This window comes from Vibrio profundi, assembly GCF_043642225.1.
In the GTDB taxonomy this organism is placed as follows: Bacteria; Pseudomonadota; Gammaproteobacteria; order Enterobacterales; family Vibrionaceae; genus Vibrio; species Vibrio profundi_A.
In genome coordinates, this window is the sequence record NZ_JBHZSF010000001.1 from 229436 (window position 1) to 460121 (window position 230686).

217 protein-coding genes and 2 pseudogenes (2 of these 219 cut by a window edge) are annotated in these 230686 nt (G+C 44.1%); 90 read left to right on the forward strand and 129 right to left on the reverse strand.

What is annotated here, in order from left to right; genetic code table 11:
- From ACHUFI_RS01120 to ACHUFI_RS01150, 7 genes are all read right to left on the reverse strand, one after another.
- Positions 1-2129, reverse strand: partial view of a proprotein convertase P-domain-containing protein gene (locus ACHUFI_RS01120; RefSeq protein WP_394246289.1) — the 5' portion only. Its footprint begins 205 nt before the window's first position; only the first 2129 of its 2334 coding nucleotides appear in the window; its start codon is at positions 2127-2129; its stop codon lies off the left edge, out of view.
- A 9-nt stretch (positions 2130-2138) separates the two neighbouring features.
- Entirely contained in the window at positions 2139-4271 is a 2133-nt protein-coding gene (locus tag ACHUFI_RS01125) for a TonB-dependent hemoglobin/transferrin/lactoferrin family receptor (RefSeq protein WP_394246290.1), read from the reverse strand.
- Complete coding sequence (locus tag ACHUFI_RS01130; protein ID WP_394246292.1) at positions 4272-6293, reverse strand: prolyl oligopeptidase family serine peptidase; 2022 nt, start codon at positions 6291-6293, stop codon at positions 4272-4274.
- Positions 6294-6470: 177 nt separating this feature from the next.
- Positions 6471-7346 (reverse strand): lipase secretion chaperone, encoded by an 876-nt coding sequence (locus tag ACHUFI_RS01135; RefSeq protein WP_394246294.1) that lies wholly within the window; start codon positions 7344-7346, stop codon positions 6471-6473.
- 23 nt (positions 7347-7369) lie between these two features.
- Complete coding sequence (locus ACHUFI_RS01140) at positions 7370-8278, reverse strand: lipase family alpha/beta hydrolase (protein ID WP_394246945.1); 909 nt, start codon at positions 8276-8278, stop codon at positions 7370-7372.
- A gap of 277 nt (positions 8279-8555) precedes the next feature.
- The gene (locus ACHUFI_RS01145; protein ID WP_394246296.1) at positions 8556-8894 is read right to left on the reverse strand and encodes a hypothetical protein; all 339 of its coding nucleotides are present in this window, start codon (positions 8892-8894) and stop codon (positions 8556-8558) included.
- Between the two features lie 11 nt (positions 8895-8905).
- Positions 8906-11281 (reverse strand): S8 family serine peptidase, encoded by a 2376-nt coding sequence (locus ACHUFI_RS01150; protein WP_394246297.1) that lies wholly within the window; start codon positions 11279-11281, stop codon positions 8906-8908.
- A gap of 455 nt (positions 11282-11736) precedes the next feature.
- On the opposite strand from ACHUFI_RS01150, the gene ACHUFI_RS01155 reads away from it, so the two are divergent.
- Positions 11737-12984 (forward strand): SGNH/GDSL hydrolase family protein, encoded by a 1248-nt coding sequence (locus ACHUFI_RS01155; protein WP_394246299.1) that lies wholly within the window; start codon positions 11737-11739, stop codon positions 12982-12984.
- 78 nt (positions 12985-13062) lie between these two features.
- Here ACHUFI_RS01155 and ACHUFI_RS01160 read toward each other — a convergent pair whose 3' ends face one another.
- Together ACHUFI_RS01160 and ACHUFI_RS01165 are read right to left on the reverse strand one after the other, a co-directional pair.
- Complete coding sequence (locus ACHUFI_RS01160) at positions 13063-14394, reverse strand: DEAD/DEAH box helicase (protein WP_394246301.1); 1332 nt, start codon at positions 14392-14394, stop codon at positions 13063-13065.
- A gap of 266 nt (positions 14395-14660) precedes the next feature.
- Positions 14661-16292: a methyl-accepting chemotaxis protein gene (locus tag ACHUFI_RS01165; RefSeq protein WP_394246303.1), complete on the reverse strand. Its 1632-nt coding sequence runs from the start codon at positions 16290-16292 to the stop codon at positions 14661-14663.
- A gap of 438 nt (positions 16293-16730) precedes the next feature.
- Between ACHUFI_RS01165 and ACHUFI_RS01170 the strand changes: the two genes are divergently transcribed.
- Positions 16731-16997: an Lpp/OprI family alanine-zipper lipoprotein gene (locus tag ACHUFI_RS01170; protein WP_394246304.1), complete on the forward strand. Its 267-nt coding sequence runs from the start codon at positions 16731-16733 to the stop codon at positions 16995-16997.
- A 28-nt stretch (positions 16998-17025) separates the two neighbouring features.
- Here ACHUFI_RS01170 and ACHUFI_RS01175 read toward each other — a convergent pair whose 3' ends face one another.
- Genes ACHUFI_RS01175 through ACHUFI_RS01190 form a run of 4 tightly spaced genes read right to left on the reverse strand, consistent with a single transcriptional unit; the run spans position 17026 to position 21165 of the window.
- Positions 17026-17919, reverse strand: a complete 894-nt coding sequence (locus ACHUFI_RS01175) for a L,D-transpeptidase family protein (protein WP_394246305.1) — start codon at positions 17917-17919, stop codon at positions 17026-17028.
- 34 nt (positions 17920-17953) lie between these two features.
- On the reverse strand, positions 17954-19390 hold the full coding sequence (phrB, locus tag ACHUFI_RS01180; protein WP_394246307.1) for a deoxyribodipyrimidine photo-lyase: 1437 nt from the start codon (positions 19388-19390) through the stop codon (positions 17954-17956).
- 16 nt (positions 19391-19406) lie between these two features.
- Entirely contained in the window at positions 19407-20222 is an 816-nt protein-coding gene (locus tag ACHUFI_RS01185; protein WP_394246308.1) for a MerR family transcriptional regulator, read from the reverse strand.
- Positions 20212-21165: a YbgA family protein gene (locus ACHUFI_RS01190; RefSeq protein WP_394246310.1), complete on the reverse strand. Its 954-nt coding sequence runs from the start codon at positions 21163-21165 to the stop codon at positions 20212-20214. Before ACHUFI_RS01190 ends, ACHUFI_RS01185 begins: the two co-directional genes overlap by 11 nt.
- A 303-nt stretch (positions 21166-21468) precedes the next feature.
- Between ACHUFI_RS01190 and deoD the strand changes: the two genes are divergently transcribed.
- The 4 genes from deoD (at position 21469) to ACHUFI_RS01210 (ending at position 26972) form a co-directional block, all read left to right on the forward strand.
- Entirely contained in the window at positions 21469-22179 is a 711-nt protein-coding gene (gene deoD / locus ACHUFI_RS01195; protein ID WP_069668414.1) for a purine-nucleoside phosphorylase, read from the forward strand.
- Positions 22180-22247: 68 nt separating this feature from the next.
- Positions 22248-23717, forward strand: coding sequence for a lactate dehydrogenase (locus tag ACHUFI_RS01200; RefSeq protein ID WP_394246311.1), 1470 nt, complete (start codon positions 22248-22250; stop codon positions 23715-23717).
- A 194-nt stretch (positions 23718-23911) separates the two neighbouring features.
- Positions 23912-25411 carry a hypothetical protein gene (locus ACHUFI_RS01205; protein WP_394246313.1) on the forward strand — a complete coding sequence of 500 codons (1500 nt, stop codon included), beginning with the start codon at positions 23912-23914 and terminating at the stop codon, positions 25409-25411.
- Complete coding sequence (locus ACHUFI_RS01210) at positions 25392-26972, forward strand: GGDEF domain-containing protein (protein ID WP_394246314.1); 1581 nt, start codon at positions 25392-25394, stop codon at positions 26970-26972. The genes ACHUFI_RS01205 and ACHUFI_RS01210 overlap by 20 nt, the downstream gene beginning before the upstream one ends.
- Before the next feature lie 51 nt (positions 26973-27023).
- On the opposite strand, the gene ACHUFI_RS01215 is transcribed toward ACHUFI_RS01210, so the two are convergent.
- The gene (locus ACHUFI_RS01215) at positions 27024-27911 is read right to left on the reverse strand and encodes a DMT family transporter (RefSeq protein WP_394246315.1); all 888 of its coding nucleotides are present in this window, start codon (positions 27909-27911) and stop codon (positions 27024-27026) included.
- A gap of 204 nt (positions 27912-28115) precedes the next feature.
- Here ACHUFI_RS01215 and ACHUFI_RS01220 point away from each other — a divergent pair, with 204 nt between their 5' ends.
- The 7 genes from ACHUFI_RS01220 to ACHUFI_RS01250 all read left to right on the forward strand — a co-directional run bounded on the left by ACHUFI_RS01220 (position 28116) and on the right by ACHUFI_RS01250 (position 35599).
- A complete protein-coding gene (locus ACHUFI_RS01220; RefSeq protein ID WP_394246317.1) occupies positions 28116-28487 on the forward strand; it encodes a DUF3302 domain-containing protein in 372 nt (123 codons plus the stop codon).
- Entirely contained in the window at positions 28487-29617 is a 1131-nt protein-coding gene (locus ACHUFI_RS01225) for an HlyD family secretion protein (protein WP_394246319.1), read from the forward strand. The genes ACHUFI_RS01220 and ACHUFI_RS01225 overlap by 1 nt, the downstream gene beginning before the upstream one ends.
- Before the next feature lie 325 nt (positions 29618-29942).
- Positions 29943-30491, forward strand: coding sequence for an ECF-type riboflavin transporter substrate-binding protein (locus ACHUFI_RS01230; protein ID WP_394246321.1), 549 nt, complete (start codon positions 29943-29945; stop codon positions 30489-30491).
- Between the two features lie 7 nt (positions 30492-30498).
- On the forward strand, positions 30499-32208 hold the full coding sequence (locus ACHUFI_RS01235; protein WP_394246322.1) for an ABC transporter ATP-binding protein: 1710 nt from the start codon (positions 30499-30501) through the stop codon (positions 32206-32208).
- Positions 32205-33044, forward strand: coding sequence for an energy-coupling factor transporter transmembrane component T family protein (locus ACHUFI_RS01240; protein WP_394246323.1), 840 nt, complete (start codon positions 32205-32207; stop codon positions 33042-33044). The genes ACHUFI_RS01235 and ACHUFI_RS01240 overlap by 4 nt, the downstream gene beginning before the upstream one ends.
- A 120-nt stretch (positions 33045-33164) precedes the next feature.
- Positions 33165-34916, forward strand: coding sequence for an ABC transporter substrate-binding protein (locus ACHUFI_RS01245; protein ID WP_394246325.1), 1752 nt, complete (start codon positions 33165-33167; stop codon positions 34914-34916).
- Positions 34898-35599, forward strand: a complete 702-nt coding sequence (locus ACHUFI_RS01250) for a hypothetical protein (RefSeq protein ID WP_394246327.1) — start codon at positions 34898-34900, stop codon at positions 35597-35599. Before ACHUFI_RS01245 ends, ACHUFI_RS01250 begins: the two co-directional genes overlap by 19 nt.
- A 10-nt stretch (positions 35600-35609) precedes the next feature.
- Here ACHUFI_RS01250 and ACHUFI_RS01255 read toward each other — a convergent pair whose 3' ends face one another.
- Together ACHUFI_RS01255 and ACHUFI_RS01260 are read right to left on the reverse strand one after the other, a co-directional pair.
- Positions 35610-36692 carry a hypothetical protein gene (locus ACHUFI_RS01255; protein WP_394246329.1) on the reverse strand — a complete coding sequence of 361 codons (1083 nt, stop codon included), beginning with the start codon at positions 36690-36692 and terminating at the stop codon, positions 35610-35612.
- Positions 36693-36762: 70 nt separating this feature from the next.
- Positions 36763-39030 (reverse strand): hypothetical protein, encoded by a 2268-nt coding sequence (locus ACHUFI_RS01260; RefSeq protein ID WP_394246331.1) that lies wholly within the window; start codon positions 39028-39030, stop codon positions 36763-36765.
- 264 nt (positions 39031-39294) lie between these two features.
- Here ACHUFI_RS01260 and ACHUFI_RS01265 point away from each other — a divergent pair, with 264 nt between their 5' ends.
- A complete protein-coding gene (locus ACHUFI_RS01265) occupies positions 39295-39756 on the forward strand; it encodes a hypothetical protein (protein WP_394246332.1) in 462 nt (153 codons plus the stop codon).
- 31 nt (positions 39757-39787) lie between these two features.
- On the opposite strand, the gene ACHUFI_RS01270 is transcribed toward ACHUFI_RS01265, so the two are convergent.
- The 6 genes from ACHUFI_RS01270 to ACHUFI_RS01295 form a co-directional block, all read right to left on the reverse strand.
- On the reverse strand, positions 39788-41857 hold the full coding sequence (locus ACHUFI_RS01270) for an alpha-amylase (protein ID WP_394246334.1): 2070 nt from the start codon (positions 41855-41857) through the stop codon (positions 39788-39790).
- A 197-nt stretch (positions 41858-42054) separates the two neighbouring features.
- Entirely contained in the window at positions 42055-43383 is a 1329-nt protein-coding gene (locus tag ACHUFI_RS01275; protein WP_394246336.1) for a methyl-accepting chemotaxis protein, read from the reverse strand.
- Positions 43384-43676: 293 nt separating this feature from the next.
- Positions 43677-43997 (reverse strand): CHASE3 domain-containing protein, encoded by a 321-nt coding sequence (locus tag ACHUFI_RS01280; RefSeq protein ID WP_394246337.1) that lies wholly within the window; start codon positions 43995-43997, stop codon positions 43677-43679.
- Positions 43998-44109: 112 nt separating this feature from the next.
- Positions 44110-46290, reverse strand: coding sequence for a 1,4-alpha-glucan branching protein GlgB (glgB, locus tag ACHUFI_RS01285; RefSeq protein WP_394246338.1), 2181 nt, complete (start codon positions 46288-46290; stop codon positions 44110-44112).
- A 175-nt stretch (positions 46291-46465) separates the two neighbouring features.
- On the reverse strand, positions 46466-48643 hold the full coding sequence (gene malQ, locus ACHUFI_RS01290) for a 4-alpha-glucanotransferase (protein ID WP_394246340.1): 2178 nt from the start codon (positions 48641-48643) through the stop codon (positions 46466-46468).
- A gap of 99 nt (positions 48644-48742) precedes the next feature.
- On the reverse strand, positions 48743-51196 hold the full coding sequence (locus ACHUFI_RS01295) for a glycogen/starch/alpha-glucan phosphorylase (RefSeq protein ID WP_394246341.1): 2454 nt from the start codon (positions 51194-51196) through the stop codon (positions 48743-48745).
- A gap of 539 nt (positions 51197-51735) precedes the next feature.
- On the opposite strand from ACHUFI_RS01295, the gene malT reads away from it, so the two are divergent.
- The 10 genes from malT to ACHUFI_RS01345 all read left to right on the forward strand — a co-directional run bounded on the left by malT (position 51736) and on the right by ACHUFI_RS01345 (position 61742).
- Complete coding sequence (gene malT / locus ACHUFI_RS01300; protein WP_394246343.1) at positions 51736-54444, forward strand: HTH-type transcriptional regulator MalT; 2709 nt, start codon at positions 51736-51738, stop codon at positions 54442-54444.
- Positions 54445-54616: 172 nt separating this feature from the next.
- Complete coding sequence (locus ACHUFI_RS01305; RefSeq protein WP_394246345.1) at positions 54617-55042, forward strand: SRPBCC family protein; 426 nt, start codon at positions 54617-54619, stop codon at positions 55040-55042.
- A 488-nt stretch (positions 55043-55530) separates the two neighbouring features.
- Positions 55531-56457: a polyprenyl-phosphate transporter gene (locus tag ACHUFI_RS01310; protein WP_394246346.1), complete on the forward strand. Its 927-nt coding sequence runs from the start codon at positions 55531-55533 to the stop codon at positions 56455-56457.
- Positions 56458-56641: 184 nt separating this feature from the next.
- The gene (locus tag ACHUFI_RS01315; protein WP_394246347.1) at positions 56642-57088 is read left to right on the forward strand and encodes a hypothetical protein; all 447 of its coding nucleotides are present in this window, start codon (positions 56642-56644) and stop codon (positions 57086-57088) included.
- Positions 57085-57690 (forward strand): SCO family protein, encoded by a 606-nt coding sequence (locus ACHUFI_RS01320; RefSeq protein ID WP_394246349.1) that lies wholly within the window; start codon positions 57085-57087, stop codon positions 57688-57690. The genes ACHUFI_RS01315 and ACHUFI_RS01320 overlap by 4 nt, the downstream gene beginning before the upstream one ends.
- Before the next feature lie 54 nt (positions 57691-57744).
- Positions 57745-58203: a copper chaperone PCu(A)C gene (locus ACHUFI_RS01325; RefSeq protein ID WP_394246351.1), complete on the forward strand. Its 459-nt coding sequence runs from the start codon at positions 57745-57747 to the stop codon at positions 58201-58203.
- A gap of 333 nt (positions 58204-58536) precedes the next feature.
- Complete coding sequence (gene rsgA, locus ACHUFI_RS01330) at positions 58537-59598, forward strand: ribosome small subunit-dependent GTPase A (protein ID WP_394246352.1); 1062 nt, start codon at positions 58537-58539, stop codon at positions 59596-59598.
- A gap of 234 nt (positions 59599-59832) precedes the next feature.
- Positions 59833-60441 (forward strand): histidine phosphatase family protein, encoded by a 609-nt coding sequence (locus tag ACHUFI_RS01335; protein ID WP_394246353.1) that lies wholly within the window; start codon positions 59833-59835, stop codon positions 60439-60441.
- Between the two features lie 2 nt (positions 60442-60443).
- Positions 60444-61406 carry an adenosylcobinamide-phosphate synthase CbiB gene (gene cbiB / locus ACHUFI_RS01340; RefSeq protein ID WP_394246355.1) on the forward strand — a complete coding sequence of 321 codons (963 nt, stop codon included), beginning with the start codon at positions 60444-60446 and terminating at the stop codon, positions 61404-61406.
- Positions 61407-61415: 9 nt separating this feature from the next.
- A complete protein-coding gene (locus tag ACHUFI_RS01345; RefSeq protein WP_394246356.1) occupies positions 61416-61742 on the forward strand; it encodes a hypothetical protein in 327 nt (108 codons plus the stop codon).
- Between the two features lie 45 nt (positions 61743-61787).
- On the opposite strand, the gene ACHUFI_RS01350 is transcribed toward ACHUFI_RS01345, so the two are convergent.
- Positions 61788-62918, reverse strand: a complete 1131-nt coding sequence (locus tag ACHUFI_RS01350) for a conjugal transfer protein TraF (RefSeq protein ID WP_394246357.1) — start codon at positions 62916-62918, stop codon at positions 61788-61790.
- 385 nt (positions 62919-63303) lie between these two features.
- Here ACHUFI_RS01350 and ACHUFI_RS01355 point away from each other — a divergent pair, with 385 nt between their 5' ends.
- Both ACHUFI_RS01355 and sstT read left to right on the forward strand, forming a co-directional pair.
- Positions 63304-63903 carry an aminotransferase class I/II-fold pyridoxal phosphate-dependent enzyme gene (locus ACHUFI_RS01355; RefSeq protein ID WP_394246359.1) on the forward strand — a complete coding sequence of 200 codons (600 nt, stop codon included), beginning with the start codon at positions 63304-63306 and terminating at the stop codon, positions 63901-63903.
- Between the two features lie 291 nt (positions 63904-64194).
- Positions 64195-65412, forward strand: coding sequence for a serine/threonine transporter SstT (sstT, locus tag ACHUFI_RS01360; RefSeq protein WP_394246360.1), 1218 nt, complete (start codon positions 64195-64197; stop codon positions 65410-65412).
- Between the two features lie 112 nt (positions 65413-65524).
- Here the strand turns inward: sstT and ACHUFI_RS01365 are convergent, their stop codons facing one another.
- Together ACHUFI_RS01365 and ACHUFI_RS01370 are read right to left on the reverse strand one after the other, a co-directional pair.
- Positions 65525-66685, reverse strand: a complete 1161-nt coding sequence (locus ACHUFI_RS01365; protein ID WP_394246361.1) for a tetratricopeptide repeat protein — start codon at positions 66683-66685, stop codon at positions 65525-65527.
- 332 nt (positions 66686-67017) lie between these two features.
- On the reverse strand, positions 67018-67362 hold the full coding sequence (locus tag ACHUFI_RS01370) for a YajD family HNH nuclease (protein WP_394246362.1): 345 nt from the start codon (positions 67360-67362) through the stop codon (positions 67018-67020).
- Between the two features lie 165 nt (positions 67363-67527).
- Here ACHUFI_RS01370 and ACHUFI_RS01375 point away from each other — a divergent pair, with 165 nt between their 5' ends.
- The 4 genes from ACHUFI_RS01375 (at position 67528) to ACHUFI_RS01390 (ending at position 72941) form a co-directional block, all read left to right on the forward strand.
- Positions 67528-69534, forward strand: a complete 2007-nt coding sequence (locus ACHUFI_RS01375; RefSeq protein WP_394246363.1) for an HD domain-containing phosphohydrolase — start codon at positions 67528-67530, stop codon at positions 69532-69534.
- Positions 69535-69541: 7 nt separating this feature from the next.
- A complete protein-coding gene (locus ACHUFI_RS01380; protein WP_394246365.1) occupies positions 69542-71425 on the forward strand; it encodes a CHASE2 domain-containing protein in 1884 nt (627 codons plus the stop codon).
- A 131-nt stretch (positions 71426-71556) separates the two neighbouring features.
- On the forward strand, positions 71557-72024 hold the full coding sequence (locus tag ACHUFI_RS01385; RefSeq protein ID WP_394246367.1) for an SH3 domain-containing protein: 468 nt from the start codon (positions 71557-71559) through the stop codon (positions 72022-72024).
- Positions 72025-72050: 26 nt separating this feature from the next.
- A complete protein-coding gene (locus ACHUFI_RS01390; RefSeq protein WP_394246368.1) occupies positions 72051-72941 on the forward strand; it encodes a M48 family metalloprotease in 891 nt (296 codons plus the stop codon).
- Positions 72942-72991: 50 nt separating this feature from the next.
- Here ACHUFI_RS01390 and ACHUFI_RS01395 read toward each other — a convergent pair whose 3' ends face one another.
- A complete protein-coding gene (locus ACHUFI_RS01395; protein WP_394246370.1) occupies positions 72992-73318 on the reverse strand; it encodes a helix-turn-helix domain-containing protein in 327 nt (108 codons plus the stop codon).
- Positions 73319-73478: 160 nt separating this feature from the next.
- Between ACHUFI_RS01395 and ACHUFI_RS01400 the strand changes: the two genes are divergently transcribed.
- The gene (locus tag ACHUFI_RS01400) at positions 73479-73814 is read left to right on the forward strand and encodes a hypothetical protein (RefSeq protein WP_394246372.1); all 336 of its coding nucleotides are present in this window, start codon (positions 73479-73481) and stop codon (positions 73812-73814) included.
- A 57-nt stretch (positions 73815-73871) separates the two neighbouring features.
- On the opposite strand, the gene ACHUFI_RS01405 is transcribed toward ACHUFI_RS01400, so the two are convergent.
- Positions 73872-74723: a MalM family protein gene (locus ACHUFI_RS01405; RefSeq protein WP_394246374.1), complete on the reverse strand. Its 852-nt coding sequence runs from the start codon at positions 74721-74723 to the stop codon at positions 73872-73874.
- 72 nt (positions 74724-74795) lie between these two features.
- On the reverse strand, positions 74796-76166 hold the full coding sequence (locus tag ACHUFI_RS01410; protein WP_394246375.1) for a carbohydrate porin: 1371 nt from the start codon (positions 76164-76166) through the stop codon (positions 74796-74798).
- A 442-nt stretch (positions 76167-76608) separates the two neighbouring features.
- Here ACHUFI_RS01410 and glgX point away from each other — a divergent pair, with 442 nt between their 5' ends.
- Together glgX and ACHUFI_RS01420 are read left to right on the forward strand one after the other, a co-directional pair.
- Complete coding sequence (gene glgX / locus ACHUFI_RS01415) at positions 76609-78567, forward strand: glycogen debranching protein GlgX (protein ID WP_394246376.1); 1959 nt, start codon at positions 76609-76611, stop codon at positions 78565-78567.
- Between the two features lie 240 nt (positions 78568-78807).
- Positions 78808-80550: a sensor domain-containing diguanylate cyclase gene (locus tag ACHUFI_RS01420; RefSeq protein WP_394246378.1), complete on the forward strand. Its 1743-nt coding sequence runs from the start codon at positions 78808-78810 to the stop codon at positions 80548-80550.
- A gap of 70 nt (positions 80551-80620) precedes the next feature.
- Here ACHUFI_RS01420 and ACHUFI_RS01425 read toward each other — a convergent pair whose 3' ends face one another.
- Positions 80621-81529 carry a PhzF family phenazine biosynthesis protein gene (locus ACHUFI_RS01425; protein ID WP_394246380.1) on the reverse strand — a complete coding sequence of 303 codons (909 nt, stop codon included), beginning with the start codon at positions 81527-81529 and terminating at the stop codon, positions 80621-80623.
- A 55-nt stretch (positions 81530-81584) separates the two neighbouring features.
- Entirely contained in the window at positions 81585-82052 is a 468-nt protein-coding gene (locus tag ACHUFI_RS01430; protein ID WP_394246946.1) for an ASCH domain-containing protein, read from the reverse strand.
- A 223-nt stretch (positions 82053-82275) separates the two neighbouring features.
- Here ACHUFI_RS01430 and ACHUFI_RS01435 point away from each other — a divergent pair, with 223 nt between their 5' ends.
- Entirely contained in the window at positions 82276-83028 is a 753-nt protein-coding gene (locus ACHUFI_RS01435) for a tRNA (adenine(22)-N(1))-methyltransferase (protein WP_394246381.1), read from the forward strand.
- Here ACHUFI_RS01435 and ACHUFI_RS01440 read toward each other — a convergent pair.
- Both ACHUFI_RS01440 and ACHUFI_RS01445 read right to left on the reverse strand, forming a co-directional pair.
- On the reverse strand, positions 83025-83639 hold the full coding sequence (locus ACHUFI_RS01440) for a LysE family translocator (RefSeq protein WP_394246382.1): 615 nt from the start codon (positions 83637-83639) through the stop codon (positions 83025-83027). The two genes, ACHUFI_RS01435 and ACHUFI_RS01440, sit on opposite strands and share 4 nt — an antisense overlap.
- Before the next feature lie 135 nt (positions 83640-83774).
- Entirely contained in the window at positions 83775-84089 is a 315-nt protein-coding gene (locus tag ACHUFI_RS01445) for a YciI family protein (RefSeq protein WP_394246384.1), read from the reverse strand.
- A 291-nt stretch (positions 84090-84380) separates the two neighbouring features.
- Here ACHUFI_RS01445 and gltS point away from each other — a divergent pair, with 291 nt between their 5' ends.
- Positions 84381-85607 (forward strand): sodium/glutamate symporter, encoded by a 1227-nt coding sequence (gene gltS, locus ACHUFI_RS01450; RefSeq protein WP_394246386.1) that lies wholly within the window; start codon positions 84381-84383, stop codon positions 85605-85607.
- Positions 85608-85690: 83 nt separating this feature from the next.
- Here gltS and ACHUFI_RS01455 read toward each other — a convergent pair whose 3' ends face one another.
- Positions 85691-86581, reverse strand: a complete 891-nt coding sequence (locus ACHUFI_RS01455) for an acyltransferase (RefSeq protein WP_394246388.1) — start codon at positions 86579-86581, stop codon at positions 85691-85693.
- Positions 86582-86707: 126 nt separating this feature from the next.
- Positions 86708-87148, reverse strand: a complete 441-nt coding sequence (soxR, locus tag ACHUFI_RS01460) for a redox-sensitive transcriptional activator SoxR (RefSeq protein WP_394246389.1) — start codon at positions 87146-87148, stop codon at positions 86708-86710.
- Positions 87149-87245: 97 nt separating this feature from the next.
- On the opposite strand from soxR, the gene ACHUFI_RS01465 reads away from it, so the two are divergent.
- Positions 87246-88442, forward strand: a complete 1197-nt coding sequence (locus tag ACHUFI_RS01465; RefSeq protein WP_394246391.1) for an MFS transporter — start codon at positions 87246-87248, stop codon at positions 88440-88442.
- Positions 88443-88727: 285 nt separating this feature from the next.
- Here ACHUFI_RS01465 and ACHUFI_RS01470 read toward each other — a convergent pair whose 3' ends face one another.
- The 3 genes from ACHUFI_RS01470 to ACHUFI_RS01480 form a co-directional block, all read right to left on the reverse strand.
- Positions 88728-89384 (reverse strand): Qnr family pentapeptide repeat protein, encoded by a 657-nt coding sequence (locus ACHUFI_RS01470; protein ID WP_394246393.1) that lies wholly within the window; start codon positions 89382-89384, stop codon positions 88728-88730.
- Between the two features lie 274 nt (positions 89385-89658).
- Entirely contained in the window at positions 89659-89835 is a 177-nt protein-coding gene (locus ACHUFI_RS01475; RefSeq protein ID WP_394246395.1) for a hypothetical protein, read from the reverse strand.
- Positions 89836-89929: 94 nt separating this feature from the next.
- Positions 89930-90946 carry a S66 family peptidase gene (locus ACHUFI_RS01480; RefSeq protein ID WP_394246396.1) on the reverse strand — a complete coding sequence of 339 codons (1017 nt, stop codon included), beginning with the start codon at positions 90944-90946 and terminating at the stop codon, positions 89930-89932.
- 138 nt (positions 90947-91084) lie between these two features.
- On the opposite strand from ACHUFI_RS01480, the gene ACHUFI_RS01485 reads away from it, so the two are divergent.
- A complete protein-coding gene (locus ACHUFI_RS01485) occupies positions 91085-91579 on the forward strand; it encodes a peptidylprolyl isomerase (protein WP_394246398.1) in 495 nt (164 codons plus the stop codon).
- Positions 91580-91675: 96 nt separating this feature from the next.
- On the opposite strand, the gene ACHUFI_RS01490 is transcribed toward ACHUFI_RS01485, so the two are convergent.
- The 9 genes from ACHUFI_RS01490 to ACHUFI_RS01530 all read right to left on the reverse strand — a co-directional run bounded on the left by ACHUFI_RS01490 (position 91676) and on the right by ACHUFI_RS01530 (position 97504).
- Positions 91676-91885: a DUF6434 domain-containing protein gene (locus ACHUFI_RS01490; RefSeq protein WP_394246399.1), complete on the reverse strand. Its 210-nt coding sequence runs from the start codon at positions 91883-91885 to the stop codon at positions 91676-91678.
- Positions 91886-92007: 122 nt separating this feature from the next.
- Positions 92008-92412 (reverse strand): hypothetical protein, encoded by a 405-nt coding sequence (locus tag ACHUFI_RS01495; RefSeq protein WP_394246400.1) that lies wholly within the window; start codon positions 92410-92412, stop codon positions 92008-92010.
- A gap of 174 nt (positions 92413-92586) precedes the next feature.
- Positions 92587-93063 (reverse strand): GNAT family N-acetyltransferase, encoded by a 477-nt coding sequence (locus ACHUFI_RS01500; protein WP_394246402.1) that lies wholly within the window; start codon positions 93061-93063, stop codon positions 92587-92589.
- Positions 93064-93183: 120 nt separating this feature from the next.
- Positions 93184-93534 carry a RidA family protein gene (locus ACHUFI_RS01505; RefSeq protein ID WP_394246404.1) on the reverse strand — a complete coding sequence of 117 codons (351 nt, stop codon included), beginning with the start codon at positions 93532-93534 and terminating at the stop codon, positions 93184-93186.
- Positions 93535-93629: 95 nt separating this feature from the next.
- Positions 93630-94388 (reverse strand): carbon-nitrogen hydrolase family protein, encoded by a 759-nt coding sequence (locus tag ACHUFI_RS01510; protein WP_394246405.1) that lies wholly within the window; start codon positions 94386-94388, stop codon positions 93630-93632.
- A gap of 138 nt (positions 94389-94526) precedes the next feature.
- The gene (locus ACHUFI_RS01515; protein ID WP_394246407.1) at positions 94527-94958 is read right to left on the reverse strand and encodes a GFA family protein; all 432 of its coding nucleotides are present in this window, start codon (positions 94956-94958) and stop codon (positions 94527-94529) included.
- A 155-nt stretch (positions 94959-95113) separates the two neighbouring features.
- Positions 95114-95545, reverse strand: coding sequence for a DUF2000 domain-containing protein (locus ACHUFI_RS01520; RefSeq protein ID WP_394246409.1), 432 nt, complete (start codon positions 95543-95545; stop codon positions 95114-95116).
- 204 nt (positions 95546-95749) lie between these two features.
- Positions 95750-96538 (reverse strand): lipase family protein, encoded by a 789-nt coding sequence (locus tag ACHUFI_RS01525; RefSeq protein WP_394246410.1) that lies wholly within the window; start codon positions 96536-96538, stop codon positions 95750-95752.
- Positions 96539-96628: 90 nt separating this feature from the next.
- Complete coding sequence (locus tag ACHUFI_RS01530) at positions 96629-97504, reverse strand: LysR family transcriptional regulator (protein WP_394246412.1); 876 nt, start codon at positions 97502-97504, stop codon at positions 96629-96631.
- A gap of 105 nt (positions 97505-97609) precedes the next feature.
- On the opposite strand from ACHUFI_RS01530, the gene ACHUFI_RS01535 reads away from it, so the two are divergent.
- The gene (locus ACHUFI_RS01535) at positions 97610-98236 is read left to right on the forward strand and encodes a LysE family translocator (protein ID WP_394246413.1); all 627 of its coding nucleotides are present in this window, start codon (positions 97610-97612) and stop codon (positions 98234-98236) included.
- Between the two features lie 106 nt (positions 98237-98342).
- Here ACHUFI_RS01535 and catB read toward each other — a convergent pair whose 3' ends face one another.
- From catB to ACHUFI_RS01550, 3 genes are all read right to left on the reverse strand, one after another.
- Entirely contained in the window at positions 98343-98972 is a 630-nt protein-coding gene (gene catB, locus ACHUFI_RS01540; protein WP_394246414.1) for a type B chloramphenicol O-acetyltransferase, read from the reverse strand.
- 78 nt (positions 98973-99050) lie between these two features.
- Entirely contained in the window at positions 99051-99755 is a 705-nt protein-coding gene (locus ACHUFI_RS01545; RefSeq protein WP_394246416.1) for a class I SAM-dependent methyltransferase, read from the reverse strand.
- Between the two features lie 90 nt (positions 99756-99845).
- Positions 99846-100781, reverse strand: coding sequence for a LysR family transcriptional regulator (locus tag ACHUFI_RS01550; RefSeq protein WP_394246417.1), 936 nt, complete (start codon positions 100779-100781; stop codon positions 99846-99848).
- 113 nt (positions 100782-100894) lie between these two features.
- Here ACHUFI_RS01550 and ACHUFI_RS01555 point away from each other — a divergent pair, with 113 nt between their 5' ends.
- Both ACHUFI_RS01555 and ACHUFI_RS01560 read left to right on the forward strand, forming a co-directional pair.
- A complete protein-coding gene (locus ACHUFI_RS01555; protein ID WP_394246418.1) occupies positions 100895-101185 on the forward strand; it encodes a putative quinol monooxygenase in 291 nt (96 codons plus the stop codon).
- A 23-nt stretch (positions 101186-101208) separates the two neighbouring features.
- Positions 101209-101865 (forward strand): NAD(P)H-dependent oxidoreductase, encoded by a 657-nt coding sequence (locus ACHUFI_RS01560; RefSeq protein WP_394246419.1) that lies wholly within the window; start codon positions 101209-101211, stop codon positions 101863-101865.
- A gap of 55 nt (positions 101866-101920) precedes the next feature.
- On the opposite strand, the gene ACHUFI_RS01565 is transcribed toward ACHUFI_RS01560, so the two are convergent.
- Both ACHUFI_RS01565 and ACHUFI_RS01570 read right to left on the reverse strand, forming a co-directional pair.
- Positions 101921-102379, reverse strand: a complete 459-nt coding sequence (locus ACHUFI_RS01565; RefSeq protein ID WP_394246420.1) for a hypothetical protein — start codon at positions 102377-102379, stop codon at positions 101921-101923.
- A gap of 181 nt (positions 102380-102560) precedes the next feature.
- On the reverse strand, positions 102561-103397 hold the full coding sequence (locus tag ACHUFI_RS01570; RefSeq protein ID WP_137356602.1) for a bifunctional allantoicase/(S)-ureidoglycine aminohydrolase: 837 nt from the start codon (positions 103395-103397) through the stop codon (positions 102561-102563).
- A 247-nt stretch (positions 103398-103644) separates the two neighbouring features.
- Here ACHUFI_RS01570 and ACHUFI_RS01575 point away from each other — a divergent pair, with 247 nt between their 5' ends.
- Positions 103645-104511, forward strand: a complete 867-nt coding sequence (locus ACHUFI_RS01575; RefSeq protein WP_394246421.1) for a LysR family transcriptional regulator — start codon at positions 103645-103647, stop codon at positions 104509-104511.
- 113 nt (positions 104512-104624) lie between these two features.
- Here the strand turns inward: ACHUFI_RS01575 and ACHUFI_RS01580 are convergent, their stop codons facing one another.
- Positions 104625-105041, reverse strand: coding sequence for a DUF2061 domain-containing protein (locus tag ACHUFI_RS01580; protein WP_394246423.1), 417 nt, complete (start codon positions 105039-105041; stop codon positions 104625-104627).
- A gap of 227 nt (positions 105042-105268) precedes the next feature.
- Between ACHUFI_RS01580 and ACHUFI_RS01585 the strand changes: the two genes are divergently transcribed.
- Both ACHUFI_RS01585 and ACHUFI_RS01590 read left to right on the forward strand, forming a co-directional pair.
- Entirely contained in the window at positions 105269-105934 is a 666-nt protein-coding gene (locus ACHUFI_RS01585) for an SDR family NAD(P)-dependent oxidoreductase (RefSeq protein WP_394246425.1), read from the forward strand.
- A gap of 307 nt (positions 105935-106241) precedes the next feature.
- Positions 106242-106784 carry a hypothetical protein gene (locus ACHUFI_RS01590; protein WP_394246427.1) on the forward strand — a complete coding sequence of 181 codons (543 nt, stop codon included), beginning with the start codon at positions 106242-106244 and terminating at the stop codon, positions 106782-106784.
- 87 nt (positions 106785-106871) lie between these two features.
- Here ACHUFI_RS01590 and ACHUFI_RS01595 read toward each other — a convergent pair whose 3' ends face one another.
- A complete protein-coding gene (locus ACHUFI_RS01595) occupies positions 106872-109958 on the reverse strand; it encodes an efflux RND transporter permease subunit (protein ID WP_394246428.1) in 3087 nt (1028 codons plus the stop codon).
- A gap of 4 nt (positions 109959-109962) precedes the next feature.
- On the reverse strand, positions 109963-111051 hold the full coding sequence (locus tag ACHUFI_RS01600) for an efflux RND transporter periplasmic adaptor subunit (RefSeq protein ID WP_394246430.1): 1089 nt from the start codon (positions 111049-111051) through the stop codon (positions 109963-109965).
- A gap of 138 nt (positions 111052-111189) precedes the next feature.
- Between ACHUFI_RS01600 and ACHUFI_RS01605 the strand changes: the two genes are divergently transcribed.
- Entirely contained in the window at positions 111190-111795 is a 606-nt protein-coding gene (locus ACHUFI_RS01605) for a TetR/AcrR family transcriptional regulator (RefSeq protein WP_394246431.1), read from the forward strand.
- Between the two features lie 70 nt (positions 111796-111865).
- On the opposite strand, the gene ACHUFI_RS01610 is transcribed toward ACHUFI_RS01605, so the two are convergent.
- Positions 111866-112267, reverse strand: coding sequence for a hypothetical protein (locus ACHUFI_RS01610; RefSeq protein WP_394246433.1), 402 nt, complete (start codon positions 112265-112267; stop codon positions 111866-111868).
- 243 nt (positions 112268-112510) lie between these two features.
- Between ACHUFI_RS01610 and ACHUFI_RS01615 the strand changes: the two genes are divergently transcribed.
- Positions 112511-113404 carry a homocysteine S-methyltransferase family protein gene (locus ACHUFI_RS01615; protein ID WP_394246435.1) on the forward strand — a complete coding sequence of 298 codons (894 nt, stop codon included), beginning with the start codon at positions 112511-112513 and terminating at the stop codon, positions 113402-113404.
- Positions 113405-113487: 83 nt separating this feature from the next.
- Here the strand turns inward: ACHUFI_RS01615 and ACHUFI_RS01620 are convergent, their stop codons facing one another.
- The 3 genes from ACHUFI_RS01620 to ACHUFI_RS01630 all read right to left on the reverse strand — a co-directional run bounded on the left by ACHUFI_RS01620 (position 113488) and on the right by ACHUFI_RS01630 (position 115043).
- Positions 113488-114063: an NAD(P)H-dependent oxidoreductase gene (locus ACHUFI_RS01620; protein WP_394246437.1), complete on the reverse strand. Its 576-nt coding sequence runs from the start codon at positions 114061-114063 to the stop codon at positions 113488-113490.
- A gap of 36 nt (positions 114064-114099) precedes the next feature.
- Positions 114100-114486, reverse strand: coding sequence for a MerR family transcriptional regulator (locus ACHUFI_RS01625; protein ID WP_394246438.1), 387 nt, complete (start codon positions 114484-114486; stop codon positions 114100-114102).
- A gap of 74 nt (positions 114487-114560) precedes the next feature.
- Positions 114561-115043: a MarR family winged helix-turn-helix transcriptional regulator gene (locus ACHUFI_RS01630; RefSeq protein WP_394246440.1), complete on the reverse strand. Its 483-nt coding sequence runs from the start codon at positions 115041-115043 to the stop codon at positions 114561-114563.
- A 120-nt stretch (positions 115044-115163) separates the two neighbouring features.
- On the opposite strand from ACHUFI_RS01630, the gene ACHUFI_RS01635 reads away from it, so the two are divergent.
- Positions 115164-116084, forward strand: a complete 921-nt coding sequence (locus ACHUFI_RS01635; RefSeq protein ID WP_394246442.1) for an EamA family transporter — start codon at positions 115164-115166, stop codon at positions 116082-116084.
- 1 nt (position 116085) lies between these two features.
- Positions 116086-116679 carry an NADPH-dependent FMN reductase gene (locus ACHUFI_RS01640; RefSeq protein ID WP_394246443.1) on the forward strand — a complete coding sequence of 198 codons (594 nt, stop codon included), beginning with the start codon at positions 116086-116088 and terminating at the stop codon, positions 116677-116679.
- A 107-nt stretch (positions 116680-116786) separates the two neighbouring features.
- Here ACHUFI_RS01640 and ACHUFI_RS01645 read toward each other — a convergent pair whose 3' ends face one another.
- Positions 116787-117074, reverse strand: a complete 288-nt coding sequence (locus ACHUFI_RS01645) for a hypothetical protein (protein WP_394246948.1) — start codon at positions 117072-117074, stop codon at positions 116787-116789.
- Between the two features lie 332 nt (positions 117075-117406).
- Between ACHUFI_RS01645 and ACHUFI_RS01650 the strand changes: the two genes are divergently transcribed.
- The 7 genes from ACHUFI_RS01650 (at position 117407) to ACHUFI_RS01680 (ending at position 124185) form a co-directional block, all read left to right on the forward strand.
- A complete protein-coding gene (locus ACHUFI_RS01650; protein WP_394246445.1) occupies positions 117407-118498 on the forward strand; it encodes a calcium:cation antiporter in 1092 nt (363 codons plus the stop codon).
- Positions 118499-118552: 54 nt separating this feature from the next.
- The gene (locus tag ACHUFI_RS01655; RefSeq protein WP_394246446.1) at positions 118553-119212 is read left to right on the forward strand and encodes a DedA family protein; all 660 of its coding nucleotides are present in this window, start codon (positions 118553-118555) and stop codon (positions 119210-119212) included.
- Between the two features lie 37 nt (positions 119213-119249).
- Positions 119250-120641: a magnesium transporter gene (locus ACHUFI_RS01660; protein WP_394246447.1), complete on the forward strand. Its 1392-nt coding sequence runs from the start codon at positions 119250-119252 to the stop codon at positions 120639-120641.
- A gap of 27 nt (positions 120642-120668) precedes the next feature.
- A complete protein-coding gene (locus ACHUFI_RS01665) occupies positions 120669-121334 on the forward strand; it encodes a MarC family NAAT transporter (RefSeq protein WP_394246449.1) in 666 nt (221 codons plus the stop codon).
- 182 nt (positions 121335-121516) lie between these two features.
- The gene (locus ACHUFI_RS01670; protein ID WP_394246450.1) at positions 121517-122194 is read left to right on the forward strand and encodes a hypothetical protein; all 678 of its coding nucleotides are present in this window, start codon (positions 121517-121519) and stop codon (positions 122192-122194) included.
- Positions 122195-122264: 70 nt separating this feature from the next.
- Complete coding sequence (locus ACHUFI_RS01675; RefSeq protein WP_394246451.1) at positions 122265-122966, forward strand: hypothetical protein; 702 nt, start codon at positions 122265-122267, stop codon at positions 122964-122966.
- A gap of 265 nt (positions 122967-123231) precedes the next feature.
- The gene (locus ACHUFI_RS01680) at positions 123232-124185 is read left to right on the forward strand and encodes a LysR family transcriptional regulator (protein WP_394246453.1); all 954 of its coding nucleotides are present in this window, start codon (positions 123232-123234) and stop codon (positions 124183-124185) included.
- Here the strand turns inward: ACHUFI_RS01680 and ACHUFI_RS01685 are convergent.
- Together ACHUFI_RS01685 and ACHUFI_RS01690 are read right to left on the reverse strand one after the other, a co-directional pair.
- Complete coding sequence (locus tag ACHUFI_RS01685) at positions 124178-125989, reverse strand: mechanosensitive ion channel family protein (protein ID WP_394246455.1); 1812 nt, start codon at positions 125987-125989, stop codon at positions 124178-124180. The genes ACHUFI_RS01680 and ACHUFI_RS01685 overlap by 8 nt on opposite strands.
- A 215-nt stretch (positions 125990-126204) precedes the next feature.
- Complete coding sequence (locus tag ACHUFI_RS01690; RefSeq protein ID WP_394246456.1) at positions 126205-127248, reverse strand: alpha/beta hydrolase; 1044 nt, start codon at positions 127246-127248, stop codon at positions 126205-126207.
- Positions 127249-127642: 394 nt separating this feature from the next.
- Here ACHUFI_RS01690 and ACHUFI_RS01695 point away from each other — a divergent pair, with 394 nt between their 5' ends.
- Positions 127643-129478 (forward strand): alkyl sulfatase dimerization domain-containing protein, encoded by a 1836-nt coding sequence (locus ACHUFI_RS01695; protein ID WP_394246458.1) that lies wholly within the window; start codon positions 127643-127645, stop codon positions 129476-129478.
- A gap of 102 nt (positions 129479-129580) precedes the next feature.
- On the opposite strand, the gene ACHUFI_RS01700 is transcribed toward ACHUFI_RS01695, so the two are convergent.
- On the reverse strand, positions 129581-130675 hold the full coding sequence (locus ACHUFI_RS01700) for a substrate-binding domain-containing protein (RefSeq protein ID WP_394246459.1): 1095 nt from the start codon (positions 130673-130675) through the stop codon (positions 129581-129583).
- 81 nt (positions 130676-130756) lie between these two features.
- Between ACHUFI_RS01700 and ACHUFI_RS01705 the strand changes: the two genes are divergently transcribed.
- Both ACHUFI_RS01705 and ACHUFI_RS01710 read left to right on the forward strand, forming a co-directional pair.
- On the forward strand, positions 130757-131872 hold the full coding sequence (locus ACHUFI_RS01705; protein WP_394246460.1) for a substrate-binding domain-containing protein: 1116 nt from the start codon (positions 130757-130759) through the stop codon (positions 131870-131872).
- The gene (locus tag ACHUFI_RS01710) at positions 131869-134367 is read left to right on the forward strand and encodes a putative bifunctional diguanylate cyclase/phosphodiesterase (RefSeq protein WP_394246462.1); all 2499 of its coding nucleotides are present in this window, start codon (positions 131869-131871) and stop codon (positions 134365-134367) included. The genes ACHUFI_RS01705 and ACHUFI_RS01710 overlap by 4 nt, the downstream gene beginning before the upstream one ends.
- 92 nt (positions 134368-134459) lie before the next feature.
- On the opposite strand, the gene ACHUFI_RS01715 is transcribed toward ACHUFI_RS01710, so the two are convergent.
- From ACHUFI_RS01715 to ACHUFI_RS01725, 3 genes are all read right to left on the reverse strand, one after another.
- The gene (locus ACHUFI_RS01715; RefSeq protein ID WP_394246463.1) at positions 134460-134873 is read right to left on the reverse strand and encodes a nucleotide triphosphate diphosphatase NUDT15; all 414 of its coding nucleotides are present in this window, start codon (positions 134871-134873) and stop codon (positions 134460-134462) included.
- Positions 134874-134987: 114 nt separating this feature from the next.
- Positions 134988-135965, reverse strand: coding sequence for a Gfo/Idh/MocA family protein (locus tag ACHUFI_RS01720; protein ID WP_394246464.1), 978 nt, complete (start codon positions 135963-135965; stop codon positions 134988-134990).
- The gene (locus ACHUFI_RS01725; protein WP_394246466.1) at positions 135962-136282 is read right to left on the reverse strand and encodes a putative quinol monooxygenase; all 321 of its coding nucleotides are present in this window, start codon (positions 136280-136282) and stop codon (positions 135962-135964) included. Before ACHUFI_RS01725 ends, ACHUFI_RS01720 begins: the two co-directional genes overlap by 4 nt.
- A 103-nt stretch (positions 136283-136385) precedes the next feature.
- On the opposite strand from ACHUFI_RS01725, the gene ACHUFI_RS01730 reads away from it, so the two are divergent.
- The gene (locus ACHUFI_RS01730) at positions 136386-137264 is read left to right on the forward strand and encodes a LysR family transcriptional regulator (RefSeq protein ID WP_394246468.1); all 879 of its coding nucleotides are present in this window, start codon (positions 136386-136388) and stop codon (positions 137262-137264) included.
- A 17-nt stretch (positions 137265-137281) separates the two neighbouring features.
- On the opposite strand, the gene ACHUFI_RS01735 is transcribed toward ACHUFI_RS01730, so the two are convergent.
- Entirely contained in the window at positions 137282-137671 is a 390-nt protein-coding gene (locus tag ACHUFI_RS01735) for an ASCH domain-containing protein (protein ID WP_394246469.1), read from the reverse strand.
- Between the two features lie 168 nt (positions 137672-137839).
- Positions 137840-138814: an arginine deiminase-related protein gene (locus ACHUFI_RS01740; RefSeq protein ID WP_394246470.1), complete on the reverse strand. Its 975-nt coding sequence runs from the start codon at positions 138812-138814 to the stop codon at positions 137840-137842.
- A gap of 447 nt (positions 138815-139261) precedes the next feature.
- On the opposite strand from ACHUFI_RS01740, the gene ACHUFI_RS01745 reads away from it, so the two are divergent.
- Both ACHUFI_RS01745 and ACHUFI_RS01750 read left to right on the forward strand, forming a co-directional pair.
- Entirely contained in the window at positions 139262-141112 is a 1851-nt protein-coding gene (locus ACHUFI_RS01745) for an ABC transporter ATP-binding protein (RefSeq protein ID WP_394246471.1), read from the forward strand.
- Between the two features lie 242 nt (positions 141113-141354).
- Positions 141355-142062 carry a DUF445 family protein gene (locus ACHUFI_RS01750; protein ID WP_394246472.1) on the forward strand — a complete coding sequence of 236 codons (708 nt, stop codon included), beginning with the start codon at positions 141355-141357 and terminating at the stop codon, positions 142060-142062.
- A gap of 59 nt (positions 142063-142121) precedes the next feature.
- Here ACHUFI_RS01750 and ACHUFI_RS01755 read toward each other — a convergent pair whose 3' ends face one another.
- Complete coding sequence (locus tag ACHUFI_RS01755) at positions 142122-142610, reverse strand: Lrp/AsnC family transcriptional regulator (protein WP_394246473.1); 489 nt, start codon at positions 142608-142610, stop codon at positions 142122-142124.
- A gap of 405 nt (positions 142611-143015) precedes the next feature.
- Between ACHUFI_RS01755 and ACHUFI_RS01760 the strand changes: the two genes are divergently transcribed.
- The gene (locus ACHUFI_RS01760; protein ID WP_394246474.1) at positions 143016-143180 is read left to right on the forward strand and encodes a hypothetical protein; all 165 of its coding nucleotides are present in this window, start codon (positions 143016-143018) and stop codon (positions 143178-143180) included.
- 59 nt (positions 143181-143239) lie between these two features.
- Here the strand turns inward: ACHUFI_RS01760 and ACHUFI_RS01765 are convergent, their stop codons facing one another.
- The 9 genes from ACHUFI_RS01765 to ACHUFI_RS01805 form a co-directional block, all read right to left on the reverse strand.
- On the reverse strand, positions 143240-143470 hold the full coding sequence (locus ACHUFI_RS01765) for a hypothetical protein (RefSeq protein ID WP_394246476.1): 231 nt from the start codon (positions 143468-143470) through the stop codon (positions 143240-143242).
- Positions 143471-143644: 174 nt separating this feature from the next.
- Positions 143645-144154, reverse strand: coding sequence for a YgjV family protein (locus ACHUFI_RS01770; RefSeq protein ID WP_394246477.1), 510 nt, complete (start codon positions 144152-144154; stop codon positions 143645-143647).
- A gap of 120 nt (positions 144155-144274) precedes the next feature.
- Entirely contained in the window at positions 144275-145111 is an 837-nt protein-coding gene (locus ACHUFI_RS01775) for an NAD-dependent epimerase/dehydratase family protein (protein WP_394246479.1), read from the reverse strand.
- Positions 145112-145146: 35 nt separating this feature from the next.
- Complete coding sequence (locus tag ACHUFI_RS01780) at positions 145147-145596, reverse strand: GNAT family N-acetyltransferase (RefSeq protein WP_394246481.1); 450 nt, start codon at positions 145594-145596, stop codon at positions 145147-145149.
- Positions 145597-145635: 39 nt separating this feature from the next.
- Complete coding sequence (locus tag ACHUFI_RS01785; RefSeq protein WP_394246949.1) at positions 145636-146124, reverse strand: lipocalin family protein; 489 nt, start codon at positions 146122-146124, stop codon at positions 145636-145638.
- Between the two features lie 400 nt (positions 146125-146524).
- Positions 146525-149332, reverse strand: coding sequence for a methyl-accepting chemotaxis protein (locus ACHUFI_RS01790; RefSeq protein ID WP_394246483.1), 2808 nt, complete (start codon positions 149330-149332; stop codon positions 146525-146527).
- 352 nt (positions 149333-149684) lie between these two features.
- Entirely contained in the window at positions 149685-149972 is a 288-nt protein-coding gene (locus tag ACHUFI_RS01795) for a Bor family protein (RefSeq protein WP_394246484.1), read from the reverse strand.
- 103 nt (positions 149973-150075) lie between these two features.
- Positions 150076-151407: an ATP-binding protein gene (locus tag ACHUFI_RS01800; RefSeq protein WP_394246485.1), complete on the reverse strand. Its 1332-nt coding sequence runs from the start codon at positions 151405-151407 to the stop codon at positions 150076-150078.
- 37 nt (positions 151408-151444) lie between these two features.
- Positions 151445-152149 (reverse strand): response regulator, encoded by a 705-nt coding sequence (locus ACHUFI_RS01805; protein ID WP_394246487.1) that lies wholly within the window; start codon positions 152147-152149, stop codon positions 151445-151447.
- Positions 152150-152425: 276 nt separating this feature from the next.
- On the opposite strand from ACHUFI_RS01805, the gene ACHUFI_RS01810 reads away from it, so the two are divergent.
- From ACHUFI_RS01810 to ACHUFI_RS01835, 6 genes are all read left to right on the forward strand, one after another.
- Positions 152426-153532, forward strand: coding sequence for an alpha/beta hydrolase (locus ACHUFI_RS01810; protein WP_394246488.1), 1107 nt, complete (start codon positions 152426-152428; stop codon positions 153530-153532).
- Positions 153533-153977: 445 nt separating this feature from the next.
- The gene (locus ACHUFI_RS01815; RefSeq protein WP_394246490.1) at positions 153978-159020 is read left to right on the forward strand and encodes a diguanylate cyclase; all 5043 of its coding nucleotides are present in this window, start codon (positions 153978-153980) and stop codon (positions 159018-159020) included.
- Positions 159021-159035: 15 nt separating this feature from the next.
- Positions 159036-161234 carry a nucleoside hydrolase gene (locus tag ACHUFI_RS01820; RefSeq protein WP_394246491.1) on the forward strand — a complete coding sequence of 733 codons (2199 nt, stop codon included), beginning with the start codon at positions 159036-159038 and terminating at the stop codon, positions 161232-161234.
- Positions 161235-161311: 77 nt separating this feature from the next.
- Positions 161312-161698 carry a DUF3574 domain-containing protein gene (locus ACHUFI_RS01825; protein ID WP_394246493.1) on the forward strand — a complete coding sequence of 129 codons (387 nt, stop codon included), beginning with the start codon at positions 161312-161314 and terminating at the stop codon, positions 161696-161698.
- A gap of 144 nt (positions 161699-161842) precedes the next feature.
- Positions 161843-163270 carry an NAD-dependent succinate-semialdehyde dehydrogenase gene (locus tag ACHUFI_RS01830; protein WP_394246494.1) on the forward strand — a complete coding sequence of 476 codons (1428 nt, stop codon included), beginning with the start codon at positions 161843-161845 and terminating at the stop codon, positions 163268-163270.
- A gap of 51 nt (positions 163271-163321) precedes the next feature.
- Entirely contained in the window at positions 163322-163912 is a 591-nt protein-coding gene (locus tag ACHUFI_RS01835; RefSeq protein WP_394246495.1) for an alpha-ketoglutarate-dependent dioxygenase AlkB family protein, read from the forward strand.
- Between the two features lie 100 nt (positions 163913-164012).
- Here the strand turns inward: ACHUFI_RS01835 and ACHUFI_RS01840 are convergent, their stop codons facing one another.
- Both ACHUFI_RS01840 and ACHUFI_RS01845 read right to left on the reverse strand, forming a co-directional pair.
- Positions 164013-165020 (reverse strand): tetratricopeptide repeat protein, encoded by a 1008-nt coding sequence (locus ACHUFI_RS01840; protein WP_394246497.1) that lies wholly within the window; start codon positions 165018-165020, stop codon positions 164013-164015.
- 404 nt (positions 165021-165424) lie between these two features.
- Positions 165425-165802 (reverse strand): SirB2 family protein, encoded by a 378-nt coding sequence (locus ACHUFI_RS01845; RefSeq protein ID WP_394246499.1) that lies wholly within the window; start codon positions 165800-165802, stop codon positions 165425-165427.
- A 280-nt stretch (positions 165803-166082) separates the two neighbouring features.
- Between ACHUFI_RS01845 and ACHUFI_RS01850 the strand changes: the two genes are divergently transcribed.
- Positions 166083-166235: a hypothetical protein gene (locus ACHUFI_RS01850; RefSeq protein ID WP_394246501.1), complete on the forward strand. Its 153-nt coding sequence runs from the start codon at positions 166083-166085 to the stop codon at positions 166233-166235.
- A gap of 241 nt (positions 166236-166476) precedes the next feature.
- Here the strand turns inward: ACHUFI_RS01850 and ACHUFI_RS01855 are convergent, their stop codons facing one another.
- The gene (locus ACHUFI_RS01855; RefSeq protein ID WP_394246502.1) at positions 166477-167199 is read right to left on the reverse strand and encodes a transglutaminase-like domain-containing protein; all 723 of its coding nucleotides are present in this window, start codon (positions 167197-167199) and stop codon (positions 166477-166479) included.
- A 97-nt stretch (positions 167200-167296) separates the two neighbouring features.
- Positions 167297-168040: a helix-turn-helix transcriptional regulator gene (locus ACHUFI_RS01860; RefSeq protein ID WP_394246503.1), complete on the reverse strand. Its 744-nt coding sequence runs from the start codon at positions 168038-168040 to the stop codon at positions 167297-167299.
- A 193-nt stretch (positions 168041-168233) separates the two neighbouring features.
- Between ACHUFI_RS01860 and ACHUFI_RS01865 the strand changes: the two genes are divergently transcribed.
- From ACHUFI_RS01865 to ACHUFI_RS01875, 3 genes are all read left to right on the forward strand, one after another.
- Positions 168234-169046 carry a GNAT family N-acetyltransferase gene (locus tag ACHUFI_RS01865; protein ID WP_394246505.1) on the forward strand — a complete coding sequence of 271 codons (813 nt, stop codon included), beginning with the start codon at positions 168234-168236 and terminating at the stop codon, positions 169044-169046.
- Between the two features lie 74 nt (positions 169047-169120).
- Positions 169121-169954 carry a helix-turn-helix domain-containing protein gene (locus ACHUFI_RS01870; protein WP_394246506.1) on the forward strand — a complete coding sequence of 278 codons (834 nt, stop codon included), beginning with the start codon at positions 169121-169123 and terminating at the stop codon, positions 169952-169954.
- 6 nt (positions 169955-169960) lie between these two features.
- The gene (locus tag ACHUFI_RS01875; RefSeq protein WP_394246507.1) at positions 169961-170401 is read left to right on the forward strand and encodes an N-acetyltransferase; all 441 of its coding nucleotides are present in this window, start codon (positions 169961-169963) and stop codon (positions 170399-170401) included.
- A gap of 139 nt (positions 170402-170540) precedes the next feature.
- Here ACHUFI_RS01875 and ACHUFI_RS01880 read toward each other — a convergent pair whose 3' ends face one another.
- Positions 170541-170900 (reverse strand): VOC family protein, encoded by a 360-nt coding sequence (locus ACHUFI_RS01880; protein WP_394246951.1) that lies wholly within the window; start codon positions 170898-170900, stop codon positions 170541-170543.
- Between the two features lie 145 nt (positions 170901-171045).
- Positions 171046-171933 (reverse strand): LysR substrate-binding domain-containing protein, encoded by an 888-nt coding sequence (locus tag ACHUFI_RS01885; RefSeq protein ID WP_394246509.1) that lies wholly within the window; start codon positions 171931-171933, stop codon positions 171046-171048.
- A 103-nt stretch (positions 171934-172036) separates the two neighbouring features.
- On the opposite strand from ACHUFI_RS01885, the gene ACHUFI_RS01890 reads away from it, so the two are divergent.
- Together ACHUFI_RS01890 and ACHUFI_RS01895 are read left to right on the forward strand one after the other, a co-directional pair.
- Positions 172037-173365, forward strand: coding sequence for a 6-phospho-beta-glucosidase (locus tag ACHUFI_RS01890; protein WP_394246511.1), 1329 nt, complete (start codon positions 172037-172039; stop codon positions 173363-173365).
- A 47-nt stretch (positions 173366-173412) separates the two neighbouring features.
- The gene (locus ACHUFI_RS01895) at positions 173413-174174 is read left to right on the forward strand and encodes a carbohydrate deacetylase (RefSeq protein ID WP_394246512.1); all 762 of its coding nucleotides are present in this window, start codon (positions 173413-173415) and stop codon (positions 174172-174174) included.
- A gap of 141 nt (positions 174175-174315) precedes the next feature.
- Here the strand turns inward: ACHUFI_RS01895 and ACHUFI_RS01900 are convergent, their stop codons facing one another.
- Complete coding sequence (locus tag ACHUFI_RS01900; protein ID WP_394246513.1) at positions 174316-175089, reverse strand: LysR family transcriptional regulator; 774 nt, start codon at positions 175087-175089, stop codon at positions 174316-174318.
- A gap of 226 nt (positions 175090-175315) precedes the next feature.
- Between ACHUFI_RS01900 and ACHUFI_RS01905 the strand changes: the two genes are divergently transcribed.
- Both ACHUFI_RS01905 and ACHUFI_RS01910 read left to right on the forward strand, forming a co-directional pair.
- Entirely contained in the window at positions 175316-175900 is a 585-nt protein-coding gene (locus tag ACHUFI_RS01905) for an MBL fold metallo-hydrolase (protein WP_394246515.1), read from the forward strand.
- A gap of 249 nt (positions 175901-176149) precedes the next feature.
- Entirely contained in the window at positions 176150-176650 is a 501-nt protein-coding gene (locus ACHUFI_RS01910; protein ID WP_394246516.1) for a DUF2059 domain-containing protein, read from the forward strand.
- Positions 176651-176736: 86 nt separating this feature from the next.
- Here ACHUFI_RS01910 and ACHUFI_RS01915 read toward each other — a convergent pair whose 3' ends face one another.
- Entirely contained in the window at positions 176737-177135 is a 399-nt protein-coding gene (locus ACHUFI_RS01915; protein ID WP_394246518.1) for a YkgJ family cysteine cluster protein, read from the reverse strand.
- A gap of 88 nt (positions 177136-177223) precedes the next feature.
- On the opposite strand from ACHUFI_RS01915, the gene ACHUFI_RS01920 reads away from it, so the two are divergent.
- Positions 177224-177748 (forward strand): P-loop NTPase family protein, encoded by a 525-nt coding sequence (locus ACHUFI_RS01920; RefSeq protein ID WP_394246520.1) that lies wholly within the window; start codon positions 177224-177226, stop codon positions 177746-177748.
- Positions 177749-177756: 8 nt separating this feature from the next.
- On the opposite strand, the gene ACHUFI_RS01925 is transcribed toward ACHUFI_RS01920, so the two are convergent.
- From ACHUFI_RS01925 to ACHUFI_RS01985, 13 genes and pseudogenes are all read right to left on the reverse strand, one after another.
- On the reverse strand, positions 177757-178461 hold the full coding sequence (locus tag ACHUFI_RS01925; RefSeq protein WP_394246522.1) for a hypothetical protein: 705 nt from the start codon (positions 178459-178461) through the stop codon (positions 177757-177759).
- Between the two features lie 8 nt (positions 178462-178469).
- The gene (locus ACHUFI_RS01930) at positions 178470-179807 is read right to left on the reverse strand and encodes a D-serine ammonia-lyase (protein WP_394246523.1); all 1338 of its coding nucleotides are present in this window, start codon (positions 179805-179807) and stop codon (positions 178470-178472) included.
- Positions 179808-179949: 142 nt separating this feature from the next.
- Positions 179950-180390, reverse strand: coding sequence for a GNAT family N-acetyltransferase (locus ACHUFI_RS01935; RefSeq protein WP_394246953.1), 441 nt, complete (start codon positions 180388-180390; stop codon positions 179950-179952).
- A pseudogene (locus ACHUFI_RS01940) lies at positions 180333-180545 on the reverse strand (DUF1353 domain-containing protein); the annotation flags it as partial. The pseudogene ACHUFI_RS01940 and the gene ACHUFI_RS01935, both read right to left, overlap by 58 nt.
- Positions 180546-180699: 154 nt before the next feature.
- Positions 180700-181056 carry a hypothetical protein gene (locus tag ACHUFI_RS01945; RefSeq protein ID WP_394246524.1) on the reverse strand — a complete coding sequence of 119 codons (357 nt, stop codon included), beginning with the start codon at positions 181054-181056 and terminating at the stop codon, positions 180700-180702.
- Between the two features lie 21 nt (positions 181057-181077).
- Positions 181078-181444: pseudogene (locus ACHUFI_RS01950) on the reverse strand (tautomerase family protein).
- Between the two features lie 24 nt (positions 181445-181468).
- On the reverse strand, positions 181469-181912 hold the full coding sequence (locus ACHUFI_RS01955; RefSeq protein WP_394246525.1) for a GNAT family N-acetyltransferase: 444 nt from the start codon (positions 181910-181912) through the stop codon (positions 181469-181471).
- A 5-nt stretch (positions 181913-181917) separates the two neighbouring features.
- Positions 181918-182877 carry a D-2-hydroxyacid dehydrogenase family protein gene (locus ACHUFI_RS01960; RefSeq protein ID WP_394246526.1) on the reverse strand — a complete coding sequence of 320 codons (960 nt, stop codon included), beginning with the start codon at positions 182875-182877 and terminating at the stop codon, positions 181918-181920.
- The gene (locus ACHUFI_RS01965) at positions 182878-183111 is read right to left on the reverse strand and encodes a DUF3565 domain-containing protein (protein ID WP_394246528.1); all 234 of its coding nucleotides are present in this window, start codon (positions 183109-183111) and stop codon (positions 182878-182880) included.
- Positions 183112-183139: 28 nt separating this feature from the next.
- Positions 183140-183511, reverse strand: a complete 372-nt coding sequence (locus tag ACHUFI_RS01970) for a hypothetical protein (protein WP_394246529.1) — start codon at positions 183509-183511, stop codon at positions 183140-183142.
- Positions 183512-183586: 75 nt separating this feature from the next.
- Complete coding sequence (locus tag ACHUFI_RS01975) at positions 183587-183955, reverse strand: VOC family protein (protein ID WP_394246530.1); 369 nt, start codon at positions 183953-183955, stop codon at positions 183587-183589.
- A 180-nt stretch (positions 183956-184135) separates the two neighbouring features.
- Positions 184136-184537: a thiol-disulfide oxidoreductase DCC family protein gene (locus tag ACHUFI_RS01980; RefSeq protein WP_394246532.1), complete on the reverse strand. Its 402-nt coding sequence runs from the start codon at positions 184535-184537 to the stop codon at positions 184136-184138.
- An 8-nt stretch (positions 184538-184545) separates the two neighbouring features.
- Positions 184546-185019, reverse strand: coding sequence for a GNAT family N-acetyltransferase (locus tag ACHUFI_RS01985; protein WP_394246534.1), 474 nt, complete (start codon positions 185017-185019; stop codon positions 184546-184548).
- A gap of 265 nt (positions 185020-185284) precedes the next feature.
- Here ACHUFI_RS01985 and ACHUFI_RS01990 point away from each other — a divergent pair, with 265 nt between their 5' ends.
- Positions 185285-185524, forward strand: a complete 240-nt coding sequence (locus tag ACHUFI_RS01990) for an RNA recognition motif domain-containing protein (RefSeq protein ID WP_394246535.1) — start codon at positions 185285-185287, stop codon at positions 185522-185524.
- Positions 185525-185610: 86 nt separating this feature from the next.
- Here ACHUFI_RS01990 and ACHUFI_RS01995 read toward each other — a convergent pair whose 3' ends face one another.
- From ACHUFI_RS01995 to ACHUFI_RS02025, 7 genes are all read right to left on the reverse strand, one after another.
- A complete protein-coding gene (locus ACHUFI_RS01995) occupies positions 185611-185952 on the reverse strand; it encodes a Fis family transcriptional regulator (RefSeq protein ID WP_394246536.1) in 342 nt (113 codons plus the stop codon).
- Positions 185953-185971: 19 nt separating this feature from the next.
- Complete coding sequence (locus ACHUFI_RS02000; RefSeq protein ID WP_394246537.1) at positions 185972-186355, reverse strand: ribosome recycling factor family protein; 384 nt, start codon at positions 186353-186355, stop codon at positions 185972-185974.
- 79 nt (positions 186356-186434) lie between these two features.
- A complete protein-coding gene (locus ACHUFI_RS02005) occupies positions 186435-186905 on the reverse strand; it encodes a GNAT family N-acetyltransferase (protein ID WP_394246539.1) in 471 nt (156 codons plus the stop codon).
- A 27-nt stretch (positions 186906-186932) separates the two neighbouring features.
- The gene (locus ACHUFI_RS02010; RefSeq protein WP_394246540.1) at positions 186933-187361 is read right to left on the reverse strand and encodes a GFA family protein; all 429 of its coding nucleotides are present in this window, start codon (positions 187359-187361) and stop codon (positions 186933-186935) included.
- 104 nt (positions 187362-187465) lie between these two features.
- Complete coding sequence (locus ACHUFI_RS02015) at positions 187466-187891, reverse strand: gamma-glutamylcyclotransferase family protein (RefSeq protein WP_394246542.1); 426 nt, start codon at positions 187889-187891, stop codon at positions 187466-187468.
- Between the two features lie 12 nt (positions 187892-187903).
- The gene (locus tag ACHUFI_RS02020) at positions 187904-188377 is read right to left on the reverse strand and encodes an OsmC family protein (RefSeq protein WP_394246543.1); all 474 of its coding nucleotides are present in this window, start codon (positions 188375-188377) and stop codon (positions 187904-187906) included.
- A gap of 53 nt (positions 188378-188430) precedes the next feature.
- The gene (locus tag ACHUFI_RS02025; RefSeq protein WP_394246544.1) at positions 188431-188829 is read right to left on the reverse strand and encodes a GFA family protein; all 399 of its coding nucleotides are present in this window, start codon (positions 188827-188829) and stop codon (positions 188431-188433) included.
- A gap of 184 nt (positions 188830-189013) precedes the next feature.
- On the opposite strand from ACHUFI_RS02025, the gene ACHUFI_RS02030 reads away from it, so the two are divergent.
- A complete protein-coding gene (locus tag ACHUFI_RS02030; protein WP_394246546.1) occupies positions 189014-189820 on the forward strand; it encodes a substrate-binding periplasmic protein in 807 nt (268 codons plus the stop codon).
- Between the two features lie 19 nt (positions 189821-189839).
- On the opposite strand, the gene ACHUFI_RS02035 is transcribed toward ACHUFI_RS02030, so the two are convergent.
- Entirely contained in the window at positions 189840-190436 is a 597-nt protein-coding gene (locus tag ACHUFI_RS02035) for a hypothetical protein (protein ID WP_394246548.1), read from the reverse strand.
- A 223-nt stretch (positions 190437-190659) separates the two neighbouring features.
- On the opposite strand from ACHUFI_RS02035, the gene nagE reads away from it, so the two are divergent.
- The gene (nagE, locus tag ACHUFI_RS02040) at positions 190660-192138 is read left to right on the forward strand and encodes an N-acetylglucosamine-specific PTS transporter subunit IIBC (RefSeq protein WP_394246549.1); all 1479 of its coding nucleotides are present in this window, start codon (positions 190660-190662) and stop codon (positions 192136-192138) included.
- 117 nt (positions 192139-192255) lie between these two features.
- Here the strand turns inward: nagE and ACHUFI_RS02045 are convergent, their stop codons facing one another.
- The 17 genes from ACHUFI_RS02045 to ACHUFI_RS02125 form a co-directional block, all read right to left on the reverse strand.
- Positions 192256-192627 (reverse strand): hypothetical protein, encoded by a 372-nt coding sequence (locus ACHUFI_RS02045; RefSeq protein WP_394246551.1) that lies wholly within the window; start codon positions 192625-192627, stop codon positions 192256-192258.
- A gap of 42 nt (positions 192628-192669) precedes the next feature.
- Positions 192670-193959: a sensor histidine kinase gene (locus ACHUFI_RS02050; protein WP_394246553.1), complete on the reverse strand. Its 1290-nt coding sequence runs from the start codon at positions 193957-193959 to the stop codon at positions 192670-192672.
- Positions 193943-194617, reverse strand: coding sequence for a response regulator transcription factor (locus ACHUFI_RS02055; RefSeq protein WP_394246554.1), 675 nt, complete (start codon positions 194615-194617; stop codon positions 193943-193945). Before ACHUFI_RS02055 ends, ACHUFI_RS02050 begins: the two co-directional genes overlap by 17 nt.
- Positions 194618-194984: 367 nt before the next feature.
- Positions 194985-195848 (reverse strand): 23S rRNA (adenine(2030)-N(6))-methyltransferase RlmJ, encoded by an 864-nt coding sequence (rlmJ, locus tag ACHUFI_RS02060; protein ID WP_394246555.1) that lies wholly within the window; start codon positions 195846-195848, stop codon positions 194985-194987.
- A 158-nt stretch (positions 195849-196006) separates the two neighbouring features.
- Positions 196007-196915 carry a protein translocase subunit SecF gene (gene secF / locus ACHUFI_RS02065; protein WP_394246556.1) on the reverse strand — a complete coding sequence of 303 codons (909 nt, stop codon included), beginning with the start codon at positions 196913-196915 and terminating at the stop codon, positions 196007-196009.
- A 3-nt stretch (positions 196916-196918) separates the two neighbouring features.
- On the reverse strand, positions 196919-198718 hold the full coding sequence (secD, locus tag ACHUFI_RS02070) for a protein translocase subunit SecD (RefSeq protein WP_394246558.1): 1800 nt from the start codon (positions 198716-198718) through the stop codon (positions 196919-196921).
- A 154-nt stretch (positions 198719-198872) separates the two neighbouring features.
- Positions 198873-199433: a hypothetical protein gene (locus ACHUFI_RS02075; RefSeq protein WP_394246559.1), complete on the reverse strand. Its 561-nt coding sequence runs from the start codon at positions 199431-199433 to the stop codon at positions 198873-198875.
- A gap of 158 nt (positions 199434-199591) precedes the next feature.
- Complete coding sequence (locus ACHUFI_RS02080; protein WP_394246560.1) at positions 199592-202351, reverse strand: M16 family metallopeptidase; 2760 nt, start codon at positions 202349-202351, stop codon at positions 199592-199594.
- 136 nt (positions 202352-202487) lie between these two features.
- Positions 202488-203291: a LytR/AlgR family response regulator transcription factor gene (locus ACHUFI_RS02085; protein ID WP_394246561.1), complete on the reverse strand. Its 804-nt coding sequence runs from the start codon at positions 203289-203291 to the stop codon at positions 202488-202490.
- Positions 203292-203326: 35 nt separating this feature from the next.
- Positions 203327-204364: a sensor histidine kinase gene (locus tag ACHUFI_RS02090; protein WP_394246563.1), complete on the reverse strand. Its 1038-nt coding sequence runs from the start codon at positions 204362-204364 to the stop codon at positions 203327-203329.
- Complete coding sequence (locus ACHUFI_RS02095; RefSeq protein WP_394246955.1) at positions 204364-205680, reverse strand: hypothetical protein; 1317 nt, start codon at positions 205678-205680, stop codon at positions 204364-204366. Before ACHUFI_RS02095 ends, ACHUFI_RS02090 begins: the two co-directional genes overlap by 1 nt.
- Before the next feature lie 68 nt (positions 205681-205748).
- Positions 205749-206489, reverse strand: a complete 741-nt coding sequence (locus ACHUFI_RS02100; protein ID WP_394246956.1) for an outer membrane lipoprotein-sorting protein — start codon at positions 206487-206489, stop codon at positions 205749-205751.
- A gap of 40 nt (positions 206490-206529) precedes the next feature.
- The gene (locus ACHUFI_RS02105; RefSeq protein ID WP_394246565.1) at positions 206530-207816 is read right to left on the reverse strand and encodes an ABC transporter permease; all 1287 of its coding nucleotides are present in this window, start codon (positions 207814-207816) and stop codon (positions 206530-206532) included.
- On the reverse strand, positions 207804-208505 hold the full coding sequence (locus ACHUFI_RS02110) for an ABC transporter ATP-binding protein (protein WP_394246566.1): 702 nt from the start codon (positions 208503-208505) through the stop codon (positions 207804-207806). The genes ACHUFI_RS02105 and ACHUFI_RS02110 overlap by 13 nt, the downstream gene beginning before the upstream one ends.
- Positions 208506-208568: 63 nt before the next feature.
- Positions 208569-209255: a hypothetical protein gene (locus ACHUFI_RS02115; protein WP_394246567.1), complete on the reverse strand. Its 687-nt coding sequence runs from the start codon at positions 209253-209255 to the stop codon at positions 208569-208571.
- A 266-nt stretch (positions 209256-209521) separates the two neighbouring features.
- The gene (locus ACHUFI_RS02120; RefSeq protein ID WP_394246569.1) at positions 209522-210403 is read right to left on the reverse strand and encodes an NAD(P)-dependent oxidoreductase; all 882 of its coding nucleotides are present in this window, start codon (positions 210401-210403) and stop codon (positions 209522-209524) included.
- Between the two features lie 11 nt (positions 210404-210414).
- Positions 210415-211317, reverse strand: coding sequence for a LysR family transcriptional regulator (locus ACHUFI_RS02125; RefSeq protein WP_394246571.1), 903 nt, complete (start codon positions 211315-211317; stop codon positions 210415-210417).
- Between the two features lie 100 nt (positions 211318-211417).
- Here ACHUFI_RS02125 and ACHUFI_RS02130 point away from each other — a divergent pair, with 100 nt between their 5' ends.
- Complete coding sequence (locus tag ACHUFI_RS02130; RefSeq protein WP_394246573.1) at positions 211418-211720, forward strand: DUF2798 domain-containing protein; 303 nt, start codon at positions 211418-211420, stop codon at positions 211718-211720.
- Positions 211721-211828: 108 nt separating this feature from the next.
- Here the strand turns inward: ACHUFI_RS02130 and ACHUFI_RS02135 are convergent, their stop codons facing one another.
- From ACHUFI_RS02135 to ACHUFI_RS02145, 3 genes are all read right to left on the reverse strand, one after another.
- Positions 211829-212545 (reverse strand): YebC/PmpR family DNA-binding transcriptional regulator, encoded by a 717-nt coding sequence (locus ACHUFI_RS02135; protein ID WP_394246575.1) that lies wholly within the window; start codon positions 212543-212545, stop codon positions 211829-211831.
- 95 nt (positions 212546-212640) lie between these two features.
- The gene (locus ACHUFI_RS02140) at positions 212641-212850 is read right to left on the reverse strand and encodes a DUF3283 family protein (protein WP_394246576.1); all 210 of its coding nucleotides are present in this window, start codon (positions 212848-212850) and stop codon (positions 212641-212643) included.
- A gap of 112 nt (positions 212851-212962) precedes the next feature.
- Positions 212963-215320, reverse strand: coding sequence for a response regulator (locus ACHUFI_RS02145; RefSeq protein ID WP_394246577.1), 2358 nt, complete (start codon positions 215318-215320; stop codon positions 212963-212965).
- Between the two features lie 85 nt (positions 215321-215405).
- On the opposite strand from ACHUFI_RS02145, the gene ACHUFI_RS02150 reads away from it, so the two are divergent.
- Positions 215406-216161 carry a substrate-binding periplasmic protein gene (locus ACHUFI_RS02150; protein WP_394246579.1) on the forward strand — a complete coding sequence of 252 codons (756 nt, stop codon included), beginning with the start codon at positions 215406-215408 and terminating at the stop codon, positions 216159-216161.
- Between the two features lie 72 nt (positions 216162-216233).
- Here ACHUFI_RS02150 and ribA read toward each other — a convergent pair whose 3' ends face one another.
- Positions 216234-217286: a GTP cyclohydrolase II gene (gene ribA / locus ACHUFI_RS02155; protein WP_394246580.1), complete on the reverse strand. Its 1053-nt coding sequence runs from the start codon at positions 217284-217286 to the stop codon at positions 216234-216236.
- A 239-nt stretch (positions 217287-217525) separates the two neighbouring features.
- Positions 217526-217723, reverse strand: a complete 198-nt coding sequence (locus ACHUFI_RS02160; RefSeq protein WP_394246581.1) for a PA3496 family putative envelope integrity protein — start codon at positions 217721-217723, stop codon at positions 217526-217528.
- 363 nt (positions 217724-218086) lie between these two features.
- Between ACHUFI_RS02160 and ACHUFI_RS02165 the strand changes: the two genes are divergently transcribed.
- Genes ACHUFI_RS02165 through ACHUFI_RS02175 form a run of 3 tightly spaced genes read left to right on the forward strand, consistent with a single transcriptional unit; the run spans position 218087 to position 220323 of the window.
- Positions 218087-218914 (forward strand): ABC transporter ATP-binding protein, encoded by an 828-nt coding sequence (locus ACHUFI_RS02165; RefSeq protein ID WP_394246583.1) that lies wholly within the window; start codon positions 218087-218089, stop codon positions 218912-218914.
- 9 nt (positions 218915-218923) lie between these two features.
- On the forward strand, positions 218924-219856 hold the full coding sequence (locus ACHUFI_RS02170; RefSeq protein WP_394246584.1) for an ATP-binding cassette domain-containing protein: 933 nt from the start codon (positions 218924-218926) through the stop codon (positions 219854-219856).
- Entirely contained in the window at positions 219853-220323 is a 471-nt protein-coding gene (locus tag ACHUFI_RS02175; protein ID WP_394246586.1) for a transcriptional regulator, read from the forward strand. The genes ACHUFI_RS02170 and ACHUFI_RS02175 overlap by 4 nt, the downstream gene beginning before the upstream one ends.
- A gap of 272 nt (positions 220324-220595) precedes the next feature.
- Here the strand turns inward: ACHUFI_RS02175 and ACHUFI_RS02180 are convergent, their stop codons facing one another.
- Positions 220596-222569, reverse strand: coding sequence for a replication initiator protein RctB domain-containing protein (locus ACHUFI_RS02180; protein ID WP_394246587.1), 1974 nt, complete (start codon positions 222567-222569; stop codon positions 220596-220598).
- 1247 nt (positions 222570-223816) lie between these two features.
- Here ACHUFI_RS02180 and ACHUFI_RS02185 point away from each other — a divergent pair.
- The 6 genes from ACHUFI_RS02185 to ACHUFI_RS02210 form a co-directional block, all read left to right on the forward strand.
- The gene (locus ACHUFI_RS02185) at positions 223817-225034 is read left to right on the forward strand and encodes a ParA family protein (RefSeq protein WP_394246589.1); all 1218 of its coding nucleotides are present in this window, start codon (positions 223817-223819) and stop codon (positions 225032-225034) included.
- Between the two features lie 8 nt (positions 225035-225042).
- Positions 225043-226020, forward strand: coding sequence for a ParB/RepB/Spo0J family partition protein (locus ACHUFI_RS02190; protein WP_394246590.1), 978 nt, complete (start codon positions 225043-225045; stop codon positions 226018-226020).
- 89 nt (positions 226021-226109) lie between these two features.
- On the forward strand, positions 226110-228167 hold the full coding sequence (locus ACHUFI_RS02195) for a tRNA(Met) cytidine acetyltransferase TmcA (RefSeq protein WP_394246591.1): 2058 nt from the start codon (positions 226110-226112) through the stop codon (positions 228165-228167).
- 296 nt (positions 228168-228463) lie between these two features.
- The gene (locus ACHUFI_RS02200; RefSeq protein WP_394246593.1) at positions 228464-228739 is read left to right on the forward strand and encodes an STAS domain-containing protein; all 276 of its coding nucleotides are present in this window, start codon (positions 228464-228466) and stop codon (positions 228737-228739) included.
- A gap of 12 nt (positions 228740-228751) precedes the next feature.
- On the forward strand, positions 228752-229111 hold the full coding sequence (locus ACHUFI_RS02205) for a response regulator (RefSeq protein ID WP_394246595.1): 360 nt from the start codon (positions 228752-228754) through the stop codon (positions 229109-229111).
- Between the two features lie 66 nt (positions 229112-229177).
- A protein-coding gene (locus tag ACHUFI_RS02210; RefSeq protein WP_394246597.1) for a chemotaxis protein CheA crosses the window boundary here: on the forward strand, positions 229178-230686 show its 5' portion. It continues 618 nt past the right edge of the window; only the first 1509 of its 2127 coding nucleotides appear in the window; its start codon is at positions 229178-229180; its stop codon lies beyond the right edge, outside the window.

Below are 230686 nucleotides of genomic sequence, written 5' to 3' on the forward strand. Positions count from 1 at the left end.
ATGCCAGAGTCTTCAGAAATATAATCTGCGACCTCTAAGCGCCACGTCCCCCAACCGAGCTCCCCTTTGAAAGCTTTCATCACGTCATCATGTTGGACGGTGAAATACCCTTCAAAACCAGCATGTTTTGTTGAACGATGACTAAGGAGTGTGACTCTTGTACCTCTTGGAGAAGTGAGCGTCACAGAAAGGTCTGACAGTTTTGAATGCTCAATATCAAGGAACACCCCAAACATGTCATCCACCACAATCGAGCGGTCGGCGACGGTATAATTGAAGCTCTTTAGTCCTATAATCTGTTGATTTGAATCCGTTAATTTTGCATCAGGAAGATTAGCGTTGACCTGCTTTGCCTCAGTTTCAAATAGGGGGAGACCATAGACGATGTCTGACGATTTCAGCCATTGCTGGTTCTGTAAGCTAGGATCAAATTGATAATCAACTTCCGTGTTTAGCTGCAAAGATTGACCGCAGACTTTGCCCTCGGGCAGCATCAGCTCGACATTAAGTTGGGCAAACTTATCACTTGAAAACCCATGGCGAGCCTCCTCTACCGACAACTCCCCATTAAGCGATGCTTGACGGCCAGTCGGGTACAAATCGAGAGAGACGGGGTGCTCTGGGTGAACATATTTCGTCGCCATTTCTAAGACAAAAGGCTCAACCAATAAGCCATGGACCGCGAAATTTTCCGCTAAGATTTCAGCGTAATCTCTATTGGGGTAGAGTTTTTCAGCAACAAAGAGCATGTTCTGCGCGAGGTCGTGCATCTTTAAGCCTCGCCCCAAGCCATACATAGACTCAAGAACAATAGTGTCAAACTCTTCAAATGCCGCATTTTGATATCGCTTAACCGCTTCTTTTAGCGATTGAAATAGAGGAGTCGACCATAATTCGTCACCCAATTCGCCTGCGACGCTTTCATGAGCTCGGTATTCAGATTGTTGAATGTATCGGGCTCTTTGGTTCCATAAACTTCGGGTGCCTTTCTTCGTTCCGAAATAGCCGTCCCAGTTAAATACCGTATCAATTTCAAACTCTTGTCCGGCGGTATTTGCCTCTTGATACTGCATTCGGTAGCTATAACTACCCGCCCAGTAATCGCCAAGCCCTTCGCCAATGGCGCCGGTATGCCCGTATGCCCAGTCTTTGACAATTTGATAATGGATCCCATGCCCAAGTTCATGCAACACCACATCGGCATCGAGTGCATCTGGCGAACCTCCGCCAACGCCAAACACTGCCACTTGGGGCCCAAAGTAGTACGATGAATTATTGGCTGATAAACCCCGCCCATCGAAACGAAGAGGGGTATCGAACAACGAAAACCCGAGGCTTTCGATGTATCGGATAGATTGATCGAGATGAGTAAACGCCATCAGTTGAGCAAACTCAGGTTCTTGCCACTCGACCGCCTGAATTGCGTCTAGACTGGCAAAGCTTTCCACCCCTTCAGCAGGAAGAAACGCATTGCTATCGCGGTTCACCACTTCTTGAGTTTGTGCATCCAATGTATAAAGCGCAGCAGCATCCACTTGAGTCACGCGCTCGTTGCTCAAATAAAACGCCTCACCCGATTTCAATACATCTACCGACTTTGTCACGTAGCGTGGTGAACGATCGTACTGAGAAAGCTCCGTCATCAAAGAATCCGGCGCAGGATCTCGATGCATCGTTCGTAGATCAGGGTTAAAAACTCTGACGTTTGCCGATACTATTTCGCCACTGTCTAAACTTGGTGGAAACTCCCCCTCTAGCCGACGTGGAGCCTCTAACTCTGACGCCACACTGGCTACGCCATTTCTAAGAACAGTATCTTCCAAACTTTTATAAACGCGCATGATAGAGCCATCATGATCTGTACTCACGACCATTGCGCGCTGAGGTTGGTACTCTCCATTAACCAATACATCAAAGTTGTAATGTGAACCTAGCTTGGACTCGGCTTGGTAACGGAATCGGTAACTCCCTGCTTCAGCGTAAGCCTGCTCTAAATAAGCCAAGGCTTCTTGATGGCTAGTGACCGTAATATTCGCTGACGGATAATCCCATTCCGCGGCATGGCTCTGGCAAGCTAATGCTCCCACAGCGCATGCGAGCGCGATCAGTGAAGGTAAATTAATAGTCATCTTCACTCCTTAGAATTCGTACTTAGCGTTAACGGTAAAGTAACGGCCAGGCTGAGTTGAATAGCCTTTATCAGAGTCACTGATACCGCCCACGTCTTGATAACGAATGTAGTTTTTGTCCAGCAAGTTGATGATGTTTGCGCTGACATTAAAGTCACGAGTGAGCGAATAGCTCGCACCTAAATCAATCGTCGCCCAACCCGATGTCCTGGCACATTCCGTTTCCAAACCAATATCAGTTGAACAAGATGGGACTCTGTCCATTGATTGCGCCCAGTTGACCATCGAGTACGCCGAAAAGCTTTCGTTGTCGTACGTCAGTTCAACATTACCTTCCCATGGTGTTAGTGTTCTTACGTAATGACCTTCACCATCTTTTCCATCAACATAACCAGCTTTAGTGCTGATCCCCCAATGTTCCGTTAACCGATGAGCTAACGAGACTTCGATGCCATAAGTCTCGACTCCACTTATGTTCTGATATTGCTTCAAATACACTCCCTGGTCGTTCATGCCGATTTCTTTGATATCAATAAAGTTTTCAAATTTTTGAAAAAACACGGCGGTATAGAACTGGGTATCACCATCATCAAACTTACTGCCCACTTCAATTGAGTCACTGGTTTCCGCTTCAAGGTCCATATTAGGGGTGATCAAAAATGGCGTAAGTGGAACAAAGTCATGATTGTTGTAGCCGTAGGCTTTATCGTAAGTCGGCGCGCGGTAACCGTGGCTGTAAGAGACATAAGTGTTGAGTGAGTCACTCCAGTAGTAGGCAGCAGAAAGGCTTGGAGACCACTCACTGCTGTCCATATCTTTCACTTCAAAACCTTCGATTTCGCTATCTTGGTCCGGCTGTAAACTGTGTAAGTCAAAACGTAATCCACCTGTTAATGTCCACGCTTGCAGTTCAATGACGTCACGAACATAACTACCGAAACTGTAGGTACGAGCAGGAGCAAAAGGCTTTTTGTTAACCTCATTCACTCCGTTCCAATCCATAGTCACAGTATTACTCGGGCGTTCGTATCGACTCGTCGTCGCGGTAAATCCATACGCCAGTTCATGGTTCAAACCAAACCAATCTGCGTTCGCCAGAAGATCAATATCAGTACCAAATAGTTCATCGTGAAAGTCGCGCTGTTCAATGGTACGACGACGCCTTACTTGGTTATTTTCCTCACGCCACATCAGACGATTGGTATTTTCTATCGTTCGTGTGTTGCGGCTATAAAGCGTCGCATCAAGCTCACTGAACCAAACACTTGCTGATTGATATTCCAGCCCAACGAGGAAGCCAAACTCTTCCAAGCTTTCTTGCTCATCGAACGTTTCGATTTCCCAAATACCGTCTTTTTGAATCGACGCTGAGCCTTCATTGCGGCTTAGTTCGCTGTTGTAATAGTCTGCTTTAGCTTTCAACATCAAAGCATCCGACCAATGATGATTTAATGTGTAACTGCCGCTTACCCCTTCGAGGTCCCTTTGATACAAATCTTGTTCAAAATTTCGAGTTTCATTCCCCGTCCAATACGCCACATTGATGAGGCTTTCCGTTTCGCCTAGACGAAAAGCGACGTTACTTGAGCCTTTGTATTTGTCACTAAGGCCGGTGTAGGTTGTCGAAACATCACTATAGAAATCCTGATCTTGCAAAAAATCCTCAGGTCGTTTGGTTTCTACGATCACCACACCACCGATTGCTCCTGAGCCATGTAACGATGAGCTCGCCCCTTTCACTACCTCGATAGATTTCACATTCGACATATCGAACGAGTTTCTTCCAACCTTATCGTTAATGTCAGATGCGCCATAACCATCAGACGACTTAACCCCGTCTTTGACGATCACGATACGATTCCCCGTCATACCACGGATAGTCACGTTTTGAGGACGCCCCGCTCCGCCCGTAACACTCACTCCAGGCTCTCCTTTCAAAGAGTCATAGAGTTCGGTCGCACCTTTCTTTTCTATCGTTTCCCCATCAAAAACAGCAATCGAACCCGCCACTTCCGAGAGTGGTTGCTCTATCTTGTTGGCACTGACGACGACCTCTTCAAACTGAGAATACTCAGAATTGGCGTGCACGACATTGGCAGCCAGTACTTGGAGTACTGCCGCTGAAATTGGTAAAAGCTTCATTTACTGCTCCGCTTTAAACGCTTGCTGTTTTAGTGATAAAAGAAATGCGTATTCAAACGCTTGTTGAGACAAGGCATTACGCCGATCGGTGGAATGGCCTTGATTGAATTGAGTAGACAGTAAGTACGGGCCTTTGCCAGAACTCACCGATTTGAGTTTTTCGAAGTATTTCGCCCCTTCCCAATAAGGTACGCGGCGATCATTAAAACCTACTTGAACAAGCACTGGTGGGTAGTCTTGCGCACTTAGGTTTAAGTACGGGTCGTATTGCTTCATGACTTCGAGCTGTGTCGCGATATTTGGGTTACCCCACTCGCCATATTGCTGAGCCGTTAAAGGCAAAGAAGTGTCCGACATGCTATTCACCACATCCACGAACGGTACTTTTAACACTGCGCCAGAGAACGCATCAGGAGCTTGATTTAAGGCAGCGGCAACCAAGGTTCCACCCGCACTTGCACCCATCGCGTATACCGGACGCTTGCCATGGCGGTACTCTTTCAAACCCTGAGCAGAAGCAACGAAATCTTGAACACCGTTACCTTTCTTCAACCCTTTACCAGCTTGATACCAAAACTCGCCATAAAAACCACCTCCTCGAACGTGAGCGATGGCATAGATCACCCCTTTATCCAACAAACTGATTATTTGAGGCATAAAGTAGGGCTTCATTGTCATGCCATAAGCCCCATAACCATAAAGAAGAACAGAGCTATCATCGGTCAGCGTATCTTTGCGGTAAGCCAATGTCACCGGCACTTTCGCACCATCCGAATTCACGGTGATTTGCTCTGTGTGATAAGCCGATTCTTGATAGTGTGGGTATTGATCCTGTGATAAAAGCTCTCGCTTCAATGTCGCTGTATTCAGCCTTTCCCATTTCGCTGGTTGAGTCATCGACATACTGCGAATATGCAGTTTGTTACTTTTAAAATCCCCAACTTGGCCCACCCAAGAAACTTGCCCCGGTTGAGCTATCAGCTCACTAGCACGATAGGTGTTATCGTTATCAAAGAAGTGCAGAGATTGAGTTGCGCCTTTTTGGCTAATCACCACAGTCCCAGAGTCAAATAGGTAGAAATTACTGACTTTCGACTCATCATCCGGTTCGAATACGGCTTTCCACGATTCAAGATTTGACACCTGTCGTAGTGGAGATGAATAAACACCAAAACCGCTTCGAGCATGATTGCTATTAATATATGCACGAGAATCCTGCACATCGAGGTAGTATTCTTTCCCTTCCTCGCGAGGCAAGATTGGTGGCGAAAGTTCACCACTCACCAAATTGAGTAAACGCTGTTCACTTGCCTGTTCATTGTTAGATTGCACAACCGCAAACTGTCGATCACTGGAAAGGTAAAACGAGATCAACCACCCCATGTCGGACTCATGATAAAGACGCGTGGGTTGTTGAGTGTCGACGGAATAACTCGTCAACGCATATGGCCTTGCCGTTTGTTCCTCAAGTTCAATCAAAAACAACGATTGGTCATCGGCTGACCACGTCAATGTGCTATCCACATTCTCTGCAATTGATGATACTTCTCGTGTGTTTAGATCAATGACCTTCACCTGATAGAGCTCAGAACCAGACGTATCTTCTGCAATCGCAAGTTTGCTTCGATCTGAATTTAATGCCCATGCTCCGAGCTGGTAGTAATCAAAATGTTTAGCTCGAGTGTCGATATCAAACAGAACTACAGAGTTTGTATTCCCCGCCACTCGAGAAAGTAATACTCGCCCACCCTTTTTTGTTTGAATGGAATATTCAAACCCATCAATTTCGCGCCATGGTTTTTCAGAGCGCGTAGGGCGATTTTCTTGCCAACTTTTTAATAACGATTCGCTTTCGGAGCGAATCTTATCTTGATAAATATTTGTTTTATCATTTTGTTTATTAAGGTAATTGATAACTTTTTCTTTGCTGCGTGAGTCATCTCTCATCCACGAGAATTGATCGGTCGCACTCACACTTCCCGAGACAAAAACGGCCAAAAGTAACCACTTAAAAACTTTCATAAACAAGACAAATCCATACGCCAATTTGATAAATTTCGCGTATATTGCACTCAAACGATAATGAGATCAATTATCATTTTCATAATTTAGTGATTTTTGTCTCAATTAATATTTCAGAAAGTGCTAACTTGATAGGGTTTTGTATGGGTAATTGTAAGGAAGGCAGTGAATAACTAGTCAGTCCTGTCGATGGCTGCTGTCATGAATTCGCTCTAATGCCTGAACTCGTTTCAGTTGGTCGGCAGGAAATGCATGATTACGCAAAGCGGCAATTTGAGTCGACTGCTGCTCTTTACTCAATGTTGCATCATTTAAAACTTCACCTCGCTGCGATAAATAATCACTAAGATCGGCTTCAAACTGCACTCTCTCTTCATCTAATGCTTCTAATCTTTGAGCAGCTTCTTCCCCGACAAGCTGAGTACGGTCGATATACTTTTGTTGGGAATCTAACGCATTTGTATTCGCGAGCTGCACCAATAAAGATTGGTTTTTCTGGCTTTGTTGAATGTACTCAGGCTGCAGATCCAATGTACTTTGCCATTGCTGGTAATAGTCTTCGTTATCGAAAGCGTCAGTCTGCAATTGCAGTTTTTGCAATGCCAATTCACGCATTCTATTGTCGTGTGCAAACAACAACTCTTGCTCTTGGGAAGTAAAAAATTGCATTTGAAGATCGAGCAAAGCATGGTGGAGACGAGTGAGAGATTCCAAGTTCAATGATGAACGGTACTCCAAATCCAGCTGTTGCAGTGCGGATTTGTACATCAAGTATTTCTCAAAGAGTTCTTCATCGACCATGCTGTCCGGCTGCTGTTTTTTAAATTCAGCCAAATTCGTGCCCATCTGTGGAAGCTCCACCTCCACTAAACCTGAAATGAAGTACTCCATCGTGTCTTTTGGCGAGCTCTGATCAATAGCGGTATCTTTCTGCGCAGAAACTTGTAGAACACTTTCTGAAGCCTCAACGGCTTCTTTACTCTGATGTGAAAAATAAAAGACCGCACCAGCACTCACCGAGGCAATCATAATCATTAGTGTGGTCTTTTTCATAGTCATTATCCTTTAAGCGTACGCTATAATCCCGCCAGTTTTAGACGGTTGGCGTGTTGGCGGTAAAGCGTGACAGGATCGGTTTCAAATAAATGATGGATACCTAATAAACCGTTGATTTCATCAAGGTGATTCATTTTATAGTCGTCACCAATCACTTTTCCTAAGTGCGCGCTACAAGTTCCAACCAAACCATCACTTGGCCCGTCAAACGCTAACCCTAGAATTGTCATTGCACCGTCGGTCGGATCGAGAAGGTTAGTGAAAGTAGAAGATCCTGTCCAAGAGTAGTAATAGACCCCATTCGAAGCCTGCCACTCGCCGTCACCGCACTCAGAAGTGGGAACACCTTCTGGATAAAATTCATTGAACGCAAGCGAGCCTTCAGTCGTCAACGCCTCCAAAGAAGCCAGCCCATCTTGTTCAAGATCACTGCCTCCTGAAAGCAAGTTAATCAAAGTCGTTAAGCCACTAGCAAGCTGAACAGCTATTGCTTCAGACACAGATCCTTCATCGACATTCCCTCTCACGAGATCAGCCACTTTCGACCCTTTATGGACCCCACCGATACTGGTTACTGAAGCGACAAGTTCTGGCCTTACTGAAGCGACGTATCGAGCTGTTGGGCCACCATGACTGTGTCCAACTAAGTTCACTTTTTCTGCACCGGTCACCGCCAGTAACGTTTCAACTTGAGCAAGCAGTTGCTCTCCTCTAATTTCACTGCTGTTCGTCGCGGAAACCTGTGCAACATACACACTCGCGCCGTCCTTCGTTAACGACTCAGGTACACCATAGAAGTAATCAACGCCCGCTAAGGTGTCGAAACCAAACAGGCCATGAACCAACAGAATTGGGTACTTGGTCTCTGTGTAACCACGAGTATCAAGTGCCGATGTACTGGCTCCGGCAAGCACATTCAAACTGGTCATGCATAACGCAGCCATCAGAAATATCTTTTTCAATGTTCCTTTCCTTAAACAAGTTAGACCTCGGATGAGAAGAAAAACGTAGAAGAGGAAAACTAAAAGTAGAAATTTATAAATTCAATTTCGTGAACTTAAATTGGAATTCAACAGAACTGTTGAACATCCATCTAGCCAGTCACTAATTTAGACTTAACTAATTAATTTATATTGATATTTTTACGTTTAAAACAAGGTATGGAACAAAAAAACGCTTCCTAGGAAGCGCCTTAAATACAGAGAATTATTGTGAGTAGCGTTCTCGTTCCGGTGCTTCTTCTACGTAGTCTATGAAGCTATGCGCGGCAATTTTCCCCATATGCTTCATGTCTGAACTGACTAATATCACTCGCCTCTTAGGCATGTGATCAACCACCAAAATCTGACGTTCTCTCAATAGTTCGAGAGCCTGCGATCCGGTGCCTTCATGGTATTTGACGTAGTACCTAACAAGTTCATTTCTAGACGTGGTATCGCTAGGAGTTAACGGCTTCGCTGGGTTAGCGTAAGACCCTAGCCCGTAGATTGTCGCCAACGTAATAGCAAAAACAACCATCGCTTTAAACACTAATTTATTTCTCATTTAGCGACTCTCTATTGAAAGTTAAGACCCCAGCTAACTAGCTTGCCTGTGTCTTGATTAGCACTATCGACCACACTTAATGTCCACTCGCCCTGCGACTCAAAGCCAGAGAAATCGACGTCGTAGTTAGTGCTGATATTACTTGCCGAACCACCCGTGTTATTGTGCAGTACCGCTTCACCACCGCTAGGAGAAGTCAGTGTTACTTTAAGATCACCGATATAAGTATGCTCAATATCAAGCGAGACAGAGACGACACCTGAATCGCCAGCGCGTGTTACGTTAATCGCACTAGTCACACCCACACTGGAATTGTCGGGAATAACAACGTTATCCGAGTTAGTGTAGCTTGCCGCGCCTCCAGTATTTCCGCCCGATTGGCTACCATTGTGAGAAGCCACTAACGATGCACCTTCATACGCTGCATAACCATAGATCAAAACTTGATACGTACCTGCTTGAGCATTTTCGATGACACATTCTTCACCGTTACCACCAGCCCACGAGCGGCAATCGTAACTTGCAGTTGTCGGCTCACTGTTGAACTTCACGTACATATCAGCATCACCAGTGCCACCAATTAGGCTGAATGAAGCAGACGTAGCGTCATTAGGCACTTCAAATGTATATACTGTACTTGAACGTAAGCTTCCTGAAATCGGCGATTTAGCGACGCCATTTTCTAAAACCAAATCAGCGTTATTCCCACCGTCAGGGCCATTACATCCAGCATCTAAGTACTCTTTCGCGGCATTAGTATTGATTAAGCCATAGCCAGTACGGTCATCTCGACCGGCAACATCAATATCTGTCGCCGTTGCTTTTAAAGCGTTACGAACTTGCGCGGCAGTACATTGTGGATGATAGCTCCAAACCAATGCAGCAACACCGGCTGCATGAGGCGTCGCCATCGATGTACCATTGTAATATTCATAGTCTTCACCAGTGGTCGTCGAAACCGTTACCGACTGGCCAGAGGCATTGGCGAGCTCAAGCCCAAGCGCGCGATCCACCGTGACAGATACCATTGAGTAACGGTTGTTATCATCAAGCACAAATGGATTTTGTAAACCTGAAAGCTCTTCATTACTGTAAACAATTGCCGCTTCTGCACCTGCATTAAAACACGCTTCGACCGGGTCGATTTCTGGTCGGTAGCCGGTTCTCTGGTTTTCAATACGTTCCGTCAAACACACTTTGCCCTTCATATCACCGCAGTCATACGCATTCGAAGAAATATCACACGATGCCAAATCGCCTGTCACCGTCCCAGCCACTGGGCTCGACTGATAACTGCCCGTTCCGTCCAACGTTTTACGGTTATGTGGTACCACTCCACGTTCAAAATAACTCACACCATTCAAACGAATATCAGACAGAACCCCTTCACCAACCGTCACCGTCGACAGTACCGCTACGCCAGGAGCGGCCACTTCCACTTGGTCAGTAGCTTGCGAGAAAGCGGCATGATGGCTTTGATTATCCGTCGCGGCGATCGACATGACTGAGTCATAAGAAGCTGGGTAACTGTGCGCGGTGTTACCAGAGTTACCAGCCGCCGCAATCAGCAACACGCCATTGTCGTACTGGTCTTGCAAGGCATCACGCTCTGTTCGGCTCGACTGGCTGCCACCTAAGCTCATGTTCACCACATTTGCTCCATTTTGGGCACACGTATCAATTGCTTTCACTAAGCTCGACGAATACCCCCATCCGGACTCGTTAAAAACTTTAACAATATGAAGGTTAACATTTTGGTTTGCCATGACGCCGACGACGCCTTCACCGTTAGCGATTGCCGCAATCGTTCCTGCTACGTGTGTACCATGGGCATTGTTATTACCAGGATTGCTCCACTGGCCGGTACCACTATCATTGGTTCCGTCTACTTGGTTACCACTTAGGTCGTTATGACTGAGGTCGTAACCAGAATCAATAATACAAACCGTTCGATTTCCTGAATTTTCGTCCGTGAGATCGGCAACATTGATAGCACCTTGTCCCCACGGAGTCGTTTCACTTAACAGAAATCTTGGCGGATCGACTTCTATGTACTCGACATCCGCATTCTGTTTCAGGCTAGCTAAATCAGCCGAAGAAAGCTCAACACTATAAATAGAGTCTGAACCCAACTTCTCGACTTTTTCTGCATTAACACGATCTAAAACAGACTCTTGCACCATACGAGCACCCCAAAACGGATTGAGCCCCATAGTTGATGGAATGGAAGAATCCGAGTCCTTAAATTTCACCATATATTTAACGGGTAAATCTGCTTCATTCATTTGCATTAAAGGTGAAGCATTAGTGTTGGTTGCCACTGACAGCGCCGCTGCTAATACACTAATTTTTAGCAACTGCTTATTTTTATTATTGGTATTTTTCATTTGCTCTTTTCCTTGTTGGAGCGATGTTTATTCACAACTGATAACTTATTACTCACAAAGAACAATAAATCACCAGGGGAAGAGCTATAGATTCACACTTAATATTTATCAAATGAATATCAAAACGAACGCACATGCATGCACACAAGCTCACAACAAAAACAAAAGAAGTTAACATTAATAAAACATAATTTTTTACTTATAAAGCAATCACTTATATATGTTTTATAAATTTAAAATCACTTTAATTGAATAAATACTCTATTCAAAATTTCAGAGAATAATCGAGTCATCGTTGAAAAGTCGATCTTAGTACCAGTTTGAATAGCGTTTGAATTTAAATATATTGACAGAGTTCTATAGGTGTTGGATATAGGTCATACCAGTTAATGATATCAGTTATCAATAACTGACTAGCTTCACCATTCCTGTCCCTAATAAATAAGAATTGAACTATGAAAAATATGACGTTTGCTTTGGCTTTATTAATGCCTTTTGCATCAGTTGCCGCAGAAAAAGATATCATGACACCAGAGTCGATCACCTCAGCGCAGATCGCTCAAGCTCAAGGCTCACAAACCTACTCTTATGTTCGATGCTGGTATCGTACTGACGTAAGCCACGACTCCCCTGCTACAGATTGGGAGTGGGCTTTAAAAGACAATGGTGACTATTACACCGTCGATGGTTATTGGTGGTCATCGGTGTCGTTCAAAAACATGTTCTACAGCGATACCCCTCAAGCCGAGATCAAACAACGCTGCGAACAGACCCTTGATGTTCAACACGATGCGGCGGATATAACCTACTTCGCCGCAGATAATCGTTTCTCTTACAACCATTCCATTTGGACCAACGATAACGCGTTCGAGTCTGATTCCATCAATCGAATTGTGGCGTTTGGTGACAGCTTATCTGATACTGGCAACCTCTTTAATGGCTCTCAATGGGTTTTCCCAAACCCGAACTCTTGGTTCCTTGGGCATTTTTCTAATGGCCTAGTTTGGACGGAATACCTAGCCAATGCGAAAAATGTCCCTTTGTATAATTGGGCGGTTGGCGGTGCTGCTGGCACCAATCAATATGTGGCTTTGACTGGTATTTACGACCAAGTCACTTCTTATCTAACCTATATGAAGTTGGCAAAGAATTACCGTCCAGAAAAGACTCTATTCACCCTAGAGTTTGGGCTGAATGACTTTATGAACTACAACCGTGAAGTAGCGGATGTAAAAGCTGACTTTAGCAGCGCTTTGATCCGATTGACCGACTCAGGTGCAAAGAACATTTTGCTGTTCACATTACCTGATGCGACAAAAGCTCCTCAATTTAAGTACTCAACCGAAGCTGAAATCCAAAAAGTACGAGCCAAAATCGTAGAGTTTAATGCGTTCATCAAAGAACAAGCAGACTACTACCAAAGCAAAGGGGAGAATGTGGTTTTATTTGATGCAAGTGCACTGTTTGCTAGCATTACCGATAACCCAGAACAGCATGGCTTTAGAAATGCATCGGATGCTTGCTTGAATATTCAGCGCAGCTCATCAATCGACTACCTATATAGCCATAGTTTAACTAACGACTGCGCAACTTATGGTTCAGACAGCTATGTATTTTGGGGAGTCACGCACCCGACAACCGCAACACATAAATACATCGCTGATAATATCCTAGAACACTCTTTTTCAACGTTTGGCTTTTAGTTAAACATTGAACGATGAAGAAAAACAAAAAACCGCCTCATGGGCGGTTTTTTAAACTTAAACGATACAATTATCGCTTTATTCGTCGTCGGCTTTTGGCGCCACTTTCTTTTTCGGAATGAAAACAGAATCACCAACCGCCACATTTTTGTGGAAGCTCTTATCGCGCTGTACCGGCTTCTTAGCCGCTTTCTTCGCTTGAGGCTTACCTGTTTTCTTCGCCGGACCACCTTTCTTGAAAGCAGGTTTACGAGGCTTCAAGCCTTTAAACTTACCTTTCAGGCCTTCTAAAACAGAGAAGTTCAAATCTTGTTGTAGATACAGCTCAATACGCTTAAAGCTATCCCAGTCTTTAGGGCCAACTAGAGACACAGCATCGCCTTTATTACCCGCTCGGCCAGTACGGCCAACACGGTGCACATACTCTTCAGTATGTTTTGGCATATCAAAGTTAATCACATGGCTTACATTCGGAATATCAATGCCACGTGATGCAACGTCTGTCGTCACCAAGATCTTATAAACCGCTCGTTCGAACTGGCTCATGATCGCGTTACGTTGAGTCTGGTTTAGGTTGCCACTTAATGCGACAGCCTTTAGTTTCTTCTCATTCAGCTTATCTGTTAAACGATCTGTATCCGCACGAGTAGCAGTGAAGATCATCACCTGACGATATTCCGCTTCTTCTAAGATACGATCTAAAAGCGCTTCTTTATGGTCTAAGTGATCACACAGATAGAATTTTTGCGTAATGTCTTTGTGCTCTTCGTTAGACACGCCAATAGAAATGCGTTTTGGAGAATCTTGCATCTCTGCAGCAATGTCGTTTACTTCTGCATGATCTAGCGTTGCAGAGAACATGAGAGTCTGACGACGACGGTGCTTAGCTGCATTAGCAATACGGCGAAGCTCCGGTGCAAAACCTAGATCCAACATACGGTCAGCTTCATCAAGAATTAGCGTGTCAACGCCATCTAAGAAAAGCGAACGATGTTCTAAGTGATCCGCTAGACGACCAGGTGTCGCCACAATAAAACGCGGGTATTTACGCAGTGCTTTTACTTGATCGTTGAAGTTTTCACCACCAACAATCAATGTCGCTTCATAAGACAAACCATTCAACATGCCACGAAGTTCGCCATAAACTTGCTTGGCTAATTCACGCGTCGGAGCCAAAATCACACCACGAGGGTCTCTTGCTGAGAATGCTTTTGTTTTTAGAGCCTTATGCAACATAGGCAGAACAAACGCTAAGGTTTTTCCTGAACCCGTTTTTGATGAAGCCAATAGATCCTTACCGGCAATGGCAACAGGAATGGCTTGCTGTTGGATCTTAGTCGCTTGTTTGAAATCAAAATGTTTCAAGCTTTTAAGTAAGCGATTATCTAGGCCTAAATCTTTAAAGTGCAAAAGGACTCTCCAGTCTTATGATTCTGTATCGAAAATTTTTTAACGTAATATGATAACGCGAAACGCCTTAGAATGGGTAGAGATCACATAAAATTAATCCGTGAATAAAATTTTCACCTATGTCCTCACACCAAAGGCCACCGTTTGTTTCGCATCAACTAAAGCAAACTCTCAACCTTTCCAAGCAAAAATATCTCAGTCAATCTGCAGGTCAAAAATAATAAAGGGCTCAAATGAGCCCTTTATTTCCATATTTGTTTACTCAATTAATGATTGAATTGAGACACCAACTTATCCAACTCAATACATTGATAAGAAAGCTTTTGGAAACTCAAGCGAGTTTCCGAAACCACGTTCACTATTGTATTACTACTGTCAGCAATCGCTTGAACATTCTGCGAGATGTCTTCACTGACTGCACTTTGCTCCTGAGAAGCCGTAGCGATATGCGACACTTGCTCGTTTACATGATTAATCGCGTCCAAGATTTGCGTCAGCGAATCTTTCGCAAGCCCCGCATGATCAATGGTATTAACGCTACTTGCCACACTTGCGCTCATAACAGATACCGCTTTGGTGGCACCACTTTGCAGCTTTTCAATCATCTCTTGAATCTCACCGGTACTGGAAGAGGTGCGACTAGCCAAACTACGTACTTCATCAGCAACCACAGCAAAGCCGCGTCCTTGTTCTCCTGCTCGAGCCGCTTCAATCGCCGCATTTAGCGCGAGCAAATTCGTTTGATCGGCTATCCCTCGGATTACATCGAGAACCGACGCAATTTGTTCTACATCGGAATTTAAAGTGTTAATGACATCGCCAGCTAAATTAATCTCATTCGACAGCTCAGTGATCGAATCAATAGTGGAATTCACCGTGTCATTCGCGATCGTTGTTTGCTCTTGCGCAAGCTTAGTTAAATCAGCCGTCTGCGTCGCACTGCCCGACACCGTATGACTGGTATTCAGCATCTCATGGACGGCAGACGCAACCGCTTCACTATCACGTTGTTGAAGATCCGTTGAACTCGAAATATTAATTGTTAGCTTTTCTAGCGCTTGCACTTCATTTCTAAGGGTTTCAGTTGTACAAATCACGTGATTGATGGTTTTCTCAATTTTAGAGACGAACTCATTAAATGAATTGGACATTGAGCCTAGCTCATCAGTCGAATTGCTCGTCACTCGTTGTCGTAAATCCCCATCACCAGAAGCTATTTGAAAAAGTGCCTCCTTCAATTCACTAATCGGATTTATGATGGTCCGTTGAACAAAAATCAAAAACACAATCGCAAACATCAAAACAATCAATGAGCCAAGTTCAAGGCTGATCTCGCCTTGATTTCTAAGCTTTGCAATATTCTGTTCAGCCTCTGATTTCTTTTCTTCAAGCACGTCTTTAACCCTGTTGAGCTTGTCTCGCATGTCGCCAAATTTTTGCTCAATTTCGACTTGTTTTTTTATAACATGCGAAGCCCATTCCTGTTGTGGATACTCTTTAATAGCTTTGTATTCTGCTAGCCATTGATTGGTTGCATCCACTAATTGCTTTACTTCACGGCTAAACGACTGTGGTAAAAGGTCTTCTGCCAATAGTGCTTTCTGAAACCTCGGCAGCGCTTTATAGGCGTTGTCTTCAAATTCAAAAAGGTGGTGTTCGAACTCCTTTTCGCTTTGAGAAAGTGCAATTCCCTGCATTGCAGACGTTGCTTGGTAAATATCACGGTAACCATCTTCCATCGCTAATAACGCTGGCATCAATTGTTCAGATAGCTGCTCAGAAATATCATTCTGCATCCAAGTTAATCTGATGTTGAGAATACTGCTAGTAGAGGAAATAAGAATTAAAAGAAAGAGAGGCACAATCAACTTGTGCTTAATTGATACACCCTTGAACATGCAAAGAGTCCTAATGAAGTCGTTAGATTACGTAGAGTGCTAACTTAAAAATCAGTTAGCACGCTCACCGTTCATTAGTATCTGCTAATCCACCCCTAATTACAATTAACCATACTGTAAATATGACTTTGCAGGCAAATTAAAATAATCAAAGTTAGCTCTTTAGGAACATTAACGTGAGTTTGTTCAATCGAGTGTCATTTGGAAAGCAAGAGAAACACTTTATGTAATGTATTTTTTGGAGACTAACAGCCAAGTTTACGCAGTCTTAATAATGAGAATAACAATCCTATCAATCTAGCTATTTAAATTATTTGTTGATTTTGTTAGCTATTAACTATGTGCTTCATTTTTTTGTCGCTACAATCATTAATGAAGCGACTATATGCTTAATAATGTATAGCGCATCTATTGATACTAATGATTCAAGGAGTTCTCATGAACAAGACGTTAATCGCAGCTGCAGCATCAGTTTTTCTTCTAGCGGGTTGTGCTTCAGGACCAGACGAAGCGACAATGGCTAAAATGGACGACCTAAATAACCAAATCGCTCAACTAAATAGTGACGTAGCTGCGCTTAAGAGTGAACATGCAAGCGCAGAAATGAAAGCGAAACAAGCTTCAGATGCCGCGATGGCAGCGCAAGAAGAAGCAGCACGAGCAAACGAGCGTATCGATAACATCGCTCAATCGTACACAAAATAATTTAATAATAATTTTGTAAGACCAGCGCCTACTTTTGAGTAGGCGCTGCTATTTCTATAGGGATACCATTCTGCGCAAATATCGCTGCGCGTGCTTTTGTATCAGACAGATCCGCATCTTCTAGCCACCAGCTGAGCTCCATTGGCACCGCAAGAGTTTTCTTTGAACCATCACTTCTTGTTAACGGCTCGTGCGCTTCAATAAAGACACTTCTATCCGGCTCCAACGCCACTTTAATCGGTTCATTGATCACTTTGACTTTTTCACCTTTAGATACTTGTTCAAATAGCCATTCAATGTCTTTTGGCTCCATACGTATACAGCCCGAACTGACGCGTAAACCAATCCCGAATTCTTTGTTGGTACCATGAATAAGATACTCACCGCTACCATAGGCTAATCGAAGTGCGTAGTTACCGAGTGGGTTTTCTGGACCAGCGGGCACCACCGCCGGAAGATCGATGCCTTTTTCCAGATATTCTTTGCGAATGGATTGAGGAGGGGTCCAAGTTGGGTTGGGACGCTTTTGACTGATCTTGGTGACCATTTCAGGCGTATCACGCCCAACTCTGCCAATCCCAACAGGAAAGACGTGAACTTGATTTAACTCCGGCTGGAAATAATACAGCCTAAGCTCAGCGAGATTAATAACAATCCCTTCTCTTTCAGTATGAGGAAGGATCAATTGTGTGGGAATACTAAGTACATACCCTTCTTCAGGAAGAAATGGATCGACGCCTTTATTTGCAGCCATCAAGGACAAAAAGCCAACATCATACTGCTTGGCTATTTCAGCTAATGTCTCACCTTTTTCTACTTCGTGGTGTTGAATACGGCCAATAATTCGGCTGTTATCTTGGGGTAGTTCAAACACAGCAGCATGAGCCGAGCTGACCAGCAAACTGGTGGTCAAAACAGCCATTTTCAAGGCTTTATGAATATGAGTATGTATCAGGTTATTCCGCTTGATGTGCATGAACCGGACTGTCCTTAGCTTCTTTGTATAAAGTTAAGGTTAACGCCCTTTCCGCTTTATGATCAACTATTGGCGAGGGGTAATCTAACATATGCGCGTTTTCCGAGTTCCAAGGTTGGTGCACCCACTTCTTAGGTACATCGTGTAGCGCTGGTATCCAGTGCTTCACAAAGTCTCCTTCGGGATCAAACTTTTCACCTTGGCTTGTTGGATTAAAAATCCTAAAGTACGGCTGACCATCGCACCCTGTAGATGCACACCACTGCCAGCCTCCATTATTAGCCGCATAATCGCCATCAATCAATTTGCTCATGAAGTAAGCTTCACCCCATCGCCAATCAATATGCAGATCTTTCGTTAAAAAACTCGCGACTATCATTCTCAAGCGGTTATGCATCCAGCCTGTCGTGTTGAGCTGTTTCATTGCGGCATCCACAATGGGGTAGCCAGTTTCGCCGCGCTTCCACTTTTCAAACCATTCACTCTGGCCAGGCCAAGTAATATTTGCTTCCCAAGAGACAAAGCCAATCCCTTTTGACAGCTTTGGTTCAAACACAAGTAAATGCTGATAGAACTCTCGCCAAATTAACTCACTGAGCCATGTTTGTTCACCTTCGGTCGGTTCGCCGTTTGATTGGTTGTAGTAAAGACGGGCGATACACTGGCGTACCGACAACGCACCAATGGCAAGGTAGGCCGATAAACGGCTCGTGCTATCTAAGTAAGGGAAATCCCTTTGCGTTTTGTAAGCTTTGACCTCATCCGTGCAAAAAGCTCTCAGTTGTTCAATGATTTGGTGAGAGTTAGTTACCCACCCCTCACTGGAGACTTTGGGATAAGTAAATTCAGTAGACTCGCTCCATACCCACTGCCGAGCCTGTAGAGGAAGCTCTACTTCGGGTAGTAACTGAGGTTTACTGATCATTGGAGGTTGGAAGCGCGCCAACCAAGCCCTTTTAAACGGGGTGAATACCTTAAAGTATTGCCCTTGTTTGTTGAGAATCGATGTCGGAGCAAACACACACTTATCATCAAAGCTCTGAAAGCTTGCTCCCAAATGATTTAAGACACTTGCAACCGATTGATCCCTCTTCTGCTCATTAACTTCATATTCTTTATTCGCAAAAACATGTTCAATACTTAGCTGCGCCGCGAGTTCAGTAAACAGCTGTGGAACATCAGAAAAGTCGTTCACTTCCCTGTACACTAATTGAATATTAAGTAACGCCAATTCCTCAGAAAGATCCGTTAAACGCCGGGCTATCAAATCAGCTTGAATAGGCGCAAGGTGATGCTTGCGCCACTGCTCTGGTGTCGCAATAAATAGCGCCACAGTTGGCTGGCCAGTTTCTGAAGCTCGAATTAAGGCTGTGTTATCAATCGTTCTTAGATCGCGTCGAAACCATACTATATTCATCGTTTATTCACTTAAGTCATGCTGGAAAATGCAACTTACTCAGAACCTCTGAAGTAGTAATTTCTGTTTTCGTTTGGGTAACTAACGCTTTTAGTTTGTCTTGCTGCTTTTGAACCAACGCTTTGTTGGAGAATAAGGTTACACGTTGATATGACTCGAGAACCGACTCATCACCAATCACCGCAAGATCATCCACACCATCAAGTACCGTTACGTTAAAACCTTGCTCTGCTTGGCACACTGCAAATAACCAAGCAGGAACGCTGCCAACGGTATCAAGATTCACAAACAAACATTTTCCTTTTGTGCTCGCTTTACTTTCAACCTCAACAATCATGGTTAACCGTGTCACCATTAGGCTTTGAAACAATGCTTGTTGAATCGTTCTTAGCGGGCCTTTCACTAGCCTCATAGCTTTGATTGCGGGAAGTACAAATTGGTCGCTGACAATATCTAGCGGGTACTCTTTGAAAACGGTTGCAATGATGCTTTCTGCTTGTCCTTTGTTTAAAGCAGCCAGTGAAGAAAGTAAGACATCCACCTCTTCCAATACTAAGTTCGTCGCCTCCGCCACAAGTTCGTTGTCGCTGTCGGATGTTAAAAGCGCTTTTACTTTGCCGATAGAAACACCTTTAGAGAGCCAATCTTGTATCTCATTGATCATTTCTATGTTGGCATCGGTATATAGTCGGTGCCCTTTCTCTGTTCTTTCTGGTTGCACTAACCCATATCGGCGCTGCCATGCACGAAGCGTAACCGGCTTCACACCTGTCATCTCCGACACCTCTCTAATTGCGTACAGTCTTTTTTCTTCCACGTTCTTATAATCCATAACGTAATCTGAGCTCTTCTGGATACGGTTCTAAATATCGTTGTTGTGCCAGATAGCTATCTGGGTACTTCTTCAGATAATGATTAATCAAAGTTAACGGAGCTAGCAAAGGCAATACCCCGACACGATAGTCGTCAATTAACTTAGATAGCTCTTGTTTTTCTACTTGATCCAGCGCTCGCTTAAAGTAGCCCTGAATGTGCATCAAAGTGTTAGTGTTATTCTTGCGTGTGGCTTTATGGGAAATCGCTTCCATCAATGCGAGGCGATATAACTGAAAGAACTCTTGAGGTTCATATTGCTTAACGTTAGCCACCAATTTACCCATTTTTTTATACGATTCTGGGTGGTGCGCCATTAGCGTGAGCTTATAGCGAGAATGAAACGCCACAATTTTCCCTGGACTTGGCGCATCCTCCATAGAGTCGTAAAAATCTTTTAGGCAATAGACTCGGGCAATAAAATTTTCTTTTAGAACAGGATCATTCAAGCGTCCATCTTCTTCTATTGGCAACCAAGGCATCGCCTTTTGAAGCTCCTGAGTGTATAGACCCACACCAGATTTAGTCGCTTGGCTATGTGCATAGATCTTTACTCTCTCCATCCCGCAAGTTGGAGACTTGGCACACACAATGTATCCGCATAACTCCTTGTTTATAAGCTCTTTAGCCTTATCTCGAGAGTAACTCAGCATTTGCTCCGTGTAATCTTTAGTTGGATCTTTTGTTTCCACCAACGCTATCCGCTCTTCATTGCTGATCAAGCGAATCGTCGGACGCGGGACTGACATGCCAATCCCTACTTCAGGGCAGATGGGAATTAAAGAAAACACTTTGGTGAGTTCTTTTGTCACGAAGTTGCTCTGCTTGTGGCCGGAATCAAAACGAACCTTTTCCCCTACAACACAAGCGCTCACGCCAACTCTGATTTCATGCTCTTTCATAGTACACACCCGTTATACAAATTTTTACCTTGTATAAGAAATAGCGCATACACCACCATTGTACAAGTTTTATTTATGTACAAGATAAAAACAAACGATTGGCAAAACGATTGCCATACAACTTTCAACAGATTTAGTTATAAAGTCGAGCTACTCTTAAGATGTCGAGCCAATTTGTGACAAAGCTCTCAAGGAAGGGTTATTTATCTCGCTAATATTGCCTCAACAGAAACAAACAGATTCAACAGAATTGGTAATTTACCTCCTGTTCGGTAAATAACTCTAAAACTTTGGAGAAGTACAATGGCAACCCCTCACATTAATGCACAACCTGGTGATTTCGCTGAAACAGTCCTAATGCCTGGTGACCCGCTTCGCGCAAAATACATCGCAGAAACTTTCCTAGATGACGTGAAGCAAGTTTGTGATGTTCGCAACATGTTCGGTTACACAGGCACATACAAAGGCAAAAAAGTCTCTGTAATGGGCCACGGCATGGGTATCCCATCTTGCTGTATCTACGTACACGAGCTAATCGCTGAATACGGCGTGAAAAACGTAATTCGTGTAGGTAGCTGTGGCGCAGTTCGTGACGACGTGAAACTAATGGACGTTGTGATCGGCATGGGTGCTTCAACTGACTCTAAAGTTAACCGTATTCGTTTCAACGACCACGACTTCGCTGCTATCGCTGATTTCGGTCTTCTAGAAGAAGCTGTAAATCAAGCTCGTACTCAAGAAGTACCAGTAAAAGTAGGTAACGTATTCTCTGCAGACCTTTTCTACACTCCTGAAGCAGACATCTTCGAGAAGATGGAAAAACTAGGCATTCTAGGTGTAGACATGGAAGCAGCTGGTATCTACGGCGTTGCTGCTGACTTAGGCGCTAAAGCACTGACTATTCTGACGGTTTCAGATCACATCATCCGTGGTGAGAAACTAAGCTCAGAAGAGCGTCAAAAGTCGTTCAACGACATGATGAAAGTAGCACTAGAAACCGCTATCAACATCTAATTACGTTGAAACGCAGTACTTTGCAGCCAAGTTCGCTTGGCTGCCCAGATAATCCCGAGGGGGCGATCGTGTCTAACGGCGAACTGCCAAAAGATGCAGATGGTTTACAACTCAACTTTTGTAAAACATTGGCGTGTGACAACTTTGGATTGAGCGATGCAAAACGTTACGTTTTGCAACATGCGAACCCTAAGCGTCCGGCGATGGTTTGTCGTGAATGTGGAGCTTTCCCCCCCTTACTTAACAACCGTGAAGTGTTAAACGAACTCCATCGTTTAAGACAACTTCACAGTGATGGGCTTCCAGCTTGTCGAAATGACGACTGTGATAATTTTGGCCTGTCCGTTCATACCCATAAACACCTCTACCATGCTTTTGGTTTCAGTGGTGACAGGCAGCGCTATCGCTGCAAGCAGTGCCAGTCCACTTTTGTAGACAAGTGGTCGGGTTCGAATAAAAAACTTCAATTCCAAGAAAACCTCATGGGCTTATTGTTCATGGGTTATTCCGTACGTGAAATTTGCCGTAAGCTCGAAATCAACCCGAAAACCTTCTATGACCATGTTGAGCATATTGCCAGCCGTTGTCGCAGAAAGTTAGCGATGATCGACGCAAGATGGGTGAATCACGCCGAGCACTATCAGTTCGCTTCCCACTACCAATTGTTGCAACCGAACAGCAATAACGGCGTGCTATGGATTGCTACCGGTGAAGCTCACTCTGGTTACATTCTGTGCCAACATGTCAATTATTCAGGTAATGAAGAGCCTCAAGGGCAAACGGATCATAACCCGTACGATGAAGTGTCTCGCTTTGTCTCCCGTGAACACTCTGCAGAAGCAAACTTAGAAACACCACCACCTTCAGACAAATTGCGTGAGCGAATTGAGCAAAAATACCAAACCATTTTAGCTCGTGGTAACGTCGAAGACCCTATGGGGAATCTAACCTCATTTACTTACCCGTCAAAAGGGGCATTAGTTCGACCACCTTACACTTCCTATGCACACTTCCTGCATGTTCTGGACATGTGCGAGCAAGATAAACATGTCTCTATTTATATGCCACAGGACCCATTACTTCGTTCTGCCGCATTGAGCGTTTGTTTGCCGCGAATTCAAAGCCAAAATATTGACTTAATGTACGTAGAAGAAGATGAAGGCTGGAATTCAGAGCAACCTTTTGAAAAAGTCGATATCGTACACATGAGTTGGTGGCGAGATCGCTGGGCGATCGCAAACCAAGGAAGTACTAGAAAAGGAATATGCTACCTAGCAGGCGATAAATCGTCGCCAAAGCAATGGTTTAACCAAGCTTCCATCAAGCAAACCGAATTCTACCAACAGCGTTTTCAGGTTCTATTTAATAGCTTTATTAACGAACCGAGAAGAAAACTTCGCCCAGGTGGAATCCTACCTCTATTGGATATTTTCCGTGCTTGGCACAATCTGTGCTACCAAGATAAGCAAGGATTCACACCAGCTCAGCGCTTAGGGGTAACGGAAACACCTCTAACACTGAAGCAGCTTCTGTCTTAGCCAATACACGCTTATTCCTGTCTTTGATATTTATAAGTTCTGCTAATCAAAAGCCAGAATGTGAATTCGTACTATATAATTAACAAATAAATACGAACTCTGTACGTTACTGTGATAATAAATAGTGCTTATCCCAGATCTCACACTTATAATGATTGTGTTATCAATATGTTCGGTAATCATGGAAATACGAATTGGACAAAAACCAATACCTTCTCGAAACAGAATTGGAGCAACTTCAGAGCCGCGTAGACTCTGAGCCCCAAGCCGTCTTAGAAATCGCTCAGCAATGTTTGTCCCGTGCTGAGCAGGTCCTGTTCGAAGAAGGGGCGATTCAAGCCTTAATGATCATGTCCAAGGCATGTTGGGGCATAATGGATTATCGAAAAGGCCTCAAGTACATTAAAGAGGCACACACTAGGCAGAATCGCCTAGATACCGATAACTTCCTTCCTGAAATCCTTCACCTCCACGCGCTTCAATTCTGGGGCCAAGCCAAGTACTACTCAGCTCAACAATTTTGGATCAATGCACTCGAACAGTCAGCCTTGGTTGAAGAAGTCGAAATTCAAATCGAATGTTTGGTTGGGCTAGGCAATATTTGGCGAATTACCCACGAATATAAACTGGCGTGTTCCACTCACCGATTAGCCGTAAAAGTTGCCAACAATACGCGCATCAATTGGCTAGAAGGGAAGGCTCGAATTCTATTAGCTTGGGATTACTACCTACTTCAGAATTACGTGGAAATGTTGTCGGTATTGGATGGCGCAGAAGAAGTCTTAGAAGGGCACAGTGATAAGACCTGGCAAGCCGAAGTATGGGATTTCCGAGGGTTAGCGTTACTCGGTTTAGAACGCTTAGACGACGCTGAAAAAGCCACCGAAAAAGCCCATAGCTTAGCTGTGGAGCACGATTTAACTTGGATGAAGGCACACTCATTCATCAGCCGTGCGCGTTTGGAGCTACTAAGAAAAAATCCAAATGAAGCCTCAGAGCTGCTATCCCTTGCAGAGCAATCCGCCGGAACCTTTGATAACGGTGAATTACTTAGCCAAATTTGCTTCCAGCAGTCACTCGTTGCTGAAGAAAACCATGACTTTGAAGGTGCTTTAGTTGCTTTCAAAAAGTATCGTAAATACTCAACTGAAATGCTTCGAGAGCAAACCACTCGTGTCGGTCTCGATAAGGCGCGCAGCTCCAAGCGACAATTAGAACAACGCGCAAGAAAACTGATCAATCGAATTCGTGGACAACACGAGTACGACCCAGAAAAACATTTCTCCCATGTGGTTTCAGAAACCTATTGGTGGGAACAAATGGTGTTATACAAAACGGAGCTTAAGCGCTCAAACCATAGCATCATCATGTTTCAGCACCCGGATCCTAGTTACCTTGAAGTCTGTACTGAAATTGCGCACACCTTTTGTAATCAAAACGACCTTATATCCCGCTTGAGTTCAGAGCGTGTCGCCCTGATGCTGGCGGAAAAAGGTGATGCGGCAAACGAAATCTTCCAGACCTTAAAAACCATGTTAGACATTTATCCATGGAAACGACGAGGTCTAAAAGGGCAAAAGCCAACCATCTCGCTCAACGACATTTTAACTTTTCCTTTTACGCTTGAGCAGTTGGAAGAAACCCAGAACCTAAAAATGAAAAAGGTAAACAAAGATGGAAGCGCTGCTAAATAAAATTACTGATGCGGGTTTGGATCCTTCGTCGGTATCTGGCGAAGAAGCGATCATCTTTTGGAACCACATCCGCCAACACATTTCGACGACCCCTAAAGAACGCGCGCACTGCTACATCATCAGTGCCGAGTACCGAGCGGAATTAAAACAAAATCAAATTAGTCTCGACGAGTTGCGTCTTGCACTCGACTTACTTACCTTGCCGGAAGATGTTGAAGACATCCTCACCGTCCGTTGCAGCCTTAGTGAACGTTTAGTCGAGGTTGGGGACTACACCGCCGCTCTTCACGAGTTTGTTGTTTCATCGACCATCGCAGTCGAGCATGGTTATATCGACGAATACGTACTCGCTATTTTAGGTATGGGCAATCTATGTGACGCTTATGGTGATCACAATCGAGCACTCCGTTATTACCAGAAAATCGACAGTATAGATCACGCGATCAGTAGCCGTTCATTACGCCTTCGATACAAGCTGCATACCGTCGCTAGCTTAATCTACTTAAATCGAATCTCTGCTGCGAGCGACCTACTTCGTGAGTGCGAAGAACTCAGTATTTTGGTGAGCGACAAGCACCTCACCGCTCAAATTTTACTTTACCAAGCGAAGATTTTGCGCGCTCAAAAAGAGTACCACGATGCATTGTTATGTCTCGCTCGGGTCCAATATAGCGCGGGTAACACCCAAGCTAGTTGGCTAACCACCATGATCCGATTAGAGCTTGCCCATTGCCTCAATATTATCGGCAAACAGCAAATTGCCAGCATGATTCTGGAAAGCACCAATAAACGTATCAAACTGTATTCCTCTCCGGTTCTAGCGAAACGCTTTTATGACTCACTCAGCGACGTATGCATGAGCCAAGGCAAGTTCCAAGAAGCTTTAGCCTATGAAAAGAAAGGCTATCGCATTGAAACGGATTTGATGAAGCAAATTCCAATCAGTGAATTAGGGGCAAGCCAGCTCCGCCGTATCTCGCGCTTCGAACTTCAGCTGAAACTCATTTTGTCTGAACAAGAAAACAAAGAGCTCAAAGAAACCACTGAACAGCACAAAAATACCGTAGCTCAGCTTCAACAAGATGTGTTTACCGACCCTCTTACAAGCCTGCATAACCGCCGTTGGCTCGACGTTAAGCTGAAAGACCTGCTGCTCCACGAAACCCCTTTTGCTCTCATGGTTGTCGACATCGATCACTTTAAGTCAATTAACGATGAACTGAGCCACTTAGTGGGTGATAAAGCCATCGTCAGCGTGTCTCATGAACTGGCTTCTTATTTCAAATTCCGTGGCGCTTCTTGTGTTCGATTCGGTGGTGAAGAGTTCTTAGTCATTCTAGAAAACGCTGACCTACCCAAAGCCGAGCTTCATGCCGAGAATTACCGTGATCGTATTTATCAATATGGTTGGCGAGAAATTTTAGGCGAACGAGGTTTAACCGTGAGTATTGGCATTACCTTGCATCGTGAAGGAGAGAACACTCAGCGTACTTTCTATCGTGCTGACAAAGCTTTATACCGAGCTAAAGCCAACGGCCGAAACCAAGTTTGTACTGAGTAGGGTGCCCCTGCTCAGTCACCATTCACTTTCTCTCGATAAACGGATGAGAACCTATAAGAAGAAGAGAGAAATACCGCCTACCGCAACGATTGTCCCAAGTAAACTTTGCATAGAAACCTTCTCACCTTTCAGCGCATATATAACCAAGATAAACACAGGGCTAGTCGCAATTAAGGTTTGAGCGATCGCTGGGTTCGCATGCTTCAGCGCTACTTGTTGCAACCATAAGGCGAGAAACGTTCCCACAAATATCGCGCCCAATAGCCATGTTTTATCAATCGTCGTCATGGCTTTCAAATTCGAACTCATGGAAGAAAAAGGTTTTTTCTCAACAAACGGAATCAAAACCATCACGGCCATGACCCCAATACTCAGGCGAATTAATGCGCCGAGCAAAGGCGGGATATCGCCAGCCACCAGCGCATAATGGGAAATCACCACACCCGACGCCTGACACACGCTCGCCACTAAACCAAACCCGATCCCACTCCACGCAGTTTTCTGCCCTGAGTTCGACGGTTGGAACACCACAAAAGTGACGGCGAGCGTAGTAATGATAACACCTAACCAACTCTGCAACGTCAATGCCGCGCCAAGAAACATCAACGCCAGCACTCCAGATAATGGAGGAGCCAGTGATTCCAATAACAAGGTTTTGTTCGCACCAATTCGTTTCAACGCAGCAAAATACGCGCTATCACCGATCGCAATCCCAATAACACCTGAGAATGCCAAAATCCAAAAGTGATTCTGGCTCATCTCAAATTCAGGCATTGGCAAAAAAGGCATAACCACCAACATCATCATCGAGGCGACAATACCTTTAACAATATTGAGTTGAAGCGCTGAGAAGCGATGTCCAAATTGCCCATATATCCAAGTGGCGAACGCCCACACTATAGCTGCACCAATCGCAGCGATTTCGCCCATATAAGCCATATTTACTTCCCTGTTAATAAAACCGTCGAACCGACAATATGTGCGCTGATGAAAAGTTCAGCGAATGAAAAACGGCCTTCGACCAACCTCACACATACTGAAAAAAATATTCGATTTTAGTGCCCCAAATTATTTTTATAACAAATACTTACACCATAGCGTAAGATATCAATATCCCATTTTTAACATTAACAAGGAACTGTTATGTTTTTAGACTACTTTGCACTGGGGCTTCTCGTCTTTGTTGCACTCGTTATTTTCTACGGCATCATCGTTATTCATGATATTCCTTATGAAATTGCTAAAGAACGTAATCACCCTCATCAAGATGCCATCCACGTTTCCGGTTGGGTGAGCTTATTTACTCTACATGCCATCTGGCCGTTTCTTTGGATTTGGGCAACGCTATGGCGAGAAGATCGCGGCTGGGGTTTTGCAAAACTAGAGGAAGAACAGCATGACATTCACCATCGAGTCGATAAGCTGATCGATCAAGTTGAAACACTGCAAAGAGAAGTCGTGCGCTTAGAACAAGTGAAAGCCGACACCCCACTAGAAGACACGGAGGTCAAATAATGGATTTACTACTGATAATGACCTACGCGGCATTATGTATCACCATTTTCAAAGTATTTAACATCCCCCTCAATAAATGGAGTGTTCCTACCGCTGTTTTAGGTGGTGTAGTTCTAATTGGTACTTTGATTCTATTAATGAACTACAACCATCCATTCACTCAAATCGGTAATCAAGTCTACTCAACAACTCCAATCGTCTCTGGCGTCAGAGGGCGAGTAATTGAAGTACCCGTAGAGCCTAATCAGCCGTTGGTGAAAGGAGAAGTACTATTTAAAATAGACCCGATCCCATTTGAAGCTGAAGTTGCTAAGTTAAAAGCCAAAGTGAAAGAAGCAAGCCAAGGCGCCTTAGGTTTAGATTCAATTGTTAGTGAGGCGGAAGCGGCTAAAATCAAAGCTATCGCAGAGCGGGACAAAGCGAAGCGCGAGTTTAATCGTTACCAACGTGGCTACGATAAAGGCGCGTTCACGGAACAACAACTCGACACTCGTCGCCAAGCTTATAAAGCAACAGAAGCGGCATTGAAAGTGGCTGAAGAGAAACAGCAACAAGCGCAAATTTCACTTAACTCTGAAATTGGTGGCGAAAACACTGCAGTTGCGAGCCTATTAGCCGATTTACGTAAAGCCGAATTCAACTTGGAACAAACGGTGGTTCGCGCTCCTACTGATGGTTACGTGACTCAATTAGCATTAAGACCCGGTGTGATGGCCGTTCCGCTACCATTTGCTCCTGTAATGACGTTTGTTCACACTGAAGATAAGATCTATACCGCTGCGTTCAGACAAAACTCGCTACAACGCCTACAACCAGGATATGAAGCGGAGTTCTTGTTCCGTGCCCTACCAGGTAAAGTGTTCAAGGGTGAAGTAGTTGAAGTGATTCCAGCCATCGGTGAGAGCCAATTCCAAGCTCGAGGTACATTATTAGGAACTGAAGCGCTGCGAACCAATGGTCGTGTGCTAGTCACTTTAAAGATCAACGATGATTTATCTGACTTCCACTTACCACAGGGCACAGCGGTAGAAGTAGCGGTGTATTCAGATAGTTTCACTCACGTCTCAATCATGCGTAAAGTCCTTATTAGAATGAAGAGTTGGCAAAACTTCCTATACCTAGACCACTAATCTTTCACTCTATAACAGAGTAGAAACATTCTTAAAAGCCAGTCGCGACGACTGGCTTTTTTTTTACAACGGACTCCTTTAAGTCATTCATTCCGCTGCGTTCTCTACATCAAGATACTGTCTGGTATTCATGACACATGGAGTATTTAGACATCCAGACACATAACTTTCCTTAATGATCAGTTCTACTGTATAATTCGCGCCTTATTTTTGTTATTTGCCTAAAAAACACTCTTAATAAGCATTTTACTAATAATGGCGAATAACACTGGGTCTATATTCCTGTTCTTTAAAAGACATTATCTTTCAGTACTTGAGGTTATTTATGAATCTTTCAGCCAAAACGGTCGTTGTTATCGCGATCGGTGCAGCTCTTTATGGTATCGGTGGTTTACCAATGTTTGGTGTACCTGTATTCGCCAATACAACACTTAAGCCAGCAATGGCTGTACTTGCTTTGTTCTCAGTACTGTTTGGTCCTTTGGTAGGTTTTTTAGTTGGCTTTATTGGCCACTGGGTAACGGATCTTTTCGCAGGTTGGGGCGTATGGCTAACATGGGTTTTAGGTTCAGGTATCGTAGGTTTAGTAATGGGCTTTTTCCCGGCGATGACAAAACGTCGCCTAGAACAGGGAGAGCTACCAATGAAAGACTTCATGCTCTTTGTTTTACTGGCCCTTGCCGGTAATGTTTTTGGTTACGGTTGTTCTGCTTTCTTAGATACTATCCTTTACGCAGAACCGTTCACCAAAGTATTCACACAGCTTTCTATCATTGCCGCAGGTAATACAGTGCTTATCGCAGTAGTGGGTTTCTTAATTTTGAAATCTGTTGCAAAGCGCAATAAGCAAAGCCGAAACCTAACTGAGGCATAAGCATTTAATGACCATTGAATTTTCGAACTTCTCTTTTAGATATGAGTCGCTGGATAAACCGACGTTAAAGAATATCGATCTAAGGATAGAGAAAGGAGAGAAAATCGTCATTATTGGCCCAAGCGGAAGTGGTAAATCAACACTTGGGCAATGTCTCAACGGATTGATCCCTCATGCTATTAAAGGTGAGGTTTCTGGCAAACTTGAGCTTAACGAGCACAACGCCTCGACGTTGGACATGCATAAGTTTACCGAACAAGTCGGCACCGTATTACAAGATACCGACAGCCAATTTGTCGGCTTGAGCATAGGCGAAGACATTGCCTTTGCTTTAGAAAATCAGCTGATGTCCAACCTTGATATGTACCCGCTTGTTAAGTCGACAGCAAAAATGGTCGACTTAGAAGAGATGCTCGAACGCTCTCCGCATGACCTTTCCGGCGGCCAAAAACAGCGAGTATCGCTCGCAGGTATTTTGGTCGATGATGTCGACACTTTGTTGTTCGATGAGCCGTTAGCTAGCCTAGATCCAATGACGGGCAAAGCCACTATCGAAATCATTGATCAGCTTCATCAAGAAACCGGTAAAACCATCATCATCATTGAACATCGGCTCGAAGATGTCTTACACCGAGATGTCGACCGAATTATTCTGATGGAAAAAGGCGAGATTGTCGCAGATACCACGCCAAACGCTTTGCTTGCTTCTGACCTTTTAGAAGTTCACGGTATTCGCGAGCCTTTGTACCTGTCGACCTTAAAAGCTGCCCAAGCGCCAATAGACAGCAATGACCAACTGGCGAAATTCGAGCAACTTAATTTTGAAAAATACAAACCGAGCGTCAAAACGTGGTTTGATTCCATGCCGGCACGCCACCAAATCGAAACTACGTCGACTTTACTTGACGTAAAAGGGCTGACCTACTCTTATGACGGCGAAAAGAATGCGCTAGAAGACGTCACTTTTAGTGTCGGCAAAGGTGAGTTTGTTTCGATTCTTGGTAAGAACGGTTCTGGTAAATCCACCATTACCAAACTGGTCATGGGTGTATTAGAGCAGGACTCTGGAAGCATTCACTTAGAAGGCGTAGACCTCAGCACTTTATCTATCTTTGAGCGTAGCCAAAAGGTTGGGGTGGTAATGCAAAACCCAAATCACATGATTTCACATCATATGATTTTTGACGAGGTAGCTTTTGGCCTGCGTAACCGAGGGCTAGAAGAGTCCGCAATCACTGAAAAAGTTGGATCCGTTCTTGAGTTGTGCGGCTTAAGTAAATTCCGTCACTGGCCTATCGAAGCATTAAGCTACGGACAAAAAAAGCGAGTGACTATCGCATCAATCTTAGTTCTAGAGCCTCAACTTCTTATTCTCGATGAACCTACAGCTGGTCAAGATTATCGCAACTACACCTCGATGCTTGGATTTATTCAGAAGCTAAACCGAGAATTAGGCATCACTGTAGTAATAATTTCCCATGATATGCATTTAGTGCTGGAGTACACAACCCGATCCATTGTGATAGCGGATAGTAAGCTGATTGCTAACGCCCCAATGACCGACGTGTTTTGCCAGCCAGATCTTTTGGAAAAGGCAAATCTGTCTACTACTAGCTTGCTTGAATTAGCGATAAAAATGCAAATAAACCAACCAAACCTGTTTATGCAACACTTCATTAATCACGAGAGCCAAACTACCCCAGTAGGCCTATCATGAATGCCTCTAAAGTAAAATTTGGCATCAGCTATATCGATACTAAATCGCCGCTGCACGCACTCAATGGTATTACCAAGTTTGCTCTGTTTCTTGCTTGGGTGACCGTCGTGCTGACAACGTTTGATCTTCGCCAAATCATAGTATTGATAGCGACAGGGCTACTGTTGCTACGTATGACCAAAGTACCATTTCGAGTGTATAAGCCACTGCTCATCGGCACGGCCAGCGTGCTGACGCTAAATGCGCTCTTTATGTACCTGCTCGCGCCCACTCAAGGGCAACAGCTCATTGGTAGTGAACATATACTTTTAACACTTCCGGGCAATTACTCGCTCAGCCAAGAGACTTTGTTTTATTTGGTCACGGTCACCCTCAAGTATTTCAGCATGTTCCCTATTGCTTTGGTGTTTGTATTCACCACGCACCCAACAGAGTTTGCTGCGAGCTTAAATCGATTGGGTGTGCCTTATAAGATTGCGTATGCCGTTAGCCTAACCCTACGTTACTTGCCAGAAGTAAAAAAAGACTTCGTTAATATCATGCACGCTCAACAAGCGAGAGGCGTAGATCTCTCCAAAAAAGCGCCTTTATTCAAACGCATGAAAAATGTGGCTAAGGTTCTCGGGCCGCTGATATTTTCAAGTTTAGATAGAGCCGATGAGATTTCTAATGCTATGACACTGAGAGGGTTTGGTCGTCACCAATCACGTACATGGTTTAGCCAATCTCCTCTAAAAAAAGCGGACATCGTGGCACTTTCGTTGATTGGGGTTATTGTAATTTTGGCGGTGCTTAAGCGACTCTACGAAACGCAGTTATTCTGGTATCCATTGTAAACTATCTATTTCATATGCCGCTGGTCTCAGCGGCATACTTCTATTTCCTGCCCACCTCAACGTCAGAATATGTACTAAACTTTTGCTTTAAAGGCTCATTCGTTTCCTAACGAGGTGTACATGACGAAACTCCACAGTAAAACGACGCATTCGTCTCTGTTTGGTTCGAAGGGAATATCGTCATTTCTGGGTGCCCTTACTCTTTTGGTTTTCAGTCATCTAACACCAGCCCAAGCTGAAACCGCTTTAACTCAATTCGTTGATGCGTTTCCAAATTCCACCTTATCGGCTCAAAAGCGGCAGCAAGAACTAGAGTGGTTCAGAAACGCAGCCAAGCCCTACAAAGGCATGAAAGTCACCGTTATTTCTGAAGATATTCCAACCCATAGATACGAAGCCTCTCAACTGGCTCGGCAGTTTACTCAACTCACTGGCATTCAAGTCATTCATGAAATTGTTGGGGAAGATGATCTCGTTAAACGCCTACAACTGCAGATGACCACAGGCGTCAACATCTACGACGCCTATGTGAATGACTCAGACTTCATTGGCACCCATATCCGCAGTCAAAAAGTAGTGCCGATTTCCCACTATATTCTCCGAGAGTGGAAATCACTGACGCTCCCCACTCTCGAAATTAATGATTTTATTGGCTTGGAATTTGTTAAAGATTCAGATGGCGTAGTCTATCAACTTCCATCTCAACAGTTTGCCAACTTGTATTGGTATCGACATGACTGGTTCAGTCGAAGCGATATTCAAGCCAAGTTTGAAAAGCGATACGGCTATCCGCTGGCGGTACCGCAGAATTGGTCGGCGTACGAAGATATCGCGAAATTCTTTACAGAAGATGTGAAAGAAATCGATGGAGAAAGAATTTGGGGGCACTTCGATTACGGGAAGTATGAGCCCTCTTTAGGCTGGCGAATTTCTGATTCTTGGCTGAGTTTAGCCGGGGTGAATGATGTCGGTTTACCAAGCGGGCTGCCAGTTGGCGATTGGGGCATCCGTGCCGAAGAGTGTATGCCGGTAGGCGCTAGTGTTGCGCGAGGTGGGGCTCTCAACAGTCCAGCAGCTGTTTACTCGCTTGAAAAATACAAATATTGGCTCAACACTTATGCGCCACCTGAAGCCAAATCGCTGACATTTAGAACCGCGGCAGATTGGTTGGCACAAGGAAAAGTTGCGCAACAGATATTCTGGTACAGCGCATTTATCCCAGTCATGAATGCACCCAATTCAAAAGTCGTCGACGAAAACGGCGAACCTCTATGGCGCTTAGCCCCCTCTCCAAGAGGGCGCTATTGGAAGCCGGGAATGAAGTCTGGATACCAAGACGTTGGCTCTTGGACATTCCTGAAATCCACGCCTCAAAAGCAGCAAGAAGCGGCTTGGCTTTACGCTCAATTCACAGTTTCTAAAACGGTTTCTTTCGATAAACTGCTCAACGGATTTACGCCCATTCGCTACTCTGATATTGAATCAAAACGCTTCAGTGAGCTCTCGTCTCAACTTGGGGGGTTGGTTGAATTTTATCAAAGCGACGCAAAACATAGTTGGACACCGTCAGGAGTAAACATCCCCGACTATTCGACAATGGCCGCCATGTGGTGGAAGCATATAGGAGAATACCTGTATTCAGACATCGACGCGCAAACCGTATTAAACAAACTGTCTTTCCGATTTGATTCCCATTTAGAGAACCTGCGCTACAACCCTGATTTATTGTGCCGCCCTCGGTTGTCCATCGCTGAACCAACAAATACTTGGCTAAATCGCCCAGGTTCACCCTGGCCTAAAAACCCTGTTCAACCGCAAGGTATCACCCTGCCATTGTCTGAGGTCTATGAAGTATGGAATTCAAAAAAATAGTCTGTCTTTTAGGGCTATGCTTTAGCTTCCAGCTTTCGGCTGGTGATATTCGTATTGTCACTTTCTACGCGCCCCCATTCGTAAACAATGAGTCTAACCCTGATCTTGGGACGACCTATCAAATCATCATAGATGCATTCAACCGTGCCAATTTAACGTATGACGTTGAATTCAGCCCTAAAAGCCGAGCTTTAAAGTCCGCCAAACTTAAGCAGAATGTCTGTACTTTCCCAGTCGCGCGCTCTCAAACATTAGAAGCGGATTTCATTTGGGTCGGTCCGATCGCAATCAGTCAGTACGCGCTTTATCATAATGATCCGAAACCTACGACGCTGTTTACTGTGTCCGACGCAAAACCCTATAAGATCGTTTCCTATGAAGGATATAGCATCTCCAATGATCTAAGAGCGCAAGGGTTCAATATCCAACTCACAGAAGGGTTAGACGAAGGGATCAAAATGCTTCAACGCCAGTCGGTCGATTACTGGTTATCAGATACACGTACCGCCGACACACTGGCTAACTCATTAGAAGTAAAACTAACAGACACCCCCTTTGTCTTCCTGACCGACATTAAATACCTTGCGTGCAATAAGAAAATCACACCACTGATGGTTGCCCGGCTGCAATCTGAAATCAGCGCAATGATCACCAGTGGTGAAGTGAATATTTCGTTTCGATAGTTAGCGATATTTAGAAAGGAAATTGAAAGCCTAATGATAATTCAATCACTTCACTTTCTTGATAATCAAACGGCTTAGAAGCGATCGAAAAGTTCATATAGCGGTGTTGAAACTCTAGCCCTAATGCTTCCTGTTCTGGGTACAATTTTATTCCCCATACACTCCCTGAGAATTGATACTGATAACCGACATGGAGTAGTGTTGCGCCGTAAGCATGAAACCCCTTTAAGTACGCCAAGTGTTGAGGTTCGAATTGATAGCTCAAGGCCATTTGATATTTGGTTGGCAAGCGCTGTTTAAAGTCTTCATTCCCTTCGTAACCGGTAATCGTTGGTTCAATTTTGACTTTTCCATCAACCACTTTACTCGTAGATGTCGTCGCATTCGCGTCGGTATAAGGTGACTCATCCCATAATATCTCGCTGAATACATCTTGAACATAAAGTGACGCATACCATGAATCACTCATCGCCCAGTCGAGCCCCAAGTCAAATGTGTAGCCATACAAACTTTTTGGTGCATCAACTTGCCTGTCAAACAACTCGTCTTCACTGTACGTATACGACAAGTCTAGCTCCCCGGTGTAGCACTCCAAACCATCACCACAGCTCCCTGTTAATTCTGCGTAACCATTGGCTTCTCCATCCATCAACTCCTTCGCCTTTAAATAGGCACTAGCGACATAAAAATTGACCTTCTCAAACTGGTGCATATAGGCGAGCCGTATCCCTTCGGTATTAATATGGCTGGTTTTCAATGACAAATTATAGGTACGGTTGGGATCAATAAGTGTTCCGTTCACCGTCGTACCATACAACTCCATCGCATCTTCTGAGTAATCTAGAAACCACTCATACCGATAAAATAACGACAACGCAAAGCCTTGATATTGTGCGGAAATCGAAAACTCATCATAGGTAAAAGCGTTTTCACCGGGCTGATAATCCGACTCGTTACCTTTGACAAAATCATATACTGAATTGTTTTCTGTGTAAGACAGTGACGATATTTGGGTATTCACCTGCCAATCAGAAGAGGGGTTAACACTAATAGGAAGCAGGCTAAGTGTGGTTAGAGCAAAAGAAGACAACATGAATTAGTAACTTTCCTTCCATGGAAAAAAAGCAGAGAAGACAAGCTTCTCTGCTATAAGGTTCACCAAATTAGAACAGTGATTCGAATGTACCATCGGTGTAACGAATTAGGACTAGGCCATCATTCGTTTCTTCTATCGATGCCGCTTGAACGCCACCAACTGTCACGTTGCCAGACAACTCATCATTGCTACCTTCGATAACCGTTGCGACGACTCCGGATGTATTACGGATGGTCAACTCGGGATTCACTTCCTCTTCATGTAGAGCAATATCCGCTTCCAAAATGGTATCTACACCGTTGTATTCAATAGTAAGGCTCGCTTCGACCATTTCATAAGTTTCACGCGTCGCCTGGAGTTCAACAGATGCAGCCATCGCATTATTCTCTGCGTCGACTAAATCCGTCGTTACTCTTGCGGTTAAATACGCGTTTACGAAGTTTTCAGCCGTTTCCTCAGTTTCCGATTCTTCGTATGTGTTGGTGCAATCATTCTGAACACAACTCCATGCGTCACTAAACTCATAGGTGTGAACATACCCTCTAGGGTTTGCAATAGAGAAGTCTAAATATGAGCCTACCGAACTGTCATTTACCGAAATCGAGCCATCTAACATCAGTCCCATTGCACTCGCCGTAAATACTTCTTGCTCTTGCGCGCTTTCACCGGTTCCGTCATTGGAAAACTCGTTAGAGTCAGACCCAGATTCATCATAAGAAAGCCCTTCAAGAGAAATTGAAAGTTCTCCATCAAATGACACGTTATCGTCACCAGATACGTAGTCGAGATCAGCCTGAGTTAACGCAACACTTAGCTCAGTTAAATCAAACTGCTCGGTTTCAGACCATGTGTATCTAGCGCCACCCTCTAGAGCGACCACACTGTGCTCATAAGTCCATTCATTCATGAACCCAGTTAAGACAGCGGTTCCTGCGCCACTTAACGTCGTATTACCACTCGTGCCCATCAATGTAGTCAAAGCAAGGTTCACATCCGCTGTAAAAGTGCCATCTTCTTCACAGGTTTGGCCAACCGTGTATGATTCGCATTGACCGTTATCATTTTCGGTTTCCTGTGTTTCAAATGTTGTGGCAGTAGCCACAATATCTAAGCCTCTAGAATCGTCATCAACGGTATAGGTGTTACCATTGATTGCGACAACCAAGGTATTTTCAGCCGTGTAAGTCGTTGCGTCTGCCGCAGCCTCCTCAAACGCTTCGGCAATCGCCTCCAAACCTAAACCAATATTTTCAACAATTACTTCCGAGTCGTCTGATACCAGTTCATCAAACGCTTCCAATTCGGTAGAAAAATCATCCAAACCGGTTGCTAAGTCGCCTTCATCTTGAACCGAGTTATAAGCTGTACGTACATCAGAAATAAATGCTTTAGCAGCGACAATTTCGTCATTATTCTCAGGTGGTGTAGGCTCAACTTCTTCAGGAGGCTCTACAGCGTCCACGAGTTGAACAGCCTCTGTTAAATCAATTTGTTCGTCTTCTGGTAACGACTCATTTGCTTCGTCTTGAACCGTCGTCATCAAAGTTGCAGACTCAGTTAAAACAGCATCTACGTCAGTCGTGCTTACCGTGTATCCACCTTCGCTATCCAGTGTTACCAAAACATCTTTTTCTTCATCGGTTGCATCCAACAATGAAGCTGAATAGGTAGCGGCGGCAATTTCTTCTGCTGAAGCCTCACTCAGAGCTTCAGGATCCGTTAAATCAACGCCTCCAGTTTCAGTGATTGACGTCGTGATCCCGAACGCTTCTTGAATCGCTTTATTAGCGTTTGTCACGATGGCTTCAGTCACGCCGCTGCTACCACCGGCTTCAATCGCTTCTTCTGCAGCAATATCAGTCAACGAAGTAACGTTCACTGTCGTTGTGCCTTCAGTCGCTGATGGAATGATCGTCTTTAGAGTCCAACCATCCGGCACTTCAAAACTTTCGCCAAACGCTGCGTCATCGGCAGTATTAGCGGTTTCGTCAGTGGCATCACAGGCCGAAAGGTCACACTTCATCGTGGTATTCGCATCAGTTTTCGATACGATAACCATGATCGGCGTGTTCAGGGGCGCACCTGTAACCTCATAGCTCCCAGAATCATTGGTAGTCGTCGTTTGATAGAAACTGCTGTCCGCTTCAATACAACCTGTATCGTCAAATGCGTCACAGATTTCAACGCTCCCGTTGGAAACGATCCCTTTATTTACCGTACCAGAAAAGCTAGAGCTGCTTGCCGATGTGTCTGATGATGAAGAGTCATCACCTCCCCCACAACCTGCAACCCCAACAACAGACGCTATCGCTACCGCCAATATTTTTTTGTTCATATAACAATCCTTGATATCAATGAAGCCAAAAGACGCAACTGAATTTACATTTGCAGCGCAAATGAATTTGCAAGGTTAGATTTATTTTAATTATCTTTCTTGGTTCACTTCAAAAATGACAAAAAGATTTATAAAAAGAATGCCACTCATTGCTATAGATCAAGCCTTTTCAATAAAACTCCCTCGCTTGGTTAGAGCAAAAAGTTTGCAAACCACCAATGGAATGACACACCGTATAATACCATTTAGACTTTTTGGTCACTTATGGCTCGCATTACACAAGAAAAGAAAAATGAAAATTTTGAAATTTATAGCTCGATGATTCGACGAATATTTTTTGAAGAAGGATTCAGAGCGATTACTTATGCCCGATTAGGGAAAGAGCTGAATGTAAGGCAGTCGACGTTGCAGGGCTATTTCCCAAGCGTCAATGATTTCTTGAAAGTGCTAAAGGGTCACTTGCTACCAGTGTTAATAAAGAACCTTTGCTTCAAAAGTGAAGAGTCGTTTGTGAAATCGTGGGATGCCAGTTTTAAACACAAAGAATTTAGGCACTCTATTGCCCTCATTTTGTCTACGGCGAACAGTGAATCTCCGGCAGAGTTCAATACGCAAGGAATTCGAAACTTCGATACCTTACTCCAAACTCACTTTGGAGACATCCATAGGGATTTACTTGAAAAAGTGTTGGGGCGCTCATTCCTCATTCTGTCTGATTATCAGTAGCTGACACAAATGTGCCAGCTACACATTCCACTTAGTTACCAAAGTAGCCGATGACAACCTTATCGTCACCATGAGTTCTAGAAAATACATAGCCACTATTCTGTGGAAGTTCTCGATGCTCACCCGCTCCAATCGCAGAGTGTCGCTGCCTAAACTGACCAAGCGCTTTCCAATGATCTAGCAAGGATTGCTTCTCCTTAGACAGCTCCCAAACCATATCTGAGCGAGTTCCTTGATGAAAGTCATCCGCATACGGCCCAATGTTTCGCCCAACTTCATCGCCGTAATACACTTGAATCGCGCCAGGGCTCAACAATAACGCACTCGCTGCATTTTTTTGAAGAGAGTATGACTTGAAGCGACTAAAGAACAGTTCCGTATCATGGGAAGACATGTAGCTCACCGGATTAAAATCATCCGATTCTTGAATTGAATTGGAGTAACTTTGATAAGTCTCAGCCATTTGACTGAAGCAGACCGCCCCTTTATCCAACTTTTTCTGCATATCAAAATTGATCAACGCATCGAACCCATCATCAAAATACGGGCTACGATAGGCGGAATGCCCCCATACTTCCCCCATCATCCAAAAAGGTTGCCCCTCTTTACCATTAACTTTGCGCCACGATTCCAAACTTTCCGAAGCCGATGCTTTCAAGCGTTTCCACACATCGCCTTCAACGTGCTTAACCGTATCAACACGAAAACCATCAATCCCAAAGCGTTTTACCCAATCAGACTGCCATTCAATGAGATAATCAGAAACCGTGTAATTCGGTTTTGATACGACTCTCGTCCCTGGGTTATCGAGTAGCCATTGAGGGGGCGTCACTACTTTATCCGATTCCGTCAGGAAGTCAGGCAGCCCAGCAAGTGACATCGTCGTATCACTGCTATCTGGTGATGGATATCCCGGTAATCCTGTACGAACCCAGTCGCCCCCCCACCAATTGCTCCACTGGTTACTTTGATAGTCGATATGTTGATGGAAACTATGCCAAGTTTGCTCCCCCTGCTTGGGAGCCCAATCGGCCCACTTCTCAGGAAGTGCCGCGGAGTTTTTGATGACATTGATTTGGTCAAATTGCAAGTCAGCTAAAGTAGAGTATCCAGAATGGTTAATCACGGCATCAAGCAATACTCGGATACCTCGACGATGAGCTTCTTTCACTAATGTGGCTAAGTCTTGATCATCACCGAAGCTCTCATCAATTTTAGTAAAATCTCTCGTCCAGTAGCCATGGTAGGCATAAAAAGGAAACGAACCGCTATCACCGCCGCCGACAAAGCCGTGCACTTGTTCAACGATGGGTGATAACCAAATCGCATCGGTTCCTAGGCTTTGTATGTAATCGAGTTTCTCAATGACTCCTTGCAGGTCGCCGCCATGGAAAGTCCCCACTTCATCTTTTCCGTCCTTTTTCCGGCCGTAGCTACCATCATTGGTCGGGTTGGCATTATTAAAGCGATCAACCATCACGAAATAAATATTGGCATTACGATAGTCAAATGTACCTGATGTCTTTACTTCATCTTTTACGGTCACAGGCTCAAGCGCGATTAATCCTCCATTTTTCCCATCAAGAGTAATCGTCACTTTTCCACCCACCACTTCGACGATTTGCTCGCTAAACAGTTCCTTCAGCATGGTTCCATCAGGATAGGTATCGCCTAAAGAGATGAGTTTTTCACCTGCTGAAAATTTCTGACATTGAACCTTAGGGAGTGGGCGCTTGAACTCTTTTTTGGCTGTTTTTTTCTTTTCTCGTTTTAGAGTAAGTGATTGGGACTCTTCATCGTAATGAAACGCGTAATCTCCAGAGAATCGAATTTTCATTGAGAGATCAGTAAGCTCACCACACGCCAGAGCCACAGGCTTGTTGAATTTAAGCGAAGAGACTTCACTGCCAGCACATTGCCCTTCGATACCTGAAACCTGAACAGTGTAGCTGTCTTTCGCAAGTGGCAAAACAAGCGGTGTATCTCCCGTTAAGGGGAAATCACGGCTGTTTGTTGTCGTTGAAATGGTCAGTGTTGGAGAAGCTAACGCAGATGTCGCAGAAACAAGCGCTAAGCCACAAAGCGTGGGTGTGATTTTCATAAGCTATCCTGATATCCAAATGTTATTCCATACATTGGTTTATCTTATGAGTTCACTTCCATCGGCACATCATTCTAGGCCTCTCATCCCTGTTATTTGGCGGCTATCACACTTTGCCGGATGAGAGATAATTTGGGGGGCGTAGAAAAAAAACCTAGCCGAAGCTAGGTTGCAAGAAAACAATCTAATGTCATTGCTTAAACCGTTTTAAAACGTTTCATTTGTTGGTCTAAATGCTGCGCCACGGCCGATAGCTCTTGAGCCGAGGTCGAAATACTGTCAACAGATTCACTATTCGCTCGGCTAATATTATTGGTCTCGTTCACGTTATCACTCACACCATTTATAACCATACTTTGCTCTTCCACCGCAGCGGCAATTTGTAGATTAATACCACTTAGATCATTAATCGTACCATTGACCGACTGTAAGTTTTCAGCTGCAGAATTCGCCTGCACTGCTGCTCCCGACACAGTTTGATGACTTTTAGAGATGGCATTCATCGCCGATTCTGCACCACTTTGTAATGAGTGAATCAACGATTCAATCTGCCCGGTTGCATCTTGAGTTCGTTGTGCCAAAGTTCGAACTTCATCAGCGACAACGGCAAAACCTCGTCCTTGATCACCAGCACGGGCTGCTTCAATTGCGGCATTAAGGGCGAGTAAGTTCGTTTGCTCCGCCACGCCTTGAATCGTCTCCAGAATAGAGCCTATGTTCATCGATTCTTGATAAAGCGCTTTAATTTGCGCAGAGCTGGTTTCCATCTCATGCTCTGCTGCACCAATTTGCTCTAGCGTCTTCTTCACTTCACCAAGCCCAGAATCCACACTGCTTGTTACTTCAGTATTAAACTGAGACGCATTTGTAGCACTGGTTGCGATTTCCTCAGTACTCGCTGAAAGTTGCAAAATAGAAGCCGATATTTGCTCCATTTCTTGCTGTAAAGCGGTTGAAGAATGACTTGTTGTAGTGGTAATCACCGACAGTTCTTCCGACATATCACCCACTTTTTCACAAGACATGTTCACTTGTTTTACGATATCTCGTAGTGACGTGATGGTTTCTTTCATATTGGCGAGAAGGAGCCCAATTTCATCTTTACCCATCTCTTCGACTTCTACGGCCAAATTACCTTTCGCTAGTTCTGATGAAATTCTCTTCACTTTAGCGATACCCTGAGAAATAGAACGGTTGACCACAAAAGCGCAGAAGCAGCCAGCAGAGATCGCCAAAACCGCCAACACTAAAATGATTTCAATCGTGCGCTCTTTGCTCGCTTGTAGCTTAGGTATCAGTTGACCTTGCTCAAAAACAGAAGACAACTTTAGTGCTTCTATCTCTTCTGAGATATGAACACCGGATTCAGAAAGTGCGAGTTTAAGCTGTTTTTCTTCTTCTCGTAGTTCTACGACATTCTCGAAGATCCCGACGAATAATGTTCTCTGAATTTTGAAGTCAGAGACAAGGTTCGCCATTTTTTCATTATCAACGGCTGGCATCAGCTTTTGCTCTAATTTAGGCAAATCATCTTTGAAAAATGCGCGAGTTTTCGTAAAAGGATGCTCTTTTTCATTATGAAGGAAATTCGATACCGATATTTTGGCTTACAAGAATTTTTCCATCAACAAAGCCGAGTAATACTCCATGTCTGAGTTTTTCACCTTGTGAGCATGCTCGATAATGGACTCTAAATCATGTAATGCTTGTGTTTCGATCTTTGCCATATCAACATAAGTCGCCTGATCGACTAACTTAATATCCGTAGCCAACTTTCTAAATTGAGTATCATAGGTGATGACTTCAGCGAGAATATCCTCTAGTACCTTTCTTCTGAGCCAGTATCTTCAAGATCTTCATTGATCAGAGTTTTCGTAAAGGCAGAACGACGCTCATAACTCTCCAAATCCGAATCATCATGCGATTCCAAATAGCTTTTCGCGCTAATACGTGCCTTAAGGAAGTTAGCTTGGATACGGTCAGCGATTGTTAACTCATAAGACAGCTCACCGAAGTGGCGAAAGTTATCAGAAGCAGAAGTCATTCCCTTGTAATTAACAAACCCAGAAACAGCAAAAAATAGCAGACAAACACCAAAGCCTGATCGGATTTTCCAACCTATAGACAAGCGATCCAACATACCCCCCTAAATACGAAACACCACACGGTTAAGTGTCAACCATGCATCATACCGTTATAAGGGGAATAAAAAAGAGAGCTCAATGGCTCTCTTTTCATTTACTGCGCTAACATCATTTCAGTTTATAGAACACAGTCGAAAGTGGTGGTAGCTTGAGCAATAGAGATTGCTCTAACCCTTCACTTTCAATCATCTCAGTTTCAATTGAAGTGTCCACTGCGAAGTGACTGCCGTTGTATTGCGCGTCATCTGTATTCAGAAGCAGTTGATACGTACCCGCCAATGGGACGCCTAAGCGGAATGCTTCATGCGGCACTGGTGTAAAGTTAGAGATAACCAATACTCGCTCACCCGATTCGCTAATTCGTTCATGCGCTAAAACGCTCGCTTCAGCAGAGTCTTGCAAACGCCACTCGAAACCTTTTGGATCAAAGTCGAGATCGTGCATCGCTGGCTGTGAGCGGTACAGGTGATTTAGATCTTTAGTTAACTTCTGAACCCCTTGATGGCGTTCATAATCTAGTAAGAACCATTGCAGCTGATCATCGTGATTCCATTCAGCCGTTTGGCCAAACTCCGCTCCCATAAAGTTCAACTTCTTGCCCGGTTGAGCATACATATAGCCCATATAAGCACGTAAATTGGCGGTTTGCTGCCACTCATCGCCCGGCATCTTGTTGTGAATTGAACCTTTCCCATACACCACTTCATCATGCGATAACGACAATACATAGTTTTCACTGTGTGCATATACTAATGGGAATGTGATGGTATCGTGATGGTACTTACGATTGATTGGGTCCTCTTGAATATAAGAGAGACTATCGTGCATCCAGCCCATATTCCATTTGAAGCCAAATCCTAGGCCTCCCATGAAAGTGGGGGCTGACACACCTGGAAATGCTGTCGACTCTTCCGCAATGGTCATCGCATTAGGGAAATGTTTGTAAACTTCTTCATTCATCCATTTCAACGTTGCGATTGCATCGTAATTCTCGTTACCACCATCGACGTTCGGAACCCATTGATCATGGCTGCGTGAGTAATCAAGGTATAACATTGACGCAACCGCATCCACACGGATCCCATCGATGTGGAATTGTTCAAACCAATACAAAGAGTTAGACACTAAAAAGCGACGCACATGCTCACGACCCAAGTCATAAATGTATGAGTTCCAATCTTGATGCCAACCACGGCGAGGATCTGGGTCATGGAACAATGGAGTGCCATCAAAATTCGCTAAACCGTGATCGTCTGAAGGGAAGTGCGCAGGCACCCAATCGAGTACAACGCCAAGCCCAGCTTGGTGACATTTATCAACGAAGTATTTGAAGTCATCAGGGCTGCCAAAGCGGCTTGTTGGTGCAAACAGACCTACTGGCTGATAACCCCATGAACCATAAAACGGGTGCTCTGATACAGGCATTAGTTCAACGTGCGTATAGCCCATTTCTGACAAGTAAGGAATGAGCTCCGCTGCCAATTCACGGTAGTTTAGGAAGTCACCATTGGCATCACGCTTCCATGAACCAGCATGAAGCTCATAGAATGATAGCGCTTCTTTGCGCTTTTCCGTTACCGGGCGAGTTTGCCACTGTGTATCTTGCCAGTCATAACGGTCGTGATCGTAAGTCACTGATGAAAATGACGGGTATTGCTCGGAGTAAAAGCCCCAAGGATCCGCTTTATGAGGTAAGCCTTCCCCATTCGGTCCTTTTAGCTCGAACTTGTATTGAGCACCTTCTTCCAAGTTAGGAATGAACAGTCCCCAAATACCATAATCTAAACGCTGCATTGGATGACGGCGGCCATCCCATGAGTTGAAGTTGCCCACTAAACTTGCAGCCGTAGCATGAGGTGCATAAACAAGAAAACGCGTACCAGAAATCACCTTCCCGTCGCGTTCTAATGTGACAAATTGTGCCCCCATATGATGGTACATATCTTTTGGCGTATGCAACTCATCGTAGCCTACATATAGCTCGTGATACTGATATGGGTCATCGACGAGTTGCTCAACACCGGCCCAATCTACCGCTAGCTGATAGTGGGTAAAACGCAGGTCACGTTGCTGCTTCAAAATAAAGCCACTATCACCGTCGCGTTCTAGTTCTACACGAGGTTCGTTATCAATAACTAACTCGACTTTGTCTGCACCTGGGATCCATACACGTAGTGCGCCGTCATCCGAAGGAATGTACGGGCCAATAAATGAAAACGGGTCAGCAAACGAAGCCTGAGACAGTTGGGTATATATTTGTTTTTGCTTTGAAATCACACTTGTTTCCAAAACCTTTCTCCCTAACCAAACATCCAAAAAATACTATACAAAAATGCCCGCTATGAGTGCGGGCAATATAACGACGGTTCATTTTACCCGACGAGAGCTTGTGATTGAGTGACCAAGGTTATAGTTTCTTATGCAACCGTAAGAAAGTGTGCATTGTTTTTGGCCACTCTTTATTTTATTCACTCGCTTTAGCACGAACTTCTGTTAAACGTTGAGAAATTCGATTCACCCCATCATGGCTGAATAGTTCGTCTAAATTCATTGATAACTTACGACGCCAGTTCGGATACTCATCAACGGTACCTGGGATATTAACTGGCTGGTCCATTTCCAACCAATCTTCCAGTTGAACACTTAGAAGCGTTGAAGAGCCCGCAGCCACATGCAACTGTAAGGCTTCAGCTAAATATGAATCCATTGGGACTTGGCTTGCATCACGCCCCACCCCTTCAGGTAGGAAGCCATGCCAGGCAACCGAATCCAAAATACCTTGTTTACATTCCAAACGATCATCAAACAATGCTTTTAATTGCTCTGAATCTGGGTATAAGCCAATTTCTTCGCCCATCTTCAAATCGTCGCAGTGCCAGAAACCACGTAATGTTGGCATATCGTGAGTACATAATGCTGACATCGATTGGCCTGCATAATGTTTCGGTGAAATAAACCCACCATCTTCAGCTGTTTCGAAGAAGAAGACCTTATAAGAATGAACACCAGCATCAGCTAGAATATCCACAATCTCATCAGGAACAGTTCCTAAATCTTCGCCGATCACGCTACATTGGTAACGGTGAGACTCAAGAGCCAAAATCGCAAGCATGTCTTTCACTGGGTAGTAAATGTATGCGCCTTTAGTAGCGTCTTCACCTTTAGGTATCCACCACAAACGTAATAGACCCAATACGTGGTCAATACGTAACGCACCACAGTGTTTCATGTTCGCACGAAGTAATTGAACAAACGCTTCGTAGCTCGTGTCTTGTAACACTTCAGGATTCAGCGGTGGTAGCCCCCAGTTTTGGCCCAGTGGACCTAAGATATCTGGTGGTGCACCAATGCTCGCATCCATCACTAGGTTGCCTTCGTCTGCCCATGTTTCACTCCCCGAATCCGCCACGCCAACGGCAAGATCTCGGTACAAACCTACCGACATGCCTTTTTCTTCAGCCAAGGCCTGTGCGTCATTGATTTGGCAATCAGCAATCCATTGTAAGTACATATATAGCTGCACTTTACTTTGATTCTCAGTAATAAATTTCTGAGTGGCTTGGCTTTCGAAGTTACGGTATTTCTCTGGGAATACTGGCCAACCCCATACACTCGAATCTTCGCTATGCAACTCTGTATGCAGTGCATCAAACGCCGCCTGATGGACTAGGCTTTGACCACCTTCTTCCACAAACGCTAAGAATGCCTGAGCGCGATCGCTATTCTTATCTAAGTGACGCTTTTTGAACTCTTTAAACAGAAGTGGAAGCACACTCATTTTTAGTTCTGCGACTTCAGTGTAATTCACCCAATGCGCATCACGAGCTTTCTGTAAGCGCTGCTGGAATTCAGAGCTACCTACCGTTTGCTGCGCTTCTGCACTTAACGCAAATTCAGGTACAGAACTGACATCAATGTATAGAATGTTCAACCAACGACGTGATGACGGGCTATAAGGGCTCGCCCCTTCAGGGTTAGCTGGGAACAAAGAGTGGATTGGGTTCAAACCGACGAAGTCGCCACCGCGAGACGCAATATCTGCCACGAGTTGTTTCAAATCGCCAAAGTCGCCGATACCCCAGTTATGCTGAGTACGAAGTGTATAAAGCTGAACACTTGGTCCCCAAAGCTTTTTACCTTCATCGATAGATGCTTGTTTAAAACACGCCTTTGGTGTTCTGATAAGTGTCATGGTGTAAGGTGTTTTACGGCGCTTACGGCTAATAATGAGTTTGTGATAACCCCATGCCAAATCATTTGGCAATGCAAACACTAAAGGGCCACCCTCAGCTCGTTCATCACGAACAACTTGTGACTGAAGATAGCCTTCAAGTACCTCTCCCTGCTCTGTTTCTAAACGCCAGCTAAACTCACTTTCACGAGCGCTTACACCTAGATTCAGTGCCACTTCTACGGGTTCATCGTCACGTAGAACTAGGACTGGGTCTAATACATCTTTCTTGTGTTTTTTTTCTGCTGACTTAAGCAAAGTTTCGTCATTGGTGGTGTCGTAGCCAAGTGAAGACAATAGGTGAAGAATTGTTTCTTCTGATACTGCAGCTTCATCGCCCCACGCACTGACATAACTATCGGCAATATTCGCCATTTCTGCGACTTGTTTTAATACGCTTTGTTCTTTCATCGCTCTCTCCGAAGGCACTACTTTTGCCCTCTAACTTGTAGGGGTGTTTCAATTAATCAGTTCAGCCAAGGCAGGGGTCTGCCTTGGCTGATGGGACTATTAACGGCTAACCGCTTCTAGTTTCCAAATGTTGTTTACGTAATCGCGGATAGAACGGTCAGAACTGAATTTGCCGACTAACGCTGTGTTCAAAATGGCTTTCTTCGCCCAACCAGCTTGGTCACGATACTGAACGCCCATGTCTTCGTGCGCTTTTACATAAGACGCAAAATCAGCAAGACATAGGTAAGGGTCGCCACCATCTAGCAAGCTATCGAAGGTTGCACGTAACTTACCTGGTTCACCCGGCGTGAACTCATCGGTTAAAAGAAGATCCATCGATGCTTTCAGTAGGTGATCAGCATTGTAGTAATCAAACGGGTTGTAACCTTGAGCTTTCAGCGCTTCTACACCGTCAACTTCTAGGCCGAAGATGTAGATGTTTTCATCGCCTACTTCTTCACGAATTTCTACGTTTGCACCATCCATCGTACCAATCGTTAAGGCACCGTTTAGCGCCATTTTCATGTTACCTGTGCCCGATGCTTCTTTACCTGCTGTCGAGATTTGCTCAGATACGTCAGCCGCTGGAATAATGATTTCAGCCATGCTTACGCGGTAGTCAGGAATGAAGACCACTTTCAGCTTGTTACCAATGCGCGGATCGTTATTTACTTTCTCTGCAATCTTGTTAATCGCGTAGATAATCTCTTTCGCAAGGTGGTAACCCGGTGCCGCTTTCGCAGCGAAGAACACCACGCGTGGCGCCATGTCGAACTCTGGGTCGTTCAGAAGGCGGTGGTAAAGCGACAAGATGTGCAGCATGTTTAGGTGTTGACGCTTGTACTCATGCAGACGTTTAATTTGTACATCAAAGATCGCATTAGTATCCAGTTCAATGCCCATGTTCTCAGAAACCCAATCCGCTAAACGCTGCTTATTTTCTTTCTTAACCGCCATGAATTCTTTTTGGAACTTAGCGTCATCGGCATACTTAGCAATCGCTTCTAGCTGATCGAGATCTGCAGGCCACTCTGTACCAATTTTCTCTGAAATCAGGTGCGAAAGACCTGGGTTACAGAACTTCAACCAACGACGTGGAGTAATACCATTCGTCACGTTCTGTAGGCGATTTGGATACAGTTCATTGAACTCAGGGAACAAGTCACGCTTAACCAATGCCGAGTGTAATGCCGCTACACCATTTACCGCGTAAGAGCCGACCACACATAGGTTCGCCATACGTACCATACGGTGGAAACCTTCTTGAATGATCGACAGTTTTTGCTGTTTCGCAACATCGCCAGGCCACTTCTCACGAACTTCCTGCAAAAACAAGTGGTTGATATGGTAGATAATTTCCATATGACGAGGAAGTAGACGCTGAATCAAAGATTCGCTCCACGTTTCTAGTGCTTCTGGCAGTAACGTATGGTTGGTATACGCGAATGTTTGAGAGCTAATTGACCACGCTTCATCCCAGCCTAAGCCTTTTTCATCGATCAAAATACGCATGAGTTCAGGGATAGCGATAGTTGGGTGCGTGTCGTTAAGCTGAACAGTTTCGTACTTAGGCAGTGATGCCAGTGTGTGACCTGCCGCTTCATGACGACGTAGAATATCGCGAATAGACGCAGCACTATGGAAGTACTGTTGCATCAAACGCAGAGTTTTGCCTTTTTCATGGTTATCGTTCGGGTACAGTACCTTAGTGATATTGCCTGCATCGATCAGCGAGTGTTGCGCTTCGAAGTAATCGCCGTTGTTAAAGCTTGCTAGAGAAAACGGTGCAATAGCCTGACATTCCCACAAACGTAGCGGGTAAACTGTGTCAGATTCGTAACCTACAATCGGTAAATCCCAAGGCATTGCTTTTACTTCCATGCCCGGAACCCAACGGCGTTTTTCTTTGCCGTTTTCTTGGTACACTTCAACGTGACCGTAGAAGCCAATTTCTTGTGCCAGTTCTGGACGAGCAACTTCCCATGGATAACCTTCTACACCGCGCCATGCGTCAGGTGCTTCTTGTTGGTGACCTTCGCTGAACGATTGCTTAAACAAACCATATTCATAGTGAAGACCGTAACCCACTGTCGGGAATTCTTGCGCAGCAAGTGAGTCCATGAAACACGCAGCTAGACGGCCTAGACCACCGTTGCCCAATGAAGGGTCGCGCTCTTCTTCAAGTAGGTCTGATAAATTTTGACCTAGCTCTTCCATTGCGTGAGTAATTTGCTCATAAAGGCCCATGCTGATCAGGTTATTACCTGTTAATCGGCCAATCAGAAATTCTAAAGATAGGTAGTTAACGCTTTTTGCGTTTGCGATTTTCTCGTCATTTTCAGTCGCAAGCATGTCGAAAGTTGTTAGCTCAGCTAACGCACGTCCCATTGCTAGGTACCATGCGCGGCTATCCGCAGTTTCAACGGTGGTAGCGTAGGTCGCTGATAAGTGTTTTTTAACGTTTTCTTGGAAAGAAACTTTATCGAAAGTTTTTTGTTGAGTAGCTTTCATTTCAGAAATCTCACTTTTGTTTTAATTCATCTGTGACATATCGTGCATGGTCACCGTTAACTAAACATCATCCTGAACCTACTCCTTATAAGGAGTAGAAGGGAGGGCGTAGGGGGCGTACTGAGTGTCAGTTAGTGATCTAAATCCCACCATCGAGCGACGAACAAATGATTGAAGTGATTGTGATCACACGACCCTGTTGCATAACCTAATCACAGAAGATGAACTTTCAATTTAAATTAGTCACAACAAATTCCATTTCTGATATTTTGATCACGAAATAAGTTTCTATGTTTCCTAAGTTTTCATATTTTTTCGTACACATATGCCATACGTCACGCTTATAAAACGCAACCTTACGTGACAGCCATCACAAATAAAGGGCGTAGAGAGGCAAAAATCCGCGCTAGAGCAATAATTCTGAAGTCGATCATGGTTTGTAGACTTTTGGTTCACGTAACATGCCCGCAAAAGAACAATAATGATGTGAAATACGTTTTCTCATCACTCTGTAACCAGATATAAGGTTATCAATCGACATGTGGATTCCGTCAAAGTTGACCCGACCGGGTCGTTTACATAACGCCATTGTGAGACCAAGGGTCTTAGATCTTTTGCAGCAAGCGCCCTATTACAAACTTGTGTTATTTCGTTCGCCAGCAGGCTACGGAAAAACAACGATGGCGGCGCAATGGCTTGCCGACAAATCAAACGTGGGTTGGTACAGCGTAGACGACAGCGATAACGACACTTTTCGTTTCATTAACTACATGTTGCAGTCACTTAACAAGGCGACGAATAACGCTTGTCCAAATGCTCAAAAACTTGCAGAAAAGCGTCAGTTCTCGTCACTTCACTCGCTTTTCAGCGAAGTTTTCGCCGAAATGTGCGAATTTCATCAAGAGTGCTATATCGTGTTAGACGACTACCATGTCATTACTAACGACGATATCCACGAAGCCATGCGCTTCTTTCTCAAGCACATGCCAGACAACCTAACCTTGGTTGTCACCAGTCGAGCGACACCACCTTTGGGAACCGCCAATTTACGTGTTCGTGATTTAATGATCGAAATCGGCAACGATCTGCTCGCTTTCGACACGGAAGAAACCACGCGATTTTTCAACCAACGTGTCGCCGATGGCATCGACGACGCCACTGCCGATAGCCTAAGAAATTACGTCGAAGGTTGGCCCTCAGCGCTACAGTTAATTGCCCTACAGGCTCAGCATCAAAAACGTACCTTAGCGCAATCGGCTGAATCGGTATCTCAGTTTAACCATGCTCATTTATGGGATTACTTGGTAGAAGAGGTCTTTGATTTACTCGATAAAGAAACACGCCAATTCTTAATGCAGTGTTCGGTATTGGATCACTTTAACGACGAGCTCGTTTACGCATTAACTCAACGCGAAGACGCCTTGGGTATGATCGAATCTTTAAATCGATATGGGCTATTCATTTATCCGCTTGAAGGCGAGCATAACTGGTATCGCTTCCACAATTTATTTGGTGAATTCTTAGCGCATGAGCGCCAAGCTCGTATTCCTCAACAAGAGCAAGAATTGCATCGATGTGCCGCCCATGCTTGGCTTAAACAGGACACGCCGCATCAAGCCCTTGGCCATGCGCAAAAAGCGTATGATGGCGAACTGATCGCTCAAATCATCGATGAATATGGCTGGAAGATGTTTAACCAAGGGGAGCTTTCTTCCTTGGAACTGGCAATAAAACAACTCACTCGCGATCAGCTGTACAGCAATCCAAAGCTTTCCATGCTCAGAGCTTGGCTCGCACAAAGCCAACACAGATACGATCAAGTCGGCACACTGCTCGCTGAAGCGGAAGCCGAATACAGAGAGCGCGACATTACCTTAGACACTCAGCAACAAGGCCAGTACAACGCACTACGTGCGCAGGTCGCGATCAACAGCAATGATCCTGAACAAGCGTTAGAATTAGCCGAATTAGCATTAAGCCAGCTCAATACTAATATTTACCGCAGCCGCATTGTAGCGACTTCGGTGGTCGGTGAGGTTAACCACGTAATGGGTAACTTAAGCCGTGCGCTTCCAATGATGCAGCAGACAGAAAAGCTGGCGCGACAGTATCAAGTTTACCACCAGGCACTTTGGGCAATCTTACAACAAAGCGAAATCCTTATCGCTCAAGGCTACGTGCAAGCGGCGTTTGAATTGCAAGATTCCGCCTTTAAGCTGATCGAAGATCACCAGTTACAACATGTCCCACTACACGAATTTTTATTGCGTGTTAGAGCCCAAGTATTCTGGTGCTGGAACCGATTGGATGAAGCGGAGGAGTGTTGTTACAAAGGTTTAGAAATCTTAGGGCATCACTCGCCAAGCAAACACCTACACAGCTATTCCATGCTCGCCAGAATCGCTATTGGTCGTGGTGAGTTGGACAAAGCCGCTAAATTCATTGAACAGATACAGCACTTGCTGCGTCAATCCACCTATCACGTCGATTGGACCGCTAACGCTTCCCTTTCTTTGCTTCTTTTCTGGCAAGTCAAAGGCAATAAGGATGCGATTCAAGAATGGCTTGAAGTAGCCGTGCGTCCGGAATCGGCAAGCAACCACTTTTGCCAACTGCAATGGCGCAACATCGTGCGCGCACACATTAACTTAGGCCAATATGAAGAAGCGCAGCAAGCTCTGAGTTTCTTGAAAGGTGAAGCCCATAAAGCAAACTTGGTGACTGACACGAACCGAAACCTAATCGTTGAGGCAGTGCTTTGCGTGCAACTTAAAGATGAAGCTAAAGCAAAAGATCTTCTCAAAGAAGCGCTAAACATGACCAACCAGACCGGTATGGTTGGTAACTTCTTGGTCGATGGCGCGAGCATTGGCCACCTGCTAGAGAGGCTAAGTACCAAACCAGAACTAGGGGATTTGGAACGTCATCGCGCTCAACAGATCATGAAAGACATTTCGACAACGCAGCGTAGCCGTTCTGTTCATTTCGACGAAGAATTTGTAGAGAAAATTGTCAATCACCCGAATATTCCTGAGCTAGTACGTACCAGCCCTCTCACTCAGCGAGAATGGCAAGTATTGGGTTTAATTTATTCTGGATTCAGCAACGAGCAAATTGCTCAAGAACTTGATGTGGCCGGCACAACCATCAAAACCCACATCCGTAACTTGTACCAGAAACTCAATATTGCTAATCGAAAAGAAGCCATCAGTACCGCCGAAAACTTATTGCAATTAATGGGTTACTGAACCCCGTTGACCAAGCGAATAACTAGTACTTGGTAAAAGAGAGATTTCTCCTACAATTAGACTACTAAGCCAACCATTATCTTTTAGAGATAAGGTTGGCTTTTTTTATGGCTCATAATGCCAAGTTAACGAACGGTTCGTTGAGCAAGCATTCAGAGCTAAGGAGAGCATTATGGGACATTGCTACAACACTAGTGTAATAAACGCATCGATAGAACAAGTCTGGAACGCAATCAGCAACTTTCACGAACTTAGTTGGGCCGATCAAGTTGTCACGAAAGTCGACAAAGTAGGAAATGTATCAGGCTCAGAGGTTGGTGCAAAAAGAGTATTGAACGATGCATTTCATGAGACATTACTAACAGTCGATACTCACATCCATACTTTCACCTATAAGATAGAAAACGGACCAGGTCCTTTGGCTCCGGAGTTAGTCTCTAACTACATAGGAAAGGTGTCTCTTTATCCAATAACAGACAGTGATAAAACATTCATTGAGTGGACATCAACGTTCGAATCGCAAGATGAAGATCAAGTCGCTGAATTTTGTGACCCAATTTATATCGCATTACTGCAATCACTGGGTTCTAAGTTCTAAGCTCTAAGCTCTAAGCTCTAAGCTCTAAGCAAGGATAGAAAAGTAGTCATTTTATATAGAGTTAAGTGGAATTACTCAGCTGTAATGAAGGAAGAAAAAAGTTCTGGTTGGAGGTAACGAGAAAGTAACAGGCAAAAAAATAGCCAACCGCAAAAGGGCGATTGGCTTATATATAGTGTGAACAAAAATTTATTCACTAACAACGTCAGTTGGCTAGGTGACCCTCGGCTTAAGAAGGGTCACTTTTAATAATGCAGTTTGCGTGCCAACTTTCAAACCCCACTTTTTTGGCTTTATATCGCAAAAAACTGCCAAATATCACTCACAATTTGCAAAATGCGATTGCAAATTGCAATCAAAATGCAATTAGCTATGCATCACGTTGCTATTCACATTGTACTCACTTACAAATATCAATTGCATATTCATACTTTTTCGACAATAAAATTTGTATACTGCTCACCAACACCTCAAAACCACTTTTAGCAATGAATTACTTAAGCACATTTTTTAAAGGTATGGCGATGGGCGCAGCCGATGTTGTCCCAGGCGTATCTGGCGGTACTATCGCGTTTATTACCGGTATTTATGACACATTGTTGGAAAGCATCCGACGCATTAACCCTCGTGTTCTAGGGCTATGGAAACGCGAAGGTTTCAAAGCTGCCTTTGCTCATATCAATGGCTTCTTTCTAATTGCACTATTTGGTGGTGTCTTCACCAGTATTGCGACTCTTGCAAAGCTGATCTCTTGGCTTTTAGAAACTCACCCTGTGCCATTGTGGTCATTCTTCTTTGGCTTAATCCTTGTTTCAGTTTTCCATATTCTAAAACAGGTCGAAAAACGGGATTTCGGTCGATTCGTCTTCTTATTGGTTGGTGTGGCGTTCGCCTACAGCATCACTGTCATCAAACCACTGCAAATGGAACCTACGAGTATCAACGTACTGGTCGCAGGTGCTATTGCCATTTGTGCAATGATTCTACCGGGCATTTCGGGCAGCTTTATTCTACTGTTAATTGGTATGTATACGCCGGTATTGGCAGCTGTAAAGGGTTTCCAAATTGATATCTTGGCGCTGTTTTTAAGTGGCTGTGTACTAGGTTTGCTAACTTTCTCTCACCTACTTTCTTGGCTTCTTAAATCATTCCGTGATTTTACTTTAGTATTTCTAACCGGCTTGATGATAGGTACGCTCCCAAAAATCTGGCCATGGAAAGAAACCATTTCTTGGAGAACCAACTCTAAAGGTGAACAAGTACCTCTTATCCAAGAAAACTTATCTCCCTTTGACTTCGAAGCTGTAACTTCACAGCCTTCCCAGCTCATACTAGCCGTTGTGATGATGTTAGTTGCCATTGCTTTAGTGCTCGGCTTAGAAAAATTTGCCGACAACCAACACACTGAATCATAAATCTAGTTGGAACATATCTAGGAAGCGAGGTTCATCAACCCGCTTCCATGTTCACACCTTGTTCTTAACTGGGCTTTTCCTGAATCAAAGCACCACAACCCCCACAAAAATCTCTTTTGATACAACCACGTATTCGTCACTGTGATACCATCGCCACTTTATAGAATACGAACAAGAACGTCCTATGCATTCTGCTCTTAAAGTTATCGCCATTGGTTTAGCGCTCGCTGCAGGGTTTTATGGCCCAGGGGTCATTTCCTCATTCACCCAGTCCGCAGATACACTCCATACTAGCAAGCCTATTGACCTTTCTGAATATTGCATGCTTTCTTCTACTGCATGTGAGCAACAGTCAGTTCAAATGACATTAGATCGCGATGTTGCCCAACCATTATTGCCAGTGAAAATTTCCGTTAAGTGGCCGAATGCCGCGCAAGATAGTCTTTCGTTAAACCTGAAAGGCATGGAGATGGAAATGGGAACGGCTCGTTTTAAATTGAACGCTATAGGCAACGACGTGTTTGAAGGCGAAGTGATTCTACCCGTTTGTACTCTAGATAAAATGACATGGGTGGGAGAAATCAGCGACGGTACCACCACAGTTAAACCAGCATTAAGGATGGCAAGATGAGCAAAAACTGGTCTCTAATTTTAGTCGTGGCGTTTGCCTTAGGTTTCGGCGTAAAAACTTATATTGATGAGCAAGCGAACGCTCAAAAAACGGCAGAAAAAGCGCAAGCCATCGCAAACACCACTTTATTTGGTGAAGCGGGAAAAACCGTCTCAATTTTTGATAGTAATGATACTAGAATACGTGTTGTCTACTTTGGCTTTACTCGTTGCCCAGATGTTTGCCCAACGTCATTAGCAATGATGGCTGGGGCTTTGAATCAAATCGACGACGAGCAAAAATCCAAACTTAGACCTATGTTCATTTCACTTGATCCGGAACGAGACGCTGCAAACGCCTCTTTTGAGTATGCTCAGTATTTCCACCCTATGATTGAAGGACTGTCCGCACCTTTAGAAGTGACTCAACCACTGGCTCATAAATACGGCGTCATCTTCCGAAAAACTGAATTGGAAGGCTCAGAGTTGGAATATACCTTGGATCACAGCTCTTATTTTTACTTCCTAAAACCTGATGGTACTTTGATTACCAAAGTGCCTCATACCTTAACGCCGGCCCCTTTGGTTGAGGCGTTTAAAAGCGTTACTTCTGCCCAAGAATAACGAACAAAACACAAAACTATTACACCAATAATAATGATATTAAAGGACAACGTTATGAAGCTAAAAGCTATCGCTCTAGCAGGCTTACTCCTCTCTCCATTGGCGCACGCGAAGAACGACGTGATGGCTCACGATCTCTACGCCCGTGCAATGCCACCTTCTTCAGTTACTAGTGCTGTGTTTACGACTTTAATGAATCATAGTGATAAAGATCGTACGCTCGTGGCTGCTGAAACTTCTGCTGCAGGAAAAGTTGAGCTTCATGATGTGATCAAAGAAGGCGACGTGATGAAAATGCGTCAAGTGAAAGAAATCACTATCCCAGCCCATAGCAATGTCGAACTGAAACCTGGCAGCCTACATATTATGCTGTTTGACTTAGAAAAGCGTCTCGAAGAAGGTGAAACGATTGAAATGACGCTTTCGTTTGCGAATGGCGAAAAGCAAACATTAGACGTGCCAGTGAAAAAAGTCATGAAAGGCATGAAAAAGATGGATCACTCCCATCACTAATTAAGTGAACGTTTCAAAAGCGGCGAATGCTTCAACCATTCGCCGTTTTCTGTTACGCTTTAATTGAACTAACTTTTTGGAGGACACAAGATGATTGTAATGACTAACCTATACACGGCTGTAAAAGTAACGCGCGTATAACTAGGTAGATAACACCTTTTAATTTCCTACCTAAATAAGCCAAATTCAGGCTTCAGAACTCCCGTTCTTTTACCCTGTGTATTCAAACATCCGGGGTCTTAATCTATAGAATTCGACCCAAAATTAAATTTTTTTGACGCTAGAGCATACTAAAGATCCGACTCTGATTGCTCACGTCTAGGGTAAATAGTAATGAATTCACAAACCATTTTTTCTCATCCAATGACACTTCAACAACTTGGATGGCAACCTGTATTCCAGCAACAACTGACACTAGAAGACTACGACAACTCGATATTTGCACGTGTTATCGCTCACCATCGAAGCGGGTATGTGTTAGCCAGTGAGCAAGGTGAAATCCAACTTGCTGTACATCACAGCCAACCGCCGATGACGGTCGGTGACTGGGTAATACTGAACAACGAGCATAAGTTTTCACGCTTACTAGAAAGGCAATCCTTATTTAGCCGTAAAGCTGCAGGAAGCAAAGTTGCTGAGCAATATATCTCAGCGAACATCGACACGGTTTTTATTGTGGTCTCACTCAATCACGACTTTAATTTAAGTCGCATTGAACGCTACCTAGCGTTGGTGAATGAAGCAAAAGTAGAACCGGTAATCGTACTAACAAAGCAAGATCTCTGCGACGACGTTGAAGAGAAAATTCACCAAGTTCAAGCACTCGATAGCATGCTTATGGTCGAATCAGTCAACGCACTCGATCTAGAATCCGTTCAAGTGTTAGCTCCGTGGTGCAAACTCGGTAAAACGGTTGCCCTTATGGGGTCCTCCGGTGTTGGAAAGTCGACGCTAGTGAACTCTTTGTTAGGAGAGCAAGAGCAAGAAACTGGAGGGATCAGAGAAGACGACAGTAAAGGGCGTCATACTACCACCTCCCGCTCACTGCACTTACTAAAAGACGGTGGATTGCTACTCGACACTCCTGGAATGCGTGAACTTCAACTGGCTGATTGTGCAGAAGGAGTGAGTGAAACCTTTTCCGACATCGAAGAACTGACGTTGCAGTGCCGATTCTCAGATTGTCAGCACCAAACAGAGCCTGGGTGTAAGATTCTGGCTGCCATTGAGAAAGGCGATCTCACCGAGCGACGCTTGAACAATTACCAGAAGTTGCTACGCGAACAAGCTCGAAATGGTGCGACTTTGGCTGAGCAACGTTCCCATTACAAAAAGCTTTCGAAAATGTACCGCAATGTGCAATCAGAAAGTAGGAACATAAAACAAGGTAACTAACCACAAACCCCATCGCCCTTTAGTGCAGCTAGAGGGCGATCACACTGTGAAGTGAATCATCAACTTTCTCTCTATACCAAGCACTGATCCCAACATAGAGCTAACTAAGCGGCACTGATTCAACTTATTTTAAATCGCCACTCCTCTTGAGGTGCTAGCCATTCCAACAGCTCTCGTTTAGTATCTTCAGCACAAGAAAAGTGACATCTAAGGCTCAGTAAGGAATACCAGCGCGTGCCACCAAACCAAGATATGGAATCGATACCCACTCAGCTACAGTCAGTGTTACTGATACGTCATGGAGAGACCGAATGGAATTGCGCTAACAAACGGCAGGGTTGGCGAGACAGCGCACTGACGTCTACGGGCAAGGTTCAAATGGCTAATGTTCGCTTACCCATAAACGCCACAGGCCCTATTTTCACTAGTGACTTAGGTCGCGCAATATCAAGCGCAAAAATTATTGCCAAACGATACCAATACCCTGTCATCACTTTAAAGTGTCTAAGAGAGCAGAGATTCACTGCTTCAAACGCTCAATGCTGTCCTGATTTTTGGAGAAAAAATGAAAGTGCAGCTCAATTACAGAGCAGAGTACTGCGTGGGCTCACACAAGTCATTAATTACCCAAGCTCTGGGCCCAAGGTCATTGTTGGGCATGGGGAGTGGATTCGTATGGCCATTGCGGCCTGCACTCCTAACCTAGACATTTCTCAAGTTTCGCTGCCAAGCAATGGTAGTATCACTCAACTATCGATATCGCGTCGTACCTTGACCCCTTTGGATAATAGCTCTTTAATGACAGCCGCTTTGCCACATCAAGCTAAACGCGGAGCCGCCTAACGATGTTTGAACAAGAGGTATTCATTTTACCTGCCGTTGTGGTTTTCGCTCTGCTCCTCGATTACGTGTTAGGGGAACCCAAAAAATTTCACCCGTTAATAGGGCTCGGTCGTTGGATTACGTGGATTGAGAAACAATTCAACTCCACTCGCAATCACGATTTCGAACTCAAGCAGCGAATGATCGGTGTATTGGCATGGGTACTGTGCACCTTACCCATCTTACTGCTCATTGTTCTACTCGAATCCTTCATCGAACGCTTCTCATTTTACTCTTGGTTGGTCGTTCAAGCTTTAGGCTTATATCTTTGCATCGGACAAAAAAGCCTCATTCAACATGCGATGTGGGTTTATGACCCACTTTCCAAGCTCGATCTCCCCGCCGCCAAAGAAAAAGTGTCCTGGATAGTCAGCCGAGATACTGAACAGATGGACGAATACCAAATCACTTCAGCCACAATTGAATCGGTATTAGAAAATGGTAACGACGCTATTTATGGCGCGATATTTTGGTATGCCGTCGCTGGGCTCCCAGGCGCAGTGCTTTTTCGCATTGTGAATACATTGGATGCCATGTGGGGATACAAAAAACCTCAGTATTTACATTTTGGATGGATGGCAGCACGTGTTGATGATGTGATGGGCTATGTACCAGCTCGCCTTACCGCATTGAGTTACATGCTTGTTGGACACTCAGCCGGCGCATGGAGATGCTGGCGCACACAAGCCAAACACTGTAAAAGCCCAAATGGTGGCCCGGTTATGACAGCTGGCGCCGGCGCACTCAATATCAAAATTGGCGGGCCTGCGATTTACCATGGGGTATGGCTAGACAAGCCTCATATGGGAAGCGGAGAATTAGCCACGCATTCTGATATCCATAAAGCTTGCCGACTGCTGTTACGTACTAGCATCGTCTGGTGCATAGCAATGAATATACTTGCGCTTACGAAGTCTCTTATTTAGGAACAATCAATGATCCATCATGGCGGAAAACTACTGTCAGTCGCAGAGCGTTACAATCGCCCAATAGAAGACTGGGTAGACCTATCGACCGGCATCAGCCCTTACACTTATCCGATTGGACCGATTCCAGAAAACGTTTGGAATCGCCTTCCCGAAGATAATGACGGCCTCGTAGACGCTGCGCAAGAATACTATGGGTCGGCAAACCTACTGCCCGTATCTGGTAGCCAAGCCGCTATCCAAAGGCTCCCCGCTTTGTTTGAGCGTCCAATGACTGTTGCTGTTCCTGAAGTCGGATACAAAGAACATCAACACGCGTGGCAACAATGTGATTGAGCGGTTTTTCTATTTATCTAGTCGGAATAGTCTACTCAGAAAATGTTAGAACGTTAGTGCTAGGTTTGCACTTACCCCAAATTGATTATCACCTGCGTAAGACGCTGCTAAATCAAAACTCACAATATCCCATGGTGAGATCCCCAAACCAGCAGTCATGCTATCTTCTAAATTATCTTCTAAATCGGTCTCATAGCCTGCTCTTAATTGAGCCCAACCCCAAGCGTTAAACTCTATGCCTGCCCTAACAAATTGAGTGGCATTACTACTCATAGAAAAGCGTTCTTGACTTGTTAAATCGGCATCAAGGCTTACAGTAAACAACTCTGTGATATAACCGCCGCCAATTGTCACTTTGGGAGCAAGTTCATACGTAAGGTTTGAGTTTTTCGTCTCAATCTCTTGTTTAATCAAGTTTTTACCAACAAGTCCCACACGCCAGTTATCCTTATACCAAACGGCTCCCACATCTACGTTGAATACCGTATCTGACACTTCACTATCTTCATAGTCATCAATATCAAAGTCATCTAAAGATGTAACATCAGAATAGGTACGAAGATCTTGCAGTTTAGGGCTAATACCAAAAGAAAACTTTTGCTCCTTTAGTATGTATTCCTTCGATAAAGCTAAACCTAATTCAGCGACACCAAAGCCTGTAAGGGCGACTTCAGAATTTTCATATCGCTTTTTAGCATTAGCTTCATCACCAATCAAAGGGTTAGCCATTATCTCCACATATGTGGATGAGAACACATTCACTGAGGCGTATTGATTAGGGATAGAAATGCTAAATGCAATCCCGCCATTTACGTTAATTGGCTTTGCACCTGACAAGTCATTCAGATACTGATCCAATGTGTCGTATTCTTCTTGAGAAGGTAGCCTTCCCATTGAGTCATAATGATCTTGAACATCATCAATCATTGCTAGTGCATCGTCTGAGTCTTGGACAGTAACACCAATAGCAGGGATTAAGAGCCCAATATCATCTTCTGCACGATATGCAGCGCCTAATGCTGGGTTGTGAAAAGGAGCGGTTAAAAAGTCTGCGGTTACAACACCAGTGTTACCCATACCCATACTGCGAGCATCAGTTGAAAATGTACTGGCTTGCGCTGTGCTTGCTGCACACACGGAAGCCACGGCTAATGTGATTAAGCCTTTGCTATGCATAGCAATTCCTTTGTCTTAAATGTAGTTGATAACAAAGAACAGCAAGATAAGGAGTAATTTCAAAATTCGATCTCGCTGTATCTACATTATTTATTGGATGGGGATTATGACAAACTGGTCCATAAATTTGGTTATACCAGCAATAATCAAAGTTATATGGTCATCATTAAATAGTGTTGATTTATAAGGATTTTTTAAAACTAACTATTTCAGTTTACTTTCTGAAAATTAAATGAGCACCTAGCGTTTGTAGCTAAATATTTTGTGAACCGACAAAAGACATAACAGTAGGTGAGACAGTAAAAAACAGCATGAAAGCCATCATATTGTCCGAACTTACTCCGATTCGCCAGACTGTTCGCTTTTGCAAAGCCTCGATATATTGTTGCTGATAAACCCTAACAATCCCTCGACTAAACGCTACTCTGCTCAAGAAATTTGTCAGTTTCACGCTCAAATGAAGCCATCAGCACACATCATTGTCGACGAAGCATTCATGGATCTGACTCCTAATGCATCGTTACTTGCTCACTTTCCATCCGCGCTTCCAACTTGGCTTATCGTACTTAGATCTGTCGGTAAGTTTTTTGGACTGGCTGGTATTCGATTAGGGTTCGTGTTTGCGCAACCACATTTCTTAACAAAATTAGAAGAGAGCCTTGGCCCTTGGACCATTGCCGGCCCCAGCCGATACATCGCATCCAAAGCGCTTGCTGATCGCCAATGGCAAACGGAAATCCGCCAACAACTCACTAGTGACGGCCACAGGTTAGCCACGCTTCTCAGTACTCGGTTTGATTCGGTTGCCTCGCAAGGTTTGTTTCACACGGTTTATACGGAAAGTGCTGAGCAGTTACATGACTCTTTTGCTCGCTTAGGAATCTTATGCCGCCTTTGTGACGAAAAAGATTCCCTACGTTTCGGGCTCCCGCGAGAAGATTGGCAGTGGCAACGTCTGGCTGACGCCTTATCTGAATCAGCGTAAAGCCGTTAAAACCATTCATCTTGGTTATCTAATTTCACTTGGCCTAAAAGGGCCATTTATGGCGCAAAAACCGCTTCTAACACAGAAAGTTACGCCAAAAGCAAAACAATATATTAACATTTAAATCCAAAAACAACACATACAGCAAACAATTACACCAAAAATAAACTATTCCTAGACACAAAATTTTATCTAGTTAATATAACGAGCATTCGGCTAGTGAATAGTCGAAATGATCGTGTTTTTATAAAACACGACACACTATAAAAATCAAACAATTGCAGGAAAGTTATGCAAAATCACAATATTTTTGCCCGTTTTGCTCGTGGTAATCTCGTGCTCCAAATCCTCGCTGGTATTGTTCTGGGTGTTGCTCTAGCAACCATTTCTCCAGAAACCGCCAAGGATGCTGGACTGCTAGGTAGCCTTTTTGTCGGCGCACTAAAAGCAGTAGCCCCTATTTTAGTATTCATTCTAGTTGCTGCTTCCATTGCGAACCAAAAACAAAACCAACACACGCACATGCGTCCAATTATCGTTTTATACCTAATTGGTACCTTCTCTGCCGCTCTAACAGCCGTTGTTTTGAGCTTCATGTTCCCAACCACATTAACGCTGGTTGCGGGCGCAGAAGGCGCAAACCCTCCACAAGGTATTGCTGAAGTACTAAACACCTTATTGTTCAAACTTGTCGATAACCCAGTAAATGCACTAGTGAATGCTAACTACATTGGTATTCTTGCTTGGGCTATTGGCCTTGGATTGGCACTTCACCACGCATCAGGGACAACCAAAGCGGTATTTGAAGACCTAAGCCACGGCGTTTCTCAGATCGTTCGTTTCATTATTCGCCTAGCTCCTTTCGGTATCTTTGGCCTTGTCGCGGCGACTTTCGCAAGCACTGGTTTTGAAGCGCTAGCTAGCTACGGCCAACTACTTGCAGTTCTGCTTAGCTCTATGCTTATCATTGCCCTAGTGGTAAACCCTCTGATTGTATTTGTAAAAACAAAACAGAACCCTTACCCACTAGTACTTCAATGTATCCGTGAAAGTGGCGTAACGGCATTCTTCACTCGTTCAAGTGCAGCAAACATCCCAGTAAACATGGCACTGTGTGAGAAGCTTAAGTTAGATGAAGACACTTACTCTGTTTCTATCCCACTGGGTGCAACAATCAATATGGCAGGTGCTGCAATCACCATTACAGTACTAACGCTAGCAGCAGTTCATACCATGGGTATCGAGATCGACATCATGACTGCTGTACTGCTTAGCCTAGTGGCGGCTGTTTCTGCGTGTGGTGCATCTGGCGTTGCAGGCGGTTCACTGCTGTTAATTCCACTAGCATGTGGCCTATTTGGCATCTCAAACGATGTTGCAATGCAGGTTGTTGCAGTTGGCTTCATCATTGGTGTTATCCAAGACTCTGCTGAAACTGCACTAAACAGCTCAACTGACGTTGTGTTCACTGCTGCGGTATGCAAAGCAGAACAACAAAAACAGCACTGATACTTAAAATAGTCATTTGGTGAATCCCCTATTTCACCAAAACCAAAAATGCCCACATCATGTGGGCATTTTTATTGGTAACGTATTTATTGTTATCTAACAGCCTTTTGCTCTAATGATCTTTCTGAGCTGGTTCAAAGCTAGACTGCGAATAATTTAAGTTGGCCGTTTCCGGTTTCGGCGGCTCTTCTTGCATCTCTTGTGGCTGAATATCTTCCATCACTTCCACGTCGTCTTCGCGTTCATCCTCATCGATATTTTCTACTTTCTTAGGGATAGGAACCCCACGCTTATAAAGCTTATTCAATGCCTTGATAATTGAATGACGTGTCACGGATTTACTACTCAGCTTCTTCATTATTGGTTTAGCCAAAGACTGCAAACCAACAACGGAATCGACCCCAAGATCAGAGCCGACTTTGTCACGCAATTGCTTGGCCTCTTCGTAACCAAAGTGCGCAGACAAAAATAGCCAAATATAAGCTATCGCATTACCAAACTCACCGTGATCGGCCCATGCTTCACCTGCGCGATACATCGCTTCTGCATCGCATTTTTCAGCGGCGCACTCTAGCCAATAACAGCCTCGTCCGTGACTTTTTTCCACTCCGACACCGTTGATGTAATTCAAACCCAGCTTGATTCTACCTTCTGCTGACTCTTTTTCCGCTGCTCGCTTATACCACTTGGTTGAAGCCTCGGGCGACTTATTCATATTCTCTTTCGAAACACTCCAGTCCCCCATGTAAATCATGGCTTCTGTGTTACCAGAGTTCGCAGACTCTTCTATTAAGCTGTTGCCCTTTGGAATGTTTTTAGTGGTGCCTCGTCCATAGACCAACGCTTTACCCATTTCGAACTTAGCTTGCATATTCCCTTCTAAACCCGCTATCGCGGTTTTCCAGAAGTTGGCCTGCTCTTTAAGGATTAAGTCTTCTTTTCTTTGCGCGCTAATACGAACAATGCCGTACATGCCATTAATATTGTCATCTTGAGCGGCTTTCTCGTACCAATACAAAGCTTCTTTAAAGTTGGTACGCTCTGCCTCTTTCGCAAGAAACAATATCGTAGGAATATGCCCCGTTTCTGCTTTGAACAGGCGATCCTTCTTTTCTTGGCGTCTCGCTTTTTCTATCGCTTTTCGATAAGCCACTTCACGCGCTTTTCGCTCAGCTTCTAACCTTTTCTTTCTCATAGAAAGAGAGACTAGCCAAATAAACACTAGCACTAGCGAAAGACCAGCCGCGCCAATCGCGATTCCCATTGTACTCATATAGTTTCTTTTAATTATTTAGCTGCTGCACACACTCCTCAATGGAGGGGGCCATCAACCAAAGGTGATATATTTATAACGGTTTCATTGAAGAAAACTTAAGAAACTCGCAGCAAACATCTTTAGTATCGCAAGAAATGTCACGTATAAGAAGCCCAGTAAAACTGAACAGTCGCATCAATCTGTTATATCGGGGGCTTGTTCAAAGAATAGAAGATAGAAAGGAAACACCGCACTTTATCTTGGGATAAAGAAGAGTCGAGAACATAAAACGAAACAAAGCATCGTCAGCTCCTTGCTCCGAATTATGTGTTTGATAGTTTAGCTTTAGACTATTTTTTCATCATCGCTTTTAGGTCAGCGAAAGGGTTATGTGTCGCGGTTTGATGCTCGTCTTGCCCTGCTTGGATTTCAGTGCCGTAACGCTCATGGTCGGTGTATTTAGAGTGCTCATGGTCATGGCAATACAAACACAGTAACTCCCAGTTGCTTCCGTCTTCAGGGTTATTCGTGTGGTCATGATCTTTGTGATGCACCGTTAGTTCACGCAAATTAGAGTACACAAATTCACGCGCACAGTTGCCACACACCCAAGGGTAAAGCTTCAACGCTTTGTCACGGTAGCCACTTTCTTTTCTTTTATAGTTGGCACTTGAGCCGTTGTAATCAGAAGACATCTCACATCCTAATACTTATTTAGATTGCCCAATTTTACCATTGTCACCGACTTGACACATCAACCATTACCCAAAACCTGAAGCTCGTCCCTACGCAAAAAGTTCAATATCCCTCAACTCGGGAAGTAAAGCTGAACTATCCTATTAACGTGGGAAAGAGAAAGGATGATAAGCATAATGGACTTTGCCGCCGCTCCATCATTGGTGATTGCACACGGCTCGGGGTTCGGCTCAACCGAACTACCCCAGCAACTCAACCAACAACAAATTCAATGCGTTGAAATAACGTGCCTCTACGAATTAGAGGCATCGAGCCCTGCGCTGATCATCCTCGATCAACCACTGATTGAACAATTGCCGAAAGAAGAACTGGCTCAGTACTTACAATCCCACCAGACTTTACTTTTAGCTGAACAGCATTTAGATATTGAAGCCGATTTATATCTGCCGATTGGTTTTAGTCAAAGGGTAACAAAAAAGCACATTCACACCGCCCTCACTCAATTCGTGCTAGCTAAACAGCAGCTTGAGTTAACCCAACTGCTTAAGAATAAATCCATTAATTTGCAGCGATTGGCTGACATTGGGATTGCCCTTTCTGCAGAAAAAAGTCTCGCGGCACTACTAACTCGGATCTTAGATGAAGGCAGAAAACTAGCGGTGTGTGATGCCGCCTCGTTGTTTCTGCTCGACAGCGATGACAAAGGCAACGACTACCTGATATTAAAGCTTACTCAAAACGCATCGATTGACTTCCAGTTTGAAGAACGGCGCTTCCCATTAAACGACACCAGCATTTCTGGCTACGTGGCCAGCTACGGTTTTGAACTCAATATCGAAGACGTTTACCAACTTGATGACGCGCCCTATAGCTTTAATGCTGTCTTTGACCACGCCACAGGTTATCGCTGCCAGTCTTTATTGGCTTTGCCAATCAAAAATTACGATGGCGACATAATTGGTATATTGCAGTTCATCAACCGCAAAAAAGCCGCCGATACAGCTTTACTCACACACAAGATTACTCGTGAAAATGTGATTCCATTTGATGACAACGTAAACCCCTTATTACGTGCATTGGCAAGCCAATCGGCCATCGCCATAGAGAACCGCCGTTTAATTGAGAGCATTCGCCATTTGTTTGAAGGGTTTGTGCAAGCTTCTGTTACCGCTATTGAGCAGCGAGACCCAACCACTAGCGGCCATTCATTTCGGGTCGCTGATTTATCCGTCGCGCTCGCACAAGCACTACCCAATTCAGGTTTAACTCAATATCAACAGAAGCTGTTAAATAAAAAAGACTTACGCCAGCTTAAATACGCAGCGCTATTGCATGATTTTGGAAAAGTTGGCGTGCGGGAAGCGGTGTTAACCAAAGCGAAAAAACTCACCACGCATCAGCTTGATGTGATCAAATATCGAATCAGGCTTACGCAGCAAACACTCATGAAAGAGCGAGCCGAAGCCGAACTGAAGCTTTTTCAGCAGCACCGTTGCCTCGATGCCAACGAACAACTCCACCGACAGCAAGTCTTACAGCAACAAATTGTCCAGCTAGAAGAGTTTTGGCAAGACATATTGCAAGCAAATGAACCGAGCATTTTGCCTGAATCGGTCGAGCAAGGATTACATCGTGTTCACCAATGCCAAGCCTACGATGAAAATGGCACGTTATCGGCACTTATCAGCACAGATGAACTCGCGGCACTTTCTATTCCAAAAGGGAGTTTAACCCTAGAAGAAATGGACGAGATTCGTTCTCATGTCACGCACACGGAAAACTTCTTAAGGCAAATTCCATGGACTAATGAGCTCAAAGACGTACCTGACATTGCAGGTGCCCACCACGAGAAACGCGATGGCAGTGGCTACCCAAGAGGCTTACATCATGACCAAATTCCACTTGCCTCTCAAATCATGACTATCTGCGATATTTACGATGCTTTAACCGCGTCAGATCGTCCCTATAAGCAAGCCCTTCCGAACGAAGTCGCCTTTAAAATCCTCACCAACGAAGCGGAAAGTCAGCAACTCAACGTTGATTTAGTACGCCTGTTTATCGATGCAAAAGTGTATCTGGTGATTCAAGATAAACATTACAACACGCCCAATGACAAAACCTGCGGATTTCATCACCACGTGTGCGATTTTGATTTATTAGACGACAGCTAATTTCATCATGGAGAGTCTGTCTCATCAAAATAAAGCGCTTCGTTCCGCGTTTGCCAAGCATCGCCTATTACTGGCTATGCTATTGCTGTTTAGCTTACTGCTGACCCTAAACTCTTGGCTCAAGCCTCTTTTCAGTTTTGACAATATTTGGCTCGATTTCGCTGTAAAAAAATGGAGTAATCAGTCTTATGGCGACCCAAATATCGTACTCATCGATATTGATGACCCTAGCCTCAAAGCAATGCAAAACAGCGTGGGACGTTGGCCATGGCCGCGCGCCGTTCATGCTGAACTGATCGATTACCTCTCTCAGCAGAATCCTCAAGCGATTGTGTTTGATTTGCTCTTTTCAGAGCCTGATATCTACCGGCCAGATTCAGATCTTTACCTTTCAGAAGTGATCGCTAGCCAAAGCAATATCTTTTTACCGATATTACATTTTGAGTCACAGCAGAATCACTTATTCCCTAAACTTACTGACTACCCAGCTTCGGTTGGACTAACACCTCCTGATGACATGAATCAAGCCGAAGCACGTGCCAATCTATTGCTGCCAAGCGCCATCCACCCAGCCGCTTGGAAGCTCGGCACCATCAACTTCATCCCCGATCAAGATGGGGTAGGCCGCCGCTATCATATTGAGCATAAGATCCAAGGCTGGACTATCGACACATTACCCACCAAGGTTGCGCGATATCTGGGGGCACCGATTCCAAACCAAGATGAGTTACTCCTTGATTGGAAAAAGCCAGCCGCCCAACAATACAGTTCGCCTTATGCTCGCTTTTCTTACGCCAATGTCTACAAAGCGGTCAGTGAAGAACGCCCCTTTCATACGCCCAATTTATTTGAAAACAAAATCGTTCTAATAGGGTCAACCGCAACCGGGCTACACGATCTCAAGCACACCCCGTTAAGTGCTTCTTACCCTGGGCTTTATATACTCGCTACCGCCATCGACAATTTACTTCACCAACAACAATTGGCAAAAGTGCCAACGGTGATCGAATGGCTCCTGAGTATTATTTTTCTAATCGCTATTACCATTAGCTTGTTAGTAGCCAAAAGGGTGATTCCAGCTACTCTAACCTGTGGCATTTTGGTTTTAGGCTGCTACGCCACCAGCTACCTACTCGCCTCTCAAAAATGGTTGTTGGTCGTTAACAGCTCGATTGCCCTAATCCTGGTTTACTTCCTGAGTGTCTTGATCATTCAATTTCTACAACGACAACGGGAATACGCGTATGCCATCGATATTTTTGGCCGATTCATGGATCGCAATGTTGTACGACAGTTAGTCGATTCAGGGCAAACTAAGCAAGCATTACAGGCCAAAAACCGTAAAGTCACCGTGCTATTTTCAGACATCCGAAACTTCACTACTTTGTCTGAACAGCACACTCCACTAGAAATCGTACAATTTCTAGATGACTACTTTTCGATGCAAGTTAACGTCATATTTCAGCATAATGGTACCTTAGATAAATTTATTGGTGATGCCATCATGGCGTTTTGGGGAGCTCCTTTAGATAACGAACAACAAGAGAAGCAAGCCATACAAGCCGCGCTAGAGATGGTCGATAAGCTGGAACAATTTCGTGTTCAACAAAACCTCCCAGAATTTAACATCGGCATTGGTATTCATACTGGTGAAGTCGTGGTGGGCGCGATTGGCGGAGAGCAAAGGTACGACTACACCGTAATTGGGGATCCCGTAAATGTGGCGAGCCGTATTGAAGGGGTGACTAAAAACCGCTGTAATATTTTGGTTTCTACCAGCACTCGCGATGCGTGTATCGATGATTTTGAGTTTAAAGACATGGGTAGCCACTCACTTAAAGGCAGAGAAGAGCCCGTAACCCTTTATATCCCCTCCAAAAAGAAAAACTAGTTAGAATCTCGATTTGTTTAGCCTCCCAAAAACCAGTGATATTTTAGTCAATAATGGCTCCATATTCACTTTGACAATGTTCACCCTGCTGCCTATACCTTAAAGGTCAAGGCTTGGCCGTGGAGTCCCCTGTGAGAAATTTAGCGATTTTGCTCACCTGCACATTGGTATTTATATCATCCGCTTTTGCTCAACAAGCAACCACCGTTGATGACGTAAAACTCAAGCTCGCCCCATCGATTCAAAGTGAGAATATCGACGACTTAGAAGCAGATACCTCCGTCACTATCCTTAATCGCCAAGGTGGTTGGTATCAAGTTCAAACTCCCTATCAAATGCAAGGTTGGCTCAAAATGTTGTGGCTACGCTTTCCAGTCACAGGCGAAGAAAGCAGTGTGCTGTCAGTATTCTCACAGGGCAGCAGTGGCGTGACCGTTGCCACCGGGATTAGAGGGCTATCTGAAGACGAATTAGCAACTGGCAGTGGCATTCCATTCGAGATGTCGACACTCAAACACTACTCCGTCTCTCAAGATGAAGCTCTGGCATTTGCTCAGGAAGGCCAGCTCCAAGCCCAAGACTTTCGCTACGTTGACTAACGGCTAACAAGGATTGGAGACTAATAATGAATATCCATCTTCCCGCCCGACTTTCACTCATCCTTTCACTGAGTTTGGGCTTATTGAGCTGCAAAACCACCGACTTAGAAATGCTGAATAATATCGATTTAGGCCAAGTGACTAATACGCTATCGAAGGTCACCGACCTAGGCGGGAAAAGTGCCGAAGAAGAATCAGAGTTTGGGTACGAAGTGGCTCAGTTGCTCCTCACCAATAGTCGTGTATTAGATAATGAAGACGTACAACGCTACGTAAATCGCGTTGGGCAGTGGCTCGTACAAAACAGCGAACGTCCTGATTTAGAGTGGCATTTTGTGGTGTTAGATGACACCAGCTTTAACGCTTTCGCAGCGCCCGGCGGTTATGTCTTTATCACCGGGGGGACGTTACTCAGGTTAAGTAATGAGGCCGAGTTAGCGGGAGTATTAGCACATGAAATTGCGCATGTACTAGAGCGCCACTACCTCAAAGCACTGCAAAAACAGACGTCATTAGACTTGGCCTCAGACATTGGCGTACTGGCATACCAGCTCAACAATAACCGTAAAGGTCGTGATTACGATGGCACCCAAGATAACGTCGAAATGGCAGAAAAATTGTCGGCAGGCGTTGACTCTTTATACGCCAATGGCTTGGCTCGTGGAGATGAGGAAGAGGCCGATCGCATGGCTGTCATTATTGCGGCTCGTGCGGGTTACGACCCGTATGCGTATATTTCTGTATTACAGAAGATTGCCAGCGAAAAGCCAGGCTCCAATGCATGGGCCACTTTCATGAAACGCCACCCTCCTGCTACTGATAGGCTGACCGAGTTAGAGCCAGTAATGGATAGAGTATTCCCTGACGCGACTGGTTTCCAAACATTACAAGATCGCTACCAAGATTCAATCCGTTAGCCACACTTTAAGGGCGATTTAACAGCCAGTGCCGAGCGATATCACAATCATCACTCCGACTGCTTATCTTTCTGCATCAGCAAGATAAATTTCACGAGCAATCGCCTTGCTTCATCGCTTAATAAGCGACTCGCCGCAGTGAGAGATTCAGGAGCAACTTCATCGACCTCTAACGTATCAAGGGCAATATCTAGATCAGTCACACCCAGTGCGCGAATTAGAGAACGATATTGTGAGAGCTTAATATCCGTTTCGCCACGTTCAATTCGCTGATACGTTTTTAAACTCATTCCAGCAATTGATGCCATCTTCTCTTGAGAAAATCCGGCTAACTTTCGGCGTTTCATGATTGCGATAACAATCGGTTCTTGTGACATAGTTCTCTCCTTACAGGACAGCTATGACCTAAATAGAGCAAAAAGTGGACCATATTTACTAGCAACCATTTACATAACACCCCTGATATATAAGATACCATCCCGTCAAAAATGATTATGATTTCAACCAGTTTCAATATTCGATAAAAAGGGGCCATTTGTGCTTTTTGCAGATTGCGAAAAAAAATCAATCGCTTTGAAAATTGAGAATGAATTTCAGCTCGCCTACCCAAGTGTAAAACACGCCCTTTATTCACCAAAAGCTACCTTTGAAATCCGACTGATTCAAAACCGTTTATTGACCTATAAAGAGCTCATCTTGCATGAAAGTATTTTGGACAAGCAGGAGTTAGAGCAAACTTTTGCTACCTTGAAGCGCCCTGAACGAAAGCTCGCTCGGAATGGAGTAAAAGACTTAACAATCGCGATTAACCAAATCGATCAATTGCTTGAGCGTTACCAACCTCACTTGCCGTTAGCAAAGGCAACCCAATAAGTTGTGTAACGCAAAAAGAGCACCACATGGGTGCTCTTTTTATTTGGGAAAACTGGTCTAACGCGCTTCTAGTGCTTTCACAAAAGTGTCTTGCGCACCTTCTATATTCAACGCTTTCGCTTCTTCTAATAAGCTTAGCGCTTTAGGAATATCATTCGCCGAAACCGCCTCTTCAATCGCCGTTAAGAAATACGCTTGAGTTTCTGGCTGAGGAGCAATGTCTACTTTTTGTGGGCTAGTAATAACAAGTTTAGGACTATCTTGTTTATGTCCCACCACATTTCCGGCTTTTAGCGTATTGGTCGTTACACTCAACTCCAACGAGCCACCAACTTGCTGTATATAAACAGGATCAGTAACCATAGGCATCACTTCACCAAATTCTTTGGCTCTGATTTTGGCCGGGTGCTCTGTCACAATCGGTTTCCCAAGCACTGGAGCAGGTGTGTACACAACCATATAAGGTGTCACCGAAGTATTTATCTCTAAATGCTTCTGAAATTGAGTTCGAGAAAATGCATCTGAAGGGGTAATTTTAAATTCTTGATAGTTAACGGTATCCACCACTGCATAGTCTTTATCAAGAAGTAACACTTGCGGGGTAAACACGCTGTCATTAACAAACAAGCTAGACAAAGCGACTTCTACAGCTAACGATCGGCCATTGAATTCAAAGGCACTAAAGTAACTATTGCCTTCTTCAAACCTTGCGACAGGCGAAGAAGCATCTATTTTAAAATTGATTTTTTCATTTTCAGCTAAAGTAATAAAAGGAAGCTGAGCATAAGTGCTACAACAAACAGCAGCATCTTGCGGGGGAGCAACGGAGACTTTTGGAGCAGAAGTAGTCGAACAGCCACCTAGCAAAGCACTAAATAGAACACCAAATATTAGTTGTTGTTTTTTCATCGTTATCCTCATATCGGTTATCACTTTAACGGCAAAAAGGCAGCCAAAGGCTGCCTTATTATTTAATCCAGTTTAGAACCAGATTTCAGCTTCAACACCTACACGAGTCTCGTTGCTATCACTAGCACCGTTGCTCCATTTGTAGTTGTCGTCACTTGAAGACATGTAAGTTACGTATGGTTTAATTTGTGGACGACCAAAGTAATCGGCATTAACTGTAAATACAGGTGATAGAGACGCACTGTAGAAGCTAGTATCTGCCTCTTGACGACCCCAAGTACCATCTTCACCTAAGCTTTCGATTGAGTACGTGAACGTTGCTTCCATACGGAAATTGTCGTTCACTTTGTACGACGGCGTTGCACCAAGGAATAGGCGAGACAATCCATCTTTAGAGCCCCATACTTGGTCAGTATCATCATTAGATAGGTTCCAGTATGTCACTTCTGTACCAAGCTGTACTTTATCACTTACGTTCATCACACCGTAAGAGGTTAGGAAAAGAGACTCATCATCCTTTTGCCAGTTACCACTCCACTGACCGAAGTTAACACCACGGTTAGCAGCAACACCAGTACCGTATGTAACAGCCGACGTAGACCAACCATCTAAGCCGTAGTAGCTAGTTGAGTAAGTAATTGCAGCACCAACGCCATCTTCAGCAGTGTTAGCATCATCTACATTTGCACGGCTCATCAGTTTCAAGTCGAAATCAAATCGACCGCCTAGAGCTTCAACACCGTAGTAGTAAAAATCTACAGATGTCATTGTAGTGCTACGTTGCTTGTCATCTAAGCCATTGTTCTTACAGCTTTCGTTACCATCGCCAAGGTCGTTACCATTAGAATCGTTTCCATTGTCGATGTAACAGCTACCTTCACCAGAATCAGCTGAAACAACAGCAATACCCATGTCGTTATACTGTAGACCGCCACCTACACCAGAAGATTGTTTCCAAAATTCTTTAGTAATGATGCCTGCTTGGCGGTTTAGGTAACGCTTACCAGTCCAAATGCTTGTGCCTTCTTTGAAGAAAGACAGATCGCCAAGCTCTACGTAAGCTTCTTTAAACTCAAGTTGACCTGACTCTAAGTGACCTTCATTACCAGAAGATGAGCCATAGAAGCCACGGCCATTGCCACCTTCATTATTGCCATATTCCGTTTTTACTACGTACTTAGACCAAGAACCGTTATCGTAGTTGTCACCACGAGATACCGTAAATTCTACTTGGTTAGGGTTGCCAGAGAATGCCGCACCCGCTGCACGGTAGTCACGACGATGCTCATAGCTTTCATTTAACGCTAGAGATTGGCCAACATTGTAAAGTAGGTGACCATAGCCGTTTACTTGCCAACCTTGCTGAACCTTATCTTCAGCTAATGTAGTACCAGCTGCTAATGAAGCCGCCACTGCGACAGCAATCAAACTTACTTTTTTCATTCTTAACTCCATTAAGGACGATTTATGTTTATCAGTATTTTTATTTTGCTCTCGGTGCGACAGCCAAAGGCAGTAATGGCGGAAGCGATTGAGAGGGTCTAGGGCAATGTCCCTTGTGTTTCAACGCTGTAAATATTAAGAAAGGATGACAATGGTGACTTCCTCCACCCTGAATTAATTTAGGGGGGATGAGAAAGGAGTAGAAAATATACCGAATGGTATAAAATAGAGATTGATCACCTAAACAGGGGGGAGTAGGCCGCATTTAGATCGAATTCTTCACTGCAAAGTGTTATTTCCATCAAGTTTCAGTCAATTTTCCGTCAAGAAAAGTAATTTAATTACACCTAACTTTTCTCAGTGAAGGCGCTTGACGTGAATCACACAAAGCTTTTTACTTATAGTTCATTCGTGTTGTTAATTAAGAACAAGAAAAGAAACAATGACTAAACCGCTTTCACGCCCCTATCCACTGGGTGCAACCCCAAGCAATGCTGGCTGCAACTTCTCTATTTATGCGCCTGATTGTAAGTCTATCTTGCTCGCGCTATTTGATGAGAATGACGAGTTCACCACGATCCCATTACAAGGTGAGTACGCTGGCATTAAGCACACTTTTGTTGAAGGCGTGACTATCGGTCAAAAGTATGGGTATATCGTCGAAAACCAAGATGGTCCCCTTTTACTTTCAGACCCTTATGCGAAGTCCATTGATCGCCCACTTCACTATGAAACGCCCTACACGAATGAAAAAAGCTTTCAAATGGCGAAGTGTGTGGTCACAGAAGACAGTTTTGACTGGCAAGGTGTCGAAGCCCCTAACCTAAGCCGTGAAGAAACGGTGCTTTTCGAAACCCACGTAAAAGGGTTATCGAAACTTCACCCAGAAGTAGAATCAAAGCTTCAAGGTCGTTATTTAGGGCTCGCAAGCCCTGAAATGCTAGCGTTCTACAAAGAGCAAAACATCAACACCCTGCAGCTACTGCCTGTTGCAGCTTGTATGCACGAGCCGCATTTGCTCGATATGGATATGGTGAATTACTGGGGCTACAACCCTTATCTCTTCATGGTGCCAGATCCACGATATGCCGAAGTCGATGCCGTAGTCGAGCTGAAAACGACCATCCGAGAGCTTCATAGAAATGGCATAGAAGTCATTCTTGATGTGGTCTACAACCATACCGCAGAGGGTGGTGAAGGTGGCACAACGTTTAACTTAAAAGCGCTTGATCCTCGTTTCTATATAAAACATGGCTCCCATTACGCCAACTTTACTGGGTGTGGAAATACGTTAGATCTCACTTATCAACCGGCTCTCAACTTAGTCATGGACACGTTGCGCTACTGGGTCAGTGAATTCAAAGTCGATGGTTTCCGCTTTGATTTGGCTGCAACGTTAGGTCGCCAAGGTGACAACTACAACCCAGAGGCCGCATTTTTCAAAGCCGTCGCGCAAGACCCGGTTCTTAAAGAGACGAAACTCATTGCCGAACCTTGGGATATTGGCCCGAATGGTTACCAAGTGGGTAATTTCCCGCTAGGTTGGAACGAATGCAACGATAAACTTCGCGATATCACCCGTAGCTTCTGGCGTGGCGATCACGGCTACTTAAAAGAGTTTGCAACTCGCCTTATGGGTTCACGAGATATCTATAGCGCTGCACATTGGCCTTATAAGTTAACCGTTAACTACATTACGTATCATGACGGTTTCACGATGCAAGACTTAGTGTCGTATAAGCATAAGCACAATGAAGAAAATGGCGAAAGTAACCGTGATGGCCATGGCGATAACCGTTCTGATAACTACGGTGTAGAAGGTGAAACTGAAAACCTACTGATCATTGCAACACGCGAAAAACAGAAGCGAAACTTCATGGCAAGTCTGTTGTTCGCTTTTGGTATTCCGCATATTTTGACCGCAGACGTTCTCTCCCATAGTCAAAAAGGCAACAACAACGCCTATTGCCAAGATGGAGAAACCAGTTGGCTCAACTGGGAAATGAGTGAGCGAAAACGTTACTTCAAAGAATGGCTTTCTGAAATGGTTGCTGCGCGCCAAACCTACATGGTGCCGTTTATTCAAGCATTCAGTGGTGAACGAAGAAATTTGAATCGTATCTTTTGGCGCCGCATTGATGGCTCTCTTATGGAACATGATGATTGGAACCGACTAAGTTCAGTCGCACTGCACTTAGGAATCGACCAAGATGGCTGTGAAATGCTGTATTTGATCAACCAAACAAACGCTCCAGCTCGATTCAAACTTCCTAACGACCGAGCACAGAATTGGGTAACAATTTGCGATACAAACATGCGAGATGTTGAGCCTGGACACGCCGAAGGTGAACTCCTACTATCACCAACATCGATGGCGATACTGCATTACCGACCTGAATAGTAACGCCTTATTTACCAACTATTTATATAAATGCCAGTCATGTTTATGACTGGCTTTTTTATTTAACAAATATCACAAAATCAAATTGATGATATGGAATTATTTGCATTGATGTGGTTGTGAAAACTGTTTAGTATGAGTCAAAAATAAAATAACAGTACAACGTCTTAAAATATCATGGCTTTACCAAAAACTCTTGTTCGGCTGTTACGGCCTTACTTAATTATACTTACCGGCTCAATGATCTATTTGGCCATTGTTCAACTTGAAAATGCAGAAAGCTCGGCTTATCGCCAATCGCAATCAAACATAAGGACCGCCAACTCACTCATCCAAGCAAACATCGAAGCAACATTTGGAAAAATTTACCTGCTTGAAACTACGCTTCAAAACTCAAACTCCACAACTCAAGGGTCACTGAGCTTTGCAGAATTAAGTCAACAAATTCTCAAACAAACCCCTAACTTTGCAGATATTCTTGTCTTTACTCGCAAAACCAACCAGTACACTTCCACCCACGGTTATCCTATCAAAGCAAGCTATTCCAAAGAGTTACATTGGCACCCGCTTAATTCAGTCAATCGAAATTTCTACATATCCTCGGTATACAAGAACTTTGATGGACGCTGGGTGTTTGCAATCAAACACAGTCAGCCAAGCTTCCAAGAAGAGATCTGGGTAGAGTTCGACCTTTTACACACCACACAAAGCCTCAAAGACCTTAAAACCCTAGAAAAAGGTTATGTGTTTGTGGTTGATAGAGAGACGGAGCGGCTAATATTCCATCCGGACCCATCACGTATTGGCCATCAGTCCATTAGCTACAATGCAGGGATCAGCCACCTTATTTCTCAAGGAGAAAACTCAGGGCAATATGAGTATTACTACCGTGATAATTTCAAAGTAAGTGTCTATGACGCCAATAACAGCCTTAACTGGGTGTTTGTCTCAGGGACGGACCGTAAATACATCTTGGCGACTTCCTATCAATTCACATTAACTGCGATTGTGTTAGCGTCTATCTTGCTGCTCATTATCATCAGTAACTACCTAATCTATCAGCTGAACAGCCAATTAGCAGACTTAAATAGAACTCGAGATTTAGCCAGCTTCAAACACCAGTTAAAGTCCGTATTCGACAAATTTGTTTTTCACCACGGGGTTCAATTTGTACTCTTCGAAAAAGCCACCAGCCAATTTTGTACCTTGGATTACCATGGCAACAAGAGCGTCGTTTTTAATGACTCTAAATTTGCGCAGTCACTCGCTCCGAGTTCATTAAGCTATCAAAGTCGTTCACAAAACGATCCTCTCGCTCATGCGTTAAAAATTACCCACCGACATTATCGGATCCCACTGTTCGATAACGATCAGCTAATAGCCATCATTTATTTGAAAGCCTCGCTGCCAACCTATAACAGCATCTTAAGAATGATCCGAGACTACACTGAAGTCGCGCTTTCAAACCTTTTGCTTCATCACCAACTCCGCAATAAAGACGTAATGACTCAGCTCGACAACAAACTCAGTTTGACTGTCGATATAGAAAATCAGGTCGGCAATAAGGGGGTATATTTGGCACTTTTGGAGTTAGATAACTTTGAACATCTGAACACGATTTGCGGCAGCGATATTGGCGATAAAATGATCTTGCAGACTTCTGAGTCGATGCGTCACTGCTTCCCTAAGCCAGAAGGTCTTTGCTTAGCACGAACAGGAGGGAAGCAATTTGGCATCTTGTTTAAGGCTAAAGATAACGATGATGCAACTCAAAGGCTTGAGAGCTTAAAGCATAACTTAGCAAGCCATATGATCAGCAAAAACGGCCAAACGGTTTCAGTTCAAACCAATATCGGTTTTAGCGCTTTATGCCAAACGCCGGAAGAAAGCCTCAAGCAAGTTGAACAAGCTCTTAACCAAGCGAAGTTACTAGAACCCAATTGTATTGAGAGCCTCCATTCTCGGTTGAGACATACCGCCTAGGCCCATACAAAAAAGCCAGACTTGTACGTTTACAGTCTGGCTTTTTTATTTCTACTTGATACACGAGCAACTACGCTTGAGGCACGTCGTATGCCATGGTCCCAATCTGTTTTGCATAGCCGCTAACTCGCACTTGAGAAATGACGCCGTCTTGGCATGCAATTTCTGCTTGGATCTCTGATCGACACTTCATTGCCCGACCTTGTTCAAATACATAGCGAACCGGCTCGTCAGCCTCACCGGGAGTTCCAACCTGCGCTCGTAAGTGCTCCGCCAAATAGCAAGCTAATACCCCTGACGCGCTTCCAGTGGCCGATTCTTCTGAAATACCAAAAGCTGGAGCAAAATTGCGACAACTCGCCGTGTAATCTTCATTGCTCTCAGGTAATTCAAATACATGCACTCCAACTAGATTATGCTTGTTACTGAACTCCGCTAACCTCGCATCATTTGGCTCAATTGAATCTAGATAACCGTGGCGAATGGGAACAATAAGATCAGGCAGCCCAGTACTCATCATTTCTAAAGGCAAGTGTGTCTCGCGAATGAGCGCTTCATCCACCCCTAGCACTGTGGCCACTTCTGGATAGCTCAGTGAGCCTAGCTTTTTGGGCAACGCTTGATCCATAGTGACTTTGCCATCACCATTAATCGCAACAGCTAATAAACCCGCTTTAGTGCGTTGAATAAACTCACCCGAGCCGAGAATATTTTGTTGGAACAAGACAGAGAAAGCCGCAAGAGTCGCATGCCCACAAAAGTCCACTTCGCCCGTTGTCGTAAAAAATGACACTTCGAAGTCGGCGCTATCATCAGGAGAAATAAAAGCCGTTTCTGAGTACCCGACAGATTGGGCAATAGATAGTTTCTGTGCGTCTGTTAGTGACCCCGCATTGAGCACCACCCCAGCTAAGTTCCCCCCAAGTCCATGCTTAGTAAACGCGCTAACTTGAAATACTGTCACCTGTGTATTGTTCATCATCATCCTTTTGATTACTTTTCCAACCCGCTATCTAACCTTTACAGCAAAGTGTTTACACTGGAAATACTTTTTCAAAGCGTTCGAGAACGAGTTCCGATTGTTCGTTAAATTCAGCACCAATGCTGGCGGCGTATTTGGTAAAGAAATTAATGTGGGCTTCTCGCCACCATTCGTAAGTACCGTCTCCTTCCCCTTCTGACTCAGCGAATTCAGTGGTGACTTGGTCAAATGCGCTAAAGGATACCTCGGTCAGCTTAACGATACAGATTGGCTGCTGTTCCCAATTAAGGACAAGAGTAAGCCTTCCAACGACCGGTAGTGCTTCTTGCTCAATATCATAAGCTTCTTTCAGTGAACATGATGCTCGCTTCTGCCCGATATCAATCAACCGCGCGCATTCATTCGCGTTGTATTCGTCCGCACAAAAATGTTCAGCGGTAATTTGAGGGATCTCCGCTCTCTCACTTGGCGATAGGGTTTGGAGGTATTGGTCTAAAAAACTCTGTTGCTCTGGGGTCATGGTCTTTTTCTCATTAGATAAAATGACAAAGCCCTGCTGACTGGGTTGCCAGCGATTCCATTCTGCTTTGTCATTGCTGGGTAGAATCATACAAATAATCTATAAAAATTAACACCATAGCTATCTACTCCCTCTTTCAATTCGATACTGACTGAATTGACTTCGCGATTTCACGCAAAACCCATTACAATGCGCCTCTTTTCGTTTCACCAACTAGGCACTCATGAAACTAGGTAAGCGACTTTCAAAAATTGAATCTATGGTAAGCACAGAATACGACCAGATCTGGGATTGCTGTTGCGATCATGGTTTCCTCGGTGTGAACCTATTGGCGGCCAATAAATCTTCAGTGGTTCACTTCGTTGATATCGTCCCTAGCCTAATGAACAAGTTGGAAGAAAAGCTACAACGCTTTTTCCCACAAACCCATTTAAGTGAGAAGCAACCGGATAGTTCAGAGAGCAGCGCGACATCACGTTGGGAAACACACTGTATGAATGTGGCGGAGCTGCCTTTAGCGGCACACAGCGGACGCCACTTGATCATCATTGCAGGAGTCGGAGGGGATTTAACTCTCGACTTAGTACGAGATATCCAGAGTTCGAACCCGGGCCTTGCCCTCGACTTTTTGCTGTGCCCGGTACATCAACACCATATGGTCAGAGAAGGACTTGACCGCTTAAATCACGGTTTGATAAAAGAATGTTTGGTGGAAGAAAATCGTCGAATCTATGAAATCATTCTATCCACCTACCACCCTGAAAAGGCTGTGAATCACACTCCAATTCACCCCGTGGGCAGTCAAATATGGCAAGCTTATAACGACCTAGAACACTCAGTTGCTAAGCGCTATCTAGAGAAAACCATAGAACACTATCAAAGGGTCAACCAAGGAAGAAAATCCAACGAGATTCTTAACGCGTACAGAAGCGTATCTATCCAATTTTCAGAAATGAAAATCTGCGAATCAAATTAACGGCCAAAGGTGGTCGCCAGCTCTTGAACCACTGGCACAACGGACAGCACCAAAAGCGCAGACATGGTGTAATTAAACCAACTACGATAAACAGGGCTTCGCAGCACTTTTTTCAACATTGAGCCAAACAATAACCAGACGCCCACACAAGGAAATGACACCACCAGAAACGTCATTGCCAATGTCATATTCTGAGCGTAAAAATTGGCGTCTACGGTGGTAAACGCTGCGATCGCGCCGGTCGCCACAACCCAAGCTTTAGCATTAACCCATTGAAACAGCGCCCCTTTCAAAAATGTGAAAGGCTGCTGATGTTCACTCGATGTTTCTACGTTCGCTGAGCGCGCAATCAACCATGCGAGATACAACAGATAGGCTGTGCCCAAGCACTTAATCACAATATGCAGCTCTGGCAGCAACTCAAACAGTTGGCCAAACCCCATCCCCACTAAAAGCAGCATAGCTGAAAAGCCAACGCAGATCCCTGTGAGTAAGGGCAGGCTTTTACGCACACCAAAATTAACCCCAGACGTCATCACCATGATGTTATTTGGCCCAGGTGTGACCGAAGATGAAATTGCAAACAAGACTGACGCAATGAAATAATCCATATAACCCTCCCACCTTATTCATTAACTGAATACCTATGGGCGATTAAAAAACATTCAATGATAAGCAACAAAAAGTGAGAGATTGAACCGTTTCTTAAATATGATTTCTATGTTCAAGTAGAGGCGTCAGGACTATCAATGCATTTGCACCAGCTGAGCCACATCTAAGCTGCCACCGACATTCAGAAATGGACATTCTTTAGCAATTTCAATGGCTTCTTCAATCGTGTCCACTTCAAGCAACGTATAACCAGAAAGCGCCGAGACACTGCCTCTTGTAACATTACCGTCGGGATCAATTGAATGGGTATCTTTAAAAGGATTAGCAGGGCTTGTTATTTGGTTCGCGTACTTGGTCAACCAATTGCGATAATCTTCCATGTGCTTTTTGCCCGCTTCCGGGGTACTAGGCGGCGTACCACCAATATAAGTAATTATAAACTGAGCCATAACGCCCCCAAAGTGAACAATATTTATACAAAAATACTCTTCAGCGGAGTGCGTGTCGACTTTTCACGTCACGAATTGGCACTTAAAAACATAGACTGACGTTCATTAGCGAATAGTCACGATCTCAATATCGACCTCATCAAGCCCTGCCACCGACTTGTTTCACCACCCAGTAAAGTATTCATTCTCTAGTCGCCTCTCAATTATGCAATAGATCAACCCGCGAGCCTTGATTTACCACGCTCGAGCGTAATACGGTACTGATTAACTACTATACAAATTGGAGCATATATGGATTACGTAGATGGTGTGCTGCGGATCGAGTCATTTTTAGCAGTAACACTCGGTATTGTTGTTTTATTCTTGGGCCGCCGATTAACACAAGTCAGTTCATTTCTAAAGGAATTCAGTATTCCTGAACCCGTTTCTGGAGGGATACTCGTCTCGGTTCTTTTCGCCATCATTCATTACGTGACCCAAGTGAATGTTGAATTTGATCTTGCCACTCGTGACCTTTTATTGGTTTACTTTTTTACCACGATTGGCATCAATGCTAGCTTAAAAGACTTACTCAAAGGCGGGAAGCCATTACTCATACTGCTGGCGATCACCATTTGCTATATGTTGGTTCAAAATCTCACAGGGATTGGAGTCGCAACCTTACTTGACCAACCTGCCGTCGTCGGCATGCTAAGTGGCAGCGTTTCTCTCATCGGAGGGCACGGTACCGCCATTGCTTGGTCACCAAGAATAGCCGAAATGTTTGACCTTAATACCGCAATGGAAATCGGCATTGCCAGCGCCACCTTTGGCTTAATACTCGCGAGTTTAATGGGTGGCCCAATAGCAAAGTACCTCATCAATAAGCACAACCTAACACCAAGTAACGATCAAAAAATGGATGTTGGCAGCGTCCAAGATGCCCCAGAACCGAAAATTACGTCTTATGATTTTCTTGATGCCATGCTCGCGATCCATGTTTGCATCATCATTGGTGCGATACTAAATGAAGTGGTTAGTGGACTGGGGTTAGAATTGCCACTGTTCGTCACATGTTTATTTGCCGGTATTTTAATCTCAAACCTTATCCCAGCGTCATACCCGAGACTGACAGGAACGCGCTGGCCGTCCCGAAAGCCCGCTGTTGCGCTCATCGCAGACATGGCGTTAGGCGCGTTCTTAGCGATGTCTCTAATGAGCATGCAGCTGTGGGCGTTGGTCGATTTGGCCGGGCCGATTTTCATGATTCTGGGCGCTCAGTTTATCGTCGCGATCACCGTCGCCATTTTTATCGTTTTTCCGCTAATGGGGAAAACTTATGATGCCGCTGTGGTCTGTTCTGGGTTTGGTGGTATTTCACTTGGCTCGACGCCAACAGCCATGGCAAACATGTCGGCCGTCACTCAAAAATACGGTAATTCACACCAAGCCTTTATCATCGTGCCTTTGGTGTGTGCGTTTTTTATCGATTTAGCCAACGCACTCATCATTCCATACTTCTTAAAAACGTTGGGCTAACCCTTGACCAAAACCAGCGGATAACCCAAACCACTTTTACTCATCCCAAACGAAAAATGCTGACGAAATCGTCAGCATTTTTTCTATTTCTGATGTTGCTCGTACACGCCTTGCAAGTACTCATCTTTTTCTTTCCACTCGTTGTTTAACCAACTATGGAAACGGCGTTTAAATGCTTTATCTTTGAAGTAATCACCATTCACATTCTCATCCATAGGATGCACTTTAATATGAACCACAACAGAAGTGAGATTACCTTTTAGCATATCAATGAAAGGCGATTCTTGGTTCTCAGGGTAAGCAAGTGTGACATTCACAATGCCGTCGAGAATTGGGCCCATCGCTGACAAGGCAAACGCCAAACCACCAGTTTTAGGTTTCAATAAGTGTTGGTAAGGGGTTTTAACCGTGGCTAGCTTTTCTTGGCTAGCGCGTGTCCCTTCGACAAAGTTAACAAGAGTGGTCGGGGTTTGTTGGAATTTCTTACACGACTTCTGTATCGCCTCAAAATCGTCATTACGACGTTCAGGGTGGCGAAGTAAGAATTCGCGAGAGTGGCGCTTCATAAAGGGCATGTCTAAACCCCAGCATGCTAAACCTACAAATGGTACGTATAGCAAATCATGTTTTAAGAAAAACTTAGACATAGGCATTTTGTCTTTTAATACCGAAGTCAAAATTACAATGTCAGACCAACTGATGTGGTTTGACATCATCAAGTACCATTTCTCTAGTGACAGCTCTTCACCGCCTTCGACTTGCCACTTAATGTCATTATTTACGTTAAGCATCCATAGGTTTAACGTTGCCCATAGCCAAAACTGTTTATTCGCCAATCGAGTAAACGCGACTTGTGCGACTTTAAAAGGTAGAAGTAATTTGAACACCGCAAATAAGCACACGACAAAAGCCGTAAACGCCGTATTGAGAGTCACGAACAAAACATTGAAGACTAAACGAATATTATCAAGCATGGGAACACGGTCTGAAAACAAAAAACGCAGTATACTCTTTATGTAACAGAACGTTAAAATTTATTATATAAATCAATGAAGTCGGAGCTGTTGCCTGTTACTTCCCTGCACCCTGCCTTTACAAGATCATTCAATTTCAGGCTCAACTAACAAGTTACTCCCTTGATGCTCTTCTCCAATTACATCTTGTGGATTTCTTAACGCACAGTTATCTAACGACAAGCAACCACACCCGATACATCCCCCTAAATCATTCTGTAGCGATTGCAAACGGTGAATTTTATCATCAAGAAGCGCATGCCAAGACGTGGCCATTTCTTCCCATTCGGTTTTATTTGGCGCCTGATGCTTTGGCAGGTGTGCTAACGCTTGTGCTATTTCCTCTAAGCTAAGGCCGACTTGCTGAGCCGCTTTTATCACCGCAACACGCCTTAATACACTGCGATGATAACGTCGCTGATTACCTTGATTACGCCAACTGCTGATCAATCCTTTCTGTTCATAAAAATGCAAGGCCGATACTTTCACGCCCGCTCGCTTTGCGACTTCCCCTACACCAATGTCCATCTTTCCCTCTCAACAAATGATAAAAAACGCTTTACCTCAAGTTAGCTTGAGGTTTTAGAGTAGCAGTCAATGACCAAGACTTCCACGGAGAACATGTATGAAAAACAAAACGATGCCTTACCTTACCGGACGGTTTTTTGATGGTATATCTTCAGGCTTATTCATGATGGCACTGCCTTGGGTCATTCTCGCAAAGCCTAATATGGGTACTTTTGTCGCCCTAACCGCACTAGCATGTACTGCGATTTCTTTTATGGTCACCCCCTTTTTCTCTACCCTAATTGACCGACATTCAAGAAAATCGATTCTTATCTTAGTTCAAGTTGTACAAGCAATGACGGCCGCAGCTATCTTCATCGCTTACTGGTTCGAGCTTGGTTCGCATTGGCTTCTAGCAGGAGCACAGCTGATATTCTGGGTGTCTAGCAACCTTGCTTGGTCAACCAATAACGCATTCACCCAAGAAAACTATGACAAGCACGAATACGCTCGTATCTCAGGCTATCAAGAAATCGTCATGCAAGGGACAACCCTTGGTGCTGGCGCTCTGGGTATCGTGCTTTTGCAAACTTGGGGAATGCTTGAATTTGCGCTATTCGCTGCCTTTGCTTCCGCTGTTGCCGCGATCAGCTATACCTTCACCCCGTACCGACAACAAATTCGTAGCAGCCAAAAGACCCCTTTCATGGTTCAGTTGATTGAAAGCAAAAACATCTTTGCGCAAACACCGCGCTTCTATGGAATCTTGTTACTTTCAAGTTTGTCTTATCCGGTACTAACATTCTTAGGAAAGCTCGTACCAATCCGATTTGCTGAGCTAGAGATTTCCGGAGATTGGTATGCGATGTACAACGTCGCATTTGGATTGGGTTCCCTCATTACCGGGCTGTTTGTTGCCAAGCTTCTGACAATCACGACGCACCAAAATACGATCATTTATTCCATGTATATTCTGGTCTTGATGCTGTTGGGGATGAGCGCCTTTGATCATCCTATGTATTTACTCGTGTTCACTGCTGGGTTCGGCTTTTTTAATGCATTAAACCGAATCGCCCGAACGAATTGGATGCATCACAGCGTGTTAGTTAGTCATAGAGGCCGTGTGGATGGAGGTTTAGCGATGTTCGCGACTACCATACAAAGCCTAAGTTATATATTGATTGCCGTGCTTAGCCACTATCAGCTGACTTACTTAGGGTTTGCCATTGCAGCCTTGGTTGTACTGATTGCTGGGCTCATCATGAGCGCACTAGCCAGCAAGCCACTTCAATTAGCTGAAGCCAGTCAGTACTAGCAAAGCGGCAATATTTAGGCACACTTTATGCTCTGTTTATATATACGGTTAGACTAATTGCCACTGCGATCCAAACCAATAAAAGCCATCACAGAGACAACCCGCCTAGCCTCTTGGAATCGAAGTTGTAGAGAGGTGCGCCATGTTACATTCAATCAAAGAACATTGGGGAGACTGTTTAATGACAGTCGTTGTATGGTCTTTCTTATTGGCGATCGCGATACTATAAATGGATAGGTTTACTGAGCGATGGGAACCTCTACCGCTTAGTTTTCATCGTAAGGGTTAGTTCGGCATAACAATCAGCCCGAGAGGCTCTAACAGCTGCTCTTGCTGCCACTCACAAATCTTGACACCAGATAAATCAACACGATGAATATCAAGCCCTTCTAAATCACAATGGGTCAAATCGCAATTTTGCATTTGAAAATGCCCCCAAGTTTCTTGAGAGAACTCCCCACGACTTAGATCCGAGCCAATGAGCGACGCCCCTAATAAATTAGCGCCCCTCCACTTATTCTCAAACAACTCACACTTCTCTAGACATTGCTTTTCAAAATTGGCGTAAGACAAGTTGCTCCCTGTTATGAAAGCGGAACAAAAATACACTTTGCTGCTGATATAATTAACAAAGTTCACTTGAGCAAAGTTCGCACCTTTTAGGTCGCATTTTCTTAATTCTATGCCAAAGGCATTGGCCCCTTTAAAGTTGGCCATCGACAGCTGACAATCTTTAAAACTGGCGTCACGTAAATCAGCGTATTCGAAGTCACAACCTTCAATAGCCCCTTGTTCAATAAAGCTGCAATCGTCAAATTTAGCCTCGCGCAAATCTGCTCGGCTAAAATCACACAAATAGAATTTGCAACGTTTAAAGTTTGCATTCGCTAAGTCTTGTTTCGAAAAATCATGGTGTTCAAACACCTCGCCTACTGCATGCATTCTTTCACTCCTATTTCTTTGAGCTAAGGCTAACACTGGCACATGGATTTATCACCAAAAACAAAACCTTGAAAAACAATAACTTAAAACACCACAAAATCGCCATTTTAAGGGGTTAAATTGACTATTTAAGGGGTGTGTTTATAAATAATCGCCCGAGCGGAACTTGAAAAAAGTTTACGGGCACAGTGAGCGTTAGGCTAACAAAGACAAACCGAGGCAAATCCCCTTTTATTGTTAAGGGATAAGCGCTCGGTTTAGTTCGGTGGGAGCGTTAATCTTGTGGGAACTCACCTTTGCGACGCTTAGGCTGAGCATCCACTTGCCAGTGCTCATTTGGATCGAAAGCTTCATCACAAAGGTCGATAGTGAATCCCATCTCAGAGACTTCTTTCAACGTGAGGTTATCCGCCATTTTTGCGATTTCACCTCTTTCATTATGCAGTTCCATGTATCCTCCTAGAGGGTGTCCTTCAGCAAATCACGAGTATTACCTTACAAGTATAGTGGAGAATACAAGCTTAAAAGCCTAGCTGAAGGCTATATCAATTAACCGATTGAATCCAAGGAGAAATCAATTCGAAAGTTTCTTGGTCAAAATCAATGGCCGCCTGAACACCGATAGGAGTAACAAGCATCGGATGAGTGTGGCAGCTATCGAAGCCATTCAATATTGGCAGTGCTTGTCCAGCGAGTACTTCCAACAACACATCTAAAGGCATTCGGCCTGTTCCTTTATCATTAAACAGCTCATGTTTACCCAACACGATTGCAGAAACTTTGTCGAATACCCCACAGGCTTTCATGTGCGCAAAAGAGCGCTCCAGCACTTCAATGCCATGCATACAATCTTCAATCAACAAGATATCGCCTTGCATAATCTCAGGCATGTATGGGCTCCCCCAAATAGCGCGCATGGTATTGAGGTTTCCACCCATCACACGCCCTTTGATAACCCCTGTCCCAAGGAAGTCCCATTGGTTGTCATACACAGGTTTGGCACTTTCCTGAGACTCCCAATCTATCATCACATCTGTCCATTGCTTTGGCATCGAATACGAATAAGGCAGGGAAGCTTGGCCCATACAAACCTCAACAAACGACTGGAATGTTTGGTCAACAAGTGGCGAAAACTCACCAAAGGATGCCACCAATGCTGGGCCATAAAATGTCGTGATACCAGTTTGCGCATGAATGCCAAGCAATAATGCAGTCACATCTGAGTAGCCAATGATGATCTTGGGGTCGCCACGCAGCGCTTGATAGTCGATATACGGAAGTAATGCGTTGCTGTTATTGCCACCAATTGTCGAAATGATGCAGCGCACATCAGGGTCGCGAATTAACTCATTCAGTTCTTCCGCTCTATCCTTGATCGAGCCAGAGCGATAGTAATCTGAACAGCCCGTTAAACTTCCCGCTTTGAGTTCAAAGCCTTTCGATTCTAAAAAGGCCTTCGCCCTTGCAAAACGCTTTGGCGCGAACACAGTGGCAGTTGACGAGGGCGAGAAAAAACCAATTTTGTCGCCATCTTGTAATGGTTTAGGCAGTAAAGCAGTCATAGGTGTCCTTACCTTTAATCAAATCATTCAGTTAACATCGTATTCTAATCATTTCATATAGCAGGTAAAGCTACTGTGTGGCTCAGTATCACGTATAATCACACTATTACTTCTACAACCTAAATAGCTTTGAACACTATGATTATTTTTTCGACCAATTACGGTGACATCACCATTGAACTGGATTTAGAGAAAGCACCAGTTAGCTCTAAGAACTTTCTAAAGTACTGCCAAGAGGGATTTTACGAGCACACCATCTTTCACCGCGTTATCGATGGGTTCATGATTCAAGGTGGTGGTTTCACTCAAAAGATGAAAGAAAAGCCGACGCACGCGCCTATCGTGAATGAAGCTAATCGTGGCCTTAAAAATACCGTCGGTACTATTGCGATGGCCCGAACTGATGCACCACATTCAGCGACCGCTCAATTCTTCATTAACCTAGAAGACAATGATTTCCTGGATTACACAGCAAGCACAAACAATGGTTGGGGTTATGCGGTGTTCGGAAAAGTGACGGCGGGCATGGAAGTCGTGAACAATATCGGCAAAGCGATGACCACGACTGTCGCTGGTCATGACGACGTGCCGATGGATGCCATCACCATCGAAAAAGTGACGATTACTGACTAATCTAGGCACAAAAATGCGCTTTGCTAATATGCAAAGCGCAGATTGCTTAAACCCCAACGGCTGAACGGTGACTGCTGTTTTATTTTTAAGAGTTACCTAAGACTGACGGCGAATCCACTCTTGCAACGCATCGCCCATTGTTTGCCCGGTTGCCCCCTTCATCCAACTCATAAAATCACGATCAAATTTGAACTCTTCACCTAGTTTAGCTTGGAAGTACCGACGAACATTCTGGGTAGTTTTGTAGCTATCCGTGATGATCGTATCGTCATCAATCTGATTTTTATGCCAATCAACCTTTTCCATGGATTGAAACTTCCTTTCGTATAAGGCAGATAGAGCCTTTTGTTTTACAACTAAGTACCTAGATGGCTACACCTAACTAACTTACAAGAATACGCTGGATATAGAATAGTCTAACAAAGCGACTACCCCTCTTTCCCTATGATTTCCAACATAAATTTATTAGGGTGCGGCCAGACTTCTTGCTCGGGCTTATCAAACTGTAAGAACTCAATCAGATCTCGACCTTCCAATATGAACGCCACTGTGACTCCTGACGCCGGGCTTCTTGGCTCCAAAACAACGTTTCTCCCCCTAATCGCATCCTTGAGGTTTTCCACGACATAACCAATATGGGGTTGTGTTTTAATTATTTCGGGAAGTGAGCTGTCTTCATCAAAGTTCATCCATTCCATCGCGTAAGGTGTTTCAAAATACCCTGCGGCATGCATCTTCAAAGAAGCGTTATGAGTCTCCCCAGGTAAGTAGTCTTTTGTTGGAATACCTGCATGGTGGAATGTCATTTTTTGATAGGTTTTATCTGATTTCATTTTCGAACAGTCGTATAGTTAAAGAGGTCAAAGGTTACTTGTAACGGCTGAGCGACTCTAATTTTTTGACCTTAAATAACCTTATTAATACGTTAATCATACTTAAGAAATCACGGCGTATTAAAGTAATACAACCCTAAGACATTTCCACGTTAGCGTTCACCGCAAAAAGCGTCACTGTCCGCATACAGGCCAACGGAAGTAAGGTCGCTGGCCGTCCATTCGTTCAATTTCCGCACCTAACCCTTTGTAAAATTTATGAGCTTTTGTATTCAAAGGACTTGCCGTCCAGGCAATATGAGAGGCACCAGACTTCTCAGCCTGCACTCTCATTGCATGCATTAACTCACGGCCATAGCCCTTGGAGCGTTGCTCTCCAATAATTAATAAGTCATCGAGCCAAATAGACGGCTCGCCGCTAAAAGAAGAGTAGCGATAGTGAAAAAGAGCAAAGCCTAGAGTTTGCGAATCCAGCTCCAATAACAAAGCATGAGCAAATGGGTAGTCACCAAATAATGTATGCTCGATTTTCTCTGTCGTGGTTGTTATTTGGCCGTCAAACCCTTTCATGCTGCGGTCAAATTCGGCTTTTAACTTAAGTAACTGTAACAGCTGACTAGAGTCTTGTTTGGTCGCTTTCCTTACGATCATATATGTTCTCCATTGCTCAAACATTCGCTGTAGGTTCACTCTTTGGAGAGGCAGGCAGCTGCGCACAACGCTCCTCACGAGTACACCGTAAACCAAAATAATAATGTATCGATAAAAGGCCTAATGCCTTACGGCTGTGACCGTGACTTCAATAAGAACGTCACCTTCTAACGCCACACCCAAACAGGCACGTTGAGGCCAATCATCCGAGTTGTCTCCTAGCCATTCACACCAAACTGTATCCATGAGAGCTTTCTCATGCATGTTCGCAATAAACACTTGTGCGCTTACAATTTGAGTTTTACTTGAACCCAACTCTTCAAGATTCTTCTCGATTGTTTCTAGCGTGAGTTTTGTTTGGCCCACTATGTCTAATGTAGTGTCGGCCGATGTTGCCACCGTCCAAACTAAATCTTTATAAGCTGAGGACTTATTTCGGCCTTGATAGGCACCTCGTTTCCTTTCTATCATTTTCTTTCCCTTGAAGCCAAGCGCCTCACTAATGTTCTTTTTCACACCCAATTTATCACGCCGTTGCAACGATATTTAATCGAAACACTCTCACATTAAGCGCATTGCGTTATTGCTTTTACTTCAATATCACTGCCAGAAAAGCGACACAAAACCAAACCACGGCTATCAGAAATAGAACTTAGAACACGCTCTCCGTCCTTGTCCCAGACGGAACTTTTTCCGCAGGTTCCCCAACCACCAGTGACTGAAATATGATTACTTAAAAGTACAGGAAAGCCATGTTCTGACGCGATTCTCGATAAAACCTTTGAATCCGCCACAAACCCATTATCAGAAATTAGAGCGCTTGCAACGTAAATGTCGGCACCCAACTCTCGAGCTCTTTGAGAATGCTCTGGTTTGGTAAAATCGGCACAAATAGCCAATGCAATTCGATGTCCTTTTACATCAATGGCATAGTCCATCTCGCCAAATGAACAATACGTATCTTCACCAGCATGCAGATATTGTTTTGAGTAAAACTGAACCGTACCGTTAGGGAAGCAAATAACCGCGCCAATGGTTGGCTTTGAAGAATGCTCCAAACGTAACGGAACACCTGCGATCACGATGATCTCATTTTTAACGGAGGCTTGAGACAAGGCTTCGAAATTCGATGGCTCAGGAGAAAAGGCAAGCTTCGCCGCCAAATCAAGTTCATAGCCCGTCAGTGATAGCTCTGGAAAAACAACAACGTCAGCATTGTGAAGCGAAGATTGCTCAATCATTTGAAGGTGGTGTTCTAAGTTCGTGGGAATGTCACCTCTTACGACGGGGATTTGAGCCACACTAATCGTTAAATCTGTTTTCACGTTTTCTCCTTAAAATATGGTGCTACTCGTAAGTGACAATACCATCTGAACTAGCGTTTGAGTGGTAATGACTTAACTGACTTCTAGTTAAACAGCCAAGCCTCGTGATTCATTCATAGTCACCATGTTTATGCTCGGTTACTCAGGAAGTTTCAACCCGCAGCCTTGCGAAGGCATAGTGGCAAACTTTTCAACACCGTCATCGATGAATGCTTGGTCCCAACTTGCCCGTGAGTTGACATAGACATGAGCCTTAATTGTCGTTTCTATATGATCAGACATTAACCCAGCCGGAACCCAATATTTGTCTTTGCTAGCACTAAGGTTTGGAACAGGGCTTCCACAACACTGACAAAATTCTGATTTAAAACCAGAACTCGAAATATAACGACTAATTGAATTTTCGCCCGACAGCCATTTGAAGCGATCAATTTCGATGATTAAAGCTGAATTTGATGATGAACCAGATACTCTGCGACACAGAGAACAATGGCACTGATAAATCGGAGGTATAACTCCAGACAACTCAAATGACACAGCACCACATAAACAATTACCTTTCAAATCCATTCTCCATAAAACGAAAAATACCTTTAACGCTAATGTTTGTCAGTTAACTTTTTTATACGTTAGATAGTAAAGCCTCAATTTAACTGCGCAGCTAAAGCGATATGAGGCTGTATTTACCTATATTGAAAGACATTAAGACATTGTTATAGAACAGCTTATTTGTATAGACTGAATTTTTTAGTAAATTCTCTTAGAGTTTCAGTATCACCAAATAAACAGACACCTAAATATTCTAAATTTGCCTCTTTAGTTTCTTTAGTTCTCTGTTGCTGCTCTACCGATCCGCCTTCCGTCATGGTGTGTGTAAAGTCGGTAAACTTTATGCCACGACTTATCGCGTCTTCTCTTACTTTTCGTAATTTGTTTGAGTTGTCAGCTTTCAAAACTATAAATGGATAGTGGGACATACTAGGGTGGATATTGCTGTCCATATCAACATAATCTACATACAGGCTTTCATCGTCAGCAAGTTGTTTTGATAGCCCAACACTTAGGTGGCCCAGTACATTTAGCGTACGACCCAAATCCATTTTTTTACTTAAAACAGCTATATACCTTTTCTGGTTTTCTTCAGGGAAATCACCCATATTTACATCCTTATAATCTAAATGTTCGTTAAAACTGCACTGTCTAATATCCTATCGGATTCATACTCGTCATTTTTCTATTTAATAACAAGTACTTATCCGTTCAATCGTGTGACCAACCGAGAAAATAAAGAAACTTTTGTATGACATAGCGATGGGAAACTGAATAAACCGAACTCAACAAACTAGTGCGTTGTATTGAATTTAACGTTCATCGAAAAAATCTTTGTTACGAATATATTTACTCATCAAATGGTAAGAGAAAGGCCGGATAATCCAAGACCCAATCGAACGACTCAGGCGAATGACCGTTGAGGTGTTTTCATAAATGCGTCCGTTGTATAACCAAAGTATCTTCCCGACATGCCAGTAGTAACCGGGAAGCAACGGAAGGAAAGTTACGATGTCTAAATCGCAGCATATGCGATACGTCTTGTGTGCTAACCCGTAACGCTTCTTAAACGCCCAACCACCCACCGCAGGCTGACCAAAAGTGACCACTCGTTTCACGGATTTCGGATGCAGCTTCTCGACATAATCCGCCAACACACAGCCGATCGAGCCGCCCGAGGAATGCCCAGTAAAAGTAATGCGTTTGCCACTTTGAATATGTGGTTCAATAATCGATAACAAACGCTCGACCACGTTATCACCTAATCGGTCATCACGATGTGTCGGTAAGCTTTCTTGGCGAAGTAAGTAATGAAAACCGGCATGAATTGAGTAATTTAAGCCAAGATAGCGACAGCTTCGTTGCCAAAACCATAGATTAAGCAACCAATCCCAAACGTTATGCGACCCTTTAATCACCACGATCACTTCATCGCTGTCATTGCTCCACAGCACTCGCATCAAGGTCTTACCGAAGCGGTTAGCAACAATTCTCTGGCCACTTGGCGCAAAACCATAACGCGTTTGTTTCAATACTCTTTGATAGGCCAAATTGCACAGCACGGCATAACGCTCGTATTGGTATCGCTTTAAGTTCTTCATTTCGTAACCTTTAAAAGCACATACCTTCAGTATGGTACAGTTAAGTTACAGGGATAAATCAATTACCCCTTCTCATTCCATAGCATCGATTCAGCGACTCAGCCCATTTGGCACGCATAGCGTTATTTGCTCGATAAGCCAGCCCGCGAACTGCTGCTCTAACTCATTGATAGGCTGATTCTGACTTAGCAACACGTAATCGTGGCCAGAAGGGGCGAAGCCAAACGGCGCGACTAAATTCCCTCTTTGAATGTCATCCATCACCAAAGGGTAGGAGCCCATCGCAGCGCCTAGACCATCGACCGCCGCTTGAATGCAAAAATAGAAGTGCGCAAAACTTTGATGCGTGTTTTCCATGAAATGAGATAAATTCGCGCGATCGGCCCACAAACGCCAAGCATGTGGCCGAGTTTCACTGTGCAGCAGCTTTATTTGGCCGTGATCGCTTTGTACTTTCTGCCAATAGTCTGGAGAAAACACAGGGCCAACCCACTCTTCAACCAAATGAGTTTTTTTGTAATCTTGAGAGATTTCAAAATCATCTCGTCGAATCGCCATCGACAAGCCATTGCTGCCAAGCATGACGGGGCCACCCGCCGTCGACAACCTAACATCTCCACCAGATTGAGCATGAAAATCCGATAACCTTGGCATAAGCCAGCGCATGGTTAATGTAGGCTCGCACGATACCTCCAAACATTGACTGCTTACTTGTTGGAGTTTGCCCACGCCAGTTTCCAGAGCGTCAAATGCCTGCGCGGTGTAGGTTTTTAATAATTCACCTTCTGCGGTTAAGCGTACATTGCGCCCCTGTTTATAAAACAGTGCTTGATTCAAATACCGTTCAAGCGTTTTGATCTGCTTGCTGACTGCACCATGAGTGATATTCAGCTTTTTTGCTGCGTCGCTGTAACTTAAATATTCAGCCGCCACATGGAATACATGAAAAGATTTCAAATGCCTCAACTGTGAATTTTCCTCACATTTAAATGGATAATAATTCGATTATTTAATTCGCCATCTCGCCCTACAATCTAGCAAAACCACACCACCATAACGTTTGGAGTAGATATGGAATTGTTAAGCTTGGCCGTACTTGGAATATTGATAGTTATAAGCCCTGGGGCAGATTTTGTCCTTGTACTAAAGAATAGCCTTAATCAGGGACGACGAGCTGGGATTTGGACAGCCATAGGGGTCAGTTTAGCGATTTGTGTTCATATCGGCTATTCAATGCTCGGAATAAGTTACTTAATCTCACAGAATGAGACCTTATTCAATGCCGTCCGTTATGCAGGGGCTGCCTATCTGATTTACTTGGGGCTTAAAGGCATTTTCTCAGCGAGTAGCGGGCAACAAATGACGGCACAGGCAGAAGCACCTGTGAGTTCAAGACAACATTTCTTCCAAGGGTTCCTATGTAATGTATTGAATCCAAAAACTATGCTGTTCTTCCTGAGTATTTTCAGCCAAGTGATTTCACCCGAGACGAGCGGCAACTACTTTGCTGATAACGCGCTCGCATTAACGTATGGCTTATATATGGTGGTGTTGCATGGAGTTTGGTTCGCTTTAGTAGCCATACTGTTCACCTCAAAAGCTTTGCAGGCACGGTTGCTTACCATGAAAAAAGCGTTGAACCAGTTGTGTGGCGCAGGGCTATTTACCTTTGGTGCCGTGTTAGCACTCAAATCCTAATGATGAGCTATCACCTAATTTAACCGCCAATAAGAAACAAAAAAACCACGCGAGATGATGCTCTCACGTGGCTTTTCATTTATCACGAAGTACTAACGGCTAACGGCTAACGAGATAAGTTTTGCCAATATTGGTAGAGTTCTGCAATTTTCGATGAGCACAGCAGTTTCATCGCACCTTTAACTTGCTCGTCATTCCATTCCCACCATTTCATTTCGAGCAACATGGCTCTTTCTTGCTCGGAGAATCGAAAACGAATGTGCTTAGCTGGGTTAGAGCCAACGATAGAATATGGTTCTACATCTTTCGTCACCACCGCGCGACTGGCTATCACTGCCCCATCACCCACTTTTACACCGCTGAGAATCATCGCTTCAGAGCCAATCCATACGTCATTGCCGATCACTGTGTCACCAACGCGCTCAAAGGCATCTTCCGCTTCGCTAAACGTTTCATCATCCTGATAGAAAAATGGGAAAGTGCTTGCCCATTGATGATTATGCCCTTGGTTTCCTGCCATCATAAATACGGCACCGGAACCAATGGAACAATAACTTCCAATGATCAATTTATCGACATCATCCCTATCTGGGATTAAGTAACGCGCGCAGTCATCAAAGCTGTGGTTATGATAGTAACCTGAATAGTAGCTGTGCTTACCCACCACTATATTTGGGTTGGTAACTTGCTCTTGCAGTGATTTTCCGACAAATGGGCTCTCAAAGTAATTCTTCAATATCTCTCTCGTTATAAAGGTAAATACCCTTGATATTAAGGGTATTTATTTAGAACAGCGCCAATACAGGGTGAATGTTTAAGCCAGTTTTTGGCACTTAATAAACAGAAAATTTGGGTTCTTAGACAATCGCTCGTAATGCTCTTGTGATAAGGCTTTTGCTTCCTCAGAGATTTTACCTTCCGATAGCTGCGTGACAACCAAACCATTATCGGTCATCGCGTTCATGATTTCAGTCAGCGAGCGACGATAAAACGTCACTTCAACCGGCTCACCAACCGTGTCCCATTCTTCGGTCACGAGTTCTCGTTCGAAATAGTTCCCCGAAATTGAACATTCAAAATCAACAAACGGATGATGCATCGAAAAGGCCATATAACCACCCGCTTTCAATACACGATGAACTTCTTTAAAGACTGTGTTTAAATCTTCAATATAGTGCAGTACCAAAGGGCAAATGATCACATCAGCACTGTCGTTCGCTTCATTCGGCAGGCCCATAGCTAAGTCTTGTGAGTAAGCGGTTACTTTATCGCCAAGCTTTGTTTTTACTAGCTCAACCATAGACTCAGAAAAATCTAAACAAGTGACTTTATTTGCACCTTGCTCGACAAGGTATTGGGCATACACGCCAGAGCCACAGCCTAAATCCAACACATCTTTTCCAGATAATGGGGCTAATAAGGCTTGCAAAGATGGACGCTCTAAGTGAGCGTTGAAAATATTGTTTTGGATCGCCGCATCGTATTTTTCTGCGTGCTTGGAGTACATATCTGATTTCATTATTAAGCCTTATCTTGCTGTTTTTTCGCTCGCTAGTATCACAGTTTGCCGTCAGAAATTCCGTCAACTCAATGTCAAATTACCAAGGAGCTAGTCAAGCTCACTTTTCGCGATGATGCCCCTTTCCACTAACTGGCTCAGCACTTGTTGAGTATTCGCGCGCAGCGTATCCCGCAACAAGCGAACAACCGGGGTGATCGATTGCCTGCTGGGGCAAATCAGCCACAATTCCGATGAAGGCACCCGATAGTCAGGCATCAAATGAACAACCTTACCCGATATTAAATCAGCGGCGATATCCAAACCCGACTTAACCGCAACACCTTTACCCGCGACGCACCAACGACGAACCAGATCGCCATCGTTTGATGCTCGATTCCCCTTTAATCTGACCTTAAACTTTTGCGTTTCATCATGAAACTGCCATGTATCCTGCAGCACTTCGTGAATTTGATAGAACAAACCATTATGCGCTACGAGATCATCTGGGTGCATTGGTTCACTATGCCGCTTGAGATAATCAGGCGACGCGCACAATAACCGAGGAACATTACAGATTTTAAAACCGTATAGATTGGAATCCTGTGGCGAACCGTAGCGTAGCGCCATGTCTACCGAGTCGCGATAAAAATCGATATTAGTATCGCTCACGTTAGTACGTAAGCTGAGTTTAGGGTAAACGTCCATTAACTCATCAACCCAAGGAATGATGAGGTTTCGCCCCAAGTCAGACGATACCGCGACTCTTAGCTCGCCATCTATGGTCTGCAAATCTTCTTTAGCGCTCTGTTTTGCTTGCTCTAATACTGCTAGCGCCTTCTCGCATTCAGGAAGATATTTTTCACCTGCTGGAGACAGCCTTAACTGACGAGTAGTACGAATAAATAGCTCAATCCCCAGCGCGTTTTCGACGCGTTTCACCGCTGCGCTGGCAGTAGCTGTTCTCATATCCAAATTGGCTGCCGCCGCTGTGATACTGCGAAACTCTGCCACTTTAAGTATGACGTTAAGATCTTCTAGAAGCATATTATCTAATTATTTTTGATAATGATTCTAAAATTATACTGTTTAAAGCATACCTAACAAGTTTTAAGATTCTTCTCGTCAACACAGACCCTATTTGAATTACAGGAATCACCATGACTCAGTTAACCATTGTTGCCAATATCATTGCGAAACCAAACCACATCGAACTCGTAAAGTCTGAGCTCATCAAACTCATCGATATTACTCGCCAAGAACAAGGCTGTGTGAACTACGACCTTCATCAAGACAACGAAAATCCTGCGCACTTTATGTTTTACGAAAACTGGACTTCACGTGAACTTTGGCAAGCCCATATGGCTAACCAACACTTAGCCGATTACATGGCCGCGACGGAAGGCTGCGTAGAAACTTTCACTTTGAATGAAATGACCCATATCGCTTAACGCATCACTGACGAGAGTTCATCATGACACACCCAATAATTTCAGACTTACAAAGTCGTTACACCGCCAAGAAATACGATTCGTCTAAACGAGTTCCTCAGGATGAGCTCCATGTTATTTATGAAGCGATGCGCTTGTCGGCTTCTTCAATCAACTCTCAACCTTGGAAGTTCATTGTGATTGAGAGTGAAGCGGCCAAACAGCGTATGCACGATACGTTCGCGTGTAAGCACCAGTTCAACCAACCGCATGTAAAAGCATCTTCCCATATCATTCTGTTCGCGCATAACCCGAACTACACCCGTGACGATTACGCCAAGGTGGTGGATAAAGGGATTGAAGACGGACGAACCTTACCTGAAAACCGTGAGCAAGCGTTCGGAGGTTACGCGTTTGCAGAACTCAATACCGATGCGCACGGCAATAACGAAGCTTGGACCAAATCTCAGACCTACCTTGCACTAGGCAACACGCTTCATGTTTTGGCACGTTTAGGGATCGATTCGACCACAATGGAAGGCGTCGATGGGGAGCTGATTGGTGAGATATTTGAAGGTGAATTAGGTGGTTTCAAGTGTGAAGTAGCACTGGCAATTGGCTACCATTTGCCAGAAGAAGACTATAACGCCTCACTACCCAAGTCGCGCCTCGCGCCAGAGCAAGTATTACAAATCTTGTAAGATACGTGATTAGAAAAAGCCTGAGTAATTCCACTCTCAGGCTTTTGAATGACAGTTACCCGCCACTTGATATCGAGTTGTCGGTGATACGCTCAATATACCAACTTCCACGGCACGGACCGTTGGTTAAATGCCATTTTCCAACAATTTTATTGCCTGTCACCTCGCCCGAAAAACGGTAATCCCATTGTCGATGAGTCGCGTATAGCTTGAGCTCCCCACCTTGAGAAATCCAACCTTGCAATGGCGTGCCGTTATAAGTTAAACGTAGGCTTGCTTTACCATCCACGACTTTCCCTGTGATGGTCGTGCGCTCGCACAAGTTATTATTGGTCGTGTTAATTCGCCTACCGAGCCACTCTCCGTCATATTCATGAGAAACCAAAAAATCAGGCGCGTCTGGCAGTTTAGGGAAAGAGTCCGAATTTCCACTGCCGAACCAGCCTTGTTGGCTACCAAGTATCAAGAAACCAACAAAACCAAATGTGACCACTAGCAAACCCGATTTCTTCATGTTTGATTCCCTTATAGGCTCATTTATCCACTGCAGAATCAATACGCTAGCACAAAAATGCATCGCTTAAGAGAGCCATATAAATACCGTTTCACTATTTGGGCCCCATAAAACAAAACCCGATGCCTAATGGCATCGGATTTTAATCGTTTTCTGCAGAGCTAACTCTCTACAGCAAGCATCAGTTCTTTGGACGAATAAACGGCATGTGACGGTTCACGTCTTTGTATAGCAAGTAACGGAACGGACCAGGGCCACCTGCGTAACAAGATTGAGGGCAGAATGCGCGTAGCCACATGAAATCGCCTGCTTCAACTTCAACCCAATCTTGGTTCAAGTGATAAACGGCTTTACCTTGTAGAACGTACAAGCCATGTTCCATCACGTGAGTTTCATCGAATGGAATCACAGTACCCGGTTGGAACGTCACAATATTTACGTGCATGTCATGACGCATATCAGCAGAGTCAACAAAGCGAGTTGTTGCCCAGCCATCGTCAGTATCAGGCATTGAGATAGGGTCTAAATCGTTTTCGTTAGTAACGAATGCTTCTGGAACTTCTAAGCCTTCGACAAATTGATACGCTTTACGCACCCAATGGAAGCGAACTGGTTGGTCGTTATTGTTGTGTACCGTCCAGTTGCAACCCGGTGGTAAGAATGCATAGCCACCTTCAGTCATGTGGTGTGGTTCACCTTCAATGGTGATATCCATTTCACCAGACACAACGAAAATCACCCCTTCCGCCCCGGGATCAAGCTCTGGTCGGCTAGAGCCACCTTGCGGGTCAATTTCTACGATGTACTGAGAAAACGTTTCTGAAAAACCACTTAGCGGACGGGCAATCACCCACATACGCATGTTGTCCCAGAACGGTAGAAAGCTGGTCACGATATCTGTCATCACACGCTTAGGGATAATAGCGTAAGCTTCTGTTAATACAGCGCGATCTGACAATAATTGTGTTTGTGGAGGAAGGCCACCTTGCGGTGAATAGTACTGGTGTTTATTCGTCATTTCTTGTGATCCTTCATACAAGACTGGTTAATCCATAATGTGCAGGCACGGTTTGCACCACATCACCTACACATACTCATTTTTGGGGGCTGCAGTACACGACTGCAGTTATTCTTATTCAATAGCGATTAGTGTTGGAGCAACTAATTTAAGAACTCAGTCTAGTATGCCCGAAACCTTTACGATTGATAATTTAAATAATTTAATTATTATCAGTGGATATCCCACTAGTTAGACAGGTCACACTATGCAGCATACGTTAGACCCTATTTTGCTACGCAGCTTGGTGGCGGTTGTTGATTCAGGCAGCTTTACGCGCGCCGCAGAGAGCACCCATCTCACCCAGTCTACAATTAGCCAACAAATCAAAAAGCTAGAGGCGCAACTCGGCTGTGAGCTACTGACTCGTAAAAAGCGCCACACCATTGCAACACTAGAGGGCGAACGCATTGTCACGTATGCTCGGCGTATTTTGGCGATGATGGAAGACGCCATCGCCCAAACCGCGATCAGTGCAGAGCAACGCCCAATCCGACTAGGAGTGCCAGAAGACTTCGCCACTCACGAGCTCATGCCGACTTTAACCCGCTTTGCCAAAGCCTTTCCCGAAGTACGATTAGAAGTAAAAAGCGGCTTATGCAGTGATATTTGGAATCAGTTTCAGAATCAAGATCTCGACCTAGCTCTGGTCAAACATCGCCTTGGCACCGCGCAAGGTGAAGCCAGTTGGTCAGAACCTCTATGTTGGATTGATGGAAAAGGTAGCGATAACTTGAATCAATCAACGGTTCCTTTAGTCGGGCTACCTAGCACTGGGCTCTATCGCAGTGAAATGGCACATACCTTTGATCTGCTCGAACGAAAATGGCGAATGGCGTATATCACCACTAGCTTATCTGGCGTAGGCTGCGCGGTAGAAGCAGGGTTAGGTATTTCCTTGTTGCCAAAACGCCTCGTCACCGATTCCCATCAAATACTTGGTGAAGAATCTGGGTTGCCAGACATTACCCCGCTAGAACTGCTGCTTCACGTTGGGCAGCAGCAATCGACCCAAACCAAACTGCTGGCTGAATACTTAACAGAAGCGTGTGATGGCATTTTTGAGTCGGTTTAATAAACCGCTCATACGTACTAACTCACACGGCTAATCTAAATACCAAAAGCCTTAGCGATGCTCACCGCTAAGGCTTTTTAATTGGCAAAATTCTCTAAGAAGCGAATGGTAGGTTAAGCGCAAACCATCATATTTGAGCCTGCTATATCGCTTGCTTGTTGGCGGTTTTCTCTCGATTTATTGGCCCATACTTTCTCGTGGAAGTAGTAAGCGAATGAGTTAATCGTTGGCTCAATCATCGCAACTACACTACCAATCAATGCATCGCCCGTTAGTAAGAAAGTCACGGTGAACGCCACGCTAAAGTGCACCACAGCAAAACTGGCCGTTTTAATACGAGTCATCGCTTTATAGCGCTTCAAAAATGGCACGGTTTGCCACACTTTTTCATGGAAGTAGAAAGCCACGGTGTTCACAGAAGGCTCAATCATGGCAATCAAGCTGCCTAACAACAAATCCCCCACCAGTAAATAGGTCACCATAGTGGCGATGGTAAAGTGGATTACTGCGAATGTTATTGTCTTAATCATGATCTTGCCTCTTACCGCTCTTTCAGTGTTGATGCTATTATTGAGAATTATTATCAACAATAGAAATAGATCATTCCTATTACTCTGATTGTTCGTGCCTGTCGAAGATAAAGCCCCTTGTGCGTAATAAAGCGTTGGAGAAAAATGCGAACTCTTGCAGCTTGCTCACAAACAAATGCCCATCAAACACGCTACATTGGAGGAAAATCCAATGAAAGAAGCAGCTTATGATATTGATTACAGGTGCAAGCAGCGGCTTAGGAGCTGCATTAGCAAGCCTATACAGCCAAGAAGGTCACCCATTAACGCTGACTGGGAGAAACAAGCAAAGGCTTAACCAGGTAGGCGAGGATTTAGAAAATAGCGCTAATCTTTGTGTCGCTGATCTTTGTTCAGCCGACAGTATCAGTACATTATTTGATTCACTGGCTGAGCCACCTAAAACCGTTATTCACTGTGCTGGGAGTGGCTACTTCGGCAATATCGAAACTCAAGAGCCATCGGCAATCAAGCAACTGCTAGACAACAACGTCACATCATCTATCTTATTGCTTAGGGAGTTAATCACGCGCTACCGCGATCAACCGGTGAATGTGGTGGTCGTGATGTCGACCGCTGCCCAAGCTGGTAAGGCAGGGGAGTCGACTTACTGCGCTGCTAAATGGGCAGTAAAAGGGTTGGTTGAATCACTGAGGCTAGAGCTCAAAGGCAGCCCCATGAAATTAATTGCGGTTTACCCTGGCGGCATGAATACTGATTTTTGGTCAACAAGTGGCAAGGCGCTTAATACCGATAATTTTATGACAGCCCACGAAGCGGCCACCATGCTCAAGCAAGCCCTCACCAGTGCAAAGCACGGTTACATCTCTGATATCACAATCAACCGTGGTTAAAGCTCTTTCAAATCGGCATTACAGATTTATCACAGATGACTGTAATGCTAGTTTCTCTTAAGAGTCAGGGATAAAGCGTTCGCTGACCTGGCCACGTGAACCCTTGGGAGATATCTTGAATACCTGAAACGGTTTGACCATCTACGGCGTTATACAAAAAATAAGCCGCATAACCTTCTAGATGAGAGGTAATGAGTTGACCTATAAAAAGAAACTAATGCATCAAGTCACACTAATAATCCTCAGTGATGGATGTTTTATAAATCAAGTGTAAGGTTCTGATTTTTAATAGATCCAGATGAAGAAAATGAAAATAAAACCGTTACTGTCTCTGATGCTATCTCTTCCATTGATGTATGGCTGCGCTTCAAATTCAATCTCAGAACCGAATGGCCAGGGAGCGATTGCATTTGGTACTCGAGTGATCAATAACTTCGACACCCACCCCTGCGCTAGAGTGGAAATATTGATGTGGGAGATGGTTAGCGGAGGTGAATACAGCCAGAGCCCTGTTGAACTTTCTTTCTATCCAAAAACCAATCAAGATTACGTTTTGTTCAACGATATCAAACCTGGTTTCTACCAAATTCGAAGTATGAAGTGCCATGCAAGAACCAACGAAACCCTCAACGGGAAAAGATTCCTGGAGTTTCCTTATTCCTTTACGGAAACCATCGAGCCGAATCTGATTACGCTTTCTACATACTCTTACTATGGTGAAAATACTGAGCTATACCGATTCACCGCCGAGTTAACTTATGGGTTATTGGCGCTCGATCGAGAAAAAATTGAGACCAACATTCAATCCCAGCCTAACTTCACTGGCTGGAGCTTTCGTGAACACCACTAGACGCTCTACTTAGTCCACACATAAATACGCCTTCCAACCATGGAAGGCGTTTGTGTTTCAAACGAACTACATAAACTAAGCCTGAATTCAATTAGCGTATCGTGGGACCGCTATTCTCATTGGCATTTTGGTAATGAGCTTAAATATTGGAGGAACAAAATAGAACGACAAAATGGTCGTTAACGCCGTTCCCCCTGCTATTGCGACTGCAAATGGAGGCCAAAACCCACCACCTGCCAAAATTAAAGGCATAAAGCCACCAATCGTGGTGATCGTGGTTGAGGTAATATGGCGAGTACAGCTCATAACCGCCTCTAAGATCGCCTCAGAGTCACCTTCTCTTGCTTTAGGGTTCGCCCTTAACTCGGCCAAAATGACAATCGCTGCATTAATCGCTAAGCCAATCACACCAAGCATCGCAATAATCACGGTAAAGCCAAACGGGTAATCAAATATCCATACCGACAAGATCCCTAACCCTGCCGCTAGCCCTGCGACTAAAAAGATCACGCCACTTAACCGGAAAGAATTGAAAGACAGAACCACCACCAGAACCATAAGCACCATGACCACAGACATATTGCCGATCAAGTGACCCACAGACTCATCTCGCTCTGCTGATTCCCCACCAATTTCAATGTGATAACCGGCCGGAAATGGATACTTATCAAGCTCTTTTCTAAATTCATTCAACACCGTTTGAGGAAGCACCCCTGCCTGAATATAGCCTTCAATTGTATTTAAGCGCACACCATTGCGGCGGGTAATGCCACCACTGCTTGGGGCTACTTCTAGGTTAGATAAATTCAATACCGAAACCCCAACACTAGACTCAGTGTTAGCCGAGGGGAAACGTAAGTTGTTTAAATCATTATAACTTTCTCGTTCTGCGTCATTTACTCGAACTCGAACAGGGATCGATTCTGTTCCCTCAATGATGCTGCCACTTTCACGCCCAACCAAAGTCGATTGCAGTAAGCCAGCAAACTGGTTGAGGCTGATGTTATTTAATTGGCTCGTTTCTTCATCCACTTCAACTTGGAACTGAGGGATACCTGAAGACAAGCTTTCACGAGTATGGGTAACATGTGGAACATTGGACAAAATCAGTCGAACATCCTTACCTATGGACTTCAACGTATCTAAATTATTTCCATATATTCTGAGCTCTATTGGCGCATTAAAAGGAGGGCCTTGCTCAAGCTTCCTTACTAAAATTTGAGCTTCAGGGATTCGCTTATTCAATTCGTCTTGTAACTCAGGAATCAAGCGATTGGCTTCTTCAAAGTTGGTGGTTTTCACCATAGCTTGAGAGAAGTACGGCGCTTTTTGTTTTCCGCCAACCATGTTGTAGTAAAACGAAGGGAAAGAAGCGCCTACTAACCATTGAACTTGCTCTACTGCTTCATCTTCCAAAATGATGGCATGAATTCGGTCTGTCGTTTCTTTAGTGGCATAAATGCTCGCTTGAGGGGACATATACACCTGAATTTCAAACATATCGCGATCAGAAGCTGGAAAGAATTGTTCAGTGAGTTGCGAAGTGCTCCAAAAGCCCATAAGCGGTAATGTCATACTCAACGCGATAGCCACTAAAGGGTAACGAATCGCCCATGCAACAGAACGTGAAAATAGGCGGCTCATCACTGAGATCGTAATACCGGTTTGGTACCACCCCGCTGAAGAATGATGGCTAGGAAGATAGACACTCGAGATCGCAGCAATCACGGTGTGCGAGATAATATATGAACCCACTAATGAGAAAGACACCGTTAATGCAATAGCGCCAACAAATTCCCCTGTCGCCCCCGGCATTAAAAAGATCGGAGCGAATGCTAGTACTGTGGTTAACGTTGAACCAAGCAGCGGCACCCAGAGGTGTTGGATAGCTTCCCTAGCCGATTCCAACCTACGCATTCCTTTTAGGCGGTAACTTTGAATGGTATCCACCATCACGACCGCGTTATCAACCATAATCCCAAGTGCCACAATAAACCCAGTCAAAGACATTTGGTTTATCGGTATTTGGAAATATTTCATCATCGATAGCGTAAGTAACATCGTCAAAGGCAAGGCCAACGCGATCACCAATGCAGCGCGGATACCCAAAGTAAACAGCAGGACAATCAGCACTAGGACAAAACCGATAACTAGGCTCTCACCTAATTCCAATAAGCGATTTTCGGTATAACCTTGCTGGCTATACACCACATCCACTTTTACTTCGCTCGGTAATTCTTGCTTAAAGTTTTCAACGAGCTTCATTGCATTTGGCGTCCATTTATCGACACGTAGATGCTTTTGCATTCTCGCGCCAACGATCATGCCAGGCTCACCATTCACTAACGCAAGCTCATCATAAGGTGTTTTTGCTTTACGGGTGACCTCTGCGATATCCCCAACTCGTACGGTATGACCGTTATGATCGATGAATACTGGTACTTTTCTTACTCGTTCAATGGAATCTAGGCTCGAGGAAAGCTCTAAGCCAAACCGAGTAGAACGATTCACCAACTCACCTGCGGAGTTCTTAGCATCCGCGCCTTCCAATGCACTGGCGAGCTGTTGCGCAGATACTCCCAAGATCGCCGCTTTATCTATATCGAAGTTAACGACGATTTCTTCATCCATCACCCCGTATTCATCCACAAAATCTGTACCCGATAAAGTGCGTAAACGAGTTCCTAACTCCTTCGCATATCGTCCTAACGCCAATAAATCAGCCTCACCTTTCCCTTGCCACGCCAGGGTGAAAATCGTGGTGAACGCATAAGAGCGATCACTATCTAGCTCTGGAGACAAGGCGTCACTCGGTAATTCCCTTTCCACGTCAGAGAGCTTATCGCGAATCTTGGACCATACCGGGTCGGAATCCGTGATGGATTCATTCAATTCTACGCCAATGGAAGACACCCCAAGACGAGAAGTGGAAGTGATCAGATTAATTTCATTGACTTGTCGAAGCTTATTTTCGATGACCTCCGTCACCAAAGACTCAACCCGATTAGCGCTCGCGCCAGGGAAAATGGTGGTGATATTCGCGTTTCGGTTAGAAATGACTGGGTCTTCTGCGCGGGGCAAACTGTTAAATGCCGACAACCCACTCACGATCAAAAAAGAGACAACCAATACCATCAAACGAGTATTCGACAGTATCGAAGAAAAGGTATTCATGATCTTACTCCGCCGCTACTTGAACCGTTTGGCCAGGAACCACTTTATGCAGCCCTGTCGTAATCACCTGCTCACCACTTTCTAAGCCACCTTGAACGTAAACCGAATCATTATTGGCAAATAACACCCGAACAACGCGGCGTTCGACCAACTTTTGCTGTTCATCTGGGGTCAAAGTATAGATATTCCATGTGCCGCGAATGCCATCAATCAATGCCGTGGTCGGCAACCAGAATCCCTCATCGGCATAGGTTTTTTGATATTTTAAATACGCTAATTCACCGTCTAACACCTTTGCCTCGTCTTCTAGTAAGAAGCGCAAACTAATGCTACGAGAGGTAATGTCGACGTTGGATGCGTTTGAAATAAGTGTGGCGGAGTATTCGCGGTCATTGACTCGGATAATATGTTGAGATTGCGCTTCAATATCTTTTAGATCATCACTATTTATCCCAACAACGGCTTCTTTCCCGCCAGTAGAAAGCAGAGATAACGTCGATGTACCGACACCCACGACATCGCCGATGGAAACAAAACGCTTACTGACCACGCCTGCGTATGGCGCTCGAATGGTGGATTTCTTAATTTTTAGTCGGTTAGCTCCAATCGCAGAATTCACACGTAATGCATTCGCAGCCAACGCTTCTTTTTGACTGATCAACGCATCAATTTCTGACTCTGAGCTAAACCCTTTTTTCTTGAGCGCATATTGTCGATTCAAGTTAGCTTTGGTCAACTTCTGCTGAGACTTGATTTCATCAAGCTGCGCTTGAAGTTCGTTCAATTCAGCATCCAATAATTGCGTGTCTAAACTGACCAAAGGCTCGCCTTTCTCTATCGAATCACCTGTATCTACCCACAATTTGGACACCTTACCAGACAGCTCAAACCCTAAATTGGCACGTTGCCCTGAGTTCACCACCCCGACATATTCGCGATCTACGCTGTATGCACTGCTTTTACTCGCAGCTTGTGCACTCACTGTTAGCACCTCAGGTACTGGTGTATCAGCAGCAGGAGACTCTGAGCACGCTGAGAGAAAAAGAGCAGAAGCCAGAATAACCCCGGCCTTGGGTAAATGTTGAATCGCCATACTTAGCACCTTTGATGTAACGAATTACTTACAATCAAACTAGACAGTCTAGTTTGATTGTTATTAAACAATACCAAAACTAGACTGTCCAGTTTGATCTTGATATTGTTGCGCCCACGCACAAAAGATCCCGAGCCAATGATGACAAGTTCTAGTGAATTAAAAAGAAAGAGAATCCTAGTCGCCGCAACAGAGTTGTTTGGTCTTCATGGGTATGGCGCCAGTATGGATAGCATTGCTAAGTTAGCCGATGTTTCAAAGCAAACGGTCTACTCGCACTTCAAAACCAAAGATATTCTTTTTGAAGTCTGTATGAAGCAGAAGTGCCTAGAGTATCAAGCCGATCAGGCCATTTTCGATCCTGATGCAACGGTTGAAGATGCCTTATTTGAATTTGCATTGGGCTTTCATCAAACCCTACTGAACCCAGGCGCGCAGCGCACATTTCGTAATGCCGTAAGTAACATCGAAACTCACCCAGAATTTAGCCGTACCTATTTAAAGTTTGGCCCAGAGCAAACCAGCGAGATCCTTCAGCAATACTTAGAGAAAAAAGTCGTTGATGGCACCTTGAAGCTCCAACTTTCGAGCCACGAAAGTGCGGTTCAGCTATTGCTTATGTTTCATGGTCAGGCCGTATATTGGCGCTACCTTGGGGCGGATTTCGAACAAAGCGACGCTGAGCGTGACACCTATTTGAAAGGTTGTGTCGATATGTTTTTAAGCCAGACTAAGGTCCGCTAACCTCCAATTGACTTCACCAAAACTAAAAAAAGCGGCACATGGCCGCTTTTATTGATGTATACGTGATTAATCAAGCTAGCTGAGCTTTCAGCCTCGCAACTTGCTCTTCAAATATCGCTTTATCTTTTAACGAGTATGATCTCGCGACATTTATCCACTGTAATCCCGTTTCATCAATGTGCCTAAACTCTATCTGGAGCGCATAACGTGCACATCGAAACATGGCGACCGCAAACCCAAAAGCCGTTAATAAACCGGCTAAAACCTGCAACCATAATGGGCCACCTTCAAATTGCGTTAACGCTAGCCACACGCCTCCTGAGAACAAAAACACCCAAAATATAATTTGCCCAAGATTATCCAACAACGACAGTTTTTTGATGCGTATATCATTGATCTTAGATACATCATAACGGTCTTGTTTAAAGTGGAAACTTGTCGCTTCTACTTTGAAATCACTATTTTTATACATTCTTTTCTCTACTTGATTATTTTGCTTAAACAAATACAACAACCAACGCCAACTGAGGCGGTCAAACCGTTCAACAAATGCAACTGAATGACTAAGGCAATTTATCAAATCAATGAATAAAAAAGAAGAATTATAATTTACAGAGTCTATCAATTAGGTTCAGAGAGATTTCCGAGTCGCTTCAAACGCAATTCTGATATTCTTAACAGACCAATACTAATTTAGTTGTCTAGAAGCGGTGTTATGAAAAAACTGACCATACTTGATGGTGGAATGGGGCGAGAATTACAAGAAATTGGCGCGCCATTTTCTCAGCCTCTATGGAGTGCTCAAGCACTTATCGAATCTCCCCAACACGTCACCCAAGCACACCAACACTTTATCGATGCTGGCGCAGAGATCATCACAGCCAACAGCTATGCATGTGTCCCCTTTCATCTAGGCGATGAGCTCTATCACAAACAAGGGGCTGAGCTGGCACGCCAAGCTGCACTCATCGCAAAAGGGTGCGCCTTAAATTCCCCAGAACATGTATTAGTTGCCGGAGTCATTCCTCCTGCATTCGGTAGCTACCGTCCAGATTTATTCGAGATCGAGCCTGCGCTCGAAATCAATTCGGCTTTATATGAAGCGCAAGCGCCTTATGTTGATCTATGGATTGCTGAGACCATCTCTAGTATTCAAGAGTTTGAAGCCATTCATTCCGTGCTTAAACATTCAGACAAAGATGTCTATTACGCTTTTAGCTTAGAGGACAAAGTCAGTAAAACCTCAACATTGCGTTCTGGACAACCGGTGGCGATTGCAACAGCACTAGCCTGTTTTACCAAAGCCAAAGGCATTTTGTTCAACTGCTCCGTTCCAGAGGTCATGGAGCAAGCGATTTTAGATGCCAAACGCGTTATCGAACAATACGGGGTTGATATTGAGATAGGGGTTTACGCCAACAATTTCATTCCGATTGAAAGCGAACATGAAGCCAACGACACCCTGCAAAGCCTACGTGAACTGACACCGTCAGACTACTTGGTGTACGCCAAACACTGGCAAAGTATAGGGGCAACTATCATTGGTGGATGCTGTGGCATCGGGCCGAGTCATATCCAAGCACTCAAAGATTGGAAACAGAGCCGTTAGCGTATCGAACCACTGCCACTTTGGCTCGACAATCAGTTAAATCAGCCGGACGCTATAAAGACATAGTGAATCCGGCAAATCGGCTAGCTCCCCATTTTTCCTAGGTCGCTCACTGCCGCGCCCCAAGCCGTTCTCTGCTCTTTATCCGACATAATAATAGAACCAATCAGAGTCAGTTCTGCAGCTTCTATGCCGCTGAATTGAAGGGTGAATTTATCAAGTTGCTCAATGATTGGGTTGGCTTGTTCTTGAGCAAAATCTTCAGGCGCATCCATTGTGATGATCAAGCGTGAAGTCTTGCCTTTTAACAACTGCTCAGGATAGACACTGCCTTGAGAGTACTGGAATGCAAAACCTGGCAGGAATGTTCTGTCAAATAGTCCTTTTAGCTTCGCAGGTAATCCTCCCCACCAAACGGGGGTCAGAATCACCACATGCTCAGCCCATAATAAGGCTTCTTGAAACGCGACTAAGGCATCTTCAAGAGGCTGTCTAGAATCGTACCCATTCTCTAAACTCGGGGTGAAATCAAGGTCGGAAAGGTCGAAACGCTTTACCTCATAATATTCCCGAGCCTCCACTTCATAACGATCGGCTAGATGCTGATCATAACTTTTCGCTTTAGGGTTACCGTTTAGTATTAATATCTTTTTCGTCATCTTACTCATTCCATTTTTTGGGGTTCGATGACGAGTCTAATGTCTCCCCTTAGGGGCAGAGTCAACCCATAGAGGACAATTATCGATTTCATAGATACACGACTCGATACGTTCGATTTTTTTCTCCATATCGGCAATCTGATCGCGCAGCTGCTGACGAATATCGAGGAGAAACGAACCGATGGCTGACCAATCCGCTTCACCATCCTGATACACGATCAATTCCTTGAGCTGAGATAAAGTCACCCCAAGAAGTTTCGCTTCTTTAATCAGGTTCAGTATTTCAATATGAGAATCCCCATAAACACGGTATTTACCATTGCGAGGAGGTGGCAAAATCAAACCTTTTTCCTCATAAAGACGAATCGCTTTGATTGATAAACCGGTCTTTTTTGACACTTCACCAATATACATTGAACCCATGACTCCTCCCTTTTGAGTTCTGAATCAAGAAAACGAACACGAGTAAAAACAGGTTACTTCGCGTCAGCAAGCACTCACTTTTCAACCAGCAACTTACGTAACAAAGAGGCTAATTGCTCTTGCTCTTGGGGCTCCAATACACTCAGCATATTATCCATATTACCTACATGTGCATTTAACGCAGCATCAATGTGTTCCATCCCTTCGTCAGTCAGGGTGACTTTACAGCTGCGTCTATCTTGGTCGCTTAATAGTCTTTGCACAAATCCACGTTTCACCAATTGCTCTATGCGCGTGCTAACTGCGCCAGAGGAGAGCATTAATGTTTTATATAGCTCCGTAGGAGTAATGCCAGCAGGATCGCTGCGGCGCATGGTTGCCAAAATATCAAACTCAACACTACTCAGATCATGAGCTTTAAATACCGAGTCCATCTGAGCTTTCCATTGATTGCTCGTACGTCTCAAACGCCCCACAACCCCCATTGATGAGCAGTCCAAATCTGGCCGTGCTACAGCCCATTGCTCCAAAATCTTATCAACGCTATCTGTCGACATTTTTAACTCTCCAGAAAATATCTTTTAAAAAAGATACTTGATTGATCGATAAAAACCCATTACTTTATAAAAAGTATCTTTTGTAAAAGATACTTTTTATAAAGACAGGAGGACGAACGCATGGAACGAAATACAACTATTGCAATGGTGGCACTAACGGCAATCGCGCCTATCGTGTGGGGAAGCACTTACATTGTGACAACCGAATGGCTACCCGAGAACAGCCCTTTGTTTGCATCGGCCATGCGAGCACTCCCGGCAGGATTACTCCTTATTGCCTTTACCCATAGTTTTCCTAAAGGGCTTTGGTGGCTTCGCATCGCACTGTTGGGGATCTTAAATATTGGGCTATTTTTCTACTGCCTATTTTTTGCGGCTACACACTTATCCGGAGGTATGGCCGCCATGGTGATGTCCGTGCAACCTGTCATTGTGACTCTACTCAGCTGGTATTTTCTAAATCACTCGGTGACAGCGAGACAATGGATCGCCAGCCTGATCGGGATCTTGGGAATATCACTGCTCGTACTCAATAGCACTCAGTCCGTCGATTTGGTGGGAATACTAGTCGCCCTTATAGGCACACTTAGCATGGCGACGGGCGTCGTCTTAACGAAAAAATGGGGCAGACCGGCAGGAATGACATTGCTCGGATTCACTGGCTGGCAACTCTTCTTTGGCGGCGTAGTGCTGCTGCCAATCGCATTACTAGTAGAAGGCATCCCCGCTCAAATCACAGCAATAAATTATGTCGGATATACCTACTTAAGCCTAGTCGGCGCCATTCTCGGTTACGCATTATGGTTTCGAGGTATTGAAAAACTACCACCGATTACCGTCTCTTTTCTAGGGTTCCTGAGCAGTGTTTCTGCCTGCTTGCTTGGCTATGTTGTGCTTAATCAAACACTGACATTCATTCAGCTACTCGGCACCGCTTTCATTCTTGGCTCCATTTTATTGGTCGCCACTCAATCAACCACTTCACAATCAAGCCGCCCAAAAACAGGGCTGCGTTTTACCGAAACTTTAAAAGGACACTAATATGAACATCACTATCGTCTCTGGCAGCCAACGTTCTCAATCACAAAGCTTGAATGTGGCACATTATCTTAAATCACTATCTCAAGCGCACTTCGAACAGGTAAACGTGCTTGATTTACACGAGCTCAACCTGCCGTTTTGGAATGAAGGAGTGTGGCAGAAAACAGAAGAATGGGATCAATGGACGCCGATTGCCGAATCGTTAAAGCAGTCCGATGCGTTTATCTTCATCACCCCTGAATGGCATGGTATGGCGACACCGGCATTGAAAAACTTTTTGATGCTAACGACCGATGATGAACTCGCGCATAAACCTGTGTTGTTGGTCAGTGTTTCCGCTAGCATTAACGGCGTTTATCCAATCAGTGAACTGCGATTAAGCGGTAACAAAAACAATCACGCCTGCTTCTTACCTGATCATCTGATATTCAGAAACATTGAAGGACTTATTTCGGAAGACTTCCAATGCCAGGACCCGAGCTTGCATCAACGTAGCCAATACACAATCGAACTGCTCGCCAACTATGCACGAGCATTAGCTCCGGTACACCGGGACCTACTGGAAGCGGGGAAACCTTTCCGCTATGGGATGTAAGCATCACCACCCATCAAAAAAGGAAAAGCACTGCAAACACAGTGCGTTTCCTTTTCTCCAGATGAAGCCATAAACCTCTGACATCATCCATGGTTACTCTGGCATGCTCAGTGAAGCGCTACGTTTTTCTCTTTGTTTAACGAGCTCTCTAACGGTGCAAACCCGTGGAAAACGCTTTGTTCTTTGTCTGTCATAATTTCAAACTCATCCAGCCAATAGATATCTGCCAATAGCCGAACATCGCCAATTAAAATACTGCTTTCCAACTCACTCAACTGACACAGTTCTTTCTCCCAGCTTGTAGAAATATCGATGACAATCATTCGTTCAAGCGCCAAAAATTGATGGCTAAAATGCTCATACAGAGACTCTATATTTTTCGCATGGCTTATCACCAAGGTGCATTTTCCCTCGCCTATATCACAAACTCTGTATTTACGATCGTTTAAGTATATTGTGCAATCCACGATAATTTACCCTCTATCATTTATTTCACGTCCATTGTTTTTGATTAAAAGGTTGGCGACGAGGAATTAGAGAAATTCAAAATTGAACTCGGCGTATCAGTGGAATAGCAACAAAGAATTTCTCTAATTCATAGTCTAAGTAAGCTCTACCCCTTAATTTATGAGGCATCGTTTCTGCAGAGGAAATTGCAGTACTTCCCCCGATGCCCTCTCGTTAATGGACTTTAGCGAGCCTTCGGTTATCCAAAAAAGGGCTCTCCATGCTGAACGTACTAAAGCAAGAATATAAATTGCCGCTTGGTCTTCTCGCTGTACTGTTTTTTAAGCTAGTCGGTGACGAATTACTCAGTGGAACACTTGCTCCATTCACATACGTGGCGATTACCGCCATTCTTTTTTACGCGGTCATGAGCGCTATATTTTCCGTCGTCCGTCACTCTGACGCACTGGCGATAAAGCTTGGTGACCCATATGGCACACTTATCCTCACACTTTCTGTCGTACTGCTCGAAGTAATCATGGTCTCGTCCGTGATGTTGACTGGGGAATCGAATCCGTTTCTCGCACGAGACACGATGTTTGCAGTCGTGATGGCGGTATTAAATGGTTTCGTCGGGATTACATTGTTGATTGGCGGCCTTAAATACCATACCCAAACTTACAACTTGGACGGTATAAAAGCGTATTTAGTGGCGATCATTCCTCTGTCGCTGCTTTGTCTCGTACTACCAAATTTCACCAGCATGGATGCGGTAGGCAACATGTCCACCAGCTTAACGTGGACTCTTGTACTCGCGTCCATCGCGCTATATGCCGTGTTTCTATTCATTCAGACTCGCAGCCATACCAACTACTTTATTGATGGGGATAACGAAGATCACCATGACCATCATGGCCCTCTTCATAGCAATGCGTTCCACACCATTATGTTGGTGAGTTATTTGATCGTTGTGATCTTACTGGCGAAAAGTTTAGCCATTCCAATTAACGACAGCATTACAGAGATGGGCGCTCCAGCAGCATTAGGTGGATTAATTGTCGCACTCATTATTCTTGCACCAGAAGCAGTCGGTGCAGTGAAAGCGGCGGTCACTAATCAATTGCAAAGAGCGATGAACCTGTTCTTTGGTTCTGTGCTGGCCACCATTGCGTTAACAGTACCTGCTGTTCTACTGATCTCTGGAATGATGAATGAACCTATTCAGCTTGGCCTAGCCCCTGCAGAAATGATCTTATTGGGGGCGACACTGCTAATGACTAGTGTGAGCTTTAGTAGCGGAAGAACTAACTCTCTTAATGGTGCTACTCACCTGATCTTGTTCTTTGCCTACATCATCTTAATGTTCGATTAAATAAGACGCCGGCCTAGGAATACCACTAGGTCGGCACAAGGTCTGGAGTATCCCATGCAAGAAATTTTCACTTCAATTTGGTTACAAGATTTTGATGCTCTACTCAAGCTGAATTCACTGAATATCCTGCTTCTTTTACTGGCGGTTGTGCTTTTTCTTGAGTCGAGTTTTGTTTTCTTGCCACTACCTGGTGATGGGCTGGTTCTGTTTGTTGGAGGACTCGTTGGATTGGGGGCGATAGACTTTACGAGCGCCCTGTTACTGCTCTCTTGCGCGTCATTTTCTGGCAGCATCATTGCCTATTTACAAGGTCGTTGGCTTCACAGCACCCGATTCATGAGAAAAGCAGAACAAACACTCCCGGATGAATCATTACCGAAAGCAAAAAAACTCTTAAGTCGATTTGGTTTCCTTTCCTTATTTGCTTCGCGATTTATTCCATTTGTACGCGTGCTGACTCCCATGCTTATGGGCGTCGCCCAACTGAGTGCTATCAGAACTCTGGTAGTCAGTGCCACGAGCTCTGTGACTTGGGTTATTAGCCTACTGCTGGCTGGGAATTGGGCGATGAAACACCCGTTCATCTCCCAGTATCAGGAACTCCTCACTAAGTGGTTTCTCTTAGGCAGCTTGCTCTTAATGGCCGTGGCATTCATCGCTCTTTTCATTCGCTTAGCCACCAATAAACCAAGCGCACAATCCCTCATTCGATAACCGAATCAGCGCAAATTTATTATAAGTAGGCTTATATATGACTTTGATTACCTTACCATTTCCAACTGAAAGAGCGGAAAACCTGCACGTCCAGATCTTAGAACTTGTATCCAGAAAAAGTGCAAAGCGGCTAAACAACGCGCTCCAAGCAGCGGATTCCGTTGACCTAGCCTCGGCACTTCGACGCCTTTCTAATGAACAACAAATCTCGGCTTGGGAATTGCTAACTGGCATCAATCCTCAACTTGCCGCAAACCTTCTCGACCACTTCTCAGATCCCGAATTACTTAGGTTAGTTAGCCAACTATCAGAAAACACGACCGTTATCCTCTTTCAATATTTGCATTCAGCCGATCGCCGATTGCTCTTAAATGAGCTGCCATTTGATCTCCAAAAACGGCTCAAACATGCTTTACCTACTGCTTGGAAAGAAGAAGAACGTGCGGCATTAATTTACCCAACAGACTCTGCAGGTGGGATCTGTAAGAGTGAAGTGCTCAAGCTTAATGAAGACGCAACCGTCGACAGTTTGAGTGAGATGCTAAGCGCACATGAACACAGCCTAGACCGGTTAGAATGGCGTTATGTTTACCTTCATGATTCAGACGGGAGTTACTTAGGCGGCTTAAAAATTCGTGACGTCCTGATGTTGCCAAGCGGTGCTTCCCTAAAAGAGCATATGGATTCCACCGTGCCAGTTATTCTTCCTGATGCTGGTTTGAATACCATCAAAAGCACGTTAGACACCACTTTGCATCCCGTTGTGCCTATCGTCGATACGCGAGGCTTCCAAATTGGTATCGTCGGCTTTAAGCATCTCAATGAGGCCTTATACCAACGTTCTAAGCAGCAAATGCTGGAACAATCCGGGGTATTCGGAGGGGATGAGTCTCGCACCATGTCAGTACTTAAACGTAACCTACGCCGGCTCACCTTTTTACTGCCTTCGGTCGCGTTAAGCTATGCGGCCATTTCGATCATCGCGATATACGAGCCGATCATAGAACAAATTGCGGTATTAGCGGCTGTGTTGCCGCTTGTCGCTAATCTTTCTGGCGCTGCAGGTAATCAGTCCGTTGCCGTATCAATACGTGAACTATCCATGGAGCAGATTACCGCGAAAGACCTACTTTACGTCGTCGCGAAAGAAGTTCCGATTGGCACTCTTAACGGATTGCTGATTGGCTGTGTACTCGCTTTGCTGACTTTCTTTACACTCGGAGGTGAACACACGGACCTACCGATTGTGATAGCCATTGCATACACGTTTTCTTCCGCGCTAGCCGTCATGATTGGTGGAACCTTACCCTTGATTTTAAAGCGATTTAATCTCGATCCAGCCATGCTTTCTAGCCCAATACTCACCACGTTAACCGATGCAATTTCATTTTTTAGCGTCTTGTATTTAGCGCAAACCTTTTTGCTGTAGCCACCCAACAAAAAAATTGGAGTCACTATGCACATCGAAACATTATTTACTTATATGACACTCACCGTTATCGGGTTATTACCTATTATGAATCCACCCGCGGCAGCGGCGGTACTTCTTGGGCTCAGTAAAGGAAGAGACAAAAGCTATATCGTCTCTCAAGCCAAAACCACGGGCGTTTATCTATTTATTGCCCTATGTATTACGTTTTTCATCGGCGCTTCGGTACTCGAACTCTTTAGTATTTCAATCCCAAGCCTAAGGTTAGGCGGCGGCATTATCATCGTTGCGATCGGCTTTAACATGTTGTTCCCACGTACCGAAAACACTTCAACGCCAATAGGTCAAGATTCCATTGCGCTAGTGCCACTGACCATCCCTTCACTGTGTGGTCCAGGTTCTATGGCTGTCATCATCAGTTTGGCTGCCCAAATTGCGACATACGAAAATCACACAAGCATGACCAGTGTGTACGGTGGTGTTGTGGCTGGGCTTGCTGTCGTAGCAGTGATCGCGACAATCACATTAACCATGGCATATCCGCTGCTCAAAGCGTTAGGGCAAAATGGGATCAATGCATTTACGCGTATTATGGGCTTCCTACTGATCTGTATGGGTGTGCAATTTTTTACTCTCGGAATCCAAGAAATTGTGATCGAACTGAACCATGTCCTTATCAATGAAGCAGCCTAGCTTCATGAAGTTATTTAAATCCAAAAATATAAATATCTCATCAATAACATAATTAAAATTAAAGCCTCAGCCAATAATTATTGAGGCTTTTCTCTATCAAATATGAATCGCTGTAATTCATAGTCACCTAACTTACCAGTAAATAAAATAACCCTATCGACAAACAACCTGGATTTATATTTATGAAATTAACGAAAGCAACGCTATTAATAACCACTCTAGTCTCTGCACCGTTAGTCTATGCGAATAACAATGTTGATTTTTCACATTCTAAACAACATTACTCAGGGTTTGATATTGGCTATGGGTCCAATGATTTTCACATTGGGTTGCAATACGCACAGCCACTTAATAACGATTGGAGTATGCAAAGCTCTTATGTCGGGGATAACGATTTTAATGACCACGAACTTGGGCTCGATTTCCAACGAACTGATGGTCTAGGGATGTCGTTTCAGTACCAGTACGACACGGATTATCAGTCTGAAGGATTACGTGCCAATGACTACCGTTTTAGCCTATACCGTTCAAATTCGATCACAGAGAAATTCAATCTCACTCCACAAGTTACGGTCGGTAATCTACAACACCAACAAATGAGCAGTAGTGTTTACTACACCAGTGCATCGTTAGATATGGCGTACAAGATCAGCCCGGTGATTTGGGTAGGAGTGACGCCGGAGTACACCTACAGCTTGGGTAAGGTGAAAGAAAAAAATGGCAATCAATCAACTCTGAGGGATTGGGATTACACCGCCGAGTTGGGCTATCAGCTGAACCAATCAAGTGCATTTGTTTATAGCTACCACTACGACAATGGTGACAACTTATCACTGTTCTCTTTCAAACATACTTTTTAAGCCTTTCGAGCTGCCTATCTTCGGCAGCTCATTGACATCACTCTCAATCACACAAAAAAGCGAGTAAACCGTGAAAACCAACGCCTTACTTCTGAGCGTAGCCGTCAGTGGCTATGCCTTCGCCGACACGGCAACGTTTGACTTCGAAACAGCAGTAGAGGAGTTTTCTGAAATAACCATTGAAAGCACCGCCATTGATTTCACTGACCCTACCGCCGCTTTTAGTTCGATTCAGCTGGGTTACAACAACGCAGGGTTTGATACTGGGATCGGCTATGCCAAAGGACTCAATGACCGCTGGGCAGGCCTGGTATTTGCTCAGACATTAACTAGCTTCGACGCTTATCGAGTAAGGGCAGCGGCATTGAGCACATCTTTTGGCACTGGCGTCATGGGCGACTATATGTACGACAGCGAGAATGATGGCCACACTATGCTATTGAATGCGCTCCAAATTCTACCGATACATGAAAGCGTGCTAATAGCCCCGGTACTGGGCGTAGGAGCCATGTCTAGCGAGGAGCTAGAAAGCCATGTCCCGCTTGCTATGATTCAATTGTATAACGTCCTAAAGGTAACCCATAACCTATCGTTGATGGTAACTCCCGTTTACACGCAGTCACTAAGCGATAAACATATTAAAATCAGTACGCTGGATTGGGAAACCAACCTTTCATATAGGCTCAACGGCAACCAAAATATCTCCATCAATTACAGTGTCTATGAGCAGGCAGATAGCTCTTTCGGCATTCATTATACTTACGCCCTTTAAACCGTTAAGTATCACCAACTCCAAGTACTCTATCTCCCTCCCAAGCAACACGGAAGTTGTTCTACCACCTATTACCCGTTCGCTTTAATCCGCTTACTGCAAACATACGGTCCTCTTTGCGACCTTTAGAATGACTCCGTTTCATCAATCATGCGGTACGAATCCTTGCTATTCTTAAGCGTATATCCCATTCAAGCTATTGAATAAAGGGCAATATCCCTTATTCTTAACTCACACTTACGTTTTCACGTTACAAAGGTACCCAATGAAAAAACTTCAAGATCTAGACTTAAATCTACTCAAGTTACTCAAAGCGGTCGTTGAAACACGTAACACCCATGCCGCAGCCGATAAGCTAGGTATATCGCAGACTAGCGTCAGTCGAGGTATGGCGAAATTAAGAGAAACCTTTGGTGACCAGCTTTTCATTCGAAAAGCACACGGTGTTGAACCTTCTGAACTAGCAGAAAAACTCGCTGAAGCTGCAGATGAGATGTATTCCCCAGTGATAAAGGTGGTCGAGTCCTACCACAACTTTGAACCAAAAGAGTTTACGGGTGAAATCACCGTTGCCTTGAACATCTTTTTGCTGGAGCTGTATGGAGATGGTATTTTTGAGGCATTGCAAGAAGTGCTGCCGAACGCGAGCTTCAAGTTAGTGTATTGGCAAGACAAAAGCCTAGCTGAAATGCTGAACGGTCAAGTGGATTACTTATTACAACTTTCTGGAATTCCATTTCCACAAGATGTTTATCTACACAAACTTACCGAGGTGAAATTAAGTATCATCGCACGTAAAAACCACCCTGTATTGATGAGAAGCAGTAAGTGGGAAGACATTCACCATTTACCGATAACCAGAATACTGATCGACGGCATCAATACCAAAAGAACCCCTGTGGAAGAACTCTATAAATCGAAAGGCTACAAAGCAAACATGGCACTTTCAACACATAGTATCACTGTGTTGCGAAACAAGCTTAAACACTCAGATTCGATCTCTTTTGGCAGCAGTTATATGACAGATGGCGATTCAGACTTAGCGTGTTACCCACTGCCTAACTTACCTAAAGAACTCCGACAAATTGTGGTGGATGGGGGCTACCTGCAATCTAAACGGGGCTTCCCACTCCACCAACTCTTGCACCAAACGATGCAACACTTCTTTGACAATCTTGTCCAACCAGAAGTGCTGTATCCAGACCAACCGACTACGTAGGCCCCGGCTGACGAACCGCAGACGTTACTGCAGGATACATAATGGTGTCTTTTATTTCGTATTTATATTCATAACTAAAGTCCGGAAACGGGAACGATTGCTCTTCGTGCCACTGCGCAACTACCTGCTCTGCTTTCTGTTTCTGCTCTTTGTTATCGGTCGATACCTTATCGAACAGCTGATACTGGTTAGAATGCGCAATCTTGGCACCCACACCATCTACCTGAGTCAACATTGAAAACAGAATATCTTCTTGCACCGCCATGAACTCCTCATGGTCTCGGCAACTAATGTAAGCCATCATATTGATATTAATAGAATACTCTCCTACTCCCATCAATCTAACTCGCACTGGATCCTCTTCAATCATCGGGTGCTGCAATAATAAGCGTCGAATATTCACAATAAGCACACGTAACTGTTCAAGTGACGTCTCTGAACGGAGTCGAATAATATGATCCATACGCCGTTTGTCACGTCGCTCTAAGTTATCAATCTCCATATTGGCAAACTCAGAATTGGGGATGGTAATTAAAGATCGCTCTAACGTCCTCACGCGCGTAGATCGTAAACCTATGCTTTCTATGGTGCCGAGTTTATCTCCGTATCGGCAAAACTCACCAAGCTTAACCCCACCATCCGCATACAATGTTAAACCATTGATGACGTTTTCTAATATTGGTCGAATCGCCAGCGCTACTGCTAAACCACCGACACCTAAACCTGCCAATATAGGAGAAATAGAAAAGCCCATGAACTCAATGACATAAATTCCTAAGATCACGATAGTCAGGCCACCAAAAATACGAGCAAGAACCGTAATTAAGGATGAGTCAACATGCTTGCCATTGTGCTTTTTGAAAGCGTAGATATCCGCGAAATAATTAAAAATCGCCATGATAAGCCAAGAAACAAAAAAGAACTGCGCAAACAAAAACGCGGTTGTAAATATCTGGTAAACCCCACCAGTAATCCAAACTCCATCATCAATAATCCACCTAGCAAGCAGTAATAGATTCACTACACCGACAAGAGAAAACAACCTTCCTGCCTGCCATTTCAGCCCTCTGCTTTCCCAACGAAGGTTCCAACGTTCACCTAGTATGAAGCTAATTTTTATCAGCATTCGACACGCAACCAGAATGCCTGCAAGCGCGAACCACTGCCACATCGGCAAAGGGCCATGAAGTTCATTGAATGATTTAGGAAAAGATAGAATAAATTGCTTAGAGAACAGTGGACCAGGACTAATCAAAAACTCTTGATAATAATCTGGACGTTCTTGAGCATAATAAGGAAGCGCTGACATCGTGCGATACCAACGAGACAAACTTTGAATCGTGCTTGAGCTAAAAAGGAACTGATCACTCCTTTCGCCTTCCGCTTGACGAGATATTACGATTTCTGTATTTCCAAAACGCCAGTGTTCAATACCTTTGTCTGTCACTTGATATACATCAGGCGCAAGCTCATGAGTCGCTTGTTCGATTCGGTCGAGTAGCTCTCTAAGAAGAATGATTTTTTCCATCACCACGACGGTTCGGCTGCGATTAGGCACCATAGAAAGATCCATGGTTCGCACCACTTGCGAATACGCATACTGTGCTTCTTTCAAGTGCAAAGCTTCATTTTGCCAATGCTCAATAACAATACTTGAGTCTCTCATGAAACTGGCGAGAGTCTGGCTAGGGCTAGATGTATCCGACAAGAATAATGTTGGGTTTGGGTTTGGGTTAGACAAGGCTAGAGAACTGAATATAGCCAAGTAAAACCCAAACCCTGTTTTTAATAAGGCTCGAATCACGGCTTTCTCCCACAATCACACAACTTTAAATCTAACATTGGTGTAAGTGAGTATGAATGGTCTAATACGGATTGGTGCTGAGCATAGTGGTAATTAGCTCTCAATAAAGTCGCAATACATTTAAAAAGTGAAGTGAACACTTGGGTCATCACAGTCTCCTATAGAAGAAGCACATCCCTGTGAATAAACGGAAAGTAAGTTACACATCCTTATAACTAGTGGTTTATATGTTTATTAAAGAACTTACTTAATTCATTAAGTGCATCGTTTGATTCGGGTACATCAACTAAAAGTCCACTCAAATAATCAGCATGAGATTGTCCGTCATAGATATGGAGCTCGGTTTCTATGTCCACGCTGCGTAATAGACGATGCATTCGAACCGTATCGCTGAGTAATAGATCACGAGTGCCCGAAATAAATATCGTAGGCGGGAACTCATCAATTTCCGCGTAAACAGGTGAAATCATAGGATTATCCAGTGGTTGCTCTCCTGCATAAAGTTTAAAAGCAGCGTCAACTAGCCCGTCTCTCTGACCAAGTGGATCTAAGCCATGCAGCGTTACCCAAGAATCCGATGTCTCTTTTATATCAACGGCAGGAGTCCCCGCAAACAAGGCTCCAGGCATTGGTACTCCTAGCTCTTGAAGTTTAAGAGCAGTAGCAAGCGTTAAGTTACCACCAGCAGAAGTACCAAATATGGCAGTTGACTCTGCAGGCTGCGTTTTAATCAGCTCTTTCCAGACGGCAACTGTATCTTCCAACGCCCCTGGGAATGGGTGTAATGGTGGTTGACGGTAATCAATCGAGATCACTTGAGCTCCTAGCCCGTTTGCTACCCACACCGCTTCACGTAGCGCTGACTCTCCTCCACCAAATACAAATGCACCACCGTGAATGTGAACTAACCACTTATCTTTATATTCTGGAGCTATGTTTTTCGGACTAACAAAAAAGGTATCAACACCGGCAAATTGCTTTGTTTCATAAGTCACCCCTAAGCGCTCCATCGCTTGATGTGCTACGTCAATGCCTGAGGCATCAAATTGAGTTTGAAGCGCTAACCATTCTTCATTATTAGTTGGTACAGACACTGAGGCTGGAACCACTCTGTGTTCCAAAATTTGAGCAAACTCAGATGAAACCCCTGCCGGCATTGGCACCATTCGCTCTTTCATAACCATATCCGCAAAAACCGTGGTGCTTGATAGGCCTAGCAGTAATGTAGGGATGATAGTACGTAAGAATTTCGATTTCATGATGACTCCAGTTGTAATTTAAGGACCGTTACCGGCTAACAAAACTTATTATTACGTCCCTAGACAATCGTAGCGACGAATTACAGAAATTCAATTTTGTGTGCGTATTACCATCAATTATGAATTTCTCTAATTCCTATCCACAGGTAATTTTTGATGTGATATTAAAGTACGAACGTAAGGAGTAAATATGAAGTATCTACCTCCAACCTTAATATTTATCGGATATTTGGCTTTCTTTTTTACATTAGTAATCAGGTTAAACAGCTAATTTAGAAAGTAAAGTTAATAATTATGTCATGCCCTATAAGATTTACACGCATGAATAGGTCTGAATAAATTATTATTCATCAATATTAGTTATTCTAACTGTTAAATAAATTGGAAATGAAAAATGAAATTTAATTCCACCGTAACACCAATAAAAGCAATCTTAATTACGACATCATTTAGTTCCCTTGCTATTGCTAACAGCAATGTGCTTCCTACTCACCAAGAAATTTATAGCAAAGGAGACGTTGTATATGCTCAATATGATAACGGTGGAATAGTGAATAGCTCTGTTATTGAAAATATTGCCCAGACTCAGCCAGAAGAAGCCTACATCAAACAAATAGCAGAAAGGGTTTGGGCGATAACTGGTTACCACTTTGGTTATAAGACCGTCATCGAAGGCGACACTGGCCTCATCCTTTATGACTCTGGTGATGACATCGAAGAAGCAACCGAAATTATGGCGTTAATATCAGAAAACATTAGCAACAAACCTATCCACACCGTTATTTATAGCCATTCACACTATGTATTCGGTACACAAGCGATAGAACAGGCCTTCGATGGATCTCTTACTGTCATTGGGCACCCAAAGTTGAATAAGAATATATTATCAAGTCGAGGCTTAGGCGCTGCAATCCCAGAATTAGCTCCGACATTAACCGCTCGAGCATATGAACAATTTTCAGTGCTTCTTCCCGAAGAAGGGCAGGATGCTAAATCTCCGACACCTGTAGGAAAGACGCAAGGGTTTGTGCCAGTTAACACCCATGTCGAAAATGAAGAAAAGATGACAGTTGATGGAGTTGAATTGGTATTTTATACCGACTTCGACAGTGACTCTAACGACCAAGTGATTGTGCACTTGCCTGAATCAAATACTGTGCTCAACAATCACTTGTGGCCCACGTATCCCAATTTCTACACGTTGAGAGGTTCCGTATACCGTGATCCGACCGCGTGGGCTAAAGGCATAAAGCTGATTCGAGATTTAAACCCAGAGCATCTCATTGGTACGCACGCTGAACCCATTAGTGGTCAAGAGAATATTCAAATGGTTTTGAATGGCTATTACGATGGCATTATGTACCTCTACGATCAAACTCTTCGTGGCATCCTATTAGGACAAACACCCGAGGAGTTAAGCTATTCAATTCAGCTACCAAAAGATCTTGCTGAGTTCCCACATAATCAAATGACCTATGGTGAGTTTTCTTACTACCCGAAAAACATCTATCAATACGCACTTGGATGGTTTAATGGTGAAGTAGAGACCTTGAACCGAATCGATCCGGACCAGCAAGCCCGAAAGATCATAGAAGGCTTTGGTGGCGTTGAGGCGGTGAAAAAAGAACTAAGCAAAACCCTCGCAAATAACGAGTTTGCTTGGTCAGCTGAGCTAGGGGGATACTTAGTTCGTGTTGCGCCAGACGATGGAGACGCCAAACAGCTGTTAGCGACCGCTCTTAGGGAAATGGGATACAGAACCGAAGCAACCATCCCACGCTCTTGGTATCTCACAAAAGCACTTGCTTTAGAAGGGAAACTCGAAATCCCGACAGTCGTCTTCTCAGATGCAGACTCTATCATAGACATGCCATCAGAGACTTTCATTAACCAGTTCCGAGTGCGCCTGGATCCGAAAGCTAGCTATGGTGAAAACCAAATGCTGGCAATTAAAATCACAGATGCTGATGGGCCTACATCAGGATTACATGTTCGCAGTACGGTTGCGGAGTTTGTGCCTAACGTAGCCGATTATGCGCTTCAACCAGAGCTTGAAATCAGCCTACCTAAACGTACTTGGGTCGAATATTTTGTCGGAGAAAAAAATCTAGATGATATGTTGGATAGTACTGATGTCGAAGCAAACAACAAAACGGCGGTCAGGGCGTTTTTAAGCCTATTTGATCAGCTTGACGAATCAAGGACTCAGTTCGTCTCACCCTCTCAATGACTGTAACGAGTTTCGCCCTCCCAATATCAAGAACGCCCTATTAGGGCGTTCTTTTCAATGCTGAAAAGCCAGTTAATCAAAGAACCACTTTAATCACCCTAATTATTCAACTCCAGAATATCGGAATGCTTCACGAGTCAACTGTTCTAACTCCTCATCGTCCATTTCACTGTGCACCACCGTTATTCTCCCTAGGTAGATACGAGGTACATCCGTTTCGCGTCCTTCTAAATGGAATTTGATTGCTTCCGCCGTGGCAACTCCTAAGTCATCGCTCATTCGCATAGGCGTGGCGTCTAATTCATCGGAACGTATTTTCTCGATTTCCTTAGCCGTTCCCCCCCAACCCGTCACGTAAATGTCATCCATTTTTCCAGCATTACCTATGGCTTCTACCGCGCCCATCGTCATCGCGGTATTCGCATTATGTATCATGCTTACTTCAGGAAAGTTATCGAGCACCAGACGAACCCCGTCTGCGCCGCCCAAAGATTGGTATTGTCCAAAATGCTCATAAACCGTTAGCCAATCTCCCTTCTCTTCAACACAATCAATAAACCCCTGAGAGCGTTGAGTGTCAGTGATACCTGGGATACCACGATTCGCAGCAAATTCTATCTCTTTCCCAAGATGACGCACCACGTGATCACACAGTACTTCTGCACCCATTTCACTCGAAAAGTCAAACCAGCCGTCAGGCTGATGTTCCCAACCAGAATTAGGGGTATGAAATGCCCAAATAAACGTTTTGAAATCACTAACCGCTGATAAACGTTGAATATTATTGGCTTGTAAGTCGAGCTCTGAAGGGCCGAAGATAACAAAGTCATAGTCATCCGCTGAACCAAGCACGCGATCGGTATACTGAGTTTGTAGCGAGTGTTCGATCTGCTTCGAGGTAAACTCTTCCACTTCAAACAGCAGATTCAAAGCGTTCAACCGTTCGGTCATTGCCGTGTAGTTACGAATCCAGAAATCGGAAATGTCCGCACTAGGGTATATCAGTGCAATTCTTACTGGCTTGGTCGCCTTATTTCCTTTTAGAGCGTCAGCCTCTGCACTCACGGTTTTTTGAAACTGGTGTAACTTCTCAATATCGACATTCGCTACGCTATCCCTTGCAGAACTAAAAAAAGGAAGAGAAATCAAGGAAGAAACCGCCAAAGACAGTGCCGGTTTGTAAAACAGTAGCGGCATAATTGTTACCAAATGTTTGATTGTGTATTAACATTATTATAAATATATAAAAAATATGAGCTAAAGTTTTTTATAAAAACTATGAATAGACTTTTTAATTTCGCAAGCGTATTGCTTGCTACTGCTTGCTGCTCATTGAGTTTTGCAAACAGCTCCGATGACTTTTTTACCTATGCCAAAAACAAGGTGAATCAGGCTGTTTCTAGTAACCAAGAGTGGGATGGCCCAATTCATGGCCCCAAAATTGTTCATGAAAAGCACATCATCTTTGTCGCATCGGATCTCAGAAATGGAGGCGTTTATGGCGTAGCAAAAGGCATGTCCGAAGCGATCTCTAACCTCGATTGGCATTTGAAGTTTATCGATGGACTTGGCTCTGAAGTCAGGCAAGGTGCGTCAATTCGCAAAGCGATTGGGTTCTCTCCCGATGCCATCATTCTTGGGGGCATTGATGCACAGCGTCATAAAGAAGTTTTAAAGCTTGCAGAAAGCTTAGGAATTGTAGTGATAGGTTGGCACGCTACCGAGCTGGCCGGAGGCAATCCTGATATTGGCTTGTATATGAACATTACAACCGACCCACTGGCTGTTGCTGAAGTCGCTGCATTACTGGCCATCGTCAACTCCGGTGGCAAAGCAAAAACATTGGTATTCACCGACCCCAACTACAAAATCGCGACCATCAAAGCCAATACGATGGTAGACACCATTAAACGCTGTAATAGTTGCGAAGTATTAGAACTAAAACCTCTACCATTGGATAAAATCGCCGAAGAAATGCCAAGAACCTTGGAGCAATTGTGGGCAAGTTACGGTAATGACATTACCCATATCTTGGCGATAAACGATCTGTATATCGACTATGCAATCCCGTCTTTGGAGTCCAATCAAGAGCAACATCAGGTCGTGCCTCAAAACATTTCTGCTGGCGATGGCAGTGAAGCCGCCTACAAGCGTATCGACAGTAACAAGTTTCAACTCGCCACCGTTCCTGAGCCTTTGTATTTACAAGGTTGGCAAATCATCGACGAGTTAAATCGAGCTTTCAATAATCAGCCCCCTAGTGGTTACTCGGCACCTGTCCACTTAGTGACACCTGATAATGTGGCCGACCTCGTTAGCCAGAAAGGGACTGGCATTTATGACCCACAAAATGGCTACCGCCAAGCCTATTTGAACATTTGGAAGCCAGAATGAAACTGAATCAAATAAGCATTACACAGCGTCTTCTGATGACCAATTTGCTATCGCTATTGATCGTTAGTTTGGCGGTGTTGTTGGTCATCCGCTCGATGTTTTACGTAGAATCCACTCTGAAAACAGAGACTTCAACTCACATGTCTGAGCTCATCGTCAATTCTGAGATCAGCCGACGAGTCTTTGCGCTAACCTCTCGCGTAAAGCTACTCGAACAAACATTTCTTTTCAGTGAAACTACGCTCTCAGAAGAAGCGTTCAACATAGATTTGCAACTTCAACGTCTACGGGACTTATCAACTAACCAAGTTTTTTCGTCGAAGATCGATTCATTTATTGATAATTTCCATCGATTTTTAGGCAGTTCTCTTGCATTAAACCGAATTCTTAAACAAACGCGAATCATTGATAATAAGCTAGCCGATCAAATCGACGAATTAGAGTTTACGATTGCCGATAGTAAGCTCGCGCGTCTAAGTAACTCAAATAAAGCGCCTCATAACGATGAGCTAGACTTATTCAACATGCTAAGAGAGGCATTCCTTACTTCAGGAAAACTGGTCAGTAATATCCATAGTCGTATCACGCCAGAAACCGAAAAGGTACTGCTGATTGAAGTTGAAAAAGAGCTCGATATTTTCTTGTTACACCTTGAAAACGTAGACATTGATTCCGAAGCCGTTGTCATACAAAAAAATAACATAAAACGCACCGTCAAACGCTATAACGCCGCCTTACGACGAATTAGAGCCAACCTAGATCAACGATGGTTAGTCATGGATTCACTCGTGACAGCGCAAGCTGAGCTATTGGAAATGGTCGAGGAAACCGAGTCCCGCGTTCAGTCTCAAGCCTTGGAATTAACCCAGCAATTGGAGCAAGAAATAGGTAAATCAAGAGCGAACGCCTTTGCGATCAGTATTTCAGCGTTTTTGCTCTCGTTTTTGATGATCAACTTAGTTGTAAAGCGCCATATTCGACGACCACTGGATGATTTAAGAAATGGTTTTGACCGCTTGGAGTCTGACGGTATCAAAACTCCGATTGACCTCGGTCGGAGCGATGACTGGTCTCATTTGGAAAATGCCTATAACAATATGGCTTCGCGCTTATCTGAAGCTTACTTAGAACTCAATGAGGAGAAGAAGAATTTCGATTTCTTAGCTCACCATGATCCTCTCACAGGGCTCGCAAACCGACTGCTTGCCACCAAAAGCTTAAATGAAAAGATAAGGCATTCCACGAAAGAAGGGTCTTCTTTCTTACTATTTTATCTGGATATCGATGAGTTCAAAACCATCAACGATTCACTAGGCCATGCCTCAGGCGACAACCTATTGGTCAACATATCGCAAATACTCAGACAACTGCTCGGAAGCTCTGGTTTCGTCGCTAGAATGGGTGGTGATGAGTTTATGATTTTCATGTCTGGCATCGATTTAGAGGAAGGCCAACGTCTTGCAGAGCGGATAAATAAAGCCCTGAGAAAGCCTTATTACATTGATAATAACTCTATCTTTGTCTCGGCAAGTATTGGTGTGTGTGAATTCCCACTGCACGGTAAAGATGGAGAAACATTAATCCGAAATGCCGATACTGCAATGTATCAAGCAAAGCGCAATGGACGAGATCAGTACCGAGTGTATGCCGATAAGATGACCCATGAAGTGACCGATTTGATCGAAACTAACATGGGGCTTCACCAGGCAATGGCTAACGAAGAGTTAGTCGTTTTCTTCCAGCCAAAAGTAAACCTAGACACGAAAAAAACCGTTGGAGCAGAAGCCTTAATTCGTTGGCAACACCCAAAACTGGGTTTATTGCCACCCGCTGAATTCCTTGAGGTTGCAGAAAAGACCGACCTAATTATTGACATCGATAAGTGGGTATTTAGAAAAGTCGCCACCTTGATCACTGATTGGCAGCAAGCTGGTATTGATCTCCAAGGCGTGGTCTTTTCGGTCAATTTTTCAGCTCGAATGTTCTACATGATGGATTTGGCCGAGCAACTCCAAACGATTTTGGATCAAACACACTGTCAGCCAAGTCAGATAATGCTCGAAATTACGGAACGCGACATGATGCGCGATTTTGAAACCTGCGTCAGAACAATCGAAACCCTGCATGCTAAAGGCTACAAAATTGCCATTGATGACTTCGGGACGGGTTATTCGTCACTGTCGGTATTGAAGAACTTATCAACAGATTGCATCAAGTTAGACCGAAGCTTCATTCAAGAGGTTAACTCTTCAAAAGTTGACTATGAAATCACCAATGCAGTACTGAAACTGGCACAAATCCTTGATTTCACGGTTATTGCTGAGGGCGTGGAAACGGTAAACCATGTGGACACGCTTCGTCAAATTGGCTGCCAGTACGCACAGGGCTATTTCTTTGCCAAACCCTTACCTGTTGAAAGTTGGATCAATTACTTATCAGACGACAAGCAACGCGCAATCAACCCTAACGATATACAGACCAATTACATTATTTAGCACTCGCGGCGATCCAAGCCTGATAAGAACGTCACTTATCAGGCTTCGCTTATACAAACGTCGAGCAATATTTGAATAAGATGTCACGCCTGTTAAGCAGGAAGGTCGGTTGTCGGGTGTGATTTTAAAAGATTAATCAAAGGGAGGAATAAAGGCTGAGGCAAGGAATCCCATTCAAACCATTGCCATTGTTTACACTTATTTGGCTCAGTAACACTGGCTTCCCCACTCTCGCACTCAGCAACCACGAATAGCGTGATGTAGTGTTTTCCTTCCTGATTGAAAATGTCGTTAGTGAAAGTAAACTTTCTGACGTTGCTGATCTCTAGGCCGGTTTCTTCTAAGGTTTCTCGCTGAGCGCACTCTTCAATGCTTTCTCCAACTTCGAGGTGTCCGCCAGGCGTCGCCCATGTATTCGCGCCATGAGAACCGATCCGTTCACCCAGTAATACGCGATTGCCTCTCACTATTATCACGCCAACCCCGACACGAACTTCGTTGATCATCCTAATTATCCTATTACATTCAATAATTTAGAATAGGAGTCTAAAAGAAACTCGCCGTGAACACGATATCTATATTCGGACACATCACACATTTTATAAAAGTTTGAGTGCGTTTTATGCTTTGGTCTCAGCTTCCCATTCCGTTAGCAACTTCATGACATGCTCTGATAGGTCATGGGTCGCTTTCGGCCATTGCAATGATGTTTCACCACGTTCAAAAGCGTCCCGCACCGCTCGTACTTGATAAAAGAACGCGTCTCCGTCCGCTGCTATACGGATGCGTTCGCTATCAGATTCGTAGATTTCGACTTCTAGTTCATTGCTTTCAGCAGGAAGCCAAGGGTTCGTGTTAAATGTTAAGCGCCCTTTTGAACCTAGTATCGTAAAGCCATGCTTAAGCCCGTAGGTTTCCGCAGTATGAAGCTGCGCATTCACCTTCTTAGAGAAGCAAAATGACGCACTAGACTCACATATGTTGCCATCATTTCCTCTTGTGCCGAAAGCTGAGACCTCAAAGTCCATCAGCTCTTCCTGAGTAAGTGACTCGCTCAACACTAAATACGCCAACGACATCGGGTAGCAACCCAAGTTGTACAGTGCCCCCTTACTATCGGGATTAACAAACTGCGCGATATCCGCCACATATGACGCCTGAATATTCTTAATCTCGCCAATCTTCCCTGAACGCAGCACCGCTAATGCCTGCTCGATAACTGGATGACAGAGATACATCAGCCCTTCTGCAAAAAACACATCGTGCTTGTTGACAGCTTCTAATGACAGCTTGGTTTTTTCCATATCAATAGACAATGACTTTTCACAAAGAATGGCCTTCCCCGCTTCTGCAGCCTTCAGAATATATTCATGATGCAGGTGATTAGGCAGCGCAATGTAGACCATGTCGACGTCAGGATCTTGGATAAGCGCGTGGTAATCTGAATAAGTCTTTCGAGGGTTATGTTTGAGCGCAAAAGCACGCAAGTTCTTTTCCGAACGACCACTTACAGCATACAACTGACTGCCTTTGTCTCCTTTGATGGCTTCTGCCATCACATCTGAAATAAAGCTCGTTCCTATGATGGCCCAGTTCATTTGTCCACTCCTTCCGTTATTGCTAATGGGTAAGACTCATTCGCCCAGTTGAGCGAAGTTATCCCTTTAGCAAAGAATGCTTGCGTATGTGCAGACTCAAAATGCGCTTGAAACGCTGCCGCATCTTTGTAGATTTCCCAAAGCTTAATCTTACGTGGGTTTTCAGTATCTTGATGTGCGATGGCTAATAGACAGCCCTCTTCACTGTTCATATCGATACAGAACTGCTGTATTTCGAGCAACCCATCCTCTAGCGTTACGTTATCTTTAATTTGAATCTCTGCGGTTACAGAAAGTCTACTTTGCTGATTTCTCATCTATCGCCGTCTATGAATCACTTATGGAAAGCACCAATATAATTATCACCTAACATTAGATAAACTAGGCTTTAATTCATTCTTAATAAACTATGAGTTGTTAATGGACAAACTGAAAAGCATGCAGGTTTTTATCTATGTCGCGGAAAATGGCAGCTTTCGTAGTGCAGCCAATCATTTTGATCTATCTGCTACCATGATTGGCAAACACATTCAGTTTTTAGAAACGTCACTAGAAACACGTTTATTAAATAGAACGACCCGCAAGCAATCATTAACTGAAAGTGGCCGAGTTTATCTTGCAGAATGTAAGCGGATTATTAGCGACATATCGCTGGCTGAAAATCGTATCCAAACGCTTGAAAATACGCCGATGGGAACGATAAAGATAAACTGCCCAGTGACACTTGGCAGTGAATGGTTGGCGCCGCTGATCGCTAAATTCTTACAAAGCTATCCTCAGTTAGACATAGAAATGACGGTCGACAATTCAATTATCGACCCATTATCGTCTGACGCTGACATCCTGATTAGAATTGGCGAACTGCATGACTCTGCTTTGATCGCGCGAAAGCTAGGTGAATACAGAGTTCAGTTTTGCGCTTCGCCAAGTTACCTCGCGAATAGCCACTCGGTGAATAATTTAGAAGATTTGAAGCACCATGCATGCCTTGGGTTTGTATTTAGCCAAGGGCAAACAATGCAAAGCCTCAAGCTCGACACCGATGCCTTCAATAGAAATAAAACTCGATTGGCGTCCAATAACGGACATGTATTGAAAGCCGCGGCTTTGGAAGGCGCTGGGATCATTCTTCAGCCACAAATGCTAGTGGAAAAAGAACTCCAACAGGGCCACCTGGTTACGATTTTAAAAGAGTTTGAGCCGCAACCTAAGCCTATCTATCTGCTCTTTAGAAGCCGCGCCCTTTCGCTTAAAACTCGGACGCTTGTCGACTATCTGGTTGAGAATATTTCCGGCTAAGCCGCCAAGTAACGGCTCTAGTCGAGAACTTTTATCTCAATAGCAAAAATACCGTGCACTGGGATCATTTCTTTGTATTCATGAAAACTATAAAGTAGATCGATGCCTTCATCTATCGTTTCACACAACGTAGATAGCACTTCCATTCCTTCGCCTAACAACAACGCTTTTGGATCTGTGTATTGCCTTACTGCCACGACTTCAGCCGTGAGTGCGTTTGGATCGATCACGTCTAGCCCTATAAAGGGAGGACCAGAAATGACTTGGAATGAAATTCTATCTCCAACTGCCAGCTCATCATATCGAATCGCTTCGTAGCTGTTGTTGGTTCTGATCTCAACTTTCTTTGAACCCGCACGAATCGCTTCAAGTGGGCCGCGGTATATTTCTAGAGGGTGAACATTCATGATGTGTCATTATCGTTAATCTGGGGTTGAAGCCGCTAGTATGACAAGAGTTACTTCCACCGAGCAATAGAATCAATCAAAACTGTTGGCTACCAATGAAAACCAACAAAAAATGCCACTTCAATAAGAAAGTGGCATTTCAAAATTAACCTAATGTTATGTGCTCGATTACAGATTATTCGCTCTTGAAGGCAAAAACACTTCGCCTAGCATGCATCGCACTGAACCACCGCCGATGTCTTCAATGGTTTTCACATTGAACGGAAGCAACTTACCATGCGTCGACAATTGCGTACGTTGAGCTGGAGAAAACGCATCATAAGCAGACTGCGACATGGCGATCACCTTGTCACCATTCACCGTCTCCAATTGCAGAATGTTGCCACAGAAACGATTCATCTGATCCAGTGAAATAGAAATAACCTGCTTATCTTTTGCCAACGCTTTCACTACGAAACGTCGTTCAAATTCAGGGATCACTTCATCGCATATCACGCAGAAATTTTCACCAATCGCCATCATCACATTGGTATGATAAATCGGAGAGCCTGAAGGCAGAGCCGTTTGAAAAGAGACCACACGTGAGTAGCCGATTTGCTTCGCGTAATCTTCTAATACTTCACGATCACAGCGCTGAGATAACGCCGCATAAATCGTTTTGTTAACGTGGTCGATAACCATGACACCAGTACTCTCAAGGTAAGAACCTTGAGACAAGTAATTTTCTAGAGATGCTGTTTGCTCAACAATACGACCTGATTCTTCAAGTGCACCGATTAGAGCGTCCGGTTTCACCTCATGTTGGCGGTTCTCACACGCCATTGGAAAGGTGTAAAAGCTGCCATCAGCGCAGGTGCTAAACCAGTTATTCGGGAACACAGCATCAGGCGTTGATACGTCAGATTCTGGATAATCAAACTCTACAACTTGCACACCTTCTTTGCGCAAAGATTTCACCATCGCCTTAAATTCAGACATGGTTTGCTCTTTTACTTGCTCTTGAGTCAAATTCACTTGGTTTTGAAATTCATTATCGCGCGCGGTTTCTTCGTTGTAACGAAACTCTTTCGGCGGCACCATAACTACGCAATTTGCGTTTTGAACACTAGAAGTATGCAGTGGTTTCTTATGTAGGTTTAACATCTCATTACTTTCCCTATCACGTTACTGTTGAGGATTGTAAACAAGTTGTTACACGAAATTTCACTGAATTAGAGAGAAATTCACCGCTCACACCATCGACTTTTACTGAGCAAAGCATCATTTGCCGTAAAAATTACTGCGCTAGAAGATTAGTCTGCTTTTACCCGATCAAATACGAAAAATATCTCGCAAATTCAAGACATTTCAACTTATGTAACTGGTTACATTTCATCCCATTTAGCGTTACGATTATGTGTGTCCGACTTAGACTGCCATTTATCTTATCGTGGCCTACTACCATCTATTTAATCACTGCCTGACGCTTACTCAGGTTCATCACTATTATTCATAAAACAACGAATCGTATTTTCATCTTAGAAATACATAATAAAAACAATATAAAGGCTGTAAAACTCTGATCATATTAGAGTTTATTAAGGAAAATCTATGTATAAGAAATTTGAAAGCTTCACCGAAGCTTTTCCAAAAGAAGAGCCAATACAACCTCCTAACGGCATATTGGCGTTTTGCCGGCATTACACAAAAGGCTTTGAAAAACCTCTGATCGTTCTCGCGATCTTGAGCATGACCATTGCGATCATTGAAGTATCACTGTTTGGCTTCATGGGACAGCTTGTCGATTGGCTATCGACCAGTAATCCTGAAACGTTTTTTGAAGACAACAAATCTACGTTAATTGGGCTCAGCGTCCTTTTGCTAGTGATCATGCCTATCATGATTGCCGGCTACTCTTTGCTGATCCATCAGACACTGCTGGGCAACTACCCGATGTCTATTCGTTGGTTGGCTCACCGATACTTGCTAAAGCAAAGCTTATCTTTCTACCAAGATGACTTTGCAGGTCGAGTGGCAACCAAAGTCATGCAGACCTCACTCGCTGTCCGTGAAACCGTGATGAAAATGGTAGATGTTTTCATCTACGTTTGTGTCTACTTTACGGCAATTTTGTTTATGCTTGCACAAGCAGACTGGCGCTTAATGGCACCGATGCTTATCTGGCTATTTGCCTATATCGCTATTCAGTTGTACTACGTCCCGAAGCTAAAAGACGTTTCGTCAGAACAAGCCGACGCGCGTTCATTAATGACTGGCCGAATCGTAGACAGCTACACCAACATTGCGACCGTTAAGCTGTTCTCACACAGTAAGCGTGAAACGGAATACGCAGAAGAAGGGATGGAAGGCTTCCTAGATACGGTTCATCGCCAAATGCGTTTAGTGACAGGCTTTAATATCTGGGTGGAACTTGCCAACTACATCCTCGTATTCAGTATCGCGGCCATCTCTATTTCCCTTTGGATGGACAGCGCTATCAGCGTTGGTGCAATTGCGATCGCGATCAGCTTAGCCTTGCGTATTAACGGCATGTCTAAGTGGATCATGTGGGAAATTGGTGGTCTGTTCGAAAACATGGGTACGGTTATCGATGGTATGAAAACGCTGTCTAAGCCTATTGATATCGAAGACAAGCCCCAAGCTAAACCGCTAGCGGTATCTCACGGTGGTATTACATTTGATAACGTCACGTTTAACTATAGTGAAAACAAAGGCGTCATCAACAACTTAAACCTAAATATCAAACCAGGTGAAAAAGTTGGATTGGTCGGGCGCTCTGGTGCCGGTAAATCCACCTTAGTGAATTTGCTACTGCGTTTCCACGATGTGGAAGGTGGGGAAATCCGTATCGATGACCAAGTGATTTCTGACGTAACACAAGATTCACTACGTAGTAATATTGGTATGGTGACTCAAGACACGTCACTGCTTCACCGTTCCATCAAAGACAACATTCTTTATGGTAACCCTGAAGCCAGTGATGAGAGGCTTTACGCTGCGACAAAGCAAGCCCATGCGCATGAGTTTATCGAAACCCTCACCGACCCATTTGGTAACGTAGGCTACGATGCTCAAGTTGGTGAGAGAGGGGTTAAACTGTCGGGTGGGCAACGTCAGCGTATCGCGATTTCTCGCGTGCTACTCAAAGATGCGCCACTTCTAGTATTGGATGAAGCCACTTCCGCTCTAGATTCTGAAGTCGAAGCGGCGATTCAAGAAAGCTTAATTGAGCTGATGGAAGGCAAAACCGTAATTGCGATTGCTCACCGATTGTCTACAATTGCAGCAATGGACCGATTAATCGTTCTCGATAAAGGCAACATTGTTGAACAAGGTAGCCATCAAGAATTGATCGATCAGCAAGGTATTTATGCTCAGCTTTGGGCACATCAAACCGGTGGTTTCATCGGCGATGAGCTAGAGCAAGAAAAGTCAGCATAGTAACCTTTATAGTGTAGTTTTCGACTAACATCACACAAATTGTTGGATATATCACCAGTTACACCAACAGACTGTTATACGATAATGGTATATTAGCCAACAGAACCAAGACGCCTCGCTTGCGCGTTCTGGAATAAGGCTAGACTTCGGGGGGAAGCTAGCCTTTCTTTTATCTTCCCCCTCTTCCTTCCCATTTGTTTTTTTCTTAAAATCTCGCCCAATTACTTACATTGAGATCAATCATGAACAAAAGCTTAATCACTAATGTTATCGCTTTGGCGTTACTGGCAGTGGGTTACTCAACTCAAAACGACTTTGCCCTTTATGCTGGCTTATTCGCATTCTCTGGCGCTATTACAAACTGGCTCGCGATTCATATGCTATTCGAGAAAGTGCCGGGCCTTTATGGCTCAGGTGTCATCCCAGCACGATTTGAGGAGTTCAAAGCAGCGATCAAACGTTTAATGATGGAGCAATTCTTCACTGAAAGTAATATTGACCGCTTCCTGAACCAAGAAATGGCAGGCGCGCAATCACTGAACCTAGAGCCCGTCATCAATAAAATCGACTTAAACCCAACATTTGACTCTTTGGTCGACGTTATCGCGAACTCTTCATTTGGTGGCATGCTCGCTATGCTTGGCGGCACTGAAGCCCTTCAACCATTGAAAGCGCCTTTCGTTGAAAAAATGCAAGAATCCATTGTCGAGATTAGCCAAAGCGATTCTGTAAAAGAAGCCATCAAAGAACAGCTAGAGTCTCCAGCAATGATGGATGAAATCAAAGAGAACATCGAAGCGATCATTGACCAACGTTTGAATGAACTCACGCCTCAACTGGTCAAAGAAATGGTTCAACAAATGATCAAGCAACACCTAGGCTGGCTGGTAGTCTGGGGGGGTGTCTTTGGTGGTATCATCGGCGTAATTTCAGCGGCAATTACTCTGTAATCTCCAAACATCAATAAAAAAGGGAAGCAATGAGCTTCCCTTTTTTAATGCCCAGTCACTTAGCTCAAAGTCGCCAAAAGCTCGGCATTCACGCCAAAACCAGATTTATGCTCTTCTATCACCACTTCGCTTCGAGTCTGAATAACACCTGGTAAAGTACCTAGCTTACTCGACATAAACTCTTGGTAAGCTTTCATATCTTTCACTCGTACTTTTATCATAGTGTCGAAATCACCGGATAAGGAATAGCACTCTTCAATTTCAGGCATCAATTCAACGGCATCGGCAAACTTCTCAAAAATCGAGAAGCTTGTTTGGTCCAAACGAATATGAATAAACACCTGAACATCTAAGCCTAATTTTTCAGCACACAGCTCAGCATGATAACCGCGAATATAACCTTCCTTTTCTAAACGCTTTAAACGGTCTGAACAAGGGGAGGTCGTAAGGTTCACTTGCTTAGCCAGTTCAACCACAGGTAACCGACCTTTCGCGTGTAAGATCCTTAATATGTCTTTATCAATGCGGTCTAACTGGTTATTCGTCATAGATATTCTTCGTTAGTCTCTGATTTCATTATTATATTCTATAAATAAATGTTAGCTAAAATTTTTCAGTCACAAATTAACAAATACCACGATTTTTTAACCTACTCCACCACCCACCACTTGAGCTTTTAAAGAAACTAATGAATAAGTAGGCAACCTGAAGTTTCCGCAAGACTAGCTACATTATGAATAAAGATCACACAAATCACTTTATACAATAAACATAACACATATAAGCATTTATAAGAGTAGATAGCACGACAAATAAGTTATAAAGATGTGAGCTAAGTGTTAATAAACGAACACATTTTTGACCTGCTGAACAAATAACTTGAGCTAATTAGAAAAGTATCATTTAGCTGTTCGGTGAATAATGGAATCACTTACGGGGAAGGAGATCACAACATGATGACACAACAAATTGCTTATAAACCATTTGGTATCGGTTCATGGACACACGCCACTGTCTCTAAAGATGTTGCACATGCACTAGCGAAAGAATATGAACGCTATGGCTGGCCTGTCATGATTGATGGCTACGAATTAAAATCGGATTCCCTAGCAGCATAAAACCTCAAATCAAAGTCGATCCGAGGTTTACGAACAGAATAAGAATGGGAGTGCCTGAGTTACGCCACCGCGTGGTGCTCCAGCCCTTTCTCTTCGGCTTTACAGTTACAGGTTCGACAAAAGTGCTGGCATTCCATGTCGTAGTAGTGCTTACCACTTACGAACTTGCTTACTAATTGCTGCATGACCGACAACCGACCAGAGAAGTCTTCAGGCTCAATTTCACACCGTTTCATAATCGACTTATGTAACGTTGTCTTTTTACATGCTTTGCAATATAAATCTGGCATACCTTTGTCCCATTAGGTCGTTGACGTTATTGATAATTGACACATAATGTTCAACCCAGTTCCACAAATCATTCAACCTTTTCAAAAAGTGAGCGCCAAGTTCAAAAAACACACAGTTTGTTCGTCACTTTTTAGACATCAAACATCTGTTTGATCCCAAAAAATCTCCTTACCTCATGGATTAACGGTCGCTGTCTTCTTCAAATAGTAACGATAGTAACCAATCAAATTGCTGCTAATAAACAAGACTTCCATCAACACTGCCGTAGGAGAGCCAATCAAATAATTGTGCAGTAGCCAAAAACTTGTGCCGACAATCATTAATTCCCTTAAACGCTTATCTTCTTTATTAAACGCAGCAACGGTCTGAAACAGCGATCCCAAACAACTAATAACGCTCACGAGTCCACTAAACGTCACCGCGGTAGCCAAGATAGAGCCACCACAAAACAGCCATTTCAATTTAGGAGACGTCGAGAAAATGCTGATCAGATAACGAGTGGTCGCAATAACCATCAGGCTTGCTGCTGTCCATTGCTCTAATAGAATGAAATGACTTGAAATAAGAACGCCTGCAGCAAATAAGCATGCCACGATCTTTTTGCGCTCTTTGAACTGGAAGGACATCAGATCAAACAGGATAGCAATCCCAACTAACACTTGGGAAAGGAAAAACACAGACATAATAAATCCCAGCCCATCACTTTATAAATAGATGGGTGTAATAGAAATTATGAACCGACCTTAAAGTGTTACTAAGTAAAATGCGAGCGCAAATGTCTAAGATTCAACGCGACAGATGATTCAATTACTCAAGTCACATTGAGCGATATACTTTGCAAGAGTGTGGGTGGCTGAAAATGCTGGGCTGATCGGCAGGCTCAAATTGAGCTTCTCTATTTCGACCGCCGAGAGTGAGTATTTCGCTTCGTAATCAGACCACGCCAGTGCCAAGACTTGTTCCACCACACTATTCTCTTTCAAAAGCTCAGCAAACTGCTGGGGAGAGTAACCTTTCTCTTCAGCAATGAAATGTTGTCTACTTTGCAGATCTGGAGCTTGCGTTAAATTTAAGTAGAAACGCGCCACATCAACCACGTGTACATATTGATTGTAACCGGTACTCGGTAAAGCAACGTCTATTCTTGATTCACTCTTTTCAGCAAGAATGCGTTTCAACTGACAATTCTCACCGCCGTAAATCAGGCTTGGACAATAGACCACATGCCAACGTTGAGCTAATGCACGTTGAACGCTCTCCACATCTAATTGAACCATCTCTAAAGGGTTAAACGTGAAGATTTTTAGATCCTCTTTGGACGCATGCCCAAACAACCACACTCCTGAGGTATGCACTTTGATAGCACGCTCATTCGCAAACAAATTGAGATCAGACATTAAGGCTTGTTCGAGCCGGCATATTTCCTCTGGGCTATGTTTACTCCAATGAGGACGAGCACAGTTAATCACGATGTCAAAGCAGCCGTGCAGATGCACACAGTTCGATGTCACGCGGCCTTTGCGATTTTCTCCCTCAGTGTGCATCCGCTGAAAAGTCGATACATCGTGGTCAGTATTAAGAAACAACTCTGTGACGTGTTTACCTAGATAACCATTTGCTCCAGCAATTAAGACTTTCATAATGGATTAGCCTGTGTTCGTAAGTTGAGGTAACACTAAACGGATAGATCGAGAAAATAGTGGTACGCACCAAGTTCCTTTTTGTACCCTAAAGATTCATACAGCTTTTGAGCATTTAGATTGTCTTCCGCTGTTTCTAGAGCCAACCCTTTCACTTCGCCTTCCACCGCAAGCTTCTTAGCAGCCCCCATTAGCTGTGTTGCCACGCCTTGCTTTCGCGCGGTATCAGCTACGTATAGGTCGTTCAAAATCCACGTTCTAGCGGCGGATACGGAAGAAAAACTAGGGTATAACTGAGTAAAACCTAAGGCCTCGCCATTGCTCCCTACTGCCAAGAAAATCACCGATTCTTGGTTTTCCAATCGCGCTTGAATGAAACCTCGAGCGATATTTAAATCACTGGCTTGACCATAAAACACTCGATAAGAGTCAAAGAGGGGGGCGACCAAATCCAATTCATTGAGCGTCGCTTTGATTATTTCCATTTCACTGATCCATTTATTACTTTGGCTAAAAGAGCGTCGTCAGGTTCCTCCCTGATCCACAAAAATTAAGCGCTCAGTGTCAAAACCACGCTCTTTTGCCATTTTTAGAAACATATCGATAACCGCTGGTTCTACTGATGGGTTACGAGCTAACAGCCAAAGATAATCAGTGTTGGGTCCAGATACAAAAGCGTATTCATAGTTTTCGTACTCCAACGCAAAAACAACATAAGAACCATAAAAAGGACCAAAAAAAGAGACTTTCAGGTAGCCTTCTGAATCACTATTCACAAAATAAGCCTTGCCTTCCGCTTCCCTCCACTCATTTTGTGAAGCTGAAAAACCACGGTTCAATACGCTGACACTTCCGTCACCTCGCAGCGCATACTCCGCCGTCACTTGGCTTAACCCGTCTTCAAAAGAATGGTCTAAACGAGCGATTTCATACCACTTCCCTACATAGTTCTGAATCTCAAAGTTAGGCACTGGCCTGACCGATTCAGGCATCCCCAAACATCCGCTTAGCATCAACACTGATACAATGATCAGCAGCTTGTTTTTGAACGGTTGGAATATACCCAATGACCGAGTCAAAACCATCGATAACGTCTTCATATTCATTTAATCCCTCGCACGCAATGGTGCTTTTGTGATTCGTTGGTTTCTACTACGACGTATCACCCCAAATAGTTCATCGAACTAGCCTAAATAATTGATCTACTCTGTAAATTCAACCTAGGTTCAATCATAGAGCACTCTATGAGTCAGCACCGTCTATTTTTCAAGTGACATGGAGTTGGTGTTTACACTGTAAATGGCGCACCTAAAAACGCTTCCGCACACCTCTAGCTAAGCACTCTTTAAAGCAACTAAGTAAAAATAAAGCCGACATAGGTCGGCTTTATGGGAGTTGAGAAAGCGGCTAGTTTTACACTTTAAACTGTAATGTATGGGCGTTTAGCTCTTCAGCCGACTGCGCGACCTCATGACTTGCTCCTGCAAGTTGCTCTGCACTGGCCGACGTTTGCACCGACATTTCGCTGATTGTCGTGATACTGCTGCTCACCGTATCAGTGACTTTCGCTTGCTCTTCAGCCGCTGTCGATACCTGTTCCATCTTCGAATTAATTTGGTTAATCGAATTCAAGATTTCGACGAAGTTCTGTTTGGTTGTTTCTGAAAGCTCTGCGGTGACTTGAACTTGTTCTTCACAGCGCGTCATATTCTCGCTCGCAGAATTCGCAGCCTGCTGCACCGAAGAGATCATATTTTGAATCTCTGATGCAGAAGCTTGGCTTCTTTGCGCTAATGTACGAACTTCATCCGCCACGACCGCAAAACCGCGCCCGGCTTCGCCCGCTCTTGCGGCTTCAATCGCCGCATTCAAAGCCAGCAAATTAGTTTGCTCCGCAATTTCTTGTATCACAACCAGTACATGACCAATTTCATTGCTCTTCATCTGGAGCATTTTCATATCATCGTTGGTGGCAGAAACATTTTTTACTAGGCTACCTAATGCACTGCTGCCTTGATTCAAGGACTCCTGACCCGATGTGCTCTTTTCATAAGCGTATCGAGAGGTTTGCGCGACATCTGTGGTGCTTCTAGCGACCTCTTGAATCGAGACGGTCATTTGTTCGATGGCCGACGCAACAGATTCAGTTTCACGATGTTGAGTCGTCACCGCATGAGTCGTTTGTTCGCTAGCAACCGAGGTTTCTTCCGCTGTAGAGGCTAAACTTTGGCTGGCTTCGAGCAGGTGAGCGATTAATTGCTTGAGGTTATCTGACATTTCTCTTAACGACCCATACAGGCTGTCAGCAGAGGCATTGCTGTCGAACTTATACGTTAGATCCCCTTTGGCAACTTGCTGAGCTAAGAGCATCATATCCCTTGGCTCTCCCCCAAGTGGTTTTTTGATAATCTTCGCTAAATAGATTGCAAGCGCCACAGTGACTAACAACGTGGCAATCATCAAATAGGTAATGTTATTGCGAATTTGATAGACAGAAGCAAACGCTTCGCTTTGATCTATTTCCGCCACTAACGCCCAGCGAATACCGCCAATATCCAATGGCGAATAAGACGACAAGACTTGGTTACCGTTGTAATCCGTGATGATACTGGAGCCACTTTGTCCGGCTAATGCTTCGATTGTCGCTTGTGTTTTCACTCCGTTATTTTCAACGTTGCCAGCAAATGATGCGGCAACAGAGTGATCGACCGGGCTTAAGAACGAATCAGAGCGCATTCTAAAATCAGAACCCACTAAGTAAGACTCACCGCTATCTCCCATGCCTTCCCTAAGCTGCATCACGGCGTTAATCGCCTCGAGTGACAGCTGTAATGCCACCACCATTACCACTTCTTGCTGCTCATTCAGGATAGGTTTTGCAATGAAGGCGGCAGGGTCATTATTGGATGGGGCATAAGGTTCAAAATCAACAATTTGATATTGCTTATTCGCAATCACTTCACGAACCAATTTGCCCAAGTTGCTGGATGCGTAAACCCCATCGACCAAGTTCGTTTGATAGTCCGCTTCTTTAGTGACGGTATAAAACGCTTCGCCTTTAGGGTCTATCAAAAAGAGGTCGTAATAACCGTAGTTTTCGATGTATTTACTGTACAGCTCGACCCCTTGATCATCTTTAGGTACAAAGGATTCAATCACGTCTTTTTCAGACAAGATGCCCCACTGATGGGAATCATCTAACTCAATTGGCTGCCAAACCGATAGCACTAAATTGCCGTTATAATCGGTAATAATGCTAGAGCTAGCTCCCGCTGAAAAGACCCGCTCAGCCGCTTCTGTCTCGACTCGGGTGTTGTTTTTGAATGAGGCAACCACCGAGTGTCCAACAGGATCTAAACGTGAATCCGAACGCATCAGTTTATCGCTACCGATCAGGTAAGTTTCCCCGGTTTTCCCCATCCCCTGTGTTTGACCTGTGATGCTGTTCACTTTATCAATCGGAAACTGGAGGGCAGCATAGCCAAGAATGTGTTGCTGCTGATCGGTAATCGGAGTAACAAAAAAACCAGCCGGTACATTTTTGGAGTAGTGGTACAAGGTAAAATCCCCAAAATGTATTTTGGCCTGATCACTAGATTGTTTCGCGCGAGAAAAAGCGCGTTCAAGACCCGTTCCACGAATGTTCTGTGAATTTACGTTTTTGCCCAGATCGTTTTCACGTGTTGTGGTGTAAACAATATCGCCATCAAGGTTAATTAAAAAAGCATCGTACCAGCCGAATTGCTGTTGGAATCTGTCTACTTCAGCGGCGTAGTTATCCGAAACGGAAGCCCACTGACGCCCCTTTACCTGATCACCCTGCGCTTTAAACGCACGATCAAACTCTTGCATCACCATTCTGGTGGAATAAGAGTCCGCAAATAAGCGCAGCCCAGACTTAAGCTGCTTAATATATTCTCTGACTTGATTCGCTTGAGACTGGTTAATCGCTTCTAGTTTTCGAAACCCTTCGAGCTGAAGTGTATTAGCAACATCAACCAGTACCTCCATGTCGGCTTCTCGCTCAGCAAAAAACGAATTAATTTGTGAGGATTTGATACTTCGAACCGTATCGAGTTGATCATATGATCGTTCAGTTAATGCAGATTGAGTCAAAAGAACTGCATTCCCTCCCAGAATCAACGCCGGTACCACACCTATAAATACAAGGGCTCCAATAATCAAACGCGAAAGTTTGATACGTCCTAACCACTGGTTCATAACTATCCTTATTCTTTATGTCACTCTTCGATGGCGTGATATTGAATAGCACTTATTCATTGTATTTTTGCAACCCCAAAAACCAATAACCCAACCAAATCAATCGTACCATCGACGGATAAATTGCAGACCAAGAGGACAACGAATTAGGAAGCATAACAAGCGGCAGACACCTTTTGTAACACCTTAGAGGTAAGGGAATGTAAAGCCATATTTACAACGACTTAGATTAAAGTTAGCGCTTAGTGAGTTTTATATCATCAGAATCAGGTTGGAATTTGTTAGTTGCAGATAAGACAAATCCCCCATAGACGGGGGATTCGTGGTGCTTATCATTTAGCTAAAGTGGTGGTTACGCTTTGCAGTAAACTCGAGCTTCACGAGGAGTGTAAATTCCAAAAGTAAGCGTTGCTAAAAGACCATTTACAAATGTCTCTTGCACCTCCACTTTTGCGACTTTGTCAGCGCTGCCACACACGGAAACCGTATCGATTTCTTTCGACTGCGCTAAGCCGTTAATAAAGAAATGATGTGAAGTTTCCACTTCTGGCTCACTCGATTGTGGGTTCATTACAAATGTTTGTTGAGCACAACCCGTCACCGCTACCGATAATGCAGCAAGTAAAATCAATTTTTTCATGTTATCTCCAGAAATGTCGTTTAACTAGAACGTTAGTACCTTCAAATTTAAAGAGGTACCCCCGCCTTTCATTGCCGACTATCTTTCCAGAACTTAATTGTATTTACTGTATGCCTTTGTCATTCAAATCATTACAAAGTGGGAAAGTCATGGTAAATACCGCTCCCTGCAGTATTTCGCTGTGTCCAACCGTAACCGCTGCCTCATGTTGGTCGCAGATCTTCTGAACGATTGATAGCCCTAAACCATGCCCGCTTTTGGCTTTATTACGGGCTTTATTGCCCACATAAAACGGTTCAAACAAATGCGCTTGATGAGCATCTTCAACGCCCTCCCCATCATCGTGAATGCCAATAACCAGCTTTTGATGGTCAATCACCACCGCTACCAGCACTTGGCTTTTCGCATACTTAAAAGCATTTCGCATTAGGTTATCCAGAGCGCGCGTCAGCAGTTTTTGATCCACGTAGAGCAGGCCTTCTCCCAGCTCTTCAGCATCCGGTAATTGCAAACGAAGTGCTAGGAATGTTTCTTTACCCCAACGCTTTATCGTTTTGGGGAAGTAATCGTCCAAGCATAGTGGGGCCTTGTTCAACGCCAAACGGCTATTATCCAACTTGGCGTAGTAAAGCAGTTCATCAACCATCTGCTCCATTTCTTCGGTGTCTTCAACAATGCTTTCAACCGTTTGACGTTGTTCACTCGTCAATTCGGTGTCTTTCAAAAGCTCCGCTTGCCACTGAATACGAAACACAGGAGTTCTCAGCTCGTGGGCCACCGCATTTGTTAAAGAGCGATTACTCTCGATAAGATGAAATATTCGCTCTGCCATGACATTAAATGATTGATTCAGCGTACCTATCGAGCGGCCTGACGAGGTTTCTGCTCGCGCCGACAAATCGCCTTCAGCAAACTTCAATGTGGTTTGCTCTAGCTTTTTCACTCTTCTAAAAATAATAAATAAGTGGCCAACGCCGTAGACTAAGAAGCTTGAAATAAAGAATGCCCAAACGAGATTGTTTTCCAGTTCAACCTTCTCTCGCACAAACGTTTTGTCATCTTCTGTGTATAAATAAATATGATCGTTTTGCGATAAACGGAACCATAGCTGGCGATCGTCATCGTGGAAAATGGGAACATCGGGTTGAGACAAAAAGTACTCACGAACCACTAACGGCGTGTCATCGATATTCTCAAATATAGTTAGTGTGCTTTGTGCTGTTTCCGCGTATTTGTGCAAGGCTTGGTGCGCAGCCTCTAAGCCCTGATTCAGCGCAATAGTATCCACTAAATCCCGATAGGCAGTCGCTTCATAATCTTCCAATACGAATTCATAATCCGTATTGAGTTGGTAGACGGTAATCTCATATAGAAACAGGCTTGCGATAAAGCACCCTAGCAAGCCAAAGATAGATTCCAAATAAATACGTCGCATATCGTTCTCTTATATTCACGCCGTATATTAGGCGTATTTAGTTCCAAGCCGTGGACACAAATAGATAGCCTTTACCTCTGATCGTTTGTACCTTTCCTGCTGGGGATTGGTCGTCACCAAGCAGCTTGCGTAATCGAACGACTTTGTTATCAACGGTCCTATCGATGCCATCGTATTCGATACCGCGCAGAGCTTGAGTCAAAAAGTCTCGAGACAAGGGGCTATCTGGGTGGCTGGCTAAAAGCCAAAGTAGATCAAATTCACTATCCGTTAATGGAAGCACTTGCCCTGCTAACTCACATTTCTTGTATCGATTTTTTAGCACCAAACGCCCAAAGGTAAGTAGTTCATCATCCTGAGCCGGCGTATCTTGTGGCTCCTGACGCCTTAGTAAAGATCGAACTCGGGCGAGTAATACGCGTGGTTTGATGGGTTTAGTAACAAAGTCGTCGGCCCCTGTTTCAAGGCCAGCCACGTGATCAAAATCATCGTCACTCGCCGTCAACATCAAGATCTTACCGCGATATGAAGATCGCGTCTGTCGACAAATTGTCAGGCCGTCCATTACAGGGAGCATCAAATCAAGCAATACAATGTCGGGTTGCTGTTCAATCATAGTGTGAGCCGCTTCCTCACCATCATCTAATACCGTCACTTCAAAACCCTGAGTAATAAAGTAGTCTTTCAACATTTTTTGAAGCTTTATATCGTCTTCAACGATGAGCATTTTATGTTGCGTCATGCGGTTTTTACCTTGTAGATAAGCATTTCATCTTTGCGTTTTCAGTCAATGGTCGGTGAGATAACCAAGCCACCTTAGATGCAAAAATCAGTATTCAGAAATAGGATCTTCTCATGGAATGAAAGGGTTACGTTATTCGTAACTGTATCGATAATGACATTGTCAGATAATATTTTAGCATCACCACTGCCTATCATTACATTCCCATACATCAACAAGACAGTAAATTACATTTCAAAACTCTAAGATTCTTCCATCACAATGATGGGGAATCACATGAAATATTATCGCACTCTCTTACTAGCCACTCCGTTACTTCTATTGGCTGGATGCAATTCATCTTCAAATGACAGCAAATCAGAAGCAGCAGCAACCTCGAAACCGTTGGCAGACCATAAGTTTACCGATACTGAACGCGATGAACTGCTAGACGAACGTCAACAGATCCTCGAATCGATGCGCTTAGTTTACCAAGGTCAAACTTACGACCAAGTTAGCTTTGCCGAGTCTTTTGGAGAACAAATGACTTTAGTAAAGCTGTCGACGAATAACGGCAGCCATAGTTTGGATTTGCTGTTGCAAAATGGGCGCGAAACAGAACCTTGCGTTATTTACCAAAACCAAACCAATTTCGCGACGTTTCGATGTGATACCGCCACTCGTTCAATCGGTAACGACACTACGCTCATTGATTCAGTCACTCACGTTCAAAACGAAGCCGTCCGTATCGAGTATTACTCTGAGGCCGAAGAATACCTGGGCAGCGTGGGCTCCACCGTTTTAACGCCGGCTCAATCTGGTAATCAAATGACGATCACTACCTCATTTGCGTTTAATGAGTTCTATCGTGACATTTTTGGCAATGATGGCAGCACCGAGCGAATCAATTCAACACTAGGCGCAACCACTTACTTACAGCTTAACGAGATTGTTCAAAACTTCTCTGGCAGCTCAATGACGATGGCTTTTAACAATCACATTGGCGGAAGTGCTGACGATGACATCAATATGTACACTGGGCTTTTGATTCATAACCAAGAAATGACCACGGTGGTTAATGCGACTGGCTCTGTATTTTCAGGTGGTACCGACTTATTCGCCGCTGGTAAGTTACGTATATTGAATACTGCCGATGCCAGTCAGCCGATTGAAGCCAGTCAACAAGTAGGCGTGCACAGTTGGGGGCAAGGTGATAAAACCGCTAAAGACTTCCCATATACCGACAAAAGCCATAGAAAGCAGGCCACTTACTTTAATACTGTTATGGGTGACAAAGGGATTGATTTTTACTTATTCACTCTCGATTCAGCGCCTGCAAATGGCGAGCACTGGGTGACAAAATCAGATTCAGACAAGTACATTTTTATAAATGAAATTAATTAGTTACCGACTATAACCATTATTCTTACCCACGACTTGACAATGAATAACGAAGTACTTACCGCCAATTTTGGTAAGTACTTCAGCACTTTTAAGTATTCTGAACTAGGCTTCAAACACCCCGCCTCCCCCAGAAAACCTGTAGCACGACATCGTTTTATTTTTGTCTACAACACATGACACATATCAAATTCGCATAATAGAAATGGAATTCATCACACAATGTATGGCATTATTTGTGTATAAAAATAAGACTGCTGATATAAAAATCACTAAGTGTGATATTTGCTTTCATTGATTTATCTTACCCAAAAGAACGATTGCCCCGACTAGCGATCCTGTCTTTGTCAATCAATGAGTCGGCATATCTAAAACTAGGTCTGCTCTTGTCTTATCGCATAATTTACTTGTTGTAGGGTAATGTCGCTTCATTACCAGGAAGGTATGAATGAACATGGATGGTTTCTCTGAATTAACAGAGATCTATAGCGGCTACCAAAGCCGAATATATAAAGGCATCAGGAACAGCGATCAAACCTTGGTCGCTCTGAAAGTGCCATCTAGTGAGTTTCCAGAGCCGTTGCAACTATCAACGCTCAAGCGTGAATTTCAAGTACTCAAAGCCATAGAAGGGATAGGGATCCCAAGCTCACTAGAACATATTGAACTCAAGAACTCAGCCGTCCTTGTCCGAGAATGGGTGGAAGGCGTCTCACTTCGAGATTATCAAACAAGTCATAAGCTTTCGCTCGCGGAAGGGCTGACAATTGCAACTCAAATAGCGCAGCGACTGAGCACCGTCCACCAGCAGAATTTTTGCCATCGAGACATTTCTCCAAGCAACATTATTCTTAACCCCAAGACTGGTGACATATCATTGCTCGACTTCGGCTCATCCCTTGAGTTTCCAGATAAAGCCATAAGCATCCTTAAACCAAAATTTATCGAAGGCTCTCGACCGTACATGTCGCCAGAGCAAACCGGAAGAATGAACCGAGGGTTGGATTATAGAACCGACTTCTATTCTCTCGGCGTATTGTTTTACGAGCTGTTCACCGGCCAACTTCCTTTTTCGACAAAAGACACCAATGAGCTTATTTATAGTCATATCGCTCTAGAACCAGCGCTACCGCATCAACTCGCGCCAACTCTACCAAGCGCGATATCTAGCATCATTATGAAATTGATGAGCAAGTCACCTGATGCCAGATACCGAAGCGCGGAAGGCATCGTTGCTGATCTTAAAAAATGCATATTGAGCCATGAACAAAACGGTACTATTCCTAATTTTGATATTGGCGCTAACGATCTGAAAGATCGCCTGTGCATTCCGGATACTCTCTACGGGCGGGATCGTGAAGTCGAGACGCTCATTAAATCTTTTGATCAAACAAGCAACAGACATGGCCAGTTCGTGTTTGTGGCGGGACACTCAGGGATTGGTAAGACGTCCCTCATTCGTGAGCTATACAAGCCACTCACGGCAAAAGGCGGGTATATTGCCAGCGGAAAATACGACCAAGTTCTCCGTCATCAGCCGTACTCTGCAATTCTACAGGCCATTTCTGGGTTTATTCGACAAATCATCTCAGAAAGCCAAGAAAGCATCGACTTCTGGAAACGCAATATCCTCAATAGTGTTGGGGCAAACGGACAAGTTCTGATCGATGTGCTACCTGAACTAGAAACCCTAATAGGTAAGCAACCGGAAGTTGAACCACTTCTTACGGAATCCGCGTCGACGCGTTTTAGCACGACCTTCTACAATTTTGTTTCTTCATTAGGACACGCTGGTAAGCCATTGGTCCTGTTTATTGATGACCTACAATGGATCGATCCGCCAAGTTTGACCCTCTTAGAAGCGATGGCGCCGACGTTAAGTCAATCCACTTTGATGGTGGTTGCCGCTTATCGAGATAACGAAGTTACCGGTAATCACCCTTTGATGATTACGATGCCTACCTTAGTAGAATCCTGTGAAAACCTTGTTTCAATAAAACTACAAGAGCTGACACCTGCGGCATCTTTAGCGCTTTTAAAAGACACAGTTCAGCTATCTGAACGTGATTATCATGAGTTCAACGAACTTTTACATGAAAAGTCAGGCGGAAATCCTCAGGTATACAAAACCATACTCGCCACCTTATACGCTCAAGAAGATTTATACTTTAACTACACGTCTAAGCAGTGGCATTGGAACAGGCATGCCGTCAACCTAATGCCTCGCGCGGAAACGTCAGTGGCCATGCTGCAAGCAAACATGCTTAAGCTGGCTGAAAGCACCCTAGAGTTATTAAAGTATGCGGGGTGTATTGGTAATACATTTAGCCTAAACCTCCTCGCTGGCTTATCTGGTGAGAACCGGGCCCAAGTGGCTAACCTTCTAGTTCCTGCGGTATCTCAAGGCTACATTCAGCCTCTTGATGATAATTTTGAGTTACTCACCGTTGATAGCTCAGAGCAGCTGCCTGACATTACTTTCCAGTTCGTGCATGACCGTGTTCAACAGGCCGCGTACTGCCTACTTTCCGAGGATAATTTTAAACAGTTACATTGGAATATTGGTCAGCACAAGCTTGCTAAGCAACCACTCACAACAAGTGATAGCGAATTGTTCGACATCGTCGAGCACTTAAATCAAGGCAGAGAAAACGCCGACCATTCTGACAATAAGGTACTGGCCGAGCTAAACCTAAAGGCCAGTAAAAAAGCCAAGTTGTCTGCGGCATACAGCGTCGCCCACTCATGTCTGATGTTCGCCAAAGAAGCATTACTTAATGCCGAAGAGAGTATCGATTCAGAGCTCTTTATCGCCGTAGATTTGGAGTTGGCCCAAGCTTACTATTTGGTTGCCAAATTCGATGAAGCAGAAAGCCTCTATAATGAGTTGCGAAATCGGTTAACAGACGATACCGACAAGCTAACGCTGTTTAACCTTCAAGCTAAGCAATACCATCATCAGGGCAAATACCAGCAGTCGGTAGAGTGTGAATATGAAGCCCTTCGTCTGTTAGGCATTCACTTGCCAGATGATGATGAGTCACTGTTAGAATTGTTTACACAAGAGAGAGCCAAGATAGAGTCATTGCTAGCCGATACTGATATCGAAAGCTTGCTCTATCAAGATGACATCGACGAAGTCAACTTTAGCCTCACTCATGAACTTCTATTTGATGCCTTCACCGATGGCTATTTACTTGGTCGCGGCCCATTGCTTGCGGCCGTCGCAGCAATTAGCGCGAGAATTTCACTTGAGCAAGGGCATTGTTCGATTGCCTCCGCTGGCTACATTAATTACGCGACCGTATTATGTTCAAGCGGTGAATACCAAACGGGCCATACGCTCGGTCAACTCGCCATTCGCTTGGCTGACAAATATCAAAATCCTGCGTTTAAAAATTATTCCTATCATGTTTTTTCATTAGGGATCAATCACTGGCTCGAGCCTCTTAAAAGCAGTCATTACTATTGGCATGAGGCGTCAAAGTTGTCTTTGGAATCAGGCTCCCCTTATGCGGGTTGGGTATTCCTACAGCTTCCTCATGTACTTCTTGCCTCGCAGGTCCACTTAGATCGAGTAGAAGAGCAATCACAAGCTAGCCTAGATTACCTGGCGTCTAATCACCTAACCGATATCGTCCAGCTACTTAAGCTCATTGTGCTGCAACCACTGAAACATTTAAAAGGTGAAACCGATAGTTTCTCATCTTTAGACGACGGCTCATTTTCAACTTCAACATTAATTGCAGATTACCAAGAAGCACCCTTCTTCTTAGGGCATATCGCCTACTCAGAACTAAGAGCCTCTTTGCTGGCTAGGAATATTCTTCCAATTGAAACCCTGAAAGAATGGCTGCCTGTCATTGAAAGTACGGTTCAAGCGCAAATCATCCAAGTCGACAGTTGCCTGTATACTGGCTTACATTTAGCCGCCGCCTGCACTGAGCTTAATGAATCAGAACGCGCACCTTACATACAGTGGCTTCAAGAACTAATCACGCAGTTCGAAACTTGGTCAGCACTGTGTTCGAACAACTTTGAGCACAAGCGGTTAATGCTACAAGCCGAGTACCTAAGGCTGAATCAAGACGTGCTAGGGGCTTTCGAATGCTATGAACTGGCTAGAGAGTCAGCGCTATCGGCGCACTTCTTAATGGATGCCGCATTAGCAGATGAACTTGCGGGGATGTTTTGGAAAGAACAAGGAAAATCTTACCACGCCCAAGTGTACTTAAAGCGCTCTCTCGATGGCTACGAGCAGTGGGGAGCAAAAGGTAAAGTACAATGGCTGAAACAGCGATATCCAGAACTAGAAGCGCCACACGTACTGGACTCTACGTCCATGCGAACAACCATCGAGTCAACTCTTGGGACTGAAGACTTCTCTTCAATCCTCGATATGGGGTCGGTAGTTAAAGCTTCTCAAGCTGTATCTCAGCATATGAACATGGAGAAACTCACCGCTGTATTGCTTAATTTAGCGGTAGAGAATGCAGGAGCAACTCGAGGTCTTTTGCTTCAAAATATCGACAATGTTTTCCATATTACGCAAGAAATAGATCCAAACTCAGCTTCAAGTGAGGGGCTGGAAGACCTGCCTATTCCTTACACTAACACCAATGAGTTATCTCACGCTGTGGTGCGGTATGTGATCAACACTGAACAACCGTTAGTTTACGCAAAAGACAACGACAGTAATCAGTTTGAACATTGCGCTTACCTTGCTAATCACGCGAACATTTCCGTGCTTTGTGTACCCATTGTTCGCCAATCAAAAGTCTTTGGCGTTTTGTATTTAGAAAACTCCCACCTCACTGATGCGTTTCAGTCAGATCGAGTTCAAACACTGAATATTATCGCAGCTCAAGCCGCTATCTCCCTTGAAAATGCTCGTATGTTCCGAGATTTAGAGTTGATGAACGACAACTTGGAAGAGCTCGTTAAACAACGGACTAAAAAGCTCTACGAAACCAATGAGCAACTGACAGATAAAAATGAAGAACTCTACATTTTGTCAACGACAGATCAGCTAACTGGACTTTACAACCGTCGATACGTTGAAGAGCAAATCCAGCGTGCTCTTATGGCCACAAACGGCGCACAACACCATTCTTTACTCATGCTCGACATCGACCATTTTAAGTCAATCAATGACTCATTTGGCCATGATGTAGGGGATGAAGTGCTCGTCAATGTCGCCTCTTCCATCAAAAATGCCATTGGCTACACAAGTACTCCAGGCCGCTGGGGGGGAGAAGAATTTATTATTCTCTGCCAAAGCAACGTTGACGAAGCCGTCAGCAGTGCCAATAGCATCGTCAATAAGATCGCTCAGCAGAATAATTCACCCGCCAATACGATAACCGTCAGTATTGGCGTCACCCCAATTTTAAGCGGAGATTCCATCGATACCGTTCTCAAACGTGTCGACCAAGCTCTGTATCACGCCAAGCATAATGGTCGAAACCAAGTCGTCACCAAAATACAGTAGAAACTAAGGATAGTAATGCAGGGTACGCACCACAAAAATAACAACCGAACCACAAAGAAAGCCCTTCTGATTGTCACAAGCCACACCAAGCTCGATGGTACTGGCGAGAAAACAGGTTTCTGGTTTAACGAACTCGCCACCCCGTTTTGGGGCTTTTATGATGCAGGCTATGAAGTCACTATCGCGTCTATTCAAGGTGGATGTGCACATGCCGATCCATTAAGCGCTCGAGGAGAGTTCGTCACCCCTTCCGTCACTCGTTTCATGGCATCTAAATTTGCTATGAATCAACTAGAACGTACTCCCTCAGTAAAAGATATCAGCACACTTCAATACGACACGCTGTTTCTTTGTGGGGGGCACGGTACGCTTTGGGACTTTAGGCAAAGTCAAGCGCTCGCTCAACTTGTCAGTGAATTTTATGCCGACCAAAAACTCATTGGTTCGGTATGCCATGGACCAACCGGATTGCTGTCTGCCCAGAAACCAGATGGCTCGCCTCTCGTAAGTGATTTAAAGCTCACGGCTTTCTCTGATGCAGAGGAAAAGCTGACACCCCACCAATATATAGAAGCGCTGCCGTATCACCTTGAAGACGCTTTAGTCAGTGCAGGGGCCAATTACCAATGTGAGCAGCCAAACGCACAGTTTGTCGTAACAGAAACGGGATTGATCACTGGTCAAAACCCCGCGTCCGTCGATTTAGTCACGAAAACGATCATCGATAAGCTTGATAAAAAGAAAGTCTGGGTTGATACCGATATCTCAATAGGCACTGCATCGGAATCTGGAGAGCCGTGCGATGTCGATGATGCCTATGCATTAATAAGCCTGTTTAATTCAAGCAATGTAAAAGTGGAAGGCGTTAGCGCAACCTACGGCAACACAGATGTAGAAACAGCGTACAAACTGGCTAAAATCGTCTCTCACCGCTTCGGCCCAGTCGCTCTGCCTGTAGTAAAAGGCGCGTCCTGCGATCTCGACATGAACAATATCGTTGAGAATGCCGCGGTCAAAGCCCTAGCCGATAAATTACGAAAACAATCCATGACGATTGTGGCCTTAGGCCCCGCGACCACTGTCGCGTCACTCATTTTGTTGTATCCAGAGCTTGCTTCCAGAATCGACCAAGTCATTTTAGTCGCAGGGCGCAGCAGTGAAAAACAACACTTCATCGTTGGCCCAAAACAAAACACGCCTTTTCGCGATCTCAACTTTGATTTAGACCCAGATGCATTCAGGGTGCTATTGGAAAGTAGCGTCCCTGTCGCTTTGACTCCTTTTGAACTCGCAAACCAAGTTTGGCTAACCGACAAAGACATGGCGACACTCGCTGACAATGACGATGTAGGCGCTTATCTTAAACAGCATTCTCAACCTTGGTTGACTATGTGGGAAGATAAGTTTGGCACGCAAGGCTTTAACCCATTCGACACCCTAGCGGCAGGTTTCGCAGCCAACCCGAACCATTTTCAGTGGCAAGAGCTGCCAATTGAAATCCGAATAGCTCCAGACGATACAAAAGCTGGACAATACAACTTGGGTAATAGCTACAAGCCATATTTGGTGGCCTCACCAGACTGTACCAGCTCAAACTCTGTGCTTTACTGCACCGGCGTGTGTGAAGAGTTTGCGCAGAAGATGGTCTCAAATATTGTAACCCCGAACGATCCATCAAAGTTCATCTATGCTGTTTCTCACTTGAATATCATCGTTGATGATGTCGAGAAGGCCACGGCTTTTTATCAAAGAACACTAGGATTCGAGCAAGCTTATGATGAATCTGGTGAGATCATGGACTATCCACGATTAACCTTAGCTTCATTCGCAAAAGATGCAGGGTTTGAGAACGGGAAAGTGGATGTCGACATCCGATTCTTGCATCACCCGAACGCTGGGCTATACCTAGAGCTCATGCGCTACTATGACCCGGTGGGCGACCAAAACATTACCATCAAAAACACCAATGATATGGGTGGGGTGCGACACACAGCATTGGAAGTCAGCAATATCATGGAAGCATTTAACTACCTCAAAGATCAACCGGGGGTAGAACTTGTGCGTTATCCGGGTGAAGGGGCGCAAGATGAGGTCGCTGGACCACCTATGGTGCTTTCTCCGTTCCCGATGTCGTTCTTCTATTGGCGTGATCAATATGGCGTTCAATGGGAAATGGAATGCGGCAGGAAAAAAGGATACCTAAGAGGCATCTAGCCCTTCCACCATTTCAAAAGAAGGTTATAGGTGAATACCTATAACCTTCACCATGACTACAAAGGCCAAATCCCGCTATGCTTTTCAAAAAACAATACCTCGCATTTTTCTTTGCGCTTCCCGTCGCTCTAATGCCTATGAAATCAGCCGCTTCTGATGTCTATAGCATTCAGCTTTTCTTTGGTTTATCGATACCCGATGGGGAAAAAATAACACTTCAAGAATGGGATCATTTTGTTACCAATAACATCGCTAAGCGATTTGACGGTTTTAACATTGTCGACTCTGAAGGATATTGGAAAGGAAAACCAGAGCGCTCTAAAATTGTCACTATCATTGCCAAATCCGAAGAAGTCAGCAAAGCGGAATCCATTGCTCACGACTACGCGACGATGTACCACCAAGACTCTGTCATGTTGGTTAAGAAACCTATCAATAAATGGGAATTTGTCCCGAGCGACTAAGCTCTGCTCCACCTAAGCGATCCTGTTCCTCTTGCCTAAGGTTTATAAAAACTAAGATCCCACAACTCTCCCCACTTTAAAGTGGGGAAAATAAATAAAAAGTGTAGACTCAAGTATTGCCCCTCGTGCTGATAAAGGTTTTTCATGCATAACATCAACAATCAAAGTTTGCTCTCATCCTTGACGCTTGATCCAGACAATGGAATCGCGGTTTTCAATCCAGCCACTGGCGATTTAATTGGTTATGCTCCAGTGTCGAACCCCAATCAAATCACGACTGGTATCGAGAAGGCGCATTGTGCTCAGAAATCATGGGCGGCACTACCAGCGAAATCGCGCGCTACGACTTTGCATCGCTGGTATGAACTACTCATCGAAAATAAAGACGATTTAGCACGGCTCATGACCCTTGAACAAGGAAAGCCACTGGCAGAAGCAAAAGGCGAAGTGCTGTATGGCGCGAGCTTCATTGAGTGGTTTGCTGAAGAGGCGAAGCGTGTTTACGGAGAGACCATCCCCGCCCCTTCGACAGACAAACGCATTGTCACCATCAAACAGCCTGTAGGCGTCGCATGCGCCATTACTCCATGGAATTTTCCAATTGCCATGATCACGCGTAAAGCAGCGCCTGCATTAGCCGCAGGCTGTAGCTTTATCGTGAAACCTGCAGAATTGACCCCGTTATCCGCCTTCGCAGTGGTAGAGCTCGCTTATCAAGCAGGCGTGCCTAGCGACCTATTGCAAGTCGTCGTCGGTAAAGACCCAATTGAAGTCGGTCAGATATTTACCTCTCACCCACTTATCAGAAAATTATCCTTTACTGGCTCGACTCGAGTCGGTCGACTACTCATGAGCCAAAGTGCACACGACGTGAAAAGAACGTCTATGGAGCTAGGTGGCAACGCCCCTTTCATTGTTTTCGACGATGCCGACATTGAAGCTGCGGTTCAAGGCGCGATCGCCTCTAAATTCAGAAATGCAGGGCAAACCTGTGTCTGTGCTAATCGCTTCTACGTGCATAGCCGTGTGTATGACGAATTCGTCAATAAATTTGATGCGGCAGTTCAAGCACTGACGTTAGGTAATGGGTTAGATGAAGGTGTTACTGTTGGGCCGGTAATCAGTGAAACCGCGAAAGACAATATCTTAGGGTTAATTGAGCGAGCAGTGGAACAAGGAGCGATCCCTACCACCCCAATCCAAAAATTGGACGGATTATTTGTCCAGCCCACGGTTCTAAAGCATGCCACTCATGAGATGGATGTTGTCCAACAAGAGATTTTCGGCCCTGTTGCTCCAATTATCTGCTTCGAAAACGACGACGAACTCATACAAATGGCTAATGACACCATTTACGGTTTGGCCGCCTATTTTTATAGCCAAAACATCTATCGCGTTTGGAAAGTCGCAGAAGCGCTCGAATACGGAATGGTAGGCATTAATGAAGGTATTATCTCAACAGAAGCAGCGCCATTCGGTGGCGTAAAACAATCTGGTATTGGCCGTGAGGGAGCCAAACAAGGTATCGATGAATACCTAAATATAAAATATTTATGCTTCGGTGGTCACTAATGTCTAGGCTGCCTAACAAGTCGTGTCTGTCAGTACATTGAGGCGACCGCTATGACTCACTTTTCACCTAATCAGTGGCATGAAATCAACCAAGGGTTTATTTACTGGTCTCCAAACTTTATCGAAGAGCCTAACGCTGACGCTTTGTATCACGAGCTGCTAGAAAGCGTTGACTGGCAAAGCGACGACATCACTCTATTTGGAAAAACAATGCCCATACCTCGCCTGCAAGCTTGGTATGGGGAAAAAGCCTATCAATACTCCAATCTAGTCATGAAGCCGAAACCTTGGCTACCCACATTGTTCTCACTCAAAGAGCAATGTGAACAAATCGCCGACACCAAGTTTAATTCTGTTTTAACTAACTTGTATCGAGATGGAAACGACTCAAATGGTTGGCATAGCGACAATGAACCAGAACTCGGCTTAAACCCAGTGATTGCGTCTTTGAGTTTTGGAGAAGCTCGCACATTTCATTTAAAACATCGAGTCACCAAAGGAAAACTCACCTTTGAGCTAACATCAGGGAGCTTGTTGATTATGGCTGGCGAGTTACAACAGCATTGGCTTCATACTGTGCCAAAAACCAAACGTCCTAAGTCACCTCGAATCAACTTAACTTACCGCACTATTATCGACTAACCACTTGCCGAGGTAGGTAAAGTGATATCGCCAGTCGTTTGTAGTGTTCTAAAGCTCACCTGAACGAAAAAAGGAGCGAATACGCTCCTTTTTTATGTTCTTACCAAATCTCTTCGAGAAGTTGATTTCTCAGGGTATTCGCTTCAGCGATTTGCTCTGTAGACATATAACGTTTCACGTCTTCAATTTCTTTTGCCGCATCAGGGTCACCGTATTCTTCTGCCACCTCAAACCAAGCTAACGCCTTAGTGAAATCACTCCAAGTTCCATGGCCATTTCTAAAAGAATAGCCCACCATGTATTGACCGTAAGAATCACCTCGGTTGGCTGCTTCAGTAAAGTACGGAAGAGACTTTTTGTAATCCGTCTTTTTGAGTCCACAGGATTTGTTATACTTCGGATAATAATAAATATCGCCCATTTTCGAGTAAGATCGAGCATGCTCGCCAGTTTCGATCGCTTTAGTAAACCACTTAATCGCGGTTTCACAGTTCACTTTTACTCCCTCACCATTGAGGTAGGAGATTCCGGTGTTGTACATGCCACTAGGGTCGCCCAATTCTGCGGTTTTCTCTAACCAGTACAGTGCCTTAGTCAAGTCCTGCTTTACTCCAAGGCCATCATTATAAGAAAAGCCCAACTGGTACATAGCATCAGAGTAGCCGCCTTCCGCTGCCTCTCTGTAATACTCATTCCCTTTCTTATAATCGACTTCGGTGCCTTCACCGTCAAAGTACATGACCCCGAGGCTGTACAAGATATATGGGTCTTTACTGGATTCCGCTTTATGATACCAAGCAAGCGCTTTCTCATAATCATCTTCACCATAATAGTGATCAGCCACGACGGTCAGTGCTTCTAGGTTTCCTGTCTCTGCCACCTCTTGATAATACTTCAGTCCATGATCGACGTTTTCTTGAAACATAGAATCATGCATCAACAAGCTAGCGGCTTCCATTAATACAGCCGGATCTTTACTCGTTTCCGCCGCCTTTATAATTGCTAGTTCTTCACCTTCAAACACTTCCATACTCAAGTCATAAGCAATGGCATTGCTCGAAAGTAATATCGCCGATGAAGCCAATAAACTGCTACTGAATTTTCGCATCCCTTTTCCACCTAACCGCCTATATTTAAAAGTGAAAGTGACGATATCAATGTGAAAAACTATTCACCTAATACACAATAATAAAATAGAGATCTTGTTAAGGCTTTATCGGAATTTTCAAAGTAAGAAGCAACTCCAGATCACAGATTTGGCCCTAAATCATTCTCAAAAATGATGATTCGATGATTTATTACACAACCATTTTGAGCCGCATCGCGATTATTTATCTCGAAATTCACATTTACCGGGGTGGTATAGGGCAGCTCAGAAAGCGCTTTCTGAATGAGCCAAGTATGCCTTAACTAAAGGTCAGCGCGGGAGTCGATAAACATCTAAAGCTGGTATTACTTGTTGTTCAGGGGAATTGACAAGGCTCCCAAGGGAGCCTTTTATACAACTAGGAACTAACTTAGAAAAAGCGCCGTGTGTGATTTGGCTATGTAGCCGATCATCACAAATATCACACAAGTCACCGACACATAAACCGAGCGTACTTTAGGCGACAATTTTGGTTTAAATGCCAGCATAGCAAAAACAACATAAGCGACAAGTAACGCTAGTTTTTCTGTTAACCATGCGTCCGCAAATGGATATTGGCTGATGGTAAAACATAAGGCTAACGCAGAAGCCAACATAGCCAATGTAATCACTTTGTGAATCATAAAGGCTGGCTTACTCTCTAATAATCTAGAGCCTTTGTATCCCCAAATCGTTCTGAGTAAAAAGCTTAAAAAACTCAAAAAAATCAGCCCTAAATGGGCTTTAAGAAGCAATATGTACATAGTTATCCTTAACTTTATGCGGTAGTTGATAAGCAATAACGCTAACGAATCCCTGAACGACAAGACATGATGTAAATCAAATGTTACCAATAAGTAGTGTTATTACTCTAATTTAATCTTAGAAAAATGACTCTCGTCACTCGCTTACTTTTACGTAAGCTTTAACAATTCTCTCTTATCTTCACGATTAACAACCCGATTAGTTGAATACCGCACACTCTGGTTAAATCCACCTCGCAGAAAAGCTTGTTCTTTCCATTGTTTTATTCAAGGTGTGTAAATGTTTGCAATTGACGATCTAGTGATTGCCACTAAAGGTGTAGATTTGGGTCAAATGGTTGTTACTGGTATCAGTGCTGGTGGTTCATACGTGCATGTGAAAGCGGGTGACATAACATTGACTTACCCAGCAAAAGACTTAAACAAAGCTTAAGTCTTTCTCAAACGAAAAAAGCCCGATGGAATTCCATTGGGCTTTTTTACATTCCGATGAGATAACGATGAAACTTTCATGTAAGTGCAATATCTTAGTAGTAACCTGCCTCAAAATAATACTAATGATAAATCGTGAATTCTATGAATCTAACCCTTGTTCAGCCTCAGGCAACGCATAAGAGGAGAATTGGTCTTGCACATTCTCTTCATTTAACAAAGGCCAAGGTAATTATGAACGACTAAGCCGCAATACCTTGTTCACGAATACTCTTCACATTCAGGTTCATTAAATGGCGTAGGCCATAGCGAAACAGTACTTTCTTGATTCCCGATAAGTTACTGCCATATTCCTTATAGAAGCTATCAGGTTGCTCGTAAACCCCATAATCATCTGCAATGCCGTCACTTTGAATGTAAGTATCCTGCCCGTTCCAATCAATTTGCGGCTTCTTCAAGCATTTGGTCGCAATACCGTAGCCAGAAAACGCTTCATTGTTGCCTGAAAAACGAGCCTGTACCTGCTTAAGGTATGACTTATCAATGATATAGCCTTCTAAGTTTACCCAAGCTTCGTTGACATACACTTCGACCCAGCTGTGAATAATACGCTCAGGCGCAATCATGAACAGATAATTAGGGATCGCTCCACGCTGCAATTCGTTATAAATCGTAAAGCCGTGGAAACGTGTCGCCACTCCGACCGCTCTTAAAAGCGCCATTAGCAATGTGCCTTTGGTATTACACTGACCATAGCCATCTTGTAGAACTTGGCTCGCGGTTAAGCGATCATCGGCGTTGTAACCGAATTGGATATCATCACGAACAAAAGTGTAAATTGCGCCAACCGCATCGTACGGTGAAAGTGTGTCCCAGCCTTTGGCCGTCACTAGTTGTTGGATACTTGGATGTTCAAAATCCAGCATAGGTGTTGTGCTAAGAAATTCGTTTAATTGAGTCGTCATGGGCGTGCTCCTTTCCGTTGATGTAAAGAGAATACCGCCCAGCTATCGAGATAAATTGAATAAACTGGCTAACATTACCAACTAAACTTTTCCGAAATTAATGTGGCCTAAAAATAGCGTTGGCTTGGCGTATCGTCATGCCGAAAGTCTTACGAAAAGTCCGGCTCAAATGAGCACTGTCGGAAAAGCCAGCCATATACGCCGCTTCCGTTGCTGACATACCGGAAAAGATGGCTTTGACCGCACACAGCATTCGACACCACAGTAAATAAGGCCGCCACGGCACACCAAGTTGCTCACTAAAAAAATGTAGAAAACGGCTTTCTGATAGAGCCAAACGTTCTGCCACGTCCGCCGCTCGCCACTGATTCGGTTTGATGCACGTTCCACCTAAACACTGCTGCAACTCAGCTAATAACCTTTGAATACGCTTATCTTGCACTTGGCTTTGATTGACCAGTTCGAACTGCTGGACAATGCCCATGGTGTTGAGAAGCGGAGCAAGTAATTGAGAATGCTCTTCGCCACACTCCATCGATGGAGAAGAGAAAAGCGGTATATCAAGCGCCATAAAAGTCTGTTCAGACAAGTGATGTTCAAGTTCACCACCAAGAACGCTTGTCGGCTCAACCAATAAGATCCAACCTTGTTCCATGTTCAGCTGATGCTCAATATTAGAGCCAATGATCAAAGGCGCGTTGATCCGTTCTCCATCCAAAATACATTGCGTTCCTTGCAAGGGCCACGCGAGTTGAATGGCGTGGTGCCTATGGGCATCGGCATCAATGGAAGCCCCATAAATAATCACTAACCCCGGTTTAATCCATACCTTAGATTGCATTTCATCCCTTAAATTTACTCGCCACGACTCATTCACGCTACGGCCCATACTCCATTTATTGTAATCGAAGTCATACTTGGCCTAAATGTTGTCGTTTTTATTCAATACCCTTGCCCCGCCTTTCCCTATTATTGCTCCAACAACGCGGCAGTGGGCTTTCCATATTCGCATCGTTTATTAGGTAGTTGAAGCAATGTTAGAAATCAAAAAGCTAGAGGCAACAAGTGCTCTTAGCGCACTAAAAGCCGAATATTTTGCACACACGAGCGCTCCATTAGACGGCATGTGGCACTTTGGGTTTGCCCCAATGGCTCAACATTTTGGGTTTTACGAACACGACCAGTTGGTAGGGTTTTGCTGTATTAATAGCGATGATTATCTGCTGCAATATTACCTGTCACCACACGCAACGACATCGGCAGATGAACTGTTTGCATTGATAGCGCAAGATAACAGTAACGTGATTGGCACTATCGGTGGCGCTTTTGTCAGCACATGCGACCCCAAGTTTCTGTCGATGTGCTTAGACAACAGCACATCAATTAAGGTTAACGCTCTGATGTACTGCGGCATTCATAAAACTGCTTCGAAACCTGCAAACATCTCACTGATAGAGGCATCCGAAGACCAGATCCATACCTTTGTTGAATTTGCAGCCCATGCGATTGGGGCGCCTAAAGAATGGCTAACGAGTTACTTTGGCAACTTAATCGCAAGGCGGGAATTGTTTGGTTACTGGGAAGAAGGCCAACTCGTCGCGAGCGGTGAATGCAGAAAGTTTGATGAACACCAAACCGAGTTCGCAGACCTAGGCATGATCGTATCGCCTGATTATCGCGGGCAAGGTGTCGCAACAGAAGTATTGCGAGCGCTTATCCTACTCGCGAACTCTCAAGGATTAACCCCAATGTGTTCAACAGAGAAAGCCAACATTCCTGCACAGAAAGCGATAGCGAAAGCTGGTTTACTCACTCACCATCGCTTGCTTCAAGTCGAGTTTAAGTAAATACACATACCTTTTCATCCTTCTAGCGTATGCTTTTGGTAATATGTCATAAGGTTAGAGAGTCGGAGAACATCATGCTCCATTGGATCATTCCATCATCCAGCAAGCTGAATCACTTAATTGAGTGTTTTTGGTTTATTGAGAAAGTGTCAGGGTCGGGGGAAAACTTCCCAAAGCTAAATCCAGATCCTTGTGCACACCTAATTTTGGCGCCGAGCTCTGAGCCTTATGCTTACGCATGTGATACGCATTCTGAGTCTGGACTAGGCAGCCATTATTTGTATGCGCACCAGAAAACCTTTGAGTTAGACCATTCAAAGCCTTTCACTCATTTAGGGGTAAAATTCAAAGTGGGTGTGCCTTATACCTTACCAATGAGTGAAAACAATGAAGTGACATTAGATCGCGCTATTCAATTAAATATCAGCGAGTTATTGAACCTTTCAGACGCGAATCTAAACAACTTGTTAGCATCAGCAAGGCATCGCCCTGAAGATTGTCTAGCGCATTTGGAAGCCCTGCTCTCTCATTGGATAGAACAAGCTAAAGGTGATCAACATAGTCAATTAACCAACAAGGTTGTCGATGAATTACAACGCTCGGCAATTTCAGATCTGGCCGACAAGCTTCACTGCTCACAACGCACCATTGAGCGAAGTTTTCGCCGTGTTACTGGACTAACGTTAAAGCAGTACCAAGCCATGACTAAGCTTGAATTGATGCTGGAATATCTTCATCAAAAGCAATCAGAACAAATCGACTGGGTAGATATTGCCTTCGAGTTTGGCTTCAGTGACCAACCGCATTTAATCCGATATTTAAAACAACAAATCGGTACCACCCCGACTCAGTACGTTTCTGAGCGAGGCTTTACTATCGATATCTACGGTGGCGTTAGCTCAACGTAAGCCTTAATGAGTAAACTCAACATGATTAGAAAAATGCAAGATTCAGAGCTCAATACCATAGTGTCGCTTTGGTATCACGCATCAGTGCAAGCTCACAGCTTCATCGATGAAGCATTCTGGCGAAACCAGATGACTCCAATGAAAGAAACCTACCTACCAAACAGTGAAACTTACGTTTATGAAGAAAATGGCAATATCCTAGGCTTTATCTCTTACTATCAAGGTTTTATCCCAGCTTTATTTGTTTCGCCTACCGAGCAGTCTCAAGGTATTGGAGGCCAGCTATTAGCATTTTTAAAGTCTCAACATAAACAGCTCAAACTTGCGGTTTATGCTCAAAACCAAAGAGCCCAACATTTTTATCTCGCTCAGGGTTTTAAAGAGAATGGTCGAAAGCCATGCGAACATACTGGCCATGAAGAGGTATTGATGGAATGGATGCCATAGTAAGCAGCCATGAAGCGACACCAATTTAACCTAGTACCCACCCTTTCCTAACACGCGGTATTATCGCGACACAAAAAGAGCCACTCAGAGTGGCTCTTTTCTCTATCACTTTTACAGTGTAAATACTGGCTTTAGAGGGCTACTGACAAAAGACTCTTATTCTGTGATTGTCTGGATCCAGCCCGACAAATGTCATTCCAAACACTAATTCTGTTGGTTCCTGCAAAAACTCGACACCTTTTGCTTGCCACTCTTTATACACCTTGTTGAGTTCAGTTCGGCTTTCAACCGCGAGCGATAATTCTGTCCCGCCACCTAATGTATTGGCTACCGGTATGACTTGCTCACGCTGCTTCAGTTGTAACGTAAAACAACTGGTGAGGTTAAATGACATAAAGGTGGGAGAAAGCACTAAAGCATCACAGTTAAATAACGTCGAATAGAACGCTCGACTGCACTCTATGTCTTCCACATACAACTCGATTGAATCAAATGTCATCACACTTATTTTCCTACTTAACAACCAAAGAGGTGGAAAGCATAAAGAGTCGGAGTGACAAACCGTGTCAGGAGTATTTTGTGAAGGTGAAAGCAAAGATGAACGAAGTTGAGCCATGAAAGCTCAACTAGAGAGGGTCACCATATCAGCGGCTAACTTCAGCCAGGATCCACTGAGAAAACGCCTGATATTTCGAACGTTTTTGCATACCTTGCGGACAAACCAAATCGTAACCTTTATCAGATTCTAATGTAGGAAAAGGAGTAACAAGCTGCCCAGTTTCTAGCCAACGCTTATCAAACTCCATTCGTCCAAGTGCAACTCCCATTGACTGCAAGGCAGCAGCCGAGGCATTTTCATGTGTAAAAATATCGCTGCGAGAAGTGCAGTCGATATCCAAATTCATCTCTTTGAGCCAATGCTTCCAAGCAGAATCATTACCACTATGGATAAAATTCACGTTGGCCAAGTTAGTGTCCTTATCAAACAGCTTATATTGCTTTGCATACTCTGGGCTGCAAACTGGCGTGCGTCTTCCCAAAAACAGTCGTTCGCTGTAGTGATCTGGGTAATGACCTTCACTGTAAAAAATACCGACATCAAGTGGGTCATATTGAAACTCACTTTGATGTTGTTTAGTTAACAGTTTAATGCTCAAGTTAGGGTAAAGATCGCGAAAGCTTTTCAAACGCGGCATCAGCCATGCGGAGGCAAAGTAGGGAGACGTGCCGATGAGAATTTCGCCGCTCAACTGCCCCTGCTTAATGTCATTGAGCTCGGAAAAAATCAGCTCAAACGATGTATTGAGCATCCCTTTAACGCGCTCACCTTCAGGCGTGAGCTCTAACATTCTCGTTTTACGAATAAACAAACTAAATTGCAGTTGCGCTTCTAACTTTTTGATCCGCTGGCTCACTGCCCCTTGCGTTAAAAACAACTCCTGCGCTGCCAATGTAAAACTTAAATGCTTAGCTGCCACACTAAATGTATGCAGCAAAGACAATTGCTGCTGACGATTGACTACCTCACCCATGCATTAGCCTCACTAATTTATAACCGGTATTTTCTCGTTTGTAGCACACATCACTGTCAATATAAATTAAGCCTTGTAATCCAAAATACAAAGAGCTGAAGCAATGACAAAACAAAATCTAAAAGTCGTGGTGATTGGTGGAGGCTCAAGCTACACACCTGAATTAATTGAAGGGCTCATTACTCGCTCTCATGAACTGCCTATTTCAGATCTATGGTTGGTGGATATTGATGAAGGTGTGGAAAAAGCGCAAATCATCGCTGACCTGACGAAACGTATGGTAGCGAAGGCGGGCTGTGATATTCAGGTTCACCTAACCACCGACAGACAACTTGCCCTCAAAAATGCCGACTTTGTTTGCTCTCAATTCAGAGCAGGCCGTATGGAAGCCCGACTTAGAGATGAGAGAATCACCCTGAAATACAAAATGATTGGCCAAGAAACCAATGGCTTAGGTGGCTTCTCAAATGCATGTCGAACCATTCCAATTGCCCTTGAAATCGCCAAAGAAATGGAAGCACTATGCCCCAATGCTTGGTTACTCAACTTCACGAACCCGTCAGGTATGGTGACTGAAGCGCTTACTAAGCATTCAACCATTAAAACGGTTGGACTGTGTAACGTTCCCGTAAACATGGAGCGTGGCGCTGCAAAAATGCTAGGCATTGAACGCAAAGATATGACGATGAAAATCGCAGGGCTAAATCACTTGGTCTGGATCACTCAACTATTCCATGAAGGGGAAAATAAAGTCAGCCAGGTGCTCGACGAGTTATTGCGCGGCAATGATCAAATGACGCCCAAAAACATCCCTCCGTTTGAATGGGATGGTGAACTCATTAAAGATATGGGCATGGTGCCCTGTGCTTACTTACGCTACTACTATCAATCTCGAGACATCATAAACAAGGAGTTTGCGGCTTCTGAATCTAACTCCAACCGTGCCGATATCGTGGCAAAAGTAGAAGCACAACTTCTTGAAATTTATAAAGATCCAAAGTTAGATACCAAGCCGAAAGTGTTAGAAGAGCGTGGTGGCGCGTATCATTCTGAAGCAGCTTGTGAGCTAATGAGCAGTATCTACAATAACAAACGTACTATCATGCACGTTAACACGCGTAACAATGGTGCAACACAAGGGCTGCCTGATGATTGTGCAGTCGAAGTGAGCTCTGTCATTACCAGTAGTGCCATTATCCCACTGAATGTCGAACCTTTCCCAACCGATACGCTTAGGCTTATCCAACTAATGAAAGAATTTGAGACATTAACCGTCGAAACAGCCATAACGGGGGATATTAACGCAGCAAAACGCGCATTAATATTGAACCCGATTGTTGATGCAGGCACACATATTGATGATGCGTTAAAAGAAACCTTACGTGAAAACATCGAATTCATGCCCGCTTTCTCTCATCTACTCGATAAATAAAAATCATAATGCCAAGAGCATACGTGCTCTTGGCCGAGGAGCCCACTATGAAACTTATTATGAACGCTGACGACTTTGGGCTCTGCGAAGCCGTGAATAATGCCATTGCTGACTGTTTCGAAACTGGCATCGTTGGTTCTACCACGGTGATGATGAATCAACCGGGGGTCGAGCACGCCATTCAGTTATACAAGCAAAAACGTATCCCAGAAGTTGGGCTACACTTTACCGTTACCTCTGGAAAACCTTTATTACCTGCAGCTGAAGTATCGACGTTGGTCGATGGTGATGGAAACTTTCTCGACAAATCAATCTTGTTAAATAAGTACGATGTCTGTCCTGAGCAGGTTTTCAATGAGTTAAGTGCACAATACGATGCTGCATTTGACGCTGGCTTTCTAATTAATCATATAGATAGTCACCACTTCGGCGGTGTGTTTGGGCCACTAAAACAAGCATTCACACGATTTGCCAATGAATCTCAACTGCCAGTAAGGCGAGTTGATACCATCGTAAGTGGACAGCAAGGCTTAGAAGTAGAGACTCCTGATATTTTTGACATGGACTTCTATGATCAAGGAGCGAGCTTAGACAACCTAAAAGCGAGGTTACTGCATTACCAAGAAACAATGCCCAACGCCGTGATTGAGTTTATGTGCCACCCTGCTACACATGTCGATGAATCACTTCAAGCATTGTCCGGTTATACCCATAAGCGAGTGGATGAATGGAAAATACTGACCTCTCCCGAGTTAAAGAATTGGCTCGAAGAGCAGCAGATAGAATGTATTGGCTATGACGATTTTTGACATCAATAGCCAGTTTAACGTTTTAGTGCCCACTCCGCCCTTGAGCAATACTTTTCTGAAAAATCCATAAAGATACGAACTTTAGGGGCAAGGTGTTCTCTATGAGGATACAGCGCGTAAATGCCTCTTGGTTCGAGCTCATTAATCCTCTAACAAAGGAACCAGCTTCCCTTGCCTTAGTTCTTCATTAAGAGTGGTTTTGACCATCGCAGAAATACCAAGCCCTTGAACCGAAGCGTCAATCACGGCATCGACAGAATTGATTTTTAAATGGCTGTTGATGTTGTGTTCACTCACCTGGCCCGATGCTTTATGACGAAAAGCCCCAACAATCGGTGACGATAAAATCGATAAGGTGATCCACTGATGATCAACCAACTCTTCCGGAGTGTTGGGGCGACCATGTTTTGCAACATACTCAGGGGAAGCAAAAATGACCACGGGCGTATCGCACAACTTTTTCGCGATTAAAGTAGAGTCCGGTAAGTGGCCAACCCTCACCGCCAAATCAATCCCTTCTTCCACCATATTCACGACTTTATCGTTCACGTTCAGTAGTGGATACACACTTCGTAGCTCTTTAATGACGGGGATCAGCAGCGCTCTACCGAATGAAACCGGGCTTGAAACTTTAATGGTGCCTGTCGGCTGATTTTGATATTGGCGAAGTTCATTAAGGGCGATATCAGCTCGATTGACAATTTGCTCGCAATGCTTGTAATAAATCTCACCCGCTTCGGTCAAACTGAGCTTTCTCGTTGAACGATTCAATAATCGCACCCCGACCTCTTGCTCCAATAAACGAATTTGCTTACTTACTGCTGATTTCGCGACTCCAAGTCGTCGAGCGGCTTCAGAAAAGCTTTGCGCTTGCACAACCTTAGTGAACACCCCTACTCGCTTCAATTCGTCCATAACACCTCAACCGTTCACTTTTTGAGAACAGTGCAGTTCTGATTAACCATCTAGTAAACAAATAGGGAACTGACAAACTATTTACCAAGCCAATCAGAAGGCCAATTAATCAAAAAGAGGACTTAACAATGTTCAACAAAAAGAACCTATTTATCACTCTGGCGGTGGACAAGTATTCAGAGATCAAGGCGCCATCATCATTGCACATGCGGAAGCATACGAATGGATGAAAGCGAATCCGCACCCTGATCTAGCCCTACCTAACGAAGTATGGGCAGGTAAGCAAAAGAACATTGTATTAGGAAGTAAAATTATCGAACTGCACTATGTAGGAATGAGCCACGGTTTAGGAATGACGGTATCACTCTTACCAAAAGAGAAAGTGTCTTATATTGCTGATATCGTCACACCTAATCGTGTCATGTTTACGATAGTGCCTGACTTCAATATTGGTGAATGGCAAAAAGTATTAGGGAACGTTGAGAAGATGGATTTCGACACTTCTATTTTTTCTCATTCCCATGCAAAAGAACCTTTTGGAACAATGCAAGATATCACCCAAACTCGTGAATATATTGAAGACCTACAAGCGGCGATCATCGCTGAGTTTAATCAAGGTACGGCATTTGAAGATATTCCAGGTCGTATCAGCCTTGAGAAGTACAAACATTGGGTTGGCTATGATGATTTGGCTACAAATGAACGCTTTGCGTGTAATCCTAGACATGTGGATGGGTCCATACCCTTGGCGACCAGATCACGCTTACGAGTAAGAGATTCTCCTAGCGAACTGGATCTGCCTCCTCGTTGAAAGGTGCATAGATTACCCATAAACCTAACCCCGGAGGCTAATAAGCTCGGGGTTAGCCTGTTAACTGATACCTGCAATAGGGCAACTATGGTGATATACCTTGCCAATAACGCGACTAGCTATTGAAAAATATAAAGTTTCTACTGTGCTTCATTGCTTATTACTCATGGCAATGATACTTATTATCACGAATGAATCATGAGGTGATTCCGTCACCTACTCGTAAATATTGACTATGAGAACATCACAATGAAACACTTATTGGCTATTTTATTCCTACTCATGCCATTGCAACTCTCAGCCTCCGAAAGCACCAAACAAGCCATCGCCAAAGAGCTCATGGAAGTCATGGATGTCGACTCATTAATGGACACCATGTACACCCATGTAAAAAATACGATGGACAACGCGGCCCACCAACTCAATGTGACAGAATCAGAGCGCCCGCTATTTACTGACTACTACCAGAGTGTCAACCAGCTCATGCAAGATCAGCTTAACTGGGACATACTCGAGCCTCAATTTATCACCATTTACGACAAAAATTTCACTGAAGATGAACTCAGCGCGATGCTAGAGTTTTATAAAACTGAACAAGGAAAGAGCATTTTGAAAAAAATGCCAGCTGTAATGCAAGAATCCATGCTGTTAAGCCAAAGCATGCTGCAAAATATATTGCCTCAGCTCCAAACCCTGTCTACTCAGTTTGATAAAGAGCTTAAAGCGCACCGAGAATCTGCCAAGCAATAACTAAAATAGCCTTGGTACAGAAAGCTAAGCGTACCAAGGGCATTTCAGTGCGTTATCTAAGGTGTACAAACCTAAAAACAGCGCGATTACCAGCTAGAAGGGCGACTATCTTTCATCAAGGCATCTAAAACTTTCTGTGCCTTTCTCGGATTTTCTAAATCAATCACTTCTATCATTTCACATTCATCGCGAACCATTTCATCAATTAGGCTAGGATAATGTCGGCAATCTTCCGGTCTATCGAGATAAATGCGGCAAGTGTACTTATTGGGTTCTTCTGGGAAGCGTTTGGGGGCTAATTCTAGAAACGGGCATTGCGTTAGCCTTTTCCCTGAAATAGGATCAAACCATATCTGATTATCTTTAACGAATTCAAATATATCTGGGTTAAATAGCTCCCACAGATCGATTTCTTCTTGGGTTGCTGCTAAATCGCCATCACCATACTTGATGCAGCATTTCCCACACTGATTGCAATCTTTCATAATTCGTATAATCACTTTACGGCTGACGTTCTATTGTAGCACCGTTGCCACACGAATCGACCATCACCTATTTCAGATAAAGAATCACATGAACAAAATACTCATCATTGGCAACTCAGGCTCAGGGAAGACTTGGTTGGGGAAGCGTCTCGCAAACACACTCCAACAGGAGACAATAAGCCTAGATTCGATCGTCTGGGAGCCAGGCGGCTACAATCAGAAACGCTCTCAAGAAACCGTCTCAGCTGAGCTTCATCACCTTGCCAATAAGGAAATGTGGATTGTAGAGGGTGTGTTTGGCGCACTAGCAGAAACGCTGCTTCCTTATGCCGATGTCCTGATCTTTCTTGATATGCCGTGGGATGTTTGCAAAACCTCTTTGCTTGCAAGAGGTTCTGAAAGCGCTAAACAGCACGATAAAGTACGTGCGGAACAAAACTTTAATGCTCTGATTCAATGGGCTTCAGAATACGATATTCGACAGTCAAAGAACTCCTATCATTTCCACCAACAACTATTTACCCGTTTCAAGAAGCAGAGCTTTCGTTTAACTGACCGAACCCAAGTTGATGAGTTCTTAAACACACTGAAAATATCATGTGAGCTCAATTAGCCAATTTTCTATTGAATAGGCTTAGCTTCCACGTCTAACGTGTTGTTTTTCATATCCACCAGCGCATGATACAAACTTAGTGGATCACCATAGTGCTTAAATGTGAAGTGATATTGATAGCTAGGACCCCATAGTTCTTGGGGTTCAGCAAAATTAATATCGTAACCATCTTGTTGATACAACTCGGTGTCGACAACTTTGTTCATCGCAGCTTGAGCCTCATCACTTTTGTCCACTTTAGGCTCAAGGGAAGGGTTACTCGGATAACTATCGCCATTGTGGCTCATCAAGCGATAAGCGCCATTACTCCACACCACAAAATCGTGCCAACCATTTCGATAGCTGTCCGCCAACAACACCGGCGTTTTCACCACTGTCATGCGGTGAACCACTTGCCCGGCTTGATTGAAAATAAACGCCGAGCAGCCCCCACTTCCACAAAAATACCGCTCTTGCATGAGCACCAAGTACTCAAGTGAGCCATCATTATTCAGGTCTGCTTGACCAACCAAATAACGAGGGAAGCCTTCAAACGCAGAAAGACTTTCAGGAAGCAGTATTTGATTCTCTACCCAACTCTGAATAGTACTTTTATCTGCTGCGGCCACAGGTTCATGTAGCGTGTCTGAATGCTGATTGTCCACAGATGCGCATCCTGCTACTCCAAGCGTACTCATCATGAGAAATGAACTAAATAAACGTAGATTCTTCATATTCACCTTTACTTTAATTCGGACGATTTCGCCAAATAAGACGCCATCTCTTCCTCAGGAACCATGCCACCTCCCGTCGCCCAGACCAAGTGTGTCGCTTGCTGCAGTTGGCTTGACGAGAAGTCATGCTGCTGATGATAGGCACCATCTTGTTCGACATGAATAGGGCCAAGCATTCCAGCAAGAGCCGATGGTTCTAATTTGATGCCTTCTGATTGCGCCAACTGACCTAGCAATCGGTACATATGCTCATCACTTAAGGTGTAGTAGCCGTCGAGTAAACGCTCCATCGCTCGGCCAACAAAACCGGATGCTCTGCCTACTGCAAGGCCATCTGCGGCCGTAATGTTATCAATGCCGAGCTCTTGAACCGAAATCTCATCGTGAAGCCCAGTATGCACGCCTAACAACATGCAAGGAGAATGCGTAGGCTCGGCAAAAATGCAATGTACATGATCGCCAAATGCCATTTTCAAGCCAAAGGCCACCCCACCGGGGCCGCCGCCAACTCCACAAGGCAGGTAAACAAATAATGGATGCTCTTTATCGACTGCAATACCTTGCTCTTCAAATTGCGCTTTTACACGCTCTCCGGCGACGGAATACCCTAAAAACAAAGTCTTCGAGTTCTCGTCATCAATAAAAAAGCAGTTCGGATCATTCAGTGCTTCTTTTCTGCCTTGCTCTACCGCCACTCCATAATCTTGTTCATACTCAACCACATTAACGCCATGCGCTCGAAGCTTATTCTTTTTCCACTCCCTCGCATCTGCAGACATATGCACAGAAACAGAAAAGCCGAGTTTGGCGCTCATAATACCAATGGACATGCCTAAATTCCCCGTAGAGCCCACAGCAATACTGTACTGCCGAAAGAAAGCCTTAAACTCTTGGCTAAAGAGCTTGCTGTAGTCATCTTCAAGGCTCAAAAGCCCTTCACGAATCGCTAACGACTCAGCATGCGCAAGGACTTCGTAGATTCCCCCGCGCGCTTTAATCGAGCCAGAAATCGGTAAGTGGCTGTCTTTCTTCAACATCAAACGCCCAGCTATTGGAGTCGAATACGTGCGCTCTAAGGCAGCCTTCATCGCAGGGATAGCCACGAGTTCTGACTCAATCACTCCCTTAGACGTAGCCGTTTCAGGAAACACTTTCTCGATATAAGGAGCAAACCTTGCGAGGCGCAAACTGGCGTCTTGAATATCACACTCAGTTAAGCCAACGTATGGCAGCCCGTGTTCTAATGAAGTGCTGTTGGGGTTAAACCAGCATACTTCATTCAATTGAATGAGCTGCTTGAGTAAAGGAAAGTCAGTAGTGAGCTGAGAAATATTCGGATTGGTCATGTGTCAGCCTGCATTATGTGAGCGCGATAAACGTATATGTGCGAACCATTTAACGCCGAAATGGCGGCGCGCACAATACGAGTAATCTATCGTCTTCACAATTTTACAAAGCTAAGGTGGGCAATGTTTACTAAACGAAAAGTTACGATAGCGATTTATGCATGATGTAGCTATCGACGAGGCCAAACTCCTTATGCTGGTATGCTTGAGGAATCGTTCCAATGATCTTGAAGCCTAACGTTTCCCATAACCGCACCGCAACCGTATTGGTCGATACCACAGAATTGAACTGCATCGCAGTAAACCCTAGGTCTAACGCCACACGCTGAGAATGTTCACAAAGCGTTCTTGCCAATCCTTTTCCTCGTGCAGCTTCACTCACCATATAGCCACAGTTACAAATGTGCGCACTTGGCCCCATCGCATTGGCTTTCAAATAATAAGAACCCAATACCTTCCCTTCACTTTCCGCGACAAAGGTTTTCAAAGGAGCTTCACACCACAACGTGTATGCCTCTTCAAACGTCATGGTTGGTTCAAACGCATAAGTCTGCTGTGCTTGGTAAAGCCAGACTCGCTCGATTCATCAATCATCCACACATAATCATAGCGATAAGCAAAATCATGAACCAAACCCGGAATGAGTAATAGCCCCGTAGGAGATAGCAAGAACCACAGCGGTTTAGGAATAGACGCACCATCAAACTCAAACCCTTTCGGTACAACAATTCGATTACCGTGCCGATCTTCAAAAAACTAATCCTCAGCTAAAACCCAAGAACGAACTGAAGTAATCCACGCCCACAATTTAAGCAAGGTCGGCATATTTCTTGTTTTTATTGGAATTGGAATCAATTTCGGCATCAACACGTTGTCGTCCCTCACAGTGAAATCAAAATTCTTCTAATGTGTCTCTATCTTGAAAAGCATTTAAGTCAAACTCAATATGCCCTTGTTCCGACACTGAAAGCTTGGTTTTGTTACGCTCTACCCCTGTTTCATGCACATCGATACACCCGTTAAACACTTCCCAATCGTAGCTGTATTCCATTAGGTACTCATTACCTCCAAGGTACGTAACAGACTGAATCACAATGCCATTTTGATTATGCGCCATGACATCAATATGCGAAAGGTCCGGAATTAAGCTTCGTTGAAACTCTTCTTTCGTCGACTCTAACGCTTGCATCAGCACAACACAGTTATGTTGTCCTTGTTCAAACGGCACTAAATGCTTTGCTAAAATCATCTTTTCCTCTTACATCAAGCGTTATACATTCACTTTGTATTTCAGGTCACTCACTTCATCACCCGTCATCCCGCGGAAACCCCAACAATGGGCGGGTTGCTCTTTGATGGTGATTTCAACATCAACAGGCCCAATGCCTAACTGACTTTCAATGTTTTCAAACAACACTTTGATGAGCAGCTTTTTGGTTTCGATTTGTCGCCCTTCCATCATATTTATCTCAATAACGGTATAGGCATCACTTCGACCACCAGGATAATAAAAATCCTCTTTTTCCATCGGAATAAAGCGGTAAGCCCAACACTTGGGTCATCGAAGCTTGAAGCACATCTGATAACGCCGCTTTAATCGGGTTAAGGTGTTGCTTGATTCCATAAATAACAATCATGGTGCTTCCTTTCTAATTGTTTCATTAAGGTAACGTTAAACTCATGCTTACAAACTCATCCTCTTGATTGACGATGGTGTAGCCTAAGCTCTGGTAAAATTGGATGGCTTTTCGATTGCGAATAAAGCTTGAAAGCGTCACTCGATCACGTGACTCTTGTACCGCTTGTTGGTGTAACTCTTTCATCACCTGATGGCCCACACCTTGGCTTCGATATTCAGGAAAAACCAGTAGTAGGTGAACATGATAAGCGTTGTCATAAGGTTTAAAACAAACAAGACCGACTCGCGTCTGATCGCGGGTTATCCAGTAAAACCAGTCCGCTTGATACTCTTGAATCAATCGCTCTTTTTGGAACTCATCATCCCAGCCAAATACGGCGTCCACATGCTCAAACAAACCTTGTTTGAGCGCTTGAAACCTGAGTTCAAACTCACTGTCTAGGATGGGCTCTAACTGAAAAGACATGCCTTTTACGCCAAATTCTGTGGCTTGCCTTGTGCAAACGCCACAACATTTTCGAACGCCACCTTAAAGTACAACTCATAACTCCCTTGTTCGACATAGCCTAGATGAGGCGAACACAACACATTCGGCAAAGAGATTAGCGGCTCATTTTCACGACAAGCGGGTTCCGATACATAAACATCAACGGCTGCACGCTTGGTAGATTGAGCTTGCATCTCGGCCAATAATGCTCCGTCTTCCACTAGCTCGGCACGGCTCACGTTAACAAACAGAGAATCCGATTTCATAATTGATAGATCTTCACGGGAAACTATTCCACGAGTCGCGTCATTGAGCCTCAAGTGCAGAGAAAGGATATCGCAGCAACGGAAGAAGTCTTGTTTTGAAGTGGCGGACTGAAAACCGTCTTCAACGGCGGCCAATCGGGAAGCTTCGCTGCCCCACACCAGCACATTCATATCGAACACCTTGGCATACTGGGCAATTTTCTTACCAATCTTTCCATATCCCCAAATACCTAGAGTTAGGCCACTCAGAGTTCTTCCTAAGCCCAACGCACCAGACTGCTGCCATTTCCCGTCCGCTAAATTAGTAATGTATTCCGGCAGATAGCGAGACGCAGCTAAAATTAGGCTCCAACATAACTCCGACGGTGCAACAGGTGACCCTATGCCTTCTGCCACCTCGACTCCGTATTGCTTACACAATTGAACATCAATATGGTTACTTACCTTTCCTGTTTGACTGATCAACTTAAGATTTGGCAGAGCACTCAATAACGATTCAGTAATGACTGTTCTTTCTCGAATCAATACCAAAACCTCAAACTCATGCAGTGCATTAGCCAGCTGAGCTTCGCTCGAAAAACTATCGGTAAAAACCTGAACGTCATGACCTTCCAACAATTGAAAGCACTCTAAATTTGGGACAGCATTTTGATAATCATCCAGAATTGCTACTTTCACTTATTTCTCCTGTTTCTTATTTTTATCTGAGAGCCGATCTTTAGGGGCACCGATGTCGCACTTTTTGCATTCAAGTTTGTGCCCTAACATGTTTTTTCTGCCTTGATGGTCTATCACCCACGGTCGGCAAATAAAAGGAGGTTGGTGGCGGACATGTTGAAAGTGTCCACACTCTAATTGCGCTACCCAATCCCCTTCTTCATCGATGTGATAGCCTGATATTGGTTGTTTCATGTGACTATTTGGTATTGAAAACCAAGTGTTACTCCGCTTCTTTTAGTGCTTTCACTTGTTCAACAAGATCATCGTATTCATCTCTAAACCCAGAACTGTGTAAACAAGATTCCTTACTGCCATATCCTGAACGATTCGTCACAAACACGCGCAGTTCATAACTTTTAATTCGATAAAAACTCGCAAAAAATGCAAGTGGGAACGCAAACAAAATAAGAAAAGGGTGCAAGATGAATATCAGTGCACTAACAAAGCCAGCCACCGCACTCGCACGCTTAATTTTGGCCGGCTTATCATTTTCTTTGACGTACATATATTCGATGTCATCAACATGGATCGGCAGCGGCTTACCCACGCTATACACCTGATTGCCTTCCAATTTGACGCTTCCGTACTTCATGAGCTTTCCCTTAACGTTCCAAAAACGACGCTCGCATAGTGGATCTGATGCCGCTTTTTACATCGATGCTTTTTCTTACAGAGATACGGCTTCGATTTTATTGCCGTCTAAGTCCAGTACAAATGCTGCGTAATATCCATCCGCATACTCCGGCCTTAAACCGGGCTTACCGGCACATTGCCCACCAGACTCAAGTGCCACTCGGTAGAATTCATCGACCATGTCAGGGGAAGCCGCATTAAACGCAACATGAGTGCCATTCCCGACAGAAGCACCACCTTCACAAGGGCAACCAATCCAAAACTCAAATTGTTCCCCGTAAGCTGCGGCAGCCCCTTCGATAAAGTGAGCTCTCTTAACCCCAAGCGTGCCTAACACCGCATCATAAAACCCCACGGCAGCATCGACGTCTGTCGCACCTATTGAAATATGGTTTAAAATCATTGAACGCTCCGATAATTACCTAGCCTTTAAAAGGCTCACATAAACAACGACTGCTCCACAACCTACCACCTTTTATAAAACTTATTGCTTAAAAATTTATGATATGTCGATACAGTCAACGAAGTTTTTAATAACAATAAAAAAGCTCACCAACAAGGTGAGCTTTCATCAGGTTTGCGGTCATTCTAAAAATCGAGATTTCAATGTTTCAGAAGGGTACAAACAGTATTCTCGCTTACCAAAAAAACGATAGCGATACTTAGCCACCAGTCTATACATTGAATTTCGAACTGGCTTAGGCAGCACGCTAAAGTGACGAAGCAAAGGCCACGCACCCGCTAAATTCTTAGAGATTTCCAACACAGCATCACTTTCAGTAAAACACTGCGCTCCTTGGATGAGTATCACCGTATCCGTAGCTTCATCGAGCAAGCCGTGCTGTTGTAACAAGCGTTGCCCTGTTTCTGATTGTTGAGTGCAAAAAGAAAAATTCGCGTGAGGGTCACGCTCAATAATAAAACGTACGGCGCCGTGACATAGGTTGCAGACCCCATCAAAGATAACGATATTATTGGCGGCCATTCTCGAAGTTACCTCATAGAAGCCGTGCTCAAATCAAGCGACATAAATTGGCTATGGGGATCAAGCTCGTAATCTGAAAACGGGCCACAATATTCAAACCCATGTTTTTCATACAGATCTCGTGCGGGTTTAAAAAACGCCATAGACCCTGTTTCTAGGCTCAATTTTTGATAATTTCGGTCTTTTGCAACTTGTAATATATGCGTCAATAATTGACTGCCTACCCCACGGTTTCTTGCTTGTTCCGCAGTGCGCATCGATTTAATTTCACCATGTATTGGATCTAACTCTTTGATAGCAACGCACCCTAATACTTCATCATTTTCAGAGGCACTCCAAAAAGTAATGGAGTGATGCTTCAATGCCTCAACATCAAGAGCATGAACACTCTCAGCAGGAGAGGTGGCATACATGTCTGCAAGGTGTTCTTCCAACAAACAAATCACACCATTTCCGTCTAAATTATCTACCCTGATTTCCATGCTTTGCTCTCCCTAGCAAGATTGTTAGTCGCCTAAAACGCTATCGACCATAACGGTACCGTAATCAATGAGTATTGTTGTACCACAAGTGATTCATCGCTGTCAGCCAAGCTGAGATACGGCACCGTAGCGCACGGGAACTCTCGCCATCCCACTAAATTTCACCTTGAGAGCTCCCCAAAAGGTACGAATGCCATTATTCGCTTGGTCTGATACGAAAAGCTTGCGACAATACAGCTCGTATATTCAAACACCATGGTTAATTATGAAACTTCTAGTTCGCAACCTAACGCGCTCAACCACAGAGCAAGAAATCCGAGTACTATTTTCAGAGCAAGGCTCAGTGACTGAGTGTAACTTGGTCTTAGATCAAGAAACGGGTTATTCAAAAGGGTTTGCGTTTGTCGAAATGCCAAACGAAGATGAAGCAAAGTCAGCACTGAATGCGTTGAATTTGACGAAATTTGGTAAGAATACGATTCGCGTAAAGATCGCTAATTCTTAATTGAGTGATAGCCAGCAATTTACAGGTTCGACAAGAAACCTTAGATTGCTGGCTGAATCCATAATAGAAAGTTACGCCTTTCTAGGCTATTTTAGCCGCCTTTCCCACTTCCCTTGATCATCTCGATCGCAGTTCTCTTGGCTATCGAAAAACAAATGCTTTTCTACCTTCTTTAATTGAATGCCGACTTGCAACAAGCGTTGAGCCATCAATTGCGCGAAGGCTTTGCTATCTTGGCTATCCGTAAAATTGACCAACTGCTGATTGGTTTCAAACACGCACACAACTTTTAAGCTCTGCGGAAAATTCGAGAAGTTGACAATATGTGTCACCCACAGAAATCCATCAAAGGATTTAAGCGTACTTTCACAAAGTTCAGTTAGGGTATCTCGTAATTGCTTGTCTATTTTTTTATCGGTTTTTCGCATAACAGTTTGTGTTCACTTTTCATAAGAGATCATCAAGATTTTCAAATTTGTCCATGGCTAATCGAGCTTCAACCATGGAGCAACCGGACGCTTCCATTAATTGAGTTAACGTCATATTTGGTTGAGCAGAAAGTATCTGGACTAAGTCATCGAAAGACGTTTCTTCCGGCTCGATTGCAGGCAATCCTTTATCAATAGCTGTCTTTACCCACTGATCGGGCTCTTTCAACGTCAATCCAAAAGCAGTGAGCAATTCTTCCGTTCCAGAAAGCGACCAATGACGAGAGCGGCGAATGCGTTTTAACTGCAAACCTGAAGCCATCGCCAAGCTGACAAATTGTTCTTTGTTCGCAATCCGATGAACAAAGCTATTGAGCTGAATAGAAATCATAGCAACAGACACAAGATGAAGGACCAAAGAGAGTATGCCACCCTCTTTTTCAAATTCAATCCATCACTAATTCCAAAGCCCTGACAGAAAGCTAATCAGACACATCCCAAGACATGATAGTCGTGTCCATATTGTGATGCTTCGCTTGATGCAAACAGACAAACCCCGCTTTTTGGTAGAGTGCGATATTGTGCGATTCACACTGTAAATACAGCGTGGGGATTGCCAATTTCCGCGCATGTCGCTTCGCATACTCGATCAATACATTCGCAATCCCTTGCCCACGGTGAGCGCTGTCGACATATACTCCGCCAAGCCAGTGTTCATATTCTGGGTAATTGGCGTTTTCGCGAAACTTTAAATCAGCCGCACCTACCAATTGTCCCTTACTGTGAACAACAAACGCCAACGGAATATCCGTCCGGCTAGTCGATCGCGCTAGCACTTTTTCCTCGACATCCTCTAGCGTCGCGTTCGGAACTAAGCTCGCCCACTCATCAAAGTACCATTTAGCGATTTGTTTATAACTTTCTGGAAAGTCCGCCAGTAATGAGACCTGCATATACACCTCCAAACAGCGTAAATCCACCTACATCTGAGCAGAAAAATACGCGAAAATTTCTTCTTCGGTCATTACTTTAGTCTCACCGCTAAAACAGTAATGACTTGGCTTTTTGTCGATGAAATATTGCATCGTCATTTCTACGTTATCAAGTTCAGTAAACAGCCCTAAGGGCATGTTATAGCTATTGGTTGCTTTCAATCGATAATACAAATGCGTTCCGCAGTTGGAGCAAAAACCTCGCTTTGCCCAATCTGAAGAATCAAACTCTTTAATAAATTGAGCCCCTTCAAAAGACACGTCAGTACCACATTGGACGGCCATGAGAGGGCTTCCTCCCCATGTGCGACACATTTGGCAATGGCACACCGTATAGCTCGGATTAATGGTATTCGCCGTCGCGGTAACGCTGCCGCATAAGCATTTGGCCGAAGCTTGAACTGATTCTAATGTCATGAGTATTTCCTTTTCTTATTGAATAACAGTACGATACCACTGCCCCCTGACAAACGATGTCAGTAGTGCCACTTCACTTGGTTAAAATAATGAAGCAAAACACCCTAAGCATATCGACTACGGTATGTCAGGGAATCCTCTAGGGTGTATTCCCCCGCAAGTTCACTCTGGATAAGCGCCTGTTCAAGCTGTTCTACCGGCTTTCCATAAACAAATACCCTCAATGTCTGTTGCGTTGCCAGCTCTACGACATCAAGCTCAATACGCCGGTAGCCATCCGATTCTTCTATTCGCTCCAAGGCGTCCATATCCGCTAACGCCTGTTTAGAAACTTGAAAGACTTGTCCTTTTACTGAAAATCCACGGCCTTCATCAAGCACTAACCATGGAGAATGCCTTTCTCCGACAAGATATAGGGGATATTGCTTAACCGTCGCGAATTCACCGGGAAGTCTGATCCCATTGTTAACGGAATAATTAGGAAACCCTTCTTTCAGCGTGCCAAATACAAAGATATTAACGGTAGTCACATCGTTCATCCTTTAATCGTTAGTGAGAATCTCTGTAGTGACTTCCGTTTTCACTGAATTCGCGATAAAACAGTTTTCATGAGAAATATGATGAAGCTTTTCTAGCTGCGCATAGGTCGGCTGTCGCTCCCCCGAAAACACTATCTTCGGCCTTAGCGTCACACGGGTCACTGACGTTTTTCCATCTGAGTCTTCCTCTAGCACTCCCACGGCTTCGTCGACATATTCTTCAATTATGTACTTTCGCTTCGCTGCAATAGAAAGAAACACCAACATGTGACAACTCGATAACGCAGCAATGAATGCCTCTTCCGGGTCGACGTTCGCTTCAATAGAAAGAGGTAATGGCACAACATGAGGCGATGACGACGCAGGCACAGTCACGCCACCGTCAAACTCCCATGAATGACCTCGGCTGTATTGATTATCACTAAAAATTTCATCTTCCGCTTTATTCCAACGAACGATTGCACTGTATTCCGACATAGTTGAGTCCTTTCTTTCGGCGCTAATGCCATAAGTATTGATTCAGTTAAAATCTACTGAGTTCTATCTGATGGGTGATTCACTCCATCATTCGTCACCACATTTTCAATATCAAATGGGTTTACTCCCTCTAAACAGCCAATGTTGAATCCATATTCGTGAGGGTTTGAACGGCGTTGATGGTGCGTATAAATGCCACACTCTGAGCAAAAATAGTGTTTCGCCGTTCCTGTATTGAATTGATATAGCTTGAGGTACTCTTGGCCTTTGAGGATTTTGATCCCATCTAGGGTCACTGAACCGACTATCGCCCCTTTTCGGCGACAAATAGAACAGTCGCAACGACGAGGGTTTTCGATACCATTAGGCAGAGATAACTCGAGTTCCACCGCACCACAATGGCATGTGGCTTTATGATGAGGTTGTATGATTGCGCTTCCAACTTGTTTCATATTCACTTCCAATCTATGACCGATGAATTATTCATCATATCGTATTTGATTGTTTGAACTAAGTCGATGCGCTGTTCAGCAAACTAGGCAACAGTTACTTTCTAATCTATCATTAGACATTGTTGAAAATAATAGGTTTCTTGTTTTATCTCTCGTGAGTAAACAAGGGCTACATGGATGTTAGATGCACTTTTTTAAACCACTTTGTCGATCATTACTTTGCTTGTCATCTCTACTGCCATTTGCCATTTACGCAACAACCAGCCCCGCTAATGAAGCCGTTGATTTGCTTATCATGGAACAAATTCCGTATGGATTTCAAACCCCAGATAATCGAGATACAGGTGTCCTTTTCGACATTGCATTAAAACTGCACCAGCTGAGTGAAAGAGCAGATAACCTTAATACCAATACACCGACCATCATTCCAACAAAACGCATTATCACTCTACTCAACCAAGCCAGGCCAACCTGTACCATTGTCGCTGACACCCCTATAATTTCAAACCACTATGACATGATTGAGCCAATAGGTTTTAAGTTGGCAGCCGGAATTTTACCCGCCGCTGGCGTCTCTGTAACCAGTTACGAAAGCCTGACGGGTAAGAGTATTGCCGTACCGTTAGGGATTATGTTTGACAACCGCTTTCATGAAGACCAAAGCTTAAATAAAGTGTCTGTCCCTCAATATCTCAATGGTGTAAAAATGATTGCGGCAGGTCGTGTAGACAGTGTGGCGGGTGCAATCTCATCTTTAAAATACGCGGCCAAAATGCAAAATATTTCAGCCGACAATTTTGGCACCCCTTACATTTTTCATGAGGTAGAGGTGTACTTTGTGTGTAATAGCCAGCTCCCAGATACCCAGCGTGCTAAGTTCAAACAGCTTATTATTGATATGAAAAATGACGGCACTATTCCACAGATTTTAGATCACTATTTCAATTTGTCATCGCTTATTCGTCGCCCACAGTTTGCTTTGCAGTCCTAAGCTTTAACAACAGGAAGCGCTAAAAGGCCATTTGCCACTTAAAATACATCTCTTCTTCTGCTGAATTGACCCCAACTCGCACCCTATGGTTGTCAATCTGCTTACCTACGAAGCTATCTACTGAATAGTGGTCATAGTCGTTTTCCCCCACCGTATAAAACGGATCAACGCCCAAGTGGAATCCACTGCCAATATCAATTCGGGTATACATGCCCACAGTGCCCGTCGCAATCGTACTGTCAGTATTCTGATTGTTGTTCACCCCTAACATAGCCAGCGGATAAATTTTAATTTTCTCGTGCAATTGAAACGTGTGGATATAGCCGACGCTGCCAGATTGGGTGTCTAACTCATGGTCAAAATAGCCTTCAGCATACAAGCCTCTGCCTTCACGCATCCATGCATATCGTGTACTTAACGCATCGGCACCTTGTTTTGTTTCGATGGAAAGAAGGTGTTCCCCCCAAGCAAACCCCGCACTGAGATCGACCTCCCCAGAAGAAGTAAAGCTTGTCCCCACTGACGAGTACACTGCGGTAGGATCGCTCATATCAACCTTGTCTGCAGCCAGAGTAGGAGCCGATAAAAGTAACGCGAATGGTAGTAGTTTTTTCATTTTAATTTCTAGCCTAAAGAATGAATACGGCTAGAGTCCCATAGCTACTTGGTCATTTCTGATGAGCGCCAAGCTCATTATTGAGCTTTTACTCGCTTAAGCAATTTACACTGTGAATTCAGCAGCATTCATTTGATTAACAATAATTAATGTAAGCACAAGCTCACCTTAATCCTCCCCCTTGTACTCTTTGGCAATAATCAAAAAACACAGAGGACTTAAGGTGAACATACTCGGATATCTTCAAAAAATCGGTAAGGCATTAATGGTGCCAATTGCCGTGCTACCGGCCGGTGGCTTAATGCTTGGATTAGGCTACGCCATTGACCCAGTGGGTTGGGGAGCCAACAGTGCGCTTGCAACCGTCTTAGTTTATGGCGGCAAAGGCATCATGGATAACCAAGCTTGGCTATTCGCCGTTGGTGTGGCTTATGGCTTAGCGAAAGATAATAACGGCGCTGCTGCGCTTTCAGGTTTACTCGGGCTTTTAATTATCGAGATGATTGTGGGTAACACCGCGGTAATTTCACAGATCACAGGAGTGCCCGTTGACCAAATGAGCACCTCGGAAGTGATCGCTTCGCAAGCATCTGTGAGTGCCTTCACCGGTATAATGATAGGTATCGTAGCAGCAACACTTTACAATCGCTTCCACACTATCAAACTGCCTGCGGTATTAGGCTTCTTTGGCGGTAAGCGTTTTGTTCCTATCGTGACATCGCTAGCCGCAATAAGTATCAGCTTGGTCATGGTATACGTTTGGCCAGTGGTTTACGGTTCACTGGTTAACTTTGGTATCGCCATTTCAGAAATGGGCGCGACTGGCGCAGGTCTCTACGGATTCTTTAACCGTCTATTAATTCCTGTTGGCCTACACCACGCTTTAAACCAAGTTTTCATTTTCGATTTAGTAGGCATCAACGACATTTCTAAGTTCTGGTCTGGGACTGGTGAGTTAGGTGTGACAGGCATTTACCAAGGCGGTTTCTTCCCAGTGATGGGTTACGGCTTACCTGCTGCATGTTTGGCGATGTACCACTGTGCAAAACCAGAAAATAAAAAGAAAGTAGGCGGCATCTTAGGGGCTTCTGCTTTCACCGCAATCCTAACCGGTGTTACAGAACCGATTGAATTTGCCTTCATGTTCGTCGCGCCAGTGCTTTACGTGATTCACGCGCTATTAGCGGCATTCTCACTGTATATTGCCGCAAGCATGCAGTGGATCGCTGGCTTTACATTCAGTGGCGGTCTGATTGACTTTGTTCTTTCATACAACTTACCGCTTGCGGTGAAGCCATACATGCTCATTCTACAAGGCTTATGTTTTGCTTCGATTTACTACTTCGTTTTCCGATTCGCCATTTTGAAATTTGATCTCAAAACACCGGGTCGTGAAGACATCGAAGAAGCAGAAGTTGTTCAAGTCGGTACCAACGAGAAAGCAGCGCAATACCTTAAAGCACTTGGCGGACACAGCAACTTAACCAGCATCGATTCTTGTATCACTCGTTTACGTTTGACGTTGAAAGATGCCTCAATTGCCGATGAAGCGACTCTGAAAGCGATAGGAGCGATGGGTGTTGTGAAAATTGGTGCGAATAACCTACAAGTCATCATTGGTACGGAAGCAGAAGAGATTGCTCATGCAATGAAACAAATTCCAGAAAGCCAAGACTTAACTCAGGTTACTGCTCCTAGCTAAACCGCTATCAATCACCACAAATACCGAACTGAAACTCAAAGGGTCAAAGCAATGCTTTGACCCTTTCTTTTTACTCCGCGCCAAGTTTGGGCTGATGAACATCAATCACGTTAACCTTTAGGCACCCGCAATCAATACCAACACACACACCGTCCCAAATAATACCCAAGATAAATGCTTCCCTTTAGAACCGAGCAATGCCACCAAAAAATGTACGCCAAACGTCACCGCTATCACTTGCGAGACGAGCGCTTTATTCAGTTCAGGCTGCGCCAATAAAACGACGATGCCTGCAAACCCTAGCCAAGCCACGGAAGTGACGTGCCAAGCAAAACGCAGGGTACGCTTCGTAAAATCATCACTGCCCAGTAGTTTTGGTAAGTTGTCTCGCCTAAAAAGCCGAGAGAGGATATATCGCTCACCAAGATAGGAATGCGCAAAGGATACAATCACCAACAGAATGGCGGATAAGTACAACATGAATTCCATTTCAACTCCTTTAGTGTAAACGTGCTTACCAGTCCTAAAGCACTACTGCTCGAAGTACACTCTCGCCCTCAAGCCTGGGAAGTTATCCCTTAAAATCAGATGTGCATTATGACGACTTACCACAGCATCAACCAATGACAAGCCCAACCCATTACCATGCTCAGTTCGGCTTTTGTCTGCTCTAAACATCGGTCGACATACATTCATTTTGTCGTCATCAGAGATGCCAATTCCAGAATCTGCGATCACCACTCCAAAGTGATCTATCACGACCTCTATATTCCCTTGCTGAGGCGTATATTTCACTGCGTTTTCAATCAAGTTAAATACCGCTCTAAACAAGAGCGAGCGATCTCCCATCACCACACACGGGTGATCTTGTCGATAAACCAACGTTTGCTGCTTAAGTTCGGCAAGTGGTGCAATAAATTCTATCGCGTCTTGTGCAATTTTACCTAAATCGACTTGCTCTGTTTCAATAGGCATTTGCCCACTGTTGAGCTTGGCGATCTCTAACATGCTATTGAAGAGTGAAAGAATAAGTTCCAACTCATCGTGACATGCTGAGAATTGGTCGACTTGGCTGTCTGTCAGATCCGGTTGAGAAAGCACTTCTTCCAATCGAAGTTTTAAGCGCGCCATTGGAGTACGCATATCATGCGCCATTCCGACGGTTAATGACTTTAATGTCGATTCATTTTTGGTCATCTGCTCAATCATAAAATTAAGGTGAATGGCCAATATATCGAATTCGTCGTCTTGTTGAGAGACTGCTATTTTAACGTTTCGCTCACCACACAACACTCGGTTCATGGCGCGATTGACCCGCTCCAAACGTTTCAGTATTAGAATGGTAAAAAACAATGCCGCCACCAGCATCACAGCAACAGGGAGAATAATACCGGAGAACACAATTGGGATTAGGGACTGCCGAAATGCTTCAACCACTTCAGAGTTGACACCAATTTCTAGATTATGGCTGTCGCCTACCGGGATCAGCGTCTTGCTATTGGCTAGCGAACTAATGGGATAATACTGGCCGCTAAAATTCGGCTCTACGGTTTCACTTAGGTTGTAGTAAAACGACGTATCAGATGCACGTTTCGCCGCTAGCAACTTTTCGACTTCTTCTTTGCTCTGTTTTGCGACAAAGCGAAACTCAGAAATCTCGTCACTTAATTGTTTGGCGATCTGCTCTCGGTGAAAAGCATCGGAATCAATGTAAACTTGGCGGATTACGATGACGTTAATCACCGTAATAAACAAAAACAGACCAACTAAGGTTTTGAATACTGAAGAACGAGTTAACGCATAATCATCGACGAAGGACATAACCTGCCCCTCTCACGGTATGCAGTAAATCAGAACAACCCGCGTCTTCTAACTTACGACGCAAATTTGCTACATGCACATCAATCACATTGGTTTTCGGGTCAAAGTGATAGCTCCAAATCGCCTCAAACAAGCGCATTCTTGAAACCACTTGCTCACTGTGTTCTATAAAGTACTGCATCAATTGGAACTCTTTCGGCTGTAATGCCAGTTCTTGGTTTTTGCACGTTAACCGATGCGCCCTCAAATCCAACTCTAAACAGTCATACACGAGCGTGTTACTGCTAATAACTTGCCGCTGTGTGCGATTAATAATGATATCAACACGCGCTATCAGTTCAGCCAGAGCGAAAGGCTTGATCAGATAATCGTCACTCCCAGCTTGCAAACCATCAACCCGATCTTCAACGCTATCCATCGCACTTAAAATGAGCACTGGCAAGTTTTCTTCCGTTGCTTTAATCGCGGAAAGCACCTTCATGCCATCAAGGTAAGGCAGCATTCGATCTAGGATAACCAATTGATATTCTGAGCTAAGCGCCATCATCAGCCCTTTCTTTCCGTCCTCGGCTTGGTCGACGGCATAGCCGTGTTCTTGCAAGCCTTTCGCCACGAATTCTCGGGTGGTGATGTCATCTTCAATGATCAATATTTTCACAGGGGAGCCCTCTTTGTGTAAGGGAGAATTTTATCGTAAACACAAACTAAAACGAGAAAAAAAGAAAGGCTCGCGTGACTAATGCGAGCCTGATGCGGTTTAGGGGGTAAACCGCAAATTCAATAATAAGTAAGAGGTTAATGTTTAAAAACTGGAGCTATTATGCATTTGCTCTCATTGATGTTTCCTTTTTAAATAATTAACGATAATTAATCAATATTACTAAGTTAGAGTTACGTTAATTAAAACCATATTAGTATTAATGATATATGGGATAAATTAGACATTGGGTGCAGAAACAATCCCCTCATCTAGCCATCCATAACTCGTCGCCCTCTAAATCACTGGCTAACTATTGCTAAGGCAATTAACGTCTAATTTGCCAGTATCCTTGATGCTTTGTGGCCAAATGAGAATGGAGATAGCCCAATACTTCCGTGACCATAGGCGCCACCAACTTAGGAGGGTTAAATATCAGCAAACCACTGCCGATAAGTCGGTCATCATCTTTGGGGTCTCTTAGCCTCAACTCTGCTTGCAATGGCGCGGGAAGCTCCCCTTTCACTACCGCCTCTGAACTGCGCCCCAATATCAAATGACTTTTATCTTCCGTGTACAGTGGGTACCACACCAGCGCTGTTATATTCACTTGTTTTCTCCACGCAGCGATCAACGCGTCCACTACCGATAGGTACTCTGCGTCTGTTTCGTATGGCGGATCTATCACCACTAAGTTATGAGATTGGGAGTCAGAAATGGCATTAGGCAGTTGAAGCAAACCATCACCAGCAAAGATATTCAGCTTACTTTCAATATGTAGATCAGACCGGATTTGCTGGATATTAGTCGCAAGTAAGTCCGCTTCATCTTGCTGAATATCGGAGAAAACGAAACTGTCATTACGGCGCCCTTGCTCAAATCCGAGTACAGCTGAGCCTGGGTACAAAGTTAACGATTCTTCTGGATTGAACGCCGCTAAGCTTTCAATAAAAGGCGTAAAGCTCTGAGGTAATGATTGGCGCATCTTCCACAGATAACCAACGCCTTCTTTAAATTCACCCGCATGATTTTTGGGCGCGGTTGTGAGGTCATAACATCCCGTTCCGGCATGCGTATCAATAACGTTGAGGCTTGGGTGTTGTTGCACAAGAGTTTGTACAAGAGAGGCTAAAACAGGGTGCTTAAGTGCGTCACCATGGTCGCCAACATGACATTGGTGTCGATATTCCATTTTCTTATTTCCTAATCAATAAGCCTACTTTAACCATAATTCATCACTGCCAGGCTTACCTTATAAAGAAATCAATTTTTATGCACAACTGCACATATCCAACATTTTTAGCAAGATCGGCTCGAGGCAAAACCTCGAGCCGACTAACGCTGACCTTTCTATGGGTAGGATTCTTCCGACGTATCAATCGGCTTAACTTGGTAATGACACGGCTTCAAACCCAACACCTTCGGAAGCGTAATACCAACAGAGATAGACGACCACGTACCGCTCACAATGCCGACACATAAAGCGATCGCAAACCCCTGAAGCGCCGAGCCACCTAGCAACCATAACGCTGAGACTGTCATTAAAGTTGTCCCTGAAGTCACCATAGTACGAGAGAAAGTCGCCTGAATAGAGCGATTGATCAAGTTATCCGTTTGTCCATTTGGGTTTCCTCGCAGCATCTCTCGAACTCGGTCAGCAATAATTATCGAGTCATTCAATGAATAACCCAATATGGCCAGAACCGCGGCCAGCACTGTTAAGTTAAATTCCAATTGAGTGGCGGCAAACAGACCTAAAATCAAGGTAACGTCGTATACAAGGGCTGCTAGCGCACCGAGCGCTAATCGCCATTCGAAACGAACGCTCAAATACAGCATGATCAAAATAAAGCACACTAAAATGGCTAAACCACCTTGGTCAACCATGTCTTGCCCCACTTGAGGCCCCACAACACTACTATTAAGTACTTGCACCTGATCGCTGACTGTCGCCAGTGTATCCGCCAAGTTTGGCGCTGCTTGCTCTGATATGTGGTTATAGCGCAGGGTCCAGCGATCGCTTTCTCCCATCCCAATCACTTGAATATCTTGCCCATAAGCAAGATCAAGCGTTTGCTTCAGTTCATCTTTGCTGACTTGATCAGACAGTTGAACTTCAGCAACCACACCCCCGGTGAAGTCTAACCCCCAATTAAAGCCTTTCATTGCCACTAAGGCTACCGAACTCATGAACAGCACCAATGACAGGCTGCACATTACCATTCGTAATTTGGTCATTACTGTATCTGTTATTTTCATGGCTTAAATCCTTACGTCGCGGCGCTGATCACGCCCCCAAAATAAATTGATGATGGCGCGTGAAGCGAAAATGCCAGTAAACATACTGGTCAGTAGACCTAGCCCAAGTGTCAACGCAAAGCCTTGAATCGGTCCGTTACCAATCGCGTACAATGCAATGGCAACAATCATTGTGGTGAAGTTAGCATCGAAAATTGACGAAAACGCACTATTAAAGCCAAGGTCGATAGAGCTTGCGAATGTTCGACCTTCTTTCATCTTGTCACGGATTCGTTCAAAAATGAGGACGTTAGTATCAACCGCCATACCAACCGTTAACACCAAGCCCGCAATACCAGGCAAGGTCAACACAGCCCCAGGCAGTAACGCGATTAAGCCAAATAATGTCGTCATATTGATAATTAGTGCGAAATTCGCAACCCAGCCTAAACGACGATACCAAAGCGCGATGAACGTCAGCGTTAACCCCAAGCCTAACGCTAATGCAGCAAAGCCATTTGTCACATTCTCAGCCCCTAAAGATGGGCCAATCGTACGCTCTTCAATAATGGTCACAGGCGCGGTGAGCGATCCTGCACGCAAGAGTAACGCCAGTTCATGGGCTTCCTGCATGGTGCCCACTCCCGTAATTCGGAAACGGCTTCCTAACTGAGATTGAATATTCGCGACACTGATGACCTCGCTGGTTTGTTCACTGTTTCCTTTGTGGTCGCGGCTGTATTCGCTGTACACCGTCGCCATTGGCTTTCCGATATTATGACGAGAGAACCGAGACATTTTTCGGCCACCTGCTGAATCTAATGTGATATTGACTTCAGCACTGCCCATTTCCCCAATTCCGCTTCGCGCATCAATAATATGATCGCCGCCAAGCACGGCTTTTTTATCAACGACAATCGGGTTGCCTTGGGAATCTTGTATGGTTTGAGAACGGCGCGAAGGCGTGTCGTACACCGAATAGAAAGCCAGCGAGGCCGTCGCACCAATCACATCTTTCGCCGCTGCTGGGTCTTGGACACCCGGTAGTTCGATTCGAATTCGGCTTTCACCTTGACGCTGTATGGAAGCTTCTGTGATACCTAGCTCTTCAATACGGCTACGCATGATCTGCAAATTTTGTTGAACCGTTAAATTGCGTAAAGTCCGGCGCTCATCTTCCGATTGATTAAGAGTTAAGCGCTTGTCACTCGCGTGCACTTGCCACTGCGGGAAACGCTCGCGAATCATGGAATAAGCGGTTTGATAATCCTCTTCGGTTCTGAACATCAAATCGACATCATCGTTATCCACTTTCCCGCGAGCAAAGCGGACTTCTGCTGTCACCTCATCAATCACCGACTGTGCTTGAGCGTGATAAACAGGTGCCATATCAACTTCCAATAAAAATTGAACGCCTCCCCGTAGATCCAAGCCCAGTTGAATTGGCGAGAAGCCCATGTTGGTTAGCCATTTAGGCGCAGCAGGCTCCATGGCTAGTGCGACAGTAGTGCCATCTGACAATGCCTCATTTAGAACGGCTTTTGCCTCTGCTTGCTGCTGAGCATCTGCAAGAATAACGACTAAACGGTGATCTTTTTGATAGGCAGATTGCGCTTTAATATCATGAGTCTCTAGGTATTGAACCACCTGAGTAGCATCAACCTGTTGCGAAGAACGATTGGTGATGTGCAAAGAAGCGTTTTCACCAAACCATGACGGTAATGCACTTAAAATCATCACGATGATGGTGACGACGAGGACCACATACTTCCATTTTGAGTAGCGGTTAATAGGTTGTCTTATATTGCGTTTTTTCACAGTCAACTCTCTTAGCTTATTGACTAATCTCGAACTCGCACGATCACCAACACATTACCTTTAAGGCAATAATGTCGAACTATGACGGCGAGAATTGGCTTTGTTCAAGACGCAGCTCTCGGACATGAGTCGAGATCAAACGTCTACATGAGGTAAGCGCTTAGCTAAGAAACTCTCGGTAATGAGAATATTGAATGTTGCCTTCTTTCCAACCCGACAGTCGAGAAGGAGGTGAAGTCGTTGTACTTGTCCAGTGCTGCCTAGAATCCAGCAAAGGCACCGTTGCCAGCACATGAGCTAACAATGACGGAGGGAAAAAATCAATAAGGAGGTGATACACAGGTTCAAGCTCAGAAAGAAGCTCCTGATCGTTACTCAATATACGTCTAAATGTATTGAGCTGAACTAAAGACTGGGAGTCGTGAACGTGTGTGTTGTCAGGTGATGAGTTGACCACCTCATGAGTCACACAGTTGTCAGAGTTTAACGATAATGACGCGTCATCACCTGTAACACTCTGATCAAACGACACTTTATGACCAACTGCGTCTATACACACCGTTTGTGTGTGTGAGACTCGCGCAATATTGGAGTTCAACGAATGCGCACCAGAATTTACTAAGCCTAAGCTCAGTAAAAGCAGTAACACGATGAGTCGACAACCAAGTTTGATCAATTCAATGCTATCCCAAATATCAGAATCAGCGACAATATAGAACATCTATAGAAGTCACAATTGATTTCCAACCAGCAACAATCACTTTTAACACAACCCTGACAATACCGATTAACCAAAACGGGATTTCAGAAAAGAAAAAGCCAAGCGGGTACTCGCTTGGCTTTCTAATCAACTAATCCTTTGGCACTGGCACCGTCGAACTAGCTTTGTGGGCGCATAATGCCTTTTAGTGTATGGCTTCCCTCTCCGAAAATAGATTGGGCGTGTTCAGACATGTCATCACTGGAAATGGAATCCGTCATGGCTTGAACATCAAAAATGGCTTCGATACCGTAATCGTGGATTAAGTATCGTGAAATAAACCATGCCTTTTCAACTGGGTTGGTGTTCATCGGTTCAAGGTCGGCAGCAAGCTGCTTCGCCGCCGCTTGAGTTTCCTTTTCCGAGATCCCTTTTAACGTGTCAGCGATGACTTTATCAATCGCCATTTCTATCTTATCTGCATTTTCAGGGGCGACTTGCGCGCCTACAAACCAATCATTACTTGGTTCGCTGTCCTGAGAAACAGAAAAAGCAAACGGCGCATAATCTAAACTTAACTCTTCACGAATATAAGCCGATAAACGTGTCGTGATCACCCGCTGCAACATATCGTCCATAAAGACATCTTTTGCTGTCTTACCCCCCTTAGCATCAGCGATCACGCGAAGCAGATATTGGCTGCTATCTTCATTATTGATCGAGACATCAATCTTATCCTGATAAGTAGGGCGATACGCGACATCAAACTCAGGGATCTCTGCAGGCGTCAATGGCACAGAAGCCACATATTGGCGCAGCAAAGGTTTGAGCTCCGCAGGCTTCACATTCCCGACAATAACTAAGCGGTTATTACGCAGCGTTTTGAATAGTTCAGTATAAATGCTTTGAATATCTTGTGTGGTTACCGACGCAATGTCTTTCCCTTCCAACATGATGTGTCGGCTGTTTTCAAGGTAGCTATTGCGATTTAGCATTTGCGTAAACTCACCAACTGGTGTGTCTAAGTACGCGTTACGGTTTTGAGTAAACTCCTGCTTTACGGCTTCCAATTGCTCTGGCTCGGCCTTCGCTTGCGTCAAAATAGCGTGTAAAGCTGCTAGGCTTTCAGCCAAACTCTTTTGCTTCGCATGAATCTCAAAACCATGGTGGGTAAAGTTAATAAACGGGTAAATCTCTATGTCTTTTCGTTTCAAATGGGCATGAAGATCTGAACCATTAAAATCGCCAACACCACTTCTTATCGAGGTAGGAATGGCCACTTCAACCGCTGGGAACAAGCGGTTATCTAAAGCGGCTTTGCCACCTAAACTCGCGTAGTACACCGCGACATCCTGTCCAACATTCATATCCCGCAGATACCATACCTCGACGCCATTACTGAGCGTCCATTGCTCTAGTTGTGGGTCATCGAAGATTTGGGTTTGAGCGATAATGTCACCCTGATTTTCAGGCACTGAAAAAGCAGTACTGGCCATCGCCATCAGTGGCTTTTCACCACTTTTGCGATAAGCCGATTTAAGGTCATCCAACTTAGAGGCCAACAATGCTTGGTCTTCATTCTTAGCTAAACCAAGAACAATAAAGTAGTCATCTGAAAGCAAGTCATCCAAATTGTCGTTAATCATGTCTAAATCAACGCTGGCTAAAAATGCTTTCAAGCTCGATCGGTAATCAAGTTCTGACTGCACGGCTTGGTCGATCACCAATGCGGTGGCTTTGCCATTGGCATGATCGATACTATTCATCTTGTCCCAGTCCGCTCTGATGTTGTCGTAAGACTCTTGATACCTCTCCATCACACCTGATATTTCAGCTTGCGTGACTCCATGATCACGTAACGATGCTAATGTCGCGAGAAATTCGGCTTGGCTTTGCTCTCGTAAATGCTCAGGAAACGCCACACTTGTCACTGAATAGCGCTGATATTCCATCAAGTAATTGGTCGAGAAAGACCATTGAATAGGCAGAGCGGCATCGACAAATACACGAGATATACGCTCTTGAATCAATTGTTGAGACATCTCATCTAACCACAGTTGTTGCTGTTGTTCGCGACTTTCAATCACTCTTGCCCCTCGGTCAGTCACCACAGCAATACTCGGAGGCTCTCCTCCACCAGCATGGGCGACTAAATCCTCGTGATTAAATTGAGATATTTTTTGTTTATGAGGACGCGGAGTATCGCCCTTCTGCCAGCTTGAGAAACGCTCTTCTATCAAGGGTAAGATTTCGGATAACGTCACGTCACCCGATACAATGACTTCGGCTAATTGGGGTTGATACCAAGTTTGATAATAACTTTTAAGCCCAGACGCGTTCGCCTGGTTGACGGACTCTTTAGTCCCTATCGCATCTCGAGTTTCATAAGGGCTACCTTCGATCATGTGATCATAGAACTGAACCGCGATCGGTTTATCTTCCGTTCGCGAATAGCGGAACTCTCCAAGTATGACGCCTTTCTCTTTTTCAACTTCTTGATCGCTGATATCTAAGCCATCACCGATATCGCGCAGCCAGGTAATCGCTTGTTCAAGCTTAGATTTGTCGGGCAAATCAAGCTTATAAACGGTTTCTTGGTAAGAGGTGTACGCATTAAGATCCGCACCGAAGCTCACACCTGCATCTTCAAATAAACGGATCACATCATTTTGTGAAAAGTTTTTACTTCCATTGAATGCCATGTGTTCAACGAAATGCGCGTATCCCAGTTGCTGCTCAGTTTCTTGGAAAGAACCTGCGTGCACCAACAAACGCACTGAAACAGGCTTTTCAGGATCAGGATAAACGTGATATTTCAGCCCGTTATCAAGTATTCCTGAGACCCAATATGGATCGGATTTTATTAGCGTTTGAGGGGGAGTTGAACTGCACCCAACTAATGCGACACAAAGTGCCGAAACTAAATAATATGGTTTCATAACAACCTCTTACTGACATTTACTTGTAATATACAGGTTTGCTCAGTAATTATTATTTAGTACTCAACAGCTTGAGTATTGTTGAGAGGCACATCACGTCGATTTATCAACCGAGTGACAATTTACAAAACCACAGTTACATCCCTTTAAAAAGAGATTGAGAAGCTCGGCTGACAGGCAGTTTTTGGCCTGCGATGTACGCTGACATTTGCCCAGAAAAATCTTTTTTGACTTTACTGATTGCGGCGACTTTAACCACGGTAGAACGGTGAATTTGCCAAAACTCATCAGGATTTAACTGTGCAAGCAATTCTTTCAAAGACATCCGAATAACGAACTCTTGTAGGTCTTGATTTTCATCCTGTTTAAAAACGGAGACATATTTATCTCCCGCTTTAAAAAACAAAATATCCGACACTGAAATCAAGTGAATGTCTTCGCCAACGGTCGCTTTCACCCAATTCAAATATTGCGGAGCTTGCTGAGGCTGAGACAATTGTTGGATCTGGCTCATCAGCGCCGCGATATCCGCTTGCCCAGAACTTTTCGGTTCCGTAGAACGCAGTTCTAGTCGTGTTTTGAGCTTTTCACAGGTAGCCATTAAGCGAGATTCGTTCAGCGGCTTTAATAAATAATCGACGGCATTTTGTTCAAACGCTTTCACCGCATATTCATCATAAGCGGTGATAAACACAACTAGAGGTGGATTAGTCAACTGTTGGAGTTTTTTCGCGAGATTCATGCCATCAAGTTCTGGCATTCGAATATCCAGAAACGCCACGTCAGGGGTCAGCATCTGAATGCTTTGCAGCGCCTCCGCTCCATTTTGAGCTTTTGCCACTATCTCCAATTCTGGCCATACTTCGGCCAACGTCTGATCAAGGTGACGTCTAAGCAATGCTTCATCGTCTGCGATAATAGCGGTGATCCGTGTACTCAAAATGGCTTTTCCTTAAAATTAACACTGTAAATTGTTTATTCGATTAACGACTTTTGCGGCAATACCAAAGTGGAGACAACCCCACCTGAGCTTTGCTCTTTGATCGACATACTCGCTTTTCCATCAAACAAGGTGTCTATCCTTTGACGAATATTACTCAGCCCCACCCCATGCCCGGCTGTCGCCAAACCAGCATTTAGGCCTGCGCCATTATCCGAGACTTCTATGGTTAGATTAGTCTCATTGTCGCTCATAATTCGGATGGTCACATTCCCACCAGCAGCCTTCGGCTCAATGCCATGAGTCAACGCATTTTCGACCAGAGGTTGGATCAAAAAAGGAGGGAGTACCTGAGTGTTCGATACCCCATCGACTTCAATTGAAAACTCGAGTCGTTCCCCAAGACGAATTTTTTGAATATTCAGGTACGCCTCAATCAGAGCGAGCTCTTGTTCAACGGTAGACTGGTCATTTCGGCTGTTCTTTAATGTCACTCTCAGCAGCTCGGTTAACTGTTCCAACATTAACTTCGCTTTATCGCTGTCGGTTTCTATCAGAACATTAATCGTTGCTAAGGTATTAAATAGAAAATGAGGCTCTATCTGGCTTTGAAGCTGCTTCAATTGACTTAGCACGACAACTTTTTCTTGGTCGGCTTGTTTGCGTTTAGCCACTTCCAATGCATTGTCCGCGACAAGTTTTTGCTCCTTTGAATAAAAGTAGTAGAAGCACATTGCACAGAAGATAACGCCAAGAAACACGACCGATTTCAAATCCGAGAAATTATCACCAAAATAGCCATTCAGCCAATACTGAGCATTCACTGTGCCAACGACTATCGCCACTGTCATTGAAATCGCCGATTCCACCCGCTTAGTAAGCGTAGGCATCCACAAAGTAATCCCGAACGAAGACGCCAAGGCGCTGTATCCAAAACCTAAACTGATGATGATATTAACCGTTAAATCCCCTCCCCAAATACTTTGAGTCACAAATGCAATCACCAAACAAAATGCTGTCGTAATCGCCGTGCTTTTCGCCCACAGAGAGTGATTAATAGAAGAACCTTTCATTAAAATCGTCCTTTAATATTTAATAGAATCATATGGCTATCCGGTAAATTGGCGTAAGCAGAATCATTTTTTCCGGTCAAAAAGCGTGCAGCAAGTTCCAAATCAATTGAAGATGTCCCTGTATCGATGAATTGATAGTTCAACCATTGCGTTGCGATGATGCCGCCATCAGCAGGGGAATACATCAAATCAAATGTTGGGGTTAAGTTGTCTAGCCAGCTACTGCTATCCAACGCACTCCCGTTAAATATCTGTGCCCATGCAGTCGAATCGAGTGACCAGTGGAACATCAAATTATGCTGCACTAAGTTTGCATGTTGGTAACCCTGAGCATACGACGACGCGAGGTTTACCGTCGCAGGCATCTCAGATAAAAAGGTGGCGCGATCCAACGCCTGTTCCCACTGCGAACTGCTCCATGCGCGGCTATCAAACCAATACTCAAGAACAACATTGTGGCCGACTTCATTCGCCCAGGTTAAACCTAGCAGCGCTTGATAAGCATCTCCTTGCTCTTGGAGCTCGACTGGAGAATAAGTGGAAGAAGGAAATTGATAGCCTAAGCTCTGACGCTGATACGATACTGAACCATGGAACTCCCAAGCCATATTTAGCACAGACACCAAACTTGCCCCTAAAAGCCCATGACGAACATCGTCGTAATACGCGAGCCACTGATACTCATGCTCACCCATCATGTTGTAACGACGTAGCCCTATCCCTTGTTGCTCGCTACGACTTTCTAGCTCGTTGACCTCTTGCGACGTCCAAGAAGAATCGCTGTACAGTAATGTCCATTCCCCTGTCGCATCAAATATTGAAATGGATGCCACCCCAGCGCCTTCTTCTGCCACAATGCCAACTGGGTTTTGGCGATACGGCTTAATGATATCTAATGGGCGATACCCATAACCGACTCCCCAATCCAAACGCAGTTTCCCTAAGGTCAGATCTAAGTATTGTTCACCAAGCAAAGCGTTAGAGATCTCTAGCCCTCCTTGCCAAAACAGCTCACGAACGATGAATTCGGCGTCGGCGTCTGGTTCTAAGTCTTTCTCTCCTGAATAACGGCTATACAAGTCATTACCTTTGATCGCAAAGAGCCCTAACCAACCAGATGTGCTGACTTCTAAATCAAGCAGAGCATTTATCGACTGAGCGTCATACTCAGGCGCAGTATTAAACGGGATATCTCGTGACTGCACCGTCTCCATACTGACTTGCCAATCCCAGCCGAGTGTCCACTCTTGAGCACTGGCATCCAGAGGAAGAACCATACCAATAAGACTGAGTGACATGAGCAATGCCGAGCGCATTGGGGCTACCCAAGTGGACGTCTCACCACTGGAATTGCGTATCCCTGCTCTATCCGCCATACACATACTTATAGCCCTGATACAGAGTTACGTGATAAATATGCCGGATTGTAGTACTTGTCTTCTAGGCGCTGTTCCGAGATTTCTTGATACTCAATCACGGTTTTCTTACTTGGCTGAATTTTGTCGAGTAACGTCATTGCGGTTACGCCAGGCAGCCCATCACGCTCCCCTTGCTCAAACCACGCTTGCTTCGCCATTTTTCCCGAACGCAAATACAAATCAGCTTTAATCGGGAAGTCATTCTGCTTCGCAAGCCACAAGTCGATGGCCTGATAACTCGCTCCTTTTGTTTTTGCGGTCAACTTCAGTTGATGAGTGTCAACCTGTTCACCTGAGGGTAATGTCACGGTTTGCTGCTGCACCCACTCCCCTTGATAGTCTTCGCTCCAAGTGAGCGTTGAAATATCACCAACCGACGCTTCTCCTAACAACTTTTGCATCGGGGTAATGCGTATCGGGCGACGGCTCTTTGGCATCAATAACCAATAGTTATCTTCTACCATCAGCATCTTTTGCCCAGCTTCAACCGCAGATTTGAACACCACTAACGACTCGCGATTCGGTCTGGTATACACGTTATATTCGCGTGTCTTGTCGAGCGTATTATTTTCATAGAGATTAACTAACGACACGACTTTCGACGCTTCATCTGCATTCAAACGGTAGCTGTCTGCTTTCGCTATCATCTTAGTAACAGTTTGTTGGTCAATACCTGGTGAAGCCAACGCTAAGCAGCTCACCATCATTAACCAAGCGCTAGCAACCATTTTTGCTATCAATATGAACTTATACATACACAAGAGCCTCTGTTATCGGTTTATTTACGCCTTTACGCGCTGACAAATACGCTGCTGCTAAGCAAATCAACATCACACCCAGTGTCGCGTAGCAAACGAGTTCGAACGAAAAGTAAATATTGAGCGGGTAACCATCGGTTCTTCCCGGAGGAGGTGGCATTTGAATATCGACAACCAAGAGCAGTATCGATAGCATCGCACTGAATAATGCACCCGCGATGCTGCCCAAAAATGCCAACAGTCCTGCCTCTTTGAGGAAACCTGAAACAATCTCAGATGGGTATGCACCGAGTGCCGATAGCGTACCAATCTCACGAGTACGTTCGGTCACAGACATCGTCATGGTATTGAACAAAGACACAAACACCACTAACGCCATCACAGCTCCCATGATCCCGAAGATTCGATCATAGAGATCTTTCACTTTGGTGTAGAAAAACGCGCGATCTTGCCAAGGCGTAATCTCAATAGCTTGGCGCATAGAGCCAGCTGCTTGGAGCGGCTCCGCTAACTGAGCCGTTAAACGCTGTTGAACGGAGTCGGTTAATGCCGTCTCAAAAAGAAATACCGACAAGGTACTGACTTTATCTGATGCCAGTAATTCCTGAGCCATAGTCACATGGACATAAAGCTGGCGTTTATCTAGCTCTGGGACACCTGTTGAGTAGATGCCTCGAACCTTAAAGTCGAACGCATTAAGCGCTCCGTCACTGGTTGTCGCCAGTAAGGTCACCCAGTCCCCCACAGCTACTTTTAAGTTTCGCGCAAGATCGCTACCAAGCATGACTTGGGGTTCTTCAGGGTTGTAACGCGTCGATTTCACATCAGACAGAGTATGCCCACTGCGTACATCCAGAAATGGGCCTTTCATATCGAACTCTCGCTCGTTCACGCCAGTACCCATGAAGATGGTTGATTTACTGCCGTTAGAAACCAAGCCACTAAAATACACGCGCGGTTGAACCCCACGAACATCAGTATCTCCAATGATATTGCGCATTAAGCTCTGGGCATCATCTAACCCGTTACTTAATGGCATATCTTCATCTTGCTCAAAATAACCGGGGGTGCTCAATGTAAGGTGACCTGTGTCGCGGGCGGTTGACTCTCGCAGCGATTCGTAAGTATAAAGCCCGTAGCCACCAGCACTGGTCAATGCGAATACGGCAATCGCAATGATCAAAACAGACAATAAGCTACGACGACCATTTCGCAGTAGGTTTAACCACGCGATGCGCAGACTATTAGGAAGCAAAATGTGACTTAACTTGCCCATGAGATCACCTCCATATCTTTAGAAGACGCTGTGACCAGTTTTCCATCGATGAGTTCGATGGTGCGATCGCATCGCTGCGCCATTCTTGGGTCATGTGTAGCCACGATGAAGGTGGTACCCATTTCATGTCCGAGTTCTTTCATAATGTCGATGACCAAATTGGCCGTCACGCTATCTAAGCTCGCGGTGGGTTCATCTGCGATCACCAACGTAGGCTTATGAACCAATGCTCGCGCAATCGCCACTCGCTGCTGTTGCCCACCAGAAAGGTTATCCGGTCGGTGATTCACATAATCGCCTAACCCCACACGTTCCAGCATCGCACGTGCGCGTTGGTGCTGTTCTTGCTTCGATACGTTATTTAGCATGAGCGGATAAGCGACATTTTCTAACGCGGTCATCACGGGAACGAGATTGAACTTCTGGAAGACAAACCCCAACTTTTGTCTGCGAAACGTCGCCGCTTCAATGCGCTGGAGCGGATAAGGTTTCCCCTCAATTTGAATACTTCCTTGGTAACCCATGTCCAATAGCCCAAGAATATTCAGCAAGGTACTTTTTCCGGATCCCGATGGCCCACACAATGCCACCATCTCCCCTTGTTTAATGGTTCCATCCACTCCTTGTAACGCTGAAACAGTTTGCGTTCCGAGTTGGTAGCTTTTCCCAATTGACGTAAATTCAATCATTGTTTTTCCCCTAGTAACATTGACCAAGATGTATGACGACGGTGCTAGAACAAACCGTTAAAACTAGCTACCCGCCTTTTCAATCAGCGCTTTGGCGGTCATGGTTTCAATGTTGTCGGCATCTTGTGTTTCCATCACTGATAACCATTTTTCAGCTTGGCTAATATCTTCAGCACGGATGGAAGCTTCGATGGCGTAACGATAAATCCATGCAGTGGCAGCAAAGTGCTGGTGACTAAACTCTTCTTCAGCAAGCAAAGATAAGTACAAATCATATCCACGCTCAAAATGGTTAAACATGTCAGGAAGTGAGGTATACGTGGCAGCAGCTAACGCTCGCGTTAAGTAAGATTCCGGCAACCCTTGAATTCGTTCTTGCTCATGTAGGGGGGTATCAAAGTCATTTAGAAGGTGGAGTGACTTATCAATCGTCGACAGCCCTTTTTCCACATATTTCATCTTGTTCCAAGGCATAAAAGCATCGCGGCCCATCAGCGTTTCAGTGCTCCCTAAATACACTAAGGTCAATGGTGTCGCCCCTTGTTGTTCAAGCGTCTGCGTAAGCCGTTCATAAGCGATTTCGACTTGCTCTTCATCCCCTTGCGCGGCTAAGTTGTAGATAGAGAGCACTTCTGCGCTTGGGTTAGCATGTGCTATTGAGGTTCCAGCCATCGCGAGAGACATGACGGCAATAAAGAAAGAGCGCTTAAGTGACGATGCGGTAGTACGAAGAGTGTTTGAAGTAGCCATGGTGATTTCCTTTCATTAGTTGACGATGAAAGGTTATCGAATAAATGTCTCGGTTATTTGTGCTTGCGACGAACGGTCGAATTAAGGGATAAATGGAAACGAGGAGGAATAAACGGTATTGGCCAAGAGTAAATGGAAAGGGCTAACAGGAAGTGGCTGGCTCAAGTTGACGAAGAAAGCTGTTGACCAAGTAAACTGAAATACGGAAAAGCTAAATATAACAATGGCCACTCTTGCAGTGACCATTCATTTAATTGAGCGGAGATTTAATGACGATTTTTAGATTGAGCAGCGATATCTTTAATGATCACTGATGTATCCATTCGATTTTCACCTTGAGCCGATAACGCTTTATATGAGGCCATCGAGCTTTCAGTCATCGGTAATGTCAGTCCTTGTCGCTGAGCTTCATCTAAGCAAAAGCCAAGATCTTTAATCATCCAATCAATTGCAAAGCCAAAATCAAACTTGCCCTCAGCCATGGTTACCGCTCGGTTTTCCATCTGCCATGAACCGGCTGCGCCATTTTTCAAGCAATCCACCAGCGTTGGGATATCTAGGCCGGCTTTCTCAGCCAAAATCAAACCTTCTGATAAGCCTGTAAGTACACCAGCCACACAAATCTGGTTAACCATTTTTGCGCGCTGACCTTGCCCTACACGCCCCATCAATACCGACGACTTACCGTAAGCATTAAACACGGGTTGCAGCTCATCAAAATCTGAGTTGTCACCACCGCACATAATCGTCAGCACGCCATTTTCAGCGCCTGCCTGCCCTCCAGAAACAGGGGCATCCATAAAGCGACACCCTGCCGCTTTGGCCGCGATGTCTAATTCTTCAGATAAAATCGCAGACGTCGTCGTATGATCGACTAACAACGCGTTCGGCTTCATCGCAGCCAAAGCACCCGTTTCGCTTGTCGTCATACTACGTACATCATCATCGTTACCCACACAAACCAGTACCACATCAGCATCGGCAACACACTCAGCAACCGTTTGAGCGGCACGCCCGTTGTATTTATCTGCCCAAGCTTGCGCTTTAGCCAACGTGCGGTTGAACACACACACTTCAAAACCAGCGTTACTCAGGTGCCCTGCCATTGGGAAACCCATCACTCCCAGTCCAATAAAACTTACTTTCATTCTTTTACTCCTTATTTGACTGGAATTGCCTGTTGCGCCAATTGAACTCCTTCAATCAGTGCCTCAATTAACAACGTCAGTGCTTTTGGCTGATGTTTTCTTTCTTTGTACACTAAATACGCCTGACGATCACTTCGATGAAACTCCGGTAAGATCTGAGTCAAATTCATCTCTTCGGAGACGTGTCGAAATGGCAACGAGGCGACACCTATTCCTTTTTCGGTTGCTTGTACCACCGCATGAATGTCATTCACGATGAGCTTAGGTCGAATCGAGATCATCTGTAATAACGTTTTTTCACGATAAACCGGCAATTGCAATAAGTGATCGACGCTGATCCATTCATGCGATTCTAAATCTGCAGGGGTAAGGATTTCTGGGTGAGCGCTCAAGTATTCAGGGCTAGCAAAAAAGCCGTGTTTGGCCTTAAACAGTGGCCGTGCAATCATTCCTTCTAATTGAGAAATATCGAACGTCATCAATAAATCCCTATCAGTTTGCGGCGCCGCTTGTTCCTGACTTAACACCAAATCGAGCTGGACTTTTGGGTAATTAGTAAGAAAACGCTCTATGATTTTTCCCACAAAGCCGTCATAGAAGTTATGTGGGATCGCCAATTTAATGCGCCCTTGAACCGTATCACGATCCGACAACAGCCCGGTGAACGCTGCTTGAATCGATTCCATACCACTACTCAATGCTTTAAAGGCTTCTTCACCTGCAGCCGTGGCAACCAGTTCTCTGCCCTGCTTTTCAAGCAAACGAATATTCAGACGCGACTCCAGGGCCGTCAGCCTCCTAGACATTGTTGATACTGGCAATTGCAGCTTTTTGGAAGCCGACAGTAATGACCCCTCTTCCACAACAGTGCAAAACAAGAATAAGTCATCTACGTTTCCAAATATGGAATTCATACTTCTATATCTACTTGTTTATTTCAGTTATGGATAGTTATAACCTTTCTGTATCAAAGTTCAACTCTTCACCACCGAATACACGTCAAAGGAGACTATTTTGAATAAGAAACAAGTTTGGTTAAACACGATATTGTCTTCATTAGTCATGGCGTCACTCATGTCTGGCATCATTTCAGGCACAAAAATGGAATTTAGTGCGGAATGGCCTGCCGTGTGGCTACAAAGCTTCTACTTGTCTTGGCCATTTGCGCTATTCCTAGGCTTTACCGTTTTACCTTTAGTCAGAAAGTTTTCTGAATGGGCAACCAAGCCAAGAGCAAAAAAAGACTTAGCGCTCGACTCCCTAGAGATCGCGCAATGCCAAGGCACTCACCCCATCATTGGACAGATCCCAAAGTAACGGAACGATGATCAAGGTAATATAGAGATCCACCAGCGAATCCAAGAAACACAGGCATAAAAAAACCGAGCATTAAGCTCGGTTTTTGCTATTTAGACAGAATGTCGATTACAGTTCAGCGTTGTGGTAAACCTGCTGAACATCATCACAATCATCCAGCATATCTAAGAACTTCTGGAATTTCTCAGCATCTTCACCCGCAACTGGCGTGTGAGTTTGAGGAACGAAAGTGATCTCTTCAACATCCAGTGTTAGATCTGGGAATGCAGCGTTCAGTGCAGTCTTAGTCTTGAAGAATTCAGTCGTTGGAGCAAAAACAGTGATCACACCGTCTTCTAACTCAACGTCTGTCACGTCTACATCTTCCATCATCAATGTTTCTAGGATGACTTCGTCATCTTCACCCTTAAACTGGAATACAGCTTGGTGAGCGAACATGTGAGAAACAGAGCCTTCTACACCGATTTTAGCGCCTGTTTTGACAAAACATTGGCGAACATCTTGGAAAGTACGGTTGCCGTTATCTGTTAGACAGTCAACGATGACACTTGTGCCACCTGGGCCAAAACCTTCGTAACGTGCTGGAGCGTAATCTTCGCCGCCACCACCGTTCGCTTTATCGATCGCTTTGTCGATAACGTGTGCAGGTACTTGGTCTTTTTTCGCTTTAGTGATCAGGTGCTTCAGCGACAAGTTCATGTCTGGATCACCGCCACCGTTTTTCGCACACATGTAAATTTCTTTACCGTATTTGGAATAAACTTTAATTTTTGCGCCTGCAGTTTTCGCCATTGAGGCTTTGCGCACTTCAAAACTTCTTCCCATCGGGATCTTCTCTCTGATTCAATTAACGGGCAAATTTTAGCAAAAAGCTGAGTCTTTACAAATCATCAGCCTTGCAAAGTCATGGTAGTTGCAGGTTATGCGACGCCCATTACTCGCTTATATTTTTCAACTGACTGTTCAAACCAAGCCTTTTCATCTGGATCCACTATTTTCGCCGCTTGCTCAACAATGGCTTCAGGACCGCTCTTAGCTTGTTTTAATTTCCAAACTAAAAAAGAGGCTTGCTTATCCAGCTCGATTTTATTTTTTTCATCGGGTGGAAGAAGTGACAGATTGATAGACATATAAAGCCTTAGTCAGTAATACACTTGGCCGAGAAATATAGCATAGAGAGAACCTAGAAAACCAACTTATTGCGCATAATCTCTTGCTCATAAGGGTTTTCTAGGCTGTAGATCAAAGGATACGTTGCTCGCTCTCATTGGTTTCAGTGGCCAAACGAGGAATATAATGCTGAACCACTCGGCTCAGTTGCTGGTGGTTAACCGGTTTAGACAGGAATTCATCCATACCAACGTCAAAGCAAAGATGCTTATCCTCAACAACAACATTGGCTGTTAACGCGATTATAGGCACGCGTTTGCCCGTTGAGCTTTCTAGTTCGCGGATCTGCTTGGTCGCTTCAAACCCATCGAGTACTGGCATCTGGCAATCCATAAACACCAATTCATACTCATAGAGTTTATACATGTCGACGCCGATCAAACCATTTTCAGCGATATCCACGCTCAACCCAAGTTTACTCAACATCATTTTCGCGACCTGTTGATTGACCAAGGAATCTTCCACGACTAAAACCTTCGGCTGCCCATCAGCGACATCGAGATCAGGTGTTTGGCTTGGCTTATTGGTTTCAACATTCGCTACAATATCTGGAATCGTCGCTTCAGAGTGGTTTACTGTCGACGGATTTTCTATCAGCACGACCTCTTCCGAAGAGAGTGCCTTTCTGATCAGCCACTTCAATTGATTATCTTGATAAGGCCTCGATAAATAAGCAATGAAGCCAACTTGCTTAGCACGACGTTCATCATCCGCTTCTGCAAACGCCGAAACCATAACAAGTTTAGGGCATTGCTGTTGAAACTCGGACTTGAGCGCGGCAGCAAGCTCAAAACCGTCCATATTTGGCATGACTTTATCAATTAGCACCAAATCATAAGGTTTGTTTTCCGCAAGAGACTGTTTGACTAAATCCACGGCGATGTTTGGCTGTTCGCAGCACACGGATTTCGCGCCAAAGCTTTGTAACTGAGACGACGTAATCCTCATATTAAGCTGACTGTCATCAACCAATAAGACGGACAGTTCGCTAAAATCAATCGTTGCGAGTGTCTGTTTTGCTCCGCCTTCAAAATCAATGGAGAATAAGAATGTACTGCCTCTGCCCTCCTCACTTTTTAGTTGAAGCTCTCCGCCCATTAAGGCCACGATTTTTTGGCAAATGGCAAGGCCGAGCCCTGTACCACCATAATTACGAGTAGTACTGCCATCGGCTTGTTGGAATTTCTCGAACACGGATTTCTGTTTATCTTCCGCGATACCAATCCCGCTATCGATCACTTCAAAACGTACCCGCGTGGTATCTTCTTTTTCCCACTCTAGCTGCACGTGCAAATGCACATATCCGCTCTCGGTAAACTTAACCGCATTTCCAACTAAGTTGTTCAACACTTGGCGCAGCTGGGTGTTATCTCCATTAACTAAGTTTGGGATGCGATGATCTATCGTCGACTTAAACAGTAAGTTTTTCTGTTCAGCTTTGACTCTGAAGGTGGACTCCACATCCATCGCGATATCCGCCAAATTAAAAGTGGTCTTTTCTAGCTCTAAGCGACCAGCTTCTATTTTGGAGAAGTCTAAGATGTCATTAATCAAGTCCAACAGTGTTAAAGAAGAGCTGTTGAGCATATCGACATATTCTTTCTGCTCTTTGCTCATATCCATTTCAGAAAGCAGAGAAGACAAGCCAATGATACCGTTCATTGGCGTACGAATTTCATGGCTCATGTTCGCTAAGAATTCACTCTTATTACGACTCGCCACTTCTGCTGCGTCTTTGGCTTTTTCAAGCTCTAAATAGTGGCGACGCACCTGCTCAACCGACTGGTTATAATTGCTTTCAAGTACCGAAATTTCGTCGTTATAACGACGTTTTTCAGAGAGAATTAACGCTGGTTTGTTGCCTTCTTCAAGTTGGCTGATCACCGAAGACATTTTCATTAGACGCCTTACTACCAATCGATATACCACGAACATGGTCACGATCGACAGTAAGAATATTTTAACGGCTTCAAATAAAAGCAAGACCACGATGCGCTGTTCGTAATCTTGCAAGATCATGTTGAGGTCAGATTGCACCATTAACGTAGCAAGGTAGAAGTCTTTGCCGCCTAGGGAGTGCTTCATCTCCCACGACTGAGCGTAATGATTATCCGTAACAGGTTGACCAAGCTCAATAATCACGCCTGAAGCATCTTTTATCTCGACATAGTGAACTTCAGGTAACCGGAAAATACCTTCAACCTGTACTTTTAGCTGCTCCCTATCCTCTACCCAAAGGCTAGAACTCAAACCAGACAAATAACTTGCTTCTACTTGTTCGATTTGCGTACTGATACGAGCGACCCTATTTTGATAGTCTACGTAAAAACTTAACCCAGTGACGATTAAGGTAAACAGGGTGCTAATAACTATGATTATTCCCAATAACTGGCGAGATAATCCTACATAGTGCCCATCCATTTTCACCATATATATGTACCGATCTTAAACCTAGCAACTTAGTTGTATTCAACTAGTATAATAGTAGTAAATAAAAGCTAAATCAGGGAACGATATGAAAAAACACATTTTAGCATCTTCACTTATCGGGCTACTTTCAACAGGAAGTTTGTTTGCAGCCGAACCGATTCATTACTACGTCATTGAGAAGCAAGCCCAACCTTTTCAAATCGAAGAGGGAGGCACCACTCATAGAGGAATTGTCACTGATATCGTGAAAGCCGTATTCCAAGATTCTGATTATGAGCTTAAATATCATACATATCCATTTAATCGTATGATTACTCAATTAGAAGCGCGTGAAGAGCCTAATTGGATCACATATGGCAGCCCAACTTGGGGAAACATTCAATCGAAAAATCTTTCCGAGATACCAATTTACAATGTAAAGCACTCCCTACTGAGCAGTAGCAAAGAGCCGTTCCAGTTCCAAGATATGAGCGACTTAGATAATAAAGCTGTCGTCCTACTTCTGGGTTTTGAATACCCGAACCTAGAGCCCTATATCCAGCAAGGTAAGCTTGAAGAGGTTCGGGTTAAAGACTACACCGCAGCCTTTAGAGTGCTAAACCGTATCCCTGGTCACACGGTATTTGTCGAGATGGAATCTCGCGTCAAATATAACTTAGATATACAAAAGCTTGATCCAAAAGCCTACCACCTACAGTCATTCAGTTCTGTCATACCTGACTACCCTATTCATTTGGCATTTGACCCTGAAATGGATCAACAGCTACAAGGCTTCATCAATAAGCGCCTCAAAACGTTACAATCAAGCGGTGAATTAGCCAGTATTATTTCGAATTACTAACTCCGGCCAAAAAAGCAGTAATAAAAAACCGCTCAGTGATAAAATCATAGAGCGGTTTTTAAATATTTTTGATTATCGAACGAAGCCAGTATCGAACATATGGCCCAACTTCGCAGCTTTGGTTTTTAGGTAGTGATTGTTATGAGGGTTATTCCCCTCTTGAAGTGGGACACGCTCTACAATCTTGATGCCTGAGCCTTCCAACGCTTTTACTTTACGTGGGTTATTCGTCATCAAGCGTACCGACTCTATATCTAAAAAGCTCAACATGCCTCGACAAAAAGAGTAATCCCTCATATCAGCCGCAAAACCTAACTGCTCATTCGCTTCCACGGTGTCTGCGCCATTATCTTGCAGGTGGTAAGCTCTGATCTTGTTAATAAGCCCTATGCCACGCCCTTCTTGCCTTAGATAAAACAGCACTCCACTACCGGCGTCTACAATATTCTCCATCGCTCTTGATAGCTGAAAACCGCAATCACAGCGCGCACTGAAGAGGGCATCCCCCGTTAAACATTCTGAGTGAAGACGAATGAGAGGTGCCACAGAATCTTCCAAGTTTCCATATACCAAAGCAAGGTGCTCTTTGCCGGTCGCTCTTTCCACAAACCCGTACATTTTAAACTCGCCCCATTGCGTTGGCAGTTGAGCATAGTCGACAAAGTCGACGTGGTTGTATGGTTCTTGCGCTCTGAGTTCAGAGCGTACTTTCATCAAAATTTTACCTAAGTGGTTATCTCCCGTACCGTCGCCACCATCTCCCCAAAACGCGTCTTTGTGGGAGTGCTCTTTAATTATGGAGTCGCCAGTGCTCACCAGCATATGGGCAAATCGATTATTTTGTTTGAATTTCTCTGTGACAATAAACTCCATGATTTCGACTCTCACGTCGTACCAATCTTCTCGAACTTGCTCTTCGTAGCGTCGGCTAAGTTCAAACGCTTCTTCAGGCGAAGCAGCATAAAAAATACTTTGACGTAATTCAGAGGAATGGAATTTCATCGCTTGATAATAATGTTCACTCGTTGCCCAGACTTCATTATTGATTTCTATAGTACAGCTAGCGAAATTAGACAGATAGCCATTGTTGTCTTCAGGTTCGTAGAACAGAACTTCCTTTTGCATAACTTGCTCCTAGCACTGATCAGCGCAGCACAACTGGACGAAAAAAGAATGATGGAACTCACCATATCTTGGGAAATTAAAGAAACTAATTTCATATTGTTCTTTTTATCTATAAAACTAGTGGGGAGTGTGATTCCTGTCAAATTTATCAATACGACACATCAAAAAAAGCGGAGGGGGAATGAATAGAAAAACAAAAGGGTGGCTATTTTAGCCACCCTACATACAAAAGAATTCAATTAATGGATTAGACCAAGCTCTCTCGCTTCCTCTAGGCTTAAGCCACTTTCTCTGATTTCTCTCAAAGCTTCGATTCGACGACGAGCTTCCGCTGACTTCACTTGCTTTTCAGGTTTAAGGTTAACCTCTTCCTCTGGGGTATCCCATTTATTAGCAATGTTTGTCATTTCATCATGGTTGATAGAATTAATGGACATATTTTCCTCCGAAAACACCATGTAATGGACAGGTAATCTGTAGCAAATGACGTTTTTCTTGTTAAGAAAATCTGCGCTGAATTGTGAAGCCAACGACCCTTCTAAAACCTCATTAATAAAATTGTTATTTATGCTTTGCCAACAGGAAATTTGAGGATTACATTTAAAAGATTCCCTCAAAAGAAAGTGACTTGATCCAACTCTCATTTTCTAAGCTCTCAATTCTGATTTTGAGCTGAAATTCCTTTCATTTTTCCCAAATACTTTTCGAGCTACTTCAACCTTTTTGTGACCGCCACTTCACGTCCCTTACATTAAACGATAATGATAACAATTATCGTTTGAAATTAGAGAACTAAAACTATGGCTTCCCAAACGCCCAATACTTCTCCTTTGATAGAAGTGAAAAATCTATGTGTCGATTACATTACCGATGATGGCGATTTTAACGCTGTAAAATCGGTCAGTTTTGCCATCCAACCCGGTGAAATTTTTGGCCTTGCTGGTGAATCAGGTTGTGGAAAAAGCACGATTGCTTTTGCGATTAACCGGTTACACAAGCCGCCAGCATTCATTTCAGGTGGGCAAATTTTGTTTGGTGACCGCGACTTACTTAACCTTTCCGACGCCCAGCTGAATACCCTTCGATGGAGCGAGATCGCGATGGTTTTTCAAAGTGCGATGAACTCTCTCAACCCAGTACTGACGATTGAAGAACAGTTTGCTGATGTGCTGCGCCACCATCAAGGCATGAGTAATGAACAAGCGAAAGATCGCGCTGAAAAACTGCTCGACCTTGTCAACATTCCACGTGAGAGGCTGACCGAGTACCCACACCAATTCAGTGGAGGCATGCGTCAACGTTTAGTGATTGCGATTGCACTGTCATTAAACCCTAAACTCATCATCATGGATGAGCCTACCACCGCTTTAGATGTTGTGGTTCAACGTGAAATTTTGCAGCAAATCTACCAACTTCGTGAAGAATTTGGCTTTTCCGTCTTATTCATCACCCATGACCTAGCATTAATGAGCCAACTTTGTGATCGCATTGCCATCATGCGCTATGGCGAAATTGTCGAGGTCAATCAAGCAAAAGAAATTCGCAATAACCCTCAACATCCATATACGCAAAAATTATGGAGCTCATTCCCTAACATTCACGAAAGTAAACACGCCATCGCAAGCTAGGAGCAACCAATGACTAAGCCAATTATTCAAGTGAAAAACGTAGTCAAAGACTTCACCGTCGGTGGCGGATTTGGAAAAGAAGAAATCTTTAGAGCCCTACAAGGCGTCAGCTTTGATTTATACGCAGGCAAAACTTTAGCTTTGGTTGGTGAGTCCGGCTGTGGAAAAAGTACATGCGCGAGACTAATGACCAAAGTGTACCCGGCAACAGAAGGGGAAATTCTATTCCATGGCACCAACATTAACGACATCACCAAACGAAAAGACGTCTTAGATTACCGAAGCAAAGTACAAATGGTGTTCCAAGACCCGTTTGGCTCGCTGAACCCTACTCATACTATCGAGCACCACTTAACTCGACCACTTAAGATACATAAGCGCGTCGCAACCCCTGCTGCCCTAAAAGCGCGTTTAGAAGAATTGCTGTCTCTTGTTGAACTGCCTATCGAAACATTAGCTAAGTACCCGCATGAGCTCAGTGGAGGCCAAAGGCAACGTGTAAACTTGGCGCGTGCTCTGGCAGTTGGGGCGGAAGTGATATTGGCTGATGAACCCACGTCCATGCTGGATGTTTCAATACGACTTGGCGTACTTAACCTGATGCAGAGAATGAAAAAAGAGCTAGGCATTGGGTTCCTCTACATTACTCACGACCTAGCTACGGCGCACTATATTGCGGAAGAAACAGCCGTGATGTACAAAGGCCAGATCATCGAATGGGGATCAACCCAAGCGATCCTTACCAACCCTCAACACCCTTATACCAAGCTGTTGATCTCTGCCGTGCCAGATCCTGATCTACCATTTGGCGAACTTGTACAAAATGAACCAAACTATTCCATAGACGCAGACGCAATTCGTCTAAAGAGCAGTGTTGTTCAAGATGAATATCAAGAAGTCAGCGACAATCACTTTGTAAAACAATGGGATAACGTTGCATGAATGAACTAGATGCTTGGTTGGAAACGATCAGTGCTTGGTACAAAAACCGAAAGCACGATCAAGTGGAAACTCTGAAGCCATTGATCTTATCTCCTCCCAAAGCCATTTGGGGTCCGATGATCACCGATCAGCAAAGCAAAGGGATTGCCTGTTGGTTAGATGGTTGCTTACGTCTCTACAAGTTCTACCAGCATCAAGCTGACGCCGATGGTGCCTATCAGTACCTGATGTTTGCTTACAGTAAGCTTCAAGTGGTGAGCTGTAACCCTGCCGCAGAAAAAGAGCTGGTGGATTGGTGCCTCAAGCGCATTCAACACCTTTGTGTGCTTGCCTTAGAGTTCGGCAATCAGCAGAACAATCAGCGATGGCAAGATCAAGCTCAGGAGCTGATCGAGTCTCACGTCCAGTTTATGGCCTCTCTTGCTCAGAAGCATGATCAAGGGCTAAAAAACCATCGACTTCAGTAATGACGGAAGCATGATCAAGAAAAACACTTGATCATGCTTTCAGATCCAAACAATCCAATCCATTGATAACCCTAAATTTTAGGCAAAAAAAAGCGAGTCCATGAAGAACTCGCGAAATCTATTCAATATGATGTAACAATATGAGCCAATCTATTAATCATAAGAAAGGACAAAAGGTTGTCTATTCGGGATAAATATTAACCATCGGCTTGTTTATCTATGTCAATGCTATGTCAATGCTGTGTCAAGGTTATGTCTGGTTATCAACAAATTTAATTACCAATCGCCACTTCATCTAACGCTCTAAATACCGTGTCATCTAGATGCCCTTCATAAACCTGTTTGCACACTTTTCTTCTGACCGCCAAACCTGAAATCAATCGTTCAATCGATAAATGCTTATTAGTGTGTCGCTCGTTATAAAGCTCAATAATTTTGCTCAATGTTTCATATTGGATAACATCCTCACCCACTCGTAGCCAATCCAGCTTCTCAATCAGCTCTGAACACTCCTCTTTGATTGAGTTATGAGAATGACCAGTCATTGCAGACAATGCCGTTATACTGCGTTCTAGAGCTTCTGGTGAGGTGTACTTGGATAAAGTAATAGTGATCTCGTCAGCATTAATCTCAACAGAATGCTTTTTCAACTTCACACGGCGGCCGAGTTTGCCACGCGGAGAAGGAGCTTTACGTTGAATTGGCTCGAATTCACCATCAATGATCTCAGCTAATTCATCCAGCTTTTGTTTAGAAACCATCTCATTTCTTAGTGGGTTAGGCAGAGTTGGTGCCATATTACGCTTACCGGCATTCGTTGTACGAGCACGTGAATAACGAAGCACTTCTTCCGCGTTACACTTAATATCGACTTGGTAATCAACGACCTTGCCTTTCTCGATCATCGAGGTGATCGTCAAATGGTAACCCCAAAGATTGACCAAGAAATTCGCTTCACCGCTATCGACTTCTCCGAGCTTACGCAGTTCACGGATCAAATCCATAGAGAAACGACGCCAATCGATATTTCGAGCGAGTTTCTGATTCAACTCACTTAGCAACATGCAATCTGAATGGCGACGCGCCATACGGCTTCTGAAATACGAATACAGTTGGAAAACCAAAGTATGCTGCTTCAGGATTTCTGGCGGGAATAAGAAAAAGTAATCGCGAGTCAGCAACTCTTCATAGAAAGACGGTTCCCAAACTAAGATATAAAGGTTTGGTTTAATGCGAATTTCGCCGTCAGCGCCTTCTGTAGGGGCTTCTTCCGATGCAGTGATAGTACGAGCCAAAAATCTAAAACGGTCGCTCTTGAAGCCTTCTGGCATGTTCTCACTGAGCCATCGGCCTGTCAGCTCGTGCAATTGAAAGTCGGTAAACTCAATTCGATCGATACTATCTCGAATAGAATCACGTGCAGGTCCACTATCCTTCTTACCACGAAGCGATAAAATATCAGTAATGTACAACGGTGTTTTGTTTGGCGTTTGCTTCGCATCAAGCTGGTAGTCTTCTTGATGATGATCGTGGTATTGGACGGTTAAAGTAAACAACGCGAACAGAGTCATCAGATCATCAACCGTCATAATATTTTTAGATGATCGTGTTTCGATCACAGCACGAGTGCCAGAGATCGAAACCATGGCTTTTTGATAATTCTTACGTGTACGCGGTGGCGCGAGTGCTTGATCAATGATTCCTGCCCAATTCGTTGGAGAGACAATAAATTGATCCGCTTCATCTTTCATGCTTGGTGGGGTATTCAAGCCATGTTCATTCAATAAACGTTTGTTGACCTGAGTTTGCGCCAACGCTTTCGAACGCTTTTGTTTTTCGTTTTGCTTGACGCTTTCGGTGACTAGGCTTGTTGCACCAAGCACCGAAATAAGTTGATTTGGATTAACGAAACGGTGAAGCATCGTTTTTCCAGCAAGTCCTTCTTCAAAACGCACGGGGATTTGTTTGAACAACCCAATGTTGACTGCGGCTCTTAAACGTTGTTGCAGCGCAGCTCGAGTGACCTGGCCATCGGTTGATTCAACAATTTCAGTGGTAGATACGTAACCGTCTTTACTAGAAAAACCACGCAATGAAATAAGGTTCAGCAGTTCAACGATACTTTTGGTGACGCCTTTAAAGTGTTGATACTGTTCAATCCATTCTACAGCAGATTCTGAAACCTCAAATAGATGACCATCTTTATGGCTGCGGGCTTTAATTAATAATTTTTCTTCAGGCTTCATTTTTAGATCCGTATCACACTAGCCGTAATATCACTATAGTTCCAAGAGGATAAAGAAAAAATGATCATAAATAAAGAGATTTTATTGGCTTTTAAATAACTGATCTTTTTGATTAAAGTGATCTATATTGATTATATGATCTAATGATCTGAGAGGGTTTTTGCTTTTAAGTTGTTGTTTTAAAATAACTTAATTTTTTGACCACTGAAAGCATGATCATAGCTTACCCGAAACTATGATCATTGAATCTTTGAAAGCATGATCAGAATATGTCAGAACGATGATCATTGATATAAGCAAAGCATGATCATGTGATGTCTGAAAGCATGATCATCTTGTTTGAACATGTTATCCACAAGCGAGAATATTTTTCATCCTCCCATCTGACACGCGACGCTTAATTTCTTTGGAAATTGGTTTGGAAGCATGATCAAGAGTGGTAATTTTTGTATGAAAAACATACGGATTCAAGCCGAACGATGAAAATGGACTGGGTTTTGCGTAGTACAGTGTTGGAACGACATTGCTGCGTGTATAAGACCAGCTGACGAAAGCATGATCAGGTATTACGTTTGTCTATGGTATTCGAGTTTATGTACGACTGAATTAAGCCTTAACTTGTTCAATCTCTCCTTTAAGTCCCAGTCTATCTACATTAAGCCGTAATTTACTTTGAAAAACTCATGCTTCCGGTAGGTACTTACTCTTGATCATTTTTCCGGAGTAGGATCCAACAAGCTACAGTCAGACTCGTCATCAGTCGATCGCTATATATCCTTGATCATTTTTCCGTATTTATCGAAAAAGCGTGCAAATATACTTTGATGATCGCTTGATCATGCTTCCTAGGCTTTAAGCTAAAACAGGCTTATTGTTATGCGGCTTTAGCTAGTGAAAGGCTTACTCATGGTTCTTGCTATTGCTGTTGGAAATTCGGTTAGAAAATTAAAAATACAATCAAAATCACATTAGCCGTAGTTAGTGAAGAAAATTCAATCGTTCCGGTCTCATTAAAGTGATTCTAATTTACAATGTAAATAAGTGATACTGTAACACTTTCATTCTGTTTAGGTTTGGGCCTGGTTATGAACGGTTTTTTGTTGAATATTTATCGATAAAAACATTAATTAGCTAGGATTTGGATTATTTTATGTGATTTTACTCATAAATGTTTGTTCACCTTTTTGTTGTTTTTGTCTTTATTTGTTGTACAATCTGTCTTTAGTTAATCATTACGGAAATTGGCAATGAAAAGAGAACAAACGATTGATAATCTCTATCAATTAGCCGAACAGACACAACAAGTTCAGGCAGATCGCATCGAGATTGTATTGGAAGAGAGAAGCGACGAGCACTTTCCTCCAATGTCTAAGGCTTTAATGGAAACACGTTCGGGTTTAACTCGCCGTAAGTTGGATGATGCAATCAGCAAGCTTGAAGCTGCCGGCCATCAATTTACAAAAAATAATGCCAATCACTATTCTATTTCGTTAGAAGAAGCACACATGCTGATGGATGCGGCGGGTGTCGCTAAGTTCCATGAACGAAAAAAGCATGGTGATAATAAACCGTGGATTATTAATGTTCAGAACCAGAAGGGCGGTACTGGTAAGTCTATGACTGCAGTACATTTAGCTGCTTGCCTTTCTTTAAATTTGGATAAACGTTACCGCATCTGTTTGATCGATTTAGACCCTCAAGGCTCCTTACGTCTATTTTTGAACCCACAAATTAGCGTATCTGAACACGAAAATATTTATTCAGCCGTCGATATCATGTTGGATAACGTACCAGAAGACCAAGAAGTTGATGCTGAGTTCTTACATAAAAATGTATTGCTTCCTACGCAATACCCGAACTTAAAGACAATCTCGGCTTTCCCTGAAGATGCAATGTTTAACGCAGAGGCGTGGCAACACCTTTCTCAGAATCAGTCTTTAGATATCGTTCGTTTATTAAAAGAAAAACTGATCGACAAAATCGCAGACGATTTCGATGTCATCATGATCGATACCGGCCCTCACGTTGACCCGCTAGTATGGAATGCGATGTACGCATCGAATGCTTTACTTATTCCATGTGCTGCTAAACGCTTGGACTGGGCATCGACAGTAAACTTCTTCCAACATTTACCGACGGTTTATGAAATGTTCCCTGAAGATTGGAAGGGACTCGAATTCGTTAGATTGATGCCAACCATGTTTGAAGACGATAACAAGAAGCAAGTGTCAGTCTTAACTGAAATGAACTACTTATTGGGTGATCAAGTGATGATGGCAACGATTCCTCGTAGCCGCGCTTTTGAAACTTGTGCTGATACTTACAGTACTGTTTTCGACCTCACGACCAGTGATTTTGAAGGGGGCAAGAAAACATTGGCTACGGCCCAAGATGCAGTACAGAAGAGTGCGCTTGAGTTAGAGCGTGTATTGCATAGCAATTGGTCATCATTAAATCAGGGGTAATTTAGACTATGGCAATTAAAACATCTGACTTAAACGCAAAGTTATTCGGTAAAGCGAACAAACGCCGTGTCGTCACTCCTCAAGAAGCACATACAGCGGCCAAAGAACAAGCTCAAGTGATTGAGCTCTCTGTTGCTGGCGAAGAATTAGTGTCTTTTGAACTGATGCGTATTCCAGCAGAGCAAATTGTAGATAAGACAGTTGTGTTTTCTGAAAATGCTCGTGAGCAGTCGTTCCTTAATGAGCATGCATTATCGGATGTATTAACGACGTTACGTGATCGTGGCCAACAATACCCAGCGGTTGGTCGAAAAGGCGAAGATGGCAAGATCGAAGTTCTAGACGGTAGCCGTCGTCGTATGTCATGTATCTTGGCGGAAAAAGAGTTTCTGATTTACGTTGCTGAAGGCATCAATACGGAACACGCCAAGTTTCTTTCTGATGTAGCAAATGCTCATAAACCTCTATCTCTTTTTGAGAAGGGTAAAGAGATGCAAGCTAAGTTAGAAAGCGGTGAAGCCGAAGATCAGAAAGCCCTAGCTAAGATGTTTCAATGTAGCGAAGCATTGGTGAGTGGTGCACTGAAAGCGGCTGACCTTCCTTTGGAATTACTTCAAGCTTATCCAAACGTCAGCGACTTAGGTAGGCCAACCATTGTTAAGTTACACAAGCAATTCTCGACATTGGATGACAATCAACAGCAAGAGCTTTTGAAAAAATGTGCGAATACTGAAGGGTATGTATGGCAGCGTAGCCAAGCGCAAGGGGTTTCTCGCTTAACAAAAGATGTGACTGAAACGATTGAGTCTTGGATTCTTGAGTTGGCTCCAGCTCCCGCTAAAGCGGCTTCAAATAAGGTGGACTTAGTGAAAGGCCGTGCAACCTACAGTCGCAAAGGCTCTAATTTGGCGCTCAACCTTAAGAAGGTCGATGATGCAACAATGAAGGAAATCCTCGCATTTGTTGAGTCAAAATTAGAAGCGTAGCCCGTTCACGTTTAAACCATCTAAAAAGCCGCCTTGTGCGGCTTTTTGTTTTCCTGTGCTACCATGTCCGTAATGCAATATTGGACATCATGATGAACTCGCCACTAACATTCCTTTCTCAGTTATCTCAATTCGCTAAGCGGTGTGATCACCGTTTTGGTGTGGTTATTCGTGGGCAGCAACAATGGCAATATGCTCTTGTTGAGCAGTATATCTCTAATTTACCTAATCCCCGTGTCTTCCAGATTGGCGGAACTTCGTTTACGGCCGGTATTGAAGCTCTACCGATGAAGAAAGGCCATGCATTGCTAGGCCGAGAATGTGATGTACTTGTATGTGATTTCACATCTGGTTTCGATGCAAATGGATTTACTGCTGCGGTTGGGGCTTTGGTGGGCGGCGGCATGCTCTTCATTATCCCACCCGAACAATCGAATACAGAGCAGTCTTTGATGGTGGAGTGGCTAGACGCACGCATTGACCAACTCGTTAGCATTAATCAGGGGCAACCTCTGCCCGTATTGCCTGATGACTGCATGACGACAAGCAGCGTTGACGATCGATTCCACCAGCAAAAAGAAGCGGTCTCACTTATTCACAAAGTGTTGAAAGGGCATCGTAAGCGCCCTTTAATCATTACCGCGGATAGAGGACGTGGCAAGAGCAGTGCGCTCGGCATTGCGTCTGCTGAGATAATGGCGGAAAAGCCTCTCACCATATACATCACCGCGCCAAGTCCTAAAGCTGTTCAACCCGTTTTTGAGCATGCCGAAAAGTTATTGGAAAACGTCGAGCGAATCAGTGCAACCTGTATTCGGCATAATGGAGCAGAGCTTCGATTCGTCGCGCCTGATGAGCTGCTTACCTTATGCAATAAATGCGATTTACTGCTCGTAGATGAAGCCGCTGCGATTCCTTTACCTATGCTCAAGCGAATGGTTGAGCATTATCATCGACTCGTCTTTTCGACAACAGTGCATGGCTATGAAGGAAGTGGGCGTGGTTTTGGATTAAAGTTCCAAACATGGCTATCGCAACATCGCCCTGGGTGGAAGTTGTATCAGATCGACCAACCTATCCGCTGGGCGGAACATGACCCTCTAGAACAATGGCTATTTGATACATTTCTTCTCGATGCTGAAGCGGCAGAGGTGAGTGACAATCTTCCGCAAGAACACTCAACGCTCACGTGGGAACTCATCGATAAAGCGCAATCAATTAAGAGTCCAGAAAAATTAACCCAGTGTTTTGCTTTGCTCGTTGAAGCCCATTACCAGACCTCACCCAATGATCTAATGCAGTTATTAGAAGACCCCAATATGCACTTATTTGGACTGTTTCATGAGGATGCGTGTATTGGCTGTGTTCTTACTGTCGATGAGGGCCGATTGGATTCGGAACTAGTGAGTGCGATTCAGTTAGGAAAACGTAGACCAAGAGGGCATCTCGCGCCTTCTATTCTCGCCAACCATTTAGGATTGGGTGAAGCTGCAGAGCAGCAATGCATGAGGATTATGAGGATCGCTGTTCACCCGGAGGTTCAGAGGTGTGGCTACGGGCAAGATATGCTTTCTTATTTAAAGAGTGAAGCCATTGGTCGTTATGATTACCTCGCGACAAGCTTTGGCGCGACCCGAGATTTAGTCGACTTTTGGTATGACAGCGGTTTTATTTTGTCTCACGTGGGTTCTCAAAGAGATCAAGCTAGTGGGGGCCATGCCTTATTAATGGTTAATCCTCTTAGCGACACATCGAAGTATTGGACGGAAGAAATTCAGTCCAATTTCAATGCTAACTTAGACTACTTATTTTCTAGCACTCTTAATGAACTTGAACCAGAAATGGTACGCGCTTTGTATAGCAAACTCCCTCCTAGTAGGAGAGGCACCCAGAATCACGTATTGATTCAGAATTATGTTAGTGGTGGCAATAGTTTTGATAGCGTTGCGTATTTACTGGAGCGGCTGATTCGTTCACTGTCGGCTAATGAGTTAGGGCGAGTGAGCGACTTGTTGATCTGTAAAGTGATTCAAAAATGGTCGTGGGCAAAGTGTGTATTAAGCTATGGATTGGTCGGTCGAAAACAAGCCGAGGCTCAACTAAGGAATGATGTTTCTCGCCTATTGAGCGATTTACACTGTAAATAGAACCTTTGTGAGCGACTGTATTTACAGTGTAAATAGGTAGATTATTTACACTGTAAACCGCCCACTAACCACGTCAATATTATATGCATTTTTATATTTGACTTATTGCTACTGATAATTCCTTTTTTTTAACCTGCTGTTTTCTTGCCTTATTTTAACCATACAAATCGAAGCGTTATTAGCAAACTAGCTTTTATTAGCAATCATTTGATTAATTAATATTCCTATCTACACTCAAAGATATGCAACACCGTCATATTGGCTAAACAGATAATAATAAAGTAGCAGGAAGTAACATGGAATGTTGGCTAGATGAGTCTCTAGAGATCTCTACTGTACTCAATGCAAAAGACAAATACTTAGAATGGCTTAAACAAGGTTCTTCAATATCCATTGATGCCTCGCAAGTCGTCAGGGTCGATACTGCCGGCTTACAAACACTCGCTTCTCTCTTCGTTTCAGCTAAACATGCCGGGTTGGATATCAACTTAGTCAATTCGTCGTCGGTGTTAACCGATGCCATTACTTTGTTGAACCTTGAAAATCAGTTTTACTCCGAAAAGGAACTTTGAGGGTTTTTCAGTATGAAGAGAATTTTAGCAGTAGACGATTCAGTATCTATCCGCCAAATGGTAAGCCACACTTTAAAAGACGCTGGCTATGAAGTTGAAACCGCCAATGATGGTAGTGATGCTTTACGTAAATCGAAAACCCAAAAGTTTGATGTGGTGATATCAGACGTCAATATGCCTATCATGGGGGGCTTCGATTTAGTACGAGCCATTCGTGGAATTCCTCATTACAAATTTATCCCAATCTTGATGCTCACGACTGAAACGAGTACCGAGAAAAAGCAAGAAGGGAAATCTGCTGGGGCAACTGGATGGTTAGTGAAACCATTTAATCCAGACACCTTACTAAAAACTCTGAAACGAGTGCTGTAACACTCTTTTTAGTCACCCTTTCAGTATCGAAATTAACATTATGCTCAACTTAGGGTAGGGATGAATATGGCTTTAGACATGGATCAGTTAAGGAAGATGTTCTACGAAGAATGTCGAGAAAACTTAGAAGTCTTAGAAGAAATTCTATTAGACCTTGAGCCTTCGTCTGTCGATATTGAAACCATAAATACGATATTTAGAGCCGCCCATTCAATCAAAGGTGGCGCGGCGACATTTAACTTATTTGATATCAGTGAATTTACTCACTCGGTTGAAGCCTACCTAGACCAAGTTCGAAATGAAAAATTGTTTCTTAGTAAATCGAGTGTGGATGTTCTACTGAGAAGTTGTGATTGTATTAAAGACATGCTGGAAGGACATGAAAGTAACTCTGATGTTGATGCGGCTCTTAAAGAAGCGGTGAATGGAGAGCTTAAGCAACTTCTCAATGAGCAACAAGACAACGAAATACAAACAGAAGAAGACAATTCGCAATCAGACAAAACGGCACCCGAACTCGATGACGTGGAAGGGAATTGGCAGGTTAAGTTCGTTCCCCATTCCGATATTTTTTTCAGTGGCAATGATCCGTTAAGAATTATTCGAGAAATTCGAGAACTGGATGAGGAAGCAACAATTGAATGCTGCTCTCCTGATATACCTGAACTTAGCGAAATTGAACCAGAGCTCTGTTACTTACATTGGGCTTTCGTGCTTGCTTCAGAAACGCAAGAAGAGGACATCCGAGAGATATTTGAGTGGGTGGAAGATGAATGTGACCTTGAAATTCAACGAGTGAGCACGACTGATATTGAACCTGAATTGAATGAAACTGGCACGTCTTCGCAACCTGAGCCCTCCAACGAAAACACACCAAGTTCTACTTCAATTTCCTCTGAAGTCACCGACCAGCAAGCCGCCAAACAAGAGGTGGTTTCCAAACCATCTTCAACTCCGAGTAAGTCATCTAAGGCTGATTCTGGAGTGAGTTCCATTCGGGTGGATATCGATAAGGTTGATGGCTTGATTAATTTAGTCGGGGAGTTAGTGATTACCCAATCAATGCTGACAGAGATTGGTAATGATTTTACGGTCGATAAACTCGAAAAGTTAAAAGCTGGTTTGGATCAACTGCTTCAGAACAGTAAGGACCTCCAAGAAAACGTACTGAATATTCGCATGCTTCCTATGAGCTTTGCGTTTAGCCGCTTTCCGCGTTTGGTTCGTGACCTTAGTGGGCGTTTAGAAAAAGAAGTGGATCTGCAAATCGTCGGGGAAAACACCGAACTCGATAAAACGGTATTGGAACGCATTGTCGACCCGTTGGTTCACTTGGTCAGAAATGGCATTGACCATGGTATTGAAATGCCAGAGCTGCGCAAACAAAGCGGCAAACCTGAAATGGGCGTGATTAAACTTGATGCATTTCATCAAGGTGGCTCAATCATTATAGAAGTCGAAGATGACGGGGCCGGCATCAACTGCGATGTGCTATGGGAAAAGGCGGTGAAAAAAGGGGTGGTTGCTGAAGACGCTCGCCGTGAGGAGATGACCGACAAGCAAGTCGTGAATCTT

Coding starts and splice junctions, on each gene's coding strand:
- ACHUFI_RS01125 (WP_394246290.1), bottom strand. CDS start 4,271: ATGAAGCTTTTACCAATTTCAGCGGCAGTACTCCAAGTACTGGCTGCC.
- ACHUFI_RS01130 (WP_394246292.1), bottom strand. CDS start 6,293: ATGAAAGTTTTTAAGTGGTTACTTTTGGCCGTTTTTGTCTCGGGAAGT.
- ACHUFI_RS01135 (WP_394246294.1), bottom strand. CDS start 7,346: ATGAAAAAGACCACACTAATGATTATGATTGCCTCGGTGAGTGCTGGT.
- ACHUFI_RS01140 (WP_394246945.1), bottom strand. CDS start 8,278: ATGACCAGTTTGAATGTGCTTGCCGGAGCCAGTACATCGGCACTTGAT.
- ACHUFI_RS01145 (WP_394246296.1), bottom strand. CDS start 8,894: ATGAGAAATAAATTAGTGTTTAAAGCGATGGTTGTTTTTGCTATTACG.
- ACHUFI_RS01150 (WP_394246297.1), bottom strand. CDS start 11,281: ATGAAAAATACCAATAATAAAAATAAGCAGTTGCTAAAAATTAGTGTA.
- ACHUFI_RS01155 (WP_394246299.1), top strand. CDS start 11,737: ATGAAAAATATGACGTTTGCTTTGGCTTTATTAATGCCTTTTGCATCA.
- ACHUFI_RS01165 (WP_394246303.1), bottom strand. CDS start 16,292: ATGTTCAAGGGTGTATCAATTAAGCACAAGTTGATTGTGCCTCTCTTT.
- ACHUFI_RS01170 (WP_394246304.1), top strand. CDS start 16,731: ATGAACAAGACGTTAATCGCAGCTGCAGCATCAGTTTTTCTTCTAGCG.
- ACHUFI_RS01175 (WP_394246305.1), bottom strand. CDS start 17,919: ATGGCTGTTTTGACCACCAGTTTGCTGGTCAGCTCGGCTCATGCTGCT.
- phrB (WP_394246307.1), bottom strand. CDS start 19,390: ATGAATATAGTATGGTTTCGACGCGATCTAAGAACGATTGATAACACA.
- ACHUFI_RS01185 (WP_394246308.1), bottom strand. CDS start 20,222: ATGGATTATAAGAACGTGGAAGAAAAAAGACTGTACGCAATTAGAGAG.
- ACHUFI_RS01190 (WP_394246310.1), bottom strand. CDS start 21,165: ATGAAAGAGCATGAAATCAGAGTTGGCGTGAGCGCTTGTGTTGTAGGG.
- deoD (WP_069668414.1), top strand. CDS start 21,469: ATGGCAACCCCTCACATTAATGCACAACCTGGTGATTTCGCTGAAACA.
- ACHUFI_RS01210 (WP_394246314.1), top strand. CDS start 25,392: ATGGAAGCGCTGCTAAATAAAATTACTGATGCGGGTTTGGATCCTTCG.
- ACHUFI_RS01215 (WP_394246315.1), bottom strand. CDS start 27,911: ATGGCTTATATGGGCGAAATCGCTGCGATTGGTGCAGCTATAGTGTGG.
- ACHUFI_RS01220 (WP_394246317.1), top strand. CDS start 28,116: ATGTTTTTAGACTACTTTGCACTGGGGCTTCTCGTCTTTGTTGCACTC.
- ACHUFI_RS01225 (WP_394246319.1), top strand. CDS start 28,487: ATGGATTTACTACTGATAATGACCTACGCGGCATTATGTATCACCATT.
- ACHUFI_RS01230 (WP_394246321.1), top strand. CDS start 29,943: ATGAATCTTTCAGCCAAAACGGTCGTTGTTATCGCGATCGGTGCAGCT.
- ACHUFI_RS01235 (WP_394246322.1), top strand. CDS start 30,499: ATGACCATTGAATTTTCGAACTTCTCTTTTAGATATGAGTCGCTGGAT.
- ACHUFI_RS01240 (WP_394246323.1), top strand. CDS start 32,205: ATGAATGCCTCTAAAGTAAAATTTGGCATCAGCTATATCGATACTAAA.
- ACHUFI_RS01245 (WP_394246325.1), top strand. CDS start 33,165: ATGACGAAACTCCACAGTAAAACGACGCATTCGTCTCTGTTTGGTTCG.
- ACHUFI_RS01250 (WP_394246327.1), top strand. CDS start 34,898: ATGGAATTCAAAAAAATAGTCTGTCTTTTAGGGCTATGCTTTAGCTTC.
- ACHUFI_RS01255 (WP_394246329.1), bottom strand. CDS start 36,692: ATGTTGTCTTCTTTTGCTCTAACCACACTTAGCCTGCTTCCTATTAGT.
- ACHUFI_RS01260 (WP_394246331.1), bottom strand. CDS start 39,030: ATGAACAAAAAAATATTGGCGGTAGCGATAGCGTCTGTTGTTGGGGTT.
- ACHUFI_RS01265 (WP_394246332.1), top strand. CDS start 39,295: ATGGCTCGCATTACACAAGAAAAGAAAAATGAAAATTTTGAAATTTAT.
- ACHUFI_RS01270 (WP_394246334.1), bottom strand. CDS start 41,857: ATGAAAATCACACCCACGCTTTGTGGCTTAGCGCTTGTTTCTGCGACA.
- ACHUFI_RS01280 (WP_394246337.1), bottom strand. CDS start 43,997: ATGTTGGATCGCTTGTCTATAGGTTGGAAAATCCGATCAGGCTTTGGT.
- malQ (WP_394246340.1), bottom strand. CDS start 48,643: ATGAAAGAACAAAGCGTATTAAAACAAGTCGCAGAAATGGCGAATATT.
- ACHUFI_RS01295 (WP_394246341.1), bottom strand. CDS start 51,196: ATGAAAGCTACTCAACAAAAAACTTTCGATAAAGTTTCTTTCCAAGAA.
- malT (WP_394246343.1), top strand. CDS start 51,736: ATGTGGATTCCGTCAAAGTTGACCCGACCGGGTCGTTTACATAACGCC.
- ACHUFI_RS01305 (WP_394246345.1), top strand. CDS start 54,617: ATGGGACATTGCTACAACACTAGTGTAATAAACGCATCGATAGAACAA.
- ACHUFI_RS01310 (WP_394246346.1), top strand. CDS start 55,531: ATGAATTACTTAAGCACATTTTTTAAAGGTATGGCGATGGGCGCAGCC.
- ACHUFI_RS01315 (WP_394246347.1), top strand. CDS start 56,642: ATGCATTCTGCTCTTAAAGTTATCGCCATTGGTTTAGCGCTCGCTGCA.
- ACHUFI_RS01320 (WP_394246349.1), top strand. CDS start 57,085: ATGAGCAAAAACTGGTCTCTAATTTTAGTCGTGGCGTTTGCCTTAGGT.
- ACHUFI_RS01325 (WP_394246351.1), top strand. CDS start 57,745: ATGAAGCTAAAAGCTATCGCTCTAGCAGGCTTACTCCTCTCTCCATTG.
- rsgA (WP_394246352.1), top strand. CDS start 58,537: ATGAATTCACAAACCATTTTTTCTCATCCAATGACACTTCAACAACTT.
- cbiB (WP_394246355.1), top strand. CDS start 60,444: ATGTTTGAACAAGAGGTATTCATTTTACCTGCCGTTGTGGTTTTCGCT.
- ACHUFI_RS01345 (WP_394246356.1), top strand. CDS start 61,416: ATGATCCATCATGGCGGAAAACTACTGTCAGTCGCAGAGCGTTACAAT.
- ACHUFI_RS01350 (WP_394246357.1), bottom strand. CDS start 62,918: ATGCATAGCAAAGGCTTAATCACATTAGCCGTGGCTTCCGTGTGTGCA.
- sstT (WP_394246360.1), top strand. CDS start 64,195: ATGCAAAATCACAATATTTTTGCCCGTTTTGCTCGTGGTAATCTCGTG.
- ACHUFI_RS01365 (WP_394246361.1), bottom strand. CDS start 66,685: ATGAGTACAATGGGAATCGCGATTGGCGCGGCTGGTCTTTCGCTAGTG.
- ACHUFI_RS01370 (WP_394246362.1), bottom strand. CDS start 67,362: ATGTCTTCTGATTACAACGGCTCAAGTGCCAACTATAAAAGAAAAGAA.
- ACHUFI_RS01375 (WP_394246363.1), top strand. CDS start 67,528: ATGATAAGCATAATGGACTTTGCCGCCGCTCCATCATTGGTGATTGCA.
- ACHUFI_RS01380 (WP_394246365.1), top strand. CDS start 69,542: ATGGAGAGTCTGTCTCATCAAAATAAAGCGCTTCGTTCCGCGTTTGCC.
- ACHUFI_RS01390 (WP_394246368.1), top strand. CDS start 72,051: ATGAATATCCATCTTCCCGCCCGACTTTCACTCATCCTTTCACTGAGT.
- ACHUFI_RS01395 (WP_394246370.1), bottom strand. CDS start 73,318: ATGTCACAAGAACCGATTGTTATCGCAATCATGAAACGCCGAAAGTTA.
- ACHUFI_RS01405 (WP_394246374.1), bottom strand. CDS start 74,723: ATGAAAAAACAACAACTAATATTTGGTGTTCTATTTAGTGCTTTGCTA.
- ACHUFI_RS01410 (WP_394246375.1), bottom strand. CDS start 76,166: ATGAAAAAAGTAAGTTTGATTGCTGTCGCAGTGGCGGCTTCATTAGCA.
- glgX (WP_394246376.1), top strand. CDS start 76,609: ATGACTAAACCGCTTTCACGCCCCTATCCACTGGGTGCAACCCCAAGC.
- ACHUFI_RS01420 (WP_394246378.1), top strand. CDS start 78,808: ATGATCTATTTGGCCATTGTTCAACTTGAAAATGCAGAAAGCTCGGCT.
- ACHUFI_RS01425 (WP_394246380.1), bottom strand. CDS start 81,529: ATGAACAATACACAGGTGACAGTATTTCAAGTTAGCGCGTTTACTAAG.
- ACHUFI_RS01430 (WP_394246946.1), bottom strand. CDS start 82,052: ATGACCCCAGAGCAACAGAGTTTTTTAGACCAATACCTCCAAACCCTA.
- ACHUFI_RS01435 (WP_394246381.1), top strand. CDS start 82,276: ATGAAACTAGGTAAGCGACTTTCAAAAATTGAATCTATGGTAAGCACA.
- ACHUFI_RS01440 (WP_394246382.1), bottom strand. CDS start 83,639: ATGGATTATTTCATTGCGTCAGTCTTGTTTGCAATTTCATCTTCGGTC.
- ACHUFI_RS01445 (WP_394246384.1), bottom strand. CDS start 84,089: ATGGCTCAGTTTATAATTACTTATATTGGTGGTACGCCGCCTAGTACC.
- gltS (WP_394246386.1), top strand. CDS start 84,381: ATGGATTACGTAGATGGTGTGCTGCGGATCGAGTCATTTTTAGCAGTA.
- ACHUFI_RS01455 (WP_394246388.1), bottom strand. CDS start 86,581: ATGCTTGATAATATTCGTTTAGTCTTCAATGTTTTGTTCGTGACTCTC.
- soxR (WP_394246389.1), bottom strand. CDS start 87,148: ATGGACATTGGTGTAGGGGAAGTCGCAAAGCGAGCGGGCGTGAAAGTA.
- ACHUFI_RS01465 (WP_394246391.1), top strand. CDS start 87,246: ATGAAAAACAAAACGATGCCTTACCTTACCGGACGGTTTTTTGATGGT.
- ACHUFI_RS01470 (WP_394246393.1), bottom strand. CDS start 89,384: ATGCATGCAGTAGGCGAGGTGTTTGAACACCATGATTTTTCGAAACAA.
- ACHUFI_RS01475 (WP_394246395.1), bottom strand. CDS start 89,835: ATGGAACTGCATAATGAAAGAGGTGAAATCGCAAAAATGGCGGATAAC.
- ACHUFI_RS01480 (WP_394246396.1), bottom strand. CDS start 90,946: ATGACTGCTTTACTGCCTAAACCATTACAAGATGGCGACAAAATTGGT.
- ACHUFI_RS01485 (WP_394246398.1), top strand. CDS start 91,085: ATGATTATTTTTTCGACCAATTACGGTGACATCACCATTGAACTGGAT.
- ACHUFI_RS01490 (WP_394246399.1), bottom strand. CDS start 91,885: ATGGAAAAGGTTGATTGGCATAAAAATCAGATTGATGACGATACGATC.
- ACHUFI_RS01495 (WP_394246400.1), bottom strand. CDS start 92,412: ATGAAATCAGATAAAACCTATCAAAAAATGACATTCCACCATGCAGGT.
- ACHUFI_RS01500 (WP_394246402.1), bottom strand. CDS start 93,063: ATGATCGTAAGGAAAGCGACCAAACAAGACTCTAGTCAGCTGTTACAG.
- ACHUFI_RS01505 (WP_394246404.1), bottom strand. CDS start 93,534: ATGATAGAAAGGAAACGAGGTGCCTATCAAGGCCGAAATAAGTCCTCA.
- ACHUFI_RS01515 (WP_394246407.1), bottom strand. CDS start 94,958: ATGGATTTGAAAGGTAATTGTTTATGTGGTGCTGTGTCATTTGAGTTG.
- ACHUFI_RS01520 (WP_394246409.1), bottom strand. CDS start 95,545: ATGGGTGATTTCCCTGAAGAAAACCAGAAAAGGTATATAGCTGTTTTA.
- ACHUFI_RS01525 (WP_394246410.1), bottom strand. CDS start 96,538: ATGAAGAACTTAAAGCGATACCAATACGAGCGTTATGCCGTGCTGTGC.
- ACHUFI_RS01535 (WP_394246413.1), top strand. CDS start 97,610: ATGGAATTGTTAAGCTTGGCCGTACTTGGAATATTGATAGTTATAAGC.
- ACHUFI_RS01545 (WP_394246416.1), bottom strand. CDS start 99,755: ATGAAATCAGATATGTACTCCAAGCACGCAGAAAAATACGATGCGGCG.
- ACHUFI_RS01550 (WP_394246417.1), bottom strand. CDS start 100,781: ATGCTTCTAGAAGATCTTAACGTCATACTTAAAGTGGCAGAGTTTCGC.
- ACHUFI_RS01555 (WP_394246418.1), top strand. CDS start 100,895: ATGACTCAGTTAACCATTGTTGCCAATATCATTGCGAAACCAAACCAC.
- ACHUFI_RS01560 (WP_394246419.1), top strand. CDS start 101,209: ATGACACACCCAATAATTTCAGACTTACAAAGTCGTTACACCGCCAAG.
- ACHUFI_RS01565 (WP_394246420.1), bottom strand. CDS start 102,379: ATGAAGAAATCGGGTTTGCTAGTGGTCACATTTGGTTTTGTTGGTTTC.
- ACHUFI_RS01570 (WP_137356602.1), bottom strand. CDS start 103,397: ATGACGAATAAACACCAGTACTATTCACCGCAAGGTGGCCTTCCTCCA.
- ACHUFI_RS01575 (WP_394246421.1), top strand. CDS start 103,645: ATGCAGCATACGTTAGACCCTATTTTGCTACGCAGCTTGGTGGCGGTT.
- ACHUFI_RS01580 (WP_394246423.1), bottom strand. CDS start 105,041: ATGATTAAGACAATAACATTCGCAGTAATCCACTTTACCATCGCCACT.
- ACHUFI_RS01585 (WP_394246425.1), top strand. CDS start 105,269: ATGATATTGATTACAGGTGCAAGCAGCGGCTTAGGAGCTGCATTAGCA.
- ACHUFI_RS01590 (WP_394246427.1), top strand. CDS start 106,242: ATGAAAATAAAACCGTTACTGTCTCTGATGCTATCTCTTCCATTGATG.
- ACHUFI_RS01595 (WP_394246428.1), bottom strand. CDS start 109,958: ATGAATACCTTTTCTTCGATACTGTCGAATACTCGTTTGATGGTATTG.
- ACHUFI_RS01600 (WP_394246430.1), bottom strand. CDS start 111,051: ATGGCGATTCAACATTTACCCAAGGCCGGGGTTATTCTGGCTTCTGCT.
- ACHUFI_RS01605 (WP_394246431.1), top strand. CDS start 111,190: ATGATGACAAGTTCTAGTGAATTAAAAAGAAAGAGAATCCTAGTCGCC.
- ACHUFI_RS01610 (WP_394246433.1), bottom strand. CDS start 112,267: ATGTATAAAAATAGTGATTTCAAAGTAGAAGCGACAAGTTTCCACTTT.
- ACHUFI_RS01615 (WP_394246435.1), top strand. CDS start 112,511: ATGAAAAAACTGACCATACTTGATGGTGGAATGGGGCGAGAATTACAA.
- ACHUFI_RS01620 (WP_394246437.1), bottom strand. CDS start 114,063: ATGACGAAAAAGATATTAATACTAAACGGTAACCCTAAAGCGAAAAGT.
- ACHUFI_RS01625 (WP_394246438.1), bottom strand. CDS start 114,486: ATGGGTTCAATGTATATTGGTGAAGTGTCAAAAAAGACCGGTTTATCA.
- ACHUFI_RS01630 (WP_394246440.1), bottom strand. CDS start 115,043: ATGTCGACAGATAGCGTTGATAAGATTTTGGAGCAATGGGCTGTAGCA.
- ACHUFI_RS01635 (WP_394246442.1), top strand. CDS start 115,164: ATGGAACGAAATACAACTATTGCAATGGTGGCACTAACGGCAATCGCG.
- ACHUFI_RS01640 (WP_394246443.1), top strand. CDS start 116,086: ATGAACATCACTATCGTCTCTGGCAGCCAACGTTCTCAATCACAAAGC.
- ACHUFI_RS01650 (WP_394246445.1), top strand. CDS start 117,407: ATGCTGAACGTACTAAAGCAAGAATATAAATTGCCGCTTGGTCTTCTC.
- ACHUFI_RS01655 (WP_394246446.1), top strand. CDS start 118,553: ATGCAAGAAATTTTCACTTCAATTTGGTTACAAGATTTTGATGCTCTA.
- ACHUFI_RS01660 (WP_394246447.1), top strand. CDS start 119,250: ATGACTTTGATTACCTTACCATTTCCAACTGAAAGAGCGGAAAACCTG.
- ACHUFI_RS01665 (WP_394246449.1), top strand. CDS start 120,669: ATGCACATCGAAACATTATTTACTTATATGACACTCACCGTTATCGGG.
- ACHUFI_RS01670 (WP_394246450.1), top strand. CDS start 121,517: ATGAAATTAACGAAAGCAACGCTATTAATAACCACTCTAGTCTCTGCA.
- ACHUFI_RS01680 (WP_394246453.1), top strand. CDS start 123,232: ATGAAAAAACTTCAAGATCTAGACTTAAATCTACTCAAGTTACTCAAA.
- ACHUFI_RS01690 (WP_394246456.1), bottom strand. CDS start 127,248: ATGAAATCGAAATTCTTACGTACTATCATCCCTACATTACTGCTAGGC.
- ACHUFI_RS01695 (WP_394246458.1), top strand. CDS start 127,643: ATGAAATTTAATTCCACCGTAACACCAATAAAAGCAATCTTAATTACG.
- ACHUFI_RS01700 (WP_394246459.1), bottom strand. CDS start 130,675: ATGCCGCTACTGTTTTACAAACCGGCACTGTCTTTGGCGGTTTCTTCC.
- ACHUFI_RS01705 (WP_394246460.1), top strand. CDS start 130,757: ATGAATAGACTTTTTAATTTCGCAAGCGTATTGCTTGCTACTGCTTGC.
- ACHUFI_RS01710 (WP_394246462.1), top strand. CDS start 131,869: ATGAAACTGAATCAAATAAGCATTACACAGCGTCTTCTGATGACCAAT.
- ACHUFI_RS01715 (WP_394246463.1), bottom strand. CDS start 134,873: ATGATCAACGAAGTTCGTGTCGGGGTTGGCGTGATAATAGTGAGAGGC.
- ACHUFI_RS01720 (WP_394246464.1), bottom strand. CDS start 135,965: ATGAACTGGGCCATCATAGGAACGAGCTTTATTTCAGATGTGATGGCA.
- ACHUFI_RS01725 (WP_394246466.1), bottom strand. CDS start 136,282: ATGAGAAATCAGCAAAGTAGACTTTCTGTAACCGCAGAGATTCAAATT.
- ACHUFI_RS01730 (WP_394246468.1), top strand. CDS start 136,386: ATGGACAAACTGAAAAGCATGCAGGTTTTTATCTATGTCGCGGAAAAT.
- ACHUFI_RS01735 (WP_394246469.1), bottom strand. CDS start 137,671: ATGAATGTTCACCCTCTAGAAATATACCGCGGCCCACTTGAAGCGATT.
- ACHUFI_RS01740 (WP_394246470.1), bottom strand. CDS start 138,814: ATGTTAAACCTACATAAGAAACCACTGCATACTTCTAGTGTTCAAAAC.
- ACHUFI_RS01745 (WP_394246471.1), top strand. CDS start 139,262: ATGTATAAGAAATTTGAAAGCTTCACCGAAGCTTTTCCAAAAGAAGAG.
- ACHUFI_RS01750 (WP_394246472.1), top strand. CDS start 141,355: ATGAACAAAAGCTTAATCACTAATGTTATCGCTTTGGCGTTACTGGCA.
- ACHUFI_RS01755 (WP_394246473.1), bottom strand. CDS start 142,610: ATGACGAATAACCAGTTAGACCGCATTGATAAAGACATATTAAGGATC.
- ACHUFI_RS01760 (WP_394246474.1), top strand. CDS start 143,016: ATGATGACACAACAAATTGCTTATAAACCATTTGGTATCGGTTCATGG.
- ACHUFI_RS01765 (WP_394246476.1), bottom strand. CDS start 143,470: ATGCCAGATTTATATTGCAAAGCATGTAAAAAGACAACGTTACATAAG.
- ACHUFI_RS01770 (WP_394246477.1), bottom strand. CDS start 144,154: ATGTCTGTGTTTTTCCTTTCCCAAGTGTTAGTTGGGATTGCTATCCTG.
- ACHUFI_RS01775 (WP_394246479.1), bottom strand. CDS start 145,111: ATGAAAGTCTTAATTGCTGGAGCAAATGGTTATCTAGGTAAACACGTC.
- ACHUFI_RS01780 (WP_394246481.1), bottom strand. CDS start 145,596: ATGGAAATAATCAAAGCGACGCTCAATGAATTGGATTTGGTCGCCCCC.
- ACHUFI_RS01785 (WP_394246949.1), bottom strand. CDS start 146,124: ATGCTAAGCGGATGTTTGGGGATGCCTGAATCGGTCAGGCCAGTGCCT.
- ACHUFI_RS01790 (WP_394246483.1), bottom strand. CDS start 149,332: ATGAACCAGTGGTTAGGACGTATCAAACTTTCGCGTTTGATTATTGGA.
- ACHUFI_RS01795 (WP_394246484.1), bottom strand. CDS start 149,972: ATGAAAAAATTGATTTTACTTGCTGCATTATCGGTAGCGGTGACGGGT.
- ACHUFI_RS01800 (WP_394246485.1), bottom strand. CDS start 151,407: ATGCGACGTATTTATTTGGAATCTATCTTTGGCTTGCTAGGGTGCTTT.
- ACHUFI_RS01805 (WP_394246487.1), bottom strand. CDS start 152,149: ATGACGCAACATAAAATGCTCATCGTTGAAGACGATATAAAGCTTCAA.
- ACHUFI_RS01810 (WP_394246488.1), top strand. CDS start 152,426: ATGAAATATTATCGCACTCTCTTACTAGCCACTCCGTTACTTCTATTG.
- ACHUFI_RS01815 (WP_394246490.1), top strand. CDS start 153,978: ATGAACATGGATGGTTTCTCTGAATTAACAGAGATCTATAGCGGCTAC.
- ACHUFI_RS01820 (WP_394246491.1), top strand. CDS start 159,036: ATGCAGGGTACGCACCACAAAAATAACAACCGAACCACAAAGAAAGCC.
- ACHUFI_RS01825 (WP_394246493.1), top strand. CDS start 161,312: ATGCTTTTCAAAAAACAATACCTCGCATTTTTCTTTGCGCTTCCCGTC.
- ACHUFI_RS01830 (WP_394246494.1), top strand. CDS start 161,843: ATGCATAACATCAACAATCAAAGTTTGCTCTCATCCTTGACGCTTGAT.
- ACHUFI_RS01835 (WP_394246495.1), top strand. CDS start 163,322: ATGACTCACTTTTCACCTAATCAGTGGCATGAAATCAACCAAGGGTTT.
- ACHUFI_RS01840 (WP_394246497.1), bottom strand. CDS start 165,020: ATGCGAAAATTCAGTAGCAGTTTATTGGCTTCATCGGCGATATTACTT.
- ACHUFI_RS01845 (WP_394246499.1), bottom strand. CDS start 165,802: ATGTACATATTGCTTCTTAAAGCCCATTTAGGGCTGATTTTTTTGAGT.
- ACHUFI_RS01850 (WP_394246501.1), top strand. CDS start 166,083: ATGTTTGCAATTGACGATCTAGTGATTGCCACTAAAGGTGTAGATTTG.
- ACHUFI_RS01855 (WP_394246502.1), bottom strand. CDS start 167,199: ATGACGACTCAATTAAACGAATTTCTTAGCACAACACCTATGCTGGAT.
- ACHUFI_RS01860 (WP_394246503.1), bottom strand. CDS start 168,040: ATGCAATCTAAGGTATGGATTAAACCGGGGTTAGTGATTATTTATGGG.
- ACHUFI_RS01865 (WP_394246505.1), top strand. CDS start 168,234: ATGTTAGAAATCAAAAAGCTAGAGGCAACAAGTGCTCTTAGCGCACTA.
- ACHUFI_RS01870 (WP_394246506.1), top strand. CDS start 169,121: ATGCTCCATTGGATCATTCCATCATCCAGCAAGCTGAATCACTTAATT.
- ACHUFI_RS01875 (WP_394246507.1), top strand. CDS start 169,961: ATGAGTAAACTCAACATGATTAGAAAAATGCAAGATTCAGAGCTCAAT.
- ACHUFI_RS01880 (WP_394246951.1), bottom strand. CDS start 170,900: ATGACATTTGATTCAATCGAGTTGTATGTGGAAGACATAGAGTGCAGT.
- ACHUFI_RS01885 (WP_394246509.1), bottom strand. CDS start 171,933: ATGGGTGAGGTAGTCAATCGTCAGCAGCAATTGTCTTTGCTGCATACA.
- ACHUFI_RS01890 (WP_394246511.1), top strand. CDS start 172,037: ATGACAAAACAAAATCTAAAAGTCGTGGTGATTGGTGGAGGCTCAAGC.
- ACHUFI_RS01895 (WP_394246512.1), top strand. CDS start 173,413: ATGAAACTTATTATGAACGCTGACGACTTTGGGCTCTGCGAAGCCGTG.
- ACHUFI_RS01900 (WP_394246513.1), bottom strand. CDS start 175,089: ATGGACGAATTGAAGCGAGTAGGGGTGTTCACTAAGGTTGTGCAAGCG.
- ACHUFI_RS01905 (WP_394246515.1), top strand. CDS start 175,316: ATGAAAGCGAATCCGCACCCTGATCTAGCCCTACCTAACGAAGTATGG.
- ACHUFI_RS01910 (WP_394246516.1), top strand. CDS start 176,150: ATGAAACACTTATTGGCTATTTTATTCCTACTCATGCCATTGCAACTC.
- ACHUFI_RS01915 (WP_394246518.1), bottom strand. CDS start 177,135: ATGAAAGATTGCAATCAGTGTGGGAAATGCTGCATCAAGTATGGTGAT.
- ACHUFI_RS01920 (WP_394246520.1), top strand. CDS start 177,224: ATGAACAAAATACTCATCATTGGCAACTCAGGCTCAGGGAAGACTTGG.
- ACHUFI_RS01925 (WP_394246522.1), bottom strand. CDS start 178,461: ATGAAGAATCTACGTTTATTTAGTTCATTTCTCATGATGAGTACGCTT.
- ACHUFI_RS01930 (WP_394246523.1), bottom strand. CDS start 179,807: ATGACCAATCCGAATATTTCTCAGCTCACTACTGACTTTCCTTTACTC.
- ACHUFI_RS01945 (WP_394246524.1), bottom strand. CDS start 181,056: ATGATTTTAGCAAAGCATTTAGTGCCGTTTGAACAAGGACAACATAAC.
- ACHUFI_RS01955 (WP_394246525.1), bottom strand. CDS start 181,912: ATGTCTTTTCAGTTAGAGCCCATCCTAGACAGTGAGTTTGAACTCAGG.
- ACHUFI_RS01965 (WP_394246528.1), bottom strand. CDS start 183,111: ATGAAACAACCAATATCAGGCTATCACATCGATGAAGAAGGGGATTGG.
- ACHUFI_RS01970 (WP_394246529.1), bottom strand. CDS start 183,511: ATGAAGTACGGAAGCGTCAAATTGGAAGGCAATCAGGTGTATAGCGTG.
- ACHUFI_RS01975 (WP_394246530.1), bottom strand. CDS start 183,955: ATGATTTTAAACCATATTTCAATAGGTGCGACAGACGTCGATGCTGCC.
- ACHUFI_RS01980 (WP_394246532.1), bottom strand. CDS start 184,537: ATGGCCGCCAATAATATCGTTATCTTTGATGGGGTCTGCAACCTATGT.
- ACHUFI_RS01985 (WP_394246534.1), bottom strand. CDS start 185,019: ATGGAAATCAGGGTAGATAATTTAGACGGAAATGGTGTGATTTGTTTG.
- ACHUFI_RS01990 (WP_394246535.1), top strand. CDS start 185,285: ATGAAACTTCTAGTTCGCAACCTAACGCGCTCAACCACAGAGCAAGAA.
- ACHUFI_RS01995 (WP_394246536.1), bottom strand. CDS start 185,952: ATGCGAAAAACCGATAAAAAAATAGACAAGCAATTACGAGATACCCTA.
- ACHUFI_RS02005 (WP_394246539.1), bottom strand. CDS start 186,905: ATGCAGGTCTCATTACTGGCGGACTTTCCAGAAAGTTATAAACAAATC.
- ACHUFI_RS02010 (WP_394246540.1), bottom strand. CDS start 187,361: ATGACATTAGAATCAGTTCAAGCTTCGGCCAAATGCTTATGCGGCAGC.
- ACHUFI_RS02020 (WP_394246543.1), bottom strand. CDS start 188,377: ATGTCGGAATACAGTGCAATCGTTCGTTGGAATAAAGCGGAAGATGAA.
- ACHUFI_RS02025 (WP_394246544.1), bottom strand. CDS start 188,829: ATGAAACAAGTTGGAAGCGCAATCATACAACCTCATCATAAAGCCACA.
- ACHUFI_RS02030 (WP_394246546.1), top strand. CDS start 189,014: ATGCACTTTTTTAAACCACTTTGTCGATCATTACTTTGCTTGTCATCT.
- ACHUFI_RS02035 (WP_394246548.1), bottom strand. CDS start 190,436: ATGAAAAAACTACTACCATTCGCGTTACTTTTATCGGCTCCTACTCTG.
- ACHUFI_RS02045 (WP_394246551.1), bottom strand. CDS start 192,627: ATGGAATTCATGTTGTACTTATCCGCCATTCTGTTGGTGATTGTATCC.
- ACHUFI_RS02050 (WP_394246553.1), bottom strand. CDS start 193,959: ATGTCCTTCGTCGATGATTATGCGTTAACTCGTTCTTCAGTATTCAAA.
- rlmJ (WP_394246555.1), bottom strand. CDS start 195,848: ATGGAATATCGACACCAATGTCATGTTGGCGACCATGGTGACGCACTT.
- secF (WP_394246556.1), bottom strand. CDS start 196,915: ATGAAAATAACAGATACAGTAATGACCAAATTACGAATGGTAATGTGC.
- ACHUFI_RS02075 (WP_394246559.1), bottom strand. CDS start 199,433: ATGTTCTATATTGTCGCTGATTCTGATATTTGGGATAGCATTGAATTG.
- ACHUFI_RS02080 (WP_394246560.1), bottom strand. CDS start 202,351: ATGAAACCATATTATTTAGTTTCGGCACTTTGTGTCGCATTAGTTGGG.
- ACHUFI_RS02090 (WP_394246563.1), bottom strand. CDS start 204,364: ATGAAAGGTTCTTCTATTAATCACTCTCTGTGGGCGAAAAGCACGGCG.
- ACHUFI_RS02095 (WP_394246955.1), bottom strand. CDS start 205,680: ATGCGCTCGGCATTGCTCATGTCACTCAGTCTTATTGGTATGGTTCTT.
- ACHUFI_RS02100 (WP_394246956.1), bottom strand. CDS start 206,489: ATGATGGTGAGCTGCTTAGCGTTGGCTTCACCAGGTATTGACCAACAA.
- ACHUFI_RS02105 (WP_394246565.1), bottom strand. CDS start 207,816: ATGGGCAAGTTAAGTCACATTTTGCTTCCTAATAGTCTGCGCATCGCG.
- ACHUFI_RS02110 (WP_394246566.1), bottom strand. CDS start 208,505: ATGATTGAATTTACGTCAATTGGGAAAAGCTACCAACTCGGAACGCAA.
- ACHUFI_RS02115 (WP_394246567.1), bottom strand. CDS start 209,255: ATGGCTACTTCAAACACTCTTCGTACTACCGCATCGTCACTTAAGCGC.
- ACHUFI_RS02120 (WP_394246569.1), bottom strand. CDS start 210,403: ATGAAAGTAAGTTTTATTGGACTGGGAGTGATGGGTTTCCCAATGGCA.
- ACHUFI_RS02125 (WP_394246571.1), bottom strand. CDS start 211,317: ATGAATTCCATATTTGGAAACGTAGATGACTTATTCTTGTTTTGCACT.
- ACHUFI_RS02135 (WP_394246575.1), bottom strand. CDS start 212,545: ATGGGAAGAAGTTTTGAAGTGCGCAAAGCCTCAATGGCGAAAACTGCA.
- ACHUFI_RS02140 (WP_394246576.1), bottom strand. CDS start 212,850: ATGTCTATCAATCTGTCACTTCTTCCACCCGATGAAAAAAATAAAATC.
- ACHUFI_RS02145 (WP_394246577.1), bottom strand. CDS start 215,320: ATGGTGAAAATGGATGGGCACTATGTAGGATTATCTCGCCAGTTATTG.
- ACHUFI_RS02150 (WP_394246579.1), top strand. CDS start 215,406: ATGAAAAAACACATTTTAGCATCTTCACTTATCGGGCTACTTTCAACA.
- ribA (WP_394246580.1), bottom strand. CDS start 217,286: ATGCAAAAGGAAGTTCTGTTCTACGAACCTGAAGACAACAATGGCTAT.
- ACHUFI_RS02160 (WP_394246581.1), bottom strand. CDS start 217,723: ATGTCCATTAATTCTATCAACCATGATGAAATGACAAACATTGCTAAT.
- ACHUFI_RS02165 (WP_394246583.1), top strand. CDS start 218,087: ATGGCTTCCCAAACGCCCAATACTTCTCCTTTGATAGAAGTGAAAAAT.
- ACHUFI_RS02170 (WP_394246584.1), top strand. CDS start 218,924: ATGACTAAGCCAATTATTCAAGTGAAAAACGTAGTCAAAGACTTCACC.
- ACHUFI_RS02175 (WP_394246586.1), top strand. CDS start 219,853: ATGAATGAACTAGATGCTTGGTTGGAAACGATCAGTGCTTGGTACAAA.
- ACHUFI_RS02180 (WP_394246587.1), bottom strand. CDS start 222,569: ATGAAGCCTGAAGAAAAATTATTAATTAAAGCCCGCAGCCATAAAGAT.
- ACHUFI_RS02185 (WP_394246589.1), top strand. CDS start 223,817: ATGAAAAGAGAACAAACGATTGATAATCTCTATCAATTAGCCGAACAG.
- ACHUFI_RS02190 (WP_394246590.1), top strand. CDS start 225,043: ATGGCAATTAAAACATCTGACTTAAACGCAAAGTTATTCGGTAAAGCG.
- ACHUFI_RS02195 (WP_394246591.1), top strand. CDS start 226,110: ATGATGAACTCGCCACTAACATTCCTTTCTCAGTTATCTCAATTCGCT.
- ACHUFI_RS02200 (WP_394246593.1), top strand. CDS start 228,464: ATGGAATGTTGGCTAGATGAGTCTCTAGAGATCTCTACTGTACTCAAT.
- ACHUFI_RS02205 (WP_394246595.1), top strand. CDS start 228,752: ATGAAGAGAATTTTAGCAGTAGACGATTCAGTATCTATCCGCCAAATG.